The organism is Sinomicrobium halophytocola (genome assembly GCF_052983395.1).
The window spans coordinates 230685-461370 of sequence record NZ_JBRKIT010000011.1; the positions used below are offsets into that span (position 1 = coordinate 230685).

The window sequence follows — 230686 nt, forward strand, 5'->3', positions numbered from 1 at the left end:
CCATCTCATCCGAAAGTCCTTCCCAGGGGGTATTACTGGTATTGTGATCTACTTCGGAACGGATATAATTATAGATATTGGCGAGATATTGCTCCGTGGTTGTTCTCTTTTTGAACACATCATCGATAGCCAACCTGTCGTCCGGTACCTGATCCAGAAAATCACTACAGGAAACAAGCGACAACACGAAAAGTACATACAGGACAGCAACGTTAATTTTTTTATTTTTTATTTTGGTTTTCATAATACTCTCGGTTTGTTTTTTTGAATTTTACCAGGTCTAAAAGGACAAACTTACTCCCAGACTGTATGTCTGTATATTCGGATAGCGGGTACCGCTGCCATCACCGAGTTCCGGATCAAACATCTTAAACCTACTAAAAGTCAACAAATTGTACCCTATAAAATATATCCTCATATCCCGTACTCCAAAGCTGCTCAGGGAGCCTTCCGGGATGCTCCATCCGAAATCGAGTGTTTTCAATCTTAGAAATGCGCCATTCATCAACCAGTGGCTGCTCTGTTCGGAATAGTTCTGGTTAATATCACTCCCGTAAGACAACCGGGGATAAAATGCATCCTGACTCGGGTTTTCGGGAGTCCAACGGTCTTTAATATTTTTATACAACCCTCCGCGGGCCGAACCGTTACGAAACGGCATAAATTTGTTGGATAGGTAAAGATCCACTTGCCCAACTCCCTGAAAAAACGCCCCCAGTGAAAATCCTTTGTAGTACAGCGTAGTCCCAAAGCCGTATACCATACGAGGGATGGCACTTCGTCCAATGGCAGTACGGTCATTACCGTCGATAACCCCATCCTCGTTCAGATCACGAAACTTGATATCTCCTGCCTGGACAACACCTGTTGTACGGGCTACTGATGGGTTATCAATCTCTTCCTGGGTATAATAACCGTCGGCTATATACCCGAAACGCTGACCTATGGGATGCCCTCTTCTTTCCATATAAGGAAAAGGCTGGGTCGGCTGGTCGTTTTCTATGACCTTATTTTCGTTAAAAGTAAAAGTCCCCCTGGTCTGCATACTCAGTTCGCCGAAATTTTTATTAAACTCCCCGGTGATATCTATTCCCTTGTTACTGGTTTCTCCCAGATTACCGAGGAGATTGCTACGCAACCCGATAATGGCCGGAACCGCCCCTCTTTCCAGAAATATATTATCTCTTTTTCGGTGAAAAACATCGACCTGCATCGTCAACGCCTCATTCAGTGTAGAAAATTCTATTCCAAGGTTGATATCTTTTTCGGTTTCCCAAGTGACATTAGCCGCATATTCTCCTATGTCCAGACCGCTGATGTAGTTTCCCCGGTCCTGTCCGTAAGCGTATCCTCCCGTTTCTGCAACCGTAGGGATATAGGCAAAACGCCGGCCTTCTATCCTGCTGTTTCCTACTATACCGTAAGAAGCGCGTAACTTTAAAAGCTGAAAAATGTTGTTCTCTCCCCAAAACTTCTCGTTGGAAACTACCCACCCCAGTGCCACGGAAGGGAAAAAACCGAATCTCTGGTCAGGAGCAAAATTCTCAGCTCCGTTATATCCGAAACTTACTTCTGAAATGTATCTGTCACCATACGTATAGTTGAACCTCCCAACTAACCCCAGACTTCTGTAGGGTATGGAACCGATCAGGTCATTTGCCGTGGCACTGATCCTGTCGGTATGGTTATAGAGCGCCATAGCACCCAAATGGTGTTTCCCGAAGGTTTTGTCATATTGAATGGCAGCCTCCAGGTAGAACTGCCTGTCTCCTCCATTGTTTCTTTCAAAAGTGAGATAATCTCTTCCATTACCATTATCGGTTTGCTCGTAAACCAGTTCCCCATTTTCATCCCTTTCCCGGGCATATACGGTATAGGGAACCTTATTGCGGACCAACCTGTTGTTATTTGTGGCATCAAAAGCATACAGCACTCTGGCAGAAAGCCCGTCAACGAGAAAATCCAGGTCCTGCTTTACGTGGATATCAGAATTGATCTGGTTATTATATAGCGTGGAATACCCCCTGTTGGTCAGGAGGTAATAGGGATTATTGAGCCCTCCACCTGTAGACACCCAGGGTTCTACTCCATTAGGATAATGCAACGGATATAGGATAGGATAGGTATCAAAAACCTCTTCAAAAATGGTTTGGGTTCCCGTCCCCGGATAGTTACCATTGGATATCCACCCCTTAATCCCTACGTCTATAGTATTGGAAGGAATAGGCTTGATACTGAGGTGTGAAGTAAAATTGTACCTGGTAAAACTTATTTCGGAATTGTATTTCTCCAGATCACTGGTAGTAAACAACCCCTTTTCCCTGTAATATCCGGCAGAAACATAATAGGTGACCTTATCTGATCCGCCGCTGATATTGAGGTTAGCTTTCTGATTGTAACCGAAATCTTCAAAAATATGGTCTATCCAGTTTACGTCAGGATAAAGATAAGGGTCTTCCTGGGTACGGGTTTTACGGATCATTTCGGCAGAATAGACGGGAGCTTCTCCCCGCGTCACTGACGCTTCATTGGCCATCTGCATGTAGGTAACTCCGTCTGCCGGTTTCGGCACCCTGGTAAAATTTGTGATGCCCTGATAAAAGTCAACATTGATCTTTGTTTTACCTTTTACGCCTTTTTTGGTAGTTATGAGTACAACGCCATTGGCTCCCCTTACTCCGTAAACCGAGGTGGAAGATGCATCTTTCAGGATAGTAAAACTTTCAATGTCATTAGGATCCAGGTTATTAAAACTTCTTTCTACTCCGTCCACAAGGATTAAAGGTCTGCTATTACTCATGGTGTTTACACCCCGCACCCAGAGATCGGCTCCATCCAATCCGGGCTCAGCGCTTCGCTGTACGCCTACAAGCCCTGAAACCCTTCCGGCCAGTACCGTAGATATATTAGCCACCGGCTGTTTCAGCTCCTTAACATTCAAAGAACTCTGTGACCCCAGGGTTTCTATCTTGCGCTGGGTACCGTATCCTACCAGTACAACTTCCTCCAGTGCTGTAATATCCGGTTCCATCGTTATTTGCAGGCTCTGTTGATCAGTCAAGGTAATTTCCCGGGTGAGAAACCCCACATAACTAAATATCAACCGGCTGTTTTCTTCGGAAACGATAATACTGAAATTACCGTCAAAATCCGTCACTACGCCTTTGTTCGTGTCAGCTACGCGCACAGTCACTCCCGGCATGGGTGTTCCCTGTTCGTCATTTACGATTCCCTTTATTTCACGTTGCTGTACTTTTTCATCAGACCGATCGGAGGCTTTCTCTGCGGAAAACTCGAAAAGCAAAATCTTTTTATCTTCAATTTCATAGACAGTGTTCGTCCCGGAAAAAATATGATCCAGGACCTTCTCTACAGGCTGTTCACGCATCTCGACAGAAACCTTCCGTTGCATATCTACGATGCTGGAGTGAAAGATAAATTTAAACTCGGTACGGGTCTCGATCTCGTCAATAAGACTTTCTATGGTTACATCATTCATATCCAGGGATATCCTGGTATTCTGTGAATAGGTTCTGGCCTGGATGCTATATATTATTGCAAACGACAGGAGTAAAGATATCTTCATCTTTAAGTTCAGTTTTACCATATCACGGGAAAAACTTCCCGGATGTAATAGGTTTTTCATAACTTTAAATGTTTTAATTGGTGATTGGCATTCGTGCCATATCCCATACCATCGGAAAATGTTCCCGCATTTTCCGATTTTTTGTTTTTTGCAGTGGCGCTATGGGATATGTACTGTTTTTGGTGTGTTCCGGTTATTATATCATAGGCATATTAGTTAATGATTATTTTATTATTTACAATATTATATTCAATGTGATTTACCTTGTTGAAATAGTACAGTACTTCTTCTATAGTTTCCTTTTGGACATTAAAACTGGCATTAAAGGGCTCTTTAGTCAATTCATGGTTATTATTGATTATAGTTACATTGTAGTACCGCTCCAGCTTTTTGATAATATTTCCAAAGGGGGCATTCCTAAATACAATATCCCCGTTTATCCAGGAGGTATAGATCGAAGTATTTACCCTTTCCGTAGAAATATTCCCCGCATCTTTGTCAAGGGTTCCCTTGAATCCCGGGCTCAAGGGGATTTTTTCATCGCCTTTCTCTTCTCCTTCAGCCGAAGACAAAAGCACCGATCCGTTAACCAGTACCACTTCAGACGCCCTGTCTTCCGGGTAAGCGGTGACATTGAATTCCGTCCCTGTCACCTTTACAAATAGTCCTTCTGCCTTTACCTTGAAAGGATGTTCTTTATCTTTAGCCACATCAAAATATGCTTCCCCATTAAGAAAGACTTCCCGACTTTCATTTTCAACAAACCGTACAGGATACTTCAGGGAACTTCCCGCATTGAGATGAACATAAGTACCGTCCGAAAGCAATACCTCAAAGGTCTTTCCATGGGGGACCACCAGCTTGTTATACGACAACTTATTGGTGTTTTCCTTTCCCGTATAGGCTATCCTGTTGCCTTCCTGCTCCCCCAGGATTTTTCCGTCTGCCCCCGTAACCTTTGAAACTTCACTTTCCCGAATAGCCCTGGTTTCTCCATTTTCCAATTGAAGGATCACAGATTCCTCTTCAATGACCAATTGTTCTTCCCGGGCGAAGTATTCCGTCCTGAAGAAAAGACCTGCCGCCAGGAAAAAAACAGCTATTGCCGCATATTTTAATACACTACGTATCCGATGCCTATATAACAGGCTTTTATCCTGCCGTATTTTTCGGAGTAGTTTCTTTTTAGTATGATTGACATCATATCTGTTCATATTATGGTCCATGGCATAGTTGATTTTCAAATAGTTTAAAAAGACCTGTTCGTGGGCCGGATCTTTTATCCATTGACCTAATATTTCCAGTTCATCAACCGATGCTGTCGAACCGTTAATATATTTTATTATCAGTTCTTCTATATACGGGGGAATCATTTTGTCATTGTTTACCTCTATTACGAGACAAATTCAATTAACCCTAACTTTTTTTACTTTTTTTTTATATTTACACAAAAACTAACATCATTTTATATCATATTGAAAAGTAACCCTTCGAATTACGAAAAGCTGATAAAACAATTAAAAAAAGGAAATGAACAGGCCTTTTCCCAGCTTGTAGACAAATACCATCATTCCCTGTGCATATATGCCCGGAGTTTGTCGCATGACCCTTATAAAGCTGAAGACATCGTGCAAAATGTTTTTCTCAAAACCTGGGAACAACGTAAAAGACTAAAACCGGATTTTTCCATCAAGAACTTTCTGTACCGATCCGTCTACAATGAATTCATAGATCAATATCGCAAGTACCAATCGGTAACCGAACTGGAAAAAAAATACATCGAAGCCCTTGATACTTTAGTCGAAGAAGAAGAGGAAAACCCACTAGCGAAACTCATAGCCCTTGTTAGCCAGGAAATTCAAAATCTTCCTCCGAAGTGTAGAAAAGTCTTTGTACTGAGTAAACGAGACGGGCTTACCAATACGGAGATTGCCGAATATCTTGATATTTCGGTAAAGGCAGTTGAAGCACAAATGACCAAAGCATTCTGTCTTATTCGGAAAAAAGTCGGAAATAAATCGAATACAATGCTCTTTATCCTGTACGGTAATCCGAAGTTAATTTCTTCGATCGCTTCGAGTACCTATTATTGATCCTGCCCAACGAGGTTCCTTTGATGATGTTATGAATAAATTCAATTGCACTATAGCTGCTACTAAATTCCTGAGTATATCTTGATATAGACCTTCTACCGTAAGGTATCTTCGCCCCATTATATCTCCTTTTATTCCAAAATAAGTGTATTCTTCTATACATGATTTATTATATCAATATAGCTTACTTTCCAATAGGAGCCGGGTAAAAAAGCATGAACAAAAATGACTCATATTTATCTCCAAGCTTTTGTCTAAGAATCGAAAAAGCATGAGTTATATGGGCTTCTACAGTTTTGATGGAAATATTCAAATAGTCTGAGATTTCCATGTTAGTAAGTCCTTCCCTTTTGCTGAGGGTGAAAATTTCACGACATTTTTTCGGTAAGTTTTGAATTTCTACGGTGACCTGTTCAATCATTTTCTCCAGTGCTTCTTCATCCATTGATCCGGCAACTTCATTTAATAACCCGTAATGGGAATGTTCCAATGGAATTACTTTTTTGTTCCTGCGATATTCCATCAAGAATTCATTGTAAGCTGTCTTGTATAAAAATCCTTGTAAGGAAAATTCGGAATTCAGTTTTTTTCTAAAGTGCCAGGTTTTAATAAAAACATTCTGTACGATATCCTCAGAAGTGGAGTGGTCATTTCCCAATGCCTGACAATAAGAATATAATCTTTGATGGTATTTATCCACTAAGTACATAAATGCTCTTTCATCTCCATCCTTCAGACATTTAACAAAAGTTTTGTGATCTTCAAAATACATAAACCGCTTTTTTTAAATACAAAATATGCCAATATTAAAAAAAATTATCAAAAATATAAGGGTATTGTAAATTTCATGCATAATATTATTGAAGTGTAAGAAATCATGGGAAATAAAAAATTCGAGCATCTTTTAGTCAAGTATCTGCATAGAACGGCTACTGAGGAAGACCTGGATATGCTGGATAAATGGATTCAGAATCCAGAACATAAATTAGTGCTTAAAGGGCTGATAAAAGTATTATTTATTACTCAAATTGCTATGAATAAACCTGATTCCAATAAAATAAAGGATGCCCTAAGAAAAGAAATAAAAAAGGAGGGAGAAAGAACGAAAAGACTCCGAAGAGGCAAATATATCCGATATGCGGCAACGGTGATGATTCTTCTCTCTCTGGGATATTTTTTCATGCAGCCTTTGTCAACTGAGAAGTCTTTACATAAAATTTCCATGCCATCCGATAGTGAGATCACTCTTGAATTGAGCAATGGTAATGTTGAGGTTATTTCAGAATCAGCAGATTCAAGATTAGTAAGTGAAAAAGGAGCTTTTATCGGAAAACAAAAAGGAAATAGGATAACTTATAATAAAAAAACAGAGGACCCGGATGTATTTTCATATAATCAATTGACCGTACCCTATGGAAAGAGATTTGAGCTGGAACTCTCGGACGGGACAGTAGTCTATTTAAACTCAGGATCTTCCTTAAAATATCCTGTGAACTTTCCGAAACATAAGGAAAGGCTGGTTTATTTATCCGGAGAAGCATATTTAGATGTTGCCAAAGACACCGGGAGACCTTTTATTGTTAACGCCAACACTTTAAATATAAAGGTTTTAGGCACACAATTCAACATCTCTACCTATCCGGAAGATCAGACGACTGATGTTGTTCTGGTGGAAGGTTCTGTCTCTTTAGATATGGAGAATGCTGACTTTCCGGAGCATAAATCTGTTCTTCTAAAGCCAGGTTTTAAAGGCAGTTTTGACAGAAGGGAAAACAATATCACCACAACAGCGGTAATTACGGACACTTATACTTCCTGGATGAAAGGAAAGTTGATTTTTAGAAATATGACTTTCGAGAATATCTTAAAAAAACTGGAAAGACATTATAACGTTACAATTATCAATGAAAATCATAAGTACAGGGATAAAAAGTTTAATGCAAATCTTGGAAATGAACCTATTGAAGAAGTATTGAAGTATTTTAAAAACACCTATGATATTGAATATAAAATTAATGACCGACATATAACCGTTAAATAAACTTAAATTTTTCGCCTATGCATAAATAGAAAAACACCTGAAAACTTCCGATTTCAATGACGGGGTCTGGTCATTTGATCTACAAAAAAAATCGGGAAATGTTCGCGCATTTCCCGATTTAGACAAAATGGTCAGACTTAAAGTATAACCACATCAATATTACAAAATTATGAAAATTCCTCTGAACCGTACCAGGAAAAGACCTGCGTTGGTCAAATTTGATTTAAGAATGAAAATCAGTTTACTTTTATTGTTTACGGGTGTGTTTGCAATAAGCGCCCGAAATTCATATTCACAGAATACGAAAGTATCCGTTGATCTAAAGAATGTAACTGTAGAGAAATTCATCGATTACATTGAAAAGAAGACGGAATACAGGTTCCTGTATTTGATTGACGATATCAATCTACACAGGGAAGTTACCGTTAAAGTCAGGAATGAAAAGATTAATGTTATTCTGGATAGGATCTTTTCAGGCTCTGATACCACATATTCGATTGAAGACAAGCAAATATCCCTGGTCAGAAGATCTGACCAAACAAACAGGTCGCAGCATACCATTGCACAATACGCAATAAGCGGCAGGGTTATCGATAGTACAGGTACTGTTTTGGCGGGGGCCAACATTATCGAAAAAGGGACCACTAATGGAACACAAACCGATTTTGACGGAAATTATTCCATAAATGTATCCGGACCTGAATCTGTACTTGTTTTTAGTTACGTAGGGTTTCAATCCCAGGAAATTAAGGTGGGTGATAAAACCTCTATTAATATAACCCTCATAGAAAGTGCAGAAGGACTGGAAGAAGTGGTAGTTGTAGGCTACGGTTCCGTAAAACGGACAGATGTCACAGGAGCCGTTTCAACCGTTAACTCAAAAGACCTGACTGCCTTACCGACGTCCGACGTCCAACAGGCCCTAAAAGGAAGGGCTTCCGGGGTCAGGGTTGTTCAGAATTCCGGACAGCCGGGGGCTAATGTCCAGATCCAGATACGAGGTGGGAACTCCTATTTAGGGGATAATAATCCTTTATATGTAGTCGATGGTTTTCCCATAGTTGGAAGTATTTCCTTTCTCAATCCCTCCGATATACAGTCTATAGATATTCTGAAAGATGCTTCGGCTACCGCTATCTATGGCTCCAGAGGAGCAAACGGTGTAGTTATGATTACCACTAAAAAAGGGACGAAAGGACAACAGGGTAGAATTGATTACCAGAGTTATTATGGAGTCCAGGAAGTCATAAAAAAATACAAAATGATGAATTCTTCCCAGTTCACAGGATTTGCTAATCTACGGGCTGTTAATGAAGGTGTAGCAGAACCCTTCGATTTGGACAACCTCCCGGAGGCCGATACGGACTGGCAGGATGAAATTTTCAGGTCGGCTGCAATCCAAAGTCATACGCTTACATTCTCCGGGGGTAATGAAAAATCTTCCTATTCCGTTTCCGCCAATTACTTCGACCAGGATGGAGTAATTCTAAACTCCAGTCTTAAAAGAGGATCCCTGAGACTGGCGCTTAATCAGGATGTAAATGACTGGCTGAGATTAAGTACCGATGCGGTACTAACACGCTGGGAAAATAATGATGCCAACGTTAATAACGGTTCCGGTGGGGGAAATAATATTTTTGCTGCTGCACTTGCTGCACCGCCAACCATTGCACCTTATGATGCAGAAGGAAATCTGAACGAGGTGGGCATATATCCCTTCAGTCCCGTGGTTATCAATAACCCCCTGGCTTATGCGGAAATCCTGGATCGCCAGTATTCTACCAGGGTATTGGCCAATATTTCTGCCGAGTTCATACTTAGCGATCATTTGAAACTTAAGATACTGGGAGGTACGCAACAGGCATTTACCGAAAGTAATTATTATTCTCCCTCTATCATTACAAACCGTACACCGACAGGTTATGGACTCACCGACATGACCAGAAGTATTTCTTATTTGAACGAGAACATCCTTACGTATGACAGGCAGATCGGGAATAATGACAGGCTGAATGTTGTTGGAGGTTTTACCGTTCAGACTTTTCAAAGCAAATATAACGGGTCCAGCGCCACTGGTTTTGCGACCGACGAGCTACAAAACAATGCGCTGGGTTCGGGGAGCAATACCCTTCCTAATAGTTCTTCTATCACGGAATGGACCTTGTTATCATGGCTTGGAAGGGTAAACTACCATTTAAACGATAAATATCTGTTTACGGCAAGTATAAGAGCCGATGGATCGTCCAGATTTGGAAAAAACAACAAATGGGGAATCTTTTCTTCAGGTGCATTCGCCTGGAAAATCAAGAACGAAGAATTTCTAAAGGACTGGGACCCCCTGTCCAATTTGAAACTGAGGATCGGATACGGAGAAACCGGAAGTACAGCCATTGATCCCTACAGGTCCCTGAATTCCCTCGGGCAGACCAGGGCTACATTCGGGAATTCCGATGTGATAGGATTTGCAAACCTTTCCGCCCCTAATCCTGATTTAAAATGGGAAACCACAACTCAGCTTGGTATTGGCCTGGATGTAGGATTTATCAATGACCGTTTCAGGTTTACTATAGATTACTACAATAAAAAGACCACAGACCTTCTCGCGATAATTCCCCTACCGGAATCTGTCGGGTACAGTTCATTGATCACTAACCTGGGAGAGGTAAGAAATTCCGGGATGGAATTCAGCCTCGGAGCACTGGTTTTTGACGGTGATTTTAGCTGGGACATTTTCGGACAATTGTCCTTTAACAGGAATAAGGTAATCACCATTGGAGAAGATATATTAGGAGGTCCTTTGGATATTCCTTTTGCTGCTCCTATAAACATTGCCAGGGAAGGAGAACCCCTGGGAATGTTTTATGGTTTTGTAGAAGATGGCTATGACGATCAGGGCGTAATTAATTACAGGGACCTTAACGGAGACGGACAAATCTCCAACGAAGACCAGCAGATCATTGGAAATCCGTATCCGGATTTTATCTATGGTTTGAATAATACCTTTAATTACAAAAATTTTGAGCTGAATATTTTTGTAGAAGGGTCTCAGGGAAATGATCTTTTCTGGGCTACCGGTGCAGTGGTAGCAAACTCTCTGAGCGAAGGAGGAAATCAGCTCTCAGACTTGTCCGATAATTATTGGAGTCCACAAAACACGGATGCGCGCTATCCCGCACCAACCGCCAACCGTTCTCAATTCAGGGTCTCCGACAGGTTTATTAAAGACGGATCTTATCTGCGGTTAAAAAATATCAGGTTAGCATACAACCTGCCTGTCTGGGATACGGGGCTTCCCATCAAATCCCTGCAACTGTATATCAGCGGACAAAACCTTATTACACTAACGAATTATCCCGGGCTGGATCCGGAAGTAAATACCCGGGCAGCCCAGGGGGATCTAAGAATCGGGATCGATCAAACAGGTTATCCTTCTTCCAAAATCTTCACCCTTGGTTTGAACTTACAGCTGTAACTAACCGTCATAAACCTATAAAAATGAAAAGAATACAAATAATCATAGTCTTAATCTTGTCCCTGACATTGGTCAATTGCGGGGATGAATTAACCGAAGACCCCAAACACTTTCTGGTAAAGGAGAATTTTTACAGAAATGAATCCGATGCTTTTTCAGCTTTAACAGCTGTATACAGTACTCTCGGGCAAGATGGAGGGTTTCCGACGATCTGGTATATGGCCATGCTGGAAAACAGGGCCGATTACTCTAATGGCAGGGGAAGTCAATCCCCGATGAGTGTCTATGACCTCCCTCTCGATAATAGCAATCAAAGCAGGATGTTCGATGCCTATGCCGATATCTACAGAGGAATCAACCGCGCAAATGCCGTACTCGACAATGTCCCCGGAATTGATATGGATGAAGTGATAAAGAAACGATATATTGCCGAAGCCAGGTTTTTAAGAGCCTATTTCTACAGTAACCTGGTAAAGTATTGGGGAGGTGTTCCCATAAGAGATCACGAGTTTACTGATCTTAAAGATATTGCCACACCGAGAGCTACAGTTCAGGAAACATGGGACTTTATTATTAAGGACCTGGAAGAGGCCATACCAGACCTTGCCACTTCATTTCCGGATTCTGAAAGTGGCCGCGCTACACGTTGGGCGGCAAAAATGCTAATGGCCGACGCCTATCTTAATACAGAAAAATGGCAGGAAGCAAGCGACCTGGCCGACGAAGTCATTACAAGCGGGGCTTTTTCACTGGTTGAAGTGAATGAAGCAGAAGATTTTATGCAGATATATGGCCCGGGAGTTAATACACATTCAGAAGATATTTGGTCAATTCATCACAGCGGAACAAACGGACAACGCATACCTACTTATATAGGAGATCCCGGCATGGGCTATTCTGTAGGGGGCTTCAGGGGATGGGTTCCCGTAGAGAATTCCGTTTTTGGAAGGTGGGACGAAAATGACCTTCGGAAAGAATTTAACCTGTTCTCCTATAGAATTATTGATGGCGATACGGTTTGGGTAAACCAGGAAACTCCTGTTCTGTTCAGAAAGTTCAGGGATCCTGATGCACCGGATACTGATAACAGCAGAAACAATGTACCCGTTTTCAGACTGGCGGAAGCCTATCTTATTTATGCCGAAGCGACCAGTGAATTAAAAGGCCAGCCGGATAATATGGCATTGGAAAGACTCAATATTATTCGAAGAAGAGGATACGGATTGGACCTGAACAGTCCTTCCGGAATAGATTATCCTTCAGGGATGTCGGCTTCGGACTTCAAGGATAAGGTTTTAGATGAAAGAGCATTCGAGTTTGTTCTGGAAATGAAAAGATGGAACGACCTCTTAAGAACCGGTAAGGCACAACAGGCCATTGAAGCTACAGGGAAAGCATGGAATGACGTAAGCCTGCTTTTACCCCTTCCCGTAAATGAGATCAATAATAACCCTGCCCTGAGTCCGAGTGACCAGAATCCGGGGTATTAAGAGAAATACGAATAGCACTATCCCATACTTATTTTTTAATTTAAAATCTTCAAAATGAATCCGAAAAAGGCTATACAATTGCTCCTAATCATCTTTTTCAGTATATCATCTCATGGGCAAATCCAAAAGGCTGCTCCGGCAGTGGAAACAGATGTTGTAATCTATGGCGGGACTTCGGCAGCTGTGATTGCTGCGGTCCAGGTAAAAAAAATGGGGAGATCCGTAGTTGTAGTATCTCCCGATAAACATCTTGGCGGTCTTTCCTCTTCCGGACTGGGATATACCGATACGGGAAATAAAAGTGTAATAGGCGGCCTCGCCAGAGAGTTTTATCAGCGGATCTATAATTATTACCAGGAATCTTCCACCTGGAAATGGCAAAACAGGGAATCCTATGGCAACATTGGGCAAGGAACCCCTGCTATTGACGGGGAACACAGGACAATGTGGATATTCGAGCCGCATATAGCAGAACAGGTATTCGAGGATTTTATAAAAGAACACGAAATTACCGTTTACCGGGAAGAATATCTCAACAGGGAAACCGGGGTCGAAAAAACCGGGGACCGGATTAACGCCATAACAACGGAATCCGGTCTTAAATTTAAGGCAAAGGTATTTATAGATGCTACTTACGAGGGAGATCTCATGGCCTCTGCAGGAGTTTCTTATACGGTAGGAAGAGAATCTTGTGATACTTATAAGGAGCAATGGAACGGCATCCAGCCCGAAGTATTTCACCATTCCCATCATTTCGGGAATTTCGGGATAAGCCCCTATAAAGTACCCGGAGACCTGGAAAGCGGGCTGCTTAAAGGAATCTCTCCAGAGGCCCCGGGAGCGAAATGCGACAGAGACCACAGAATACAGGCATATTGTTTCAGGGTATGTATGACCCGGGTAAAAGAGAATCGAATGCCTTTTGAGAAACCGGAGGGCTATGACCCGGAACAATATGAGTTACTGATCAGACTATACGATAAAGGCTGGAACGAGACTTTTAACAAGTTCGATCCTGTTCCCAATTTAAAAACAGATACCAATAACCACGGTCCTTTTAGTACAGATTATATAGGAATGAATTACGAATATCCCGAAGCCGGTTATCAAAAACGCAAGGAGATCGTCAAAGCTCATGAAACGTACCAGAAGGGACTGTTTTATTTTATGGCTACAGATCCGCGTATCCCGGAGGAAGTCCGGAAAGAATTCGGACAGTGGGGCCTGGCCAAAGACGAATTTACAGACAATGACCATTGGCCCTATCAGATTTATGTCAGGGAAGCAAGAAGAATGATAGGGCAATATGTAATGACCGAGCACGAAATCCTCGGAAAAAAACCGGTACCCGACCCTATAGGTATGGGATCTTACACCCTGGACTCCCACAATGTACAAAGGTATATCACCAGAGAAGGTTATGTGCAGAACGAAGGGGATATCGGGGTGCATCCGGATAACCCGTACCGGATTTCACTTGGCGCTATTCTACCAGAAAAAAAAGAATGTAACAACCTTATTGTGCCGGTAGCAGTTTCAAGTTCCCATATAGCTTTCGGGTCTATTCGAATGGAGCCCGTGTTTATGATACTGGCGCAAAGTGCTGCCACTGTTGCCGTTATGGCCATTGAACATAATAGCGCCGTAGTTCAGGACCTGGAGTACGGGCCACTCAGAAAACAGCTTGAAGCTGACGGGCAGGTCCTTGAATCGACATCATCGCAAAATCATTAGCCCATGATTTCATTTATAGTATCCATATGCGTACTTATAGCCGGTTATTTTCTCTATGGAAGTTTTGTCGAAAAGATCTTTAAAGTAGACCCGGATCGTTCTACTCCTGCATACAGGCTAAGGGATAACGTTGATTTTATTCCCTTGCCGACCTGGAAAGCTTTTTTGATACAGTTTTTAAATATTGCCGGACTAGGGCCGATCTTCGGTGCCATTTCCGGGGCTATGTTCGGCCCTTCTGCATTTTTATGGATTGTCCTGGGTTGTATTTTCGGCGGAGCCGTACACGATTATTTTTCCGGAATGCTATCGTTAAGACACAACGGGTTAAGTATTAGCGAGGTTGTAGGAATTTATCTGGGACCTCACACCAAACAGGTAATCCGGCTGTTTACGGTAGTCCTTCTAATCTTTGTAGGTACTGTTTTTCTGGTTGGGCCTGCTAAAATTATAAATGAACTCACGGGAAATTTCGCAGATCAGTGGATATGGGTAGCCATCATCCTCGTTTATTATATTTTATCCACCCTGCTCCCCATAGACAAGTTGATAGGGAAACTCTATCCCATCTTCGGGCTGGCCATGCTTATTATGGCTTTCGGCCTATTGATCGCTTTATTGTCGGGCCGGTATGCCATTCCGGAAGTTACCTTCTCCAACCTTCACAATATGACGGGGAATCCCCAACAGACCCCTATGTTCCCTATACTGTTTGTAACTATTGCATGCGGCGCTGTTTCCGGATTTCACGCCACTCAATCGCCGATGATCTCAAGATGTATCACCAATGAATCCCGGGGAAAACGGATCTTTTTCGGAGCCATGATCACCGAAGGTATCGTCGCTCTTATCTGGGCGGCGGCGGCAATGGTCTTTTTAGGCAACGTGGAAGGGCTCAATACAGCTATGGAAACAAACCACAATAATGCTGCATGGGCTGCTAATGAGATTGTTACCAAAATGCTTGGAAATATAGGAGGGGTGCTGGCCCTTATCGGAATTGTAGCAGCACCGATTACCTCGGGGGATACCGCTTTCAGATCGGCACGCCTTGTCATAGCAGACACCTTTTCCCTCAAACAGGACAGCATACAAAAACGGTTATATATAAGCAGTCCGCTGTTTATCATTGCATTTTTACTGACTTTAGTAGATTTTGGCATAATCTGGAGATATTTTGCCTGGAGCAACCAATCCCTCGCCGTGGTGGTATTATGGACCGTAACCGTCTACCTGTATTACACCGGAAAATTCTATTGGATAAGCCTAGTCCCGGCAGTGTTTATGACCATGGTTTGTACCACTTATATCCTGATAGCCCCTGAAGGTTTTGAGCTCGATAACAACATTTCCTATATAGGAGGGGCCATAGCCACATTATGCGTTACAATTTTGTTCCGGATTTATGTACTCAAAGGGAAAACCGCATTTGAAATGGATTATGTGTGAATTTTGTAAAAAGAAAACCCAAATACTTATCCTGATGGGCATAAGTATTTTATCCCTTATCCGGGCATACGGACAAAATCATTCCGTGATCAACTCCGGAGTGTGCGGAAATACCACCGGGGATCTGCTGACCCACCTCGATGCCGATGTATGGGAAAAACATCCGGACCTGATCCTCTTAATGATAGGCACCAACGATATGCTCAATACGTCCAAGATGATCTCCTTCAAGGAATATGAAGACAATCTCAGAACCATATTGAACAAGATCAAAGAATGGAAAATAGGATGTATCCTGGTCAGCCCCCCTCCCGTGGACACTATTTATTTGTATCAAAGGCACGATCCGGAAATGTTCAAACAGGATCCCAACAGCAAACTGGACAGTATTACCTCTGTTATGAAAAAACTGAAAGATATTTATGGTTTTGGAATGATAGATCTGTATCACGTTTTTTCCGAAAAGAAAATACCTGTGCATAACCAGGACCGGTTCATAAAAAATGAGTTGAATAGTGGTGAAAAAGACGGGGTCCATCCTACGGCTGAAGGCTATTACTTTATGGCAGAAAGGATTTACGAATATCTCATGCAAAACAACCTGATAGAAAACGGTATTAAGATTCTGTGTTTCGGAGATTCCATAACCTATGGAAAGCATGTAAAAGGACAAGGCACTTCCCTGGGAGAGACTTACCCTGCCTTTTTACAAAAACTAATCGATAATTAAGAACGGAAAATTTATTATGACAATAAAAATCAATAGTCTGTGTATATGTTTACTGTTGCTGGTTTTGGGAACGGGGTGCCATAATACTAACAGGAAGAAAAACGAAAAGGATGTTACAAAGAAAAACGAAAAAGAATCGGTCGGCCTCATCATTCTCGCAGGGCAATCCAATATGGTGGGTGCCGGACAGAAAAAAGAGATCGATCATAAAGGGATAAGTGAACATATCACCTATTACAATTTTGGGAAAAGTTCCAAGCTCTCACCTGCTTCCGATAGTTCATTCGGACCGGAGTTAGGTATCTGCGATAAATTATCAGCATATTTTCCGGACAAGGAATTCATACTTATCAAATATGCCGTTGGTGGTTCTTCCCTGTATGATTGGGCTGTAGATTATGACTTCGAAAAAGTAACAACAATGGGAACCCCCGAATTTGGCAAGCTCTATGATTCATTAGTTCACCATACCCGTATAATTGTAAAAGGAGAAAAGATTAAACCGATAGCCTTGGTCTGGATGCAGGGCGAAACAGATGCGAGATTCACAACGGCCGGAAAAGACTACTATGCCGGTTTCCGAAAGCTTATCAGCAGTATCCGTAAGGATATGGATCAACAGGATTTACCCGTACTATACGGCAGGGTCAACCCGGTTATCGAACGGTATCCCGGAGCCGAATTGGTGCGGGAAGCCCAGGAAAAAATAGAAAAAGACGTAGAACATGCCTATATGATTTCTACAGAAGGCCTTGACAAAAATCAGGATGAGTTACATTATTCCTCCAAAGGGCAGATTGGGTTAGGACACAGGTTTGGAAAAGTGTTAACGGACCTTATACAAAAGAAAAATTGAGACTATTCAATCATATACAAACAAAAGATCAACCAACAAGAATGTACATCAATAAAAAAGGTAAAGACAAGAACACATACGATGCCATAGTCATAGGCTCCGGTATAAGCGGGGGCTGGGCAGCCAAGGAACTATGTGAGAAGGGATTGAAGACCCTGGTCCTGGAACGCGGGAGGATGGTAGAGCACATAAAGGATTATCCAACCGCCCACATGCATTTATGGGAATTTCCGCATAGAAACAGGCTGCCTCTGAAAGTGATCGAAGAAAATCCGATAGCAAGCCGATGTTATGCATATTCGGAAGATACCGAACATTTTTTTGTAAAAGACAGGGAACATCCTTATGAGCAGTCCAAACCTTTCGACTGGATACGGGGATACCAGGTGGGAGGAAAATCCCTGCTATGGGCACGTCACACCCAGCGTTGGAGTGATCTTGATTTTGAAGCTAATGCCAAAGAAGGGATAGGAGTGGATTGGCCCATACGATACAAAGATATAGCTCCCTGGTACAGTTATGTTGAAAAATTTGCAGGGATCAGTGGAAACAGGGATGGCTTGCCGCAAATCCCGGACGGGGAATTTCTGCCTCCTATGGAAATGAACTGCCTGGAAACTTACGTAAAGGAAACCCTTTCCTCGAATTACAAAGACAGACACCTGGTAATTTCGAGAACTGCTAATCTTACCACACGGCACAACGAGAGAGGACCCTGCCAATACCGGAATCTATGCAGGAGAGGATGCCCTTTCGGCGGCTATTTCAGCAGTAATTCCTCCACCCTGCCGGCAGCAGAGAAAACCGGGAACCTTACCATAAGACCCCATGCCGTGGTAGATTCCATAATTTATGACCGGGAAAAAGGCAAAGCAACCGGGGTAAGAGTCATAGACGCTGACACAAAAGTAGCTACCGAATACTTTGCCAAAATAATATTTGTAAATGCCTCCACCCTAAACTCCACCCTCATCCTGATGAATTCCAGGTCTGATCGTTTCCCTGACGGGTTAGGGAATGAAAGTGGAGAATTGGGACATAACTTGATGGACCATAATTATAATGCCCGGGTAGTTGGGGAGTACAGTGGACTTAAAGATAAATATTATGCAGGTAGGAGACCGACCGGTACTTATATGCCGAGATTCAGGAATTTTAAGGAAGATAAACAGCCTGATTTTAAAAGGGGGTATGCCTACTCTTGCGGAGGCTTTCGCCCTTCAGCTACCGACAAACACGGGTCATTAATAGGAAAAGAATTGAAAAAAGAAATGACCAGTGTCGGCCCCTGGATGTTTTCTATGCTTGGAATGGGCGAATGCCTTCCCTATCATGAAAATCGTGTTACCCTGCACCCGGACAAAAAGGATGCATGGGAAATCCCCCTGCTCGTAGTGGATGCCGAATATAAGGAGAATGAAAAAGCTATGGAGAAAGACATGGTCCTGTCCGCAATGGAAATGCTGGACAAGGCCAACTTTAAGAACATCCGGGACCTGAAGGAAAGAAGGAATTTCGGGCTCAATATTCACGAAATGGGAACTGCCCGGATGGGCAGGGATAGAAAGACTTCCGTACTGAACAAAAATAATCAGGTTTGGGGGGCAGAGAACGTATTTGTCACCGACGGGGCCTGTATGACTTCCAGCGGATGTCAAAACCCTTCTTTAACTTATATGGCCCTGACCGCCCGGGCAGCAGATTTCGCCGTAAGGGAATTAAACAAAAGAAATTTATAGCAATGTTACGAAGAACCTTTTTACACCGTGCAGGCCTATTAGGGGGAATAACACTAATTCCTTCATGGCTTTTATATTCCTGTTCATATGTACCAAAAAACAGGGTGAGCATTGAAGATGTTGAACTTTCTCTTCTCGATGACATAGGAGAAACAATCATCCCTACTACCGATGACATTCCCGGGGCGAAAGCTACCCGGATCGGGGAATATATGATCGTTATGGTAAAAGATTGTTTCAGGGATGAACAAAAGAAACTGTTCATCGACGGCCTCAACGATTTAGACCAAAAATGTGCAACTCAATATAACAGGTCTTTTCAACAATTGGCTCCCGATCAAAAACTCGAATTTTTGGGAAGATTGCAGGAAGAAGCTCTAAACTCAGAGGAAAAACACTATTTTGATATTTTCAGAAGCCTTACCATTAGCGGTTATTTCACTTCTGAAATCGGAATGGTACAGGCCAGGGCTTATGAGCCGATTCCGGGAAGGTATATTGCTTGCATGCCCCTTGAAGAAGGGCAAAAACCCTGGGCGATATAAAATATCGCCAGGATATGATGATAAGAGTCAAAAAACTGATCCCCTTTATCCCAACCAAAAACGATATCTTTTGACACAAAAAAGTTGCTTCGAGAAATTCACCCCAGGCAGATTGGAGAGTGTACCATCGGGAATGACATCAGGCAACAAAATTTACTTTTCCCTGAGTTTATGAGTAAATAGTATTGCAAGTTCACCGAGGTTAGCGGCTTTATAAAATTCATACGTCGGGTCAGTTAACGATAACTCTTCCAGCATTCTTGCAATGAGTTCAACCCGGCCAATGGAATCTATTCCAAGGGGGGACAACATTGAAGAACGTGTGATCGGACCGTGGTCTATATCCGCTGAGATATCAGCCACGTGAGCAACGATCAAATCAAAAATATGGTTTTCATTCTTATACATAATCTAATAGTTTTAAATGGGTTTAAAATTCATCTATCAGTTAATCCTTCAGCAATGACCTGCTTTTTCATTAATAACAATCACGGTTACTCACAAAAAGCTAATGACCGTGTCAATTCCGAAAGTCTTTTGGTAAATAAGCCATATGAAATAACTGAAGAAATAACCTGAAAAGTCATAATAAGATCAAAAGGTGAAACCATAAATGGCTTAGATCAGGGCCATTTATATTAAAAACTCAATGTTTGATGCATAGTTAATCAAACTAAGTTGGATGAGATTTGTAAAAGTTCATATTAGGAATTTTGAAAGTTGATCTGTTGTCAATATCACACTATAGCTGCTATTCAATCTAATTAAGCTCAAACCATAATTCATCTTCATATTGTACCCAATTAACAAGCAGGCGCTTATCAAGGATACTTTAAAAGTATAACTGCCGGATCACAGCGATATCTAAAATACTTTTCTTAGGTAAAACTATAGACCATGCATGTCCATTTGATATCCATGACATGGATTGATATTGTGGAAAATTGATAAAGCTACAAACAATAATCTCGTCCTTACGTTCAATATTTTCGATCTCATATAGATGAAAAGGTGTCATTAACCCGGTTTTTAACACTTTGGACAAGGCCTCTTTGATGGTCCACAAAACAGTAAGACTTTTATTACAATCTACATCAATTAAACTTAACCTATTTTGCTCATTAGAGGTTATAACCCCTTTAATTGTTTTACTTTGTTCTGCATTAATAGCCTCTACATCTATTCCCATAGGGTGTTCCTCGGGAAAAACGACAGCAAATCCCATTTCTGTAGTATGCGAGATACTAAGTTGTACATTTCCACCCTCAGCAAGATATAGAACGGGCTGTTGAAATATTCCTGAATCTATCCTCAAATCTGTTAAAACAGAATTCTCCATGAAAACGCCCAAAGCCATTTTAGCAGCATATCTGCCTAACAAGTAACTATGCTGTACTTTAGGAAATTTCAAGGTGTCAAAAAAGTTCAGTTCATTATTGTGAAGAAATGAATGTCTCGTTTCCTTCAGTACGGCAAGTGAATTATTAACCATGGCAATAGCAGCAGGAAACGCCCCGTCTGCTCTTTGTAAAGCAAATTTTTCAACAGCAACATTATTTTGCATGAACAAATTCATATCAGTTATTTCATCATCAATTAATATAATCTCATTTAAAAGAGAAAGGATCTGGTTGGTTCTTCCGCATTCTGAAATCTGCAAACGCATCCCTTCTGTTCAGCAGGAAATAAATATTGTTATGCAACAAAAAGCCCAGTTCCTTACCTGGTTTTTCTCCAAACGAATGCCCCGGCCAAATCAAAGTCTGAAGAGGCAAATACTGTTTTATAAATTGAACGGAATCATAGAGTGAATTAATGCCAGCATGGTCACAGATCCCTATACCTTCAATAAAAATGGTGTCTCCCGTAAAACAATGCCTATTGATGAGATAACACACACTACCTTTAGTATGTCCCGGAGTCAGCAATACCGTTATGGCAAAGGTCCCTATAACCATCTCCTGTAAATGCTGGATGGCTATAAGATTCGGGCATATAAAATCATATTCCCGGATCTCGATTTCCGACATATACACCGGGATTCCATAATATTCTGCAAAGGTCGAAGCCAAATCTGTATGGTCGTGATGAGAATGTGTTAAAAGAACTCCCTTCAACATAATATGATTTTCTTCTAAAAAGTTACTAATCAGCTCATAATCCCACGCCGGATCTATCAGAATACCGGAATGATTGTCATGAATCAAATAACATTGATTTTTTATATCTTGATTGGAAACACGAAAAACTTTTACTTTCATAACATTTAGTTTTTAACTCATCATTGTCTGTAACTTCTCTAACTGTCCCATTTCTTTCCTATAGGGACTCATAATATGAAAGGTTTCGGATTGGGTATCGGATTGTAAATTATATTTAACAAATGCTGCACTGGTTCCGGAAGGTCCCATGTCAATATATAAACAAGGGCCTTTTGTCTCAAAAAGATCAACCAATTTTGTGAAATTGGTGTATTGACTAACTGCCTGCCAAAAATAATCTTCTGTTAATTCATCGATCTCTTTTGCCTTAAAACCGGATATAAAACCAGTTATAGGATTATTAAAAGTATTCGCTGAACTGGTGTATTGATCGAAGTCAACTTTAGCAGTCTTCATTAATGGTGAATGGAAAGGGGTGTTTACCGGCAATCGAAAAGAATTAATCCCTCGTTGGGACAATTCATTTTCAAATAACTCTAAATGAGAGGTCTTACCCGATAAAGTAAAATGCCCGTTAAAATTATCCGATGCGAGAAATAGTTGATGTTGTACGTAGAGGCTCTTCAGTTTTCTTTCTTCGGCGAACACTACTAACATTCCGCCTTCAATATCAGTACGGCAAATTGATTTAGCTTGTTCTATAGCAGCTTCAATAGCCATGCCAGCGTCCCATACTCCACTTGCCACACCGGCAGCAAACTCTCCTAAACTATTACCGGATACAAAGTCTGGTTTGATCTCCATTTCCAACATTACTTCATACAGGGCAATCTCAACAGCAACAATGGCAGGATGGGTAATCAGAAGTTCATCGAAAGTTTCTTCTGTTTGGGTATAAAGCTCATCAATCAATGAATAGTTCAGCTGCTTTTGTACAATTTTATCCAGTTTTTCCAGGCTTCTTTTAAACTTTGGTTGCTGCTCATACAACTCCCGTCCCATCCCCCGATAGTGACTCCCTTGTCCGGAAAATAAGAATACAATGTGTTTTTTAATCATTTAATTATTGACCATTAATGCTGTATTTTCCAATAATTTCGCTGCTCCGACCATAATATTGATTCCTATTTCATCTACATGGCGTTTTTTCCAGCTTTCCATCGGGGTTCCTTTTACCCATTGATTAAATGCTCCCAATGCAGAGCCTGTGTGGACCTGAAAATTAGTTTTATTTTCTATATTTCCTTCAAAAGCCAGCTTATTGGTGTAACCAAAATACCAACGGAACACCAATGCCATTTTGTTCTTAGGATTTTGTTCTGCTTTAATGATTTCAGCTTCTGCTCCTATATTTTTACAATAATCTCTTACTTCGTCCCATATTTCATTGATACTTTTTCGGAAATAAGTTTTCTCTAATTGCATTATGATCTTTTCGGGGATCTCTTCTAACCCATTGTATTTGTTATATAAAGTATACAATTTGTTAGCTCTTGCAGCAAACAATACTCCTTTTCTGAGCACCTGTACTTTTGCTCCAATTTCAAACATATCTCCTGCCGGAGCATAGTCGGTGTCCTGTACATTAATATCCTGTAAAAGATCTTTCACCGCATCACTGGTACCTGCTTCTACCGTACATTGATTAACAGAGCCTGTAACAATGAAATCCGCTCCCATTATATAAGCGCACATTGCTGCCTGAGGCGTACCAATTCCGCCTGCCAACCCAACGCGTATGCCTTTATCATAATCGTATTCTGCCATGATATCCGTTCTTAAGCGTTGGATGGAAGGTAATAGAACCATAGCAATTCCACGATCTGTATGTCCCCCTGAATCCGCTTCAACACATATATCATAACTCATTGGTACTTTTTTGGAAAGAGCTGCCTGCTCTGCTGTGATAAGCTCTTCTTCCAAGAGATGCCTCACTAATTTCCCGGGAGCAGGACGCATAAAAACCTCTGCTACTTCGGGCCTGGAAACCTTGGCTATAATATTATGTTTACAAATAACTTTCCCATTTGGCCCCTTTTGCAAACCTTTTAATCTGTAATAGACCAAAGCAGGCATCATTTGCATATAAGCCGAAGCTTCTATATTTGTCACTCCATACAAGAGTAAAAGCTCCATAGCTTTCATTTCAGAAGCCGGGTCGTTCAAATTATGTAAGAAGTTCACTCCGTAAGCTTCTCCATTAGTTAATTCCTCCTGAATTTTAATAATGTTTTGCTCTATTTCTGCCAAAGGCATCCCCCCCGTGCCAAGAAAGCCCATAAAACCAGCTTTTGCCAGACGAACAACCAATTGATAAGAGGCTATTCCTCTATACATTGATCCGGCCATATAAGCATATTTAAGTCCGTAATCTTTACGGAATTCATGACTTCCCAAACGGGTGGAAAGACAGGTTTTTATTACAGGCTCACCATTAACCTTACTATTCGAAGCTCCATTGACATGTGGTTTCGGGTTTTCCTTAACCAATTCTTCTTCATGAGTTAATGGTATACAGTTTTCTGTAATTTCGTTAACCATTTTTGTCAGAATAACGCTTCCCGTCTCTTCATACTCCGTAACTCCTTTACCCATTAGCATTCGGATGGTATCTGTCCATTGTACAGGGCTTTCAATCTGTTTAGCTAAAAGATCGATGATTTGTCCATCCGGATAAACTTTTGCCGTAACATTAGCGATTACAGGGGCCTGTAAAGCAGAAAAACTAAAGTTTTGAAGATAATCTTTAAATTCTGAAGCAGCAGGCTTCATATATCTTGAATGGAAAGGAGCACTTACAAAAAGGGGAAATATCTTAATTTTCTTTTCTTCAAATTCTTGTACAATCTTGTCGATAGAATTCTGAGGTCCTGCAATTACAATTTGAGTGGGTGTGTTGATATTGGCAATATCAATATCGCTATAACCGCTTTCCTCCAACAGTTTTTGCACAACATCAACCTGCAGGCCTAATACTGCTGCCATCCCTCCCCCGGATGCCGCGGCCATCAGCGCACCTCTTTTTTGAACCAGTCTTAATCCTGTTTCAAAACTAAATGCTTCAGCAGCCAATAAGGCATTGTATTCTCCCAGGCTATGTCCGATAAAAAAGTCCGGTTTATTTCCCGATTGGTTTGCATAATGGGTAAATGCATTTACCGTATAAAGTGCCGGCTGTGTAAATTGTGTTTTTGCCAACTGACGCTCGGGATCTTTGATGCATAATTCTTCAAGGTTGTAACCCAATATTTCTGACGCAAGAATAGTTTCTTGTCTGAACCGATCGAATAGGCCTTTTCCCATCCCTTTGTATTGGGATCCCTGGCCTGGGAACATTACTACTTTCATATGTATTATGGAGTGTTTTAGTTTATGTGCTATAGTGTTTGTTTTATACTTTATTTAGTACTGATACGCAAATTTCAGTCATCAAATAAATTCAGTTAGCAGCTCTTTCAGGTGTGTTTTGCTAAATATAGAAACACCTAATATTTGCATGATAAGAGATCACTTTTCAGATCATGTTTGACACGCGGTTTTCATCATCGTAATGCTCTACTAATCTAAGTGGCTCGGGATAGAGTCTGCCCGGTTTATAGCCGGCCGGCAGGATAGTGCTGTATCTTCTTGTAGAGGATCGGACTATCTACGCATTACCAGTAATTTTCTTTTGTATTCATTTTTGTTAACCATTCCGTGCAATAAGGCGTATTTACAATGGTAAAGTGGTTGGCATCTGAATTGACAATCTGTACATCGCTGAAATATTGATCCCAGCCGGCTGCAGCACCTTGATCTCCCCAATCTTCTCCCGAAAGCTGTGAATTATCGGCCTGTATGAATATCATGGCCTGATTCAACTTTTCTTCCATATGATAAACAGCTGAGATGGAAGCACGAAATACTTTCCACATCTTTTCTATCGTTTTTGGAGGAAGCGAATGGACCGTGTCACAGATGAACTTCATGTAATTATCTTCGGGCAATTGCTTCACCAGATCTTCTACGGCTGTTTCATTAAGCCATGGCTGACTGAATTTGATCAATGATCTGAAGTAAGTACCTAATTTTTCAACTTCCTGTAGTGAATGGAAAGAAGAAAGCGGATCTACAAAACAATCCAGGAAAATAACCTTCTCAATAGCAATTGCTGATCCCCCGGCCTGTTTAATCATTTCATAAATCACTATACCACCGTAACTATGTGCCAGTAAAGTAATTCCACCTATCACACCTGTCTGTTTAATCTGTTCCAGGTTATAGGCTGCCATTGCTTCAATACTTGTATTAGGTGCTTCATTGCTGGCGAGCCCTTTCATCTGCAAGCCATAAACAGCTCCTTCTCCCGGTAAATCACCTGCCAAACTAAAGTAACCTTCTGTTGATCCAAGCGCCCCCGGAATAATAAAAGTTACCTCTTCCATACTGCCTTCTCTTAAGGTTAAAACTGAATCATCGCCAGACTCTTCATAACCATTAATCAGAATTTTTATTTCAGCAATTGTTGGATTCTTCATGATATGGATCAGCTGTATATCTCTGTCAAATACCATATTGATCTTATGGGTTAGCTGAATCATTGTTAATGAGTTCCCTCCAACCTCGAAAAAGTTATCATGAACACCTACTTTATTAATATTCAACAGTTTGATCCATATTTCAGCCAGCTTATGCTCTGTTTCATCTGATGGTGCTGTAAATTCTCTTTCAGCTATTTCGTTCGGATCAACGCTTGGCAAAGCTTTTCTATCCACTTTACCATTGGAAGATAATGGAATTTTATCTATTTCAATAAATATAGAAGGAACCATATATTCCGGTAAATGAGCTCTAAGATGCTTTTGCAATTCTTCTTTATCAAAAACATCGTTAGCTACAACATAGGCTACCAGTCTTTTATTTCGGTTATCATCTTCTATGGTCAGGACCAAGCCCTGTTTAACAAGCGGAGATAACTGTAAAATGGTTTCTACCTCACCTAATTCAACTCTGAATCCATTGATCTTAACCTGTCCGTCCTGCCTGCCAAGGAATACAATAAATCCGTCCGGATGCTGGCTACCTATGTCTCCGGTACGATACAGTGGTTTTTGCATTACCGGATGTTTAATAAAGCTGGCAGCCGTCTTTTCAGGATCCTGGTGATAGCCTTTAGCTACCCCAATTCCACCGATATAAATATCTCCAGGTACATTTACCGGACAAGGAGAAAGATTGGCGTCCAAGACATACATTTCCTGATTGCCCAGAGGATAGCCGTAGGGAATACTTTTCCAAGACGGATCAATCTTACCGATAGGGAAATAAATAGACCATATAGAGCCTTCTGTAGCCCCACCCAGACTGATTACATTGCTGTCCGGATTCACATTTTTTATTCTATTTGGTAAATCCAAAGGAATCCAATCTCCACTCATCCAATACATTCTTAAACTCTCAAGAAACATTTCCGCCGTATCTTCTTGTCTCTCTATCAATAAATTAACGATTTGAGGCACTGAGTTCCAAACGGTCACCTGTTCTTCTTTGACGTAGCGAAGCCAGATATCCGGGTTCAATCCTTCCGTTTCAAGAGGCAGGATTAGTGTTGCTCCACAGGCGAATGTTCCGAAAATATCATAAACGGAAAGGTCAAAATTGAGGTCGGATATGCCAAACACCTTATCTTCTGAAGTAATGTCAAATCTCGCATTCATATCATATAGGGTATTGACTGCTCCGCGATGATCGATCATCACTCCTTTTGGCTTTCCTGTAGAACCTGAAGTAAAAATGATATAAGCCAGTTCCGTATCCGGAACTTTTACTGTTTCATGAGTTGTCAATTCGGCAGCAAAAGTATCTTCTTCCAGAAGGATTATTTTCACCTCTTCGGAACAGCTTACCTTATCCATATAATCCGGCTGTACTAAAACAATAGTGGATTCAGTCTGTGCAATCAGTTCATTCATTCTATTTTCAGGCAAGCTACCTTTAACGGGAATATAATGTCCACCAGCCTTCAGAATCCCCAATACTCCCCAAACCTGTTCCAAACTTTTATGGGAAACGATAGCTACGGGAGCATTAGCCGGAAGACCGGATTTTACAAGTGCCCCTGCCAAACGATTAGCCATTTCATTCAATTCTGTATATGTAATTCGTCTTCCATCGTGTACCACGGCTATATCATCAGGGGTTTTAAAGACCTGCTCTTCAAAAAGGTCAGCCAGTGTTTTATACTTAGGATAAGCAACAGCCGTATTATTCCTTTCATTCAGGAAATAATTGATTTCCTTTTTAGATAACACTTCATAAGCTCTTATCTGTTTAGCCGTATCTTCCAGAACACCATTCATTAATTCCGTAAAATATCCCATATGCTGGTGTATGATTTCTGCACTAAATACATCCTGGTCATATTTCAGACTGACAATGATTTCCTTTCTAAGATCCTGTATTTCCAAAGAATAAACATGGGGCGTTTCCTGATATACTTCGTCATAAATTTCAACACCAGATCCTCCACCGGTTAATATTTCGTCAAAAATATTCTGGTAAATAAATGATACTTTGAACGGCGTTTCCCTATTCCCGGAACGATCTAAATTCAGATCTGACAATAGTTTAGGTAAAGGATAAGCTGCATGAGACATTCCGTTGATCATTCCTTCCTGGATAGTTTTCACCAATTCAGCAAAAGTCTGTTCTCCGGATACCGTGCTGCGTAATATCATCATGTTTACGTAATAGCCAATGCTGTTTTCATATTCCTTTTTAGGACGTCCGGCAGTAGGCATTAAAATCAACAGATCCTCTTCTGATGTAAGCTTGTGAAGCAACATTGCATAGATTCCGGAAAATAAAACAGAAAGATTTACTTTCAGTCTTCGGCTTAGGTCTTTTAGCCGATCTACCTGCAGCTGACCAAGCCTCATTCTTTCAATACCGATCATGGTTGTTTTGATACTGTTCTGCTTATAAAGGTCATAAGGTAAATTCAATATAGGTAAACTCCCGGAAAGATTGTCCTTCCAATAAGCCAGACTTTTTTCACCTTGCTTGCTAAGAATATAATTCCTTTCCCATTCTACATAGCTGAAATAAGCAAAGTCAGGTTCTTTAACCAATACCTTTTGGCCATTTGAAAGCTTCTGGTACTTCTCAAAAAGAGAAGCTATAAATACGGAGCTTGACATTCCATCAAAAATGATGTGATGAAATACCAGCAGAATATAATTTTTACTGGTTTTAAGATCTCTTCTGATGTATAACCTTACGGGGAGTTCCGTCTCCAGATTAAACGGAGTTCTTACCAGGTTCCAGGAAACCTCTTTGATGTTTTGATCTTCAGCAAGCTCTTTATCATCAATATGGATTTCAGCAATATTATTAATTTGATTATAAACCTCTCCGGTTATTTCATCGGTAAGAAAGCTTGATCTTAGAACCGGATATTCATCAAGTGTTAACAGGAAAGCCTTCTTTACTACTTCATAAGTAATAGTTCCCGGAATGATAAAAGATACGGGAACATTATGATTTACATTTTCGGGCTCCAATCGCTGTATAAACCACAGTCCTTTCTGGCCTTCTGAAAGCGGATACCTCGGTGATGTAATTTCCTGAATTACTTCTGATTCATCTAATTCCGTATTCAATAATGATTCCGGTTGATGAATAGCGACAATCTTTTCCTGATATTCTTCAAGTAAGAAGTCAGCTAAATCGTTTATGGTCGGATAGTTGTAGAAAACAGCCGGTGTCAGATCTGTATCATAAAAATCATTGAGTTCATTGGAATACTTGATTAATAAAATGGAGTCAAAGCCATAATCACTCAGTTTTTCGTCCCTTTCAATATCGCTTTCCGATAATTTCAATAGCTGGACAGTGATCTCCAATAATTTTGAAGCTACTTTATCCTGTAATTCAGCATTTTTCGGCATAGCGTGCACCAGGGCATGTTTTTGTTTTACTGCTAATCTGTTTAGTAGTTGGGATCGTATTTTGTCAACCTTTCCGTAGGTTACTATTCCCTGGATGTAATTGCTTCCTAATAACTGATCAAAAATGTTAATTCCAATAGCATTGGGCAAAGGTGATAATCCATACTGTTTGTCCAAATACTCCTGACTTGTCTGGTCCATTACCATTCCACCCTCTTTCCAGAATGACCAATTGATACTGATTGTTTTTCCCTGTCGTTTCCCTTTATTGCGTTCGGCTTCTCTGTATACTGCATAATGATCTAAATATACATTCGCTGCCGCATAATCGGCCTGACCTGCATTTCCTGTAATAGCTGCAAGACCGGAAAACAGAACCATAAAGTCAAGGTCTTCATTTTTAGTGGCTTCATCAATATTTTTAACCCCATTCACTTTAGCCGCAAATACGGTCTTTACTTCTTCAGAGAGCTTATTGATGATTAAACTATCCTGAGTTACTCCTGCACTATGGATAATTCCATCTATTCGGTGGTACTTTTTCTTAATCTGATCGAGTAAATTAATGACCTCTTCTTTGTTGTTCACATCACAACTAAAATAATCGCCGTGAGCAAGTCCTGCAATAAAAGCTTCTTTTTCTTCATCTATTTGACTCCTGCCTGTTAAAATCACTTTCGTTTGCGGAACTTTGTTAATATGGGTAGCAAATAATCTACCGATCCCACCTGCTCCGCCTATAATCAGATAAACTCCACCTTCTTTAATTTTTAATCCGTCATTATCCGAAATATTAATTTCACTAAGTTTTTTCACTTTTCTCAATCCTGATTCATAACGCACCTCTGCATCAGCTGTGCAAAGCTCGGCCTGTAAAATGGTGGTCAACTCAGGCACATCTTTTACAGAAAGTCGGTCTACACTAATTATTTTTCCTGTAATTCCCGGATTTTCGAGACTGGCTGTTTTAAGCAAACCGGAAATAAAGCCATAATCCAGATAGTCGCTTACACAACAAACAATCAGCAAATGAAAGGTATCTTTTTCTAATGTTCTTTTTTTGATTACGGACATTACATCGATCAGATAATCCTCAGCAATATTTCCGTCAATCGTTGTTGTTTCTATGCCTAATTCTGCCTTAAGATTTTCAGCCAGTTGTGCCGGGCTATCCACCAACAAAACAAGCGGTATTACTTCATTCTGCTGCTCCACCGGGTTTTCTGCCGCACATTCTTCCCAGTTCATTGTAAATAAACAGGCATCTGTTGCAGTATCCCGCGATTCAGTTTTCCCCGTACCATCGATCGGGAGGGTAACAAAATCATGAAAACTCATGAGAACTTTACCATTTTCATCAAGGATATCTACGTCATACGTAATGACAGTCCCATTTCCCTGGTTAGTTGTGCTCTTTCTGGCATAGCTCCAGATCGTCAAAGGCAATTCGTCATAGAACAAAACTTCTTTGGCGCTAAACGGAAGCTGAGTAATCGGTTTTCTATCGACAAAGCCCATTCCCATACAGGTTTGTAACGCACTATCCACCAGACCCGGAGAAACACTAAACCCTTCCAGTTTTGGCAATGTAATCTTAGACAATGCTTCTGAGGATGAATAATACATGCTCTCAATTCCCATGAAACTATCTCCATAGTTAAGCCCCATTTGTCTGAAAATATCATAGCAGGTAGTTCGGTCAACAGTTGCCGGCAATCTGTTTTGAATAGCCTTAAGATCGAATAAACTCTTCACTGGCAATGATTGCGTCGAAATGCGTCCCTGGCTATGCAACTGCTCTTGTCCGTTTAGTGAGTAAATATCATAACTAAGCTCATCATTGATACTTTGTAAACGAACATAAACTTCTTCTGCCTTTCTATTGATACGAACAGGGCTCAGCCAAGCTATATTTTTAAGAGTCGTAACCTGTTGTGATAGAAGTTCGGTTCCTGCTGTTCTAGCCATTTCAAGATAGGCTACCCCAGGTAATATGATCTCGTTCTGTATTTTATGATCGCTTAAAAACCGTTCATTTCCAGTAAAAAGACTCGTGAACTGAAGGGTTTTAACCGTTGAAGTATTACAGTGAATCAATGGATGCAAATAACCGGTGTGCCCATTGGCACCAACAGTTCTAACCTCCGGAATCCAATAACTTTGACGTGCAAAAGCATAGGCAGGAAGGCTTATTTTATTCGGACGTTTATGCGGGTATAGTAAATCCCAGCTTATGGTCACTCCTTTTGTCCATAAAAGCGCTAAAGACTTTATTTCGCCATGTGTAATTGCATAGTCGATATATGCCTTTCCGGCTCCGCCTTCGAGTAGAAAGTCAGCTTTATTCTTTTTGATATTTCCGGTCATCAAATGTTCGGTATTCCCTTTCAGGAATTCTTTCAACTGAAGCGTCAGATCAGCCTGGTCTGCGGCAAGTACGGCAAGGCGTTCTTCCATTGGTTCTCTTCCGATTTGCAAAGTATAGGCAATATCGTGGATATTGGTCTGCGGATTTTTTTCTAACCACGATACTAAATTGCCAACCTGACTTTTAAGTCTTTCTGCATTTTTAGCGGATATTATGATTACTGCTGATTCCGCAGAAATCGTTGTCGCATTGTTTTCAGGATATTCTTCAATCACCATGTGCACATTCGTCCCGCTAAAACCGAAACTGCTGATGGCTGCACGTTTTGGCGTATCGCCTTCTGTTTTCCAGTCACTTAATTCTGTTCCAACCTGAAAAGGACTGTCTGCAAGATCAATTAAAGGATTGCATTCTTCGAAATTCAAGGTAGGTACCAACTGTTTGTGTTTTAGAGAAAGTATGATCTTCAGAACACCTGCTATACCCGCAGCAACCAGTGTATGACCTATATTGGTTTTAACGCTCCCTATTCTACAATACTGTGTTTTTTCTGTGTACTTTCTGAAAGCATTGGTCAAAGCATCCAGCTCAATAGGATCTCCTAAACTGGTCCCTGTACCGTGTGCTTCTACGTAGCTAATTGTTTCAGGGTTAATATTAAATTTTTTATAAACTTCTTTTTCAAGTTCTTGCTGTGCCAGGACACTTGGAGCCGTAATACCGTTAGAAGCTCCATCCTGATTGGTTAAGCTGGCTTTAATTACCCCATAAATCCTGTCACCGTCACGTTCTGCATCGGCAAGACGTTTCATAATAACAACACCTACTCCTTCCCCGGGTACGAATCCATCTGCCTTTTTGTCGAAAGTATGGCATTGTCCGGTTTCAGACATCATCCCGGCTCTATTAGCCAGGGAATAAAAGTCTGGTGTTGTCATAATATTGATTCCTCCGGCAATAATCAGGTCGGTTTCTCCTTTTTGTAAACTACTGCACCCCATATCCATCGCCAAAAGAGAACTTGAACAAGCCGTATCCACAGAAATTGCAGGTCCTTTGAGATCTAAAAAGTAAGATATTCTTGCGGCAAGTATAGCACTGGAGTTCCCCCACATTACCGAAGCTTCTTCACATTTCTCTATATTATAATCACTTGGAGCCACTCCTGCGTATACACCACATTTGCTGCCTTTTAATGTTCTTGGATTAATGGCTGCATCTTCAATTGCTTTCCAGCAATGCTCCAGGAATAAACGCTGTTGCGGATCCATCATTTCAGCTTCACTTCCTGAGATTTTAAAGAAGACAGGGTCGAATTTATCAATATCCTGCAAGAAGCTTCCCTTCCACTTAGGACCATCATTGTTCACATATCCCTCCCATCTGTTTTGGGGTACGTCACCGATCAGGCTCTTCCCATTTTTCAACACTTCCCAAAATGCATCCAGATCATTGGCAGCCCCAAACTGTCCACTCACCCCAATGATTGCAATATCATTTTCATGACGATACACCGGTTCTAAAGTTTTCAGGTTTTCTGTGAAACGTGTTTTTCCAGACATCTCCACTTCAGGAAATGCAGCAGGAACCGGAGTTTCGGCAGGTACTTCAACCTGCAGTAATTCGCTAAAGTTCCGTATCAAATGATCGGCGAGTTGCTGAATGGTTCCATAGCTGAAAATATCTGTGGATTTTAAGTTTACATTCAGCTTTTCATTGATATTTTTGATGAGTTCCATACTGAGGATGGAATCAAAACCATAATCCATAAACTGAATTTCTATATCAAAATCGCCCGGTGGAAGTTTAATTAAATCTGCAGCTATTTGGGTCAGCTGATTAATGAGGCTATTGGTATTTATTGTTTTTTTCATGGCAGGCATTTTCTGTTTTGGAACAGCTACTATTTTATTGATTTCATGTTTTTTTACCGGTTGTTTTGATCCGGAAATGATTTTTCCGTCGCTTGTAGCACATACAATCTGTTGGGAAAGATTTGTTACTTCAGGATAGCTCACAGGTTTTAAATAACCCGTTTCTTTTAAGATATTCTGCCAACTCTCTGCTGATAGTCCCGGGCTGCCCTTTAATCTTATCCCACCATCTTCATACAGCCACCAACCGTCTAATAATCCAAAGGTCATTGTGGTGAATAACTCTGTTCGTGCTATTTCGTTCATAATCAACAAACCATCCTGCTTTAGTAAAGCCTTAATATTATTCAGGGTTACAGCCATGTTTTTAGTGGCATGCACCACATTAGCTCCAATTACAATATCATAGCTGCCTATTGCTACCTGATGATCGGAAGGAGCCAGTTCTATATTCAAAATAGCTGTTTCCAAGTAAGGTGCCATTGTTTTGTATTGTTGCTCAGCATAATGCAGAAAGCTGTATGATAAATCTGTGTACAAATAGAAAAGATGGTCTTTATAAGGCTCCAATGCTCTGAAAACCACCTGACTAGTTCCTCCGGTTCCGGCACCCACTTCCAATATTCTGATCTTTTCCCCGGATTTTAAATAAGGAATACTGGCTGCAACACTATTTTTGATAATGCCTGCTAACAGATCGTTAAAGTAATCTGACTGAGCATTTCCTTTGTAAATACCACTAACATAATCCATACTTCCGCCTGGAAACATCACGGAAGTTGCTTGTAATTTCCCAGTTAAAATTTCCTGGAAGGATTCCAAACAGATCTGAAGCAGTGTACCATGAGGACGGTATTGCTGTTCCTGCATCACCAGCTCACTCATCTGCTGTTCGAAATCGAAGTCATTGAGCTCTTCTTTCGTGCCTGCACTTACAAAAACCTGGGAATCTTTTATTGTCAAATATCCTTTTGTCTCCAATAGGTCAATCAAAACGGAAAATAATTGCCCGTATTTATCACTAATGGAAAGCCGGGATCTTAAACTGTCGATCGTTTGACCAGCAGTCTGCTTGTCTTCCAGTCCCAGTTGAAGCAATGCTTTCAATACACCTTTACAACAAAGCTTCTCAAATATCTGATCCAGCTGATCTGTTTTTGGATAAATAAGAGCATCCGCTTCTTCCAACTGTAGTACAGAGCAGGATTTAACTTGTGATATCTCCTTGTTGGTATGCATCACAGGCATGGCAGCAGCCGTTGCAGCAGAGAGTTTCAGCGCAACAACCTGTTGTTCATTACTGTTTAATACGGTTTCGAGTAAATGCATCCCTTCTTCCGTCTGTATGCTTTCAATACCTGCCTGCTTCATCTTTTCTTTATAACCATCCGCTGCTACGACACCAACTTCCCCCCAATATCCCCAATTGATAATCCTTACGGGAATGTCCCATAAATTGCTCACACTAAGGGCGTAACTATCTTTAAAAGAACATCCTGAGGCATAGTTTGCCTGGCCTGGAGCGTGAACCAATGACTGTGCTGAAGAATAGAAGCAGATAAAATCAAGAGGTTCTTTTCTGAAAGTCTGCACAAGGTTCTGACTGGCCAGAGCTTTAGGCATAAATGCTTTTTTAAAATCAGCCTCCGTCATATTTTTCAAAAGCATATCATGCAATACAATGGCTGAATGAAAAAGACCATGTACTTCCTGATAAGTTTTTTTAATGGCTTGATAGGTCTTCTCAACCTGTCCTAAATCAGTAGCATCGCATTGATAATATTCCGGCTTCTGCCCTAATCTTGCAATCTCTTCTTGAGCCTTCATAATTACATCATCAACGGGTCTTCTCCCTAACCAGATGATCTTCGCCTGATACTTCTGCACCAGGTATTCTGTTGTTGCTTTTCCCAATCCACCGGCACCACCTAACAGCACATATGTTCCTCCCTTTGTGAATGCTGAAGAATTTACTTCCGGCAATACGATGGGATACAAATACTGTCTGTAATAGTGAGCATTTCTTAAGGCAGTAACTGCACTTTCTTTATTATCCAGGCTGACAGCCAGTAAACTTGCCCAGTCAATTTCGGAAGGATTTTCCGATGCGGAGATATCCAAATCAATTCTGTTAACCGACCACTGAGGTTGTTCTTTAACCAAAGCCCCTGTCATTCCTATAATACCACTACCTGCTGCGGTTACCAAGCTATCCGGCAAGACCTTTTGGGTATTGGAAGTTAATACAGTAATTTTCAGATCTTTGATCTCAGCGTTTAACAATTGTTTTATACTTTTAAATACAGCCAGTTCTCTTGCATAATGATTATCAGTCAATGAAGTTTTCTGGGGCTCTCCAGGTAATCCCTGTAAAAGATAGACACCAGCTACTCCATCAGGAATTTCATTTAAGGCTTCAGTAATATCGACTTCTGCCCCCTGATTGCTAAGCCATTTTCCAAGTTCTTTTGCAAATAAAGGATCAGAACTTCCTGTTACAAGAACCTGTTTCCCTTTAATCAATATTGAAGTTTCCGGTTGGGTAATTATTCTGTCCCACATAGGTTTATATGCAATTGACCTTGCTTTGCCCGAAGGATTTTGCAAAGTAACCTGAGGTAATAATATCAAATCTCTGAAATGCAGTAAAACAACTCCTTCCTCATCCATAATATCCATTTGACAACAGAAAGCGCCGGCCTGTTTCTTCTCAAAAATCGCACGGCACCAGATTACTGAAGGTAATGTTCCAAAAATTGTTATTTCGGCTGCGTCCGAAGGTTGATAAAGACGTTGTTCCCCCTGGCTTAACAGCCAACCTGTACCGGTCTGTACAATATTGTCCAATAACCCCGGAGAAAGGATAAACTCATCACTAACCGGCAACACTATTTTTGCCAGTGCTTCGCTCTGACCATAATACAATTTTTCTACGCCCTGAAATTCTGATGCATAATTTTTACCTGCCTTAGCAAACAGCTTATAAAGGGTTTCTTTTTCAATTGAATGCCGATATTGTTTAATCAGATTTTCAATATCTTTTTTATCATGTGGCTGCTGAAATTCTGTATTCAGTAAACCTTGTCCGTTAAGCTGTGCCTTACTCTCTTTATGTTTCGTATAAATTTCATAACCAATTTCATTTCCTGCATTAAACAAGTTGATCTGAACTTTTGCAGGAACTCCATTTACTCTTATCGGATCAATCCATGACACATTTCGGAGTTGAGTAATGCACTGACGAAGGCTTCTTTCTCCGGCTTCTCTTGCCAGCTCCAGCAAAGCCAGGGCAGGTAATTCATTATAATCAACTCCCTCACATTTTGTTAAGAAATCTTCTTTTCCCGTATAAGTGCTGATAAATTTCTGCTCGTTCAGGTCAGACTCGTTACTGTGCAATAGCGGATGCAGATTGTTTTGTCCATTTTGGATGATTTCATTGTTTTTTATCGGAATCCAGTACCGATCTTTAATAAATGGATAAGCAGGTAAACTGATTCTTGAAGGTAATCCGTTTGGATAAAGGGATGTCCAGTTTGTTTCTACCCCACTCACCCAAGCCGTTGCTATGGAAAACAGATCATTTTCATGCTGAGCATAATAGCTTTGGTCTTTTTTACGGACATTTCCTCTGATTGCATTTGTTGTTTTATTCTCCAGATAGTCGGTCAACTGAACAATTAAATCATCCTTATCAGTGGCAATAAATGCCAGTCTCTCCTCCATTTCTTCTCTTCCAACCTGCAATGTATAGGCGATATCGTATAAATCAGTCTGTTTGTTTTTTTCTAAAAACCTTTTGAGATTATCTACCTGAATTGCAATTCTACTGGCATGTTTTGCTGATAATACAATAATCGCAGGCATTTCATATCCTAACTTTCTGATTGGTGATGCCTGGTATTCTTCAATGATAATATGGGCATTACTCCCCCCCGCACCAAATCCGCTGATACCTGCAACACGAGATTTTCCTTCAGACGACGGCCATGCTTCAAGCTGCTGCTGTACTTTAAAAGGACTGTTTTCGAAATCAATATCAGGATTTAGGACAGAAGAATGTAAAGATGGTACTAATAGCTGATGCTTCAACTGTAAGATCACTTTAGTTAATCCTGAAATTCCGGCTGCTGATTCACAATGCCCGATATTTGACTTGACGGAACCAATACTGCAAAACTGTTTCTCTGTAGTTTCAAATGCTCTGTTTAACCCTGCTATTTCTATTGGATCTCCAAGACTTGTTCCTGTTCCATGGGCCTCCAAATAGCTAAAATCATTGGCCTTTATTCCTCCTTTTTTCATCGCTGCCTGGATGACAGCCGCCTGAGCTTTTGGATTGGGAACTGTATATCCATTGGTTTTTCCCCCGTGATTTAATGCTGTTCCTTTAATCAAACCATAAATGTGATCACCATCTTCGATGGCTTCTCTCAAACGTTTTAATAATACTGCTCCGACTCCTTCCCCGGGTACATAACCATCACCACCTTGACCGAAACTTTCGCAACGGCCTGCACCGGATACAAAACGTCCCTGGCTCAACATCAGGTATTTATTAGGATGTGCACTGATATTTACTCCCCCTGCAATTGCCATATCGGTATGTCCAACGATTAAATCATTGCATGCCAAATGAATAGCCGTTAATGAAGAAGAACACATCGTATCAACAGCCATGCTTGGACCATTGAAATTAAAAAAGTAAGAAATTCTATTAGCAATACTGCTTGCTATTCCTGCAGGTGTTACGAAGTTTCCTTTCATTCTTTCCTCAGCACCAAATAATTGATACTCTTCATACATCACTCCAGCATAAACACCGATTTTCTTAGCAATTCCGGTCCCGGCATCTTCTGAGCGTATACTTTCACGGGTATAACCGGCATCTTCTATGGTTTCCCAAACTGTCTGCAGGAAAAGGCGTTCTTGTGGATCCATCAGTTCAGCTTCTCTTGGTGAGATATTGAAAAATAAAGGATCAAACTTATCAATGTCATTCATAAATCCACCCCATTTACTATAGCTCTTACCTGGACGTCCTTTTTCTTCATGATATATTTCTTCTGCATTCCATCGGTCTGATGGAATCTGAGTAATACAATCTTTTCCTGCTTTAAGATTTTCCCAGAATTCGTCAAGATTATTTGCGTCAGGATAACGGCCGCTAAGCCCAATAATAGCAATATCTTCGCTTAAATTTTTATGTCGGGCTTGTTGTTGTTGCTGTATATTTGAAAAACGCTGACGTCTGTTTTGATTAACAATCTGTCTTTCTGTTTTCACGATTTCTTTTGTAGTAGTTGCCGGAGCCTTGGTCACAGCTAATCCTGTCAATTCTAAAAGCAAAGGACGATGGGCTTCCATAAAGTAACCACAAAGTTCTTTCAGGCTAAGATATTCAAAGAATAAAGTACGTGGCAGTTTACCAAATACTTCCTGTAAGCAATTGGAAAGTCTGATAACCAATACGGAATCAATTCCGTAATGTTCAAATGGAACTTCTGCTTTTAATTTTTCTTCAGGCATTCTCAACTCTTTTGCCAATAAATCTCGCAGGTAGGTCACCGATGCGTCATAAAGAATTTCGTTGTTAACAGCTATTTCTGTGGGTGAAGAATTCATTGCTTCTACAGATTTATCTGATAAAACCATCTCTTCTTCAGCTTCCCCATACAATACCATTCCCTGGGCGATCCCGCTATTCATTAAGTTTTTAAAGGCTTCAAGACCCACATCAGTTGGCATCGGTGCTAAACCAAAGTGTTGCATCATAAAGGTTTCAGCTTCAGTACTTATGTGCATTCCTCCCTCTTTCCATAATGGCCAGTTAATGCTTAATGTCCTTCCATTACGCTTGCCTTTAATGCGTTCATTTTCTCTGTAATGGGCATAATTATCCATCCAGGCATTGGCTGAAGCATAATCAGATTGTCCGGCATTTCCATAAACCCCGGCTATTGAAGAACAACTAATCATGAATTCTAAAGAAAGGTCTTTAGTTGCCAGATCCAGATTTCTGGTTCCTTTTACTTTAGCTGCAAAAACCTCTTTTACTTCCTCTGCCGTTTTCTGAAGAATCGTACTATCTCGAATAACACCTGCACTGTGAATAATACCATCGAGCTTGGCATGTTTTTCAACAATCTTTTGAATAAGATCATCTACCGCTGATCTGTTGCTTATATCGCAAGGAGAATAAAATGCATTACCTAACTGATCTATGGTATTCTGCTGAGAAGTATTCAGCGATTGGCTTCTGCCGGTTAAAATTATTTTTGCTCCTTCTACTTTGCTAAGATATTGTGCAAAGATCAGCCCTAAACCACCGGCACCACCGGTAATCAGATATACTCCATTTGATTTGATCTGAACAGGGGTTGCAGTGAAAGAATCTATCAAAAGACTATCCATTGATCTCACTTCACGTTTTCCTGCCAGATAACGTATTTCATGATCTGCATTCTGTTGCTCGTTCATCAGAATGCCGCTTAGCTCTTCCAGGTTTTCGAATACTTTATCTTCTACACAAATCAGTTTTCCGGTAATCTTCGGATTTTCCTGTGTTAATGTTTTTAGTAAGCCTGTAATAAACCCGTACTGGTAATATTGATCTTTACTACAAGTAACTACAATATGGGTAGCGTTTTTTCGAGACACCACAGTTTTTGCCAGAGAGAGTATTTCCATAAAAAAATCTTCCTCATCAACAGAATTGCTGGCTCTGACCGTTAATGAAAGATGATTCTGAAGATCATTAGCCATAGCCTCTGATCCTCCTGCCAATATGATTAATGAAGTTGCTTCCGCAAGTGATTGTACAGGTTCTGGCTCAAATTTCCAACGATCAGCAAATAAACCGACCTCTTTCGGTGTTATTTCAATATCATTTGCTGCAAAACCGTTCACTGGTAATAATACCAGTTCTTTGAAACAAAGTACAACCTGTCCTTCATTGTTTAAAAGGTCAATATTATAGCTGTTTACTCTCTTCCCCGCCTTGTTCTTCTCAACATGGCACCACAGTTCAGTTGCCAAATTCTCATAAATATCTATTTCAGTTACACTGAATGGTAATAAGATCTCTTTATTGCTTTTTCCTAATTGCATCCCCATACAGGTTTGCAATGCACTGTCCAGGACTCCCGGTGTTAAGACAAAAGCATTATCCGTTGGTAAAGAAATTCTGGATAAAACCTCGTCCTCACTGTAGCGCATCTCTTGAATACCACGGAAACTACTACCATACTCCAGTCCTGCTTCGCTGAATAAAGTATAGCAGTCATTTCCGCTTATTTCATGGGGCAACGCTGCTTTGATTTTTTCAATATCCTTCTGTTCCGGAACAACCGGTTCATTCATTGACACAATACCTTTACAATGTATCTCCTCCGTGTTGTTACGGGTATAAATTTCAAATTCTATGTCGTCTTCTGAAGCAAACAGACTGGTAAAAACAGCTTGTGCTTTATCTTTTATCTGGATTGGACTTAACCAGCTAACCTCTTTTAATTGTGTGATTTTTCCCTGCATAGATTGCTCACCGGCTACTCTTGCCAGTTCCAGATAGGCTACTCCCGGTAATGTTTTAACTTCATGAACGAGATGATGCGCTAAAAATGGTTCTTTACCTGTATAAATGCTTGTAAACTGTTGTTCTTTAAGACTGGAGGTATTGTGATGCAATAAAGGGTGAAGTTTTAATCCGGTTTTTAATGACAACTCTCCTTCTCCCTTTGGAAACCAGTAGCGTTCATTAGCAAAGGGATAAGATGGTAAGCCAATCAGCGACGGCTTATGATTATTATAGATCAAATTCCAGTCGATATTGACTCCTTTGACCCATAACTGAGCTAAAGAATGACTCTCTTTTTCCTGAATAACGCTTTCCAGATAAGCTTTACCTGATTTTCCTTCCAGTGAAATACCCAGATGATCTGTGTGGATATTACCAAGGTATAAGTTCTCTGTATTTTGTTCCAGGTAACAAGACAGGTGTGAAAGCAGATCTTCTTTATCTTCAGCTATAAAAGCCAGCCTCTCCTCCATTGCTTCTCTTCCGGTTTGAAGTGTATAAGCAAGGTCATTGAGATTAATTTCCGGATGGTTTTCGATATGCGTTTTCAGGTTACCAGCTATCACTTTAAGCCTGTCTTCATCTTTGGCTGATACTATAATAACCAATGGCATTTGTTGTTTGTAAGCAACACTTTCACCAATATACTCCTCGATAATCAAGTGTGCATTGCTTCCTCCTGCGCCAAATCCACTGATCCCTGCAAGCCTTGGCTTATTGTTTGGAGCAGGCCATTCTTCAAGCTCCTGCTGAACTTTAAATGGCGTACTTTCAAAGTTTATATTGGGATTCAATACGGTTGAATGCAGAGATGGTACGAGCTGACGATGCTGCATTTGTAACAGGACTTTGGTCAATCCGGATATTCCGGCTGCCGATTCGCAATGCCCTATGTTGGATTTTACTGAACCAATACTGCAGAATTGTTTATTCTTGGAAGAAAAAGCTTTGTTCAGACCTGCTATTTCAATAGGGTCTCCAAGGCTTGTTCCTGTACCATGAGCTTCGATGTAGCTGAAATCTTCAGCCTTTACACCAGCCTTTTTCATGGCTGCTTTGATTACAGACGCCTGTGCTTTTGGATTGGGTACGGTATATCCGTTTGTTTTACCACCGTGATTCAGTCCGGTTCCTTTGATTAATCCATAGATACGGTCTCCATCTGCTAATGCCTGGCTATATGATTTCAACAAGACAGCCCCCACTCCTTCACCTGGAACATAGCCTTCCCCTCCTTCTCCAAAGCTCTCACATCTGCCCTTACTGGAAACAAACATACCCTGGCTCAGCATTAGGTATTTATTGGGATGTACACTTATATTCACTCCTCCGGCCAAGGCCATCGTACAATTACCGTTCTGAATGCTTTCACAAGCCAGGTGTATTGCTGTTAAAGAGGATGAACACATTGTATCTACTGCCATACTGGGCCCATTCAGATTGAAAAAGTAGGATACCCGGTTGGCGATACTGCTGATGCTTCCTCCGGGATTAACAAAATTACCTTTTGCATGCTCCTCAACCCCAAATAACGGATACTCTTCATACATCACTCCTACATAAACACCTACCTGCGGATGGATTGCATTTTTATCCCTTCCTCCTTCCAGTTTCTTTTTGGTATATCCCGCATCTTCAAATGTTTCCCAGGCCGTTTGAAGAAAAAGACGTGCCTGTGGATCCATCAGTTCCGCTTCACGAACAGATATATTAAAAAACAAGGGGTCAAAATGATCTATATTATCAATAAATCCACCCCATTTGCTATAACTTTTTCCTGCCTTTCCTTTTTCTTCATCATAAAAATCTGTAAGATCCCAACGATCTGAAGGGATTTCTGTAATGCTGTCTTTTCCGGATTTCAAATTCTCCCAGAAATCTGAAAGGGTTTTTGCTTCTGGATATCTTCCGCCAAGACCAATAATCGCAATGGGGTCATTAATAGCTGGTGTATTTCCTGTCGTCGGTTTTTTCACAACCTGAGAAGCAGGTTTTAAATCGTCTTTAATCGACTCCTTGCCAGTTTCATAAAAACTAGACGGTTCTTCGGGTAATGAAGTTTTCACTCCGGTAAGTTCGATCAGCTTTTCAGGATAAGCATCTGCAAAATATTCGGTTAATTCAGCCAATGTCTGACATTCAAAAAATAAGGTCCGTGGTATGTTGTTGAAAATAGCTTCGAGGCAATTCGTTAATTTGGTAATCATGATAGAATCAATTCCGTATTGCTCAAAAGGAGTATCTGCTTCCAGCCTATGATTCTTCATTCTCAGCTCTTTTGTCATTAAATCACCCAGATAAGCCATTGATGCTGCATAAAGTGCCTTATCATTCACTACAGCTTTCTTATGGTTAGCTTTAGGAGACAATGATCCGGTAACCCATGCGCTTAATTTATCTGTATGACCATACACCACAACACCTTGTGATGAAGTATTGCTTAATAGGCTTTCAAAAGCTGAAATCCCATCGGAAGAAGGCATTGGCCATAAACCAAAATGATTGACCATGTATTTTTCCTGCTCGGCATCGATCTGTATTCCGCCTTCTTTCCATAAAGGCCAGTTAATACTTAATGTTTTTCCCGTTCTTTTCCCTTGGCTACGTTCTTTCTCCCGATGGTTGGCAAAGTGATCCAGCCAGGCATTAGCCGCTGCATAATCTGCTTGTCCGGTATTACCAAATACCCCTGCTAATGATGAACAAAACATCATAAAATCAAGTTGATCGTCTTTCGTTGCCAGGTCTGTATTTCGGGCTCCAATAATTTTGGCAGAAAAAACGTCATGAACCTCTCCTGAAGTTTTATTTACTATTAAACTATCACGGGTGAGTCCGGCACTGTGGATTACTCCATTCAGACGGCCGTAAATATTTTTTATCTTTTTAATTAGATTTGTAACAGACTTCAAATCTGTAACATCGCAACGTTCGTAGGTAATGTGTGTTAATTCTTTTATTTTTTCCTGTTGTGCGATATCCAGTTCGCTTCGGCCAGCGAGAATCACTTGAGTACCTGGTATTTTATTCAGATAGTCAGCAAAGATCAATCCTAATCCACCTGCACCACCTGTAATCAGGTAAACTCCGTTTTCTTTGATCTCCGCTTTTAAACCCGGACTCTCATCAGAAATCTCTATTAAACCGCGAACTTCTCTTTGTCCCGATTGGTAACGTACTTCCGGTTCATGCTTTCTTTGTTCTTCCTGTAGAGTTGCTGTCAGTTGATCCAACTCATTGATCGAAAGACTTTCTATACCGATCGTTTTTCCTTGTAAAAGCTGATTTTCCTGCACTGCCGTTTTCAACATCGCTGAAATGAAACCATATTCAAGTTCATCAGCGACAGGATAAACAAAATGAATCTTTAGTTTAGCAGACTTTTTATTTTGTATTTCTTCTAAAACCTGGATAAAAACAGATTCCGGTGTACCTTCGCTGATTGTTTCCACCTCACATTCTAATCTTTCACTTAATTTTTCTGCAAGTACAGCTGATCCGCCGGCCAATAAGACTAATGGAGCATCCCCTGTTTCATGTTTTGATAATTCTCTATTGACCTCATCTATAGCATCAGCTTTCCAGCTGTAATCGTATAGATGCAGCTGGGGAGTTCCGTTGGAATTATTTTTGTTCAGTTCATTGTTGATTTTGGTATTCTTTTCCAAGGGTACTACTACAAATTCAGTAAAACGGATTACCGTTTCACCGGAATTGTTTAATAATTCGACATCATAGCTATTAGCGAGTTTACCGGACCTGTTTTTGCTGACATAACACCAGATTTCTTCCGGAAGTGCCTGATAAATATTCATTTCTCTAACACTAAACGGTAACATGAGTTGTTGGTTTTGATCTGCAAGGCTAATTCCCATACAGGTTTGCAATGCACTATCCAGCATTCCCGGTGACCATATGAAACCTGCTGCTGCCGGCAAAGCTATTCTTGATAAAGCAGCCTTTCCGTTATAATAAATTTCCTGAATTCCCTGAAAGGTTCTCCCGTAGTCAAGCCCTACTGAATTCATTACTTTATAATAATCTGCTCCCTCCTTATAGGTTCCCGAATCTTTAAAAAGATCGCGAAGATGGTTTATATCTCTTGCGGCAGGAATTTGCTGATCTGTTGTTTTCAAAATTCCTTTGGTATGCAATTGTTTGTTTGTTTCACCGGTAAAGATTTCATATGTCAATCCATCTTCCTGCTCCTGTAGATCCATATAAAGCCGGACGGATGAGTCACTGATCTTAATCGGTAACAGCCAGTTGATTTCCTTCATTTGAGTGATGTTTTTCCTGGCAACATATTCTCCTGCTGCACGTGCCATCTCAAGATAAGTAACACCTGGTAACACCTGTTCTCCAAGTACTTTATGATCTGTTAGAAAAAATTCTTTTCCGTTATATATACTGTGGAATTGATGTTGTTTCATGATAGTAGGTCAATTAAAATGTGGGTTCTTTTTTATAAGCATGTAAAAGAGGATGTAGTTTTTGTTCATCCCGGACTTGTATTAAAGGTTGTACCTGAATATTATAGTGTACAGGATCTTCCTCCTTTCTGGTAAACCAGTAGCTTTCCCTGGCAAAAGGATAAGAAGGCAACCCAATAATGGACGGTTTGCTGTCCGGGTAAAGCAGATCCCAATCTATAACTGCTCCTTTTATCCATAATTTAATCAAGGAAAGGCTTTCTTTTTCCCGGAGAGCACTTTCCAGATAAGCCTTTCCTGCTTTTCCTTCCAGCGAGAATCCTGAATCATCTTTACGGACATTTCCTGTGAGCAATTCTTCAAAATGATGATCTAAATAATTGTTCAGTTGTATGATGAGATCTTCTTTATTTCCCGCTAAAAATGCTAAACGCTCTTCCATTGCCTCTCTACCGGTTTGTAAAGTATAAGCAATATCATACAGGTTGGCTTTTGCTTGTTTTTCAATAAAATCTTTCAGATCTGCAACCTTCTCACGGAGTCTGCTTGTATTTTTAGCCGACAATAGAATGATTGCCGGTCCGGAAACATTGTAATCAACAGGTTGAGGACTAATGTATTCCTGTATGATGATATGGGCATTACTACCTCCTGCACCGAAACTACTGATTCCGGCGGTCCGGGCTTTATTTTCTTGTGTAGACCACTCTTCCAGAGACTGTTGTACTTTAAACGGGCTGTTTTCAAAATCTATATTCGGGTTTAACACCTCAGAATGCAGAGAAGGAACCAGCTGGCGATGCTGCATTTGGAGCAGTACTTTCGTTAATCCTGATATTCCTGCCGCAGATTCGCAATGTCCAATATTAGATTTTACTGAACCTACGCTGCAAAATTGTTTAGCATCAGATTCGAATGCATTTTTTAGTCCGGTCAATTCTATAGGGTCTCCTAAACTTGTTCCTGTGCCGTGGGCTTCGATATAACTAAAATCTTCCGGCTGTATCCCTGCTTTTTTCATTGCGGCTTTAATTACTGCAGCCTGAGCTTTTGGATTTGGAACCGTATAGCCATTGGTTTTGCCACCATGATTTACTGCAGAACCTTTAATAACACCATATATACGATCGCCATCGGCAACAGCACGGCTTAATGGTTTTAATAATACAGCTCCTACTCCTTCACCAGGCACATAGCCTTCCCCGCCTTCCCCAAAACTCTCGCACCGACCTTTACTGGAAGCAAATCCACCTTCACTTAAAATTAAAAATTTGTTCTGGTGCAGACTTAGATTGACTCCTCCTGCTACAGCCATTTCAATTTCTCCTGACTGTAAATCTTTACACGCCATATGTATCGCTGTTAAAGAAGAAGAACACATGGTATCCACCGCCATACTAGGTCCGTGGAAATTGAAAAAGTAAGAAACCCTGTTGGCAATACCACTTGGATTACCCAATAAAGCTGTAGGATTCCCTTTTGCTGTTTCTTCTGCTCCGAATAATTGATATTCTTCGTACATCACTCCCACATAAACACCTACCTGACCTGCCATACCGCTTACCTCATTTACTTTTCCCTGTAGCTTGGCTTTTGTATATCCCGCATCTTCCATGGTTTCCCATATCGTTTCCAAGAAAAGTCTTTCCTGAGGATCCATGATTTCCGCTTCCCGTGGAGAGATATTAAAGAACAGGGGGTCAAAAAGATCAATATCTTCCATAAATCCACCCCATTTACTATAGGTTTTACCTTCCTTACCTTTTACAGGATCATAAAAATCACTAATCTTCCATCTGTCTTCCGGAACCTCTTTAATGCTGTCTTTTCCCATTTTAAGATTCTCCCAAAACTCATCCAGATTCTTAGCATCAGGATATTTTCCACTCAATCCGATAATTGCTATATCTTCTGATGATACAGATGGTTTAGGAAGTTCTTTTGCAATGTTTTCTTTTTGCTGGTCTACTGCATTACCTGATGTTGTAGACTGCATATTTTTTAATTGATCTGTGGAAGTAGCTTTCGTATAACCATTACCCTTATAATGAGCAACGGTCGTTTCTGCTCCTGTTAGTCTCAAAAGCTCATTGCGGTGGGTTTTCAGGAAATAAGAAACGAGCTCACCCAGGGTCTGACATTCAAAAAATACGGTACGTGAAACTTTCCCCAGCTTCTCTTCCAGTAGATTGGTTAGCCCCACTACTATGGTAGAATCTATACCAAACTCCTCAAACGGAATATCCGGCTGTAATTTGGCTACGGGGATCTTTAAAGTCCCGGCCATAAGTCCACCTATATAGTCTATGGACGCTTCATACAAATAATCATCAGCCTGAGCAACCGAAGTTTCCTTTGCCATTTCTTTTTGAGGCAATGAGCTTCCTTTTTCCACACCTAATTTTTCAGGATCACCATATATGACAATTCCCTGTTTTAAATTACTGTTCAACAAAGTTTCAAAAGCGTGAAGGCCATCGCCAGTCTGCATTGGCCATAAACCGAAATGGTGTGTCATATATTTTTCCTGCTCCGCACTGATCTGCATTCCACCATCTTTCCATAATGGCCAGTTGATGCTTAGGGTCCTTCCTCTTCTTTTTCCACGAAGGCGTTCCAATTCACGGTGATAAGCAAAATGATCCAACCATACATTAGCTGAAGCATAATCTGATTGTCCTGCATTGCCAAATATTCCCGCTAATGACGAAAAATAAACGGTGAAATCAAGATTTTCATTTTTAGTGGCCTGATCGATGTTTTTGGCACCTTTAACTTTAGCAGAGAAAACATCCCTAACTTCGGCTGCTGTCTTATGGATTATCAGGCTATCTCTGGTTGCACCTGCACTGTGGATGACACCATCAAGGCGGCCATATTCATTTTTGATCTTTCCAATTAAAGCAGTTACGCTTTCAAGATTAGTAATATCACATCGTTCATAAACTGCACAAGACAACTCTTTTAGTCTCCTTTTTCGCGAAGCGTTGAGCTCGCTTCTGCCTACAAGTATTACTTTTGTTCCTGCCACCTGATTGAAATAATCGGCAAATAATAGCCCTAATCCGCCCGCTCCACCTGTAATCAGGTAGACTCCATTTTCTTTAACTGAGGTTTTTACGTCCGGGTTTTCAATCCCGTTTAAAGCTTTCAGCTTCTTTATTTCTCTTTTTCCAAGGTGATATCGAACTTCCGAATCTTTATTCTCCTCTTCAACCTGTAAAATACTTACTAATTCATCCAACCTGTTAATCGACAGGTTTTCTACTTCAATCAATTTCCCTGCCGATAGCAAGTTTTCCTGTACTGCTGTTTTCAACAATCCTGAAATAAATCTATAGTCCATTTCCTCCCCGGCCGGGTACACCAATTGGATCATTTTCCCGGCAGGTTTTCTCTGTCGTATTTCTTCAAGAATCTGAATAAAAATTTCCTCAGGAGCACTTTCATGGATAACCTTTACTTCACATTCCAGATTCTCTTCCAGTTTTTCCGCTAAAACCGCAGAACCACCAGCCAGAAAAATTAAAGGATCAACTGCTGTGTTTGTTCTTTTTGAATTTAATTCACTTAAATCTGCTTCTTCCCACTCATTGCAGTAGAGGTGTAATCCAATAGCCTTCTTTGTAGCTACAATATTTTGATGCTTATTTTGATGGGATATCGGAGATGTACTGCTGCCGTTTTCCAAGGGTAAAACCACCAACTCCGTGAAACTGATAAGGACTTCGCCCTGCTTATTCAGCATTTCAATCTCATAACTGCTGGATTTTTTACCTGAACTATTTTTTCTTACATAACACCAGATTTCCTCAGATAAAGGCTGATAGATATTGATCTCCCTTACACTGAACGGTAACATCAATTGCTGGTTCTGATCTGAAAGGTTGATCGCCATACAGGTTTGTAATGCGCCATCCATCATTCCCGGAGATAAGGTAAATCCAGTCTCGGGAGTAAGAGCAATTCTTGATAATGCAGACTCTCTATTATAGTAGACCTCCTCAACTCCCTGAAAGGTTGTTCCATAATCTAATCCAATGGACCTGAACCGTTCATAATATTCAGCTTTATACATTTTTCTGATAAAGCTGTTTCGTAGTTTGTTAATATCCTTAACCTCAGGAACTAAGTTCTGAACGGTTCCCATCATTCCCTGTCCGTGCAATTGCTTTTCACCCGGACCTGAGTAGATTTTATAGGTCCACTCATTATTTGAAGCTTCAATGTTAACATGAAGCTGTATTGGTCCCTCATTAACCTTTACAGGTTGTAGCCAGTTTACTTCCTTTAATTGGGTAATCATCTCTTCAGTACCCAATTCTCCGGCAACACGAGCCATTTCAAGATAGGCTACTCCGGGCAGGACCTGTTCTCCGAAAACTTTATGATCTCTCAAAAAAGCTTCGTTTCCATTCAACAGACTACTAAACAAACAATTATTAAGACTGGAATTATTATGGTGTAATAAAGGATGTACAATAGCTGAACCAGTCGCTATTTTCTGTTCAGGTTTTAACCAATACCGTTCTTTCGCAAAAGGATAATTAGGTAAAGTAATTTTATTGGGCTTATTTTCCCGATACAATGAGTCCCATGTTACCGGAAATCCTTTTACCCAATATTCTCCTACAATAGTCCAGGATTTATTTGCTAAAGCTTTCTGAATAACAGATGTTTCAGATGATCTTTTAACTTCTTTCTTATGTTGCCTGATATTTCCGGTAAAACAAGGCTCCCCTTTGCCTGTTGTAAAATCAGTAAGGCGTTCAACCAGCTCTTCGAGTGTTTTTGCAGGAATGGCCAATCTTTCTTCCATCGCTGATCTTCCGATCTGGAGGGTATAAGCGATATCATATAAACTGATATGAGGTTCATTTTTGATATGCTCCACAAGCTGTACAGCTTGTAAAATCAATTGTTCTTCGCTTTTAGCTGATAATACGATCAGTACTTCTCCGCTATGTTTCACCTCTTTTTCGCGAGGGATATATTCTTCAATGACCATATGGGCATTGGTTCCGCTAAACCCAAAGCTGCTGATGGCTGCTCTTCTTTTTGTATGAGCCGGCGTATTCCAATCTGTTAGCTTATCCTGTATTTTAAAAGGACTTCCTTCAAAATTGATTAACGGATTAGGGGTCTCATAATTAATGCTGGGGGGCAATTGTTTATGTTTCATTGCCAAGAGCACTTTCAGTACACTGGCTACTCCGGCGGCTTCCAAAGCATGACCAATATTTGTTTTTACACTTCCCAGGCTACAGAAATTCTTTTGTGTTGTATATGCTTTGAATGATGCATTTAATGCTTCAAATTCTATAGGATCTCCTAATCCTGTCCCTGTTCCATGGGCTTCCACATAGGTAATGGTCTCCGGATTGATGTTAAAACGATCATAAACTTCTTTTTCCAGTTGTTCCTGAGATAATACACTTGGAGCAGTAATGCCATTAGTTGTACCATCCTGGTTGGTTAGGCTTCCTTTGATAACTCCATAAATACGATCGTTATCCCGTTCAGCATCAGCCAGTCTTTTTAGTACAACGACACCGACACCTTCTCCCATTACAAAACCGTTAGCCCTGCTGTCAAACGTGAAGCATCGTCCATCTACGGATAACATACCCGCTCTTACGGACATATCATGAGCGTGAGCTGAATTGATAATATTTACACCGCCTGCTAACACAAGATCCGTGTCTCCTCTTTGAAGACTGTTAAATCCGAGATCCATAGCAACCAATGAACTGGAACAAGCTGTATTGACAGCTATAGCAGGTCCTTTTAAATTAAGGAAATAAGAAATTCTTGAAGCCAGTATTGCACTTGAATTTCCCCAAAGTGCCGACGGTAATTTTCCTTCTGTTCCTGCAATATAATCACTGTGCCCTGCTCCTGCAAACACTCCACATTTCAGAGATGAAAGGGAGTTGGGATCAATTCCTGCATCTTCGACAGCTTTCCAGCTATGCTCAAGAAACAACCGTTGCATAGGATCCATCATTTCTGCTTCAGAACCTGAAAGTTTAAAAAATAAAGGATCAAAACAGTCAGCATCCTCCATACAGCTTGCCCATCTTGTCTGTTCTACATCAAGGTTATTTTTGTCTTTTGCCCATTTCTCACGACTCACCTCTGTGACAAGGCACTGCCCTTCTGCAAGCACTTTCCAGTAAGCATTCAAATCATTGGCAGTTCCGAATTGCCCACTGATTCCTATAATTGCAATCTCTGCAGCGGGTTCTGTATGAACCGAAGTTTTATTTTCAGTTGTCGGACCTTCCTTTTCGGTAATCATTGTTTTATCTGAAACAGAATACTGATGTATCTTAATAAGAGGCTGTAATTCTTCAGAGAAATTCTTTAACAGATAACCGGTCATTAGGGTAATATTAGGATAACTGTATAAATCGGTTGCCTTAATGGTGATGCCCAATTCGGAATTGATCTTGTTAATCAGCTCAACACCAAGGATTGAATCAAAACCATAATCTTTAAACTGAGTGGTGATATCAAAATCTTCTTCTGGCAATACGATAGTCGCCGCTGCAATCTCAACTAATTTTGACATCAGCCAGCCGTTATCCTGAGCTGTTTCCGGTTGTAACTCCGGAACATCTGCCATTTTAACTTTTTCTTCTATTATTATTTGATTGGTATGGTTTTCTGAAAAGCTATCGAACAATCCCCGGTCTGCTTGCTGTTCGGAAACAACCTCTTTCTTTTTTCCGGCTGGAACCCAATAACGGTTACGGGCAAAAGGATATCCGGGTAAACTGATTTTAGCCGGTTTTTGATTGGGATAACAAACCGACCAATCTTTTAACTCTCCGCTTAACCAGTTTTCTGCTACTGAAATTAAAACAGTATTATTTTCTTCTGTTTTGTAAAGAGGGAAGCTGAATTCCATGTTTCCTATACTTCTGATAAGAAGGTTTATCAGGTCATTGATATGGGCTGTTATAAATACAGCTTTTTCACTCATGCTTTCACGCCCGTTTTGTAAAGTATAAGCTACATCATGTATATCAACCTGAGGATTCTGTTCCAGATAATTTTTGAGATTGATTAGCTGTTGTTGAAGTTGTTGCTTCGTTTTTGCCGATAATGGAACAATAGCAGAACCTTCATTTTTATGAGCTGCTTTTGACGGTTGATACTCTTCTATAATGATATGCGCATTGGCACCTCCGAATCCGAAACTGCTGATCCCGGCAATTCTCGGCTTATTTCCTTCGGTAGCCCATGCTGTTGTATCTTTCTGTAAACGGAAAGGTGTGTTCTCCATCTGCAAATATGCATTCGCATTCTGTAAATGCGGATTACCCGGTAAAACCTTATGTTTCATTGCCATCAACACTTTGGCTACTCCAGCCATTCCAGCGGCAGATTCAAGGTGTCCGACATTTGTTTTTACACTACCAACACTGCAATAAGCATTTTGCATCTGTTGAAGTCCTTTATCCTCATAAAGTGTATTAAATGCGAGTTTAAGTCCTTCAATTTCTATCGGATCTCCTAAGGCTGTTCCGGTGCCATGCGCTTCTATATAGCTGATATCGCGTGGATCTATATCCGCATTTCGGTATGCTTTAACCAACAAATCTCTTTGTGCATTAGGATTTGGGGATGTTAATGTATTTGCTCTACCTCCATGATTTTCGGCAGTACCCCGAATGATTCCATAAATATGATCGCCATCCGCTTCAGCCTTACTTAAAGATTTAAGGATCACAATTCCCACTCCTTCTCCGCGTACATATCCATTTGCACGCTGATCGAAACTCTTGCAACGACCATCTTCACTCAACATACCTGCACTGCTGAAAGAAAGCGTTAGCTCCGGAGATAGCATTGCATTGACCCCACCTGCAATAGCCATATCGCAATGCCCGTTTCTGATGTGCTCCACACCACGATGAATAGCTATCAATGAGCTTGAACAAGCAGTATCCACAGGCTCGCTTGGTCCGTGAATATCGAGCAAGTAAGAAATCCTATTCACCAATATAGAATGAGCTGCACCTGTAGAAAACTGCGCCTGGCTCGTCAGATCGGTTCCGTTATTCAACAGTGTGGAATAATCAACAGCCGACACTCCGATAAAAGTTCCGGTATTGGTTCCCCTTAATGCTGAAGTTGCTATTCCGGCATCTTCCAAAGCATGGTATACGGCTTCAAGGGTAATACGTTGCTGTGGATCCATTAAGGCCGCCTCTTTGGGTGAAATATTGAAAAACAACGGATCAAACTTATCGATATCGGTGATAAATCCACCCCATTTTGTTTTGGTTTTACGGCTTTCTTTTTGAGGATTTCCATAATATTCCTGCCAGCTCCATCGATCTGCAGGTATTTCTGTGATCAGGTCTTCATTATTTTTAATTCGTTCCCAGAAAGTATCTATATCAGGTGATCCCGGAAAACGTCCGCTGATCCCGATAACAGCAATTCCTTCTTCCGACGGCTTTTGACCTGTTTTTTCCGGTGAGCTGCTATACTTTAAAGAATGTTGTCTGTTTTTACGTCCTGTAAGATGCTCAAATGAAACGGATTGAGTTGAATACTGTGCTGCAGCAGCTACTTTTTGAACATCCACTTTTTCCATTACCTGGTCCGGATATTCTTTAATCAGGAAATCAGCGAACAACTCAATAGCAGGATAGTTGTAAAATACTGTTGGCATTAATTTCAAATCATAGAAATTATTCAAAGCACTGGTAAACTGAGTCATTAAAAGAGAGTCAAAACCATACTCTCCGAATTCGGTTTCCCGATCAACCGTAGAAACTTCCATTTTGAGCAATTTTCCTACGATTTCACTCACCTCTCTTACAATCCTTTCTTTAGCCGCTTTTGAACCTTCTGCTCTTTTTGATACATTTTCAGAAGATGTCGAAACATTTTTTTGATTTACTCGCACAGATAATTCATTACCCGTTATTCTGGATATGCCCTCTTCTCTACCAAAATAAACGGCATACTGCCCTGCTTTGGCTTTCAGAATCAGATCAAAAATCTCAAGGCCTGTCTCTGTTGCCATTGGCAGCATACCAAATTGCTTTTCAAGATATTTTTCTCCTTCCGGACTTACATGCATTCCTCCGGACTTCCACAACGGCCAGTTCAGACTTATCGTTTTGCCTGACCTCTGCCCTTTGGTAACTGCTTCATTTCTGTATTCGACATAGTGATCCAGGTAAGTATTAGCCGATGCATAATCTGCCTGGCCGGCATTACCTGTTACTGCTGAAACAGATGAAAATAACACCATAAAATCAAGAGGTTCATCTCTGGTTACTTCATCCAGTACCTGCACCCCTGTAATTTTAGGGTTAAGTACGTGTTGAATGTGTTCCTGGGTTTTGTTCTGAATAAAACTATCTCTTAAGGCACCTGCACTATGGATAATTCCATTAAGTCCCTGATAGGTTTCTTTAATGGTTGTAAGTAATTGCTCTGTATCCTGATGATCTGTAATATCACATGGATAATAAGCAGTTCCCGGTATTTCAGATAACAGTTTTTCGATCTCACGGTCTGCTGCTCTTCTACCTGTCAGGAGAATTTTCACATTTTCAGTTTTGCTTAAATGATTTGCGAAAATACGTCCCAGACCACCGGCACCACCTGTGATGAGGTATACCCCGTTTTCACGGATCACCATGGGATCGACCGCTAAAACATCTTTTATTAATGGCCTGAACTGTTTTGCTTTTAAAACACCGAGATCATAACGGATTTCAGCAGAATTCTTCCCTTGTTCCTTTTTTAGTAATCCCGCCAGTAAATCAAGATCTAAACTGTTCACACCAATTGTCTGTCCGGTAACTCCCGGGTTTTCCCGAGTTGCCGTTTTTAACAGACCGGTAATAAAGCCTGCTTGTGTATACCGATCATTTTGATAAACAACCGTTATGTGTATTGAGGCGTTTTGCTTCAAATAGATTCTAAGCGGTTCAAGTATCGTGGTAAAGTAACTGACAGGCTGGTCAATAGCGATTGACTGTACCGCTATTCCCAATCGTTCATGCAATGATTTAGCAAGTGAGTCAGTACCTCCGGCAAGCCAGATAAACTGTTTTTCCGTTTCCCGAATTTCGGTGGTGTTTTCTATAGCCACTTCTTCCCAAACCGGCTGGTAAATAAATACATCCGTATCTTTTTTAACGGATTTTGCCGGTTTAAACCCACCCATCGGAAGGGCTACAAAATTTCGGAAACTCACTAAAACAGTACCTTGTTCGTCGATCAAATCTATATCATAGGAGACCAGTTTATCTTCGGCTCTGGTTTGTTCACTTCTCCGTGCATAAGCCCATAACGATTGTCCTTCCAGTGTTTGATAGCAACTCATTTCTCCCATAAAATAAGGAAGTGCCAATGTGTAAGCTTCGCCACTTATTTGCTGGAAGCCATAGATGGTGTGCAGCATACTATCGAGAATTCCGGGAGTATACATAAAGCCATCCAGATTGTTCAGGTCAATTTTAGCTAAACAGCCATTGATGCCTGCATACATCTTTTGAACTCCCTGATAGGAAGCACCAAGATCTAACCCTGCGGCAAGAAACTCTTCGTACATCTCTTTTCCGTTCAGTACTTTAGCAGCTCTTGTTTGCAATGCATTTATATCCAGATTTTCCGGCCGACTCAGCTTATGAGTGAATATCTGGCCGTTACCATGTATAACTTCCTCGCTACTGTATATTTCATAACAAAGCTGATCTCCATCGACATAAATTCCGGTAGAGACATTAACCTGTTCTCCTGTTACAGAAATCGGATTTAGCCAGCTGATATTCTTTAACTGTGTTACCTGCTGTCCGGTACTTAACGTTCCGGCTATCCTTGCCAGTTCGAGATAAGCTACACCAGGTAATATTTTTTCATTTCTTACTTTATGGTCGTTGAGAAAAATTTCATGACCTGTAAAAACACTGGTATATTTTTGTTCCTTTAAATCTGATTCATTTATATGCAATAAGGGATGAATCTTAGTACTTGCCATTAGTTTTGATGAAGATGAAACAGCAGGTATCCAATACCTGTTTTTAGTAAAAGGATAAGCCGGTAAATTTATTTTTGAGGGACGCCCGTTGGTATACAACATGTTCCAGTCTACAGATACACCTGTTACCCATAAACCTGCCAGCGAAGCGATTTCTCTTTTTTCAATCGCGTAATTGATATAGGCCTGTCCGGCACCACCCTTTAATAAAAAACCTGTTTTACCTTGCTTTGTATTTCCTGTAAATACATGTTTTGTTTCTCCCGCAGTATAATCTGCCAGTCTGCTCACCAGCTCAACGTTGTCTGCTACTACAATTGCCAGTCTCTCTTCCATTTCATCCCTTCCCATTTGCAAGGTATAGGCTATATCAAAGAGATTGACTTCAGGATTTCTTTGAACAAAATCCAAAAGATTATCTGCTTGTTGCTTCAGGTTATCTTTGGTTTTTGCTGATAATACGATAATAGCCTGGGTATTTTCCTGATAAGGAGCCGTGGGAGCGGGTCTGTATTCTTCAATTACAATATGTGCATTAGCACCACCGAATCCGAAACTGCTGATCCCCGCAATTTTTGGACGATCTTCTGCTGTAATCCACGGACCGGTTTCTTTTCGCAGCTGGAAAATGCTTCCCTCCAGTTTCAGGTACTCATTCGGAGTTTTTAAATGTGGATTACCAGGGAGCATATGGTGTTTAAGACACAGCAATACTTTGATCGTACTGGCAATACCTGCTGCAGATTCCAGGTGCCCGATATTGGTTTTTACACTTCCAATGCTGCAATAAGGTTCTGCAGGCTGTTGAAGGCCTTTATCTTTATATAAATCTTTGAAAGCAAGTTTCAATCCTTCTGCTTCTATCGGATCTCCAAGTGGTGTTCCGGTTCCGTGAGCTTCAATATAGCTCACATCACGCGGATCGATTCCTGCGCTACGGTAAGCATGCAGTAGAAGATCTCTTTGTGCCACCGGGTTAGGTGAAGTTAATGTATTCGCCTTTCCGCCATGATTCTCAGCAGTACTTCTAATCACTCCATAAACAGGATCTCCATCCGCAATGGCCTGCTGCAATGATTTGAGGATAATAACCCCTACTCCTTCCCCTCTGACATAACCATCTGCACTTTGGTCAAAAGTTTTGCATCTTCCATCTTTGCTCAGCATTCCTGACTGGCTGAACGAAAGGGTTAATTCCGGTGAAATCAATGCATTAACTCCTCCTGCTATCGCCATATTACAAATACCGCTTCTGATATTCTCAACAGCTCTGTGGATGGCAATCAATGAACTTGAACAGGCGGTGTCTACAGGCTCACTTGGCCCGTTGATATCCAGTAAATAGGAAATTCTATTGACCAACATAGAGTGTACGGAACCTGTGGTATAGTGCATTTGTCCAGATAAGTCCGTTTCATTGCTAAGGCGTGTCGAATAATCTGAAGCAGATACTCCTATAAAAATCCCGGTGTTGGTTCCTTTGATTGTTTCGGCAGCAATTCCACCGTCTTCTAAAGCCTGATATACAGCTTCCATTAAAATCCGTTGTTGCGGATCCATCAATTCCGCCTCCAATGGAGATATACTGAAAAACGAAGAATCAAACTTATCTATATCTGTAATGAATCCGCCCCATTTGGCTTTGGTTCTATTCTTTTCCACTAAAGGATCACCATAATATTCCTTCCAATCCCATCTGTCTGCCGGAATCTCTGTGATCAGGTCTTTATTTTCACTGATATTCTGCCAGAAAGCATGCAGATCAGGTGAACCGGGAAAACGGCCGCTCATCCCGATAATGGCAACAGGTTCAGTTGTTGATTTTGATTTCTGTAGGGCCTGCTTTACAGGAGGAACCGCTATTTTGGAAAAAACACTTTCCTTTACTGTGAACCTCTCAACAGATTTGGCTGTTGGAAGAACTGGTGTTTCCTCGTGTAATGCGCCAAGTGCCGTCTTATATTCTTCTGTCAAAAAAGTAGCCAGCTTATTAATGGTAGCATAATTGTAAAATACGGTTGGTATCAGGTCTATATCATAATATCCGTTGAGGTGATTATTGAAGCGAGTTAATAAAATAGAATCAAATCCATAATCCCCAAACTTTTTATCATTTTCGATATCGGCAGGATCCATTCTGATTAATTCTGCAACGACACTAACGAGCTCATCAATCACTTTTTCTTTAAGTAAGTTCGTTTCAGCCGGTAATACGATCTGTTCTTTGACAGATTCTTCAATGACATTTTCCTGTTGAATCATTTCAAAACCATCGGGAGGCAAAGCCACAAAATCCCTAAAACAGATCAGTACTTCTCCTTTATCATTCAACAGGTCCAGATCGTAACCAATTACCTGGTCACCTTCTTTGTGGGTTTCACTTTTTCTTGCATACCCCCACAATGCAGCAGCATCTGTTATCGGTTGATAGAAATGTACTTCTCTCACAAAATACGGTAATGCTAATGAATAGGCTTCTCCTTCTGAAGTAACCAATCCATAGATTGTATGCAAGAGACTATCCATAATACCCGGTGCATACATACAGCCTTCAAGTTCTTCGAGACAGATGGCAGACAAAGCTATATCGGCTCCCGCATACAGTTGAGTGACTCCTCTGAAGCTTTTCCCCAGATTCAATCCTTTTTCTTTGAAGTGCTGATAAATTTCTGTTCCCTGAATCACTCTTGTACAGACTGCTTTTAGCTCTTCCAGATCAAAACTTTCTGTAGATTCTGCTTCATCGGAAATGAGCTGGCCGCTTCCATAAAGGAGCTGGTTATTTTTTTGATTATAAATTTTATAATTAACCGCTGTTTGTTCCGGTTCCAGTGCTATGGCAACTGCTGCTGTTCCATCTTCCAATTTTAACGGACTCAGCCAGCTGACGTTTTTCAGCCGTACTTTCTCCTGACGGGTGCTCCATATTCCTGCTATCCTTGCCATCTCTAAATAAGCCACTCCAGGCAGTATTTTCTCATCGCGTACCACGTGATCGGCAAGGAAAGATTCATTTCCGTTAAAAACAGCACTATATTGCTGTTGTTGCCAGTCAGATTCATTGACATGCAACAGAGGATGCAATTGGTTGCGGGTAATTTGTTCTTGTAATGATTTTTTAGGAGAATCAGGTATCCAGTAACGTTGTCTGGCAAATGGATATACAGGCAGGCTGATACGATTTGGCAAGGCACCTGTATACAATAGTTTCCAGTCTATATCAACTCCTTTCACCCATAATTGTGCAAGGCTTTTGATTTCATTATTTTTGAAGGCTGTTTCTACATAGGCTTTTCCGGCAATTCCATCAAGCAGAAAACCTACCTGCTCCTGATTTGTATTTCCCCGATAGAATCCGGGACTTTCGCCATTGGTATAATTCTCCAACTGAGTAAGTAACTCAACGGGGCTTCCTGCAATCCAGGCAAGACGTTCTTCCATCGCTTCACGGCCTGTTTGTAAAGTAAAAGCAAGCTCGTGTAAGTCAATTTCCGGGTGAGCCTGTAAGAATATTTTCAGTTGCAGTACCCTGGCCGTTAATCGGTCTGCATTTTTTGCAGATAGTAAAATAACCGCAGGTTGTCCTTCTACATTTCCTTTTCTGGGAGCAGGTATATATTCTTCTATAATTAAATGGGCATTGGCTCCTCCAAAACCAAAACTGCTGATTCCGGCAATTCTTGGTTTGTTATCGGAAACATTCCAGTCAGTCGTATTTTGCTGTAACCTGAATGGACTTCCATCCAGTTTTAAGTATCGATTAGTCTGAATAAGATGAGGATTCCCAGGTAATGTTTTATGCTTCATAGCCAGGATTACCTTCATCACCCCAGCAATTCCCGCCGCCGCCTCCAGGTGGCCGATATTTGTTTTTACACTTCCGATACCGCAATATGCGGTTTCCTTTGGGGTCAGATTTCTTTGTTTATATAAAGTATTGAAGGCAAGTTTCAATCCTTCTATTTCAATGGGATCTCCTAATGGGGTTCCTGTTCCGTGTGCTTCCATATAGGTAACATCTGCCGGATTAACTCCTGCAGAATTGTAAGCTTTAACCAACAATTCTTTTTGAGCATTCGGATTTGGAGAAGTCAGTGTATTGGCTTTTCCACCATGATTTTCCGCGCTTCCACGAATGACTCCATAAATATGGTCTCCGTCCGCTTCTGCCTGCTCTAATGATTTCAGGATAACGATGCCAACACCTTCCCCACGTACGTAGCCATTGGCACTTTCATCAAATGTTTTACAGCGCCCATCCTCGCTTAGCATTCCTGCTTCGCTGAAAGAAAGGGTCAGCTCCGGTGACAGAAGTGCGTTGACACCTCCCGCAATCGCGATACTGCTATCCCCGTTTCTGATTTGTGCTACTGCGCGGTGAATGGCAATCAATGAACTTGAACAGGCTGTATCAACGGGTTCACTTGCCCCACGTATATCCAGTAAGTATGATATTCTGTTGACCAGCATAGAATGTACCGATCCGGTTGCATAATGTCCCTGTCCTGTTAAATCGGACTGATTATTCAATAACATCGAGTAGTCGGAAGTGGAAACCCCAATAAAGATGCTTGTGTCACTTCCCCTAATCTTATCAGGTGCAATCGCCGCATCTTCCAGAGCCTGATATACGGCTTCCAAAGTAATTCGTTGTTGCGGATCCATCAATTCTGCTTCACGAGGAGATATGTTAAAGAATAACGGATCGAACTTATCGATGTCGGATATCAATCCACCCCATTTTGCTTTGGTCTTATTTTTATTTTTTAACGGATCACCATAATAGGCTTTCCAATCCCATCGGTCCGGTGTAATTTCAGTAATCAGATCTTTATTTTGAGCAATATTTTTCCAGAAAGCATCTAAATCATCAGAACCGGGGAAACGTCCGCTGATCCCAATAATGGCTACTGCTTCCGGGTTGTTATTAGTATTGGTCTTGATGATATTTCCAGCCATCTTTGATAAAGCGGAACGGCCTTTGTTACTGAATTCAACTCTCCTATGCGTCGTAACAACTGGCCGAGCTTCTTCTGGTTTCACTGCCACCAATGCACTGTGCTTTTGAACTACTGAAGCCTGATGTTCTTCAATTAAAAAATCTTTCAGATCATTGATAGTGGGATAATTATAAAAAACAGTAGGCAATAAATTCAGCTCGTAAAAAGTATTTAACTGACGGGCAAATCTGGTTAGGGAAATGGAATCAAAACCATAATCACCAAATTCTTTATCCCGTTTAATGACCGCAGGATTTAATTTCAGTAATGCAGCTACTGTTTCGATAATTTTTCCGGAAACCTGATCTTCTATTGCAGAATTACCCGTTTCAACAGGTAAAAGGGTATTGCCTGCAGGTTTTTCTGATATTTCTTTATTTTCGTAAACACTTTCATAAGTAACCAGAACCTCTCCTTTTGCATTTTTAAGTAAGGTATCGAAAGCCTTTATACCTTCTGCAGAAGGCAGCGAAAGGGAACCCAGCTGTTTTTCCAGATGCTTTACATCTTCTTCACTGACTTTCATTCCGCCTTCTTTCCATAAAGTCCAGCAGATGCTTAGGGTCTTACCATTTGTCTTTTTGCCTGGTCTTTCGGTATTCCGATAAGCTGCATAAGTATTCATATAAGCATTGGCTGCTGCATAGTCAGCCTGTCCTGCATTTCCTTTAATGCTTGTTATAGAAGAGAAGAATACCATAAAATCAAGTGGCTGATCTTTAGTCGCCTCATCCAGATTTTTAGTTCCTTCTATTTTAGCAGAAAAAACCTCATCTACCTGTAAAGGTGTTTTATTGATGATATAACTATCCCTGATGACACCTGCACTGTGAATTACCCCGTTTAAGGGACCATATTCCCGGTTAATAAGATGTATCAGTTTCCGGGTTTCTTCAAAGTTGCTTAGATCACAATTATGATAAACAGCTCCAGGTATTTTGGACAGTGCCGTTTTTATGGTTTCAGACCATAAGCTTCTGCCTGTAAGCACAAGGGTACTATTATTTTTACTGCAAATATGTTCCGCTATCTTTAGACCCAGTCCACCGGCACCACCGGTTAAAAGATACACGCCACCGTTTTTGAATGTTATACTGTCTGTTTTTTGTGACTCAAAAGTTACCGGCACCGATTTTTTTACTGTTCTTATCCCTGCGCTATAAACCACTTCAAAATCCTTACTACTTTGCTCCGCTTCAATAAGTATAACAAGCTCATCCAGGTTTTTAAGAGATAAATGATCCACGGCAAGTACTTTACCTGTAATTCCGGGATGTTCAAGATGTGCTGTTTTTAGCAATCCGGCTATAAAACCGTATTCCGGATAATCTCTATTCTGACAAACGATCGTAATTTGAGTACGACCTTTCTCTTTTATTTTCTCTTTTATTTTGGTTAGTACGGCATTGAAAAAAGAAGCCTGTTTTTCATGATTAACGGCTACAACTTCCTGTCCCAGCTCTTCCTGTAGCTTGTCGCACAAATCAATTGCGCCGCCAGCGATAAGAATGATCTGATTGGCTGTTTCGAGCTGTTCTGAACTTAAGGCTTCTTGTTTCCATTCCTGCTGATAAAAAGTAACTTTTCCTTCTTCGTATAAAGAAGTATTTGTTCCTGAATTATGGGATTCTTTACCATCCAAAGGGAGGAAGATAAAGTCTTTAAAGCATAGCAAGACTTCCCCGTTTTCGTTTAATAAATAAAAATCAGCTGTTACTATGCGGCCATTATCTTTATCTTTTTTTCTCACTGCATAGCCCCAAAGCTCTTGAGCTTCTTCAATTCCTTTATAGAAATTAATTTCTCCGGCATAAAAAGGTAACACCAAAGAATAAGGGGCCATTAAGCCATAGATGGCATGTAAAAGACTATCCATTATACAGGGTGGATACACACACCCTTCATTATTGACAAGATTTATTTTTGATAGTACCTGCTCTTTTCCAACATATAAAGTCTCTACCTGCTGAAAACTATTCTTCAGGTTTAATCCTACGGAATCAAAGGCTTTATATAATTCTGATCCGGCTATTTTATTCACACAGTCTTTTTTAAGCTGTTGAATATTCATTCTTGCAGGGGTATCTGTTAAAAGACTGGAAAGTTTTCCGCTATTGTGTGTTACCTGCGTATCTTCATAACCACTATATACTTCATATATCACTTCTTCTTTATCACGGTATAATCCGATATGAAGTGTTGTTGATTTATTACCCCAAAAAGGATTGATCCAGCTGACCTGTTTAAGTTGGGTGATTTGCTGATGGGTACTAAATTCCCCCGCTGCCCTTGCCAGTTCCAGATAAGCGACTCCCGGTAAGATTTTTTTATCTTGTACCTGATGATCTCCTAAAAAGGATTCTTTTCCACTAAAAGTACTGCTAAACTGCTGCTTATCTATGTCGGATGTATTGAGATGTACTAATGGATGTAGTATTCTTTCAACAATTTTTCCTGATGCAGGGCTAATTTTTTCGCTGTCAGCAGGAAGCCAATAACGTTCCCTTGCAAAAGGATACGTAGGCAGACTGATTTTACGAGGTTGTTTTCCATTGTAAAGTAAATTCCAATCGAATATAATCCCCTTTATCCATAAATCAGCAATCCCATCCCAATCCGCAGCATGAATCATATTTTGTAATTCGATGGATTTTGCCCCTGCCTTAACACCCTTGCTGCTTCCTGTTTTATATGCGGTACTTGTGGCCTTTTGAGAAGCTGTATCTTTTAAAAAGTTATTCAGTAAGGTAACTAATGACGGTATACTTTTTACAACAAAGGCAACCCGGCTTTCCATGGCTTCTCTTCCTGTTTGTAAAGTAAAGGCAACATCAGCCAATGAGAAGCTGTTATCTTGTTCAAGACTATATTTTAAATTGTATGCCTGTTCGTGAAGGCGCTCTTCATTTTTAGCAGATAAAACAATGATAGCCGGATCCTCATTTAATCCATTTCCAGCTATCTGTTCCGGCACCCTGAATTCTTCGATAATAAGATGAGCATTGCTTCCTCCGGCACCAAAAGAACTTAGCATGGCTCTTAACGGCAGTTCTTCAGTTTTTCCATTTTGATTACTTATTGCCGGTCTTTTCCATGGAGCTAAATTTTGAGGAACGTAGAAAGGAGTATCTTCAAAGCTGATATTCGGATTCAGGGTTTCAGAATGGATGGAAGGTACTAAAAGGTTATGCTTAAACTGCAACAGTATTTTTGTCAGTCCCGCAATACCGGCAGCTGCTTCCAGATGCCCTATATTCGATTTTACAGAGCCAATTGCACAAAACTGTTTATCCTCTGTATATTCATCAAAAGCTTTACAAAGACCTGTTATTTCAATAGGATCACCTAAAGAAGTTCCTGTACCATGAGCTTCTACATAAGATATGGTACGCGGATCTGTTCCTGTTTTTTGCAAGGCCGATTGAATCAACTCTCCTTGTAAATTAGGACTTGGTACGGTATATCCATTTGTCCGGCCATTATGATTAACAACGGTTCCTTTAATCACTCCGTAAACTTGATCGCCATCAGCAATTGCTTTTTCAAGAGGCTTAAGCAAAACAGCGCCTATTCCTTCGCCGGGAACATAACCATCACCAATTCCAAAACTTCGGCAGCGACCGTCAGTGGCTAAGAAATTATTTTGACTTAAAAACAAATATTTACTGAGTGAAAGAGACAAGTTTACACCTCCGGCAATACAACTGTCAGATTCTCCATTTCTAATACTTTCACAGGCATAATGCAAAGCTGTTAATGATGCTGAGCAAGCAGTATCTATAGCAATACTGGGTCCTGTCCAGTTAAAGAAATAAGATATCCTGTTTGGGATACTGTATAAAAGTCCACTGGGCGCAACCGGATTTCCTTTCGCTGTTTCTTCTATTCCAAGATTGACGTACGGCTGCCATAAAGCACCTACAAAAACACCAACTTTTTTGGATTGCTCCGATATCTTGTCGCGGGTAATCCCTGCATCTTCCAAAGTTGCCCAGACCACTTCCAAAAACAACCTTTCCTGAGGGTCAATTTTTTCGGCCTCTCTGGGAGAAATATTAAAAAATAACGGATCAAATTTATCGACATCATTGATAAATCCTCCCCAACGCGCATATAATAGTCCATTATCTTTATCTTCATCAAAATGTCCTTTATAATCGAAACGATCTTGTGGAATTTCTTCAATACAATCATCTCCCTTTTTCATCAACTCCCAGAAATCCGTAAGGGTATCAGATTTTGGATATTTACCACCAATGCCTACTATCGCAATTTCTTTGTTTGTACGCTTTTCCCCTGTGTTGATAACAGGAGTAATATCTTCTATTCTTTCCGGTTCTGCATCAACTTCTTCAGGTACAGCAATCAGTTCCTTTAATACTCCGGCATGTTTTTTCTGAAAATAACCCGCCAGCTCATTAATGTTTCTATATTCAAAAAACAGGGTTTTGGATAAGTTTCCGAAAGTTTTTGCCAATAACCTGTTGAGATCGATAATCATCCTGGAGTTGATTCCCAACTCTTCAAATGAAGTTTCAGCATCCATTTCCTCCACTTCCAAGCCAACACCTTCATGCAATAATGTCTTCAGTAAATTTTCAATGCTTTCCATAGCCGGACCAGCACTTTCTGCTACTTTTGTTTTTGGAGCAGTTTGTTGTGTTGAGGCAAGGGTGTTATTTGATGCATTGGTAGTTTCTTTGATTGAAAAACCATTGAGCTTGGCAATAATATTTCCATGGATATCCATAACCCTGGCATCAAATTTTCTGATACCGCTTCTGGTTTTGTTTGCCTCATGCGATACAGTATGTACGTAGCATTCGGCTGGGATTTGACCTGTAAAAATGATCTCATCAATAGCTACCGGAATGTATTTGGAGTTTTCCAAACCATCAGGCTTATTATTAATGATAGCCGTTTGGAATACTCCCGTCAGCATACTCGGATGTAAAATATAATCCGGTAATGTTTCCGCCACATGCAAAGGCAAAATCAGATGTCCTAATGCTTCTTCTTTATTGGTCCATAATTCCTTCATCGGCATAAAAGAAGGTCCTACATGTAATCCTTCAGCGATGATTTGTTCATAAACCGTTTTCCTGTTTATTTTTATGTTTAATTTTTCTTTGGTAGCATGAATATCGAAAGTTCCCAGATCTCCAGGTTCAATAATTGTTTCCATATTGACTTCACCCACTGCATGCACTGTCTTACGACCACTCTCATCCTCGCTGAAGATTTCGTAAGTACACAACGAATCTTTTGGTACCATCTGAATATAGGCATTGATCGATGGACCAGCAGAAGATAATGCCTCAGGCCAGTAATTATTGGATAAGCTGCATATCCTTTTGCCCAGTAATGTTGCAGCCTGTCGGCCCATTTCAATATAACAGGCTCCAGGAACATTATATTTTCCATCTACTACGTGATCCTGCATGAAAAACTCCTCATTGCTATAACGCTTTCTAAACAGCAGATTCTTTAGGTCGGACCTTTCGGCATTTATGAGTGAAGTCTGTGCTGAATAGTTTTTCTTTGTCTTGTTTTTTGAAAATTTTACGCCCTTTTCAAATGCGAAAGATGGAACTTCAACTGCAATATTGGCAGCAAGATCTTCAATGGTATTATATTCAATGAGTAAGACAGGATTGATTGCAGTTCCGATATACTCCGTTAATTTTGCCGACAACTTCACCAATCCTGAAGAATCAAGACCTAATTTATTAAAACTGTCTGTATCTGTTATTACTGCCGCTTTAGGCAAAATATTAGCGAGCATACCTCTAAGCACAGCCGAAAAATCATCTTCTTCAGAGTCTTTGTTTTGAATACCGGTATTAGCAAACACATGCTCAACATTGAGATGGGATTCTATCTTTGATGCAATTCCTTCAATTAATACAGCCTGACAAGGTGTTGAAGTATTGCTTATATTTATTAATTTCAAAAAACTTTTTAGTGCATCTTCATTAAGCATCGGTTTCATTCCAAATACATGCCACAGATGTTCTCTTTCTTCATCAGAAACGGTGATCCCTCCATTTTCCCAGAGAGGCCAGTTAATAGCCAAACTGATTCCTTCGTGCCCTTTTTCTATTTCTCTTCTGTTTCTGATTTCCATCATATGATCGAGGAAGTTATTGGCAGATGCATAATCGCATTGTCCCTGATTAGGCATCAACGATGCTATTGAAGAGAATACAATAAAGAAATCAAGCGCTTCATCCCGAAGACATTCATCTAAATTGATGGTTCCATATACTTTTGGAGTGATTACCCTTTCAAATGAATCCGCTTTTTTATTGATGATAAAAGAGTCTTCAATCAGCCCTGCTGCATGAATGACTCCATGAATTGTTTTAAATTTCTTTTTGATTTTGGAAATCGCTGCTGACAACACTTTTTTATCAGCAACATTGGCTTTAAAATACACAGCATGTCCTCCAAGTTGTTGTAATTGTCGAATCTTTTCTTTAATACTTTCGTTCTTTGCACTTCGTCCAATTAATATAATATTGGCCTTGTAGTGCTCAGCCAGATAAGCGGCGAATACCATCCCTAATCCCCCGGTCCCCCCCGTAATGATATAGCATCCATTTTCTTTTAACAAGAATCCTGATGACTCGGTATACTGTTGTTTTGCCGGTACAATAGTTCTCTCTTCTCTGTGCCCGTTACGGTAGATCACTTCCAACAGGGGTGCCATCACATAATGAACCAGCTCCTGTATCATGATATCCTGATAGGAAGTTGTGTCTTTTTCGCTGATACCGAGCGTTAAAATAGAAATCCGTGGATTCTCATAAGCCAATGTTCTGGCAAATCCACCCGCCATTTGTTGTATAGCGGCTGATTTTTTGTCGTTATGGTGATAAGCGAACAGTAATTTAATACGTCCGGAATAATCAGCGGTAATCAGTGCCTGTGAAAGGTATAATAAAGCATAAATATCCTGTATATTCTCAGCCACCTGTTCTCCACGGCTCATGCTCCATCTGTAAATCCAGTTATCAGTAACAATTCCGTCTTCTGCAAGGTCTTTAGTCAGATTTTTAAAGGATGTGGCATCCGTAACATCAAGCTGATAAGTGTTCTTGTTTTTTTTCTGATAAGAATCTCCCGGTACTACCAATACCGGAGTTGTATAAGGTAGTGTTTCCTTTATGTTTTCGTATAAAGACGCATCTGTATCAAAAATAATAACTGAAGCCGGCCTTTCCGCAAGGATTCCTAATGGTCTTTCTATCCAATTGGCCGTATAATGTAAACTCTCTATGGCAGGAGCTTCAGGTTTAACAGTGGTTACAGGCCCTGATTTATAAGCTCTTTTTACAAATTCACTGAATTCCAGGATTACATTTCCATTTTCGTCACACAAAAACATATCAAACGAAAACTTGTTTCCCGCCTGATAAGCATCTGATTTTTTGACGTAAACATAATAAGCATCTGCCAGGTTACCATAACAACGGACTGCTTTCAAATAAAATGGCAATAACTGATATTGATGTTTGACATTACCCCAGATACACAAACCCACTACAGTCTGAAAAACCCCGTCTAACAAGGACGGTTCCCAGACTTTTGAAGAGACCGGATGTTCTTTTACAGTAGGCTTTAATATACATATCGCTTCATCAGCTGCAAAAAAACCGGCTGTTATGGTTTGAAAAGTTTCTTTATATGCTAAACCTTCTTTCGCAAATTCATAATAGATCTCTTCTGCGGTTCTTTCAGTGGAACAGCGTTTTTTTATTTTTTGCAGATCAAAAGATCCTGTTGTATGTGTCTTATTTTCCAGTGAAATATTTCCATTTGAATGTACGCCTGCAGCAGTATTAATTTCAAAAGAAAACCCTGTATTTACCGGTGTAAGTTTTATCTGTAACGCTACATTGGCCTCATGTACTTTTACCGAGTGCATCCAGCATATATCATTTAGTTCGCTTACTTTACGTCCGCAAGCCTGTTCTGCTATCGATCTGGCGATTTCCAGATAAGCAACTCCCGGCATCATACATTCACCTTGCACCACATGGTCACGGATGAAATAATCTTTTGATTTTAAAAGTGTTTCATATTCCCACTGTTGTCGTTCTTTGTTTGAGAACTCCATTAAAGGTGATACCGCTTCCTGAGCTTTTACTGAATTTGAAGTCGAAACAGAAACTGCATCCATCCAGCATCTGCGTCTTTCAAAAGGATATCCTGGTAAAGAAATTCTTACGCCTTCTGCTAATTTAGTTTCAGTATTACCTTGATATTTTGGGATATGTCCGGTAGAAGCATACTCATCCAGCTGTGTAATAAAATCTGACAGATTGGAAACTACAAAAACAGCTTTCGAAGCCATTGTATCTCTTCCATTTTGCAATGTAAAGGCGACATCCTGTAAACGTAATTCAGTATTATTTTTTCTTATAAAATTTGCAATTCTCTGAGCATATAATTTTAACTGTTTCTCTGTTCTTGCAGACAATGGTATTGCATAATTTGTGACCTCTTTGCCAACCACTCTGACCTGTTCTCCTTCATAGGCCTGTAGGATAACATGCGCGTTTACTCCTCCCATCCCAAAAGAACTGACTCCGGCTGTGAGCGGGCCACTTTGAATACCTTTTTCAGAAGGTTTCCATTCCTTTAGTTGGGTAGGAATAATAAAAGGGCTTTCATTTAGATCTATATATGGATTCAATTTTTTATGATGCAATATTCCGGGAAGTTTACCGTGTTGTATACAAAGTAATACTTTGATAAGACCAGCAATTCCTGCAGCACTTTCAAGGTGTCCGATATTTGTTTTTAATGCCCCTAAATTGCAATGAACGTTTTCACCTGCTTCATATTTATTGAATACTTTTTTTAAAGCCTTTATCTCAATGGGGTCTCCCAAAGGAGTTGCAGTACCATGTGCTTCTATATAACTTACCTGTCCTGCTTCCAATGCTGCATCTTCCAATGCTGCATTAATAACTTCTGTTTGTGCCTTGACACTTGGCGAAGTCAACGAATTCGAACGGCCATTATGATTTACGGCTGTTCCTTTAATCACACCAATTATAGGGTCATTATCAGCTATTGCTACTGCCAATGGCTTTATAAAAATACAGCCTACACCTTCTCCACGGACGTATCCATCAGAGCTTTCATCAAATGTTTTACATTTCCCTTCTGATGATAACATTCCTGATTTCCCATGAGACAGATACATCGTAGGTGTAATCAATGCATTAACACCTCCAACCAAGGCAGATTCACAATTCCCTGAACGAATATCACGAATTGCGTTATGTAATGCCACCAGTGAACTTGAACAAGCCGTATCTACTACTTCACTTTTTCCCTTGATATCTAGAAAAAAAGAAACCCTATTAGCTAAAATGGAATGTACCGTACCTGTAGAAACAAACGAACTGATTTCCTGATGAGTTGACTGAAGCATTTCTGCATAATCATTTTTAGAAACGCCAACGTACACTCCAATTTTTTTACCGGATAAAGCCTCTGTACTATACCCGGCATCTTCCACAGCATGCCATGCAGCCTCCAGAAAAATCCTGTGTTGAGGGTCAATATATTTTGCCTCTTTGGGTGATATATTAAAAAATAAAGGATCAAATTTATCCATGTCTTCGATAAATCCTCCCCATTTGCTATTGGTCTTAGGGGTATCAGAAGCCGGATCACCATAATAATCGCGCCAATCCCAACGAGATCCCGGAATTTCCGTAACACTGAAGGTTCCATTCATAAGATTGTTCCAAAAATCACGATAATTGTCCGCTCCTGGAAACCTGCATGACATTCCAATTACAGCTATATCACTATTATTCAGTTGGCCGTCCAACTGAAGATTATTTTTTGAATTATCTTTCATCTTAATTTTTTTTCAAATAGAAATGAGCGGTTCAGCCCCACTATGATTATATAATCATTGGGTTCAGTCAAAATAGTCTCACGTTAAGTGTATTCAACAGTAGATGATCAATGTTTTTTATACTAACCATTATGGAAGTTAATCTGATCAACAAACTGAAAAGACAGGATGTACTGATCTTTGATGACTTTAGACTAAAGGGATTAGATCATATCAAACAGACAAGCCTTGATGGAGATCATCGAAGAGCAGGGGGCTTTGGCAAAGCACCAAATTCCCCTTCCAATTTCCTGATTGTTTGTAAGGCACGGAATGAATCTGTTCTCAACTCCTCAAATGGGATTGATGTGCCATTATCTCCAATTGATATTTGTGAAACTCAGCTAGAAGAGTTTTAAGATAATACTCTGTTGACTCCAATAATAATTCCTTATCTGTCATATTTTGCCATTACTTTGTATGCATAGGTTCTTTATGTAGATAATATTTTACTGGACTTTTCAGTAGTTCTCTTGCTTCAGTATACTTTGAGCTATTACATTATCCTAAATGTTTCTCATAATGTCTATCAATATGAGTTGTTTCCTTCTACCGGATACTAAAACACATTCTTTTTTATAACGATTTAATTCTGGAGGTATAGAGGAACCACGTGATGAGTCTAAATTGAATATCAAAGGTGGTGTCATAATGAATACAACAATCCTTCGGCTTCTTTCGGCCTGAGCTATGATTTTACTTTCTCTAAAATGGTTGTACAAACATTAATAAACACCGTATGATTTATTTCTTTAAGTTGAACTCCAAACCTGGTTTTTCCTTTTTCCATTACCAAAACGCCTTCGTATCCGGCCAACGGTCCGTGAATAATTTTCACGTGTTCCCCTTCAAGAAAGGTTGTTTCAACGGAAACCTCCTGGCCATCCAGTGAGAGCATTTTTTTAATTGAATTGATATTATTCGGTGAAATGACCGAGGGACTTGTACCACATCGAATACATGTAGCTATTTTGGGAATTCTCGAAATCTCGTAAATCTCGCTCTTGATGGTATATACAAAAATGTAGCTTGGAAAAAGAGGGGTTTCGATCAGTTTCTTCTGTCTGTTTTTCCATACTTTCATTGTTCTGGTAACCGGAAGGAATGCATCGTATTCCCTTGCTAAAAGATCATTGTATACTACTTTCTCGGCACGCGGCGAAGTATAAAAAATATACCAGTTTTTCTCATTTCTTTTTCTTTTTAGTACTGCTTCTGGGGTCATAATTTGATTAGACGTAGGTTTGTTCATTATTCTTCTGGATAAATTAGTTACAATTGAAGTATCCAATACTCATTAAAAGATCACGTACAAAGATTGGGAGCATCATTTAAATTATTGGATACAAGACTGAAAGATTTGGGGGGCATGGCATATAACTTACAACTTATGAATTGCGAAACGGTTCCCTTCCGTACTTATATCTGGGGGCAAAAACATACAGTAACAGGAAACCAGAGACTAACTTTGATTTATAATTTATCAGCGTAATATGTAACCGTACAACTTTCAACGAAAAAAGCATTAGTTTTTCTATAGCATACAACAAAACCAACAACTTGAAACGCACAACAAGCTATAAACTCCACAACCTATGACGCCGATACATCTTTAATATCTATATTTTTTATTGTGATTGGACATACTAAAGTTGGTCAATTAGCATTAATACTAATCAACTTAATTTAAATGAATTCTCATAAAAGCCCGGGTATTATAGAGGTTTGACTAGATCCGTACATACCAGACGTTGGTCAGTTAGCAAATTTGCCTTTGACCTAATGTCTTCTAAAAAAATACTATCTAACCTTAACAAAAAGTAAGAAAATAAAATCATAATATATCTTCTTCCTTCATGGTTAGTAAAAATAAAATTACTTTTTATAAAAAAACTTAATAATATGTTAATTTTATGTTAATTACATATTGACTATTTCTTTTTTTTATAATGTGTACGAGAAAAAATCACCTGAGATGACGAATACTTTCAAACGAAACAACACTTCTTTTCCTAGCAAAAACAAAGACGAATATCTACACTTAAATTCCGCCTGAAAGTAAAATAAACGATTCTGTTTCACAGGATTTTCCACCCCACGTTTGTCATAAAATGGATAGGTTTTACGAATCTGCGTTTGATTTCCCTTCATACTTATTGAAATCGGATTCATTCATTAAATCACTTTCAAAAACTTTGTTGGTGGCCTGGACCAAACTACACCTTATTGGATTTACGCATGTTAAGTTTATTGAAAAATACAGTTAAATAAAATGTGCTTTACAGATGTTAAAAAAAAGTTAAAGTCTACATTGTCTTGAATTCATAGAAAACTAAATTTTTAGTTCTTGCCAAGAACCTTTCTCAATACCCGTTTGTATTAATTATTAGTGTGAGAACTTAATTTTTATGGGGTATGTGCTACTTCCAGTACCTGCCCATCAGGGTCATAAAAGTCAACGGTATAGTAAGCTGCAGAATATTTCATAAGGAGCGGCCCACGGATTATTGTCGCTTTAATAGTCTCCAATGCCTCATATACCTTATTTACCTGCTCCTTTTCTGTTGCCTGAAAGCACAGGTGCCTTACTCCAAGAGACTTTATCTTATCAACGCCTTTCATTTCTACAAAGTAGATTACCATACTTCCGTCTGAAAAAGAAACGTTGCTAATCTGTTCCCAGCCAATAAGAGGCAGAAAGCTGCTATAGAATTTGATGGATTTAGGTATATCAGATACCCAAAATTCAATATGATTTATGCCTGGCTTTAATTTATTTTTCATATTTAATGTAACAAATGTTCCAAAATTTAATAGTTTTAGATACCTGAGAGAACGTCAGGATCTCCAGTACGCCAAACATTGTCGATTATGACGTGCTGAATGACCCACAACTCATTCTGTCTCACCATTTCTATTTCGTAACGATTTTTCATTAGATAGTGACGTGAGTGATCGTTAGATGGTACATGTTGTGCTTCTACCAGTGCGTCTAGTGTTGCCTTGTTTCCATTAATCATTACACGCGGATTGCTCACGGAATGTGTAGTGTCAAGGTTGGTTAGGGATCCGCTTAAGGCAGAGATAATAGTTTCGCGACCTTTCAGTACAGGGTATTCAAAACCTGCTTTTTTTCCAGCTGGTCGAAAATCGGATATGGCATCCGCTGCTAAAGCTGATTTAAGGAGATTATTGTCACGCTGATCAATACCTGCAGCAAATCGGTAAAGGGCGTCAATTACAGCAAGTTTATCTGCGGTTTCATTAATAGTTTTCATTTGATTTTCCATTAGAAATAAGTTTTAAAATTTACTATACAAATTTCCGAATTAACGAACTGTGGAAATGGTCATATTCAATCAGAAATAAGGCAAAATCAAACAACAAGATTCTTTCTGAAGACACTTGGGGTAAAATTTACATTTTTTTTAAAAAATTTGATAAAATGGGAAAGGTCTTCAAAACGAAGGGACCAGGCTATTTCCATAATACTCCATTCTGTATCCTGAAGAAGAATTTTTGCTTCCTTAGTTATCCTATCAGCAATGTGTTGTGTTGTGGTTTTATCTGTAACCTGCTTTAAAGAGCGGTTAAGGTGATTTACATGCACAGACAACTCATCAGCAAATTCTTGAGGATTCCTCAAAATCATTCTGTAGGATTGGTCTGAAATAGGGAATTGTCCTTCGAGTAATTCATTAAAATAGCTCGTAATACGGATGGCTCTATTAGATTCCCGAATTTTAAGGTGTGGAACCGGACGGAGTTTTAGCGCACCTAATACAAGTTGAAGAATCTTGGTTCTTAACACGTCATATTTATAGCTGAAACCCTGTGTCATTTCCTGTTCCATTTCCTGAAAAATCTGGGTAAAATACTCCATTTGGGATGCAGTAATTTCCATTAATGGAGCTATTTCCGGATTGAAGAGGGGATAATTCTTAATATTTACAAACTGGTCAAAAAACTCATCTGTAAAAACACATAAATAACCCGGAAATTGATTGCCGATCTGTTCAAACCGGTATACCATATTTGGACGGGAAAAGAGAATGGCGTACTCTTTAAACTCAAGCATTTTATCAGCATAATACACCTTGTTATGTCCGTGGTGTATACTTATTTTGTATATCCCCTTCCTATTATAAGGCTTACAGGCAAAACTTTGTGCAGCGGCAGGTACTTGTACCACATTAAATTCAAGGTTAGGTTGACTTTCTACAGCTTTAGAATAAATAACGTGGCTTTTATTATGCATAGGATTTTTTTTTATAAAAAGTGAGCATCTCTAATAAACTTAGGCTATTTTAAGTGCTCTGTTGTTTTGTTCATTATTTTTAAAAGGAAAGTAAGTGTAACATAAATTTCCAATATCATAAAGATCACACTGCTCAAATCCGAAAGGAACATCAGCTGCTACATTATTTTCTGTAAGTCCGTTCATATATTCCATTGTAATGAGTACATAGGTATCTTCTACAATACTGTTTTTTAATAATCTATGTGCATCTATCAAAATTTTCCCAAAAAGTTTGTAAAAATGCTGGATGGTGTAAGTACTCATATCCCCATAATGTAGAATTGCTTTAAGTCCTAACCCTACAATTGCAGGGTAACATTTCTGAAGATTTTTCACTTCTTTTTTAAACTGTTGAAGCATCCTATCAAATTGAGAAAGAACTTGCTTTGCCGAGGTAGGGGCTCCAAATCGGTAAAATAGAATGGCATCCCCCTCAATCTCTGAAATTCTTAGTTTTAAGTTGTTTTCATCGATGATTGCTTGAAATAGCCTACTTATAATCGTAATGCCATCTATCGTATCTACTTCATTGATGAATTTGGAATATCCACTGATATCTACAATAAAAACCGTTCCTTTCGCATGCATAATTTCCTTATTTTTCTAGGGTAAAATTGATGATATTTCTCTCCTTAAAAGTTTCCAATTTTACACTTTTTGTATCCGTTTAAACGAATACAGTCGACCTAGAATTGAAAGAGGGTTGTTTTAGAACGATCTCTTTTTCTTGATTATTTATATTCCTACTATATTTGAAAATCTTTTTAGTATCAAAATTTATCCAGTCCTAAAAAGTTGTTCTCAAATAAGATTTCAAGTAATTTACCAAGGTACAAAACCATTAGGGCCGAAAAACTTTCCTGTATTTGATATATCGCCTAATAAGGCATATTTGGCAATTAGTTTCGCTGCACTTTCTGGTGTTTCTGTTCCGGTATTCCCGTTTAAATCTATTTTAATATGTCCGGGCTCTATGGCAATAACCGGTATTCCAAAAGGCTTTAGTTCTTTGGCAAAAGCAACTATGAAAGCGTTCAATGCTGTTTTAGAACTGGAATATCCTGCAAAATTAACCTTTCCGTAAATCGTACTTTCATCACTTGAAAGCTCCAAAGATCCCACAATGCTACTGAGCATAATGATGCAGGCTTTAATACGTTTTTTTAGTAAAGGTAATAACGCTTGAGTAACCCGAACTGGCCCAAAGGTGTTGACTTCGTAATGATTTTTAATCGCGGAAAGCGTTTCCTCACTAGGGGCAACGGATAAATCTTGGGCAAAACCGGCATTGTTAATTAAAATATCGAGTTGCTCTATATGTTGTTCTAAGTAATTAGCTGCTTCGGCTACGCTTTTATCATTAGATATATCAATCTGCAATAAATGCACATCAAAATTTTGTTCCTTTAATAAGTGATATGCTCTTTCTCCACGTTCCATATTGCGAACACCCATCCAAACCTGATAACCTTTTTCAGCTAATAATTTTGTAGTGGCAAAACCAATACCTTTATTGGCACCGGTTATGAATACTCTTTTTTTGCCTTCCATTTTTTATAAATTTTCTAGTTTTATAACTTCTGGATTAGCGTGATGAGAAAGATCCCCGGCAAGGGTGATGATCAGTTCACGCAATGAAAAATGCCATTGTCCATTTTTACGTTGAAATGTATCGTGGTATCTTCCTACCGCTATCGGTTGTAAGGGGAAATCACGTTCCTGATCCTGTTGATATATGGTTAGGTACGAAACTGCTGAGGCTTGGTCTTTTCCCTCCTGAATATCCAAAACGGTATTGGTGGTAACGTGAGCTGTTCGTGGGGTGCCATCCGTATATACCTGAAGGTTTTTTGTCAGTTGTTTTGCAACACCTTCTTTTCCTTCCATACTACCGCCGGCAGCAATAATCTTTCCATCAGTAAATAAGCTACCTACGGCATCAAAATCCCCCTGATCTACATAGTGTGTATACCGGGCTATTAAATTTAAAATCTCTTGTTCGTTACTCATTATTATAGTTATTAATGTGATTATTATATTTACTTGACTAAGTCTATCAACCGAGTCTCAGGAATGTCTTTTATAATATCTTCTCCGTAAGCAGATCCGGGAGATTGATAACCTATTTTGTAATCATTTTTTAAAATGCGGTGCGCTACTGCCATCACGGAAAGCGGAGTCAAAGTGTAACCCGAAGGAGCATCGATCCAAGCTTTCACCACTTTTCCTTCATTATCGGTTATCTCCCCAGTAATACTATTACGGCCGGCAGCACGTTCATCTTCCGTTGGGCCATCGGGTAAATTTTCCGGATTTAAATCTGGCATATCTGTCGCAGGAAGTTTCAGCGAGAAGTATTCTTCTATATTGGGGATTCGGGTAGATTTATAAGTTAAAATAATTCCTCCTAAAGAAGTAGGTAAACATTCCAACTGTTCCTTACCAAATGAGAATACTTTTGGCTGCGGATCTTTATTTTCAATAATTTGACCATCCTTCCTTATCAACACTCCTAAATCTGCAATATTTTTACTGCTAAGAACCGATCCTTTGGAAAAGCCCCCATAATGCTGAAAACCGACTTTTAATTGTTGTGGTTTCTCCACCAACTTTGATAAATGAATAGCCAAAGCATCATAGCTTACAAAAAGTCCAGCTCCAGACATTAACTGAATACCTGCCTTTTTAGCTTTGCCATCTAGTGATTCTGCTAATCTGTACGTATCCAGTTCAGCACTAATATCCAAGTAATGTACTCCAGCATTCAGGCAAGCATTCATCGCTTGTTTAGCTGTGAACTTAAATGGTCCTGCGGCGTTGATCAAAACCTGCTTGTCTTTTAGGGCTTTTTCCCAGGCATTACCATCATCTACGGTAAATACGTGATAGGGAACATTCAACATCTTTGCAAGCTCTTGGGTATTTATGGGATCTCTGCCCGCAATTTCAAAGTCAAGGGATAATTCTATCGCCCTGGCGGCAATAATTTTTCCAGTATATCCGGCTGCTCCATAAATTAGCAGTTTGTTTTTTTGAGTATTCATATGTATTTGAAATTTTATTTCATTTAAAAACAAGAAGAGCTGACCTAGATCAGCTCTTCTATTTGCTGTATCATAATCTTATAAAGATGGATTTGCACCACCGTCAATAATGTAGTTTACACCGGTGATATAGGATGCTCTCGGAGAAACTAAGAAGCCTACCAGTTCTGCTATTTCTTCAGGAAGTGCCATTCTACCCATCGGGATGCCGCCGAGTGTATCCATCAAATTTTTGGTCACATCTTCTATACTTAAGCCTGAAGAATCAGATAGGGATTGTAAATAAGACTCCATTGTATCGGTTTTCACCATACCCGGAGAAACCGCTGCAACACGAATTCCTTTAGATGTAAATTCTTTTGATAGGCTTTTGCTGTAATTATTTAAAGCGGCCTTGGCAACGGCATACGCCCCAAGCGATTCATATAAGGGTAGAACCCCGCTTAGTGATGAAATGTGAATAATGACCCCACTTTTCTTTTCTACCATTTGAGGTAAAATAGCTCTGTCAATACGAACAGACGATTGCAAATTTAGTTGCAGATCATTTCCCCAGTGTTCATCGGTAAGTACTCCAAACCCTCCTGAAGGACTGGTGGAGCCACCCATATTATTGACCAGAATATCAAGTGTCCCAAATTTTTCACTGATTTCCTTGACCACTTTATCGGTTTCACCAGGAACAGTCAAATCTGCTGAGATGAAATGATGTTTCAGGTTTTCATCTCCGGAATGATTCCTGGCAGTTACGATAACATTTGCTCCCGCTTCCCATAATCTATTGGCAATTGCCTTACCTATACCTTTTGTTCCACCGGTTACTAAAGCTACTTTTCCGGTTAATTCTTTTACTGATTTTTCCATTTTAAATGAAATTAATTATTCTAGTTGCAATAAGTTTTCCTGCGTATTCCGTTGCTCCATTGGACAACAACATTTTTTTCTTTGATTTGCTATATTTTTGTAACATTTGTTTCAAATTTCGATCTAATTAAACTGCAGGAAAAGTTCCTCCATCGACAAGCATATTGGCTCCAGTGATATAACCTGCACCATCTGACACTAAAAAACCCACCATATTGGCAATTTCTTCAGGCTCGGCTAGTCGGTTTAAAGGAATACCTCCCAAACCATCCATAATTTGTTGTGTGGCTTCATCAACTGTTTTTCCAATAGACTGTGCAAAACCACTCAGAAATGTTTCCATCGCTGTTGTCCTGACCATTCCTGGCGATACCGTATTTACACGAATTCCATCTTTGGCAACTTCATTTGCAAGGGTTTTACTATAAGCATTTAAGGCTGATTTCATTACCCCATAGGAGAAATTAGACTCGTGTAAAGGTAATTTTCCGTTTAAGGATGAAATGTGGATCACGATACCGGACTTTTTACCTATCATTTTTGGCACAATAGCCTTATCCAGTCTTATGGAAGCCAACAGGTTGAGTTCAATATCCCTATTCCAATCTTCATCACTAAGCATCTGAAATCCTCCAGCCGGAGAGGAAGTTCCACCCACGTTATTGATGAGAATATCTGGTATACCGTGTTCTTGAATTAGGTTTTGAGTTAGATTCGCTATATCACTGCCATCAGTTAGATCTGCCGCTATAAAGTGATGTTCACTTTTTTCTTCGGGTGGTTTTCGTGCGGTTACGACAACCGTAGCTCCTGCGAAAGACAATTTATCCGCTATGGCCTTTCCTATTCCTTTGGTACCGCCGGTAACTAAAGCCAGCTTACCGCTTAGTTCTTTATTCTCTTTTTTCATTACAACTTATCTTTATTAAAACATTTGTTTCAGATTTAATTAAAAAAATTATTTACTGATCTGTTCTATTAAAAAGTTTGCCATTTTCTTGATACGCCCTTTATCTTGGTGAATAATAAAGGATTCATGCCAGCCCGAAAAGTGATTCATAATATAATCGGTCAGCATTTCCGCATCTTGACTTACCGTGATTTCCTTTTTTTCAATCGCTTTATTTACCAGATTGATCAATAGGTTATAGGTGAATTTATTGTCGGCTTTGATAACCTTCTGCACTTTTTCATCACGTGCAGCAATTTCAAAAGTTGTCTTGATGGCCAAACAGCTATTAGGTTCATTCGTAATGGCATACACAGAAGATTGAATGAATTTTTCTATCGCTTTGAGCGGGGATTTAATGCGTTCCAATTGCTTTGTGGCAGCTGTCATCCTGGATTCCGTATAATGCTTAATACAGCGAATAAACAGCTCGTGCTTGTCACCGATGCTATTATACAAACTGCTACTATTGATACCCATGGCTTCCGTTAAATCACGCATTTTAGTACCATTATATCCCTTTTTCCAAAACACATCCATTGCTCTGAAAATAGCTAATTCTTCATCAAACTCTACATTTCTGGCCATTATACTGATTTTATAACGAACGTCTTAATAAAAATCAAAGTATCGTAAGTCATCCCCTTTGCTTTAGACATTTGATCACTATTATTCTATTTCCACTTTTATCGTGTTTGATGCAGGTAAACCATTATATGTTTCCTCAAACTGAATGGTGTAAATGCCTTTTTCCTTGAGTTTATACCCATCAAGTAAATTGACTTTTCCAACGGCGGTTTTACCTGTTTCAAGGGTTATAGAGTCCTTTTCGGTTGGCGAAACCCGCTTTACCATGATTCCTTTATAATCTATAGCTCCGTTGTTGTCGGCTACCTTTAAACAACCTCCCGTAAATTTGTTTTCTAAGGGCGTACCCCAAGGTAAAAAGGTATAAGGTTTGTTACCCGTATTTTTAACCTCCAAAGAAAGTTCAATAGGTTCGCCTGTTTTGTAAACATCTTTGTTAGTTGAAATTGTTGTTTGAACCGAACTAATTTGCATAATGTCTTTTGCCCCTAAAGTTTTGTTCTTCTTGTTGGTATTACACGAATAAATTGTGAGTACAGCCAGTATTGTTATAATTCTTGTCATTTTTTATTTTTGTTTATGATGTGGCTTTTAGGATCCTGGTGACTAAATCAATATCCTTAAGATTCAAATCTCCTCTGATTTTATTTTGAAAACAATTTTTCCGCTTTATCCAAAAATTTACCCGTAGCCTCTTCTATATCCATACCTGCTCGGTCTGCCAAAATAGTGAGCCACCAGACACATTCCCCCAACTTATGTTCCAAGTCCTCTTTGGTATTGCTCTTAGGCCAGCGTTCTTGTTGTGACATAATATTTCTTCCCACTAAACCGGCATCCGTCAAAAATGCCAAGGCATCTTCTTCTACTGTCCATTCGGTTTGATGGTATTCCTTTTCCAATTTGTGATAAGCTGTCCTGACGGACAGTGAACGTTTTTTCAGCTCGACAAAATCTAAATTTTTCATCTTTTTCATTTTATTGACACCGCAAAGATACAATTTTAAAACAAATGTTTCAAAAAAATAAAGACATCGATTAAATTAAATCTGCCAACACAAAGGTTAAAATTATTTTGTTATCCGAATTGTTGACGCTAATTCCCGTTTTAATAGCTTTCAAAAAAAATGAAAAATATTTAAAATCATATAATTAACAGGATTTTGAATTCATCTGATATGTCAAAAGTCGGGGTGGCAGGGCTCCAGGTGAACTACTATTACCTCTTTTGAAGTTTTTGAGAGCTTAAAGCAAAAGGATTAATATGAACTCTACAAGAAAAAAGGCGGCCATCAATTCTGAAACAGAATCCGATCGTCCGGCCAGCCGTCGGCATCCGCTTTTAACCTTTGCAGCCCGAACCGCTTACCATCCTCGCCAGAAGGCGGATTTTCGAGCCAATAGGAATAACTTACCCAGTCCGGATGCGTTCCATCCAGCATTTCTCCTTTGATAATGCCAATATGTCCCCGTCCGATACGGGTGCTGTTATCCCAGATGAAGGTCTGTTTATTAGGCATAAAAACAGTTCCTCCCCCATCGTACATATTTGTACTGTTCTTGTCTACATATGGTCCGCGAATATCGGTTGACCATCCCATACGAACTTCGTAAGTTGCATTCTCCTCGTGACCTAGACCAGTGCCCCAGTTAACGAAAAGCCAGAATCCGGCTGTACCGTTTTTGGTTCCCGGATATATGGCAGCGGCTTCAATGGCACTATTTGCCTTGGGTTCCTTTCTCGCCAGACTCCACATATCGGTCAGGGTCGGATGCCTTTTTCCATCCGGGCCAAGCCGGATCAGTTTGATCCCGCCGAAATGCGATCCGAAACAAAGGAACCATGAGTTTTCGGGCGTTCGGACCGGGCAGGGATCCAGGGCATTGTACGGATCCCCTTCCTCGGTTGAGATCACAATTCCCTTATCCACCCATGCATAATCGGGATCGGCCGGATCCAATGTTGTGTTCGTGGCAAGCCCAATAGCCGATTTGGTACTCCCAAGACTGGATACACAATAATACATGCGGTATTCTTCCGAGATCACATGATAGACAATATCAGGGGCCCAGGCTATATTTATGGGGCTATAGTCTGCCCAGAAGGCGGGGCGGATAGGAAACACGTCCGGTCCGCTGTTCCACACGCCGCTTTGCGGCGACGCGGTCCATCTCATTCTGATACCTCCGCCGGTCGAGTACCAGAAATACTTGTCCCCCGACTTTATAATGCGCGACGCATCATTCAGGCCGGTAAGGCCAACCAGCCCTGTCCCTTCAGACATTTCGCCAGTTAGTTCTGCATTGGCAGACAACGTTGTTGGGGCAGGTCCGGCTTCGGAATTACAAGCCGAAAATACGGTACAGACACTCAGGAATACAAAAAGCGAAGTTTTCATAATTGGGTTTTTGGTTAATTTTTAAACGGGAGTATTCTGTTTACAACGGACATCATGAGCCAGCTGACAAGTGGTCTTGTCAAGGATTAACTCCCTATGATGTAAGTACGGGTAAATAATTTCTCCTTAACAGTAAAATAAGGGAATACAAATGCAGCATCAGAGGACTTTTGTCGAAATTCAAAGCAAAAATGTTGAGTTTAACCAATTTTATGGACTTAACACCTTAAAAACTATTTTTGTTCGGCAAACTGAGTAGGGGTTATATTAAATTCCTTTTTAAAAGCGCGACTAAAATAATTCGGGTCACCGTATCCTACCTTATAGGCTACTTCCGAAATATTCTTTCCCTCCCGGATAAGCCGGGTCGCTTTTTTCATTCGAATGCGTTTGATATAGTCTAATGCGCTCAGCCCGGTGATCTTCTTCATTTTTATATGAAGCAGGGAACGACTGATACCCGCTTCATTGGCCAGACGTTCAACACCAAATCCGGGATTGGAATGATGTTGTTCCACCAGAAATGATATTTTTCTCAGGAACTCGCGCTCATGATTATTTGTCGGAATATGTTCCGGGTCGGGAGCATTTATTCCGGAAAAACGTTTTTCAAGGTTTTTACTGGTCTCCAACAGGTTGGTTACCAGTAGATCGAGTTCTTTAAGATTAAAGGGCTTGGTCAGGTAGACATTTGCTCCAGAAGCAAGCGCATCAATCCTGAAGTTATCGTTATTCCTGGCCGTTAACAATAGAAACGGAATATGGCGGGTATCGGGATCGGATTTTACTTTTCTGCAAAATTGTATTCCGGAGAGCCTGGGCATCTTAACATCTGAAATAATGATATCGGGATGGGTATGTTCCATTTTTTCAAGGGCCTGTTCACCATCTCGGGCCTTTATGACCTGGAATCTACTAGAAAAATGCCTCTGAAGGAATTTCATAAGCTCAACATTATCTTCGGCGATCAGTATTTTAAGATTATTCTTTTTTTGCAACCCGGTAAATTCCTCCGTCTCAATACTGCCGATGATAAGATCGTTCATCACATTCAATGATTTATTACCGTTAATTTTTTGCAGTTCCTTTTCACTTTTAATTTTGAGTATTAGCGGAAAGTCTACATTTATCGTAGTTCCCCTACCCTGTTCTGATCTTATATCCAGTTTTCCTTCCAGGAAATCGGCAAGGCTTTTTACCAGGGCCAGACCGAGCCCCGAATTGGAATTCCCGCCCTGTCCTTCCTGCTTGTAAAAAGGTTCGGTAACCTTTGCTATCACCCCGGCAGACATTCCTTCACCGGTATCGGTAAATTCAAGAAAGATCCTGCTTCTCTTTTTCTCGTCGAGAAAGCTGCTTATCCGCATGCCCAAACGTATTGTTCCGCCTTCAGGTGTATTTTTCAAAGCATTTGATATGAGGTTTGTGGCGATCATTTCTACCTTGGAGGGATCAAAATAACAGGTGTATTCCGGAATGTCGGAACAAAAATCATGTTCGATCCCTTTAGCCTCAAACAGCGGGTTAAACGCTTCAAAAGTATCTTTGAGGAACAGCACTATATCTCCCTTTTTAAGTTCGAGCTTTGCATGTTCGGTCTCAATTTTACGGAATTCAAGTAATTGATGTATAAGCTGATTGAGTTTATCCGCATTTTTTTTAATCGACAGCAATTCTTCCGGAGGAGCACTCCTGTTCACTTTTTCCCTGAAAAATTTTTCGACAGAGGCCATGATCAGCGTTAAAGGGGTTTTGAATTCGTGCGAAATGAATGTAAAGAAATTGAGTTTGTGCCAGTTCAGTTCATTGTCCTTTTCTTTTTCGAACCTTTCCATTTGTAAAGCCAGTTTCTGGTTGTGGATGAACCTTACAAAACGCCAATAGGCATAAACCATCAGCAGGATGATCAATACGTAAATAAAATAGGCTATATCGGTTTTCCAGAATGGCGGGAGGACCGTCAGTGCTATTTTCCGTTCGTTGTTCAGGGAAAGTGGCAAGGTCCTTACCCTGAATGTATAGTCGCCGGGGGAAAGGTTGGTGTAGGTGGCCGTGGTTTTGGTACCTACCTCATTCCAGCTGTCGTCAAAACCGTCCAGTTTATAGGCGTACTTCACAGCTCCTTCGTTGAGATAATTAATGGCCCCATATGCTATGGAGATAACATCCTGCCTGTGATTCAGCTTTATCTTGTCCTGATAATTGATATGTTTTTTCAACATCCCTTTTTCGGTAACAGGGACTTCCCGGTTGAACAGTTGAAAACCGTTAAATTCCAGGTCCGGTGTCCCGGGAGACTCATTGAATTCGTCAGGGTCTATGACATTCAGCCCATAAACCGAGCCGAAATAAAGCATGCCTCTCTTGTCCTTGAAAGCAGATTTGAAATTGAACTGATTCGTACTGAGTCCGTCTTCAATTCCCAAATGACCCAGGCTGTTATTTTCAGGATTATAAATACTTAAACCCTTATTCGTCGATATCCATATTTTTCCGAAATCGTCTTCCAGTATTCCGTATGTGTTGCTGTTTGGCAGGTTTTTATTCTGTTCAAAGAACTCGAGGTTTTCTCTGTTTTTCCTGTGCAATATAATTCCCTGATTTAGGGTTCCGAACCAGATATTTCCTTTTGAATCTTCATAGGCGCTTACGATTTGCCCTCTTTTCCGGGAGCCTGTTCCCGAAACGATTTCGGGACGGGTAAGCTTTCCCGTTTTGGCATCGAGCATATATACACCCGAACGACGGGTACAGAACCAGAGGTTATTTTCAGAATCTTCCAGAATGTCATACACAAACTTATTGCCCAGAACTTCGGCTTTGTAAAGGCTGAATTTCTTCAAGTCATGGTCGTATATATTCAGACCGGATTGCGTTCCCACCCAAAGCCTTCCGCTGTGATCCTCACGGATAGCATATACGCAATTATTGGACAGTGAGTTTTTATCGTTTTTATCGAACTTGAAAACCAATATCTTCCCTGTCTTTTTTTCATACCTGTTCAGTCCGCCCAGAAAGGTCCCTATCCAGATATTACCACGGCTGTCTTCTTCCAGGGAATGGACATTATTGCTGCTCAAACCGTCTCCCGTATTCAAGAACCGAAAGCGTTCACTTGACTTGTCAAGGATACTGATCCCTCCGTCTTCGGTACCTATCCAGACCTCGTTGTTTTCCATTTCAACGATTTGGCTTACGGCTTTCCCCCCGATGGAATTTTTATAATCGCTCGGAAAATATTTAACGACTCCCCCGGATTTGGGATTTGTATAGTTTACGCCTCCGAAATAGGTCCCGATCCATACAATTTGTTCTTTACTGACAAATATGCTGTAAACCGATTTATCCGAGAGTGTATCGGGTTGTTCACTGAACGACTGTGTGTAGTAATTTACCAAAGTCCCGGCTTCTTTGTCATAGACAAATATGCCACTTTCGGTACCCAAACAGAGATTATTCCCGGTACCCTGGTCTATACTCCGGATGACTTCGGCCTCTATTTTATTCGAATTGCCGATGGCCATGTGCTGAAAAGAATCACTGGCCTTATCAAAATAAAACAAGCCGCGTGACGTCCCCACCCAAACAGCCCCCTGCTTGTCTTTAAAAAGGGTGTTAATGGTAAAGATATTGCCGTCTGATATATCCGGACTGTCGGGGATCCTGTATTTCTTTAGGATCTCCCCTAAGTTATTGATCAGCAAGATCCTTTTGTTGAGCGCCGCCCAGAACACATCTGTTTTGTATTCTGCAATAGCTTTAACGGGACGTCCTTTTAAATAATGACGTACGGTCTCTTCCCGATCAATCGTATAAAGGCCATTAGACGTTCCTACAAAAACAGTACTGTCCCCGGACTCAAAAATAGTATTTACAGCACCTGTGTGCCCTTTCAGTATATGCTTAAAGAAATGTGTTTCAGGTTCAAATTTATCCACTCCCGAATTTGTACCGATATACAGTCCGCTCCTTAGGTTTTCAACTACATTAATCTGATTGCTGTTAATGCTGTTGTCATTTTCCGGATCATGATAATAGGTTGTGATCTTACTCCCGTTATAGCTATTGAGTCCCTCCCTGGTCCCAAACCACATGATCCCCGTATCGTCCTGGGTAATATCGTAGACCGTACTATGGGTTAAACCATCTTTTGCGGTTATTTTTTCAAATTCTATCTCCTGTCCGCCGGACCTGCCCGGAAATATGAACACCGACAAAAGAAGAATATGTATTAAAAAAGTAAAAATCAGGCTAAAAAAACGGGGGAAAGTCTTCATAATATCTCTAAATGAACAGGGATTTCAAAAAAATAAACAAAAATGCTATGAGTATAAACAAAAATATAGAGCGACGATTTAATATTCATTTAACATTACAAAATGAAATCATCAAAATATCACACACCATTCTGAATTAAACATAAAATTATCGAGATAAAACTAAAACATTTTTAACGATTATCAATATGAAAGCATATACTTCTATAAAAATCTACTCCGTAAACAGGAGGAGTTATCACCGGATTATTTTGCTTTTGCCGGGGATTTTCAATGGCATGTCCTTGCCAAAAAGCACAACGTTTATCCAATTCCGAAATAATTAAAAAATCAATGAAAAAAATTGTATTTGTTCTGATTCTCCTCTCTTTCCTATGTATGGCACAGAAAGCGGAAGATGTACTTAAATTCTCTCTTCAAATTCCATGGACCAAGGATGTTAACCCAGAAAATGTCCGGAACAAATATCCACGTTCCCAGATGAAAAGGGACAACTGGAAAAACCTCAACGGCTTGTGGAAATATGCTGTCCTTCCTGTTTCGGAAGAATTTCCAGTCCGGTCCCATGGAGAAAGACTGGTTCCCTTTGCCGTTGAGTCGGAGTTGAGCCGGATCGTCGAAGCCGGAAAAAAAGGCTACAACCTGGCATTCGGGTTTCGCTGGGATTTTACCAAAAACAACATACGCATTCCCGCGGCAGGTTCCCGGGAGGAAAAAGAACTGTTCGATACCGCCTCAAAGATCCCGGAAGTGGTAGGACCCTATGTCGACATTTTTAAACTGGGAAACGAGCCCAATCTCGAAACCGTGGACCAGGATATGAAGAAAAAGCCCGATGGCAGTATTCCCCTGATGGATTTTACCAAAAGGTTATTATATGAAGTGGCACTCCCCTATTTTAAAAATGGTACCATAGCGGGAATACCGGATATCTATGTAAACTCTTTTCCTGCTTTATTCGAAAAGAGGTTCCAGGAAAACCAGGCCGTAAATGCCCTGTTGCATTTTACACATAACAACCATGATATTAAGGGGCTTGCACTACACCTTTACATTGCAGATACTACAGAGATCGATCAAGCCTTTAAATATGCAAGGTCAATTGTCAGGGAAAAACCGATCATCGTTCCGGAATTTTCACTCCACAGCTTATACCGTTCCAAACTTTCCGAGCCGTTGGACATCAACGAGGCCGGGAAGCAATTCTCCGTAAAATACGGCCGTGACCCGAAGAGGAAACTCTACCAATGGTATAAAGAGGCCAATACAAACCGGGTTAGCCCCGAAGAGTGGGAAGCTATGTTTGCTACACGTCCGTGGTATCCACAGCATTACCTGGATATCTGTTTCGACAGGTTTGAGAAATACGGAGTGGTTCTGGCCACCTATCCCCTGCTGCAACAAAGCAGTCCCAGGAATATGACTCCCGGTTCTCCCGCATGGTTTATCAACCCCATATTCTGCCAGAAGTCCCTCGAATCACGGGCAGACGGTTCGGTATCTCCCAATCCGTTGTGTTTTAAGGATTTTGTAAACATAGTCTCCACTAACAGAACGCCCGAGAATTAAATAATGTGTGTTTGATTTTTATTTTAAATCGAACTCACTTTAGTATTAACAAGTTGTATACAGTAAGAAACAAAATTATCCACGGAGAAAAATACGATACCTCTATAAATACCCGGGCCTTTTGAAACCAATTGTGCCGGGAACTATAATAGAATTTTAGTAATATTACAGATAAGGAGAAGTTGTATTCAAAAATTACGGGATTGGGTTACCGATAGCATAGAAAATATTCAATAGGTCAGGTATATGAAAATAAAAAAACATTATTCATTATTTTTTGCAATAATAGCTTTCCTCTCTTGTAAAACTGAGAAGAAGGAACAAAACAGGTTACAGGATGAGAAGCCTAATATTATTATAATTATGGCCGATGATCTTGGAAATGGTGATGTAGGATACCACGGGAGTGATATTAAAACCCCGAATATTGACAGCTTGTCAAGAGAAGGGATTGTTCTGAATAGATTTTATGTGGCGCCGGTTTGCTCTCCCACAAGGGCTGGGCTTATGACGGGACGATATCCTGATCGTTTTGGACTTAGAGAAACCGTGATCCCTCCCTGGAGGGATTTTGGGGTAGACACCACAGAGGTTTTTTTACCTGAAATATTGGCCAAGGCAGGCTATAAAAACCGGGCGGCCTTTGGGAAATGGCACCTGGGGCATTCCCGCCAATATTATCATCCTTTAAAACGCGGGTTCACCCATTTCTATGGTCACTATAACGGAGCTATAGACTATTTTACACATAAGCGGGAAGGGGAGTTGGATTGGCACAATGATTTTGAAACTTCTTACGATAAAGGTTATGCTACAGATTTAATTACTGAAGAAGCTGTTAAATCCATTCAGGACTATTCCGGTGAATCCCCGTTTTTTTTATATATAGCCTATAATGCCCCTCACGGCCCTTTGCAGGCAAAAAAGGAAGATTTGTTGAAGTATGGATTTGAAGCGGAAAAACCTCTTTTTAGCAAAAAGAAAGGATATGGGGAAATAGGACGTGGGAATACGCGTAGGCAGACCTATTCGGCCATGGTAACCAGTATGGACCAGGGCATCGGGAAAATTATGAAGACTCTCAAAAAACTGGGGATTGAAAATAATACCCTGGTTCTGTTTTTAAGCGATAATGGCCCGGCACCCAATGAAGGAGGCACTACTGCCGGCCTTAGGGGACATAAATTCCAGGAATGGGATGGGGGAGTGAGAGTACCTGCGGTAATGAAATGGCCCAATGGTTTTGAAGGAGGACGAACAGTTGACCAGGTAATGGGATACATTGATGTATTACCTACTTTAAAAGAAATAGCCGGGATAAGAACCAAACCTGAAAAAACTTTGGACGGGGTAAATATGCTCCCGGTTTTAACGGGTAAAAAACAGCGCATGGAACGGGACTTTTATCTTGGATATGGAGCAATTGTCAATACGAAATGGAAATTAGTGAAAAAGAATAGCAGGAACCCCAGTATGAGAGTAAACGAAAATATGCTGTTCAATATGCAGGAAGACCCCGGGGAGACCACGAATATAAAAGAAAAACATTCAGGGATTTTCGAAAGATTAAAGAAAACCGCGAATAATTATGACACCATTGAATCCAAACAGGAAGTCCCTCCCTACCAGGACGGTAAAAAAGGGTTTAAAGCCCCGAAAGAATGGAATATAGAGGATTATCCGGAATAGCAAATGTCGATTTTGGTTAACATCCTCGGGGCATAAATCAGAATTTTTTGTGTATTTATAGTGACTTAAGGGTTTGATTTCCAACTCCCTTATTAAACAATAATACCTGAAGGACAAGGTCATGCTTAGAAAAGGGACGATAATTGAGACTGTAAATGATGAACTTAAAAACCAGTGCTAAGTGGAACACACCAGGCACAGGAGTTTTGAAAATTTACTCCACCAGTTCTAACTGTACATTATCAATCCATATTTTGTTTTGGGTATCCTGAAACTCAAAAATAAGCCGATACCTGCCGGGAGCAGGCATCTTCGGTGTATTGAAATTAAATGTATTGATATCTTTATTCAATGTTATTAATTCAGAATAATATCCGGTTTTACCCGAAACAGACTCGAACCTGACCTTTATGGTGGTTTTTATACCGGCTTTAGCTTTATAGGAGATGTTAAACTTTTCACCTTTTTTTGCAAAAAATGGCCAGAACATGGTTCCCTTCCCGTTTATCCCTGCCGAATTCTTTCCTGAGATAACACCTGAAGAATCAATTTGAAATACATCATCATTTGAACGAGCCTCAAATTGCCAGCCCGCAAACTCATTTTCAAACTCTCCGTTAATTACCCTTGAATATGCCCTGGTCTTCTGGCCATAATCACGGGTATCGTAAACCACATTTACCTTATCGGCCCATTCCTGCCATTTTTTAAACATCTTTTTTAAACGTCCGGGCTCTTTTTCAGCAAGGTTATGAAGTTCAACCGGATCATCTTCGATATTGTATAGTTCCAAATTATCAGGATCAAATTCTGTGTTTTCTTCTGTTTTCGCCACTAATTTCCAGTGACCATCCCGCATTCCTATATTAGATTCGTGTTCCCAGAAGATAGGCCCCCTATTCGTTTTACTCCCGGAAAAATGGGGTAATAAACTTTCACCCTCCAACGGGACTATATCATTACCTTTGTACTTTTCAGGATATTTTGCCCCTGACACTGCTATGGCAGTAGCCATGATATCCATAATATGTCCCGGCTCCCTGATATATTTCCCGTTTAATTTCTTGTCTATCCCTCCGGGCCAATGAACAATAAACGGCGTGGCTATGCCTCCTTCATGGATCCAGTGTTTATATTCCTTATACGGGGTACTCCCGCCATTGGCCCAATGGATCCGATAACTTTCCCAGGTATCGGCTTTCCCGGTTACCTTCTTGCCCGGCCTCCCGCTGATATATTCTGCACAGGCTCCATTGTCTGATAAGAACATCAGTAAGGTATTATCGAGTTCCCCGAGTCCTTTTAGTTTATCGACTATCCTTCCTATGCCCTGGTCCATAGCATCTATCTGCGCTGCATAAATGGCCATCCGCTTTGCGAATTCTTCCTGTTTTTCTTCAGGCAGCTCTTCCCAGGCGGGAATTATCGGATCGCGCCCCGATAATTCGACAGAAGCATCAAAAATTCCTAATTCCTTTTGTTTTTCAAGCCTTTGTTCGCGAAGCCGGTCCCACCCCATATTGTAAATGTTCTCGTACTTTTCGATGTCCTTTTCGAGGGCATGAAGCGGCCAGTGCGGTGCAGTATAGGCCACATACATAAACACAGGATTTTTATTTTCAGAAGAAAAATGTTTATCCATAAACATTACAGTACTGTCACTTACGGCATGGGTGAAATAAAAATTTTCTCCCGCACCGGGTGCTCTATACCTTTTATTATCGCTATAAACATTCGGAGTGAAATAATTGGAGGCGCCATCCACAATTCCAAAAAAGCGGTCAAAGCCCCGTTGGCTCGGCCAATTGTCTTTAATTCCGGCCTTAATATTTCTTACACGACTTAAATGCCATTTTCCGGACATATAAGTGTGATAACCTGCCGTTTGTAAAACTTCTGCAATGGTCACACTTTTATTATTAAGCTCACCCTGGTATTCAGGGGCGCCCATATCTGCCGTGGTCATCCAGCCCATTCCCGCCTGATGCGGGTAGAGCCCGGTCATTAAAGATGCCCGGGTAGGACAGCAACGGGCATTGTTGTAAAATTGAGTATAGCGCACGCCACCCCCCGCCAGGGCATCCAGATTAGGGGTTTCTACCTCCCCTCCATAAGAGGCAATATCGGAAAAGCCCATATCGTCTGCCATAATCAATACTATATTGGGCTTTTTAGCCGGTGTTTTGATTTCTCCTTCTCTTTCTGATTTGCAGGAAAGGAAAGCCATCATTATAAGAACCACAAAACCATTATATTTTATTGTCATCCTACAAGTTATTTGAAATGTGAACAACGCATTATCATTTAAAAATATACGGAACAACAGGAAGCTAATTATTAAAAGACTGTTTACGCGTTTTATTTTAATTTGTTTTTTAGAGCATGTTTAAAATGATTTATAGTATATAATTATCCCTTATATTCTCTTCTTCGCTTCAGGGTATTTTTCGAGTATTTCTGTCAGTTCTGAAACTATATTTGGCTTTTCCGAAGCGATATTTTTAGTCTCCTTCGGGTCGTTATCATAGTCATACAACTCATAAAGCACTTCTTTACCATGATCCCGCATCGGCGTCCACCTGATCATCCTGTAACGGTCTGTACGTATAGCTTCTCCTAAATACCCGCCCATGGGAAAAGTGTGATAAGCGTGGTCCTTTATTTCTTTGGAACCGTCTTTTAATACCGGACTGAGATCAATCCCATCAATGGGTTGCGGGCCGGTGGGCCTATCCAGTCCGGCCAGACTGGCCAGGGTAGGATAAACATCCACAGACTCGGCAAACTGTTTTGTTGAACTGCCGGGCCCGGTTACTCCCGGCACTTTAAAGATCATGGGAATACGATTGGCCTGCTCAAAATTGGTATGTTTGGTCCAAATGGCATGATCGCCCAGGTGCCAGCCGTGATCACCCCAAAGCACTATGATGGTATTCTCATCAAGTTCTAATCTCTTCAGTTCATCTATCACTTTTCCCAATTGGGCATCCATATAACTTATACTGGCATAGTACCCGTGGATCAATTTTCGCTTTAAATCATCATCATACACATCCTTGCCCACAGGGACAGGGAAGTAATTTGCCATTTCATGGTCCCGTTTCCCGGTAAAGCCGGGGGAACCTTCAGGGGCTTTTTCATATTCCGGCATTGGTAAATGCTCAGGATCGTACAAGTCCCAGTATTTCTTCGGAACGCTAAACGGCAAATGGGGCCGGGCAAAGCCTACGGCCATAAAAAAGGGCTGGTCGGGCTTATTCTTCAACTTCCGTAAACGGTCAATGGCATGATTGGCCACCCGCCCGTCGGCATAGGCATCGTCTAAAACATCCGGAGCCTCCCAGGCAGCCCCGCGCGGCAATTCGTGATTGGCAGGGGTTTCTTCAAGGTACATCCGGGTATTTTCAAAAAAAGCTTCCTCCCGGGTGAGTCTACGATGGGTACTTTCCGGGTCTACATATTCGATCACTTTTTCCTTAAAGTGAGGAATGCTCCAGGAGGCCTCATCATTGGTGTTGCCATGCCCAATATGGTACACCTTGCCCATAGATTCGGTGTGATACCCTGAGTTCTTAAAATATTGCGGCAGGGTCACAGCATCGGGTATAACATCCCGGAACCCGGTCCCAAAGCTGTACAAACCTGTACTTGTAGACCTGGACCCCAGCATGATATTATACCGTGAAGGGGCGCATACCGCCTGGTTGCTATAGGCTTGTTCAAATACCATCCCTTCCCCGGCAAGTTTATCGATATTGGGGCTTTGGGCCGTGGTATCGCCATATACACCCAGATTAGGCTTGAGATCATCAACCAAAATAAAAAGAATATTTGGTTTTGACGGCCCGTCCTGGGAGAAAACAGCCTGTGCCAACAGACATGTTAATACAAGAGATATACTTAATTTGAATTTCATAATGCTATAATTTTACACTTCCAATCCTTTTACACTTTGCTCTTTCAGCGCTCTCATCCAACGCTTCCGGAATACCGGTTTTTCTCATTTTCCTCCTAAGAATACCTTCTAAGAGACTGTCTAAATGTTACTTTTCTTAACCTTTAAAGAGTTATCTTTTCCACCTGAGAAAAGATCAGTTCCGGATTTCCTTGCGTTTTTATTCCGATTCTTGCGAAGAGAAACTCCTGATCTATTCCGGATATATCCATTTCCAGACTGATAGTTTCATTTATATCTTCAATACTTCCCGAAGGTAGTCTTTCTTCATTTGCATTGAATTGGTTGTCAACTAACATTGTTTCACCAATATAAAGTGATACGAACTGTAAGTCCGTAGCCTCAACAACCTGTTCTATATCAAAAGTAACCTTTAGAGCGGAACCTTCAATTTCAAAATTTTCATTCCGGATCATAAAAAAAGGATTTACAGTTACATCCAACTCCCGATTTCCATTAACATGGATATCAATAGTATCCGATTGATTTACCCAGGGACCATTTCCATTTATCAGCACAAGTTGATAATCACCGTCAAAAAGACGTGCGGAAAAAGTACCGTCCTGTTTTACGTTTAGCCCTATAGGCTCAAAGTTTTCCCAACCAGGTTCGTATAACTGAAAAATATTTATACCCTGTCTTACACCTATCGGACCTCCTTCATAAAGGAGTCTCCCTGTTAATTCGGATTGTGGAGGGTCATAATTATCATACTCACAGGATGATAACCCCAATAAAATTGTGATAAATACTATAATTCTTTTCATCTGTTTATTTTTTATGGGCATTTCATAATCATTAAGTTTCTAATGAAACGGGTTTCTGACAAGTAAAGGGTTAGCATTCAAAGCTCCTTGTGGGATTGCGGAGTAATAGTTGCTCATCTGAAAGAAAAGTGGCTGATTAAAACGGGGAGCTACTCTTTTTTCAAATACATATTTCCCGTTACGTTCAGGGTTTTCAGGATCTACAACACGGTAAGGCCATAAGGCATTTGCCATGGCTATAGGCGATCCGGAATCTCCGTCGTAAAGTTCATGTGCTATTCTCCAACGCTTCAAATCCCACCAGCGATGCCCCTCCAATGCTAATTCTACCATCCGTTCCTGACGAATCTTTTCTATATCCAAGTCATCAACTCCCAGACTGTTAGAACCAAAGCCGGCTCTTTCTCTTAGCTGATTTATATAAGTAAGTGCCGGGCCTTCCCGGTTTAATTCGAAAGACGCCTCGGTTGCGTTAAGTAAAATTTCGCCAAGCCTAAACCGAATCCACCAAACATCACTACCTTCATTGGGCACGCCGGAACCTGCTCTGGAGTCCAGATATTTACGTGAATAGAAACCTGTATTCGTTGCGAAAGGCGTTGTTCCTATAGGGCCATCAGCTCCTACCAACAGCCCCCCGTCTGTGTATTTATCTCCCAGGGTGTTAGATGTTTCAATTTCAAATTTGTCACTATCATTATTCCAGACCATCACCCCAGCCTGTATACTGACCTTATTCCCCCTGAATTCGGCGCCGGGAAAAATTACCGTACCCCACAGACGGGCATCCTTATTTGTAAAAATATCCTCCGGGTTATCATAATACACAAAATCGCCATCCTCCGTACGGGTATTCAGAACCCCCGGACTGCCATCGAGATAATCATAGCTTTCTACCAAATGCAGCGTAGGTGTAATACCGGAGGAACCATTGGGGTTTTCCCGCATGGAACGCGGAATATTTTCAAAGGTAAAAGAGTGGTATTTACCTTCGAGGGTATAATCATTTGCCCAAATAACCTCGGGATTTCCCTGCTTATTCGTGAAAAGTTCGTAAAAATTCTCTTTTTTATCAGGATTGGCATTATACAGGGCAAACGGTCCACCCTGTATAATCTCTTCCGAAGCTGCCAAAGATTGCGTATAATAATCTTCGGCCCGTGAAGCAGCTATTCCCACTTCTCTCCCGGGCGTTTCAATAGGAGTGGCCAAAAGATTGTTGTACTTTGCTATCGAAGCCGCATACAACATAGCCCGTGATTTTAATGCCAATGCTGTCCACCTGTTAGCTCTCGTTTTGCTCTCCCCGGTCTGAGGAAGGTCATCTTTGATCTCCGCGATCTCCGTAGAAATAAAATCATAAACTTCTTCTTCAGTGCTTCGCGGAATCTGCATTTCTTCTACACCATCAGGTCCGGTATAGGTATAGCTTTGAAGCACTAAAGGAACTCCCCCCATACTCCGTACATGCTGAAAATACACGTAAGCCCTGATAAACCTTCCTTCAGCCAATAGCCGTGACCTCTCTTCATCAGTAAATTCCCGGGACGCTTCTACATTCTCCAGGAATATCTGGATATCCCGGATTAAACCATATCGCCATTGTTCTCTGAAATTATTAGGGAAATTCTGGCGTTCATTTCTCCATTGTTGTATAGGTTGGCCGGACCACATTGCAAGGTCGGTATCAGTAACATCAGCCCAGGAACCTTCCAGGCCCGCAAAAGGTTGAAGCCTGTTGTATAAATTTGCGAGTACAGAAGTTGCCAGTTCAGGATCACTCCATACCTGCTCATCCAGAAGTATATCCTGGGGTTCCTTATCCAGATAATCTTCACAGCCACTAATGGTAAAAACCAATATGACCATTCCAATATATTTTATACTATTTTTCATCAGTTGATATTTATTTGTTTTTCAAAGGTCATCCCGATGGTTGTCGGGAGGAATGCCCCGATTATCATATCGGTTGGTTTGATAAATCCGTTAATGGGCATTTCATATATTTTATTTTTAAAAAGCAGATCATTATAAGGTTATATTAGCTCCTACATTAACAACTTTCATGGGGGGATAATCGAGGCCATTTGGTCTGTTTGACTCCGGATCAAGCCCTATATCTTTTAAATTATCAAAAGAGTAAAGATTCAATCCGTTTACATAGAGCCTTATTTGAGGGATATTCAGTTTTTTAAGAAGGCTCTTTGGTAAGGTATAGCCTAATTGAATGTTTCTCAATCTCAAATAGGTTACATTTCTGAACCAAAAATCTGAGGGTGTATTGTTATGGGCATTCTGGCTCCTCCTCAAAGCGGGATAAGTACCAGATACCCAAGCGCTTTCAGGGTCAAAAATATCTTCCCTGTGCCATCTGTCATTAAATAAGTGCTCGGGGGAATTTCCATTACCCATAAAAGGTACTTTTGTTTCTGCACCACGCCCGCGACTCTGCATGGATCCTCCTGCAAGAGCCACGGAGAAGTCAAATCCTTTATAAGCAACCTTAGCATTTAAACCATAAGTCAAATAAGGCAGCTGTTCACCTCCATAACCTACCGGCCTTGTATCCAGGTTATTGATCACTCCATCATCATTTACATCTTCATAAATGAAGTCTCCGGGCAGAACAGTGGTATTATTCTTTCCGTCGATATCAACAGGGTGGTTGGCAATCTCCTCCTGTGACTGAAACTGGCCTATTACATGCTGGCCCCATTGCACCGCCGCCCAGCGATCTTCATTCGAATTCCGGTAATGATCCCATGAGTTTCCAAACCGCGGTTTATAAGTGTAAAGGTTTCGTCTTCTTGCCAAAGTAAAGTTCCCTCCCACGGAATATGTCATCCCCCCTATTGTATTTCTGTGAAGTAAAGATCCTTCAATCCCTTTAATAGCATCTGCCCCAAGGTTTTCCGGCGGCAGGTTCAAGGCTGTTTCTGTAGGGATCAATACATCGTATCTGCTTCCGGGAAGCCCTGTTCTTTTACGATAGAAGACATCCATATCGCCCGACAGCTTTCCACCCCACATGCGAAAGTCAAACCCCACATTTGCTATTGACGATTCGATCCAGGACAGTGTTCTTACCGGCATCCCCCTCGGAACTATGCCGGTTACGAGTTGGCCATCCAATACGGCATCTCCCGCACCATAATTATAACCTGTCATATAAGCAAATGCGCCTACCCCGACTTCATCATCTCCCATAACTCCGTATGAAGCCCTAAGTTTGAAATTATTCAATACACCGGTAATTTTACTATTCCGGAGAAAGGGTTCTTCAGTAATCGTCCAACCCAGGGAAACAGATGGGAAAAAGCCCCAGCGATTATCCGGAGGGAATCTCCAGGCGCCATCATACCGGGCTGCCAGTTCCAGCAAATACTTCTCTTTATAATTGTAGTTGATCCGGCCGAAAAACCCGGCCCTGGCCGATTCAAAAATATTATCATGAACATTTTGCAATTCATTGGGTTCTCTGATTAAATCAATATGATTGGTGGCCGGTGCCGCAATAATTTCGAAATCTTTATCAAGGCGGTCTTCCCCTTCCCCCCCAATCATAACAGCAAGATTATGCTTGCCAAAATTCCGGTCGTAGTTTAATATAAGTCTGAGCACATTATTTGTGATATGCCGGTTTCTACGGCTTCGGTATCGGTTTCCTTTACCTCCTGTTACTTCGTAAATATCATCTGCCTCGTTATAGGTATACGTATCGAAACTATACTCAAATTTATCCTGCAACTGATTATTAAAGAAATGGGAAAATAAACCGGTAAGTTTTAAACCCTTCACCGGCAGATCATATACCAGATTCAGGTTGGTCTGCAAGGACCGCCATTTACTCTCTTCATATCCCGCATGATCAAAGGTAGCATTGTTTGTGGTTATCGTAGTGGTCGTATTGGGATAGTCGGGGTTATCATTAGCGTAAGGTCTTTCAGTGGGCAGGTTCCTGAAAGTTCCCCAAAGCGGCTGCCAGTATTTATCTCCTCCGATGACACCGGGGAACTCTCTCGCTTCTATTTTTCCATTAATCCGGATACCCACCTTCAATCTATCAGTGATCTCTGCACTTACATTCGATTGGAGATTGGTCCGGTTAAAATTGTAGCCATCAAAAACCGCATCCTGGTCAATATGGCTCAAAGAAAAATAATAATTAATTTTCTCGAAACCTCCTGACGTACTTGCCTGAATAAATTTCTGCGGCACATTTTCCCGAATATAACGCGACCAGTCAAATCCACGATAGCCTTCCTGGGTTCCCTCCTGCCAAAGAGCTACTTCTTCGGGTGTCCAATTAGATGTCCCATTCTGATTAATGTCTGCTTCGGCACTTGCCCGCACATAATCTGCAGCACTGGCAGGTTGTGGAAAACGCGTTAAACTTTGCCAACCGTAATAAGAATGAATATTTATTTGATTTTTTTGATTGTTTTTTCCTGATTTCGTAGTCACCAGGACCACGCCATTAGAGGCCCTTACACCATAAATAGCGGCCGAGGCATCTTTTAAAACACTAATGCTCTCTATATCACCGGGATTCAGGTTATTAAATTGACCCTCCCCCTGGGGAACGCCGTCTATAACATACAAAGGGCTCCCCATATTTCTGATCTGAAGCGCAGTACCATTTCCGGGGCGCCCGTCCCCCTGCCTGGTAGCCACCCCGGACAGTTTTCCCACTAATGCTTCTGACATGGTGGAAACAGGGGCTCTTGTTATTTCTTCTCCTTCAACCTGGGACACGGAACCGGTTAAAGTTTTTTTCTTCTGTTCTCCATACCCTATGACAACCACTTCATCAAGAGCCTGATTGCTCATTGCCATGATAACATTCACTGTGGATCGGTTGTCTATCGGGATTTCCTGTGTCTCAAAGCCTATATAACTGAAGGTAAGGGTGGCATCTGCGGCAACATTATTTAAAGTGAAGTTCCCGTCAAAATCGGTCTGGGTGCCATTGGTGGTCCCTCTGACGATCACATTAACACCGGGAAGAGGCTGCCCGTCATCTCTGGTGACCACATTTCCGGAGATACTGACCTCCTGGGATACGGCATCCAGCCCGAATAACAGGGATGCGATTATCAACAGACGGGATGCATAATACCGCCGGTATTTGTTTGTTCTCATAATTGGTGGTTTTTAAGTTGGTTTTGGTTATTTCAATTCGTTTATACCATTGCCCGCATTCTTTTTATAAAATGAAACTCCAGAATGCCCTCGGTAGGGTGAAACTTCTACCCGATGTTCTTCTTTATTGTTTTCGGTACGCGTATCGTCAGTACATTATACCCGGTATTCATTATTCCGAAAACCAATTATTAAATCGACGGAATAATCGGTCGCTTATTAATTTTTTAATAAAATCATATTTTTGCAATGCGATTTTTATTAATATGACGGTGTAATGTTAAATAATTATTAAACTTGCCTCCTGTATATTTGTTCAATTCAATAGCAATTTTGTTCATCATTTATTCTTTATCACCCATTTGAAGCTTTAATGCTGGCCTTTGGCCCATTTAAGGGCAACCAACTTTATGAGGTTTGAATGGAAACCATTCAGTTCCTCGATTTTCCTTTTCAGAAGCTTCCGCCACCTGTACTTGTCGTTGAGATAAACAATACGATTGGCGATATGGTTTTCGCTCAGGTTCAGGCCCAGTTTGTCGATAAAACCTTGGTAAAGAGTAAAGTCGTTCGAAGTGAACTGACTGTTGGCCTTGCTGTTTTGTATGACCTCCTCGAAGCACAATTTACTATTGACAACCAATAAAATTGTATCGAAAATATCGTTGATCGAATCTTCGATGCTCCCGATCCGGACAAAAAAACTATTGGAAAAACAGAAATGTTATGTTAATAACTCTAAAACTTTGGAAAGCAATAAGGCTCAAAAAGTCATTGTTATCAACTTTAGGTATGACGGGGTGGATTCCAGTGCCATTGGTATAAATGGTATCAGGGTAAAGGATGCCTTACACAACACTAGCGCATAACACACTGAAAATGGATGAAAAAGAATTACTAAAAATCCAAAAAAAAAACGGGATTTCACAAGGAAATCCCGTCAAGTCGGGGTGGCAGGATTCGAACCTGCGACCTCCTGGTCCCAAACCAGGCGCGATGACCGGGCTACGCTACACCCCGAAACACTAAAAAGAAGCGGAGAGACAGGGATTCGAACCCTGGCGACAGTTTCCCGCCGACAGATTAGCAATCTGCTCCATTACCACTCTGGCACCTCTCCGTTACTTTATTAGAACGTGCAATCTTAAATTGCGGATGCAAATGTAGTGGTTCACCTTATAGAACGCAACTATTTTAGGTACTTTTTTATTTTAGTTTTATAAAAAATTGATACCGGTTTCAAAATCAAGTCCGTACTATTCCGGATATTCTACCCTCAGGTGATAAATATTGGTCAGTTTCTGTTTCAACACCTTTTTTACACTCTCAATTTCTTTAAAAGTAATATTAGCATTAAGAAACTGTCCCTCCTCTATTTGCTTGCTGATTATTTTTTCCACAAAATCATTAATGGCCCCGTAATTCGGGTTTTTAAGGCTTTTTGACGCAGCTTCTACTGCATCCGACATCATCACTATGGATGTTTCTTTGGAAAAAGGAACAGGCCCGGGATACCGGTAATCTTCTATATTGGTATCCGGATCATTTTCCAGTTGTTTTTTATAAAAGTAATATACCGTAGATGTACCGTGATGAGTACGGATAAAATCTATAATCCGGTCCGGCAGGTTATTTTTCCTTGCCATTTCTATACCGTCCAGTACGTGGTTAATAATGATCCTCACACTCTCTTCCGGACTGATCTCATCGTGAGGGTTCACCCCGGTGGTCTGGTTTTCGGTAAAGTAAATGGCATTGTTCATTTTCCCTATATCGTGATACATGGCCCCTACCCTTACCAGCATGGCATTTGCTCCCACTTCATTTGCTGCCGCTTCTGCCAGGTTGGCTACCTGCAGGGAATGATGAAAAGTACCCGGAGCTTTATCGGACAGTTCCTTTAAAAGCCTGGAATTCGTATCCGATAGTTCTAACAGGGATACGTCGGATACCAGGCCGAACAGCTTTTCGTAGATGTAGATCAAAGGCTGTGCAAAAAGTGTCGCGAGACCGTTCAGCACGAAAAGCCCGAAATTAAGCCATAATATATTATCCAGGTTCCCCTCATGTATTATTGTAAAGGCAAAATAGGTAATCATATACACCAAAGTGATCTGCCCGACTGAAACAAAAAGATTAGCTCTCCTGTAGAGTTCGGAAACCGTAAGTATAGTGACCATCCCTGCAATGATCTGCAGAAATACATATTCGAAACTGTTGGGTACTATAAAACCGAGGAGCAACACAGTAAGTACATGTACGAACAGCCCCAACCTCGGGTCAAAAAAAGCCTTCAGTATAATGGGTAGGATACACAGTGGCACCACATATACATAAGCCCCGTCGTATTTAACCGCAATTGTGGTGACAAACACCATAACAATAATGTTTACGAAAATAAACGTTACTTTGGTGTTATCCTGCAAAATATGGGGACGGTACTTCCGTAGAAAAAGGAACAGCATCACGAAGGTGAGCATCACCAGGATTATATATCCGAAAAGTATCCAGTAATAATTGGTCCCTTTCCATAAATGCGATTCATATTCCCGTTCCAGCGAACGCAGGACATCATACTTTTCTCCTTCCACCACTTCGCCGTTGAGGATGATCCGTTTTCCCCTTTCCACGGTCCCTTTGGTGGTATAAATATTATTGAGTTCTTCTTCCAGGGCCTTATCCGACAGTTCTTTGTTCTGACTTACGTTAGGCTGCACAATACTCCCGAACAAATGATAAAAGTCATCCCGGAACGCAGAAAGTTTTCGCTGCTCCAGGTAGTGAAAAAGCGCTTTTTCAAGTTCTCCTATACGAATGAGCTTATCTTTGGCCAGGGTACTTACCTCATTGCCTTTAATCAAGTTTATAAACCTGCTGTCCGGCAAGGGCTCATTATCCGTAATCACACCATCAATATAGATTTTGGTCAGGAATTCCTGCCCGGCCCTTTCGAGGTTTTTATTTTGAAAGACTTTAGGGTATTCCGTTTTATAATTGGTTATTACCGTCGAAATTATATTGGCATTATACGAGTAATACGGAACAAAATCGGCCCTTACCGCTTCTTTTTCTTTCTCGATTTCCTCTTCGGTTTTCAATATCGGAAAATCAAACGGGGCGTACAGGTTTTCGTATTGCCACGGTTTTCCCTTCTGGAATTCGTATTTGAACTTACCGGCCTTAGGAAACAGGTAAACAACCAATGCTGTAGCACAGATAAAAAGAAAAGATTTGTATATCAGCGATTGGTTGCGGTATATATTATGAAGGGCATCTCTCATCAACAGGGATATTTACTTCAAATTTACACAAAAAAGTGTCATTGCAAATTTTAGCGGCCACCTTTACCTAAATCTCCGGGAACAGGTATTTTATTCATTGTAAAATTCATATCTTTAAACTTCTTATACAACTTTACTAACTCTCATCATTATGAAAAAAAATTACGTGACCCTATTGTTGTGCTGTAGCTGCTTCACAGGCTTTGCACAGCAAAATCTGGAAAAGGACATTGCCGATGTAGAATCGAAAGTCATTGAATGGCGAAGACACTTCCACCAGAATCCCGAACTTTCCAACAGGGAATTAAACACCTCCAAAAAAATTGCAGAACACCTGAAAGGACTGGGCATAGAAGTAAAGACCGGAATTGCTAAGACCGGGGTTGTCGGTATTCTCAAAGGAAAAAAAACCGGGAAGGTCATCGCCTTGCGTGCCGATATTGATGCCCTGCCTGTTACCGAACGGGTGGACGTACCCTTTAAATCTACCGTACAAACAGAGTACCTGGATAAGGAAACAGGTGTCATGCACGCCTGCGGACATGATACTCATATCGCTATAATGATGGGTGTTGCCGAAGTCTTGTCCAAGAATAACGACTTCGCCGGAACCGTGAAATTCATTTTCCAGCCTGCAGAAGAAGGTCCGCCCCCGGGAGAAGAAGGAGGTGCCGATCTTATGATACGTGAAGGGGTTCTGAAAAATCCGGATGTAGAAGCCATCTTCGGACTTCATATAAGCTCTATGATCGATGTGGGACAAATCACGTATAAGCCCGGTGGCACCATGGCTGCCGCCCAGGAATTTGAAATCCATGTAAAAGGTGAACAATCCCACGGCTCCGCGCCATGGACAGGGATAGACCCCGTATTCGTATCCGCTAAGATCATAGATGGGTTGCAGTCCATTATCAGCCGTGAAATGGAGTTGACCAATGAAGCCGCTGTAATTACCGTAGGTAAGATAACCAGCGGAGTACGGCATAATATTATCCCTGAAACCGCAGAAATGCTGGGGACAATCCGCACGCTGGACTACGACATGCAAAAACTATTGAACAGTAGGATGGAAGAAATGGTAACAACCATTGCCAAAGCGTATAAAGCAGAAGCTACTATCAAGATCGCCAAGGGAATCCCGATAACCTATAATGATCCGGACCTCACAACAAAAACCCTGCCTGCTCTTCAAAAAGCGGCAGGTGAAGAAAATGTCATACTCACTAAAGCTGTAACAGGAGCTGAAGACTTTTCGTTTTTCCAGGAAAAGATCCCGGGATTTTACTTCTTTCTTGGAGGAAAACCCAAAGATAAAGCCCCTACACAGCATCACACCCCCGATTTTTACATAGACGAAAGTGGAATGATACTGGGAGTTAAGGCCTTTACGCAAATTGTTTTTGATTATTTAGGACAATAAATGAATATAATAATCCGGTTTGTGGTATTTGGCAAACCGGTAACCGAACTTTTTCTATTATGCACACATTGTTACTGTTTCTCGGGAATATTCCCTGGTGGGGATGGGTACTTATTTTCCTGGCCCTTGTAGCCATACGCGATATTTTTGTTCAGAGATCACACACTATCAGCCATAATTTTCCCATTGTAGGTCACTTGCGTTATTTTCTCGAAAGCATAGGCCCCGAACTCCGTCAGTATCTTGTAGCCAATAACCGTGAAGAACTTCCCTTTAACCGGACGGAACGGGGCTGGATATACGCTTCGGCAAAAAAGGAAAACAACTACGAAGGTTTCGGAACGGACCAGGATATCTATTCCCATCAGTATATTTTTATAAACAATGCCATGCTCCCTTTCAAGATACCGCAGGGACATCCGAACACTACTGACAAGCATTTTCTCCCTTGTGCCAAGGTTATGGGTGCTTACAGTAACAGGAGAAAACCTTTTCGCCCGGGTTCTGTTATCAATATATCGGCCATGAGTTTCGGTTCATTGTCCGCAAAGGCGGTAGAATCCATGAACCTGGGGGCAAAAAAAGCAGGTGCTTATCACAATACGGGTGAAGGAGGACTTTCCCCCTACCATTCCATGGGTGCTGATGTGGTGTTCCAGGTAGGCACAGGATATTTCGGGGTCCGCGATAAGGAAGGAAATTTTTCCATGAAAAAGTTAAAAAAGCTCACAGAGGAAAATTCGTTCGTCAAGGCTATAGAGATTAAACTCTCCCAGGGAGCCAAACCAGGTAAAGGTGGAGTGCTCCCTGCAAAGAAGATCACCCGTGAAATAGCTGATATACGTCATGTAGATTTAGGGAAAGATGTACTCTCTCCTGCAAATCATACGGCTTTTTCTTCAGTGAAAGGGCTGATTGACTTTGTTGAAGAAATTGCCGAAGAAACCGGTCTCCCGGTAGGGATCAAAGCAGCTATAGGAAAACTTGACCAGTGGCACGAACTCGCCTCACTTATGAAAGAAACCGGAAGAGGGCCGGACTTCATCACCATAGACGGTGGTGAAGGAGGCACAGGCGCAGCCCCGCCTAGTTTTGCCGATCATGTTTCCCTGCCCTGGGTTTACGGTTTTAGTGATGTTTACCGCATATTCAAAGAACTGGATATTGCAGATCGTCTTGTATTTGTGGCCAGCGGAAAACTCGGATTCCCGGCTAAAGCGGCAATGGCATTTGCCATGGGAGCAGATTGTATTAACGTTGCCCGCGAAGCTATGATGAGTATTGGCTGTATACAAGCCCAGTCGTGCCACACTAACCGTTGCCCCAGCGGGGTGGCTACGCAAAATAAATGGTTACAATCCGGTATAAATATCCCGCTCAAATCGGACAGGCTACAACAGTATTTCGATACCTTCAGGAAAGAATTCCTCGAAGTAACGCATGCCTGTGGTTATGAACATCCCTGTCAGTTTACCATGTATGATATTGACATAAGTGTTGGAGATCGTAATCTTACACAAACACTTGCTGCCACCTATAAATACAATAAGGTCAAAGTTCCCTTTGAAAGTACGGGGAAACTCAAAGAATGTCCTCACCTCGGAGGTAAAAACAGAGATAATGCCTGAAAATTTATTAAAAAAACTCTAATTTTTCCATAAGGTCAGGGATATCAAATATTGTATGTGTAATCCACAACTACTTTTCAACGAATTTCTCCGAACCCTCACCTTGTAAGATTTAAAAATAAAGAAAAATAATACGTAAATAGTAAACAAATGATTATAAAAATAAGATTGAACTGAGAATCACGCAACAGTACTTTTTTATACTTGTTAAAATCTTTTCGCACAATATTTTTACGGCAAGATAGTTTTATATTTATCAAAAAAGCCCCCCATGACCTTTATAAAGAAAAGTCTGCTTTTTGCTTTATTTCTGGTATACTATGTTTCCTTTGCGCAGGAAAAATATACTCTTAGCGGTACCATAACCGATAAAAGAAGTAACGAAAGTCTTATTGGTGTGAACATTATTGTAGCACAATCCGGTATAGGAGTGTCTACCAATGAATACGGATTTTATTCCCTCACCCTTCCCGAAGGCAAGCACACCGTACAAATAAGCTATTTGGGTTTCTATACGATCTCCCGTGAAATAGATCTGCACTCCGATTTACGGCTCAATTTTCAGTTAAGTGAAAGTTCTCAACAACTGGACGAAGTCGTAGTTACTGAAAACTCTGGCTTGGAGAATATCAGTTCCCCTCAAATGAGCATAAACGAGTTGTCTATGAATACCATTAAAAAAATGCCGGTTGTACTCGGGGAGACCGACATCCTGAAATCCATCCTGCTACTTCCCGGTGTTACCAATGCCGGTGAAGCCGCTTCCGGGTTTAATGTAAGAGGGGGGGCAGCCGATCAGAACCTTATTCTCCTCGATGAGGCGACCATTTTCAACTCTTCTCATCTCTATGGCTTTTTTTCCGTGTTTAATCCGGATGCCATCAAAGACATCAAATTGTACAAAGGCGGTATCCCTTCCCGCTATGGAGGAAGGGTTTCCTCTGTTCTGGATATCTTCCAGAAAGACGGAAACAGCAAGAGTTTTCATATGAACGGGGGTATCGGAGCGCTCTCCAGCAGATTACTCGCCGAAGGGCCCATAGTAAAGGACAAAGGCTCTTTCCTGGTTGCCGGTCGTAGTTCGTATGCTCATCTCTTTCTGAAGTTCACGGACAACGAGAATGTGGCATATTTTTACGATCTGAATACCAAAATCAGCTACCGTTTTAATGACAATAACAGTATTTTTATTTCCGGGTATTTCGGAAGAGATGTTGTAAGTATCCGCAACAGTTTTAAAAATACCTATGGCAATTCCATAATCAATTTCCGGTGGAATCATATCTTTTCAGATAAAATATTCTCCAATCTCTCCTTGATCTACAGCGATTACTACTATGGTCTCAGATTGGATTTCGTACAATTTAATTGGGACTCGGGGATACAGAATTACAATATTAAGTACGATTTTAAGCACTACCTTAATCAGAACCTGAAACTTTATTACGGCGTTAACGGCGCATACTATAAGTTCAATCCTGGAGAAGTTACTCCAACAGCCGAGAACTCCGGTGCCAATTACAGGAAACTGGATGATAAATATGCCCTGGAAACCGCCATTTACCTGGATATAGAACATTCCATTTCAGAAAGGCTCAACCTGCAATACGGTCTCCGGCTGAGTAGTTTTTATCGGCTGGGACAAACCGATATGAACCTTTACGAGAATGACAATCCGGTTGTTTTTAATTCGGATTACGGAATTTATGAAAAGGCGGAACCTATCGGCACGGAAACCAAATCGAGAAAGGAACTCATAAAAACCTTCACCTATCCCGAACCCAGAGCTTCACTCTCGTATAAACTAAACAACAACACCTCTGTAAAAGCCAGCTATAACCGGATGGCTCAATATCTGCACCTTATTTCAAACACCAGTTCTCCTACTCCCCTGGACGTGTGGGCTCCTAGCGGGAAATATATAGATCCCCAATTACTGGACCAGTATGCACTGGGTTACTTTCACGATTTCAAAGACGGTAACTATGCGCTCGAAACAGAAGGTTTCTACAAAGCCATTAAAAATCGTATCGACTATATTGACGGTGCCGATCTGATTGCTAACAACGCCATAGAACAGGTAATCCTCAACGGAGAAGCCCGTGCTTACGGACTGGAATTCCTTCTCAGAAAGAAAAAAGGAAGGTTACAAGGCTGGTTGTCTTATACCCTCTCCCATTCTGAGCAAAGAACCCCTGCCCGTACGCCACAGGAAACCGGAATAAATCAAGGAGAGTGGTATAACACTCCATACAACAAAACACACGACGTTTCGCTTACCGGCTCCTATACTTTTAATCCCAAACTCACCTTGGGACTTAACTTTATAGCACAGTCCGGCCAGCCCGTCACCTATCCGGACGGATATTATCAATACCAGGGTGTAAACTTTCCCAGCTACAGTGGAAGAAACGATGAAACACTTCCTTCGTATCATCGCCTGGACCTGTCCTTCACCTATATCCCCAAGCCGGAAAAAACAAAAGGCTGGCAAAGCGAGTGGGTATTTGGAATTTATAACCTGTACAACAGAAGAAATGCCGCCTCAATTACGTTCAGGCAGGACAAGGAAACAGCCAGGAATGAAGCCGTAAGGCTATCCATTTTCGGTATTGTCCCTTCTATTTCCTATAACTTTAAATTTTAATGAGATGAGAGCAGTTATACAACGAACATTCCTTTTCACACTGGCAGTAGTACTGGTGGGTTGTGAAGACACAGTTCAGGTAGATGTCCCGGAAGCCGCTCCACGACTGGTAATAGAAGCATCTATAAATTTGCCTAAAGAAGGCCTTCCGAAGGGACAAGAAATAATACTTACCACTTCTGCCCCCTATTACAATAATGAAGTGCCCGCAGCAACCGGGGCATCCGTAGAGATCACAGACAGTGAAGGAGCCATTTATACGTTTACCGAGGACGGGGATTCCGGAATATATAAAAATGCGGAACTTGTACCGGAAACCGATCAGTCATACACCCTCGATATTATCTATGACAACGAACATTACAGAGCCACAGAAACCATGAGATCTGTAGTAGAAATAGAAGATATCGTTCAAACCGAAGGCGGAGGATTCAGCGGGAAAGATTATGATATTAAAGCTTATTTTACCGACCCCGCCGATGAAGACAATTACTATTTCTTCGAATTTATACCAAATATCGATCTCATTCCCAATCTACAGGTATATGAAGACGAATTCATCCAGGGAAACCGGATTTTCGCATATTACACAGATGAGGACCTGGAACAGGGAAACGAAATTACGATAAGGATATACGGTGCCACGGAACGCTTTTACAATTTTATGAATATCCTGCTTGAACAAAGTTCCAGCCAGGGGAACCCTTTTCAAACTCAACCGGCAACAGTGAGAGGAAATTGTATAAATATTACAAACGAAAAAAATTTTCCTTTTGGTTATTTTCGTCTCTCTGAAACGGATGAGGCAGTATATACTATAAACTAGACATCATATTATAAACACGATTTCACATTAATAATCCTCATATTTTCATACATTTAAATTATATTATAAACTCTAAACCCCCTTAACCATGAACCTACTTGGAAAAAGTTTTTTTATAATTTTATTTCAGTTTACATTGTCCTCTGGTTTTTCCCAGACCAATTACTCCTTAAAAACGAAGGATGGACGTTTTCGGACATCTATGAAGGTACTAAAAAACAGTATTCTAAGTGTCCCGGGAGACTTTAATGAAATGGGACATAATATTTCGGATGACTGGGGAAAAACAGCTATATACGCCGGAGGAATTCTTGGTTTGATTATGGTTGATAAATATACCACACAATTTTACCAGGATAATATTGAGGATAATATTCAATATTCACTTCCTAATATCGGATCCAAATCCGGAGATACCGAATTAGCACTCTTTCATGGCAATGACGCCTATATCACCTATTCTTTGCTGGGAATATATGGCGGATCTATAATTGCTAATAGTGAAAAAGGGCAAATCGCAGTAGTTAATTCCTTTAAAGCATTAGCATATTCCTATGTAATTTCTCACTTAATACTAAAATCCGTTATAGGCAGACAACGTCCCGATCCTACGCTGAGTGACGGAGTTGCTCCTGAATATCCTTACTCTCGAAATCCTTTGGATTTTGGAAATTTCCACGGGATTACTTTTAATCGCGATCAATACGGGACAGCTTTCCCTTCCCTGCATGCAACAGCATATTTTGCCGTAGCCAAGGTCCTGGCCATGGAATTTAACAACTATTGGATACCTTATACCCTGGTAAGTGCGGTGTTTTTTGCCGATATTAAAAACCACAGGCACTGGGTAGCCGATATGGTTGCCGGGGGTGTCATAGGAACGCTCATAGGAAAAGCTATCGTAAACAGTTCGAGAAAATTAAGGGCGAAGCAAGAAAAGGAATCCGAAACTGGTCAGGCATTCCTGCAAGATAAACCTACGCTACAGCTTGTGCCGCAAATATCCGGCAGAATGGTAGGGTTACATTGTGTTGTAACTTTTTAGGATACCGTAAATTAAAAAGCGGGACATCCCTTCCGGACATCCCGCTTATCTTGTTTTATATCATACTGCCGGGAACACTGTTCCTGCAACATAACAATCAGCTTTACTTCAATTCAAATCCTACATGTATCGTAGCCTTGATGCTCATCTCCCCTATGGCTATGGATTCGCCACTACCCGAAGTATCAGCCTCAGCCTTCATCATGGCATATCCGGGCATTGGTATAGGCTCAGGTTGCCCGATCTCGGACAGGTAAATAGGTTCGCCTAGGTTTTTCCCCAGTGCGGAAGCATATTCTTCTGCTTTTTTCCGGGCATTTTCCACTGCTTTTTTCCGGGCCTGGCTTTTCAGCTCATCAATATTTGAAGCGTTGAATTCCACCCCATCTATACGGTTAACCCCGGCATCCAGCAACCCCTGGCTCAGGGCCTCGTATTTCGACAGGTCTTTCAGACGAATGGAAAGTGATTGATTGGCCACATACTTGTACTCCTTGGTCTGGTAGTCATAATTCTTGTTTAGGTTCAGATACTCGGTCTTTACGTCCTTGGCATCTATTTTCATATCCTTGCAGAATTTCAATACCTTATCGATAAGGGCATCATTAAGTTTTTTTACATCCAGGGCAGATTTACCTTCGTTTTCTACTCTGACTTTAAGGGTTACCTTATCCGGAACCACTTTTACTGTTCCCTCTCCTGAAACAGATATCGTACGGGACGGGTCTTTCAATACGGAAGGAGTTTGTGCTTGTAATACCATAGTAGTACCTAATACCAAAGTTAAAAAGATTTTTTTCATAATATATGTTGCTTTTTGTGTTTATATTCTTCCTCCTAAACAACTGCCGTGCCAAACCGGAAATTCACACTCATTTTTATACGAAAAATAAAGAAATATCCTCCCGGCAGCTTAAAACAGAACAACTTTCCGTTGGATTCCCGGGCAATACAAAGGTAGATTTTTCGACAGAATAATGTTATATTTTTCCCATTTTACCGAGAATATACAACAGGACAATAGGTAATGCTAGCAACCCTACCATCAAAGGATCCTGGGTGATTAGCCCCGGCTGGAAGGCAAGGGTCAATACATAACCGCCAATGGCCCCGCCAAAGTGCGCAGTATGCCCTATATTTCCCACCCGGTTCTTCATACCATATATAGAATACAGCAGGTATCCTATACCAAATATGTATGCCGGAATGGGAATGGGAATAAAAAAGAAGTAGATGCTCATCCCTGGGTTTAGCAGTATACCGGAATAAATAATTCCGGTCACGGCACCACTGGCCCCTACGGCGCTGTAATAATCCTCATTTTTATGGAACTGAAAAGACAGCAGGTTTCCGGCTAGTAAACTCGCCAGGTAAATTGCCAGAAATTTCAGATCGCCGAAATGAAATACCACGATCGGGGCAAAAAAGTAAAACGTTATCATGTTGAACAGCAAATGCGTAAAGTCCACATGTAAAAACCCTGAGGTCAGCATACGCAGCTTTTCTCCTTTTTTTATTGCCTTTATCTCAAATTTATAACGTTCAAAAAAAGAAGGATCGTTAAATCCTTTGATGGAAACCAATACATTAGCAGCAATCACTGCTATCATCACTATATTCAAATCCATAGAATGGTATGTTTGTAACCTTATGTGTTCAAATATAGCTATATTTGCCGGAAATACTAAGACATATAATGCAGCTTCTGGTCTTTATTCTGGTATACCCCATATTGTGGGCCATTTCTTTGCTACCTTTCCGGTTGCTTTACCTGATCTCTGATGTCGTTTATCTAATTTTATACAAGTTAGTAGGGTACCGAAAAAGAACTGTAAGGAATAATCTACACCTCGCTTTTCCGGACCGGTCGCCAAAGGAAAGATTGCACATAGAGAAAAAATTCTACAGGCACCTCGGAGACGTATTCCTGGAGATGATAAAATCGCTTTCGATCTCAAAAAATGAAATAAAAAAACGCTATACATTTACCAATATAGAGATTATACAAAAGTTGGAAAAGGAAAAAAGCATTGTATTGATGTTTCCTCATTATGCCAACTGGGAATGGAGTTCGACAATAAATTTGTATATTACTTCTTCGAAAGGATATGCCGTATATCAGCGAATTAAAAATAAATACTTTAACAATCTGGTTAAAAGCATTCGGGAAAAAAATGGCACTACCCTGATCGAAACCAGGGAAACCATTAAGGTCATACGAAAAAACCAAATGAATAGGGTGCCCGCTATTTACGGTTTTTTAAGTGACCAGTCCCCCCTATTGAGCAAAGCAGTATACTGGCAGGAATTTATGGGTATAAAGGTTCCTGTACACATAGGCCCAGAAATACTTGCCAAACGAACAGACCTGACCGTGGTATATATGCAAACCGAAAAAGTAAAAAGGGGATATTACAATGCAACCCTTAAGATACTTACAACATCCCCTGTTACCTATCCGGATTATCAAATAACCGACATGTATATACAGGAGGTGGAACAACAAATAAGAAAAGCCCCGGAATACTATTTCTGGACCCACAAACGATGGAAACACATGGGAAAAGCACCCGTACAGGCCTGACAAGACAAAACTTATGACCGTGATCGTTAAAGAATATTTTCGTCCCCTCCTTCTACAATCCAATATCTCCAATCTGATATCTAAAAAGTAATTTTCTCCCAGGACCCGGCATAAACCGGGGCTACCTTATTTAGGGAATTTTTTAGGCTTACGATATCTACTTTCGGGCCATCGGAAAAGATATTGAGTATTTCATCCTTCTTCGCATCGAAAAAAACCTGAAGCAAAAATGAATTGGGCCTGGTGGAATTAACACGCTCCAGGAATTTCATAGACCTGGCCATGGATTCTTTTCCGGAAGCCGCATCTTCGGCCATTCTGTCCAATCCCATCCGGTGATATTCATATAAAGCCGTACGATAACTCTTAAAAGGGTTAGACAACAGGTTATCTACAAGTCCCCACCGGCTCTTGTTCCCGTCCGATTGTTTCCATCCCGAATAATTACTGCTTTGGGCCAGGTTAACAATATTCCGGGCTTGCTGGTAATAATCCGTTCCACCTTCCGGGGCAAACGTATCTGCATCCATTCCTAGTATTACATAAACATAATACGTAATCACCGATACGAGATTGGACTCAAAAGTATTCCGATTGAAGAAAAGAGGCTGAAATTCCAGATAACGGAAATCAAACTGCCTGTCCTGAAAATTAAACACGGGAGACTCGTATGACGCATTGTAAACCGGGCGCGAAGATTGCACCTGTATAGAAGCGGAAAAACGATCCGACTCATAGTTGGAAACCGTAATGTACATGCTGCAGTTTATTCTTTCCTGCATGGCGTACATACGGTTTGTCCATTTGGTTTTGTTTATAAAATCGGTAATGGATTTTTGCAGGGTTTCGAATATCTGCCTGTTACTCTGCCCCACCTGTTCAGCGTCTACCACCACTTTACAATTGAGTTCCTGTGCATGGAGAGAAAAATTCCACACCATGAGAAAACAGACTAAAAGAACTGAGTTTTTCATTTTCGGTTAAAGTAAATGCTATGGTTTTTGGTTAATCGTGTTACGGAGGTCATTTGCTTAAATTCCGTTTCCAAACATTTTTTCCACTAGCTGTCTTCCGGTATCCTGCGCTGTATCTCCGTAAAAATGTCTAGGGCCACGTCCGATTTGGGTTTTAGCTCAAACGAAACCATGTTTTCTTTCCTGTCTATAAAGGTAATCTTATTTGTTGATTTACCAAAACCTGCTCCTTTGTCATTAAGCGAGTTCAGCACTATGGCGTCCAGGTTTTTCCTGCGAAGTTTTCCTTTGGCATTCTCCGTTTCGTCATTGGTTTCCAGGGCAAATCCAACAAGGTACTGGTGTTTTTTAATAGCTCCTATCGAGGCCAGAATATCTTTTGTAGGCTCCAGCTCTATAGTCAGTGAAGTATCTTTTTTCTTAATTTTCCGGTCCTGCACAGTTACCGGCCTGTAATCGGAAACGGCGGCGGCAAGTACCGCTATGTCCACATCTGCAAATACCTCGTGTACTGCCAGGTACATCTCTTCGGCATTTACCACCCGGACGGTCTTTATTCCAGCAATATCCGCAGTAAGGTGTGTAGGGCCGACAACCAATGTTACCTGTGCCCCAAGTGAAGCAGCAGTCCTGGCAAGTTCTATACCCATTCTCCCGGAAGAATGGTTTCCGATAAAACGAACCGGATCTATGGCCTCATAAGTGGGGCCCGCAGTTATAAGTACTTTTTTATCGTGAAGCGGCAGATTGCTCCGGATATGCTTTTCCATGAAAGCCACAATATCCTCCGGCTCCGCCATGCGGCCTTCTCCGGTAAGCCCGCTGGCAAGTTCGCCGTGAGCGGCGGGTATAACTGTGTTTCCGTAAGTTTTAAGGGTATTTAGCGTATTTCGTGTAGAAGAGTGTTTGTACATATCCAGGTCCATTGCCGGGGCTACATAGACCGGGCACTTGGCAGATAAATATGTCGCCAGAAGAAAATTATCCGAAATACCATTGGCCATCTTAGCCATACTATTGGCAGTAGCAGGAGCAATAATCATATAATCTGCCCAAAGCCCTGCTTCTACATGGTTATTCCATACAGCATTGCCATCCTCCTCATCTGTAAACGAGGACAACACGGGATTTCTGGAAAGCGTGGACAATGTAAGTGGAGTGACGAATTCCTTTGCATTTTCGGTCATGATCACCCGGATATCAGCTCCGGCCCTGATAAATAACCGCACCAGGAAAGCAGTCTTGTAAGCGGCAATGCCCCCGGTAATGCCTAAAAGGATATTCTTGCCGCTTAAAACAGACATTTAAGCTTCTTTTTCAGTATTCCTGTAATATATTTTGTCGTTTAACCACTCTTCTACCGCAATAGCATGAGGCTTAGGAAGTTTTTCATAGAACTTGGAAACTTCGATCTGCTCCTTATTTTCGAATATTTCTTCCAGGCTATCGGTATATGTGGCAAACTCTTCCAGTTTTTCTATCAGTTCCTTTTTGATCTCGGAATTGATCTGGCCAGCCCTTTTGGAAACGATAGATATCGCTTCATAGATATTTCCGGTGGGGGCATCTATCTTGTTTTTATCAAGGGTAACGGTAGATGCCGGGGCTTCTGTTTTTCTCAAATTGCTCATTTCTCTCTTCTTATTTGCTAAATTGTTGTAATTCCTGTTCTACTTCGGCCATCATCTTTTCGGCCTCATCAGCATACTTGGTATCCGGATAATATCTTTTTAAAGTATTATAGGACTCTTTGGTATGATTAAGACGCTCTTCCATCCTTGCGTAAATACTATTTACGGCAAGATTATAGGAAGAAAGCATCCTGTAATACATCGCATCTTCCCGAAAAACAGTTCCGGGATAGTTCGACAGAAAATTGTCAAATGATTTTATGGCCGCTTTATAATCGCTTATACGGTTATATTGTTTGGCAATTTCAAAGTCTTTTTTCTCCAGTTTGGTCCGCAATTCATGGATCAGTTCGTTAGCTTCGCCAAGATACTCAGAATCGGGATAATTATTGATAAACAGCTGTAATTTATCCACAGCCGTATTGGTTTCTTTCTGGTCAAGACTGTATTTCGGAGACAACATGTAATAACTCTTGGCTCCCAGGAAAGCCGCTTCTTCTGCCTTATCACTTTTCGGATAGGATTTGGAAAAACGGTCAAACTGGTAAGCGGCGAGATAATAATCCTTCGTCTGGTAATAGGCGTTTGCATGAAAGTATACAACCCTTTCCCCTTGCGGTTTTCCTGCATATTGGGGTACGACCTGCTCCAAAAGGCGGTTTGCCTTTTTATAGTCACCTTCATTGTACAGTTTCTCAGCAAGGTCATATTTTGCCTTGACATCCTCACTTTTCAGCGCCTTTTGAAATGGGCTACAAGAGCTTATCAGGGCAGTAACAGCAGCGATGTATAAAAATTTCTTCATGCTTTAACGCGTAATTTTAAGTGGTTTCCTTCCGTGTCTATCACAGTAATGGCATTCACCGCTAAAATTAACGGCAAAATTAGCCAATAATTGGATAATACAAAATTTATTATCGCCGAAGATACAATTTACACTCGTCCCTGGAAACAGGCAGGGGCGAATTTTAACCATATTTTTGGAATTCGCCCCGGTTTTTTACGTCACAATATATGTTACTCTACACTGAAATTCACGTTCTTTTCAACAAAACCGGCAATTCTCTGCTCCAGGTCCCGGTCTACTTTTACCAAAGGCAATCGCAATACATCATCTGCCAGACCAAGGGCACGAAATACCGATTTGATACCCGCCGGGTTTCCTTGTTCAAAAACCATGTCTATAGCATCCATAAGTTTATAATGCAACATGTAGGCCTCGGTGGCATTTCCATCCAGTCCATACCGCACCATATCCGTAAATTCCCTCGGGAATCCCTGGCCTATCACCGATATCACCCCCGCTCCACCGGCCAGTATCATGGGCAGGGTTACCATATCATCTCCCGAAATTACCAGGAAACCTTCGGGCTTATCTTTGATGAGGCGCATAGCCTGGACTATGTCTCCGGCTGCTTCTTTTATACCTATTATAGTATCTATATCCCTTGCCAGTCTCAGTACTGTTTGCGGCAATATGTTAGAAGCCGTCCTTCCCGGTACGTTATAAAGAATCACCGGAAGCGGAGAGGCTTTTGCCACGGCCTTGAAATGTTGGTATATACCTTCTTGTGTGGGTTTGTTGTAATAAGGTGACACGGATAGGATAGCATCAAATCCGGACAGATCCGTAACCTGTAGCTCGTTCACGACCTCGGCTGTGTTATTCCCTCCTACTCCCAGTACCAACGGAAGTTTTCCCGCATTTGCCTTTATTACGGTTTGTTTTACTGTTTCCTTCTCCTCCCTGGTCAATGTTGCGCTTTCCGCAGTGGTTCCCAAAACCACCAGATATTCTACTCCTCCTTCAATGCAGTGTACCACAATTTTTTCAAGCGCTGCACGATCTACACTGTTATCTCTTTTAAACGGGGTTACCAGAGCTACCCCGGTGCCTGTAAATTTTGACATCTTATATCTTGTTTAAAATAGTGAGATATTTAATTAATTCTTCTCTGAATTCCGGAAACCTGTCCGGACTGATGTTCATTATAAAATCATTTTCTTTTTCATATTCTCCTGCAAGTCCCACTTTAAAAGCGGCGTTTATTTGAAGCGTAGCCAGGCCCAACAGCAAATTCGGCCTACTGTAATAACTCAGCAGCATATCATACGGTTTTTCCAGTAACTCTTTATAATGCCCGTTACGGATCTCTCCCTTCCATCCCAGTTCTTCTTCGTGAAAGACCGGTATGCCATAAAAGGCATTGGCATCTTTGCGGGGAGTAAAACCAATGATCCTGAAATTTTCCTGCCTGACGCCTATATCTCTGGCCAGGACTTTAAAAGCTCCCGTATCTTCAAATTCGTCCAGGTTTACCACGCAGGCCAGAGAAGACACCTTAACACCCTCGTTACCTTGCCTCCCACCGGTAACGGGCAAGCCTTTTTTGAGAATTTTATACGCGGCTTTCTCTTTATATTTCTTAAAAAACATATACCTTCGCTTTGTTTTGCAAATGTAATACATTACCATGCATAAAAACACAAGATACCCGTATCATAACAATATAAGGATAACACATTTTGTTATTTTTATAACGACAATAGTATTTTTCTCATGTAAAAGAGGGGATGTTGTTACAGAGCCACAAATTTCCCGTATCGAAGGAAAAGAGATCAACATCAACGATAGTATCACCGAAGATAAAACTATAGACGAGTTTGTAAAACCGTTCCGTAAACACATAGATGAAGACCTTAGCGCACCACTTGCATACAACCCCTCCGATCTCAGTAAAACAGATGGCGAACTGAACACGGCAATAGGCAACCTGATGGCCGATATCGTCATGGAAAAATCCCAACCGGTATTTAAAAAAAGAACAGGAAAGAATATTGATGCTGTACTGCTCAATTTTGGCGGCATACGCGCAACCATGTCCAAAGGACAAGTTACGGCACGGACAGCTTACGAAGTAATGCCTTTTGAGAATGCCATCGTGGTACTGGAACTTACCGCAGATAAAATACAGAAACTGATAACCTATCTTGCAAAAGCAAAAACCGCACACCCGGTTAACGGCCTGCAATTGACTCTGGACAAAGACGGAAAAGTAAAAAAATTTCTCATAGCCGGAAAACCTCTTGATAAAAGCAGGCACTATTACATCGCCACTTCGGACTATCTGATGAACGGCGGGGACAACATGAACTTTTTCCTGGACCCTGTAAATACCACACCACTGGATTACCGCATCCGGAATGCCATGATCGATTATTTCACGGAAACAGACACTATCCGGACGCAACAGGACAACCGTTTCATTCGCAAATAAAAGGATTTGGGCCTGTTTCATAACAATTACCCGTTGCCAGGCGTTATATAGGACACCAATCGTAAAATAGTATAAACAATAAAACATGATCCCGGTAACAGAATTACTTTTTTACTGCCTGCCTGCAATCATCACAGGGCTGGTCGCTTATTACTTTTTCCAACAGTTTATCAAAAACGAAAATGCACGCCGCCGTTTCCTCCTGAAGCGCGAAAGCCAGAAAGACATTCTCCCTATCCGGCTGCAGGCTTATGAACGCATGGTACTTTTCCTGGAACGTATCAATCCTTCCAAACTATTACTGCGCGTTTCTCCTAACGAAATGGGTAAAGAAGAATATGAAACCCTTCTCATTCGCAATATCGAAGACGAATACGACCACAACCTATCCCAGCAAATATATATGAGTGACAAATGCTGGAATGTGATAAAAACTGCCAAGAACAGCACCATACAACTCATCCGGAAGGTGAATATGAGCGAAAAAAACGATTCGCCCGACAAACTCCGGGAAAGCATCCTTAATGAAATGTTTGACAAAACATCTCCTTCAGCCGCCGCCCTGGCCTATATCAAAAAGGAAGTAAGCGATTTCCTGGATTAAAACTAAAATTGCGTTTTATCCTGCAATTATCCCAAAGACAGAAAAATATTCCGGGAAAGGTTCGTAACTTTGCCCCGCAGGCCATCTTATCGCTTCCCGGTCCCGATAGTTATCGGGACCGGGGAGAGGAAAGTCCGGACACCATAGCGCAGCGTAGCGGGTAACACCCGTCCCCCGGTTCATCGGGAGAGGACAAGTGCAACAGAAAGAATGTACAGGTAATGCTGTAGTGAAATCAGGTAAACTCTACGCGGTGCAACGCCATGTATACCGGCATTTAAGGGTTGCGCGCCCGATCCCGTCCCGATAGGGAACTAGCGGGATGCCGGAGGGTAGGCGGTTAGAGATCCCGGGTAACCGGTATCCAAGATAAATGATAAGACTAGACAGAATCCGGCTTACAGGCCTGCTTTTTTTAGATATGAGATTTTAAATTCTGGATGTTAAAATCTTTCGGGGAATGTAACCACACTTCAAAAATCCTGTGCCACTCTGCTTCCTCACAACCCAACAAATCCCAATTAGACAAATAAATCCGAAGATAAGTAACGGTCGCCTCGATCGCATATGATAGTTACAATAACTCCCTCTTTCAGGGTTTCAGCCAGCTTCAGGGCTGCACATACTGCTCCCCCACTGCTCATACCGGCAAAAATCCCCTCTTCACGGGCCAGTCTCCGGGTCATTTCAGTCGCTTCGATTTCACTTACCTCAATAATTTCATCAACTTTGGACGGATTGAATATTCTTGGCAGGTATTCTTCCGGCCATTTACGTATACCGGGGATACTTGAATTGTCCGTAGGCTGTACCCCTGCGATATGGACATCCGGATTTTTCTCTTTCAGAAAGGTAGAAGTCCCCATAATAGTACCTGTAGTTCCCATTGCAGACACAAAATGGGTGATTCTCCCCTCCGTATCCCGCCATATTTCAGGACCTGTAGTCTTATAATGCGCTTTCCAGTTATCGTCATTTCCAAATTGGTTCAGGGACACATATCCTTCTTCCGCTACCTTTTTTTCTGCATAATCCCGGGAGCCTTCGATACCAGAATCCGAGGAAGTAAGTGTTACTTGAGCTCCGTAAGCACGCATGGTCTGCACTCGCTCACGGGTAGAGTTCTCCGGCATAACCAGTTCTATGTCCAGTTGAAACAGGCCGGCTATCATCGCCAGGGCTATCCCCGTATTACCACTGGTAGCTTCTATCAATCTTGTTTCCGGTTTTATCTCTCCCCGGTCCAGGGCGCTTTTTATCATATTGTACGCGGCCCTGTCTTTCACACTACCACCTGGGTTATTTCCCTCCAGCTTCAGCAAAAGACTGATATTTTTATTCTTCACCAGGGTGGTTGTAGCCACCAGCGGTGTGTTTCCTATATTATCGAGTAAGGTCTTATACATATCCAAACAGCTTTACTATGATTTCCCCATAGATTATATGGATTAATAATGGCAAAACCCGCTTCCGCGAATTTTCTCCTACAAAAGTATTAATATTTTTACCGAAGAAGTACAGACTGCTTCAAAAAGATAATTCCCTCCTACCGTCCGCACTTTTTTCTATCCGGACGGCAATGGCATCTTCTGGTAGCAATCCTTCGATCTTCTCCGGCCATTCGATAAAAACCCATGCATCGGCATACAGATATTCTTCAACACCCATATCCAATGCCTCGCTTTCATCATTAATACGATAAAAATCAAAATGATATATCAGGTTACGGTTCTCTCCTTCATACTCATTAACAAGTCCGAAGGTAGGACTTCCTGTTTCATCATTTACACCCAGATGATGTGCCAGCGATTTTATCAGGGTGGTCTTCCCCACTCCCATATCTCCGTAGAACAACAGGATTTTTCCGGACACTTCATCCAGAAGCTGCCGGGCCACCGCATCTATTTCTTCCAGGGTATAGCTGATCTTTTTCAATGCCTCGGTATTAAATTCTACTTGGGTTCCAAGACAATAAAAGGTATGATCATTTCTTCAAGCGATATCCCCCCATGCTGATAGGTGTTCCGGTAATAACTTACATAGTGGTTATAATTATTGGGATATGCGAAAAAGAGGTCTTCTTTTGCAAAAATAAAGGAACTACTCATATTTATAGCTGGTAAATGGACATCTTTGGGTCTTTTCACTGCAAAAACCTCTTTAGCTTCATAGGAAAGACTCCTCCCTGTCTTATAACGCAGATTCAGACTTGTTTCCTTATCCCCTATCACCTTAGATGGGTTTTTAACGTTTATGGTACCGTGATCCGTAGTGAGTAATAATTTAAAACCAAGTTGTTGAGACTGCTGAATAATTTCCAGTAACGGGGAGTTTTTGAACCAGCTTTTGGTAAGTGACCGATAGGCCTTATCATTGGACGCAAGCTCTTTGATAACTTCCATTTCGGTCTTGGAATGCGAAAGTATATCTACAAAGTTATATACCACTACGGTAAGGTCATTATCCTTCTGTGATCTGAAGTTTTGCACCAGCTGCCTTCCGGCTTTCAGGCTGGAAATCTTATGGTATTCCCATTTGAGGTTCAGACCGAGACGACGTATTTGTTCGTGCAGAAAATCTGCTTCGTGCAGGTTTTTTCCGCCTTCATCCGTATCGTTCTTCCAGTATTTAGGATACAGCTTCTCCATTTCTGTCGGCATTAATCCCGCAAAAATGGCATTTCTTGCATATTGTGTGGCAGTAGGAAGGATACTGAAATACGGTACTTCGCTTTTACTCTTATAATGTACATTGACCGCATCTTCAATAGCCATCCACTGATCGTATCTCAGATTATCGATAACCACCAGCAACGTAGGCGTGTTTTTCTCCAGTTCGGGCACCACCAGCTCGCGAAACAAGGTATGCGACATTACCGGGGCTTCGTCGTCCGAAAACCACTCCGGGTAATTCTTTTCTATAAATTTACCAAACTGGGTATTGGCTTCTGTCTTTTGCGATTCCAGTATTTCCACCATACCTACGTCCTCTATATTTTCGAGTTCCAGTTCCCAATACAAAAGTCTCTTATACAGGCCTGCCCATTCTTCATAAGAATTAACCATAGCCATATCCATAGCTATTTTACGGAACTCCTGCTGGTAATTAGCCGTAGTCTTTTCGGACACCAGTCGCGAGTGGTCGAGGTTTTTCTTCAGTGAAAGTAATATCTGGTTCGGATTAACGGGCTTAATCAGGTAATCCGCTATTTTAGATCCTATCGCCTCTTCCATAAGGTATTCTTCTTCACTCTTGGTGATCATCACCACAGGAAGGTTTGGTCTTTTCGCCTTGATCTCCGTCAGGGTTTCCAGACCGGTCAGTCCCGGCATGTTTTCATCCAGGAAAACAATATCGTAGCTATTCTTATCAACATCTTCTATTGCATCGGCTCCACTATGGCAGGTGGAGATAGTATAATTCTTTTTTTCAAGAAAGAGAATGTGCGGTTTCAGCAAATCGATTTCATCATCAACCCACAGTATTTTTATGTTGCTCATATCCGTATATTTGTATTTTGCATTTCGTACTCCTTTTTTAACAGACGGGGAAAATAACCAGATCGCGGTTTACAGGTTTCGCGCCAAAAATAAACATTAAAAACCTCTTACGGGTATTTGACAAGCAAAGATAATTACTAACTGATATACAAATAAGGCAAAACTAAAAGTTTGCAAAATTTTATATACATGAATCATACTAACAAGCTCAAAATATTTAACGATCCAATTTACGGATTTATTACCATACCCAATACTCTTGTTTTTGACCTTATAGAACACAGATACTTTCAAAGGCTCCGCCGGATATCGCAAATGGGATTGTCTTATCTCGTATATCCCGGGGCTCACCACACCCGATTTCACCATGCCCTGGGTTGCATGCATCTCATGCAAAAAGCAGTGCAAACCCTTCGCTTTAAGAAGGTTGACATCTCAGAAGAAGAGGAAGAAGCCCTGCTCGCGGCTATTTTACTGCACGATATAGGTCACGGCCCTTTTTCTCACGCTATGGAACACAGTATTGTAAACGGGGTAAGCCACGAACAAATATCCCTGCTTTTTATGGAAGAATTGAATCGTACTTTTAACGGAAGTTTAACGCTGGCCATAAAAATGTTCCGTGGCGAATACCACCGCAGGTTCATGCACCAGTTAATTTCAAGTCAGTTCGATATAGACCGTACGGATTACCTGAAACGAGACAGTTTTTATACCGGGGTGGCGGAAGGAAACATAAATTCCGAAAGGTTGATTACCATGCTCAATGTGGTGGACAATGAACTGGCTATCGAGGAAAAAGGGATCTATTCCGTAGAAAAATTCCTGGTGGCGCGACGACTGATGTACTGGCAGGCCTACCTCCATAAAACAGGACTTGCTGCCGAACAGCTTCTTATACGTGTTTTGCAAAGGGCAAAAGAACTGGTTTCCGAAGGAGTCGATATTAAAGCCAGTACAGCTCTCGAATATTTCCTCACCCACAAAGTGGAAATACAGCATTTCGACGCTTCGGTCCTCGATATTTTCTCCAGGCTCGATGATTACGATATTATCTCTGCCATGAAAGAATGGCAATTTCATGACGACTTCGTTTTATCACGGCTCTGTACTATGATCCTGAATCGGGACCTCCTCAAAATTAAATACCGGAAAAAGCCCTTCCCGGAAAAAAAACTGGAAAAGCACATAGATCTTTTTAAGGAAAAATATGAAGTTCCGGAAGAAACGGCACGTTATTTCGTATTTACCGGAGAAGTGGAGAACCTCGCCTATAGTATGGACAAAGAAAACATTCACATCCTCATGAAATCGGGAAAAGTCTCCGATGTGGTGAAGGCGTCCGACCTACTCAACCTGAAAGCATTATCCAAACCGGTAACCAAGTATTATGCGTGTTATCCTAAACACAGCTAAAAAAACAAGGGTAAAAAAATAAAAAAAACATAAATAGAAGTATCTCTATAATTTTCAACCTACGGTGGTTCACTGACTTATAACAGTTTTATGTAACACTCCACCCCTATGTTTCGTCTATTAACTTAACGGGACGATAACTTAATATTTACTTTTTTTATACTTTTGCAGGAATGAAATTCACAGCAAGTCAAATAGCAGGCATCCTGGAAGGGGACATTATTGGAGACCCGGATGTAGAGGTTTCCAAGCTGGCCAAGATAGAAGAAGGTACTGAAGGCGACCTTACTTTTCTGGCCAATCCCAAGTATCGGTCATATATTTATACTACTAAAGCTTCGATCACTATTGTAAATAGGGACTTCGAAGCCGAAGCTGAACTTTCCACCACCCTCATAAAAGTGGAGGACGCCTATAAGTCATTTTCCAGGTTACTGGAATATTACAACCAGGTAAAGATGAACAAAACCGGAATAGAGCAACCCTCTTATATTTCGGAGTCTGCCAGTTATGGAGAAAACATCTATCTGGGCGCTTTTTCCTATATAGGAGATAATGTAAAAATAGGAAGCAACTGCAAAATATATCCTAACGCCTATGTAGGGGACAATGTTTCTTTGGGAGATAATGTAGTTATATTTGCAGGCGCTAAAATTTATTCCGAAACAATAATAGGCAGCAATTGTGTTATTCACAGTGGTGTTGTTATAGGTGCGGACGGTTTTGGCTTTACTCCCGATGAAAACGGCAGGTACTCCAAAGTTCCCCAAACAGGAAACGTTATACTCGAAGATTACGTGGACATAGGAGCAGGAACTACTATAGACAGGGCTACGTTGGGTTCTACCATTATAAGAAAAGGGGTTAAACTCGATAATCAGATTCAGGTAGCTCACAATGTGGAAATAGGAGAAAACACCGTAATAGCCGCACAGACCGGTATCGCAGGATCTACCAAAATAGGAAAGAATTGTATGATTGGCGGACAGGTAGGGATTGTAGGTCATTTAACCATAGGCAATCGCGTTAAGGTTCAGGCCCAGTCCGGAATAACAAGAAATGTTCAGGATGATGAAGCATTACAAGGCTCTCCTGCATTTAACCATGGAGATTATAACAAATCTTATGTTCATTTTAAAAACCTGCCCAAATTAGTACAAATCATTCACCAATTCGATAAAAAAACGGAACGATAATGAGTAGTGATAAAGTTGCCAGACAACGTACCATTGCAAAAGAAGTTACGCTGCAGGGAGTAGGCCTTCACACAGGATATGAAGTGACTATGACCTTTAAGCCTGCTCCTGAAAATCACGGTTACGCTTTTAAACGTATTGACCTCGAAGGAAGCCCGGTTATTGAAGCCGACGCCAATTATGTGGTTAACACCCAGCGAGGAACCAACCTGGAGAAAAAAGGAGTCCGTATACATACCTCCGAACATGTCCTCGCTGCCCTGGTGGGACTGGAAATAGATAACGTACTGATAGAACTCAACGCCCCGGAACCTCCGATTATGGATGGTTCCTCCAAATATTTTGTAGAAGCTATCGAAAGCGCGGGCATGGTGGAACAGGATGCGGAAAGGGACGAATACATTGTAAAAGATGTTATTTCCTATACAGATGAAGAAACCGGAAGCGAAATAACCGTTATACCTGCCGATGAATACCAGGTAACTACCATGGTAGATTTCGGTACCAAGGTACTGGGAACACAAAACGCAACCCTGAAACAACTGTCCCAGTTCAAAAAAGAAATATCCAATGCCAGAACATTCAGCTTCCTGCACGAAATAGAAACCCTTTTGGAGAACGGCCTGATCAAAGGAGGTGACCTGAACAACGCCATCGTATATGTAGACAAGGAACTGTCTCCTGAAACCATGGAAAAGCTAAAAATAGCCTTTCAGAAAGATTCCATTTCGGTAAAGCAGAACGGTATACTGGACAACCTTACCCTTCACTACCCCAACGAAGCGGCACGGCATAAACTGCTTGATGTCATCGGGGATCTCGCCCTGGTAGGTACACGAATCCGCGGCAAGATCATCGCCAACAAGCCAGGTCATTTTATAAATACGCAGTTTGCAAAGAAACTTTCCAAGATCATCAAGATAGAAAAAAGGAACAAAGTACCGCAATACGATCTGAATCAGGCTCCACTAATGGATGTTACTGATATTATGAAAAAGCTGCCGCACAGGCCGCCGTTTCTGCTGGTAGACAAAATTCTCGAACTTTCGGACACCCATGTTGTGGGAGTAAAGAATGTAACGATGAACGAACCTTTCTTCGTCGGTCATTTTCCGGGAGCTCCGGTAATGCCCGGGGTATTACAGGTAGAAGCCATGGCCCAGGCGGGAGGTATTCTGGTTTTGAGCACTGTACCGGACCCGGAGAACTACCTCACTTTCTTTATGAAAATAGATAAAGTAAAGTTCAAACAACAGGTAGGTCCCGGGGATACACTCATATTCAGGCTGGAACTTGTAACTCCCATACGGAGAGGTATATGCCACATGCAGGGATATGCATACGCCAATGGAAAATTGGCCACGGAAGCCGAAATGATGGCGCAAATAGTAAAAGTAAAAAACGACAATGATTAGGAAAGCGGCACGACCATCTTTCCCGATACATTTCGCATTATAATTTTCGATCAACAGACACACATGAATCAGCCTTTAGCATATGTACATCCGGGTGCCAAGATAGCCAAGAACGTAGTCATTGAACCCTTTACTACTATCCACAATAATGTGATCATAGGAGAAGGGACCTGGATAGGTTCTAACGTGACTATTATGGAAGGGGCACGGATTGGAAAAAACTGTAATATCTTTCCCGGGGCGGTGATCTCGGCTACTCCACAGGACCTGAAATTCCAGGGAGAAGAAACTATCGTTGAAATTGGTGATAACACGACCATCCGGGAATGTGTTACCATAAACCGTGGTACGGTGGATCGGATGAAAACCGTTATCGGGAAAAATTGCCTGATAATGGCTTATTGTCACATTGCACACGACTGCATTGTAGGGGACAACTGTATCTTTTCCAACAACAGCACTCTTGCAGGGCACATCACTGTCGGTGACTATGTGGTTCTTGCCGGAATGACGGCCGTACACCAGTTCTGCTCTATAGGGAACCATGCTTTTGTTACCGGAGGGTCTCTGGTTCGGAAAGATGTTCCACCCTACATTAAAGGAGCCCGGGAACCCCTGTCATATGTAGGTATCAATTCTGTGGGACTCCGAAGAAGAGGATATTCTGCCGACAAGATCCGTGAGATACAGAATATATACAGGATATTATATCAAAAAAACTATAATAATACCCAGGCCATGGAGATCATCGAAGCAGAAATGGAAGCGACCCCGGAAAGAGATGAGATCCTTCAGTTCATACGCGACTCTCAACGGGGTATTATGAAAGGATATTTCAACGCCGGGTAGACTATCACCCGTCGTTTTTGATAAAAAAAGAAAGTTTAAGCAATAAAAACATAAAACATGGCAACAACGTCAGATATCCGGAAGGGATTGTGTATTCGATATAACCATGACATCTTTAAAGTAATAGAGTTCCTGCACGTAAAACCGGGAAAAGGACCGGCTTTTGTTCGGACCAAACTGAAAAGTGTTACGACCGGTAAAGTGATAGATAACACTTTTTCCTCAGGACATAAAATAGAAGAGGTGCGGGTGGAGACCCATTCCTTTCAGTACCTTTATCCCGAAGGGGAAACCTTTCATTTTATGAATACGGAAGATTTTAACCAGATCTCCCTTTCCAAAAATGTACTTGATGCGCCCGACCTGCTCAAAGAAGGGGAAGTAGTGACCATTCTCATCAATACCGAGGACAGCATGCCTCTATCTGTAGAAATGCCATCACACGTCGTTCTGGAGGTTACACATACGGAGCCCGGCTTAAAAGGAAATACCGCTACCAATGCCACCAAACCGGCCACTATGGAAACCGGGGCTACCGTGAACGTACCCCTCTTTATCAATGAAGGAGACAAAATAAAGATCGAAACTGACAAAGGCACCTATGTAGAGCGGGTAAAAGAATAGCCTATAAACGGAAGATACTCTATGAAATTTCCACAGGTACACACATTGCGACAAATAGCAGCCATCCTGGACTGCGACTACGTGGGCCGGGAAGATTTCCCTGTTCAGGGAATGAATGAAATACACGTTGTAGAACCCGGTGATATTGTCTTTGTCGACCACCCAAAATATTACGATAAAGCTCTCAATTCTGCCGCTACGGTAGTGCTCATCAACAAGCAAGTAGAATGCCCGGAAGGCAAAGCCCTCCTTATCTCTGATGACCCTTTCCGCGATTTCAATAAGCTCACTGATCACTTTCGTCCTTTTGAAAAAGCCGGTGCCTCTGTCTCCCCTACGGCCACAATAGGTAAAAATACTATAATACAACCCAATGTCTTTATTGGCAACCATGTTGTCATCGGCGATAACTGTGTTATTCATCCCAATGTTACTATATACGACAACACGGTTATAGGAAACAATGTTACCATACATGCCGGTACCGTCCTGGGAGCCGATGCTTTTTACTACAAGAAAAGACCGGAAGGATTTGACAAACTACTATCCGGTGGAAATGTGGTTATCGAAGACTTCGTCGATCTCGGCGCCTTGTGTACTATAGACAAAGGAGTGACGGGAAGCACCCGGATAAAAGAGGGAACCAAACTGGACAACCAGGTTCATCTGGGACATGATACCGTTATCGGAAAAAAATGTCTCATAGCGTCACAGACCGGAATTGCCGGCTGCGTTATTATTGAAGATGAAGTAACCATATGGGGACAGGTAGGTATAGCCAGTGATATTACCATAGGCACCAAAGCCGTTATCCTGGCACAGTCCGGAATAAGTAAATCCCTGGAAGGAAATACCACCTATTTCGGTTATCCCGCCGAAGAAGCCCGTAAAAAGTACAGAGAACTGGCCGCTATACGGAAAATACCGGAAATTATAAAGATATTGAACAACAGGTAACTATACTGGAAATATCTCTGCATAAGAAAATAGCCATAACGTCGTCCCCCTGTGGAAAACAGGAACTTCGCCTAACAAAAAAATAACAATTCTTACCGAACATTAAACGGCAAAGCGTAACACATAATCCATATAAAACCCTATTTTTGCATAGCCTATTAAAAATTCAAATATAATGAGTGTTTTAGTCAACAAGGATTCAAAAATAATTGTACAAGGTTTCACCGGCAGCGAAGGTACTTTCCACGCCGAACAAATGATAGAATACGGAACTAACGTAGTAGGTGGGGTAACCCCCGGAAAAGGAGGCCAGGAACACCTGGGCCGTCCTGTTTTCAATACGGTAAAAGACGCCGTGGAAAAAGCCGGAGCGGATACTTCCATCATCTTTGTTCCGCCTGCCTTTGCCGCAGATGCCATTATGGAGGCCGCCGATGCGGGTATTAAAGTTATCATTACCATCACAGAAGGTATTCCGGTAGCCGATATGATTACCGCTTCCAGCTACATTAAAGGTAAAGACTGCCGGCTGATAGGGCCTAACTGTCCGGGTGTCATTACTCCCGGAGAAGCCAAAGTAGGCATTATGCCAGGATTTGTTTTCAAGAAAGGAAATGTAGGTATCGTATCCAAATCAGGCACCCTTACTTACGAAGCTGCCGACCAGGTGGTTAGACAAGGATTGGGGATTACAACGGCAATTGGTATAGGAGGAGATCCGATTATCGGAACTACAACCAAAGAAGCCGTAGAACTGCTTATGAACGATCCGGAAACGGAATGTATCGTTATGATCGGGGAAATAGGCGGACAACTCGAAGCGGATGCCGCCTGGTGGATCAAAGAAAACGGTAACAAAAAACCTGTTGTCGGATTTATCGCCGGAGAAACTGCTCCCAAAGGAAGAACAATGGGCCATGCAGGCGCTATCGTAGGCGGTGCGGATGATACTGCGGAAGCCAAAAAACGTATTATGAAAGAATGTGGTATCCACGTAGTGAATTCTCCTGCGGAAATCGGTAAAAAAGTAGCCGAAGTTCTGGGATAAGCATTCCTTAAATAAAACTCCTGTTTTCAGGATATTCAAAATCCATTAGTCCGAATACTAATGGATTTTTCTTTTTTTATTAAATTTAACATCTTCTTTTTAAGGGATCTTAGTATACATTACTGTCTTTAAATAAGAAAAAGTTTGGGACTCCCCCCGATCCCGGGTGTATAACTATAATACACAGCGTTCACTTTAATCGTATCATATAACCAAACTATTCATACTTTATGAAAAAAGTAATCTTATTATTTATTGCGGTTGCTTTCGGTATCGCCGGCTGCAAAAAAACAACGGGAACCAAAGTAACGGTTTCCGAACACACAGACCCCAACGGATTCGTCTACGAAACGGTAAGCAACGATCCTACAAACCTTCGCCTTTATACTTTAGACAACGGCCTTAAGGTTTATCTCAGCAAAAATACGGATGAACCTAAAATTCAGACATTTATCGCCGTCAGAGCCGGTTCCGTTTATGACCCTTCGGACAATACCGGCCTTGCCCATTACCTGGAACACATGGTGTTTAAGGGGACCGACAAGATAGGTACACAAAACTGGGAAAAAGAACGTCCCCTGCTCGACGAAATATCCCGCTTGTATGAAGAACACAAAGCGGAAAAAGACCCGGAGAAGAAAAAAATTATTTACGGAAAAATTGACAGTGTTTCTCAGGAAGCATCAAAGATCTCCATCGCCAATGAATATGACAAAATGGTAAGTTCGCTTGGGGCAGAAGGCACAAATGCCTGGACTTCGAGTGAAGAGACCGTATATGTAAACAAAATCCCTTCGAACGAACTGGACAAATGGTTAATGCTGGAAAGCGAACGTTTCAGCCAACTGGTATTAAGGCTCTTCCATACCGAACTGGAAGCCGTGTATGAAGAATTCAACAGGTCTCAGGACAGTGATTCCAACAGGGCTTTTGAAAGTATGATGGATGCACTGTTTCCCACACATCCTTATGGGCAACAACCCACCATAGGTGTTTCCGAACATCTTAAAAACCCATCTATGGTGGCTATTCGCAACTATTTTGATAAATATTACGTACCAAACAATATGGCTGTAATACTTGTGGGAGATATTGATTTTGACGAAACGATTAAAAAAGTACAGGAGAACTTCGGGAAGTTCGGAGAAAAAGAAGTACAATATCCGAAAAGACCACAGGAAAATCCGATAAATTCACCAATTGAAAGAGAAGTATCCGGACCGGATTCGGAGAATGTTTCCCTTGCCTTCCGGGGCGCAGGGATAGGTTCCGAAGAACAAAACTATGTCACTTTAATAGATTATATCCTGGCCAACAGCACGGCCGGACTTATAGATCTGGACCTTAACCAACAGCAAAAAGTGCAAAGAGCAGGCTCATACACTTACTTTCAGAACGATTATGGTATACATGTCCTCGACGGCCACCCGAAATCCAACCAGTCTCTCGAAGAAGTCAGAGACCTGTTACTGGGTGAGATCGAAAAGATTAAAAAAGGGGAGTTTGACGACTGGATGCTCGAAGCGGTTGTAAATGACCTGAAATTATCAAAAATGCAACGATATGAGAACAGCAGCGCTGTAGCTTATGCCTATGTCAACGCCTTTGTTCATTTCCAGGATTGGGAAGACGAAGTGAAACAGCTCGACGAACTGAAAAAAATAACCAAACAGGGACTGATCGATTTTGCTAATGAATTTTATAAAGACAACTACGTTGTTGTTTACAAACGTCAGGGAGAAAACAAAAACCTGGTGAAGGTAGAAAATCCGGGGATCACACCGGTAGAACTCAACCGAGACAAACAATCAGGGTTCCTAAAAGATTTCAATAAAATAACCTCTTCTCCCATCCGGCCCGAGTATGTGGATTACGATTCGGCCATAAAGGAGACCCGACTGGATAATGGCGTGGAGGTATCCTATATAGAAAACAAGACCAACGACCTGGCCCAGATCAATTTCATTTTTGACATGGGAACGGATAATGATAAAAAACTTGGGGTTGCTGTTGGTTATCTCGAATATCTCGGAACAGATAAATACACTCCCGAAGCACTGAAAAAAGAGTTTTATAAGCTGGGGATCCGATACGGGGTAAGTTCGGGAAGCGACCGGTCTTATATCTATCTTTCCGGGCTTAAGGAAAATCTCCCGAAAGGACTGGAACTTCTGGAACATCTCTGGGACCATGCTGTTGCAGACCAGGAAACGTATAACAAGTACGTACAAAAGATAACCAAACAACGGGAAGAGGTTAAAAGTGACAAATCCTCCATCCTTTGGAGAGGACTGATGAGTTACGGCGAATACGGAGAAGAATCCCGACTTCGCGATATTTATACGTTGAAGGAATTACAGGAAACGGACCCGGAAGAACTGGTAGATCTCGTAAAACAGCTCAAACAATACAAGCACCGTATGTTTTATTACGGTAATGCAATCGAAGAAGCCGTAGCCGCACTGAATGAAAAACACAAAATTCCGGACGCATTAAAAGAATACCCGCAACCTAAAAAGTATATAGAAAAGGAGAATGGAGGTAACGTATACTTCGTAGATTATGACATGGTACAGGCCGAAATGCTGTTTTTGTCCAAAAGAGATACGTTTGACCCTGAAAAAATAGCCGCAGCAAACCTGTTCAACACTTATTTCGGCAGTGGGTTGTCTTCTATCCTCTTCCAGGAGATCCGGGAGTCTAAATCTTTAGCATATTCCGCTTTCTCTTCATATAGTAATGCCGGTAAAAAAGACGAGCCCGACTATGTATGGGCCTATATGGGTACACAGGCCAATAAGATGCCCGAAGCTGTAGATGCCATGATGGAACTTATGACCGATATGCCCGAAGCAGAAGAACAGTTTAACGCCGCCAAGGAATCCGTTCTAAAACAACTTGCCGCAAAACGCATCAACAAAACCAATATTTTCTGGAGTTACGAAGACCTCCGAAAAAAAGGCATAACCCACGATAACAGGCAAGAAATTTACAATACCATTAAGGATATGAGCCTGGAGGATCTGAAAAGCTTTTTCAATGAAAATATTAAGGGAGCTTCCTATGATATTATGGTTATCGGAAACAAGCAAGATATAGATATGCAGGCCCTCGGCAAACTGGGTAAAGTTACCGAGCTGGACGTGGATTACCTGTTCAATTTTGAAAAACCGGCACCCGTAAAATCATAATAATAAACTTCTTATGACAAATCCCCGCTAAATTGGCGGGGATTTTTGTTTTGTGCTATTTCTATTTGCTATATTTGGTCATTGCTTATCAGGTAAAAGACGGAAAGAATGGTAAATATATTACATATCATAAGCTCCGGCTTTTTGCATTTAGTCTCAAAAAAATAAACCAACTGATAATGTGCTCCGCGCATTCCGGTAGATCGGAAAAGGCGCCGACCTATTAAAAACGAATAAAAAATATCAGATGAAACTTTTAGAAGGAAAAACAGCTATTATTACAGGCGCAAGCAGGGGAATCGGAAAAGGCATTGCGCAGGTTTTTGCCCGGGAGGGCGCCAACGTTGCGTTTACGTACAGCTCTTCGGCTGAAGCCGCTGCCGAACTGGAAAAAGAACTCGTTTCTCTGGGAGTAAAAGCAAAAGGTTACAAAAGTAATGCAGCAAGCTTTGAAGAAGCTCAAAAACTGGCAGAAGATGTACTTGCCGAATTTGGCAGTATAGATATACTTATAAATAACGCGGGGATAACCAAAGACAATCTCCTGATGCGCATTTCCGAAGAAGATTTTGACAAGGTTATTGAGGTCAACCTCAAGTCCGTTTTTAATATGACCAAAGCCGTGCAGAGGACCATGCTGAAACAACGAAAAGGATCCATCATAAACATGAGTTCCGTTGTAGGTGTTAAAGGTAATGCCGGCCAAACCAACTATGCCGCTTCCAAGGCAGGTATTCTCGGTTTCACGAAGTCCGTAGCCCTCGAACTCGGCTCACGTAACATCCGTTGCAATGCCATAGCTCCCGGCTTTATAGAAACTGAAATGACCGCGGTACTCGAGGAAAAGACTGTTCAGGGATGGAGAGATGCCATTCCGTTAAAACGCGGTGGTACTCCCGAAGATGTAGCCAACGCCTGTGTTTTCCTGGCCTCTGACATGAGTGCTTATATCACCGGGCAGGTGCTCAATGTAGACGGAGGAATGCTTACCTGATTTCCGGGCGGAATATCTTTGTCCCAACACTTAATGAAACAAAGGATTAAATGTCGGTTATATACCTCATTATAGCGGGAGTAGTCGCACTACTCGCAGCAGTGTTCCAATACGGAAAAGCAAAAGGCAAGTCAAAAGAAAACTTGCTTTTTGCTTTTTTGCGTTTCCTGTCCGTATTTGCCATTCTGTTACTGCTTATCAATCCAAAATTCCGGAAAGTAACCGTTTATGAAGAAAAACCTGTCCTTGCTATTATCGCGGACAACTCCTCTTCCATCCCCTACCTTAACCGACAACAACACATACAGGAAATCATCTCGCAACTGAAACAAAACGGGAAACTCACAGAAAAATTCAGTTCCGATTACTATACTTTCGGAGAAAATCTGAAAAACTGGGATGTACTGTCCTTTGAAGAACGACACACCAATATAAGCGAAGCCCTGACTTCTCTGAAAGAAATTTACCGGGGAAAAAATGCCTCGATTATCCTCCTTACCGATGGTAATCAGACTTATGGCGAAGATTACACTTACACATCATTGAACTATCCTATGCCCGTATTTCCGGTGGCATTGGGAGACACAACTACCTATGATGACCTCAAGATACAAAGGCTCAACGTCAATAGATACGTATACTTAGGAAATAAATTCCCCGTAGAGATCATTCTTAACTACGAGGGAAAAACTGCGGTAAGTTCCACTTTTCACATTACGTCCGGAAACCGGACACTTTACAGTCAGAACGTCAATTTCTCTCCCGAAAAAAGATCGGAGATAATCCGGACACACCTCGACGCCGGCACCCGGGGATTACTCACTTTTCGGGCTGAAATATTACCTGTAAAAAACGAAAAAAACATTAAAAACAATTACAAAGAATTCGGTATAGAAGTCATTGACCAGAAAACAGAAGTCCTCATCCTTTCGGATATTGTGCATCCGGACCTCGGGGCGCTGAAGCGAAGTATCGAGTCCAATGAAGAACGTACCGTCACCATAAGTAAGCCCAACCTGGGAGGGAACCGTATTGACGATTACCAGCTTGTTATTCTCTATCAGCCAAACACTTCGTTTACCAATGCATTCCGGCAACTGGAAAAAACAGGAAAAAATACTTTTATTATCGGGGGAAAAAACACCGATTGGAATTTTCTGAACCGGATACAAAAAGATTTTTCGAGAAAACCGGGAAACCTCACTGAAGAAGTACAGGGTAGTTATAACGAAAGTTATTCCGTATTTGCTTCCGAAGATATCGGTTTTTCCCGCTATCCGCCCCTGCAGGCACCTTTCGGAGACATTGCCGTAAACATCTCCTATGAAACCATTTTATTTCAGAGGATCAATGGTGTAGTAACCAAAAACCCGTTACTTTTCACTACAGAAAAAGATAATAAAAAAATGGCCCTGCTCCTGGGAGAAGACATCTGGAGATGGAGAATGCAGGATTACCGGGACAATAGAAACTATGAAAAGTTCGATAAATTTATAAGTAAACTGGTATTCTATCTCGCGTCTGACAAAAAAAGGGACCGCCTCGAAACAGACTACGAAATCCTGTATGACGGTACTATTCCCGTGGTTATTACCGCACAGTATTTCGACAACAATTATATTTTTAACCCTGAAGCATCCTTGCGTATAGAAGTCAGGAGTAAGGATAGCGAAACCGAAAAAACCTACCCGATGTTGCTCCGCAACAATTATTACGCAGCGGACATGAGCGATCTGGAAGCAGGAGAATACACTTTTAAAATACGGGTCGAAGGTGAAAATATACAACGGTCCGGACAATTCCGAATACTGGAATTCGACGTGGAACAACAATACGGGAATGCGGATATCCGTAAACTGCAAACTCTTGCCGGAAATTCAACGGGAAAACTATTTTACGATACACAAACCGAAAACCTGCAAGCTAATCTCATGGAAGACGAAAGGTTTAAACCCGTGCAGAAAAGTAAAGAAAATATCGTACCTTTGGTAGATTGGAAAATCCTGCTGTTTCTTATTGTACTGTTACTTTCGGCAGAATGGTTTCTCAGAAAATACAAAGGGCTTATTTAAGGTAAAAAGCAAACAAGCCGAATAATTCCCCCACAAAGCAGACCAATTACGGACTAAATAATCACAAACTATATAGAAAATGGACAGATTACCAAAAATAGGCTTACCTATTATTATAGGTGTTGTAATTCTAATAATTCTCATTTTTAAATCCACCACAAGCATAGATTCCGGAAAGGCCGGAGTATTGTACAAGACATTCGGAGGTGGTGTTGTCACGGACGAACCTCCCTTGGGTGAAGGCTTTCATTGGGTTTTACCCTGGAATAAAGTCCATGTATACAATGTAAGACAACAGGAACTTTCTGAAAAAATGCAAGTGCTCTCCTCAAACGGATTGCAAATTGGACTGGATGCCACAGCATGGCATCAGCCTGTTAGAGAACAATTAGGCTCCCTGCACCAGGAAAGAGGAGAAGGCTATATCACTGATGTCATTCTCCCGGCAATCCGGTCGGCGGCCAGAAGTGTAGTGGGGAGATACACCCCGGAGCAGTTGTATTCTACCAAAAGAGATGCCATTCAGGAAGAGATATTTGAAGAGACCAAGAAAATACTGGACAAACAATACGTGCAGTTAAATGAAATCCTGGTCCGGGACATCACCCTGCCTCCTACCATCAAAACTGCGATTGAAACAAAATTAAAGCAGGAACAGGAAACCCTTGAATATGAATTCCGATTGGAAAAAGCTGAAAAAGAAGCCGAACGCCAACGCATAGATGCTGAGGGTAAAGCCGCTGCCAACAAGATACTAAGTGCCTCCCTGACGGATAAAGTACTCCAGGAAAAGGGTATACAGGCCACTATAGAACTTTCCAAATCTCCGAATTCGAAGGTAATTGTTATCGGCTCCGGGAAAGATGGAATGCCCATTATTCTTGGGAACCAGTGATATAAATCATTTCTCTTCGTACATAAATACTTTGATGTCTCGCCTTTGTGCGGGACATTTTTGTTTATACTTTTCATCTATGATCTATAATTCGCGGTGCCTCGTTGCTGGTTTATCCCTGTTTCATTCATAAACTTTATTAACAATTCCCGGTAAAAAAACCCTCTCTTCCCCTAAAATATAAACGCAATTTTTATCTTTGTGAAGTAAATATTTTTCTATGGAGCAATTTGTGGTTTCTGCGCGTAAATACCGTCCCCAGACATTCAAGGATGTCGTAGGACAACAAGCCATTACCAACACCCTGCTGAACGCCATAGATAACAATCACCTCGCACAGGCTTTGCTGTTTTGCGGCCCGAGAGGGGTTGGAAAAACCACCTGTGCCCGTATTCTGGCAAAAAAGATCAACCAGGACGGTGTGGAAAATCCGGAAGAGGATTTTGCCTTTAACATTTTTGAACTCGATGCGGCTTCCAATAACTCGGTAGACGATATCCGGAACCTTATCGACCAGGTCCGTATACCTCCGCAGACCGGAAAATATAAAGTGTATATTATAGATGAGGTGCATATGCTCTCTCAGGCGGCTTTCAATGCTTTTCTGAAAACCCTTGAAGAACCGCCGAAGCATGCCATTTTTATCCTGGCAACCACAGAAAAACACAAGATCATACCAACGATTCTTTCCCGTTGCCAGATTTTTGACTTTAAGCGCATTACCGTAAGGGATGCCGCCGAATATTTAAAGTATATTGCCGAAAACCAGGGCATAGAAGCAGAAGATGATGCCCTTCACATTATAGCACAGAAAGCTGACGGGGCCATGCGCGATGCCTTGTCGATATTTGACCGGGTAGTAAGTTTCTCCGGAAAATCCCTAACCCGCCAGGCAGTTACGGAGAACCTTAATGTACTGGATTATGACACCTATTTTAAGGCGACCGACCTCATACTGGAAAACAATATTCCGCAATTACTCGTAGATTTTAACGAAACCCTGGCAAGAGGTTTTGACGGCCACCATTTTATTGCCGGACTGGCCTCCCATTTCCGTGACCTGATGGTTTGTAAAAATGAAGCCACCATTCCACTACTGGAAGTCGGTAATGAAGCGAAACAGCGTTACCTGGAACAATCCCGGAAAGCATCCATGCCCTTCCTCATGAAAGGAATAGAACTGGCAAACACCTGCGATCTCAATTACAAAACGAGCAAAAACCAGAGACTGCTCGTAGAACTTAGCCTAATGCAGCTTGCCTCCATCACTTTCGATGGAGAAAAAAAAAATGACACACACTTCATAATTCCCCCATCTCATTTCCGGCAAAACGGAACTGTGGACAAAAAAGCGATCACATCTACCCCTGTGGAGAAAACAGTACCCGGACAAAATAATTCCGCTCCGGTTACCACAGTCACCGTTCCGAAAACAGAAACAGAAAATACCGTTACATCCCAGGCCCAGGAAACTTTTACCACAGTACAGGAACCTAGGCATGACAGCCCGGTACAGAGCAACACTATAGATATCCGTAAAAAACACGTTTCCGGATTATCCCTGTCCAGCATCAGAGCGAAAAAAGAACTGGAAAAGAACAAAAAGGAAACCCATGTAGACGAATCTAAACTGCCGCGGGAATCTTTTACCGAAGAAGAAATGCAGGAGACCTGGGACAACTATGTGAAAATGATGAATGATAAGGGAAAAAAGATCATAGCTTCCAACCTGGCAACGGACCGGCCCAAACTGAAAAATGACAATACCATATGGATCGAATTGCCTAACGACACCATGAAAAAGGAAGTGGAACGGGACCAGTTCCCGCTCATGGAATACCTAAAAACAGAACTTCGGAACCACTTCATAAGCCTGCAGGTTACCGTAAATGAAAAGATCGAACGAAAATATGCATTCACTCCCCAGGAAAAATATGTCAAACTCATGCAAACCAATCCTTTGATAGAAACTCTTCGCAAAGAATTTGACCTCGATATCTAAAACATCCGAAGCGAATTAAGAAATAATATATCGCACTCATATACGTACTATGGATTTTATAAAAACCACGGAACAGGACTCCAACTACCGCAATTTGGAAAAAATGTCGGTAAACGAGATCCTGGCCAATATAAACAAAGAAGACAAAACTGTTCCCCTGGCCGTTGAAAAAGCAATTCCCCAAATAGAGGCCCTGGTCGAACAAATAGCGAAGAGATTGAAAAACGGCGGACGCCTTTTTTATATCGGCGCGGGAACTAGTGGCAGACTGGGTATCCTCGATGCTTCGGAATGTCCGCCTACATTCGGAGTCTCCCATCAATTGGTAATGGGGCTTATTGCCGGTGGTGATACAGCCATACGCAAAGCTGTGGAAAATGCGGAGGACAGCAGGGAACAGGCCTGGGAAGACCTATCCGAATACGATATTTCTTCCCTGGACGTAGTTATCGGTATCGCTGCATCCGGCACTACCCCCTACGTCATAGGCGGGTTGGAGGCATGTAATAAAAACGGTATCCTTACCGGCTGTATAACCTGTAATGAAGGTAGCCCCCTCTCTCTCGTAGCACAATATCCTGTTGTAGCTATTGTGGGCCCGGAATTTGTTACCGGGAGTTCCCGTATGAAGGCCGGGACAGCACAAAAACTGATCCTGAATATGATCTCTACCACCGCTATGATACAATTAGGACGTGTTAAAGGAAATAAAATGGTGGATATGCAACTGAGCAATATAAAGCTCGTAGATCGCGGGGTAAGAATGCTCATGGAAGAACTGACTGTACCCAGGGAAGAAGCCGAAAGCCTTTTGAACAGGTATAAAAACGTAAGGAGCGCGATAAAAGCGTACCTATCTGAAAAATAACCGAAAAAACAAGACCTTGAGACGAACAGACCGAAAACTATTCCTGAAAAGCCTTAAATATTTCGCTTACACCCTCATGCTGATGTTCGGCGCTCCTATAATTATTTACCAGGCCTTCAAAAACCAGGAACATTCGTTTTACTGGCCGGTACTGATCCTGGGACTTCTTGCGGCCATAGGGGCTATTGTTATGGCTTTTATAAGCCTCCGGATCATGATGAGATCCTTTTTCGGCGACTAAAAAGAACTCCGCCTCTTTCTGGTATAAAACGGGAAAGGACGGAGTATATCATTTTGAAATATTGTGTTTACTTTTTCACCCGAACAGGGTAAGCAGGCCGTTCCATTTTTTTAGGAGGATTTGCCTTTAATTCCTTCATCACTTCATCAATAGCCCTTTCCAGTTGCGGATCTTTTCCCTGTATAACCTGCTCGGGCCATTGCTCCACTTCAATATCGGGAGCTACCCCTTCGTTTTCAACCCGGAAGCCTTCTTCGCTATAAAAAGCAACATTCGGTGCGGTTACCGATCCCCCGTCAATAAATTCGGGAAAGCCCAGTATCCCTACCAGTCCGCCCCAGGTACGTTTACCTATAAGTTTCCCTAATTTAAACTTACGGAACATCCACGGCAGAAAATCCCCTCCGGACCCGGCTGTTTCGTCAATCAGCATTACTTTGGGCCCTTGTATGGAAGCACTGGGCGATTTCAGATCCATGCCGTAACGGAAATTCCAATAGGCCTGTACCGGCCTCTTAAGGATATCTATATAATAATCCGCCAGGTAGCCCCCACCGTTAAATCGTTCGTCGATAATAATCGCTTTTTTATTAGCCTGGGGAAAGAAATACCGCTTAAAATATTCGTGTCCGGCATCTGCCGTATTCGGCACATACACATAGGCTACTTGTCCATCGGTCGCTTCGTGTACTTTTTTCATATTACTTTCTACCCAGTCCCGGTTCCTCAAAGCCCATTCCCAGGCTATGGGAGTGACTTTGACTTCCCTGGCACCGGATTGGCTATCGGAACTGTTCACCGTCAGCGTCACAATTTTATCGGCAGTATTTTCAAAAAAGCTGTAAAGGTTATCTTGGGCTGTTACTTCTTTGCCATTCACCGCAAGAAGATAATCTCCTTCACGGACATCCACTCCGGGTTCGGTCAACGGAGATCTCATTTCAGGGTTCCAGTTAAGTCCTCCGTATATTTTCTTGAAACTATAACGGTTACCTGCCACTTCATAATCGGCGCCCAGTAATCCGCCTTGTACGGATTCCGGCTTGTGCAAACGGTCTCCTGTACTTTGAAAACGGTGATGCCCGACGGCAAGTTCGCTGAACATCCATTCCATTACCCGGTACAGGTCACTACGACAGGAAAGGTCAGGCAGGAATATCCGGTATTTTTCCCGCATGGCCTCCCAGTCTGCCCCCTGCATTCCCGGATCGTAGAAATAATCGCGGTTCACCCTCCAGGCTTCTTCAAAAATATTGTTCCATTCGGCTACCGGGTCTATCTTAACCTGTATAGCATCTACATTCAGACTACCGTTTTCCGGTTTTTTCCCCATATCAGTTATTCCCCATTTTCCCTTACTCCGATACAACATTTTTTCACCTTTGGCGGCAATTACATAAGCATCCGCTTCCATAATTCCCTCATCTTTTCTTTCCTTCAGGTCATATTTATGCAGCATGGCGGGCCCACCATGAGGAGCCCGTGCCAGGTAGAAGAGTTCTCCCTCTTTGGCTATACCAAGATCAGCATACATCCCTGCCGGTACAGGAATGTCCACAATACGATGTTCTATCCCCTCCCAATCTATCTTCTGCGGAACGGCACTTTCTTTCTCTTCTTCTTTCTCATCTTTGTCATCCTTTTTATCCGTCTTATCCTCCCCGGTTTCCTCCACATCATTTTCGCGGGCAAAAGGTGACCTTACGTCTTTTTGCAGGGTAACAAGATATATGGAACTGTTCATCTCCATATCTATTGAAGACTGATCAAACCAGTTCAATACCGGACCCGCATCCGTTGAGGCCAGCATGTACAAATACTTGCCGGAAGGATCAAATACGGGACTGGAAACACTGGACAATCCGTCGGAAAGCGGATAAGATTTTCCGTCTTTTACCGAATATAGGTATGCTCTTTCAAAGTGGGTATCGGTAATTACCGTATAAGCGATCCAGTCGGAATCTGCAGACCAATCACCGAACAATTCCCGGAAAGCTCCCGGAACATATCGTTCGTCCGAAGCGATTTTTGTCACTCTACCGGATGCGGCATCCGCGAGATAAAAGTTTCTTCCGTTATCTGAAAAACACAGTTTTTTACTATCGGGAGACCAGTGAATATAGGCATAAAATCCGGTTCCCCCCGGTTTGATCACCTTCGCTTCTCCTTTTCCTTCTTTATTCTTGATATGCAATGCGTATTCCCCGCTTGCATCGGAAAAATATGCTATGGATTTTCCGTCCGGTGACCATTCCGGATTTTTTTCGTGTACTCCAGGGGTATTGGTTATATTCAACGGATCTCCTTTTTTGGCCGGTACGGTCACGATTTCTCCGCGAAAATCTACAACTGCCCGGGCCCCTGATGGTGAGACAGAGGCGCTTCGGACATAGTTCGCGCCGGATACAAATCGCTTACGCAGTTCCAACAGGTCTGTACCTATGCCTATTTTAAGACGCTTGCTATCACTACTGACCACATCATAAACATGAAGATATCCTGACTGTTCATAGATCACTTGCCCGTTGTGCGCATGCAGGCTCATTACCGGAAAATCTTTATAATCGGTCAGTTGTTTTACTTCTTTCGTATCCGTATCATAGGAAAAGAGGTTAAATTCGCCGTTCCTGTCACTGCGGAAGTAGATTTTCGATCCCATCCATCCCGGATTGGTATCGTTACACCCACCGGCCGGTTTCGGGATTTCCACTACAGAATGATCACCTGTATCATAAAGCCATATCCGTGAAATGGTACCTCCCCTATAGTGTTTCCATTGGGTGAATACATCCCTTAAAGGTGTATAGGCAATATGTCCGCCGTCCGGTGCGTACGTGGCCCAGAAGGCATTGGGAATATCCAGCTGCGTTACCTTTCCGCCATCCACACCAACGGTAAACAACTGGGTGTACCGGTTGGTAAAAGTATTCCGTTGAGAGGCAAAAAGAACGTTTTTCCCATCGGGAGAAAACCCTCTTACCATATCATTGTAGGGGTGCCAGGTAAGCCGTCGCGGTACGCCCCCGGTTACGGGAACTATATATACATCGGTATTGCCGTCATATTCGGCGTTAAAGGCTATCATGGAACCGTCAGGGGAAAAAACCGGGGCGGACTCCACACCCTCATCTATAGTCAATCTAAGCGGATTGGAGCCGTCTTTACCAGCAACCCAAAGATCTTCGGCATAGATGAACGCTATATGGGTGTCGCTCATTGCGGGCTGGGATAAAAGCCGGGTGTCTTCCGGATCGGGGGCACTCTTTAGGAGGAAAATGTTCAGAGCAATTAATAAAATGGACAGCATTGTTTTCATATGTATTTTCATGGTCGGTTATTAAAATTTGATGGTAAGAATCAGAAGCCGGTAAAGGCCTCAAAAACAGTACCCGAAGCCACTGGGAGGAGTCCCTGGGCTTCGGGTATAGCAGTCTATAGATTATTCGTTTTCTTTTAAAACGGTAAACTCAATGGAAGAGGAATTATATACCCTGTGGGTTTGCTTTTGAAAATCTTCCTTTTTAGCGTAGAAAATATTGTCTACATAGGTTTGCGGGTTCAGGTCGATCAGGGGAAACCATGTACTCTGTACCTGCACTTGTATTTTGTGTCCTTTTTTAAAGGTGTGGAACACATCCTGCAATTTTACGTTTACATCGGTCACTTCATCCGGTACGAACGGTTCCGGTTTTTCAAAGCTATTGCGGAAACGACCACGCATCACTTCACTGCGCACCATCATATGGTAATTACTCATTTTCAGGTAATCTTGTGTTTCTTCGTAATCTTCCGCATCCGGGGGAAATACGTCGATCACCTTGACGATCCAGTCGGCATCGGTCCCGGTGGTGGACACTTTCAGCCTGGCAAGAATATCCCCGGCCAGTGTCATATCTTCTTCCAAAACTCCGGTTTCAAAAACCAGCACATCCGGTCTTCGCGCTGCAAAACGCTGATCGTCCGTCATATATTTTCTGGGGGTAAAGACCACTTTAATATCTTCGGAATAAGGTACCGGTTTTTTGGGGTCGCTTATGAATTCCTGATACGAAAACTCCATAGTCATTACTTGTGACAGACTTTGATTCCTTCCCATACCATACACTTCTTTGCTGGTATTTTCCGGTGGCCAGGTATCGAATTTCTGCCATTCGTGTTTCCCGGTATCAAACATATACGCTTCGGGCAGACCGGAATTCTTGTCCCCACTTCCTTTCAGGAAATGATCAAAGAATTTTGTCTCTATCTCTTCCTGGTAAAATTTGGATATATCATCACCGAAATACACATTACCTATGGCCTGACGTTTGTTTAACCTTATCCAGTCGCCGTGGCTCCACGGTCCCATAACGATAGTATTATAATTGTCACTGCTCTTCATAGTCTTGTAAGTGGACAACGGTCCGTAAAGGTCTTCCGCATCGAACCATCCTCCCACTACCATTACGGCAGGTTTTATATCCTTCAGATGCTGGATAATACCTCTCGGCTTCCAGAAATCATCGTAATTCGGATGGTCTTTTAACTGCTGCCAGAACACATTATCTTCCTTATAGTATTTGTCCAGGTTAGACAACGGGCCCGCATCCAGGAAAAACTGGTACTGGTCCTGTGTACCCAGGTCCGGAAGTTCGTACCAGGCTTCGGTAGTGGGCTTGTCTTTCATATGCCCGAACAACGGGGTTACTCTCCAGTAACTCAACATGTAAGCCCCGTTATGATGAAAATCATCAAAGAAAAAATCTCCTATAGGAGCCTGCGGGGATACGGCTTTCAGTGCAGAATGCGCGTCGAGAAGGCTATACGTAGAATAAAATCCGGGATACGAACCTCCCCATACACCTACACGGCCGTTATTGTTGTCTACATTCTTTACCAGCCAGTCGATCGTGTCGTAGGTGTCGGAAGCTTCATCGGTCTGTTTCCCTTTTTTATTGGGAATATAAGCTCTCATGTTGTCATATACCCCTTCGCTATTCCAACGGCCTCTTACATCCTGGTACACGATAATGTACCCTTCTTTCATCATGGTTTCGTTAGGCCCTATTTTGGAACGATATTGTCCCTCTACGTAAGGTGCACAGCTATAGGGCGTACGTTGGAGAACAACCGGATATTTTTTGGATTTGTCCTTTGGACTGTAGATCGTAACGTGAAGTTTAATACCATCGCGCATGGTAATGGCCACTTCCTGCTTATCGTAATGTGCCTTTACATCATATTCCTGCGCTATACAGGAGATAAAGACAAATAATGTAAATAACAGAACGGAAAATTTCTTCATTGTTAGAATTTTATTTGTGTAATGCATTAGAAAAGAGTAAATATATAACAAAAAAAGCACGGTTATCCCCGTACTTTTCCTGTTTTGTAAAAAAGGCGTTCTTATTTAACACTTTCTGCTCCGGTCTTCAACCAGTCGTGATAGGTGTCCGTATCCGTATACTGTTGTGGTGGTCCGAGCAATTCCATATCGGGGGTCATGATAATGTAATAAGGCTGTGATGCCGTGTGGAAGTTAATGGACTGGAAGGTCGCCCACTTCTCCCCGATGGTCCGGATTTTCTTCACCCGTCCGGATTCCAGTTGATAATTAAACTGTTTTTCTTCCGGGAGTTCCTTACGGTCATCTACATAGAGGGAAATAAGCACGTAATCATTCTTCAGAATTTCATACACTTTAGGAACACTCCATACGTTTTCTTCCATCTTCCGGCAATTTACACAGGCCCAGCCGGTAAAGTCCAGCAAAATGGGTTTATTATTCGCTTTCGCGTATTCCAGGCCTTCATCAAAATCCTTAAAACAATTCAGTCCCAGGGGACAATCACTTTCCTGCTGTTTTACACTGTAGAATGTAGGGGGTGGGAAACCGCTGAGCAGTTTGAGATGACCTCCGAATATTCCTGAGATCAGGTAGATCACAAAAGCGGTTACCAGAACGCCTGTACTCACCCTTAAAAAGCTGAGTTTCTTCAACGGACCGTCGTGCGGGAACCTGATCTTCCCGAAAAGATAAAGGGCCATCAGGGCAAAAATTACCACCCATATACCTATAAATATCTCCCGTTTCAGTATACCCCAGTGTTGTACGAGATCTGCATTGGAGAGAAACTTAAAGGCCAGGGCAAGTTCCATGAATCCAAGTATCACTTTTACCGTGGTCATCCATCCTCCGGAACGCGGCAGGGAATTGAGCCAGTTCGGAAAAAGAGCGAAAAGAGCAAAAGGTAAGGCCAGTGCAAAACCAAAACCGGTAATCCCGGCAGTAAGTTGTGTGGCTCCTCCTTCTGCTGTGAGCGATCCTACCAATAACGATCCTAAAATAGGACCGGTACAGGAGAAAGAGACTATAGCCAAAGTCAATGCCATAAAAAAGATGCCGATAACCCCTCCCATACCCGAGGCCGAATCCATCTTATTACCCCACGAACTGGGAAGGGTAAGCTCATAATACCCGAAGAAGGAAAAGGCAAAGAACACAAAAATGACAAAGAAGGCTATATTAAGCCATACGTTTGTAGAAATGGTATTGAGTATTTCGGGATCGAGGGAATCCAGAAAGTGGAATGGCAGACTTAGCAATACATAGATCAACACTATGAATACGCCGTAAAGTATGGCATTGGAAATTCCTTTCTTCCGGGTTCCGGACTGCTTCGTAAAAAACGAAACGGTAAGCGGTATCATAGGGAATACACAGGGAGTCAGTAACGCCAGTAAGCCTCCCAGGAACCCCAGGATGAAAATCCCGGCCAGGCTGTTGCCACCTCCCTCTCCTTGCTCTTCTCCTTTCAGTAGTTCCGGGTTTTTCAGGTCCAGTTTCAGTTTTTTGGAAAGCAGGGCGCTTTTTTCGTCCACTTCCAGTTGTTTTACCGCCGCTTTTCCTCCATCCAGGGAAAAGGCGAGGTCCGCATCGGAGAAGATACAACTTTTGTCATCGCAGGCTTGGTATTCCACCAGCCCCTGTATGGCCTTAACTTCCGGATTGCGTAATTTTACCTTTTGTTTAAATACGGCCTTCCCGTCAAAATAGGAAAGTTCCATATCAAAAATATTGTCGTATTCCGTGTGAGCTTCACTTTCCAGGATACCTCCTTCCAGTTCAAAATCCTCTCCTGCTCCTTCAAAGTTAAAAGAAGTCGGAATGGGGCCGCCTTCGGGAATACTTGTTGTGTACAGGTGCCAGTTTTCTACAATGGAAGCTGTGATGACCAGTTCGTACTCCGTATCCGAAATCTTCTCTACGGAAGTATCCCAGTTTACTTTCTCGGCCTGTGCCAGTATCTTAGGAGAAAAGGTTATAAAAAACAATCCGATCAGGATGGGAAAAATATGTTTCATTATCAGATATTAGATTTTAGAAGTGAGATTTTAGATGTTAGGTTTTGATTTTATTTGTGCTATCGGATTCTGGTTTCGGGATCGGCTTTAAGATCTGCCGAAACATAAAGTATATTTACTGTTTCCGGGGTAACCTTGTACCGGTTGTCCAGACGGTGACCCACAACCCAGACTATGGCATCACCGGAACACAATAACCATGCCGCTTGCTTATCCAGCACCGATACCTTTTCGTCCTTAAAAAACTTGCTCAGTTTCTTGCGGTTAGTCATTCCAAAAGGGTAAAAATAATCGCCTTTTTCCCATTTTCTCAATTTCAGCGGATAGTTTAACTTATCTTTATCAATTACTACCGTATTTTTATCGTGGTTTCCGGTGATTTCCGTTTCTGAAAACCACAAATGTATCGGGTTCCGGACCTCTTCCGTTCCGGCATCGATGACAAAGCAAGAGTTTTCTTCTTTTTTTAATGGTTCTATAAACAGGTTTCCCCTGTCTTTCAGCATAATAAATTTACCGGAGGTAATTTGTTTCCCTGACATGGCATTCAACAATTTCCGGACCTCGTCCACCGGAAAGGAGAAGTCCTTAAACAGGTAATAGAAGTAGGATTCGTGCGGATGCAACTTATTCAGCTCTTCTACGGAAATTATCCACCGCTCTCCTTCTTTTCGCATTATATCTTTCCGGATTTCCTCCACGTGCTTCATCAATATGGCTTCACATTCGGCCAGATGTCTTTGGGTACGCGCAAACTGCTGTAGAAAATCAGACGATAATGTCTTTAGTTCCGGGACAATATTGTGGCGGATCTTATTCCGGAGGTACTTGGTATCGGCATTACTGCTATCCTCCCGCCACGGCCAGTTATTTTCCTGCAAACAGCCGAATACCTGTTGCCTGGAAAACGGAAGCAACGGCCGCACTATCTTCCCGTTCACAGGCGGAATACCGGACAGGCCTTCTATTCCTGTCCCGCGGGACAGGTTTATCAGAAAAGTTTCCAGGTTATCATCAGCATGATGTGCGGTAAGTAGGTACTCCCCTTTCCCTCCATTCAGCAAACGGTCAAACCAGTTATACCGGAGTTCCCGGGCAGCTATCTGTATAGATGTACCTTTTGTTCGGGCATAGTCCCCGGTCTGAAAATGATCTACGTAAATATCGGCCCTGAGTTCTTCCGCCAGTTCCCGTACAAACTTTTCATCTCCGTCACTGTCTTCTCCGCGAAGGTGAAAGTTACAATGCGCCAGCGCTATATTCAGTCCGGCTGCATGGCAAAGCCGGACCAGCACTACACTGTCTATACCGCCACTGATGGCAACCAGCAACCGGGCTCGCTTTAAAAACGGGAATTCCTTTTCTATATGTTCTTCAAACAATCGTAACATCCGGCTAAAATAACAGTTCTTCGGCAAAGCTAAAAATCCGGTGTTCTGCTCTGTTTTCACATCTGTGCTCATCACAAGTTATACACCGTAAAACATCAAAGGTCCCAAAACTTTTATATAATTTATCGCATTCCGTTTTATTCCTCCAGCACCTTTCGCATAGCTGCTGCCTTCAGCATACATTCTTCGTACTCCTTTTCCGGATCGGATTCCCCCGTAATGGCCCCGCCTACTGTAAAGGATATATAACGATTGGCTTTGTTGTAAAGAATACTTCGGATAACCACGTTAAAATCAAAATCTCCCGATGGGGTAAAATATCCCACTGCCCCGCTGTAAAGCCCCCGTCTGGTTGCTTCCAGTTGTTCGATAATCTTCATGGCCGATATCTTAGGTGCCCCGGTCATGCTTCCCATAGGAAAGGTGGAGCGCAATATTTCTACGGACGAAACACCGTCTTCTACTTCTGCCGCTACGGTAGACACCAGTTGATGTACCTGTTCAAATGTATATACCCGGCACAATTCTTCTACCCGGACACTTCCCTTTTTTGCCGTTACGGACAGATCATTACGCACCAGGTCTACGATCATAATATTCTCCGAGCGTTCTTTAGGGGTATTTTCCAGTTCTTCTTTCAATTTCCGGTCTTCTTCCGGAGTTTCCGCACGTCTTGCCGTACCCTTTATCGGCTGGGATATTACCCGGTTGCCGGTCCTTTTCAGGTACCGCTCCGGGGAGGCTGACAAAAGATATTTGTCTTCCAGTTTCAGACAGGCGGCAAATGGAGGGCGGGAAATGGCATTAAGCCTGAAAAAAGCAGGTACGGGATCAAGCGACTTCCCTTGCACATAAAATTCCTGGCAGAAATTGGCCTCGTAAATATCTCCCCTGCGGATATGTGCAAGTAACTGTGCTACTTTTTGCAGATACGCTTCTTTGGGTATTCTTGCTTTAATATCTTCTTTCCCTATCCGTTCCGGGTGTACGGTACTTTCGCTAGTTGTTTTCCGGATACTTTTAAAATCTTCCTCCGCTTCATCATCTACCATAGGCATATAACAAAACTTCGCGGTATTCCCTTTGACAAAAATGATCTTCTTGGGCTGAAAGAAATACAGGTCCGGAAAGTCCAGATGATCTGTGTTTGCTGACGTTAATCGTTCCACATCGTTCTTCAGGTCATATGACAGGTAACCAAATATCCAGTCGGCCGTGGTGGCCTGGTATTCCTTTAAATCGTCAAAAGCGTGGTGGTAATCGGTCTTTATGGCGGTGAGGGCATCTACGGCCAGTACGGCATCAAATGTAGGATACAAATGCTCATAATTATTGCTATCCAGCCATATTACCTCGGTATGTTGTTGCGCCCATAAAAGTAGTTTTTCCTTAAACCTGTCCCCTTCTTCCAGGGAAAATACAACTTCCGTTCTCTGCATTCCTCTGTTTTAGAAAATAAGAATGTTACAAATTTAACAAATCCTTCACGAAAGATGGCCTGTCAAAAGGATTTTATTTTGTACTATTGCAGTGTGAAAAACAAGTACTGGGGTTATCACTATTGAAATTTTTTGTTTACCTCATTATTTCTGATAGAAAATGCAAAATACTCACAACATATCTACTTCAGTTTTCCTGAGACTTCCGGTTTCAGAGATTCGTCCTGTTGTGCGTCGTACTCCCCGTCGCCCGTAAGGGTGTACTTTTATTTTGGAACTTAGGTGAGTCCGGTTCCCCATTCAAAGAAAATTCCACTTATTTTTTCAACCAAGTCAAAGCAAAATGGACATTGTTATTGCTGACAAGTCGCATATAAAATTCGCTTCCCTTATCTGTGATACGATCGAAGAATCGGCCAAGGTAAGAGGTACCGGTATTGCCAAAAGAACTCCGGAATACATTATTTCGAAGATAGAGAGCGGCAATGCGGTTATTGCCGTAGATGGTGATAAATTTGCAGGGTTCTGCTACATCGAAGCCTGGGGGCACGAAAAGTTCGTCGCCAATTCCGGGCTCATTGTGCATCCGGACTACCGGAACCTCGGTCTTGCCAAAAAGATCAAAAAAACCATTTTCGACCACTCCAGGGAAAAATATCCGGATGCCAAGATATTTGGTATTACTACCGGACTGGCCGTAATGAAGATCAATTACGAACTGGGATACAGACCCGTAACTTTTTCCGAGCTTACGGACGACCCTACCTTCTGGAAGGGCTGTCAGACCTGTAAGAATTATGATATCCTGCAACGGACGCAACAAAAGATGTGCCTGTGTACCGGGATGCTCTACGATCCTGCAGAAAAGGAAAACAACGAAGAAAAGCACCCCTATAACAGCAAGGTGCTCCAAAGGTTGAAAAACATCAAACAAGCCCTTTTTCTACAGAAGAAAAAGCCTTCCAAAAATTCCATTTTCCCCGTAGAAGAAGGTTTTATAAGTCTGAAAAAGGTTATGGATAAATTAAAAGGAAATAATAAATAATGTGTCAATAAGTGAATACATTGGCACATTGCCAAATTTGCTAATTGACAAATTAAAACAACAAATAATAATGAAAAAACTCGTTTTGGCATACAGCGGCGGACTGGACACTTCTTATTGTGCAAAATACCTATCCCAGGAAAAAGGGTATGAAGTACACGCCGTAAGCGTAAACACCGGAGGATTTACTGCCGAAGAGAAAAAAGAGATCGAAGAGAAAGCCCTGAAACTCGGGGTAGCTACATACAGTAATATAGAAGCGGTAGACTCTTTCTATAACAAAGTAGTCAAATACCTTATTTTCGGGAATGTTCTAAAAAACAACACCTACCCGCTTTCCGTCAGTGCCGAACGGATCGTACAGGCTATCGAGATTGTCAATTATGCCAAGAAAACAGGCGCTCAATACATCGCCCATGGCAGTACGGGGGCCGGGAACGACCAGGTAAGGTTTGATATGATATTTCAGATACTGGCCCCGGAAATAGAGATCATCACCCCTATCCGTGACGAACAGCTTTCCAGGCAGGAAGAGATCCATTACCTGAAGAAAAACGGGGTGGACATGTCCTGGGAAAAAGCCAAATACTCCATAAACAGGGGGCTTTGGGGTACCAGTGTAGGTGGTGAAGAAACCCTTACCTCCCATCAGTCACTCCCTGAAGAAGCCTACCCGAGCCAATTGAAAAGCGAAGGGTCTCAAAAGGTAAAACTCACTTTCAAAGAAGGGGAACTGGTTGCTATAGATGACAAAGAGGACAACCCTGTAAAAAACATAGAGCTGCTCAACAGTATGGCTTCCCAATATGCGATAGGGCGTGATATCCACGTCGGTGATACCATTATCGGTATTAAAGGAAGGGTCGGTTTTGAAGCCGCTGCCCCCCTGGTTATCATCAAAGCGCACCATACCCTGGAAAAGCACGTACTTACCAAATGGCAGCAGCACCATAAAGAATACCTGGCCAACTGGTATGGCATGCTCCTTCATGAAGGACAGTATCTCGATGAGGTCATGCGCAATATCGAAGTGTTCCTTGCCGATACACAGAAAAACGTTTCCGGAGATGTGTTTGTCACCCTGTACCCGTACCGCTTTGTTGTAGACGGTATTCAATCCGGACACGATCTGATGAATGCTTCATTCGGCAGCTACGGCGAAATGAACAAAGGCTGGACCGCAGATGATGCCAAAGGGTTTATTAAAATAAACTCCAACCAGAACAAGATCTATTACCACGTAAATAAAATAAATTAAAGTACGAAGCACGAAGGTAGAAGATAGAAGTAAAGATATAATGCCCTTCGTCTGAAATTTAAATATTTAAAAATGATACAAGCAGGAATAATCGGGGGTGCCGGGTACACCGCAGGGGAATTAATACGATTGCTACTGCACCATCCCGCTGCAGAAATAAATTTCGTTTACAGTACTTCCAACGCCGGCAATGCCATAAGTGACATTCATCAGGACCTCCTGGGAGAAACGGAGCAGGAATTTACCAGTGAAATAAACACCGAAGTAGATGTACTTTTTCTCTGTCTCGGTCATGGTAATTCCAAAGCCTTCCTCGAAGAACACCGTTTTTCCGGTAAAACGAAGATCATAGACCTGAGCAATGACTTCCGTCTGACTCCTGATGCGGATTTTAACGGCATGCATTTCGTATACGGATTACCCGAACTCAACAGGGAGGAGATCAAAAATGCGCAATACATAGCCAATCCGGGTTGCTTTGCTACCGCTATTCAACTGGCGTTGCTTCCCCTGGCAAAACACGGGCTGTTAAAACAGGATATTCATATCAATGCGGTAACCGGGGCTACCGGGGCGGGTACTTCCCTCTCCCCCACCTCACACTTTCCGTGGCGCGACAATAATTTTTCGTATTACAAACCTTTTACCCATCAGCACCTGGGAGAAATAGGACAAAGTATAACGCAGTTGCAGCATACATTTGACAAAGACGTGCTCTTTATGCCCAACCGGGGAAATTTTTCCCGGGGAATCTTTGCTACCGCGTATACGGAATTTGAAGAAAGTGTAGATAACGCCAAGGAAATATACCGGGATTTCTATAAAAATGCCATTTTTACCACGGTCAGCGATAAAGAGTTACATCTCAAACAGGTGGTCAATACCAACAAATGTCTTATCCACCTGCATAAGCACAAAAACAAATTGTTGATAACCTCTATTATCGATAACCTGACCAAAGGAGCATCCGGACAGGCCATACATAACATGAACCTGATATTCGGACTGGAAGAAACCCTCGGGCTCGGATTAAAAGCCTCGTATTTTTAATACAGGCCCCGTACAGACGTACGGCCGTACGTCTCCAACTTATTAATTTTAAAAACATCGTCGGCCCCATAACACTTTAAGGGCCATGGGCCAATAAAAAACCAACATATGAAAATAGCCATAATAGGATCCGGAAACCTGGGGCTCTCCATAGCTAAAGGACTCATCATCAGCAACTCGGTCACCACCCTTTACCTTACCAAAAGGAATCCGGGTGCCATTAAAAGCTGGGAAGAATACGGTAATGTAACCGTTACTTCGGACAATCGCGAAGCGGTAAAGCATTCGGATATACTGATCTTTGCAGTACAGCCGGGGCAGTTTGAAGGAATATTACAGGAAATAAAGGATTTACTGAACGAAAAACACGTACTGATTTCCACGATCACCGGGTTTAAGATCCGGAAAATCGAATCTGTTATCGGCAATGAACACTATATCATCCGTAGTATGCCCAATACGGCAATTTCCGTCGGCAAATCCATGACCTGTGTGTGCAGCAACGAAAAAGGAAAACAACGTGTGGAACTAGCCAGGGCTATTTTCAACAAACTGGGAACTTCCGTAGAGATCCCCGAAGAACAGATGCGTGCGGCTACCGTGATCTGTGCCAGCGGCATCGCTTTCTGGATGCGCCTTATACGGGCTACTACCCAGGGGGCCATTCAGTTGGGTTTCGATGCCAAGGAAGCACAGGAACTAGCCATGCATACTTGTATGGGAGCCGCTACTCTACTCATAGAATCCGGTAATCACCCGGAAGAAGAGATCGATAGGGTAACCACCCCCAGGGGATGTACCATAGAAGGTCTTAACGAAATGGAACACAGCGGGCTAAGTTCCTCTCTTATCAAAGGAATCGTGTCCTCTTTCAATAAAATAAACCAGATTGCCGATCTGTAATTGTATAGAATATGAGATTTTAGAATTTAGATGATAGAATTTCGAACTACATCTCACATCTGAAATCTCACATCTGAAATCTATAAAAAAATGAAACTATTTGACGTTTACCCATTATATGACATTACCCCGGTACAGGGAAAAGATGTCCATGTTATTGATGACAAAGGCATTACCTATCTCGACCTTTACGGCGGACATGCGGTGATCTCCATAGGACATTCTCATCCTAAATATGTATCCGCAATATCCGAACAAGTCGGCAAACTCGGGTTTTATTCCAATGCCGTGCAAAATCCGTTGCAGGTGAAACTGGCGGAAAAACTTGGCGCTCTTTCCGGATGTGACAATTACGAACTATTCCTCTGCAATTCCGGGGCTGAAGCCAATGAAAACGCGTTGAAACTCGCTTCTTTCCATACCGGAAAGGCCAGGATCATTGCCTTTAACAATGCCTTTCACGGACGAACATCCGCTGCCGTAGCGGCTACGGACAATAAAAATATTAATGCACCGATCAATGCCCAGCACCAGGTAACCTTCCTGGAACTGGGAGATATTACCGCCCTGGAAAAAGAATTACAAAAAGGAGATGTGTGCGCGGTTATCGTGGAGTTTATACAGGGTGTAGGCGGACTGGACGAAGCTACGGCAGATTTCTATGAGAATGCAGACAAACTCTGCAAACAACACGGCAGCGTGTTCATTGCGGATGAAATTCAATGCGGATATGGCCGGACCGGAGATTTCTTTGCTTTTCAGAAGTATAATGTTACGCCGGATGTCATTTCTCTGGCGAAAGGTATGGGCAATGGTTTTCCCGTAGCGGGAATTCTCGTTCACCCGTCCATCAAAGCCAAACACGGTATGCTGGGAACTACTTTTGGCGGAAACCACCTGGCATGCGCAGCTGCCATTGCCGTCCTGGATGTACTCAAGGAAGAAAAACTCATGGACAACACCAGGGAAGTTGCTGCCTATTTTGTAGAAAAAGCCGGGACCATACCACAGATAAAGCAGGTAAAAGGCCGGGGATTGATGCTGGGGCTGGAATTTGATTTTGAAGTGGGTGAACTCCGGAAAAAACTTATTTACGATCATCATATTTTTACAGGCGGAAGCAGCAACAAAAAACTGTTACGGATCTTACCTCCGCTGACTGTGAAGAAAGAGCATATTGATACGTTTTTTGATGCGTTGAATAAAATAGTAACAACTCCTTAAAAGTCCTCTCTCCAGAGGAAAAGAAAAAGCTCCCCTCTGGAGAGGGGAGCTGAGTTTCGTCTATCTGAAGGAAACACCTAATAACTAAATAACCCGATAACTTATTAACTCAAAAAACAAATGAAACACTACCTGACAACAGATGACATAGACAGTGTCCCGGAAATCATAGCAGAAGCCATTGCATTAAAAAAAGATCCTTACCAGTTCGAGGAGCTCGGAAAGCGTAAAACGCTGGGGATGCTATTCTTTAATTCCAGTCTGCGTACGCGCCTTAGTACACAAAAGGCAGCCATGCAACTGGGAATGCAGGTTATGGTTATGAACTTTTCGGGAGAAGCCTGGTCACTGGAGTTTGAAGACGGTAGTGTAATGAACGGTTCTACCTCCGAACATATCAAAGAAGCCGCCGCGGTAATTTCTCAATACTGTGATGTTATTGCGGTAAGGGCATTTCCTACGCTGACGGATAAGGAAAAAGACGAGGAAGAATATGTTTTAAAAAGTTTTCAGAAATACGCCTCCGTCCCTGTTGTAAATATGGAAAGTGCTACAGCCCACCCTTTACAGGCCCTGACGGATGCCATTACGATAACTGAACTGAAAACCAAAGAAAAGCCAAAGGTTGTTCTCTCCTGGGCCCCGCACCCCAAGGCATTGCCGCATGCTGTTGCCAATTCCTTTACGGGTATGATGCAGAAGATGGATGTGGAGTTTGTCATCACCCATCCTGTCGGGTATGAACTCAATCCGGCGGTGACGGGAAACATCCCGATAATCCACGACCAGGATGAAGCATTGAAAGATGCCGATTTTGTATATGTTAAGAACTGGAGTTCCTATAAAGATTACGGCCAGGTATTGCACACCGATCCGGGCTGGAGGATTACCCCGGAAAAGATGGCTTTGACTGATAACGGTAAGTTTATGCATTGCCTGCCGGTGCGAAGAAACGTTATCGTGGATGATGCTGTCCTGGACAGCCCGCAATCCATCGTTATACCACAGGCCAATAACCGGACATTTGCTGCGCAAATTGTCCTGAAACATATATTGGAATCATTATAGTAAAGACACACGACCGTGTGGCTCCATCAGAAATCCAGGCCAAAAAAGTAAAAAAATGAAAACCAAATTATCCGTAGTCAAAATAGGCGGAAACATCATAGAAAACGAATCGGCATTGCAGGATTTCCTTAAGGATTTCTCGACGATGGAAGGTCATAAGATACTGGTTCACGGCGGTGGCAGGACGGCCACCCGTATTGCGGAACAACTCGGTGTGCCTGCACAAATGGTAGGTGGCAGGCGCATCACCACCCGCGAAACCCTGGACGTGATTGTTATGGTCTATGGGGGGCTTACCAACAAGAATATCGTTTCACGCCTGCAAAGCTTTGACTGTAACGCCATAGGACTATCCGGAGCAGATGGCAATACCATTGTTTCCGATAAAAGACCGGTAAAAGACATCGACTATGGTTATGCCGGGGATATAAAACGGGTAAATGCCAACGCAGTTAAAGCCTTGCTGGAAAGTGATATGGCTCCTGTATTCTGTGCTATCACCCACGATAAAAAAGGGCAATTGCTCAACACCAATGCAGATACTATTGTTTCCGAAGTAGCGATAGCCATGAGTGAACATTTCGAAACATCCTTGTATTATTGTTTTGAGAAAAAAGGGGTATTGCGAAGCGTGGAAGACGATAACTCCGTTATAGAACATATCAATACGGAACTATACGAACAATTGCTCGCTGAAAACATCATAGCGGACGGCATGCTGCCCAAAATGCTCAATTGCTTTAATGCATTGCAGCGACATGTCCACAAAGTACATATCGGACTGCCGGGTATGATCGTCGGGAAAGAAAAACTGTTCACAACGCTAACGTTATAATACGGATTAATCGTAAAGATGCACAGCCGTGCATCTCAACCGGATAAACTACCTAAAAGATATAAAAATAGAAATGATAGACCAGCTCACACCATCGGCCATAGCGCTGTTAAAACAACTGATAAGCACCCCTTCTTTTTCTTCGGAAGAAGACAAAACCGCAGCCCATATAGAGAACTGGCTGCAATCGCACCATATACCTTTTAAACGAAGGGACAACAACGTATACGCCTTTAATAAGTATTTTGAAGAAGGTAAACCTACCCTGCTGCTCAATTCACACCACGATACCGTAAGGCCGAACACCGCCTATACCAAAGACCCCTTTGACGCCCATATCGAAGACGGAAAATTATACGGACTGGGAAGCAACGACGCCGGGGGATGTCTGGTATCCCTCCTCGCCACTTTCGCCTACTTCTACGATAAGCCCGATCTGAATTACAACCTTGTTATCGTGGCTTCGGCAGAAGAAGAAAGTTCGGGCGACAAGGGACTGAACAGCATGCTCCCCGTGTTACCTCACATAGACATAGCTATTGTGGGTGAACCTACGCTCATGCAACTGGCTATAGCAGAAAAAGGACTTGTGGTGTTTGATGCCGCAGTAAAAGGCACACCAAGTCATGCGGCACATCCCAATGACAATAATTCCATATACAATTCCATTAAGGCATTGGAATGGTTCCGGGACTATCGTTTTGAGAAGGTATCGGAAGTACTTGGAGAAGTGAAGATGACGGTAACCCAGCTCAATGCAGGTAAACAGCACAATGTAGTTCCAGCAGAGACCAACCTGGTTATCGACGTTCGGGTAAATGACAAATACACCAACCGGGAAATTGCAGACCTGCTACAGGCGCAATCACCCTGCGATGTTATCACTCCCCGTTCGTTAAGGCTTAATTCATCATCCATTCCCAGGGAGCATCCTTTAGTACAGGCCGGAATAGCTTTGGGAAGAGAAACTTATGGTTCGCCTACGCTTTCTGACCAGGCGGTATTGACTTGTTCGTCCCTGAAATTAGGCCCGGGAGATTCGACACGATCGCATTCGGCAGATGAGTTTATTTATGTGAGGGAGATTGAGGAGGGGGTCAAGTTGTATGTTGAGTTGTTGGAGGGAGTGTTGTTGTAGGGTTATTGAGTTATTAGGTTACTAAGTTATTTAGTCAACACTCAATATTTCATGGACTTGATAACACAATAATGAAAAACGTATATTTAAACTCGATTAATGTTAAATCATAAAAACATTAAATTATGGGTTATCAAACTTTTGAAGATTTGGAAGTATGGAAACTGGCGAGACAACTTAAAAAAGACATCCGAAAACTGACCTGTGAATTTCCTAAAGAAGAAAAATATAAGCTTACAGATCAGGTTATCCGCAGTAGTAGGTCCATAGGAGCTAATATTGCTGAAGGTTTCGGAAGATTTCATTATAAAGAGAATTCAAAGTTCTGTCGCAATGCAAGAGGAAGTCTTATGGAGACTTTAAACCATCTGATAGACGCTTATGATGAAGAATATATAAATGAACAAACCCTATCCAAGTACAGAATACAAGTTCTCCACTGTAATAAGGTATTAAACGGCTACATCGCTTACCTTAATAAACGTGGTACTGATAATTAATAATTATAGTTATTAAGTTATTGGAGTTGACTAATTAACCCAATAACTTAGTAACCTAATAACCCAACAAATAATGAAACTCTGGGACAAAGGCTTTAGCACCAACAAAAAAATAGATCACTTTACCGTAGGAAATGACAGGGAACTGGACCTTCTCCTGGCCAAATATGATGTTATCGCTTCTACAGCACATGCGAAAATGCTGGGGAAGATAGGTTTACTGACGGAAGAAGAAACCGGACAACTGGTTACGGAACTGGGAAACATCCAAAAGGACATTGAAGCGGGGAACTTCACTATAGAAGACAGCTTTGAGGACATGCACTCCAAAATAGAGTATCTCCTTATACAGAAACTCGGCGATACCGGGAAAAAAATACATACGGCCCGCTCCCGGAACGACCAGGTGCTCGTGGCTATGCACCTGTACTTGAAACATGAATTACAGGAGATCAGACAACAAACCGTGGAACTCTTTGACCTCCTTATGGAACTGGCCGAAAAGCATAAGGATGTTCTCCTTCCCGGTTATACCCATTTGCAGATCGCTATGCCTTCCTCGTTCGGACTGTGGTTTTCCGCTTATGCCGAGAGCCTTATAGACGACCTTTATTTTATTGATGCCGCTTATAAGGTGGCTGACCAGAATCCGTTGGGAAGTGCCGCCGGGTATGGTAGTTCTTTCCCTATAGACCGTACGTTTACTACTGAAGAACTCGGTTTTGCTACGATGAAATACAACGTGGTTGCCGCACAAATGGGACGGGGAAAAGTAGAAAAAAGCGCCGCCTTCGGTATGGGGAGCATTGCCGCTACGCTTTCTAAAATGGCTATGGATGTATGCTTGTACATGAGCCAGAATTTCGATTTTATTTCCTTCCCGGACGAACTTACTACGGGAAGCAGTATCATGCCTCATAAAAAGAATCCGGATGTGTTTGAACTTATTCGCGGTAAATGCAACAAGATACAGGCCGTACCTAACCAGCTTACACTTATTATCAACAACCTGCCCAGCGGTTATCACAGGGACCTGCAACTGGTAAAGGAAGTCATTGTACCTGCCATACAGGACCTGAAAGCCTGCCTGGAAATGGCTGCTTTTACGCTGAAAGATATTCGTGTGAACGACGGTATCCTCGAAGACCGGAAATACGATTACCTCTTTAGTGTGGATACGCTTAATGAACTCGTACAGTCCGGGATGCCCTTCCGCGATGCTTATAAAAAAATGGGGATGGACATTGCTAACGGAAATTTCCAGCCCAAACGAAACATACATCATACTCATGAAGGAAGCCTGGGCAATCTTTGCCTGGAAGATATCCGAAAGAAGATGAAAAGGAGCTGATACGATATACCTACATAGAAGATGTTGAAACTGCCATAGGCACTATCATCAACATCAGTGTAAGAATATGATCCGCAACCGCAAAAAGTATGTCTGCAACTGCGAGAATATTGTTCGCAACCACGAGAAGTGTTAATAGGGATGTCTGTTTTGTTAAAAGGATTACGAGTTTTGTTAAAGCAACCGCGAGAAGTATGTCCGCAATCGCAAGAATATTGTTCGCAACTACGAGAAGTGTTAATAGGGACGCCTGTTTTGTTAAAAGGATTATGAGTTTTGTTAAAGCGACCACGAGAAGTATGTCCGCAATCGCAAGAATATTGTTCGCAACTACGAGAAGTGTTAATAGGGACGCCTGTTTTGTTAAAAGGATTATGAGTTTTGTTAAAGCGACCACGAGAAGTATGTCCGCAATCGCAAGAATATTGTTCGCAACCATGAGAAGTATTAATCGGGGGCTTCGGTACACCCCGGTCTCCGACCGGAACACTCAGCCGCCTACGCTCGGGCTGTTATAGTTTGCTTTTGCTGTGCTGTAAAAACCAAAACGGAGGTGGCTGAGTGGCGGCCTTCAGGCCGCTGTATCGAAGCCACCGGACTAATAATCATCTACTACCTTTTCTCCGGATAATGTTTTCATAAAGGCTATAATAGCGTTTTGTTCGTCCGGGGTGAGGTCGAGGTTATCAAAGGGCAGGGTCTGGTGGGGAAGGTCAAACCCGAGCCCGCCCCCGCCGCCTTTATTGTAGAAATCCATTACTTCTTCCAGGGTCTCGTAAACCCCGTTATGCATATAGGGCGCTGTTTCGGCTACGTTTCGTATGGAAGGTGTTTTAAACATGCCCCGATGCAGTGCTTCTTCGTATTTCCAGTAAAATCCTTCGTCGTCGTCCAACATTTTATTGTCGGCGGTCTCAGGTACGCCTATGACTTCTTTTTCTGTTTCTTTATAGAAAGGTGGAACCGTTCCGCCGGTCAAAGGGATAAAATGGCAGGTTGCACACAGGGCTTTTCCCATAAACAGGTTGAACCCTTCCTTCTCCGCCGCCGAAAAGTTATGCTCTTCTCCCCTGATATTCTTGTCGAACCTGGAATTAAAATTGTTGAGGGTGCTTATGTAAGAGGAAATCGCCCGGATAATATCACGGTTATTTTTAGGGACATGACCAAAAGCCTGCCGGAACTTATCACCATAGGTACTGTCTTTTAAAATATCGGTGTTGAATTCGTGTACATGGGTGTTAAATTCGTTTTGATCGGTAAATACCGAGGATATCTGTTCCAGAAGGTCTTCGGAGCGACCATCCCAGAAAAACGATCTCTGAAAGGCTACGTTCAGTAAGGTAGGTGTGTTCCTTTTTAACGGCTTTCCCCGGTTATCTTTATTGGATACAAGTCCATCGGCATATGCTTTTCCGGGTATATGACATGTGGCACATGCCATGGTACCTCCGGAAGATAAAGCGGGTTCGAAAAACAACATTTTCCCTAACGCTATTTGTTCTTTCGTGGGGTTCTTGTTGACACTGGGTGTAAAATACCCGAGGTCAAAGCTGTTATCCTCAAAAAAAGTGGGGGCATCAAAATTAAACGGGTAATTGCCTGAAGGTTCCCAGGCACCGGATTCTTTACGAATTTTCACCCACACCCGGGTTACGGGGTTCATATAGTCCCGGATAAATCCAAAACGATCAAAGGTTTCGAAGTCCGGGTTTGCGGTGACAAAAGTTTCTGCCTGTTCGAGCCGTTGTATGAACTGCTTGTCCAGAGTATTGTTTTTTTCTATGATGATATTGCGTATACTCCTGGTATATGTTTCTCTTAAGGTGTTGAGGGAGGTTTTTATTTCCCCGATGCTCAGGTAACTCACCGGGGTGTCAAATCCCGCAGTAGAAAAACTTATTATACGTAACAATTGTTGATGGGTCGCTATAAAAAAGCGCTGGGCATTCAACGCTCTTTTTTCCATTTCCTTTTGCAGTACGACCAGCATTCCCCTGGTGATATCGGTTTCGTACAAAAACTCCTCGTCAGATACTCCGCCTTCGTAGATGCTCTCTTCCATTTTCTGCAATCCTACGGGAGAGAGTACTCTCTGGTTGTCATCTAAAAAGACAGGCAGGGCTGGACCGTTTACCCTGTGCCCGACTTCCGGGTTCAGGTAAGCTGCATAGGGTTCGGCTTTTTTAAAGGCTATCCGTAGCTTTTTAAAAAATGTCTTGGTGTTTTTGCCGTTCACACCTTCATCACGGAGTGAATCGGTATAGCGGATGGCATCGTTTATGGCTTCTGTATAGTATTGCTGTGTTTTGTCCCAATCCGGTAGTTGTTCTACTTTTTCGTGTTTGCAGGAAAAGCTTAACAATGTGAGGATACACAAGTAGAAAATGGTATTGCGCATTTGGCTTTATTTTGTAATCATACGGATACATTAGAGGGCATCTTCTATATTGAAGATACCCTCTAATTATAATTGATGGTTAAGAAAAGAGGCTTATCTTGGTAATCCTTTGAGTAAAACTATTTGTGATGCCTGGTTATCTTCACCCTTCTCTGTATTGGTATGGCCATCCAGGTTCATAAAGTTGTCATTTTCCCAGTAGTGTGGTTGTACGGCAAGAAGGAACGTTCCGTCTACCCCTACTTTATCGGAAACATCGATCAACGATCCGAATTCTCCACTTAGCCCGGTACTGTTATTTGGCGAAAGGTCCTGCCGAACAACCAGTTCGAGTACTTTGGAAATATTAGACCCGTTGAGATCGGACTGGTAGATATAAGCCGAATGTCCCCGGGAGAAGGAATTGGGATCTTCCTGGAAATAAATGAAATTTTCGGTAACACATATGTTATCCGGGCTTTGCAGTTCGGCCAGGTTGCCATCCATATTGTTGCTATCGGTATTACCGCTGATGATCTGAACAAGTTTGCCGGTAAGGGGTGAATCTTCGTCTAAAACCAGTTTGTAAACAGTCCCCCAATCGTTATACGTACCACTCCCCGGGCCTCTCCCGGTAACGTTGAAATATACATTGCGGGCATTGACATCGGAACCTTTCTGGTAATCCACATCTTCTACACGCATAAACTGGGTTGCGTTTACGGCCATACAGGCATTTTCCATTTCGCTATTTGTCTTGGAAGCCCCATCTTCTATTTCTACAAATTCCACATCGTAAGTCATCCCCCGGTCAAAGCTGGACTCATTATACGCCATTCCATCTTCTGCATTGGTAATCCCTTGTTCCCCGTCTGAAACCTGTTTTGTTTTCAGTACATATATCTTCCCGTTTTCCAGGTCATCATCACCGTTTTCGGAATAATATAATACTACCTGTCCTTCGGAATCGCTGGAATCATCGTCACCTCCTATGATAACCGTTTTCCCGGGATAGGTGTTTTTAGGAAGCGGCACGGCATTTTCCCAGGCAAACTGTCCGAGGGCATCCAGGGCGAAATCGGCTGTAGGTGTGGGAGATTCTACCCAGGGATCAATACCTTTTACATGATAGTGGTAATTTTCGGAAGCCGAAAGAAATAAATCTTTTGATCCTCCGTGAATGGCAGCTTCCCACATAGTACCGGAACATTGACGGGCATAATCGGCCACCCCGGAGTTTAGCAGGTAATCGCCGGATACTGGGTTCAGGTATTCATCGAGAAATATCCGGGAAACGGCATAACTGTCCTCACAATTCACCACATAGATATACCCGTCACCATCTTTTAAAAAACCTGCACCGTCAGCGGAACCTGCCAGTTGAAAGTCTTCCCCGATAACGTCGGGTGTGCTGATGAGGGAATAGGCCTCAACAAAGTTGAACTGGCCGGACATGGCAACCAATGGTTTGGTTTCCGATTTATTTTCGAACATAGTGGGTTGTTCGGTAAGGTCCTCTCCATCTTCCCCGTCTACGCCGTCTATACCATTATTACCGTCCGTGCCGTCCAGGCCATCCTCTCCGTCGTCACAGCCAAACAATATGAAGGCTGTAAGTGAAACCATTAAAAATGTGCGAATTAAGTGAAGTTTTCTCATAATGTAAGATTTCGGTTTTTAGTTTTTTAAGTTTTACCCAAAAATATCGGATTGCCGGAATGGGAAGGTTAATGCAGTATTACGATTCGCACGTACAACTTAATTTTATGTTAAATATCTCCGTATTACGAACTCCTTATTGATATGGTGCTGTTGTGAATTTACAATATCATAATATACCTATATTCAATTTTTATGTACTTTGCACGTAATAAAACTGTTTAATCTTTTGTATGCCGATCAAGGAAAAGCAGCCCTGTTCTTGCCCCGTTTTTTTGAACATTACCCTTAAATCCCGGCAAACAAAAAAAGTATTATGGACAAACTTGTGCCCGAATAGTGTGGTGAATGATTAACCCCATAGATCAGACGCCATAATTTCAAAACGAACAGATATCTACTTACTGCTTTATCATATCAAACCTCCTGGAAATTCAAAAAGAAAAAAATCGGAATAGGGTTTAAATCAGTTCAATGAAAGAGGATTATAGCGAAAAAGGTAGTATTGAGGAGTATGCCGGACAGGTCAGAAACTCGGATAGGACCGCATTTAACAATCTGTTTGCATTGTTATGGGAACCCATGTATGTATATGCTGCTTCCATTGTTCCGGACCATGCTGTTGCCGAAGACCTGGTACAGGAGGTCTGGATCGATTACTGGCAACGCAGGGAAGAGGTACACATACGTCATATAAAGTCTTATTTATACAAAGCCATCCGGTACAAATGTTATAATGCTTTAAGGGATACAAAATTCAATGAGATCCAAATAGAGACTGCACGTGCTATTCATATTCCTTCGGAAGTTGAACTGGAGGAAGATCTCACCGAGCTGTCCGGACGTATAAATGACATTATTTCCTGTCTGCCCGACCGATGCCAGGAAATCTTCGTGCTGAGCCGTATACACAATATCAGTAATAAAGAAATTGCCGAACAGCTCAAAATCTCTCAACGTTCCGTAGAGAACCAGTTGTCCGTAGCACTTCGCAAACTCCGCGAAGAGTTGTCCGTTGTCAAAATTTTCTTTTTTTAATCCTGCCAAACAGGTTTTCATTTTCCAGACACTCAAGAACACAGAGCCTTTCTTTTTTCGGCTGTCCACATACGGAATACTCCCGATACTTTCCTCTTTCTCTTTAACTGTAAGTTAACAGGACATCTCCTAATATTAAGCAATCGTTAACACTGCATTTCGCTATGTGCGTAGCTTTACTCTTTTGGTACTCTTAATTGTAATGCTTGTACAATGACCGAAAATGACATTAAAATACTCATGGAAAAGTACCTTAACGGTACGATAACCCGAAGGGAAGAAATGCTCCTGGAAGAGTTTGACAGTGCCCTTTTATCTAAAAATAAAAAAAAGGTCTTCAAAGATGCCCGCCATCGAAAATTTACCAGGCAAAAACTGTTGAGATCAATCAATAAACGGGATAAACAAACCCGGGGCCTCCGCCGCGCCAGGTGGGGGAAAATTGCGGCGGCAGCAGCGCTGATCTTAAGCATGGGACATTTTATGTACAAGGCATGGAATAACAAACCCCGGGAACAGCCGGTCACCCAACTGGTAAAAACCACGGAATGGGGACAAAAGCTGAGCCTGACCCTGACGGACGGTACGGAAGTACGGTTGAATTCGGGCAGTACCATTAAATTTCCGGAAAGGTTTACCGGTCAAAGCCGTGAAGTTGAACTTACGGGTGAGGCTTTCTTTAATGTGGCAAAGAACCCGGATAAACCTTTTATTATAAAGTCTAATGAAGTACACACTACAGTTTTGGGTACTTCCTTCAATATTAATACCTACCCTGATAACCCGGAAATAACCGTAACGGTCGCCACCGGAAAAGTAAAGGTCGCCTCTCAAGATCGCGAAGTGTTACTTGGTCCCAATGAACAGGGGGTTTTTGACAGGAAATCCAACCGGATTTCCAAAGGAAAAATCGACATTACAAATTTTATACAATGGAAAGACGGGATCATTCATTTCGAGGACACTTCTTTGTTGAAGGTTGTACAAGTGCTGGAATGCTGGTATGGTGTAACGTTCGGTTTTGAAAATGAAGCGATAAAAAACTGTCATCTGACGGCAACGTATGACAATGAAATCCTGTCGGTCGTACTGGAAAGCATCGTATATGCCAAAAAGGGGTTGCATTACCAATACCTGGATGATAACAAGATACTCATTAAAGGAAAATGTTCTGATTAATAACCGATCTCATCTAAAAAAAATAAAGCTTATGATGTAAAAGTTTACAATAAAAAAAGCAGTCTGCAACACTTTGGCGAGCGATCACAGACTGCTATAAGGTTCAATAATTACAGATACTAATAACTATTAAACATTATGTGAAATTATGAAATTGCTAACTTTTAAACAATTTATTCAATTGACATTCCATACATTTTGCTTTCTGATTGCCGGGGCATTACTAAACCCGGTACTTGCCGCCGATGCTGCAGGACAAAAACTGGAAAGCTATAAAGTAGACTTGTCCGTCAAGGATGCTACCGTGGTAGAGGTCCTTAAGGACATTGAGGCACAGACGGATTTTAAGTTTGTGTATGACCGAAAAATAGAACGGTTGAGCAAAACTTATGATATTTCATACAAGGATAAATCGCTGCGCTCCATTCTGGAATGGATTGCAAAAGATGCCAGCCTTGCTTTCAGAAGAATCAACCATACCATCTCTATTGATGTAAACCAGAGAAAGGTTACGGAAAGGGTTTTGGATGTGGCCTTCCGGACAATAACAGGTATTATTACCGATGAAAACGGTGTGCCTCTGGCCGGGGCTACCATCATTGAAAAAGGCACTACAAATGGTTCTACTACGGATTTCGACGGAAATTTTGCCATAGATGTTGAGGAGGATGCTGTCCTGGAAATATCTTATTTGGGATATAAGTCCCGGGAAGTTCCGGTCAACGGACGTTCTGAGATCAACATCCAGTTAACTCCGGATGCCGCTCAATTGGATGATGTTGTTGTTGTAGGGTATGGTACACAGAAAAAAACGGATGTTACCGGCTCTATTGGATCTGTAAAGCAGGAAGATTTCAATAAAGGTATCGTAACCAATCCCGGACAACTTTTACAGGGTAAGGTTGCGGGCGTCAATGTTTCTACAGTCAGTGGCGAACCGGGGGCTTCACAGGATGTTATTATCCGTGGTATCGGTAGTTTGCGTTCGGGGACAACACCGCTTTATGTGGTAGACGGTTTTGCGTTGGATAATACTTCTACCGGGGTACCTACCAATCCGTTGAACTTTATTAACCCTCACGATATTGAAAAAATAGACGTTCTTAAAGACGCTTCTGCTGCTGCTATCTATGGTGCCAGAGCAGCCAACGGAGTTATTGTGATTACCACCAAAAAAGGGAAACAGGGACGTACCGAGATGAACCTTACGGTATCTACTGCCCTGTCCACACTGGCCAATAAGATAGATGTTTTCAGCGCCAGCGAATTCCGGGAGCAGGTTGCCAGGGTAGGTGGCAACCTAAGAGACGGAGGTGCGGATACGGACTGGCAGGACGAATTTACCAGGACAGCTATATCCAAAAACATCAATTTCTCCATGGGAGGCGGTTCCGAAAAATTCTCTTACTACGGGTCTGCCGGCGTCAATGACCAGGAAGGTATTTTGAGGAACAGTGACCTGCGAACATATTCCGGACGTTTGAACCTGTCGCAAAAAGCGCTGGATGATCGTTTTAAAGTAGAGCTAAACCTGTCCGGAACCAGGACCGAAAACAAAAGACCGTTAACCACGACCATAATATCAGACATGCTTCGGTCTAACCCTACTTACCCGGCCTATACGAATGGCGAACCAACACCTGTAATAAACGGGGATCAGTTCAATTCCCTCGTACGGGAACAGTTGTACGGGGATTTTGCCAATAACAACCGTATCCTGGCCAATATTTCCCCTTCTGTAGAGATTTTCAAAGGATTGACCTATAAGTTAAACCTCGGGGTGGATTACTCCAATACGGACAGGGAGCAGCAAAACAAACCCTACACGGCTCGGGAAGACGAAATCGGTTCCCTGGACCTTGCTTATACCAGCAATACCAATACCCTGGTGGAAAATTACCTGACCTATAAGCAGAACATAGGCCAGCACGACATGACATTTTTGGTAGGCCATACATACCAGGAAACCCTCTATAAATTCAGGGGATGGGAATATGAAAATTTTCCGGACAACGGTATTGATCCTAGATACCAGATCGAAGCTGCGGGTAATCTGCTGTCTCGAGCGTCTGATGCCATAAAAAACGAACTGCAATCCTTTTTCGGGCGGATAAATTACGGCTTTGCAAACAGGTATTTGCTTACGGTAACCATGCGTGCAGACGGGTCTTCCAAGTTTGGGGAAAACAACAAGTACGGTTATTTTCCTTCTGTTGCTGCCGGGTGGAATATCAGCCAGGAAAATTTCATGATCAATACTCCTTTCAGTAACCTGAAACTCAGGGCTAGCTGGGGACGTACGGGAAACCAGGAAATCCCTTCCAAGATCACGCAATCCAGCTACACAGACAGTAGGGCCGATAATGATACCTACCCGCTCAGCGACAATATAAACGACCTGGGGGACTATCCTTATGGTACTGTTTATACCCGTCTTGCCAATCCTGATATTCAATGGGAGGTTTCTACGCAAACCAATGTTGGTATTGACTTCGGCCTGTTCAATAACCAATTAACGGGTACATTGGATTACTTCAACAAAGTATCCGAGAACGTATTGCTTGAAGTGGTTCCTTCGGACCCTATACAACCTACCACTACGTTCTGGACCAATATCCCGGATATGGAGATCAAAAATAACGGGTTTGAGATTGCGCTGGATTACCGGAGTAAGGGAAGCGACGGAGATTTCTCTTATAACATTGGCGGTAATGCTGCCTTTACCAAAAACAAAGTGGTCAATTCTCCGTACCAGGTGCTGACCACAGGGGCAGCCCAGGGGGCCGGACAAACAGGAGCAACGATTAACGGGTACCTGAACGGGGAGCCCATAGGTACTTTTTATATGAAAGAATTCATGGGTATTGACGCAGATGGGTTCAGCCAGTTCCGGGATGTAAACGGGGACGGGGAAATACTGGATAACGACCGTGTTGTCGTGGGCAAGGCTTTACCTGATGTTACCTATGCTTTTTATCTCAACTTCTTTTACAAGAAATTTGACCTGAACCTCAATTTTAACGGTGCGGCAGGAAGCCAGATATATAACCACACCGCCATGTCCAATTTTACAAAGGGAAACCTCGCTTTGTCCTTTAACACTACGGACAAAGCCATTGAATATGAAGAAGAAGTGGTTAATAATACTAACGAAGTCTCTACACGATACCTGGAAAACGGGGACTACCTGCGTCTTAACAATGCAACTTTGGGTTATAACCTGGACCCTAAGCTTCTGGGAATGACAGATTATATAAAGAACATAAGGCTCAGTTTTACCGGCCAAAACCTGTTTGTACTGACCGATTACAGCGGATTCGATCCTGAAGTGAATACCGGTGATTCATCGGGAGGAATTCAGACTTTCGGAATCGACAGGTATACGTATCCGAAAGCACGAACATTCCTGTTTGGCTTAAATGTATCCTTTTAATCACCTCTAAAAAGAATGAAAATGAAAAATAAATTTATTATAGTATTACTGGCAATCAGTTCTTTAATGAGCCTTAGCTGTACCGATCTGGATGAACAGGTACTGGATGAATCCCTGACGGGTAGCGGACAATCCGAAGCTGTAAGCGGTGCCATTGCCCCTGCTTACGGACTACTTCCGCAAACTTTTCGGCACACCCGGTATTTTGGTTTACAGCTCATCCCTTCGGATGAGGCTATTTTGCCGGCACGTGGCGGTGACCAATGGTATGACGGTGGCCGGTTCCTGGAACTTCATACACACAGCATTACCCCGAGTAACGGTCTCGTCGGCGATGCCTGGAACTATATGACTACCAATATATCCCGGACCGTAATCGCTATTGAGGTTCTGACCCCGCTGGCGGAGACAGATGCTGAAGCACAGGCGGCCCTGTATGAGATGAAAGCGTTGAGGGCATATTTAAATATGCTTATGCTGGATAGCTGGGGGGTGGCATTTAAGAAAGAATCTTCGGAAGACATGTCCGAAATACTTCGGGAGCAGGAGGCCATAGACTATATTGAAAATGAATTTTTGTCTGTAGTAGACGTAATAAACAAAGATGAGGGCCCCGGTAGAATGACCCAGGCGGCAGTTTGGGGTTTTCTGGCCAAATTACACCTGAATGCAGCCGTTTATCGCGATCCATACGGCAACCCCAGTTTTTCTACGGAAGACATGGACAAGGTCATCGAATACACCGATAACATTATCAATTCCGGTAATTTTACCCTCTCCCCGGAGTATTTTGACCTGTTCAACGATGATAATCATGATAACCAGGAGCTGATCTTTGCATTGGATCAACGCGGTATATTGAACAACGATCATAGCCGCTGGGCCTACTGGTCTTTATCTGGTTCCTTATTTCCAAGGCCGGAATACCCAAATGCGGATGGTACGGACGGCCCTTCCATTACCCCGGATTTCTACCAGACCTGGGTAGATGCTTATGGTAACATGGACCCGGCTGATGCCGATGCCAGGTTCTACCAGAAAAACGTAAATGTTCCTTCGGAATATGAAGACCTTGGCGGATTTACCCCTCAGAATGACGAGGATCGCTATATCTGTGTCGCCGCCGAAGATTTTGAGATCGACAGGGGAATCATGCGAGGTACGCCGTGGGGACCCAGAAAAGACCCTGACGGCAATTTTTATACCTGTAATGGCGGGTACAGAATCTATGCCGTAGGTGAAAGAAGGGAAGCCAACATGGAATATTATGTAGACCACACCCTGAATGTAGATTTTACTGCCAATAACGGGTATGCTAGCGGTTATCGGGTATCTAAATACCAGTTTAGCCGCACTTCTCCCAACGGGAACAATTACAGCAGTGTAGACCTTGTGCTATTGCGTTATGCCGAAATCTATTTAATGCGTGCCGAAGCGAAATTAAGAAAAGGAGATGATGCCGGGGCTTTGTCCGATGTCAATTTCGTAAGGACATCCAGAACTGCCCGTGCTCCTGTTCCTGCGGCGCTCACTTCCATCGACCCGGATATTCTTTATCGCGAACGCGGTTTTGAATTGTACTGGGAAATGTCCAGGCGTACGGATATGATCCGTTTCGGGCATTATGAGGATACCTGGACAGAGAAAACCGATACGGATGTAAGACACAGGTTGTTCCCTATTCCTCAATCGGCTATAGACGGCTCGTCCAATACCCCGGGATACCTGGACCAAAACCCCGGATACTAACCGGCCGGACCATATTATAAACTGACTACCCCATTTTAAATAAGTACGGCAAGAGCATATTTTTCTTGCCGTACGCTTTTTAAATTTTAGCTAAAAATCAGAAATTATGAGATTTTCGTTCAAAGCGATACTAATAACAGTCCTCTTTACCATTTCCATAGGATGTACTCCTGAAAAAGGCAGGGAAAATGCCCGGGACACTTCGGCTATTGTTTCGGAAGAACCTTTGAGTATAATTTTTATGATCGGGGATGGTATGGGACTATCACAGATATCCTCGGCATCCTATTTTAAGGATACCATATCCAATTTTGAAAGGTTTCCTATTATTGGGTTGAGTAAAACTTCCTCTACCAGTCACCGGATTACCGATTCTGCCGCGGGGGCCACGGCTTTTTCCACCGGGGAAAAAACATATAAAAAAGCTATTGGTGTGTCCAAAGATACCGTTGCCCTGCCCACAATTCTCGAAGACCTGAAGACCGAAGGCTATAAAACGGGACTCATAAGTCTTACTTCCATAACTCATGCCACCCCGGCAGCTTTTTACGCCCACGTGGAGAACCGGGATATGCATGAAGCCATTGCATTGGAGATGCTGAAGGAAAATGTAGATTTCTTTGCAGGGGCCGGGTTGAAGTATTTTACAAAAAGGGAAGACAGCAGAAATTTATATACCGAACTTCAGGCAAAAGATTATCACATGGATTCTATAAATATGTCTACGGTAGACCCGTCCAGAAGGAACGGCTTTTTGCTCGCACCCGAAGGCATGCCTTCCAAAATACAGGGCAGGGATGATTTTTTGCCTGAAGCCACAGCCAAAGCCCTCAAATACTTCGAGGCTACCAATAAACCTTTTTTTCTTATGGTTGAAGGTTCTTATATAGACTGGGGAGGACATGCCAAAAACCCCGAAATGATGATACAGGAAGTACTCGATTTTGATAAAACCCTGGGTGTAGCCCTCGATTATGTCGAAAAGCACCCGAATACCCTTCTGGTAGTAACCGCAGATCACGAAACCGGAGGGGCTGCCATTGGTAAATTTTACGATACTGATCCTAAAACCGGAAAACCGGTGGAAAACCCGCAAAAAGTAGCCGTGTATTTTATAACCGATCAGCATACCGGTATCCATGTACCTGTATTTGCCCGGGGAAAGGGAAAAGAATTATTTTCCGGTATCTACGAAAACAATGAAATTTACCATAAAATGCGGCAAGCTCTTGATATGGAATAACCGGAGACTATATGGTAACATCACTTGAAAAACCTGCTTAACGACAGGTTTTTCTTTTTTTAAGCCTTAAGCCCTGCTTTTTTCCGGTACGATCGCGGACTCTGCCCGTTCTGTTTACGAAAAAATTTATTGAAATGGCTTTCGTCCGTAAATCCGAACTCGCCCGCAATCTCATTGATCCGCTTGTCGCTGTGCTGCAGACGATGTTCTATGAGCTTTGTCCTGTACTGCGCAATATAATCCCGCATCGTCTGCCCGGTATGCTTCTTGAAGTACCTGCCCAAATAGGCATTGGAGAGATTGAAGTGCTCACTTAAAAAGTCAGTTCTAAGCTTTTCCGGGTAAAAGATATTGGACTGTATAAACTGTAATATGTTATGGGCTTTATCTTCGGTATGCGCAGACATCTCCAGGCCCTGAAACTTAGCAATATTCCTCACCACAATAAGGATAAGTGTATTTACATATTGCTGTATGAGTTCCCGGTGCGAAATATCGAGGTTGGTATGCTCCCGGGTAATGGCTTCTACAAGTGGTCTGACAATCTGTTTGTCTTCCAGGTTCTTCAGGATACATCCGGGGCGGTGATTGGCATTCTGAAGTATATATTCCAGCTTTTGTATATAGCCTTCGGGTATCCCGCTATCTTTAATATAAATATTATTGAACCGTAAAAAGAAAAAAATGGTGGTGGTTTCTATTCTAAAAGAATGACAATCTTCCGGGGTTATGAGGAACATATGTCCTTCGTTATAATCGAAATGATTGTTATTTATGCATTGCTGTCCGCTACCTGAAACGATATATACCAATTCGAAAAAACTGTGCTTGTGTCCCTGTTCAGGACATTCGTCCATTGTTTTGTAGACTATAGAATACGCTTCATATAAGTTTTCTCTGGTCATCTCCACCAATTTATTACCAATTTTAGACAAAAATATACAATTTTATAGCTATATTAATGTATAATTTTACCTGGATAAAACTATAAAAATTATATATATGAAAGCTATAGTATTAAAAGCCCCGGGAGGTACGGACCAACTGCTTTACACGGATGTACCAAAACCGGAGGTGCAACGGGGAGAAGTTCTTATAAAGGTCAAAGCCATAAGTATCAATCCTGTGGATATAAAATCACGTTCGGGAAAAGGGGTTTACGGCCGGATCAAGGACCAGGACCCGCTTATACTGGGATGGGATGTTTCCGGAGTTGTTGAAGAAAGTAAGAGTGCCTTGTTCCAAGCCGGGGATGAGGTCTTCGGTATGGTCAATTTTCCGGGGCATGGTAAGGCTTATGCAGAATATGTGGCAGCACCTGCGAATCAACTGGCGCTAAAACCGGCAAATATATCGCACGAAAAAGCCGCAGCGGCTACGCTGGTGGCTTTAACAGCCTGGCAGGCCCTGATAACCAATGCTAACATACAAAAAGGACAAAACGTCCTGATCCATGCTGCTTCGGGCGGTGTGGGCCATGTGGCTGTTCAGATAGCCAAACATGCCGGGGCTGTTGTAACAGGGACTTCATCTGCTAAAAACAGGGATTTTGTACTGGAACTCGGGGCAGACGAACACATTGACTACCGGGATTACGACTGGAAAAACCATCCCGGTGAATTCGATTTTGTACTGGATACCATCGGAGGGGATAATATTGATAAATCCCTGGAAGTTACTAAAGAAGGCGGAACACTCATCAGTATTCCTTCCGGGCTCAACGAAGCTGTGACGGACAAAGCAAAATCTAAAGGCGTGAAAGGATATTTTATTCTGGTGGAATCTGACGGAAACGACATGAAAAGTATTGCCACCCTGTTGGAACAAGGAGTGTTGAAACCACAGATACAGGAAGTTTTTTCGTTTGACAGTATGGTTGAAGCCCATGCACAGATAGAAAGCGGAAGGACTGTGGGCAAAGTGGTACTTACAGTATAGAAAACAGCTTTTCATTTTTACCCGTTGTGCATTTTGGCTGCCGATAGTCCGGATGAGCAACGGGTATTACATCGTAAATATCCCCCCTCAAAAATCTTAGATATGTCATAAATTAATAATACCTAAGCTTCCTCCGAACTTTCTTTCTTCCTTCCATCTGTAAAAAATCGTTTACCCTTGTCCTGTTTAAATTTTTCCAGGTTGTAATTTTCGGAGGCATTCCGGGCAATGGTAAGGGTTTCCCATTTTTTATCAGTGGTCATTTTGGCTATGTAAACAATTTGTCCTATATGATATGGTACATGGGCAAGTTGCCTATTTATAGCTTCTGTAACCGTATGGCCTTCATTACGTATATAAACTGTTTTTTTAAGATCATTCACAGTTAAAGCACGGATGGTTTCCAGCAGGCATTGCCAGCCTTTCTCCCAGGTCTGTATCAGTTCATCTCTCCCTGAAAAAGTATCTGTAAACTCCCCGTCCCGGTCCCGCCATGCTTTTTCTCCATCCGTGGTCAGAAAATCCGTCCATCGCGATACCATGTTCCCTGATAAGTGTTTTACGATTATGGCAACACTGTTGGAAGCATCATTAGGCTGATAAAAAAGAGCCTGGTCCGGTACCTGTCGCATTGCTTTATCCCCAAGGGATTTATAGTACTCAAACAGTTTTAATGAACTCTCCAAAAAATCATTTCCGGGCATATCTTATTCTTTTGAACAAATGGTGTGTTTTTCATTTTTGTCTTAATTCCTCATAAAGATAGGAACTGTTTGCCACAATTACTACCAATCAATCTTGATAAAGCTTAATATTAGGACTGTATTAAATTGCATGAATTGTTAATCGATTTTACCGGATTCCTGCAAATAATCGTAAAAATGGTACTATCCGTCCCAAATACAGCAAATACGCATGCTTTCTATGCCGCACATGTATTTAAAATTATTTATTTTCGCCGCTCATTGTTTAAATCAAAATTCAAATGAAAGAGTTATTAGAAAAAATTCAGTCCGAAATTGAGACCTTTAACACGGAAGCTCAAACACAAGTTGAAAAAGGAAACAAGGCTGCCGGAACAAGGGCCCGTAAAGCCGCTCTGGAGATCAGCAAGCTTATGAAAGATTTCCGTAAAGTATCTTTGGAAGAATCTAAAAAGTAAATCTTTTTGAAGAAGGACTCCGAAAAATCCAAAAATGAGTTCATGGGGATCCTTACTTTCAACAGATCAAAAAATAATTCCGGGCCTTGGTAGAAGGTTCGGAATTTTTTGTTTTGATTTCTATTCGTTTTTTCTGTTTCCCCCTTACCTGCCTTTCTATTTCTCCACATACGACAAAACATATATCTGCAACCACTTATTCATAAGACACTCCGCCTTTCCTGCTATACTAAAAATCCAAAATCATTGTCTTATAAAAGTCAAAGTGCCCTACCGGGTGTTAAAAAGTGTTAAACAACCCTTAACTAGGTGAACTTAAAAGCAAATTATCCTTACCTTATCTGGGCAATTAAAAAACACACTGACTTATTAACTACTAAACTAACTTCATTATGCCAGCTTTTAAAATTACTGTAAATGGTAAGCCCCATACGGTAAATATCGAAGGTGATACGCCGCTGTTATGGGTCTTACGGGACGAACTGCAACTGGTAGGTACCAAGTTTGGTTGCGGTATAGGGCAATGCGGTGCCTGTACTGTTCATCTCGACGGGGATGCTACACGAAGCTGCCTGCTCACGGTAGCCCAGGTTGAAGACCGCAAAATCACTACCATCGAAGGACTTTCGGAAGACAATTCCCACCCGGTACAACAGGCCTGGAAGGAAATGGATGTACCCCAATGCGGATATTGCCAGGCCGGACAAATTATGACAGCCTCCGCTTTTTTAAGCAATAATCCCAATCCGTCAGGCAAGGATATCCGCGGGGCGATGCAGGGAAACATTTGCCGTTGCGCTACGTATGTCCGTATCGAAAAGGCCGTGGCCCTTGCCGCAGAAAAAATGAGTTAACCCCAAACTATCGTAATTATGACAGAAACAATGATTAAAACCACGTTCAGCAGACGTTCCTTTATGCGTACGACTGCACTGGCCGGCGGAGGTATACTCATAGGGGTTAATTTCCTGAACTCCTGCAAGCCGGAAACCAAAATGCCACAGGATATTTCCGAACTGGACTTTAACGACTTCAACGCGTATATAAAAATAGCGGATAACGGAAAGGTCACCATCTTTTCCCCCAACCCGGAAATCGGCCAGGGTGTAAAAACCGCTATGCCGATGATCGTTGCGGAAGAACTGGATGTTCCCTGGAAAGACGTATATGTGGAACAGGCTCCGCTGGATACGAAGAACTTTACACGCCAGGTTGCCGGAGGAAGTCAATCCATACGCCACGGATGGGATATTTTGCGACAAACCGGGGCCAATGCGAGGCAAATGCTTATCCATGCCGCAGCCAAGCAATGGAATATATCTCCCGAAGAATGTAATGCCTCGGACGGCGTCATCACCAATGCCAACGGTGACAAGTTGGGTTACGGCGATGTGGTAAAAGCAGCAGCCTCTATTGAAATAGAAGAAAATGCACCACTCAAAAAACCTTCGGAATATAAAATCATAGGACGCGATGCCGTGAATGTGGACATCGATAAGATAACCAGCGGGAAACCCTTATTCGGACTGGATTATCGGCAGGAAGGCATGCAATATGCCTGTGTTATGCGCCCTCCCGCATTTGGCCGTAAACTGGTATCCTTTGACGATTCGGAAGCCAGAAAAGTAAGTGGTGTTACCGACGTATTCCGGATCGATGATAAAATTGCCGTTGTGGCTACCAATACCTGGGCCGCCAAAAAAGGTAAAGAAAAACTGCAGGCCCAGTGGGACAGTGAGAAGCTGGAAAGTACCGAAGATCACGATCGCATTTTACTGGGGCTCCTGGACGGAAACGATTTTGAAACCTTACGATCTGACGGGAATATAAAAAAAGCCTTTGCTGAGGCAGACCAGGTTATTGAACGAACCTACGAGTCGCCCTTCCTCCCGCATTCCTGTATGGAACCTATGAACTTTTTTGCCAGTGTTACGGATGATAAAGTGGAATTGACAGGCCCCATACAAACGCCGGAAGGAAGCCAGAAAGCGGTTGCAGAAGAACTGGGTATTGACATAGAAAAAGTAAGCGTAAATATGACCCGTATGGGCGGGGGCTTTGGCAGAAGGCTGATCGGTGATTTTGTTATGGAAGCCGCTAAGGTCTCCAATACCATCCGCAAACCGGTACAACTGTTTTACACCCGTGAGGATGATATGACCTGCGGACAATACCGTCCGGCGATTAAGTATAGGATCGCTGCATCGGTAAAAGGCGGAAAGATCACCGGGTACCACCTTAAGGAAGCTGCGATCAACAGCAATATGTATGGCCTGATCCCGAATTTCTTCCCGGCCGGGGCCATTGAGAATTACCAGGTAGATGTTGCTAATTACAAAAGCCATATCACTACGGCACCATGGCGGGCGCCCTATACCAATTTTCTCGCCTTTGCCGAGCAGAGTTTCATGGATGAACTGTTTGAGATCATCGGTGCCGACCCTATCCAGATCCGGCTGGACCTGCTGGAAAAAGTAAAAGGCACAACTGACGAAAGGATACAATACTCCCCGGAACGTATGCAGGAGGTTATTCGTACCGCGGTTGCGAAATCCGGATGGGGGAAACCTACCTCTTCCGGCATTTATCAAGGTTTTTCTGCTTATTACTGCCACAACAGCCATGTCGCCGAAGTTGTGGACATTGCCATGGATGAACGCTCGGGAATGCCTTTGGTGAAAAAGGTGACCTGTGTTGTGGATTGCGGTATCGTAGTCAATCCCACCGGTGCCAGAAACCAGGTTGAAGGTGGCATTATAGATGGTATAGGACATGCTATGTACGGCGATCTTTCTTTTGATAACGGAACACCACAGGTAAATAATTTCCAGGGATACCGGCTTATCCGTATGCAGGAAGCCCCTGAAGTGGAAGTACATTTTATAGTAAATGAACTTTCTCCCACTGGACTTGGAGAGCCCGCTCTCCCACCCGCAGGCGGAGCCCTGGCCAACGCCATTAAAAAGGCAACCGGGAAAAGGCTGCTGGCACAACCGTTTAGCAAATACCTGAGCACATCCGACAAAGTCATCGGGTAAGTTATGAATCTGATGTGTCTGATTCAGCTATAAAATTACAAAAGGGACGGCTATCCAGGTCGTCCCCTTTCTGTTTAAACCCGGAAAAACTCAATTCCTGTCTTCTCTTCAACTATTAGAGACGGTATTATATTATTACTAAAAACACTTTTTAATGAAACGACTCTTAAAGCCGGCAGCCACGTGGTACCTTTTGTTTTTTGCCCTCTCCATTCAGTATGTGGCTGGACAGGACAAACTTCTGAACGTAGCGGTAGCCGGAATGACCCACGACCACATTCATGTTCTCTTAAACCAATACAAACAGCACCGGGTGAATATCGCGGGCATAGCCGAACCGGATAAGGCGCTTATAAAACGCCTGCAAAAGAATTACGACCTGCCGGATGCGCTCTTTTACGATACCGTGGAAGAAATGCTACAAAAAATACATCCGGATGCGGTGCTTGCCTACAATCCTATCTCCGAACATATAAATGTAGCGGAAATATGTTTACCACAGAAAATTCCACTTATGGTAGAAAAGCCCCTTGCCGTAAACAACAAACAGGCCAGGCGTATTGCCCTTCTTTCCAGGGAAAATAACACTCCCGTATTTACCAATTACGAAACAACCTGGTACGGCAGCAATCAAATGCTGAAACAACAGGCACAACGCGAAGGTTTCGGCCCTGTAAAAAGAATGATCGCCAAAGACGGGCACCAGGGACCAAAAGAGATCGGATGCAGCCAGGACTTCCTGGACTGGCTTACCGACCCGGAAAAGAACGGCGCCGGGGCGCTGATGGATTTCGGATGTTATGGCGCCAACCTGATGACCTGGCTGATGAACGGGGAAAAACCTGTTGCCGTAACCGCAATAACCCGACAAATAAAACCGCATATCTATCCTGATGTCGATGACGATGCTACTGTACTGATAGAATACGAAAACGGGGCTACCGGTATTATACAGGCTTCCTGGAACTGGTCTTACGGTATCAAGGACCTGCAGGTCTACGGCAAAAGCTCATCCCTGCATGCGGTGGACGGGAATACCCTAATTACGGGGGAAGGTGTTCAAAAAACAAAAAGCCTCCCGTTACCCGAAGATTATTTCAAAGACCAGATAGCTTACCTGGAAGCGGCTTTGTCCGGTAAGATCACTACCAAAAACGATCTTTCTTCCCTGGAAAACAATCTTATCGTGGTGGAAATACTGGAAGCGGCAAAACAATCCGCTCTCAGCGGGAAACGTATTACTTTATAAAAATTTCATTTGCCTTTTAATCCTTCGGGGTGGAAATATCGTTTATATTAAAGACACGCATAGTCTTATTTTTTGAATTTAAAAGTCTATCCGGTCTGTCGTTTGTTAATTACTTTTGTCTGCGTGTTCCCAAACCACGGGATCATTTTGAAGAAGCAGGCCGACTTCTGAGTCTTTGGCAACAACAGCTATTAATTTGTTATGACAGCACCTAAAAAAACCGTAAAAGTACCTATAGAACTGGAAAAGGCACCGTATTACCAGAGTACATTGCAACTCGACGGTGTTACTATCGTCGAATCGTGTACGAAAGCACATGATAAAAAAAGTACGATGTTCCTGGAAGATCACTTCTTACTTTTTGTCCTGGAAGGTACGCATCACATACGTTTCGGAAATACGGATTATACAGTGAGAAAAAACGAAATGATCTTATTAAAGAAAGCCATAGCTATAGAATCCCACAAACAGGGAAACCCGGCAAAAGATTTTGCTTATGAAAGCATGATGTTCTTTCTTAAAGACGAATTTATTGTGGATTTTATACGTATGGCCTCGGTAAAATCGTTGAAAACCGTAGAAATGGCGCAAGTGTCGGTACGCCCTTTCGGTGAAAGGCTCTTAAGGTTCCTCGAATCCGTAAAACCTTTTTTCCGGACCCCGGACCAAATAGACAAAGGGCTTATCCGTATAAAAATGCTGGAACTCCTTTATGGTATAACCAATGCGGATAAAAACCTGTTATTACAGCTTATACAGCTCAAGCAACAGGTACGGACGGATATTACCGGGATCATGGAAGAAAACTACCTGAACCCTGTTTCCCTTTCTGATCTCGCTTATCTTTCGGGAAGGAGTTTGTCGAGTTTTCGCAGGGATTTTTACGCGATATACAAGACCAATCCGGCTGCGTGGATACGGGAAAAAAGAATGGCCAAAGCGAAAGAATTACTGAAGTCCACTACCCTGTCCGTTTCGGAGATATGCTACCAGACGGGATACGAAAATGTCTCCCATTTTTCCAGGTTGTACAAATCGGTTTACGGTTACCGGCCGTCGCAGGAACGATAAATAAATTTTTAATACCTTATTGCATTAAATTTTAATAGAAATACTTTAAAAAAACGTAAAAACTTATTCTATGAGAACACAATTTTCCGCTTCCCCATGGTGGTATATTCCATTGGTTACTTCTTTCGCGCTAAGTACGCTTTCCTGTTCTACCAAAGAGAACAAAAAGCACGGGGCTATCCTGCCGGATGAAGATAATGCGGAATTAAAACTTCCCGAAGGTTTCGGGGCATTGAAAGTAGCAGACAGTATCGGAGCGGCAAGACACCTGGTTGTCAATAAAAACGGAGATGTCCTGGTAAAACTTAACCAACCCAAAGACGAAAAGGGAATTGTTATCCTCTCTGATAAAGACAAAGACGGCAGGGCCGACAGCCAAACCGGGTTCGGGGATTACGGCGGAACGGGAATTACCCTTAAAGGGAATTACCTTTATGCTTCTTCCAATACATCGGTTTTCCGGTATGCTCTTAATGCTAATGAACTCCCGGAAAATACAAGTACCCCGGATACTATTGTTCAAGGCCTTATTGACCGCCGTCAGCACAATTCCAAATCTATTATCCTGGACGACAATGAGAATATTTACGTAAATATAGGGGCGTATTCCAATGCCTGCCAGGAAAGGGACCGTACCAAGGATTCTCCCGGCATGTACCCGTGTACCATACTGGATTCTGCCGGGGGCATATGGAAATTCAAAGCCAGTGCCATGAAGCAGTCCTACGGAGAAGGAACACGTTATGCCACAGGACTGCGAAATGTGGTAGGACTGGACTGGAACAAACAGGACAATTCCCTTTATGTCATGCAACACGGAAGGGACAACCTGCACGACCTGTTCCCGGAACTGTATGATGCGGAAGCTTCTGCGGAACTCCCGGCCGAAACTTTATATAAAATAGAAGAAGGCGACGATGCCGGATGGCCTTATGTGTATTATGACCAGAAACAGGGAAAAAAGATTCTTAGCCCGGAATACGGAGGAGATGGCAAAAAAGAAGCTGAAGAAGGGAAAGGAAAAGAGGCTATAGATCCTCTTGTTTCATTCCCCGCGCATATGGCGCCGAACGACCTGTTGTTCTATACAGGCTCCATGTTCCCCGAAAAATATAAAAACGGGGCTTTTGTGGCATTCCACGGTTCCTGGAACAGGGCCCCGGAAGAACAGGAAGGTTTTATGGTGGCTTTTGTTCCGTTCCAATCGGGTAAACCTTCCGGCGAATGGGAAGTTTTTGCCAAAGGTTTTGCGGGAACAGGGCCGATAATGTCTCCCGGAGATGCAAAACACCGCCCGTGCGGACTTGCCCAGGGACCTGACGGTTCGCTTTATGTTTCGGACGATGCCAACGGAACCATTTACAGGATCATATACACCGAAAAATAGTATTCTTATTTCATATATGAAACATATTATTTATATAGTAAGTTGCATTGCCATGTTTTGCTGTGTGGCAACAGCATGCAAAAACAGTTCGGAAAAAGAGAGTGCAAAAACGCCCGTTACGACCGAAAAGTCCGAATCAAAAAAACAGGGAGGGACATCTTACCCGGAAGGCGAAAAAATATACAGGCAATATTGCGCCACCTGCCACCAGGCCAACGGCAGCGGGGTACCTAACCTGAACCCTCCGCTACAAAAAACGGATTATGTTACGGGTGATAAAGACAGGCTTATAGATATTCTCCTTAACGGTTCGGATGCCGGGCTGGAAGTGAACGGGCAAACTTACGCCAATGTAATGCCCCCGCACAGTTTTTTAAACGATCAACAAGCGGCACAAGTACTTTCTTATATCCGGAACAGCTTTGGCAATACTGCAGGGCCGGTTGCGGACGAAGAAGTTAAGGCAGTACGGGACAGCAAATAGTACAAAGGTTTTTATATGCCCGAAGAAAAGCCGGGCTGATATTTTATATATATACACAAATCGCTTATTAACACATAAAAAAGAGTTATGAAGTACAGAAAATTAGGAAATACCGATCTCGATGTCTCTGTTGTTACTTTTGGCGCCTGGGCCGCCGGGGGATGGATGTGGGGAGGTACCGAACGCAAGGATGCGGTACGTGCCATACAGGCATCCCATGAGCTGGGAGTAACTTCCATAGACACCGCTCCTATATACGGTCAGGGTACCAGTGAAGAAATTGTGGGAGAAGCTATCAAGGATATTCCCAGGGATAAAGTACAGATCCTTACCAAATACGGTATGCGCTGGGACCTGGTGAAAGGGGATTTCGGCTTTAGCAGCAGGGACAATGCGGGCCGGGATATTGATATCTATAAATATGCCGGTAAAGAAAGTATTATTAAAGAATGTGAAGACAGCCTGAAAAGACTGGGCACGGATTATATAGACCTATACCAGATACACTGGCCGGACTCCACTACGCCCATCCAGGAAACCATGGAGGCGGTTGCAAAACTCATAGAGCAGGGAAAAGTACGCTATGCGGGGGTATGCAATTACAATGTGGAACAAATGGCTGAAGCGGAAAAATACGTGTCCCTGGCTTCCAACCAAGTTCCGTACAGTATGGTACAGAGGGACATAGAAGCGGACGTGGTTCCGTATTGCTTGGAACATCAAAAAGGTATACTGGCCTACAGCCCCATGCAACGCGGTTTGTTGACCGGGAAAATAAAACCGGGACACCAGTTTGCCGCAGGCGACCACCGGGCTTCCAATCCTTATTTCAAGAATGAGAACCTGAAACGAACCAACGCCTTCCTGGAAAGCATAAAACCGATAGCAGATGCCAAAGGCCTAACACTCGGGCAACTTACCATTCTCTGGACCCTGGAACAGCCGGCCATTACTATTGCCCTGGTAGGGGCCAGGAATGAAGTCCAGGCCATGCAAAATGCTAAGGCGATGGAAAAAACACTTTCCGAAAGTGAAATCAAGGAAATTACAGAGAAACTGGACCAGTTGAAACTAGACCTTTAGAATCTTTCTTCCGGAAATAAAAATATCCCCGACAAGTATTCATAGAATGTCTTGTCGGGGATATTTTTATTTAGTCATGTCCCTAACTATTCTACGGCAAAACAACCAGAGCTTCAATCATTCATGTAAAATCACAAAGAAAAGCATTTGTGTAATTATAAGAAAAGTAGTATATTTTATCTCTAAATCAAAATGTTATGGATGATGATAATAAATTAGACCAGATGCGAAAAATCCTTTCCAAACTGGAAGACATAAAGAATACCCAGGAAAGTAGTATTGACAAAATAAACCATGTCATTACCGATCTGTTCCAATTTCCCGACAGCAAACTCGAGAAAGTAATGGAAGATGCACACCAAAGGGCCTCCGACAACGTAGATATGGTTCGTGAGGCTATTGACGAATACCAGATGCGGATCAATAAGCTGTCATTAGAATAATTTCCCGGTCATTCCCTTACACAACCGAATAAAATTAGGTAAACTCCTCATCCGTCCCGCATCCCCTCCGGATATCCCTGCTGTTTTCAATACATTTCGGGGGGAGAGTTCTGTACTCCAACAGGGGTTGTCCGGCTCTTATCCTATGGTAAACTTATAACCAGCGTACCGATAGCTCCGGCCCCAAGCTTTACAGGAATTGAACGGTTTTCCAGTTTCACCGCAATTTTTTGTTCTTCTTTACCGGTATTCTGTAGTATACAAACATATTTTCCCTCCGGGGTTTTAAACGCCACATTGGCAATATCTCCATGAATATCTGAACCTACTCTTACCGAACCGGGCGGCACAAACTTGGAGGCCTGCGCTATAATGTAATAGGCGGGTTCACGGGTTACCTTATCGCCTGTAATGGTCACTGCTCCCAGGCAACGGTCACAACCACCCCTGTCGGTATGCGGGTCCTGGTTTTCATCGGCGGCAAGGTTCCACTCCAATACGGTTTTGCACCAGTTCCTCGTGGCCCCGATAATAAGGTTTTCGGTATGCCATGCCATTTCTTTGGCGAAATCTCCGGGTGCTCCTACCCACTGCTCGGTAAAGTAAAGGTTTTTGTCCGGGTGTGCTTCGTGAACCTGTGAAAGTGCACTTATCTCACCTCCATACAGGTGAAAAGCAGATCCGTCCACATATTTTGCAGCCTCCGGATCATCGAGGATGGATATGGGGTAATCCGGCCTGTCCGCATTGTGGTCGTAAATAATGATTTTCGTATCTATTCCGGCACTCTCAAAGACAGGTCCCAGGTGATCCTTTATAAATTCTCCCTGTTGTTCGGGAAGCATCAATAAACTGGGATTATTTCCCGGATGCAGCGGTTCATTCTGAACAGTTATGGCATCGATAGGGATGCCTTGTTCCCGCATGCCTTCTATATATTTTACAAAATATCGGGCATAACTGTCGTAATATCCCGGTAAAAGGCTTCCTCCACGGGTATCGTTATTATCTTTCATCCATTTCGGAGGAGACCACGGCGATCCCATGATTTTTATTTCCGGAGAGATTTGCAGTATTTCCTTCAATACGGGAATAAGGTGTAATGTATCATATGCCATAGAAAAGTTATCCAGTTCCTCGTCCGTTTCCCCTTCGGCAATATCGTTATAAGACCAGAGGCGCTCGTCCAGGTCAGAAGCTCCTATGCTGATGCGGAGGTAACTTACTCCTATGCCATCTTTACCTGTACCGAATAATTCCCGCAAAAGCTCTTTTCTTGCAGCTGCCGACATATTGTGTATGTGCAGGGCACTTCCCCCGGTAAGTGTGTACCCGAACCCGTCCATAGTTTGATAGGTTTTGGCGGGATTAACAGCAATAACAACATCGGGAGAACTATCTTGAGAGGTATCTACCCTGGTTTGCTCCAGTAGCGACCTTTTATCTGTCGTGGTCAGCCATAATTCCGCTTCGTAATCCGCTTTTTTTTCGGGAGTACAGGCCAAAAATAGCATAAAAACCATTAAACGGTAAGCGTGATGAAGGTTGCGCATTTTGTATGTATATTTTATCAATTTAAAAAATTACAGGCAGGAAACCGGGATAAATGATTTTCCGGGTTTCCAGCCTGATGTATGTTTAGGTCAATTCAAGTATATCTAATAACCGGAGTTTTGCACTATAAGTGTATTTTCCAGTTCCTGTAACGGAATAGGCAACACTTCGTTCTTTCCGGCTGTAAAACCTCTTCCGGCCAGTACGGAGGATGCTCTTCCCGTACGTACCAGGTCAAACCAGCGGTGCCCTTCTCCGGCAAGTTCCAGTCGTCTTTCCTGCATGATGGCTTCCATGGAAACAGGTACCGATGCAAGCCCTACTCTGCCCCTTACGGCATCGAGCAAAGCCTGTGCCCTCGCACCGGTACCTCCAAGTGCTTCCGCTTCCATGAGATAGGTATCCGCCAGACGGATCGCATATACGTTCTGTCTGTAGTTCAATTCCGTATTTCCGCCCCCGGTAGAAGCGTCGGAATTAAGTGGCATGAATTTTTTCAGAAAATATCCCGTATCCTGGTAACTGGAAACGTAATCGACCTCCCCGGCCTGTTTCAGCGCTCCTATTTCTGCGATCGTAGCGTCAAATCTCGGGTCTCCGGAAAGTGCATCGTATAAGCTCTGCGTAATAATATTGAACCCCCAGCCTGAAATATAATCGGGTGCGGAAGAACCGGCGGACCGGCTAAAACTTCTCGGGCTTACCATTATATTTATGGAGTTTCCTTCGTCCGATCCGGAACCCCAGTTTCCCCATCCCGCATTACTTTTGTCCGTATGAGAGGATTCGAGTATGGATTCCGTATTGAACTTGTTTTCTATGTTCCACAGATCTGCGTAATTGTCCAGGAGTTTATACCCGTAATCGCTGGTCCCTCCCGGGGTGCCATTCACTTTTGCCAGTGCTTCCGTTGCTTCCGTGTTCTTGTCCTGATACAGGTAGACCTTACCTAATATAGCCAAAGCCGTTCCTTGCGAGAACCGACCGGCTTCGTTATCCAAATCTGTTATTTTGAGAGGAAGACCGGAAATGGCTTCGGTAAGATCAGCCTCAATCTGTGCATAGACGTCCTCTGGCGAAGACTGGGGAATATTAAAGGTTTCGCTGGCGTCTACACGTTCCGTAATAAGCGGGATATTGCCGAACAGGCGGACAAGATCAAAGTAGTAGTAGGCGCGAAGCGCTTTAGCTTCGGCGATAAATCTCTTCTTTACGTCTTCATCCATGGGTACTTCGGGAAGTTTCTCCAGAAGCACATTGGCCCGAAATATTCCCTGATAAAAATTACTCCAGAAACTAACGGGAATGGTAGAGGCATCTATGGAATAATTAGAAAAGGACTGTATGCCGATACCATCGGTAGAACTTCCACCTCCGGCATAATGATCATCCGATCCCGCATTTATCATCGTTACCATATTTTCAAATCCCCGGGCCTGTTTGCCCACGATGTCATATACAGCTACCAGCCCGGAAAAGGCCTGTTCTTCATTGGCGTAATATGTTTCTTCCAGGGCCGTTCCCTTGGGGTCCACTTCCAGAAAATCCTTGCTACAGGACATTGTAAACAGCAGCAGGATGAGAATGGCCATTGTGTATTTTATCGTATATTTCATGATCCTGTTTTTTAAAATTGTACATTAACTCCAACCATACCGGTTATGGCCTGCGGGTAAAACCCCCGGTCTATACCGAATATTCCTCCCCCGATTTCGGGGTCGAAGCCGCTGTATCCCGTAAAGGTGAGCAGATTTTCTCCTGTGACATACAGTCTTAATCTTTGCAGGCCAATGCGTTTTATTACGTCCGTAGGTAACGAATATCCCAGTTGTACTGTTTTAAATCGCAGGTAATCGCCTTTCTCCAGGTGAAAATCGGAAGGATTGCTGAAATTCTTATTGGAATCATCCGTAGTTAACCTCGGGAAACTATTGGATGTTCCCGGTCCTGTCCACCGGCCCAAGGCATCATCCTGGTAATTGGCATTGGCTATATCCAGTCGCCGTAATCCCTGGAATATCTTATTTCCGGCAGCGCCCTGGGCAAATATGAGGAGGTCAAAGTTTTTATAATTCAGGTTAACCGTAAACCCGAAGTTGTATTTGGGAATGGAACTTCCCAGAAAATCCCGGTCCTCATCGGTAATAGTACCGTCACCATTCAGGTCTTTCCATCGGAAATCTCCCGGGGCCGCATTAGGTTGAATAAGTCCGCCATCACTGTTCGTATAGGCTTCGATCTCTTCACGGCTCTGGAATATACCATCGGTACGGAACCCGAAAAACGATCCGTAAGGCTGACCTACCTGCGTTCTTGTAATGGGATAGGTACCGGACTGAATGGTAGCGCCACCTGACAAGTATTCGATATCATTCCCGAGATAGGTTACTTCATTCTCAAGATAAGAGAAGTTGGCGTTTACGGAAATACCAAAATCATTGATAGTCTTATTATATCCGAGTTCCACATCAAAACCGCGGTTTACCATATCGGCTACGTTGCCTACGGGACTACCGTTGGCACCTATGTATCCCGGTATACGGACATCCTGGAGGATACCAATGGTCTTTTTTCGGTAAAGATCAAATACCAGGCTGAAATCGTGAAACAGGTAAGCGTCAAAACCTATATTGGTCTGGTTGGTCTCCTCCCATTTCAGATCGGGGTTCGGTGGTGCGTCAGGACTATTCCCTACGGTTACGGAACCCGAACTACCTACGGTATAGTTGCGGCCATCACCTATGGTTGCCAGGTAACGGAAGTCACCAATGGCGTCATTCCCGGTAACCCCGTAACCACCTCTCAGTTTAAACTGGTTGAGTACATTGCTTTCTTTCCAGAAATCCTCTTTGGTAAGTACCCAACCCAGGGAAAAGGAGGGAAATACCCCGTATTTATTATTGGAACCGAAACGGGAAGAACCGTCCCTCCGGACAATTCCGGTAAAGATGTACTTTTCCATATAATCGTAATTGACCCGGGAGAATAACGATGTTACCCGATGTTCGGGGTTTTCGTAGGCGGAGGCATCTATATCTTCTATAGGTACGGTAAAGTTAAAAGACGCGTCTTTATAGCTGTTTACAGGGATGTCGTAGTACGTTACGCTTTCGCCACTACTAATATTATCTACATATACCCCCTGTCCTAAAAGAATGCTGAAGTTATGATCTCCCAGACTGCGTGTATAGGAAAGTATATTCTCTATATTCCAGCCAAATCCTTTCCTGGTATTCCTACTTATATTATTGCGTTTTTCGGTTGTAGAAGAATTTAAAAAGAATACCGGTGTAAAACTCTCGTCTCCCCAATAGGAAAGTTTCCCTCCGAAAGTGCTCCTGACCTTTAAACCCGGGATAAGTTCTATTTCAACATAAGCATTACCTACAAAATTATCGGACCAGCCATAATTCCCCAAACGGGTCTGTTGATAGGCAAGCGGGTTGGCCATTTCCTGCCCTACCAATCCTGAAATACCGTAAGGATGGCCACCGGCATTTCTTATGACTCCTTCATTGGTATAAGGCGAATTGTTTATAACAGCCGGATCCGTTTCCACCACCGGGGTAATAGGATCGAGATTTATTGCGGAGCTCAATGGTCCTCCGAACTCACTATTGGTATTACCTATGCCTAATGTTTTTTCCCTGGAATATCCTGCTGTCTGTCCGAAAGTAATGGATTTGGTTATTTTGTGGGTAGAGTTCAGACGAATATTTTTCCGGGTATACCGGGATATATCGGGCATAACAATACCTTCCTGGTCCAGAAAACCGAAAGAAGCAAAGAAGGTAGAAAATTCATTTCCCCCACTAAGGCTGACTTCTTGTCCTGTACGCTGTGCGCTGTTGTTGAAAATCACCGATTGCCAGTCCGTCCCCTTACCCAGGGAGGCCGGATCGTTGAACTGAGGGCTCCCGCCACCGTTTACGGCCGCTTCATTGAGCAATGTGGCATACTCGGAAGCATTTAACAGGTTTAACTTCTTTGCCGGGCCGGAAATACCGGTATAGCCATTATAATTTACCGTGAGTTTACCGGAACGTCCCTGTTTGGTCGTTACGAGAATAACCCCGGCCGCGGCCCTCGCACCATAAATAGCCTGGGACGCGGCATCTTTTAAAACTTCGATAGAGGCAATATCGGACTGGTTAAGATATCCTATACCTCCTGCGTCTACCACTACGCCATCCACTACCCACAGCGGATTGTTGTTGCCGAAGGTCGTTATACCCCTGATGCGAATGGTCGAAGCCGAACCGGGTTGCCCGGAATTAGCCGCTATGGTCAAACCGGAAGTCCTTCCCTGTAAAGCCTGTTCCACTCTTGTAATAGGCAGATTCTCCAAGTCCGATTCCTTTATACTGGAAATAGCGCCGGTAACGACACTTTTCTTCTGTGTACCGTACCCCACTACCACTACTTCGTCTAAGGATTCGGTATCCGGAGATAAGGCTACATTAATTTCGGTCTGTTCGCCTATAGCCACTTCCTTCTGTATATATCCTATATAGGAGATTAGCAGCACATCTTCCGGAGAAGCCTCCAGGCTGAATTTACCGTCAAAATCGGTCACTGTTCCCTGGGTTGTGTTCCGGATCATTACATTGGCGCCCGGCAACGGAACTCCTTCCTCATCGATCACCGTTCCGGTGATATGATTTTGTGCGGATGCGAATGTCGTGATACATGAAAGACACAACCATAAATAGATCTTCATTTTCATAGATGTTACAAAATTGGTTTGGTTAAGAAATTGTGAAATTGTTGTTTCCGGCGTTTTATGCCGGTACTTCGCTGTCATTCACACGTCAGAACAGGTTAAAAACCTTTAATACCGACATGTTTTTTTAGTTTATTATTATTTTTACCGGAAGTAAATTTATAATTTGATAAAACTAAGGGGTGTTTTATACATACACTTGAATTACATCAAATCAAAATGGTGTTACGTACACAGTACGTCATTACTCGCAAATATTTGATTTACAAATATTTATATTTATTAAAGTTTTTGTGTTTTTATACGTTTTTTCAATAAAAAAATGTTAATTAGCATTTTTATCGACAGACAAAATATGAAGATCTTATTTTTATTATTTTTAGTCTTTACCACACAAGTATACAGTCAAGTTCCCGGTACGGACATCTGGGATAATCAACCACGGACCATACACTATTCCAGATCAGATTTCCAGGCCGACCCGCAATTCTGGACGGCATGCCGTGACAGTAGTGGTATCACATATTTCGGTAATAATGACGGGGTGTTAATTTATGACGGTGAGCACTGGGAGAAAGTTACCTTACCAAACAATTCCTCCGTACGAAGCCTGTTGTACACAAACAACGGAAAAATATACGCCGGGGCGTATAATGAACTTGGAGTTGTCAGCAAGGATTCTACCGGGATATACCGTTATAATTCTCTTATAGACCAACTGGATCTCAAGGGCCGTAATTTTGAGAATATCTGGCAATCGCATGAACTAAACAGTACCGTTATTTTCCGTTCTTTCAAAGAACTTATTTCCATCACGAATAACCGGGTAACCCACGTTCCTGCATTTCATTCATTTACATATTCCAATGTCATCGGGGAAACTTGTTATGTCCAGGACAACCGGTCCGGTATTATGGCTTATTCTCCGGAGAAAGCCAGCCTTGACCTGGTATTCCGTCCGGAATCCTACCAGGGTGAAAGTATTGTAGCCATCCTGCCCACGGGAAATAAAAATATTCTCCTGCTCGTCTCCAAAAACGGGCAGGTATATAAAGGAAACATCAAAACCGGGGTTGTAATTGTCACGGGCAGCGCTTTTTCTCCCGGACACACAGACCAGGTAATCTGTGCCATAAAGCAAGGGCGGGAATACCTGTTGGGTACGCTCAGTTCCGGGATACGTATGCTGAATGAAAACGGCATACCTATAGAAACTTCCCCCGTATACCAGGAAACCCAGAATTCCAGCATACTTGGCTTCCTTCAAACCGATAGGGGCATTTGGGTGACCCTAAACAACGGTCTTGATTTTATGAGTTTTAAAACACCTGTGACCCGGATATTTGACGAGTCTTCCATATATGATATATGCATTTATAATTCCAAAGTATATCTCGCCACAAATAAAGGGGTCTATTTTTGCGATATTACAGAGCCAAAAAAGCGTTTCCATTTCCGGAAAATCCCGGAACTTCAGGGACAGGCATGGTCCCTGAACGTCATTAAAGGACAACTTTTTGCCGGACACGATAAAGGACTCTTTCTTATTCGGGGCGAGGAAGCGCGGAAAATCGGGGAAGAAAGCGGTATATGGAAGATCATCCCTGTTCCATATAAAGCCGATACTTTTCTGGCGTGTAGCTACAATGGGATTTTCCCTGTAACCGGAAAAGAAGGCTCTTACATCATGCATCAAAAAATAAAGGGATTTGACGAGTCTTCACGTGACATCCTTCCTACAGGAGAAGACCATACTTTCTGGGTCTGTCATGGTTACAAAGGCGTATTCCGGATCAGGATCAATGACGATTACACCCGTGTCCATGCCATAGATCATTATACGGACCAGAACGGATTTGAATCTCCTTTCAATATCAATCTTTTCTATTGGGATTCCAAAATTGTCTTTACCACAAACACAGGGATATATACTTTTAATCGGGAGAGTGGTACATTCGAACCTTACGCTCCTCTCAACAATATACTTGATCCATCGCTAAACACACGTAAAATCCTGCAAGATAAAGACACAGCATGGGTGGTACAGGATGATGAAGTAGCTTATTTTAATTATAAGGATAAAAAACCCATACTGAATAACGAATTGTTCTTGAATATAAAGGGCAATCTCAACCGGGGTATGGAGAGTATTCTGCCTTTGGACGGGTATAAAGTCCTCATAGGATCTACTACCGGGCTCTATCTCTATCGCCTCGGGCAGGGTTCCAAAGAAACGGTGCCTACCCTGATCACAAAAGTATCTCAATACAAAGCACAAAAGCAAAAAGTATTGCCGCTAACGGGCTACAGGAATGGTATGGAGCTCCCTGCGGAAACGAACATACTGCGGTTTGAATACGCCGCTCCGGAACTCGGTACCTCCGGGGACATTCAGTATAGTTATATTCTGGAAAACATGGATAGCGAATGGTCGGTATGGAGCCCGGTGGCTTTTAAGGAATATACCCATTTACAACCGGGAGAGTACACTTTTAAGGTCAGGAGCAGGGATAGTGCGGGTAATACGGGGAATATTACTTCCTATCGTTTTACGATAACGCCCAAATGGTACCAAACCAAGGTGGCACGTATACTTTATATACTAATTGCTATTGGTCTTTTATGGCTGGCCTATATACTCATCCAGCAAAAGATAAGACACGAAAGACAAAAGGCCCGTAATGCCGCCCAGAAATCGAAAAAACTGCTGGAACTGGAAATAGAAAGCCTGAAACTTACCCAGGACAAGGAAAAAATACAACAGGCCAAAAGTATCCTGGAAGAAAACATCCTGGAAAAGAGCAAAGAACTCGCCAACTACACCATGCAACTGGTGAACAAAAAAGATATATTCAGCGAAATACAGGAAGACCTTAAGGAATTAAAGGGGCTCGTTAAGACGCAGGTTTCCCGGCAAAAACTACTGGAAATCTTTCAAAAAATACACCAGCATAAAATAGGGGAAGAATACATGGAGGTATTTGATGTGAACTTTGAAAAAGTGCATCACAATTTCTTCGAAAGACTCAAAGAACTTCACCCGAAACTGACCAAAAGAGAATTGAGGCTTTGCGCATTCATTAAAATGGACCTTACCAACAAGGAAATATCCCCGCTGCTCAATATTTCCGTCCGGGGAGTGGAAACGGCAAGGTACAGGGTGCGAAAAAAACTGGGTATTCAACATGAATATAACTTCCAGGAATTCCTCAATAGCTTATAAACCGGTGAGGGAAGTTTTCTCTACTTTCCTTTTATTTCTGCCGTTCGTTCAGACACTTCACGGATAAGCAAAGGCAGGGCGGGCTTTACCATGTTATGGCCATAGCCTTCCAGTTCATATAGTTCCGTGTTCTCATGTCCCGCGAGCTTCATCATCCGCAGCAGGTAGGCATTTTCTTCATATCGCCCCAGCATTTCCATCTCCCGGTCACCGGTGATCAGCAGCATGGGAGGGGCATCGGGACGTACATGCCATAACGGGGCAAAGCGGTCTACTACAGGTTGCACATCTTTAATACCGTTTTCTTTACGGATATTAAAATGTGTAATGGCCTGCCCGCTGAAAGGTATGATCTCCGCAATACTGTCAGCATCTATACCGTGAACATTGAGATACTGTTTATCCAGCGCAGTCATCATAGCCAGGTATCCCCCTGCGGAATGCCCGGAAACAAAAATGAGGTCAGGGTCACCTCCATAGGCTTCGATATGTTTAAAAACCCAGGCAATTGCGGCAGCAGCGTCTTCGATACATTGTACGGATCTTACTTTGGGAGAAAGCCTGTATCCTGCACCGATAACGGCAAAACCATTATTTTTCAAATCTTCCGGGATCTCTTTGCTTCCCCCGGTAAGTCCGCCACCGTGAAACCATATCACTGTAGGGAAGTTTTTCTCGTTTTCGGGATAATACACATCCAGTTTACACATCTCCCGGACATAGGCATCTTCAGATCCGGAGGAATCCGGGTAATAAAGTACGCCAGGTTCTATGTTGTATGTTGTCTGGCTGATCGCAGAAAATCCTCCTAAAACAAAAAGGAGGATAAAACAACTATTCCGGAACAGTCCGGCCGGCCGGATATTTTTCATGATTTTTATTTTGATCTGGTGTTTTACTGTTCCCGGAACATTCCGGGAACAGTAGCTAGTCTTTGTCATGCGCTAAAGTAGCTAATATAATTCTTCTTCTGTAAACCGAAGTATAAAAAGGAAGCATCTTTCCTACCTGTATGTCTTACTTTTTAAAGGATATTAGATTAGCTTATCACTGCACCATTATCTTTTTGGAAAAATTTCCGTCGGCCGTATTCAGTTTTAGTATATAAACCCCTTTCCGGACGGTACCGGGTAACTGCAACTTCATATATGAAGTGTCCCCGTGGAGTTTCCGGGTCATCACCTGCTGGCCTTCTATGGTAAAAAGGCTTGCCGTGATGTCTTCATTCTCTTTCCCCATACCAATAAACAGATTTCCATCCGCCACCGGGTTGGGATAAACCTTTAACAGAAATTCCCGGGTATTTTCGGGATTGGCCTCTATGCGTATTCCCATACCTTCCGTACCGGATGAAACGAGGCCAAACTCAAATTTTTCCCAGTTTCCGACAGAAGGGCGGTCGCATAACATAGGATTTTCTCCGTTCTCCGAACTTACATACATGCCGTTAACCCCACGCAAAGCTATAGTGCCGTCCGATTGAGGCAGCCATTCAAAGGCTTCCCAACCTCCTATGGATGTACGATTGCATAACATGGTCGATTCCCCGTTCTCCGAGCTTATATATTGATTATTGCTCCCTCTAAGGGCCACTTTACCATCGGTAGTCTCTACGACAGTAAACACTTCCCAATCCCCGGCCGAATCGCGGTTGCACGTCATGCCGGATTGTCCATTTTCAGAACTCACATATTTACCGTTATTGCCCCTTAGCCATATGGTTTGCCCAACAGGAGGTTCTTCCGGAGAATTTCCGGGACCGCAAATACTTGTTCCCGGGGTGGGCAGGTCCTGTGTCACTGTGGCAATGGTATTGGTATTGGGAATACAATTTTCGAACTTTACACTTTCCAGCACACCTGCCATAACCGATGCTCCGTCAGTCGGATAATTACCTCCTATCCGCATAAGGGCCGCATTTTCGGCAACGTCAAATCGCTTATATGTCCAATGACACCAGCCTATTCCTTCCGCATCCAGTTTTTCTATGTTTTGCCGCAACCACTGGTTGTTATTCTCTCCTGTTTCCCCTACCCATACCGGGACGTTGTGGGTATCCCTGAAATTAACCAGGTTTGCCATACGGTTAATCTGGTTAGGATTGGGGTCGGCAACCCAGTCGTCCGCTTCATCTATCCAGTACCTGTGCGCATTGTATACCAGTCCCCAGTTGGGAGAGAATGTAGAGGGCTCCATATAATCATAATTATTCCCCCAACCATTCCCTTCTACCATAATTATATGATTATCGCCATTATTCCGTACCGTAGTGATAAGACGCTGCAATAACGCGTGTATGACCTGTCCTCCACCGGGAACCTGGTTAGGTTCGTTGATGAGATCATAGAAAGCAATGGCCGGTTCGTTGATATAGCGTTGGGATATCCGGTCCCAAAGACGATCTGTTACATCTTGAAATACAGGATACAACCAAAGATTATTATCGTGGAATATATCTGCAATATTCTTATCTGCTCCCTGTCCTCCAGGAGCGGCATGCAAATCGAGTATAACGTACATTCCATTATCTTTACACCAACTCAGGAGATTGTCAATCATACGAAAGCCTTCCAGTTCCGGATCATTAAAAAGCTGGTTATTATCGTACCATAACCGGAGGGAATCCTTGTAAATGTCATGGCCGTAATTAATATCGTTTATGACATTATTGCGGATAGTCCTTTGCGCGGAACTGAGAAACAATTCGTAATGCATGGGAAGGCGTACACTGTTAAAACCCAGGGAAGCGATATAATCTATATCGGCTTTCGTAATAAAATTATTGCGCCATTGCTGGTAAAAGTTTTCTACCTGTTCGGGAGTCTGTCCTTCGTCATAATATATTTTTTTCATCTGCCATTGTGGCCCGGGAGGGCATCCCTGGCAATTTTGCGGGTGCAGCATATAGCCCTCCTGCAATGCCCAGTTGCCCAGGCCAACGGAGCGCAGTACAACATTCTGCCCGGTAGTTGCATTGACAATCTGCTTGCCGTTTACTTCCAGCCAGCAGGATTGCGCATGTATCAAAGGTATGCTCCAAAAGAGGCACAATACGGAGAATAGCAGTTTCAGTACCTGCCTGTACATTCTAAAAGGTAAAATCGGGGACATAATACATTGTTTTATCGGGTTAATAACTCTATAAGATATCGCATTAAAAAGATTATTTTAATATTAATAAATCATTTTTAAAGCTTTTATTTTATCAAAAATACAATCAAAGCTTAATTACTAACACAGCTCCGTACACGTCTTGTTTACTTCTCCCGGTATTTTCCACTACGTCTTTTATACGTCATGGCTCAGATCTTCTCTTCTTCACTGTCATCTTTTTCCAAGAGAACTCCTAGACTTCCTGCCATAAAACATGTTTTGTCAGTTCCCGAAGGAAGTAATCCCAAAAAGGGAAAAAGCTGAGATGACCAGCCAGAGTATACATCCCATAATAAACAGTTTAACGCCAACGGTGCCTATCACTTTCCTGGTAAGCCCGCATCCGATCAGAAATAGGGTAAGTGTGAGTCCTGATTTGGAAATATTCACGATATAAGGACTTATATGCCGTACAAAAGAGACATAGGTATTCAACAACATAGCCAATACAAACAGTCCTATAAAATAAGGAATACGGACCTTTCCCTTACCCGCCCCGAACATTACGGACGAAAGCAATGCCACCGGTACTATCCACAAAGCTCTGGCCAGTTTTACGGTGGTGGCCACCTCCAGTGCTTCAGAACCGTATTTTGCAGCTGCGCCTACCACAGAACTGGTATCGTGGATAGCTACAGCGCTCCATAAACCAAAAGAACCCTGTGACAACCCGAGCAAATGCCCTATGGCCGGAAACACGAACAATGCCACGGAATTCAGAATAAATACAACTCCGAGCGCGACGGATATTTGTTTTTCTTTTGCCTGTATTACCGGTGCTACTGCGGCTATGGCACTTCCCCCGCATATGGCGGTACCTATGGCCACGAGATATGCCGTTTTCTTTTCTATTTTAAGCAACCGGCACAATACAAAACCGAGAACCAGCGTTCCGAAAATGGATATTATAGTGAGCAATATACCTTCCTTACCCGCTTTTAAAGCACTGTCCGCCTGCATACCAAACCCAAGGCCCACAACAGATACCTGCAATAAAAGATGGGAAGCTCTGCTGTTTAAATGCATATACGGATGCCCCATAAACCAGGCTGTCATAACCCCAAAAAGCAAAGCAACGGGAGGAGAGATCAGGGAAGACAGGCAAAGTATAACCAGCGTTATAAAAACAATTTTACGGATGCTAATGTGCTTGTCAAAAAACCGTTTCGTATAACTACCGGGATGGACCATTTCACTTTTTGACTTCCTAAACATAATAAATGATTTAACTCTGCAAAATTGCTAATCTTACAGAAGTTCTGGAAATCACTAATGGGCATGTATTATAACTTGTAGTTATGACGGAGGGCAAAATCCATAAAAAGATTCGAAAGGGTATCGGTTTGTCCCTGTAGCTGAACAAAGTAAAAATATCGTTCTATTTCCAATCCTTTTACATCTATAATACTACAAGTATTGTTGCGCAATTCATGGAGAATAATATAGACGGAAAGAAACGCCAGGCAATCGGAATGCAGCAGGTATTCCTTGATACTTTCGCTACTGCTCAACTGCATTACCAGGTTGAGATCGGAGATTTTCACGTGGGCTTCCCCAAGGGCATGTGCTATAACATCGAGGGTTCCTGATCCCGGTTCGCGCATAAGTAGCGGTAACGTTTTCAATTCCTTCAGGTCAATCATTCCTTTTCCGGCAACAGGGTGATCTACGGAACCTACCAGTACGATTTCATCCTTGATGAATGATGTATATTTTAATATGGGGAGTTTGGAAAAACCTTCGGTTACTCCCAGATCTGCTTCCTTATTCCTCAAAAATTTTTCTACCTGTTCCGTATTCCCTGTGAGAAGTTCAATGTCCACATCCGGATATTTTGTCCGGAAAGCCGGCAATACCCGGGGCAGAATATAATTAGCTATGGTAGTGCTGGCCCCTATTCGCAACTTACCGGCATGTTTTCCGGACAAAGCATGCAGGTCAGTCTCCAGTTTACGGTATATCTCGAAGATCTGCTCCGTGCTCCGCAACAGTAGTTCACCGGCATAGGTCAGTTGTATCTTTGTACCGTTACGATCAAACAATCGTATACCGTACTCCACTTCCAGTGCTTTTATATGCTTTGTCACCGCCGGTTGCGAAATATACAGTTCGCGGGCGGCTTTGGTAAAATTGAGTCGCCTGGCGACCGTATGAAAAACTCTTAAGCGAAAATCAAGCATAATGTAAATGTATAAATTAAAATCCGTTCCCTCGGTTTTCCGCCCCGTCCTGCGAATATACTGCCCTGAATGGAAAAACGTTTTTTTGTGATTGCCATTATTTCTGCCCTTTACTTAATTTTATCCTAAACATCACCGTTTTATGGGGGGAAAGTTTAACTTTGCACATAAACCTTTTAAAATTACAGATTAATGAAAAAGATCGGCGTATTATTTTTTATGGCGCTTATTGCTGCTTCCTGTGGTAAACAGAATAAAGACAGCTACACAATTACCGTTAAAATAGACGGTGTGGAAGACGGCGAGCAGGTGTTCATGAAAAAAGCAGATGAAAACAATCAGCCGGTGGATGTAGATTCCACAAAAGTACAGAGCGGGGAATTTACTTTTTCCGGAAAAGCAGATACTCCGGAGATTCACTTTATTCTTATAGACCAGGTAGGTAACATTCCTGTTATTGTAGAAAACGGAGATATTGAAATAGAAGCATACAAAGACAGTATCAACTTTTCAAAAATGGGAGGATCGCCGTCCAATGACGATTTTTATGAGTTTATTTCCGGTACACGTGGTATAGGCGAAAGAATTAACGCTCTCCGCCAGCAAATGATGAAAGCCTCACAGGAAAGAGATACCGTAACCATTACAACCCTTCAAGATACATACAGTGAGATACAGGAAGAAGCGAAAGAATACGAAGTAAAGTTCGTAGAAGAGCATTCCGATTCTTATATTTCCGCACTGGTACTGGAAAAAATGCTGATGTCCCGTTCTCAGACCCCGGAAGAGATCAAGGAATTACTCTCTTCCCTGTCTGAAGACGTACAGAAAACCGCAGTAGCACAAAGGGTTGCTACCCAGGTGGAAAACCTCACCAAAGTGTCCATAGGTTCCCCGGCACCGGATTTTTCAGCGCCAACCCCCGAAGGAGAAGTCCTTGCGCTTAAAGACGCTAAAGGAAAGATAACCATTATCGACTTCTGGGCAGCCTGGTGTAAGCCTTGCAGGGCTGAAAACCCTCACGTAGTCAAACTTTACGAAAAATACAAGGACGAGGGTCTGAGTATCATCGGGGTTTCTCTGGACAGAAAGAAAGAAGACTGGGAAAAGGCCATTGCCGAAGATCAGCTTCCCTGGCACCATGTTTCCAACCTTAAATTCTGGCAAGACCCTATTGCTCAGCTTTATAATGTAAAAGCCATACCTGCTACCTTTATACTGGATGAGGAAGGTAAGATAATAGCTAAAGATCTTCGTGGAGAAGCTCTGGACACCAAACTGGCCGAGCTTTTTGAAATGTAGACCTCAGTATAGAAAAGACCTGAAAAATAAAAGGCTGTCTCTTTTTTACAGGAGATAGCCTTTATTTTTTTATAATCTTCCGGTTAATACAAAATGACAGCCAGTTCTTTTGCTCCCTGTGCACCCTTTACCAAGGTCTGCTCTATATCTGCCGTTTTCGAAGCCCCTGCCATAAAAAGACCGAAACCAAAAGGAGGATTCTCCCCAATCCTTTCATAGGCCTGGTGCATCGTAGGCAGCAGGCTATCGGCTTTAAGCAGAACCACTATCCTTTCTGGAATAAAAGCGAGTAAACGGGAATTCAGTTCTGTATCCGTAAGCCATAAAGCGGCATTCTCTGCAACTCCAAACGACGCTTCAGTAATAAATACTCCGGGCATCTTATCTTTTTCAAAAGGGAACTGTTCATCGAATATCAAGGGATATTTTTCCTGAAATCCGGGAACAGAAGACTGTATATTGTCCCCTTTGCTCCAATTTTCTATAGTATCGGTCACCGTGTCAGCGGTTGCAAGAAATACCTCCGTGCCCGAAGCTTCTGCCACACTTACAAACTCTTCAACAAGTGTCCCTGTTTTATATTGAAGATCTATTTCCGGTCTGGGAAGGGGTTCTCCGACAACGCTTCTCAAACTGCTCAATATTCTTTCCTTACTGTTCATAGCCTAAAATTAACCGGTTTTACGAATCTTCCTGATTTTTCTTGTACCACTGCCGGAAACTCTCTTTGGGAACTTCCGGGAATACTCTTCCCTTTTTACCATTCGGCAGATTCGTATTCCACGGGTTGAGGCCTGATTGTAAAACTCCTTTGGGCACCCATCGGAAAACACTTCCGGCCAGATCATATTTTTTCCGGCTCATCAGTATATTACTTCCTATTTGCATCCCTATTTTTTTAGATATATCCGGATCAGTTTCGTCCGTCAGTTTCTGTCTCCACCGGTATAGCAGTCCAGCCAGATCAATTTTAACCGGGCACACATTATTACACGACCCGCAGAGTGTCGAAGCAAAAGGGAGGTCCTTGTTCTTTTCCTTTCCGTAGAAGGGAGCTAACACACTACCTATAGGGCCGGGAACAGTATGATGATAAGAATGTCCTCCTGAACGCCTGTACACCGGACATGTGTTCATGCAGGCCCCACAGCGAATGCACCGCATGGCCTGCCGGAAATCCGGGTCGGCAAAAATATCCGTACGTTTATTATTCACAATAATAATATGTTCCGTAGTTTCCGGGCGTGGTTTCCGATAGTGCGAGGTAAATACGGTAACCGGTTGCCCGGTTGCGGAACGGGCAAGCAAACGTATAAAAACGGCCAGTTCATCATATCCGGGAACTAGTTTTTCCATTCCCATACAATGTATTACCGTTTTTTTGCTGTGTACTCCCATATCGGCATTGCCTTCGTTCGTGCAGACTACTACCGTACCGGCTTCGGCAACCCCGAAATTAACCCCCGTAATGGCCGCATCGGCTCTCATAAAATCCTTACGCAATGCTTCCCGGGCTACAGATGCCAGGTAATCAGGGTCTGCGTTTCCCTTCTCCGTACTCATTTTTTCATGGAAAGTATCGCTCACCTCTTCTTTTTTCAGGTGGATGGCGGGGACCACGATATGGCTGGGATGTTCTTTACGGAGTTGTACGATTCTCTCCCCGAGGTCCGTATCTACCACTTCAAAGCCTTCTTTTTCCAGGTATGGGTTCAGTCCGCATTCTTCCGTGAGCATCGACTTGCTTTTTACTACCGACCTGGCGTTGTTTTCCTTAAGTATCTTCGCTGTTATTTCTCTGAGTTCCTTATCATCCCATGCCCAGTGCACCTGCATACCATTTTTCACTGCATTTTCTTCAAAAGTCTGCAGGTATTCCGGTAAGCGGGAAAGAGTATGGTCTTTAATAGCAGCTGCCATAGAACGCAATTCCTCCCAATCTTCAATGGTATCCCGTTGAATATCCCGTTTGGCCCTTAAGAACCACAGGGCATTGTTATGCCAATCCGTCTTATCGGACCCGGTAATAAAATCTTTGCTCAGGTTTGCATGTGTTCCTTTCATTATTCGTCATTTAATCGGTTGGTCTTGCAATTCCCGTTTTCCGGAAATCATTTAGTCCGGTTTGTTTTTATTCTTCCGAATTGAGGAGTTCGGCTATGTGCATAACCCGCATGGGACTGTCTCCTGCACGGAAAACCCCTTCCAGATGCATGAGGCAGGACATATCGGTCGCTGCGACATACTCTACTCCCGCTTCTGACATTCCATTCATTTTATCGCTTCCCATCTTTACGGATACGGCAGATTCGAATACAGCAAAACTCCCCCCGAACCCGCAGCATTCGTCGGCCCTGGGCGGAACTACGAGATCCAGACCTTCCACGGCGGAAAGTACTTTTTCTATCTTGGAATAATAGGACATCTTCAATTCCGAAGGCGTCCCCAAGTCTAATCCTCTTAATCCGTGGCATGACAGATGCAAACCAACTTTATACGGAAATGAGGCTTTCAGTTTATCAACACCTACAATATCGTGAAGGAATTCGGTAAGTTCTTTCACCTTTGCCAGTTCTTCCGGACTTACAAGGGATTTTAATAGATGATGGGACAGGTGATAGGAGCAACTGGCCGAAGGTGTCACCAGATAATCCACTTCGGGAAGTGCCTTCAGGAAAGGCTTTTCGAAACCGCTGGTCATTTTTTCATACCCGCTATTGGCCATAGGTTGCCCGCAACAGAGAGGGTCCTGTAAAAAAATAACATTGCAGCCGGCCTTTTCCAGGATTTCCAGGGTATCTTTCCCTACTTTCGGGTATAACTGGTCTATATAACATGGTACAAATAGTCCTACAGTCATTATAATGCTGTTTTAAAATCGAATATCTTGTCCATCAGGCGCCATTTTTCACCCGGCTTGCTCCCCGGGATTTCCTGCTGGTAATTCCACATGAGTTTTTCCCATTGCTGAACCCTTTCGTTGGAAGCATCCAGTAGTTCTTTCTGCTTAAAACTGAAATCATCATCCGTCTCCATGATCATAAACAGTCGGTTTTTTATGCGATATATTTCCATATCTATTACCCCGCTTTCGCATATCTTCTTCAGCACCTCAGGCCAAACTTTCTCGTGATGGGCTTCATATTCGGCTATAAGCCCTTCATCTTCTTTCAAATCTAAAGCTAAACAATACCGTTTCATTTTTTACAGTTCGGGATTCCTCATGATTTATATTTCCGTTTTCTATTATACAATATCCGGATGTTGCTTCTATATTTAATAAATTTATCCGTGACGATATCGGTTTATATCGTCTGCTTCTTTTTACAAATTGTTTCCCCCGAACACTTTTGCAACTTATCAGAGTGTATCTGACAAATATCTTTAATACACTTTATTATGTACCCATTTACCATAGGCACTTATGTACACAAAGCACAGTAAAGGGAGTATAAATGAAAAATTCACCTCAGACACCCCTGCTATAGTAATGTCTGCCACACCGGCACCTCCTATATCTATAATAAGTGCCTGTAACTGGGGCATTAAAGCTCCTCCTACTATAGCCATTACCAGACCTGCGGCTCCTATTTTAGATTCTTCTTCACTAAGTCCTTCCAATGCGATCCCGTAGATCGTAGGGAACATGAGAGACATGGCGAAAGATATACCTACTATGGAGTAAAGACCGAAAATACCGTCTATCCAGATCGTACCTACTGAAAAAGCAATACCCATAAATGCAAACAGCATCAGTAGTTTTCCTGAACTCATAAAACGCAGCATGTAGGTGCCTATAACTCTTCCTACCAGGAAAAGGATAAAGGCTATAAATTGATAATAGGCCGCATCATCGCTACTTACACCTATGGCTTCGGCATACTGGTATATATAGGTCCAGCACATGATCTGCGCGCCTACATAGAGTACCTGGGCCAATACCCCAAGTGTATATTTTTTATTTTTGAAAAGTCCGGAGAATGTGTCTGCAAGTCCCGGAATACCTCCCTCGTCCCTCACCTGTGGCATTTTGCTCACTATGATCAGTACGAATACGGCTATAATCACCAATCCGAGTCCCACATAGGGGTCACGTATCACCATAAGGTCGGAAGTACGTATCATTACTTTGGTAGCTTCGTCCAGGGCTCCGAAATCCTCTACATCTACCGACTGCAGTTTTCGCAATACAAACTGCTGTGCCACCAATAGTCCCATCACCAGACCAAGCGGATTGAAAGCCTGGGCCAGGTTCAATCTTTGCGTTGCAGTCCTGATGTCACCCATCGCAAGGATATAAGGATTTGCAGTTGTTTCCAGGAATGCGAGTCCGAAAGTAAGGATATAAAGACCAAGACAGAAAAACCAGAATTTCTCCGTAATTGCTGCCGGGTAGAACAGTAAGGCCCCTCCGGCATACAGGGCCAGCCCTATAAGCACCCCGGTCTTATACGAATATTTTCTCACAAATAACGCTGCGGGCAGCGCCATGCAAAAATAACCGCCGTAAAATGCCATCTGTACCCATGCCGCCTGGGAGTTACTGAGTTCCAGGACTTTTTTAAATGCCTGTACCATAGGGTCCGTGACTGCATTGGCAAAACCCCAAAGGGCAAATAAGGAAGTAACTAAAATAAAAGGAATAAGGTTTTTCCTTGAAACCACAGGGGGTAATGTGTCTTTCTTCACTATAGTATGGGTTTTAAATTAAACTGATTGATCTTGGGTATAGCTGTGGGTTGATTATTTCTCAGGTTAAAGCGCGGTCCAGGTGTACATATCCTCCATCTACGAATACGAGTTGTCCGGTAGTGTGGCTGGATTTCTCCGATAACAAAAATGCTACCGCATTGGCTATTTCCTCTGCGGTGGTCATCCGGTTTTCCAACGGGATTTTTTCTGTAATGGCACTTAATTTCTCCTCCGGATCCGGAAATGTTTTTATCCATTTTTCATACAACGGTGTATAACATTCGGACACGATCACAGCATTGACACGTATGCCATAAGGAAGTAATTCCACCGCCCATTCCCTGGTAAGTGCGTTGCGCCCTCCATTGGCTGCCGCATACCCGGAAGTACCTCCTTGTCCCGTAAGCGAGGTTTTCGAACCTATGTTTACAATAGCACCTTTTGTTTTTTTCAATTCCGGTAACGCATAATGGGCCATGAGATAATAATGGGTGAGATTTTTATTGATAGACGCTACAAAACTATCATACGAGCCGTTTTCCAGGCTAACACCATCATTAACCCCGGCATTATTCACAAGGCCATCTATTCTCCCGAACTTCGCCAGTACATTTTCAACGGCATTTTTGCACGCATCCGGGTCAGTCAATTCTCCTATGAGGGAATAAGCTTCTCCTCCTCTTCCCCTAATGGAACTTACTGCTTTAGCATTGTCCTCTTCATTTCTCCCCACAATAACCGGGAGAGCTCCTTCTTCTGCCAATACTTCACATATTCCGTAACCGATGCCTTTGGCACCCCCGGTTACTATTATCACTTTTTGCTCTAAATGTAAGTTCATACCTTCATTTTCCTGTTTCCGGCACAATTTAAGGGCTAAAATTAGCTTAAAAAAAATTTCTGTGCCCTATTATTAACGATTTAACATTTGTGTTTTATATTGTTTTATTCCGTTACACGAAACGGTTTCCAAAAATTACCGGCTATAATTTACTCCTTCCTTAAATCTGCTCCAAATCTTACTTTTTCACCTTTCGACAACCGGACTTCTTTTTCTATACTGTCGTACCATAGTTTACACGTCAGGGCTTGTTCGGAGTACAGGGCAAGAGTGGTAAGTTTACTATCCTTCCATTCCATATCCACTGTAATGTTCCCCCGCGCCACGAGTCCTTCCACCTTTCCGTCAGGCCAGTTTGCTGGAAGGGCAGGTAACAGACGGATAAACCCTTCGTGAGATTGTATCAGCAACTCGGCGACACCGGCGGTATACCCGAAATTTCCGTCTATCTGAAACGGCGGATGCATATCGAACATATTATCTGCAATGGATATCTCTAAAAATTTTCGGATGTTATCTTCTGCCGAAACCTTATCAAACAGGCGGGCATTAAAACTGATCATCCATGCCCTGCTCCAGCCCGTTCCCGCGCCACCGTGTTCCAGGCGATATCCGATCGTCTTTTTTGCCGCCTCAAACGCTTCTTTATCGGCAGAAGTGATCTTGCTTCCCGGGTGCAATGCATAGAGGTGTGACATATGCCTATGCCCCTTTTCCGCTTCTTCATACGGATGGTTCCATTCCAGTATCCTCCCGTCCTCGCCTACAATAACCCCGGGAAAAAGGTCTTTTCTTTTTTGCTTTACCTCTTCAATAAATTCGTCTTCAATCCCGAGATCTTTCGCTGCACTGAGTGTATTTTCCAGGACTTCCCCGATGATCTGATGTCCCATCGCCGATCCGGCTGACACTGCTGCAGATTTTCCGTCATCTGCTAAGTAAGAGTTTTCCGGGGAGGTTTCCGGTACGGATATCCACTTGCCGTTTTCATCCTGTACTAACCAATCCAGGTAAAATCCTGCAAAAGCTTTTAAGGCCGGATAAGCCCGGTCGCGTAGGAAAGCGGTATCTCTTGTAAACCGGTAATGTTCCCAATAGTGTTGTACCAGCCATCCTCCTCCGTGTATCCAGGACCCCCAGTAAGGTTTTTCCGCGCGCATCCATGCGGGCGCCCATAAATCTGTGGCATGGTGTACTACCGCACCCCTGTCTATACCGTACTGTTCTTTAGCAGTAATTTTACCACGCTCAATCAACCTGTCACCAAAATCAAATAACGGTTGGTGCAATTCACTTAAATTAGTGACCTCGGCAGGCCAGTAATTCATCTGGAGGTTTATATTCAGATGATAATCCGCATTCCAGGGAGCTTCGATATGCTCATTCCATATGCCTTGTAAGTTAGCCGGATTTGTCCCCGGACGGGAAGAAGAAATAAGCAGGTATCTTCCGTACTGGAACAGTTTTGCCATAAGGTCCAGATCGTCATTCCCTTCTTTGATCCTGGCCAGTCTTTTATCCGTGGGCAAAGAATCCAATTCATTTCCCCCCACCCCCAGGTCCAGGGTTACGCGGTCATAGAAATTCCGATAATCGGTTTTATGTGATTCCAGCAATTCTTCAAAAGTCTTGTCCTGAACAGCATCAAGTGTCCTGGTATTTTGTCCTTCGTAATCGTCATGATAAAAAGATGTGGCCCCGGCAAGGAGAAGGGTGACCTTTTTAACGTTTTCCAGCCGCAATGTTCCTTTCTCTCCCGTAACAGTTCCCGATTCGTGTTTTACCCGGAGCCTCGTTTCAAAATTAACCCCGTAGTCCATAGGATGCGGTTCGGACCCCACTGCACCCCCGTATTGTGTTACAGTCCCTTTCATACTAAGTTCTTCGGATGACAAAGGAGAGACGGATACGGTAGGATGTCCGTGATCTTCGGGACGATCCAGTTTCAGGCTAAGGTCCATTCCTTTTTCTGCCGTGGTCGTAAGTTCGATAACCAGAACATCGTCTGCAGCGGAAGTAAATACTTTTTCCGTATACATATTTCCGTCTGCCGTGTATTCCACCGAAACCAGGGCATTGTCCAGACTTAGGGAACGTCTGTAATTCTCTATGTTTTTATCTCCTTCGAAATCTATATACAAATCGCCCATAGTCTGATGCGATTTGGTGATCGTTTTATAGGAAAAACGTTCTACGATCTCTTTATCCGCTTCATGGGTCTTCCCTTCTTTTAAAAGTTTCCGAAGGTATTCCAGGTCTTCTACCGTACCTTTTGAATCTCCGAGATCAGGGCCACCCGGCCACATAGAATCTTCGTTTAACTGAATCCTTTCGTGTGACGGATCACCGAAGACCATAGCGCCGAAACGTCCGTTTCCCACAGGAAGCGCTTCCATCCATTCTTTTGCAGGCTGACGGTACCAGAATTCATCTGTTTTTTGTGATTTTGCCTCTACAATATCTTTCGTATCTGCTTTCCGGTTACAGGAAAAAAGAGCCACACCTAAAACGGCGTATGCCAATACTTGTATGTATTTTATTTTTTTCATGTGTAAAAAAGGGGATTACTCCGTTACCGCTTTTATTTTGAATGTCCACGCTTGTGTATCCCCGGTTGCTTGTAGCGCTTCCGCCGGAACTGAGATTGTTAATCCTGATTCTGCACTGTAGTTCCATTCCAAAGGTTGTTCATAACCGAGCAGAACCACTTCCGAGCCTTCTTCCGGTCTCAGTTTTTCCACATGAAAAGTTTTTCCGGGTTTTTCAAAAGTAACGGCGTAATAAAAAGGTGTATCCTTTTTCCTGGTGAAACGTATGTTCTCTCCTTCTTTATATCCGGATTCCGGGCTTTCCGTACCGTACACGGCTTCTCCGTTAACTTTCATCCATGTTCCCACGTCTGCAAGTCTTTCCAGACTGGCTTCCGGGATGTTCCCCTTGGCATCCGGCCCTATATTCAGCAGGTAATTTCCTCCTTTGGCTGCCGCATCAACCAGATTGCGGATCAGTTCTTTCGAAGACTTCCAGTTCTGATCATCAGTTTTATATCCCCAGGTATCGTTCATGGTCATACACGATTCCCAGTCCAGATCAGAAGTACCGTCGAGGATTTCCTGTTCGGGGGTGCCGAAATCTCCCGCGTAATCACTATCGTCCTTGTTCATCCCCTGCATTCCTTTTCTCCCTTTATCCACACGATTATTGATAATAATATTGGGGTTCAGCTCGCGTACATACTGGTAAAGTTCCTGCCCTTGTTCGTGTGTGAATTCTTTTTCCCATTCCCCGTCAAACCAAAGGATCGCCGGATCGTAATTATCAACCAGTTCTTTCAACTGCGGTTTCAGGTAGCTCTCCAGGTAATCGGCAAAACGTTCTTCATTATTTTCAGAAGGCTCTCCTCCGGCATATGTGTCGGCCTGGGCATCAGGATGATGCCAGTCCATAATAGAATGGTATAAACCGAATTTCACTCCCTGTGCCTTGCAGGCATCGGAAAGTGCTTTGAGAATATCTTTGCCATAGGGAGAAAAATCAATTATATCGTAGTCTGTAACCCCGGAATCCCACAGGCAAAATCCGTCATGATGCTTGGAGGTGATCACCATGTATTTCATACCCGCGTTTTTCATGCGGGTCACCCATTCTTCCGCATTAAAAGCTGTGGGATTAAATTCCTTTACATAGCCTTCATATACATCTATGGGGATTTTGGCATTATACATAATCCATTCCCCGATACCATTGACTTCCTTTCCTTCATATCTGCCTGCCGGTACGGCGTATGCCCCCCAATGTATAAACATCCCGAACCTGGCATCACGCCACCAGGCCATGCGTTCGTCAAAAGCTTCTTTCGATTCTTCCAGATAATTTACCGTCTCCTTTGGTTCGGCTTTCTTCTCTTCTGTTTTCGGTTTTTGCTTGCAGCTTATAGTCAGTAAAGCGGCTAATACTGCAAATTGTAAGGTTTTCATAAGTATTGGGTTTGGTTGTTAATAGTATTTTATCCTTCGGGAATACCATAAAATCCTATGGCATTTTGCCCCATGATTTTTGGTAGTTCATTTTCGCTATAGAAATCCTGTATAACTTTCAGCACCTTGTCGTATTCCGCAGCAAGCAGGCATACCGGCCAATCCGACCCGTACATAAGTCTATCTGTTCCAAAGGCTTCCGTAACGATTTCCAGAAAAGGTGTAAAATCACCCTGTTGCCATTTCCAGTTTGCCGTTTCGGTGACCATACCGGACAGTTTACAGTACACGTTATCATTTTGGGCAAGAAGGCGAATGTTTTCGATCCATTCTTTATCCGGTCCGGCGGAAATTTCCGGTTTAGCTATATGGTCCAGTACGAAATGCTGTTTGGGATATTTGCGTACCAGGTCTATGGCTGCCGGTAACTGACGGGCATATACGAGAATATCGTAAGTAAGGCCCAGTGGTTCCAGTTCGGCTATTCCCCTGCGGAAATCGGGACGGAACATAAAGTTGTCCGGCTCTCCCTGTACAACGTGCCGTACTCCCCGGAAACGGGGATCTTCCGAAAACCCGGTAAGCGCTCCTTTTACATTTACATCCTGCAGGTCTACCCAGCCCACCACGGCTTTTATAAACGGATTTTGTCGTGCGCATTCCAGCAGGAATACTGTTTCCTTTTCTGATTGGCTTGCCTGTACGGCTACACAGCCATCCATTCCGTTATTTTCTAGAACAGGTTGCAGATCCGACGGCATAAAATCCCGCCGTATCGTCTCCATGGTCTCATCTATCCACGCATCCTTTTCCGGATCGTACTGCCAGAAATGTTGATGGGCATCTATATTCATACTACTTGTTTTTCTGCTTAAGAGCCTGTTTAATCCCTTGTATAGAAAACCGAAAAAAATTCCCGATTTTCTTTTAATTCTTACAATATTTATTTTGCTTTATAGGCCACAGCTTCCTGCCTTGAAGATCCGAGACCTTCTATCCCCAGTTCCACCACATCTCCGGGTTTGAGGTAACGCGGCGGTTGAAATCCGAGTCCGACACCAGCCGGGGTGCCCGTGGAAATAACGTCGCCCGGGAGCAGGGTCATAAACTCGCTCAGGTAACTTATTACCGTCGGGATATCAAAAATAAAGTCGGATGTATTGGAATTTTGCAGCATTTCCCCGTTGACCTTCAGCCACAGGTTCAGGTTATGCGGGTCCAGTTTTTCATCTGCAGTCACCAGGTATGGCCCCAGGGGAGCAAAAGTATCGCAGCTTTTTCCTTTAACCCATTGTCCGCCGCGTTCCAACTGGTAGGCACGTTCGCTGTAATCGTTGTGTAGCGCATAACCCGCTACATAGTCCATAGCCTCTTCTTTGGTTACATAAGAGGCTTTTTTACCGATAACCACTGCCAGTTCCACTTCCCAGTCGGTCTTTTCAGAACCGCGTGGAATTACTACGGGATCATTAGGACCTACAATAGAGGAAGTTGCTTTAAAAAATACCACGGGCTCCTTAGGTACATCCATACCACTCTCCGCTGCATGTTTTGCATAATTAAGACCTATACATACAAGTTTGGAAGGCCGCTTTACCACAGGGCCAAAACGGAATCCGGCTGATACTTCGGGACATTTATCCTGGTTTTCTTTTAGCCAGGCTTCAAGGCGCCCGATACCATTCCCTTCAAAAAAATCTTCGTTATAATCTTCTCCGAAAGCGGTTACATCCAGTTGCTTGCCATCTTGCAATTCTATTCCTGGTTTTTCTTTGCCTTCAGGGCCAAATCTGAATAGTTTCATTCGTTGTGTATTTATGAATTTATGTAATTAACTTATTTCCCGGTGTAGCAAGATTTCTTTCTAACTGTTCAGTTTAATGAACCCTCCGTCCAGGGGATAATCTGTTCCTGTAGTAAAAGAGGCATCGTCCGAGCAAAGAAAATAGGCCAGTTTTGCTACTTCATCCGGTTTGGCCATTCGCCCTATGGGTTGGGTCTTCGACAGTTTGTCGTACATTTCCTTTTCTTTTCCGGGATAATTTTTAGCCAGGAATCCATCTACAAATGGTGTGTGCACCCTTGCCGGAGAAATACTGTTACAGCGGATACCGTCCGCCACGTAATCTTTGGCCACCGAATAGGTCATAGCCAGTACAGCCCCTTTGGTCATGGAATAAGCAAAACGATCGGCAATTCCCACATGAGATGCTATGGATGCCATATTGAGAATGACTCCACCGCCGCTTTTTTTCATATAAGGTATTGCGGCATGAATACAATTATAAACCCCTTTTACATTGACGGCAAAGAGCTTGTCCATATCTTCTTCGGCAGTGGTTTCTACCGTACCTATATGTGATATTCCTGCATTATTGATGAGAACATCGATAGTAGCGGAAGCGGCTATATCGTTGATAATTTGTACCACCCGGGACTGATCGCTGACATCACAGGGGATGATACGCAATTTGTCTTCCCTATACCCGGAAAAAGCTTCCCTGGTATTTTCCACGTTTCTCTCAAGCATAAAAACCGTGTGTCCTTTATCCAGAAATATACAGCTGATCGCAGCCCCGATACCGGACCCTCCCCCGGTGATGATTACATTTTTTGACATTTTGTACTTGTTTTATTTTTATACATCGGCAAACTACAGGGCAGTCTACCGTTTTTTTTATAATTTATCGAAAATATTCCCGGTTTATACGGGGTGCCACGCTACAAAGATATTCCTCTTTTCCAGGGAATAAAATCGTCCTGCTGCAACTTTTGAGCGCAGGTTTGTTTTTCCCCGCTTGCCACTGCTATGATAAGCTCCATCAATTCATCTGCCAGTGCTTCCTGTGATATTCCGCTGGAGAAGAGCCTTCCTGCATCGAAATCTATAATGTCTTTCATTTTTTGAGGGAGCATGGAATTGGAGGAAATTTTCACTACGGGACATATCGGGTTCCCGGTAGGGGTTCCGAGTCCGGTGGAAAAGAGGATAATATTCGCACCGGAGCCTGCAAGTCCTGTGGTGGACTCCACATCGTTACCTGGTGTACAGAGAAGACTAAGCCCTTCCCTGGTAGCATATTCCCCATAATCCAGCACATCGGCTACCGGGCTTCTTCCACCCTTTGTAGCTGCCCCGGCAGATTTTATGGCATCAGTGATCAATCCGTCCCGGATATTCCCCGGAGAAGGATTCATGTCAAAGCCGGATCCTAATTCATGAGCCCTCGCTTCGTAATTTTCCATCAGGCGGACAAATTTCTCCGCGGTCTCCCTTCGTACACAGCGATCTATAAGATCTTGCTCCACCCCGCACAGTTCCGGAAATTCGGAAAGAATACTTTTCCCTTTTAATGCATTTATCCTATCTGCCACCACTCCGATCAGCGGATTGGCGGAAATCCCGGAGAAGCCGTCAGAGCCACCGCATTCAAGTCCCAAAGTAAGTTTATTCAACGATGCCGGTTGCCTGTAATTATTATTTGCTTCTTTCAGTCCGTCGAAAGTTGCCTGGATAATTTCCTGCAACATGGCATGCTCAGACGGATATTTTTGCTGTTCGAAGAATAAGAGCGGTTTCTCCAGTTCTTCGCCCTTACGTTCCAGGGCTTCTTCGAGCATAGACATCTGGGCATGCTGGCATCCGAGGCTTAATACCGTTGCCCCGGCCACATTAGGATGCCGGATATAACCCGCCAGCAGGTTGACCAATAACTGTGCATCCTGTCGTGTGCCCCCACACCCTCCTTCATGGATGAGGAATTTAATACCGTCTACATTAGGGAATATCTTGGGGGTTTCTATGATATTTTCCGCTTCCCTGGCTGTATCTCTGAATTTCCCTGCGAGTTCCCTCACCTGGAGTTTATAGGGATTCTCTTTACGGAACCCCAATTCGGTTTCCAGGGCTTCCTGCAATATCTTCAGATTCCGGTTCTGGCAAAAAACCAATGGCACAAACAACCAGTAATTGCCCGTACCTACCTGGCCATCTTTCCTGTGAAAGCCCTGGAAAGTACGGTGGGTATATTTATCTACTGGCGGCTGTTTGTATTTATACTCCTGTGCCCCTATCTGATAGGGCGCCGCCACATGCCTGGTATTTCCGGTTGTAAGCATACTTCCGGCAGAAAGTGAAGCAACCACCTTTCCCACAGGTACACCGTACATATACACAGTATCTCCTTCTTTCATCGGCACCAGTGTGAATTTGTGCTTCACAGGGATATCTTCTGTCAATTCCAGCTCTTTGCCTTCTATGACTACCTTGTCAGTTTTGTTCAGATCCGTAAGGGCCACGACCACGTTATCCTCAGGATGTATTTTTAAAAATCGTTCCAATGATATGTAATAAAAAATAGTATTTATAAAATTTTGTTCTGCAGTTCAAAGGGTTTATTCCTTGCCTCACCCCAAAGAGTAGAATAAGGAAATTCCGGTCTCATTTCTGCCCTGGAGTAACTGTAATTAAATCACAAGTTTGTCTGTCACTGGCAAAACTTTAATTCTATTTGGTAATAAGCGCTTTTCATTTCCTTTTTCATCACTCCTGAAGAACCATATTCCGGAAATTTCAAAAGTAAATGGTTTTTCCAACGAAAAGTTCCTATATATTTGCTCTTAATTGTACAATATTTGCATTAATGCAGTGTTACTAAAAAATCATGGATGGATTTACATTTCCTGCATAAAAACCTGGAAACAAATTTTAAAGTTTCACTCCACCGGGAAAAGGAGTTTTTGAAACTTTGGCATTACCATCCGGAATATGAGTTGGTATACATTTCCAAAGGAAGGGGCACGGTTTATGTCGGAGACCATATAGGGCCTTATCAACCCGGAAATGTATTTCTGATAGGGCCGCATCTGCCTCATATGTTCGAAACTTCCCCGACCGGCCTTTCTTCCGGAGATGAAGAGGTCTCCGAGGCCTATGTAGTACACTTCGGGGATGAATTCATCCGGGGATTTTGTGAAAACTCCGTTGAATTCGGTTATATATCCTCCCTCATAAAACACTCGGTAACAGGTACATTATTCCCTTCACCGGAGAAAAAAACCTATAAAACATTCAGGAAGACCACAAACGGCAACATTCAGGAGAACACCCTTTATTTTTTGCGAATATTGTACCATCTGGAACAAAAAGAGAAGATACAACTGGCCACTCCTGCCTGGATTGACCAGTTTAATTCGGGGGACAAAAAACTCAATAAAATACTCCAATACATCATGCTTCACTTCCAGGAAGAACTGTCCCTGACGGATATTTCTTCTTACGCCGGAATGAACAAAACCGCCTTTTGCCGGTATTTTAAGATGAAAACAGGTAAATCCTTCGTAGAATTTCTCAATGACATCCGGGTAAGTTTCGCCTGCAAAACACTATTGGAGGAAGATACTTCGCGATCAATTTCTGATGTATGCTACGCTTCAGGTTTTAACAGTCTTTCCTATTTCCACCGGATCTTTAAGCGCAGTAAGGGAGTCGCCCCTTCGGAATATCGCGGAGGACAGGTTTAAATGTAAGCCTGTAAAGTAACTGAGGGAAGGGAATAAAACCTTAAATCGAGATCAAGTATCCCTTCGTAACATCCATTTCCCGAACATCAGAAGTACATTCTTTTACGAAACCTTTCAATATCATCTTTGGCAAAAAATCATTCCATTGCCCCTAACAACTTTGGTAAAAATTGACCACCAGTAAAAAAATAAGGGGAGGCAAAAATCATAAAATCATATTTTGGCAGTTATACTCTAATATTAAACCGCTTAGAATTTAAAAATCTATCAACCGGACATTAAAATTGATATAAACCAATTATCCGCGGAGAAATTTAGTAAGAATCAAAAGTGGATCAATTTTACGGATTACTATGATCAGAACAGGAAATATTGCGTTATTTTAGTATGAACAGGATACAAAAGATTATTATTAAGAAAATGGCCGATGGCTATCACCAGCAGGAAATTGCCCAATATTTAAAGAAAAGGGAGATTACGCCCAACAGTCTCAGTACTATAGAAAAGGAGCTCAAAAAACTTAAAAAAAAGTTTAAAGCCCACTCCCTGGTACATCTTTTCGTCATACTTATAAAACAAGGGCATTTAAAAGTATGACAATGCTTCACTTTATTCGGGCAGCATTCAGATACAACCCATACCGGATTTTCCAGTAGGGCACCTTTCCTTCAAAATAATCGAAATACGGACGAAGAGCGTCGGGTGTTTCCAGCTTTTCCCGGGCTTTTTCTATGGCCTGTATTTCCTCTTGTGAAATGAATTGTGAAAGGTCTATATTTTCCCCTTCTTCATTCTTTTTCAATAAATGCCCCATGACGGTATCTGTTTTAAGCTCCCGTTCCTCTGCGATTTCCTTTATAGTAAGACCTTCTTTGTAAAGTGTAAAAGTCCGATCGTGTGTAGAAAGTTGTTTCTGAAGGGACTTCCGGTATTGCCCAATGACCTTGAGAAAACGATCTGCATACTTTTCTTTTTTGGCCTGTCCTACCCCGGCTACATCTTCGAATTCTTCCTTATCAGAGGGTAGTCTGGCTTCCATATCCTTCAGGCTGGCATCACTGAAAACGATATAGGCGGGTACGTTTTCTTCCACTGCTATTGCAGAACGGAGTTCCCGGAGTTTCAGGAAAAGCGTATCCGTAACTTTACGTTTATCCGTTTTTTGAGTAGATTCCTTTTTCTGTTGTATGAGCGCTGCCAGTCTCACTTTCTTTCCTTCAAAAAGTATTTCCTTTGCCAGGGATGTCAATACCAATCTGCCGTTTTCCTGAAACCGGACCTCAAGTATTCCCTGGTTAACCATCTGGATGATATATTGCTGCAGATCTTTCCAGGAAACATCTTTTATCGCTCCGTATGTCTTTACCTTGTCATATCCCTTTTCCAAAACCGCCGCATTCTGTGCTCCTCGGAGAACATCTGTCAGGATTCCTAGGGCTTCTTTTTCATTTAACCTGGCTACGGCCGAACATACTTTCTGTGCCAGTACCGTTCCGTCAAAATACTTCGGAGGTGATAAACAGACATCGCAATTCCCACAATCTTCCGACAGTTGCTCCCCGAAATAATTGAGTAAAGCGACCCTGCGACAATGCAATGTTTCCGACAATTGCTGCATGCGTTCCAGTTTTGCCAGTTGAAAATCCCTTGTGGGGGAATCTTCCATAAACCTTCGTTGTTGTATTACATCTGCAAAACTGTAGAACAGAAGCGCATGTGCCGGTAGTCCATCACGACCGCTACGGCCTATTTCCTGGTAATACCCCTCTATATTTTTCGGCATATTATAATGGATAACCCAGCGTACATTACTTTTATCTATTCCCATACCAAAAGCAATGGTAGCCACGACTATACCTATACGATCGTTTGTAAAATCTTCCTGTACGGATGTACGTTTGCCTGAAGACATTCCCGCGTGATATGCCCTGGCCTCAAAGCCATTTTGCCGTAATTTGGCAGCCAGTTTTTCCGTCGCCTTACGGCTCAGACAATAGATAATCCCGTTCTCATCCGGCCGTTCCTTCAGAAAATTGATTATCTGTTTCAGGCGGTTATTTCCGGGACGTACTTCCAGGCAAATATTTTTCCGGTCGAAAGATGCTACGTACTGTGATGCCCGAGATATATCCAGTTGCCGGATAATATCTTCCCTGGTGGATGCATCCGCTGTAGCTGTAAATGCCGCTACGGGTACTCCGGGAAAACGGGTTTTCAAATCACCGAGCCTGGTATACGCAGGACGAAAATCATGTCCCCAGGCCGATATGCAATGAGCTTCGTCCACGGCTATCATGCTGATAGAGTTTCCGGAAAGCACGGGCATGATCTGTTGCAGACTTTCCGGGGCCACATAAAGTAATTTCAATTTTCCGTTCCGGAGCACTTCCCATAACCCGGATTGTTCTTCGGAGGTTTGGTTACTATTATAGCATGCGGCTTCCACACCATTGACGCGAAGTGCATCTACCTGGTCCTTCATCAATGCTATGAGTGGTGATATCACAATGGCCGTCCCCTCCATCATCAGGGCCGGCAACTGGAAACACAGGGATTTCCCTCCCCCGGTAGGCATAATGGCCAGGACATCTTTGCCGTTACATATATCGTTTACTATCTGTTCCTGGTTAGGACGAAAACTGTCATAACCAAAATGTGTTTTTAAATACTGATGTGTACGCTGTGTATCTGTCATAAGACCCAACTAAAATACATTTTTCAAATCGTTACCAAATGTCCGTAATATTTCACGAACACCAAACCTGTAGGTAGAAAAATGCCCGTAGTTGCAGGATTGTTCGATCGCATCTCCACGGGCATTTTTGCCTGCCTATTTCCCTAGCAAAAGCAGTTCGCTACAAACTATTTCCGTTATATACCGCCTGTTTCCTTTTTCATCTTCCCAGGTACGGGTGGCAAGTTTACCCTCAATGGCGATTTCCTTTCCCTTGGAGACAAAGCTCTCTACCACGTTTACAAGGCCACCCCGCACTACGATATTATGCCAGTAGGTACGCTCTACTTTTTCACCACTTTTGTCTTTATAGCTATCATTAGTAGCCAGGGAGAACCTGGCTAACTTGCCACCGTTCTCGAAATTAACAAATTCTGGGTCCTGCCCTAACCTCCCGATTAACTGTACTTTGTTTCTGATTGCATTCATAGTTATATGATTTTATGGTTAAACAATTTGTATCGTCAGATTTTGAACATCCAACGAGACAAACTTAAAATCATGCTTATCGCTTAATCGGTTATTAAGTGATTACTTTCGTTTGTAATCGTTTGTACTTAATTGTAAATATTTAAAAATATTTTTATAACTATATATCAACATGTTACAAACATAACAGATTAATTATTTTTTACTTTATTTTTATCTGTTTTTCTACTTTATATTATTTTATACCCCTCCCTATAGTTAAATGGAAAATGGTTTCGACAAGAAATCCATGTTTTTTATTATATTTATTTCTGCTCTTAAACCTTATTTTCAAAACATTAACACTCATGATAAATTATGTTGCCAAGCTTTTGTCACTGCTATGCTTTTGTTTTTGCCTCACTTCCTGTCTTCGGGACAAAAAGGAAACAGGGAATTTGAAGAGGCAGGATCATTGTATAAAAGGAGAAGATAAAGTAGAGCTACATCTTCGGGAAGTATCGGTAATAAATCATAATTCTGTCAACAGTTACCCTCTGCTTATGGTACACGGGGGAGGTCCCGGCGCCATAGCTTCGTTTGACCTTAATGTGCCGGGCGGATCGCTGGCAGCTGATCTTGCACGCAAGGGCATTAAAGTATACTTGTTAAATATAAGGGGCTGGGAGAAATCCACACTTCCGGATTATGATCTTTCCGACTCTGCACTGGTCACAGGCAATTATAAAGAAGCCGCAAAAGACATCAATACGGCCATTGATTTTATCCGAAAACAGGAAAACACCGAGAAGGTCTCGTATTTCGGGTGGGCCACCGGAGGGCATTGGGGCGGTTATTACGCGACCAGGCATCCCGAAAAGCTGGCTCACTTTATTTCTCTGAATTCCCTGTATGGTGTGAATGCACCCTGGGAATTAAAACAGTATTTTCAATCAGATGAAAATCCTTTAAGATTTGACAAACAAGGATTTTTCCGGAAGTCGACAAAGGATGTACTGACCAGGCAATGGACCTCGACCATTCCACTAACCGATGGGGACGAGTGGCGGGATCCGCGCATCGCGGATGCTTATGCTGAAACTGCTGTAGAACTTTCATCGCTAAAGGACACCATGATCGTACCCGGCGGATACCGGGAAGAAAGTTTTTATATGTCTAACGGTAAAAAATACTGGGATGCCGGAGATATTACTACTCCTTCCCTAATTATACGAAGCGAACTGGATTTCTGGTCGAGGCCCGAAGATCTGGCTGCCATAGACAACGACCTTAATATCAATAAAAAACGAGTTGTAACTATTCCCGGAACCCATTACCTCTTTCTTGACCGTCCCGAAAGAGGCCGAACCAGACTGATCGAAGAAATTGCGAACTTTATCCGGGAAGATTGACAAAAAACACCCGTAGCCTTCAAAAACTATGGGTGCTTCTATATACTTTTCCGGATGAATTTTTTACATCTTTTCGTACATTTCCCTTAATTTTTTCCGGGTAATGATCTTCTGCCAATCTTTACCCAAGGCATTTTCCCATAGCGGGACCATTCCCAGGGACACCTTGATCATGGTATCAAATTCCGAATCTGTGAGATTAGCACATAAACCTCCGGGGATCTCTACCCCGTGTCTGTCCACCATCTTCTTAAACTGTTTCACGCCCTCCGGATAAAATTCCTCCAGGTGATTAAAAACAATACAATTTCCCATACCATGCCGGGTACCTAGCAGATAAGACAGGCCATAGCTCATGGCATGGGCCACGCCTACCTGTGAATAGGCTATACTCATCCCGCCGTGCCAGGAAGCCATCATCAGTTTATCACGGGATTCTTCTTCGGGCAACGAGCCATTGAAAAAAACCTCATTACACAATTCCAGGGATTTTTCACCATAACTCTGGCTGAAAGCATTCAGATAGGTACCCGTTAGGGATTCTATACAATGAATATAACAGTCCATCCCGGTATAGAACCACTGGTTTAAAGGTATTCCCACACATAGGTCCGGGTCCAGCACCACCTGGTCAAAGGGCGTATAATCCGAATTAATACCCAGTTTTTTCTCCGGGCCGGTCAGCACCGTAGTTCTCGACACTTCGGCACCCGTGCCGCTAATGGTAGGAACCCCAACATGGTACAGTGCCGGAACCCTTACCAAATCCCATCCCTGGTAATCTGCAGTACTACCGGGGTTGACAAGCATGATGGATAATGCTTTGGCCAGGTCCATTAAAGTTCCTCCACCAATGCCTATAATGCCGGAAGGCAACCGCTCAAATTTTTCTGTTATCTGATCCCTTAGGTCATCCACCTGAGATGTCTTCGGTTCTGTCCCGGCATTGACAAAGATAATTTTGTCATTATAATTTAGCGGTATCCTTTTCTCCAGGTCGGTATTTTCAAAAATATCATCTACTAAAAAGATAAACGGTGAACTGGTATCAGTACGTTTTGAAGCAATTATTTCTTCCAACTGGTCAAAGCTGCCACGGCCAAAGACAACCCTGGGCACCATAGGAAAATTTCTAAAATTCATACATTTTGCTTTTTGTGTTCTATTTATTCAATTCTTCCCCATCATCCTTTCAATATATCTTCCCTAAAGACATTTTGGAGATGAGGTCCTTAAACCTAAAACTTCTTGTAAGGGATATAAATAATTCCCAAGAAACACAGATAACAAATAAAAAGCGAAACCTTTCGTGCTTACATCGGTGGCAGGCGCCGGTAATATCTGTGTTAAAGGTCATTCCGAAAAAAGGTTTATTAAAGTCTTTAAAAAACCCGGAAGTGTTCTTTCCGGTCCTTGTTATCTAGGTCCGATTTTCTGACCACTACAAAAAATTTAGTATTTCCTTAATGTTATTAATAGTTTTGTATCCGCCGTTATTTTCACCTTCCTTTACCATTTCGTGTACCCATGTGGTGTAAAAAGGTACATGAACCGCATATGCCCCTATATTCATTATGGGCAATACATCCGATTTCAAAGAATTCCCGACCATGAGAAATTCTTCGGGTTTTATTTCGAGGTGCTCCAGCAGATTCCGGTAGTTATCTTCTTTTTTGTCACTGAGTACTTCTATATGATGGAAATATTCAGAAAGGCCGGACCGTTCCATTTTCCGTTCCTGATCCAGAAGATCTCCCTTGGTAAGCACTATAAGCCGGTATTTGCTGCTGAGTGCATGAAGCACTTCGTCCACACCATCGAGTAACTCCACGGGTTTTGAGATCATCTCTTTACCAAGATGCAGAATTTCCGATATGGTTGCGGTAGCTATTTTTCCATTGGAAAGATCTATGGCACTCTCTATCATAGACAATACAAATCCTTTAATACCATAACCGTACAGTTCGAGATTTTGCATTTCCATTTTAAACAGTTCCTGGTCTATTTTATTCTCTGTTTCGTAATGCGACAACAGCCGGGCAAATTTCTGTTCGGCTTCCCGGAAATAGGTTTCATTTACCCAAAGAGTATCGTCTGCATCAAAACCAATTACTTTAATGTCCTCATATTTTATTTCCATACTTTTTTTGCTCGTTCCAGATCTTCGGGAGTATCTATTTCTATTCCTTCAATCCCGGTTTCCACCATTTTTATTTTTTTTCCGTATTCCAGGTAACGTATAGCTTCTATTTTTTCGGAAGCTTCGAGTGGCAGCATGGGCAGGTGATAAAAGTCCATTATAGCGCTTTTCCTGAACGCATATATACCTTTGTGTTTAAAATACCTCGCACCTACTTCTTTTGCCCGGGGGTATGGTATGGGGGAACGCGAGAAGTAAAGTGCAAAATTACGATTATCAACTATGACTTTTACGATATTGGGATTACTTATCTCATCCCAGTCTTTGATCTCTGTCATAAGAGAAGCCAGGTCTATTTCTTTCTCCGGATCTTCCCGGAAGACTTCCACGACCTTACTGAGGCTCTCCCTCTCGGTAAAGGGTTCGTCTCCCTGTACGTTGACCACAATATCCACCCCAAGGTTTTCAACCGCTTCTGCTATCCTGTCGCTTCCGCACTCGTGTTCCCGAACACTCATTATGGCTTTACCTCCGTTAGCTGTAATTTCCTTATAAATAATATCACTGTCCGTGACTACAAAAACGTCATCGAAAAGTGCGGTTTTCACCGTTGCTTCATAAGTTCGCAGAATCACGGGTTTGCCATTGAGGTCCTGCATCAGCTTCCCCGGAAAACGGGTAGCTGCATAACGGGCCGGTATCATTGCTATGATCTTCATACACTAATTGTCGAATAAAACGGAGTTTCTATGCCTTTGCGGGGAAATCCGAAGTTTTTTATACCCTTATTAATTACCTACTCGTTTTGCCCTGTATGGATTTTTTGACATCTCTTTCTTTCAGCAACCGTTCAAATAAACAACGGTTTAGAACATAACAAAAATTGTTTTCACCAGGTTTCTTGGAAAATCAGCTTACTCCCAGCCTTAAGGGAGCCTCATTTTTCTCGATTTGCTCCCTTTAGGGCTGGGTAACAAATTGAGAAATTATCGAAATTAAATTTTTGTCATGTACTAAAAAAGAACAGATACATCCTCTATCGGGGCTTTTAAATCAAAAGGCCAAAAATAATTATTTCCGGTTAGCCGGAAAAATAATTATCATGCGTTTTTCAAAACAAGAAATTTCCGAATGCTTAAAAAAACAGGAGCTCCCCCGGATATCCCTTCATCTCTTAGGGCGTATTCTCTGGTAAAAGCGAAACACTACAAGCAGAATAACGATAACCAGAATAATAGCTACTATGGGAAGAAATATGGAGAGGACCGACATAATTACCGAGATTATAGTTTCTATAGTAGAAACTACAGGGTTACCAATTCCGGCGGTAGTGACGGAGGATGTAAGCCGCGTGGCTGATGACGCTCCTTTAATGGCGGTAGCCGTTCCTCCCCCGGCAATCAGTGCTATGGTCCAGGTCATGGCCGGATTCAGGCCGGCCGTTGTAGAAACCACTGCCAGTGTTCCGGCAATCCCGGCCAAAGGGAGCGCTACGCTATCCAGCAAATTATCTACCCAGGGGATGTAATATGCAAAAATTTCGGCAATGACGGCTACACTCAGTATGATAAGAGCAGGAAGTTCCCCGAGCCAATGCCAGCTTTCATTGAGCTCCCACATACCGAAATAGGATGCCAGACTCAATACAAGTAAAGGCAAAAAAACACGAAAACCAACACTGGCCGCGAGTCCTATCCCCAGAAATATACTAATAATTGTTTCGGTTGTGATCATATTGTTTTTGCCTTTACCTTATCTCAAAAATAAGAAATCATCCTTCTACAAAAAAATCATCTTTAAAACCGATGAGATATAGCTTGTTCTTTGCACGGGTCACGCCCGTATATAACCATCGAAGATAATCGCGATTAATACCGTCCGGAAGATACGGCTGTTCTATAAAAACGGTATCCCATTGTCCCCCCTGGCTTTTGTGACAGGTAATGGCATAGGAAAATTTAACCTGCAGGGCGTTGAAATATTTATTGTTCTTGACCTTCAGGAATTTTTTATATTTGGATGTTTCCTCTTCATAATCAAGCATGACTTCCTGGTAGAGCCTGTTGGCATCTTCATAAGACAACGATGGGGTTTCCGCATGAATAGTGTCGAGTAACAACACGGTTTCCAGTGGAGGCATATCCGGATAATCGACCATACGGACCTTTACTTCGGCAAATTTAAAACCGTAAAGTTCTTTTATGCCGAATATTTCCAGTACTTCTATAATATCCCCGTTAGCAATAAATCCGGCTTCGCTTGTGGCTTTCACCCAGAAATAATTGTTTTTGACCACCATGAGATAATCTCCTGTGGCAAGTTCGTTGTCAAGAAAAAGTATCCTGTTTCTAATCTGCTGGTTATACAGGTTGGCCCTTTTATTGGACCTTACGATGATAGCTGTTTCTTCTTTCCCCTTATTGCCGTATGCCTCGTCTATGGCATTTTGTATTTCGTAACCGTCGGTAAGTCTCACAATATCCTTAAAATCGTTCAGTTCAAACCTGAATTCGAAAACACTGTCTCCGGCAAGGCATTCCCGTATATTGGTAGCATTGTATAATATTCCGGAATGCAGTTGTTGCCGGACCACTTCATCCAATTCTACCTTGTTCACTTCCTTATTATAATGTAAGGAGAGCGTATTTTCGTCCAGAGCAGGGCTTACATCCAGGTTAACGGGAGGTAACTGTGCGGTGTCTCCTATAAGCATCAGTTTACAGTTATGCCCAGAATAAACATAATACATGAGATCATCCAGAAGAGAACCGTTCTCAAACAGTTTGGAATCTCCCGGCAAATCGGGTATCATAGAAGCTTCGTCTACAATAAACAAGGTATCTCTGTGCTTATTCGGCTGCAGGACAAATTTGACCCCACCTCCCTTTTCTTTCTTGGGAAAATATATTTTTTTATGAATAGTAAAAGCACTGGCACCGGCATAAGAAGTGATAACTTTCGCGGCCCGGCCCGTAGGTGCCAGGAGAACGTTTTTTTTGAAATTACCGCGCATATTCTCTACCAATGCTCCTATTATGGTCGTCTTTCCAGTTCCGGCATATCCCTTTAAAAGGAATATTTTATCGTCCGAAACCGAAAAAATATACTCCGATAATTGTTGGAGAGCCATTTCCTGCTTCAGCGTAGGCGTATGTGGGAATGTTTTTATTAAAGTTCTGTAAAATAAAGGTGCATCCATAAAAGCCGCTTCTTTTGCCAAAAGTACAAATTGATTTACGATTAACCAGACCACTGCACAGACAGGTTCTCTTAATATTTCATACTCGTTGTACACATGAGGTACAAACCGGGAAGGGAACTGATTTTTTATTCTCATACCTTAAAAAAGAACAGGAATCTTTTCATATTTTCCCATAAGGAAAAGATAAATATTGCAAGACTTCAATATGCGCAGCAACTTATTTTTAAGAAAGTTCAGAAAAAAGGAATAATTTTTGCATCTTTCCGATATAATATCCAACTTTGGAAAGTCAATCTCATTTTTAATGGGAAAAACTTTTCTGAATAAAAAAAAATTGTAGTTTTGCCTAAAACCTCTTTAAACTAAAATCAAATAGATTAAAATGAAAACAGCGATACAAATTGCTTTATGGCTCCTGAGTATTTTTTTCGCCTACAAAATTTACAGGTCAGTTAGTGATCCTATTGAATTTGACAAAGTGAAAAAAGAACGCTATGCCAAGGTTATTAATAAACTAAAGGAAATAAGGGACGCCCAGGAAGCATACAGGACCGTTACAGGCAAATTCGCCAAAGATTTTAACAGTCTCATTAAATTTGTAGACACTGCTGAGTTCGCTATTACACAACAAAGGGACACCAGTTGGGTAGAGTACGATCCGGTATATAGGATAGATATGCCCAAAGAGGCAAAAATTATTGACACCTTGGGTTTTGTTACGGTAAAAGATTCGCTGTTTAAGAATTCCGATAGTTATAAGACCCTGATGAACATACCTTATGCTGCCAACAACGAGCAGTTTACCATGAAAGCAGGTACTATCAGCAGAAGTGGGTTCCAGGCTTCGGTTTTCGAAGCGAAAGTAGACAAGGATGTCATACTCCACGACCAACCTAAAGATCTTGTAGCCAGAGAAAAACAAGTTATATCCGTAGATGATGTAAACGGACCGGAAATAATTGTAGGTTCTATGGACGAAGTGAAAACAACAGGTAACTGGCCAATGATATATGACTCAAAAAAGAAAGATTAGTACATATACTACAACCAATTATAACGAATTGTCCATTCAGGTAAGCTTGAGTGGACTTTCTTTTTGTATACTGGATGGTTTGAGCAAAACCATTTTTTCACTGGAACATCATTATTTTCCTGAGACAGTAACCCCTCAAATAATGCTTCAGGAAACGGAAAAGCTATTCGGGGAACTTGAAGTACTCAATCAGCCTTTTAAAAAAGTATATGTAATCCATAATAACAACCTGTCGACGTTTGTACCGAAACCACTTTTCAGCAATAAAGACCTCTCCGAATACCTGAAACTCAATGTCAAGATATTTGAGACGGATTTTATGACTTATGACGACATCGGTTCTTTAGGACTTATGAATGTTTATATTCCGTTTGTCAACATAAACAACTATATTTTTGACTGTTTCGGAGAATTCGAATACCGTCATTTTTCCAGTATCCTCGTAGAAACCTTACTACAGGATAATTCCGGAGAAAAGGGTACAAAGATGTATGTTCATGTGGAAAAAGAGCATTTTGAGATCGTGGTGCTTCGGGACGGAAAATTACTGTTATACAATACATTTACATACGGCAACAAAGAAGATTTTATTTATTATATCCTGTTCACTGCCGAACAACTGGACCTCAATCCGGATGAATTTCCACTCTACCTTCTCGGTGAAATTCATGAAGGCGATGCTTTGTACACTATGACATACACCTATATAAGAAACGTACATTTCGGGGATAATCATTGTCGCTATCAACTGGCGGGAGGGATAGAA

Annotated in this window: 147 protein-coding genes, 2 tRNA genes and 1 other RNA gene (2 of these 150 only partly in view); 68 read left to right on the forward strand and 82 right to left on the reverse strand. The window is 42.3% G+C overall.

All coding sequences use genetic code 11. The features are described from left to right. The 3 genes from ACVBDY_RS03170 to ACVBDY_RS03180 all read right to left on the reverse strand — a co-directional run. Positions 1-244, reverse strand: partial view of a RagB/SusD family nutrient uptake outer membrane protein gene (locus tag ACVBDY_RS03170; RefSeq protein ID WP_447174018.1) — the 5' portion only. The gene continues 1562 nt to the left of window position 1, outside the view; 244 of the gene's 1806 nt are visible here — the first part of the coding sequence; it begins with the start codon at positions 242-244; its stop codon lies off the left edge, out of view. 36 nt (positions 245-280) lie between these two features. Further along, positions 281-3646: a TonB-dependent receptor gene (locus ACVBDY_RS03175; protein ID WP_447174019.1), complete on the reverse strand. Its 3366-nt coding sequence runs from the start codon at positions 3644-3646 to the stop codon at positions 281-283. A gap of 152 nt (positions 3647-3798) precedes the next feature. After that, on the reverse strand, positions 3799-4959 hold the full coding sequence (locus ACVBDY_RS03180; RefSeq protein WP_447174020.1) for a FecR family protein: 1161 nt from the start codon (positions 4957-4959) through the stop codon (positions 3799-3801). Positions 4960-5061: 102 nt separating this feature from the next. On the opposite strand from ACVBDY_RS03180, the gene ACVBDY_RS03185 reads away from it, so the two are divergent. After that, positions 5062-5679, forward strand: a complete 618-nt coding sequence (locus ACVBDY_RS03185) for an RNA polymerase sigma factor (RefSeq protein WP_447174021.1) — start codon at positions 5062-5064, stop codon at positions 5677-5679. A 184-nt stretch (positions 5680-5863) separates the two neighbouring features. On the opposite strand, the gene ACVBDY_RS03190 is transcribed toward ACVBDY_RS03185, so the two are convergent. Then, positions 5864-6451 carry an RNA polymerase sigma factor gene (locus tag ACVBDY_RS03190; protein WP_447174022.1) on the reverse strand — a complete coding sequence of 196 codons (588 nt, stop codon included), beginning with the start codon at positions 6449-6451 and terminating at the stop codon, positions 5864-5866. A 105-nt stretch (positions 6452-6556) separates the two neighbouring features. On the opposite strand from ACVBDY_RS03190, the gene ACVBDY_RS03195 reads away from it, so the two are divergent. The 9 genes from ACVBDY_RS03195 to ACVBDY_RS03235 all read left to right on the forward strand — a co-directional run bounded on the left by ACVBDY_RS03195 (position 6557) and on the right by ACVBDY_RS03235 (position 19735). Next, positions 6557-7720, forward strand: coding sequence for a FecR family protein (locus ACVBDY_RS03195; protein ID WP_447174023.1), 1164 nt, complete (start codon positions 6557-6559; stop codon positions 7718-7720). A gap of 229 nt (positions 7721-7949) precedes the next feature. Beyond that, a complete protein-coding gene (locus ACVBDY_RS03200; protein WP_447174024.1) occupies positions 7950-11192 on the forward strand; it encodes a TonB-dependent receptor in 3243 nt (1080 codons plus the stop codon). Between the two features lie 23 nt (positions 11193-11215). Then, positions 11216-12682, forward strand: coding sequence for a RagB/SusD family nutrient uptake outer membrane protein (locus ACVBDY_RS03205; RefSeq protein ID WP_447174025.1), 1467 nt, complete (start codon positions 11216-11218; stop codon positions 12680-12682). A 54-nt stretch (positions 12683-12736) separates the two neighbouring features. Continuing rightward, complete coding sequence (locus ACVBDY_RS03210) at positions 12737-14416, forward strand: FAD-dependent oxidoreductase (protein WP_447174026.1); 1680 nt, start codon at positions 12737-12739, stop codon at positions 14414-14416. 3 nt (positions 14417-14419) lie between these two features. Then, positions 14420-15865, forward strand: coding sequence for a carbon starvation CstA family protein (locus ACVBDY_RS03215; RefSeq protein ID WP_447174027.1), 1446 nt, complete (start codon positions 14420-14422; stop codon positions 15863-15865). Between the two features lie 34 nt (positions 15866-15899). Further along, positions 15900-16595: an SGNH/GDSL hydrolase family protein gene (locus ACVBDY_RS03220; RefSeq protein WP_447174028.1), complete on the forward strand. Its 696-nt coding sequence runs from the start codon at positions 15900-15902 to the stop codon at positions 16593-16595. Positions 16596-16611: 16 nt separating this feature from the next. Next, a complete protein-coding gene (locus ACVBDY_RS03225) occupies positions 16612-17451 on the forward strand; it encodes a sialate O-acetylesterase (protein ID WP_447174029.1) in 840 nt (279 codons plus the stop codon). A gap of 41 nt (positions 17452-17492) precedes the next feature. Then, complete coding sequence (locus ACVBDY_RS03230) at positions 17493-19190, forward strand: GMC oxidoreductase (protein WP_447174030.1); 1698 nt, start codon at positions 17493-17495, stop codon at positions 19188-19190. Positions 19191-19294: 104 nt separating this feature from the next. Continuing rightward, a complete protein-coding gene (locus tag ACVBDY_RS03235) occupies positions 19295-19735 on the forward strand; it encodes a gluconate 2-dehydrogenase subunit 3 family protein (RefSeq protein WP_447174031.1) in 441 nt (146 codons plus the stop codon). Between the two features lie 153 nt (positions 19736-19888). Here ACVBDY_RS03235 and ACVBDY_RS03240 read toward each other — a convergent pair whose 3' ends face one another. The 7 genes from ACVBDY_RS03240 to ACVBDY_RS03270 all read right to left on the reverse strand — a co-directional run bounded on the left by ACVBDY_RS03240 (position 19889) and on the right by ACVBDY_RS03270 (position 71973). After that, positions 19889-20143 (reverse strand): phosphopantetheine-binding protein, encoded by a 255-nt coding sequence (locus ACVBDY_RS03240; RefSeq protein ID WP_447174032.1) that lies wholly within the window; start codon positions 20141-20143, stop codon positions 19889-19891. A 424-nt stretch (positions 20144-20567) separates the two neighbouring features. Beyond that, entirely contained in the window at positions 20568-21401 is an 834-nt protein-coding gene (locus ACVBDY_RS03245; protein ID WP_447174033.1) for a 4'-phosphopantetheinyl transferase family protein, read from the reverse strand. Continuing rightward, on the reverse strand, positions 21343-21996 hold the full coding sequence (locus tag ACVBDY_RS03250) for an MBL fold metallo-hydrolase (protein ID WP_447174034.1): 654 nt from the start codon (positions 21994-21996) through the stop codon (positions 21343-21345). Before ACVBDY_RS03250 ends, ACVBDY_RS03245 begins: the two co-directional genes overlap by 59 nt. Positions 21997-22008: 12 nt before the next feature. Then, positions 22009-22956 carry an acyltransferase domain-containing protein gene (locus ACVBDY_RS03255; RefSeq protein ID WP_447174035.1) on the reverse strand — a complete coding sequence of 316 codons (948 nt, stop codon included), beginning with the start codon at positions 22954-22956 and terminating at the stop codon, positions 22009-22011. Then, on the reverse strand, positions 22957-25245 hold the full coding sequence (gene fabD, locus ACVBDY_RS03260; protein WP_447174036.1) for an ACP S-malonyltransferase: 2289 nt from the start codon (positions 25243-25245) through the stop codon (positions 22957-22959). It lies immediately after the preceding gene. 305 nt (positions 25246-25550) lie between these two features. After that, positions 25551-46076, reverse strand: a complete 20526-nt coding sequence (locus tag ACVBDY_RS03265; RefSeq protein ID WP_447174037.1) for a non-ribosomal peptide synthetase — start codon at positions 46074-46076, stop codon at positions 25551-25553. 13 nt (positions 46077-46089) lie between these two features. Beyond that, positions 46090-71973 carry an SDR family NAD(P)-dependent oxidoreductase gene (locus ACVBDY_RS03270; protein ID WP_447174038.1) on the reverse strand — a complete coding sequence of 8628 codons (25884 nt, stop codon included), beginning with the start codon at positions 71971-71973 and terminating at the stop codon, positions 46090-46092. A gap of 131 nt (positions 71974-72104) precedes the next feature. Here ACVBDY_RS03270 and ACVBDY_RS03275 point away from each other — a divergent pair, with 131 nt between their 5' ends. Then, positions 72105-72371 (forward strand): hypothetical protein, encoded by a 267-nt coding sequence (locus tag ACVBDY_RS03275; protein WP_447174039.1) that lies wholly within the window; start codon positions 72105-72107, stop codon positions 72369-72371. A gap of 329 nt (positions 72372-72700) precedes the next feature. Here the strand turns inward: ACVBDY_RS03275 and ACVBDY_RS03280 are convergent, their stop codons facing one another. The 15 genes from ACVBDY_RS03280 to ACVBDY_RS03350 form a co-directional block, all read right to left on the reverse strand. Then, positions 72701-73237: a UpxY family transcription antiterminator gene (locus tag ACVBDY_RS03280; protein WP_447174040.1), complete on the reverse strand. Its 537-nt coding sequence runs from the start codon at positions 73235-73237 to the stop codon at positions 72701-72703. A 1181-nt stretch (positions 73238-74418) separates the two neighbouring features. Further along, positions 74419-74796, reverse strand: a complete 378-nt coding sequence (locus tag ACVBDY_RS03285) for a VOC family protein (protein ID WP_447174041.1) — start codon at positions 74794-74796, stop codon at positions 74419-74421. A gap of 35 nt (positions 74797-74831) precedes the next feature. Next, positions 74832-75302, reverse strand: a complete 471-nt coding sequence (locus ACVBDY_RS03290; protein WP_447174042.1) for a nuclear transport factor 2 family protein — start codon at positions 75300-75302, stop codon at positions 74832-74834. 86 nt (positions 75303-75388) lie between these two features. After that, positions 75389-76270, reverse strand: coding sequence for a helix-turn-helix domain-containing protein (locus ACVBDY_RS03295; RefSeq protein ID WP_447174043.1), 882 nt, complete (start codon positions 76268-76270; stop codon positions 75389-75391). 39 nt (positions 76271-76309) lie between these two features. After that, positions 76310-76900 (reverse strand): DUF2652 domain-containing protein, encoded by a 591-nt coding sequence (locus ACVBDY_RS03300; protein WP_447174044.1) that lies wholly within the window; start codon positions 76898-76900, stop codon positions 76310-76312. Between the two features lie 234 nt (positions 76901-77134). Continuing rightward, the gene (locus ACVBDY_RS03305; protein ID WP_447174045.1) at positions 77135-77863 is read right to left on the reverse strand and encodes an SDR family NAD(P)-dependent oxidoreductase; all 729 of its coding nucleotides are present in this window, start codon (positions 77861-77863) and stop codon (positions 77135-77137) included. Positions 77864-77866: 3 nt separating this feature from the next. Next, positions 77867-78322, reverse strand: coding sequence for a nuclear transport factor 2 family protein (locus ACVBDY_RS03310; RefSeq protein WP_447174046.1), 456 nt, complete (start codon positions 78320-78322; stop codon positions 77867-77869). 29 nt (positions 78323-78351) lie between these two features. After that, positions 78352-79356 carry a saccharopine dehydrogenase family protein gene (locus ACVBDY_RS03315; protein ID WP_447174047.1) on the reverse strand — a complete coding sequence of 335 codons (1005 nt, stop codon included), beginning with the start codon at positions 79354-79356 and terminating at the stop codon, positions 78352-78354. A 78-nt stretch (positions 79357-79434) separates the two neighbouring features. After that, entirely contained in the window at positions 79435-80220 is a 786-nt protein-coding gene (locus ACVBDY_RS03320) for an SDR family oxidoreductase (protein ID WP_447174048.1), read from the reverse strand. Positions 80221-80347: 127 nt separating this feature from the next. After that, positions 80348-81130, reverse strand: coding sequence for an SDR family oxidoreductase (locus ACVBDY_RS03325; RefSeq protein WP_447174049.1), 783 nt, complete (start codon positions 81128-81130; stop codon positions 80348-80350). Between the two features lie 48 nt (positions 81131-81178). Continuing rightward, positions 81179-81757: a TetR/AcrR family transcriptional regulator gene (locus tag ACVBDY_RS03330; protein ID WP_447174050.1), complete on the reverse strand. Its 579-nt coding sequence runs from the start codon at positions 81755-81757 to the stop codon at positions 81179-81181. A gap of 81 nt (positions 81758-81838) precedes the next feature. Then, complete coding sequence (locus ACVBDY_RS03335) at positions 81839-82321, reverse strand: hypothetical protein (protein ID WP_447174051.1); 483 nt, start codon at positions 82319-82321, stop codon at positions 81839-81841. Positions 82322-82401: 80 nt separating this feature from the next. After that, entirely contained in the window at positions 82402-82725 is a 324-nt protein-coding gene (locus ACVBDY_RS03340) for a nucleoside triphosphate pyrophosphohydrolase family protein (protein ID WP_447174052.1), read from the reverse strand. Positions 82726-83049: 324 nt separating this feature from the next. After that, on the reverse strand, positions 83050-84156 hold the full coding sequence (locus ACVBDY_RS03345; RefSeq protein ID WP_447174053.1) for an arabinan endo-1,5-alpha-L-arabinosidase: 1107 nt from the start codon (positions 84154-84156) through the stop codon (positions 83050-83052). Positions 84157-84389: 233 nt separating this feature from the next. Then, entirely contained in the window at positions 84390-88367 is a 3978-nt protein-coding gene (locus ACVBDY_RS03350) for a hybrid sensor histidine kinase/response regulator (RefSeq protein ID WP_447174371.1), read from the reverse strand. Between the two features lie 399 nt (positions 88368-88766). Between ACVBDY_RS03350 and ACVBDY_RS03355 the strand changes: the two genes are divergently transcribed. Beyond that, on the forward strand, positions 88767-90002 hold the full coding sequence (locus ACVBDY_RS03355; RefSeq protein ID WP_447174054.1) for a hypothetical protein: 1236 nt from the start codon (positions 88767-88769) through the stop codon (positions 90000-90002). 246 nt (positions 90003-90248) lie between these two features. Beyond that, a complete protein-coding gene (locus ACVBDY_RS03360; protein ID WP_447174055.1) occupies positions 90249-91691 on the forward strand; it encodes a sulfatase-like hydrolase/transferase in 1443 nt (480 codons plus the stop codon). A 214-nt stretch (positions 91692-91905) separates the two neighbouring features. Here ACVBDY_RS03360 and ACVBDY_RS03365 read toward each other — a convergent pair whose 3' ends face one another. The 9 genes from ACVBDY_RS03365 to ACVBDY_RS03405 all read right to left on the reverse strand — a co-directional run bounded on the left by ACVBDY_RS03365 (position 91906) and on the right by ACVBDY_RS03405 (position 104836). Continuing rightward, positions 91906-93957: an arylsulfatase gene (locus ACVBDY_RS03365; RefSeq protein ID WP_447174056.1), complete on the reverse strand. Its 2052-nt coding sequence runs from the start codon at positions 93955-93957 to the stop codon at positions 91906-91908. A 150-nt stretch (positions 93958-94107) separates the two neighbouring features. Continuing rightward, the gene (locus ACVBDY_RS03370) at positions 94108-95607 is read right to left on the reverse strand and encodes a sulfatase (protein ID WP_447174057.1); all 1500 of its coding nucleotides are present in this window, start codon (positions 95605-95607) and stop codon (positions 94108-94110) included. Positions 95608-95750: 143 nt separating this feature from the next. Beyond that, positions 95751-96413, reverse strand: a complete 663-nt coding sequence (locus ACVBDY_RS03375; protein WP_447174058.1) for a DUF3823 domain-containing protein — start codon at positions 96411-96413, stop codon at positions 95751-95753. 39 nt (positions 96414-96452) lie between these two features. Continuing rightward, positions 96453-98309 carry a RagB/SusD family nutrient uptake outer membrane protein gene (locus ACVBDY_RS03380; protein ID WP_447174059.1) on the reverse strand — a complete coding sequence of 619 codons (1857 nt, stop codon included), beginning with the start codon at positions 98307-98309 and terminating at the stop codon, positions 96453-96455. 132 nt (positions 98310-98441) lie between these two features. Next, positions 98442-101555, reverse strand: a complete 3114-nt coding sequence (locus ACVBDY_RS03385; RefSeq protein WP_447174060.1) for a SusC/RagA family TonB-linked outer membrane protein — start codon at positions 101553-101555, stop codon at positions 98442-98444. 370 nt (positions 101556-101925) lie between these two features. After that, complete coding sequence (locus tag ACVBDY_RS03390) at positions 101926-102198, reverse strand: hypothetical protein (RefSeq protein ID WP_447174061.1); 273 nt, start codon at positions 102196-102198, stop codon at positions 101926-101928. A 302-nt stretch (positions 102199-102500) separates the two neighbouring features. Continuing rightward, a tRNA-Pro gene (locus ACVBDY_RS03395) sits at positions 102501-102575 on the reverse strand. 16 nt (positions 102576-102591) lie between these two features. Further along, positions 102592-102675, reverse strand: a tRNA-Ser gene (locus ACVBDY_RS03400). Between the two features lie 136 nt (positions 102676-102811). Continuing rightward, positions 102812-104836, reverse strand: coding sequence for an HD family phosphohydrolase (locus tag ACVBDY_RS03405; RefSeq protein WP_447174062.1), 2025 nt, complete (start codon positions 104834-104836; stop codon positions 102812-102814). Positions 104837-104987: 151 nt separating this feature from the next. Here ACVBDY_RS03405 and ACVBDY_RS03410 point away from each other — a divergent pair, with 151 nt between their 5' ends. The 5 genes from ACVBDY_RS03410 to ACVBDY_RS03430 all read left to right on the forward strand — a co-directional run bounded on the left by ACVBDY_RS03410 (position 104988) and on the right by ACVBDY_RS03430 (position 112402). Next, positions 104988-106256, forward strand: coding sequence for an amidohydrolase (locus tag ACVBDY_RS03410; protein WP_447174063.1), 1269 nt, complete (start codon positions 104988-104990; stop codon positions 106254-106256). 59 nt (positions 106257-106315) lie between these two features. Then, complete coding sequence (locus tag ACVBDY_RS03415; protein WP_447174064.1) at positions 106316-107884, forward strand: FMN-binding glutamate synthase family protein; 1569 nt, start codon at positions 106316-106318, stop codon at positions 107882-107884. Between the two features lie 271 nt (positions 107885-108155). Then, positions 108156-110531: a TonB-dependent receptor gene (locus ACVBDY_RS03420; RefSeq protein ID WP_447174065.1), complete on the forward strand. Its 2376-nt coding sequence runs from the start codon at positions 108156-108158 to the stop codon at positions 110529-110531. A gap of 4 nt (positions 110532-110535) precedes the next feature. Further along, positions 110536-111357 carry a DUF4249 domain-containing protein gene (locus tag ACVBDY_RS03425; protein ID WP_447174066.1) on the forward strand — a complete coding sequence of 274 codons (822 nt, stop codon included), beginning with the start codon at positions 110536-110538 and terminating at the stop codon, positions 111355-111357. A gap of 202 nt (positions 111358-111559) precedes the next feature. Beyond that, positions 111560-112402 (forward strand): phosphatase PAP2 family protein, encoded by an 843-nt coding sequence (locus ACVBDY_RS03430; protein WP_447174067.1) that lies wholly within the window; start codon positions 111560-111562, stop codon positions 112400-112402. Positions 112403-112505: 103 nt separating this feature from the next. On the opposite strand, the gene ACVBDY_RS03435 is transcribed toward ACVBDY_RS03430, so the two are convergent. Both ACVBDY_RS03435 and ACVBDY_RS03440 read right to left on the reverse strand, forming a co-directional pair. Beyond that, positions 112506-113204, reverse strand: a complete 699-nt coding sequence (locus ACVBDY_RS03435; RefSeq protein ID WP_447174068.1) for an SIMPL domain-containing protein — start codon at positions 113202-113204, stop codon at positions 112506-112508. A gap of 178 nt (positions 113205-113382) precedes the next feature. After that, complete coding sequence (locus ACVBDY_RS03440) at positions 113383-114030, reverse strand: rhomboid family intramembrane serine protease (protein ID WP_447174069.1); 648 nt, start codon at positions 114028-114030, stop codon at positions 113383-113385. Positions 114031-114074: 44 nt separating this feature from the next. Between ACVBDY_RS03440 and ACVBDY_RS03445 the strand changes: the two genes are divergently transcribed. Beyond that, on the forward strand, positions 114075-114986 hold the full coding sequence (locus ACVBDY_RS03445) for a lysophospholipid acyltransferase family protein (RefSeq protein WP_447174070.1): 912 nt from the start codon (positions 114075-114077) through the stop codon (positions 114984-114986). An 80-nt stretch (positions 114987-115066) separates the two neighbouring features. Here the strand turns inward: ACVBDY_RS03445 and porD are convergent, their stop codons facing one another. The 6 genes from porD to ACVBDY_RS03475 form a co-directional block, all read right to left on the reverse strand. Next, positions 115067-115960, reverse strand: a complete 894-nt coding sequence (gene porD / locus ACVBDY_RS03450) for a type IX secretion system protein PorD (protein WP_447174071.1) — start codon at positions 115958-115960, stop codon at positions 115067-115069. Between the two features lie 86 nt (positions 115961-116046). Next, complete coding sequence (gene coaBC, locus ACVBDY_RS03455; protein WP_447174072.1) at positions 116047-117264, reverse strand: bifunctional phosphopantothenoylcysteine decarboxylase/phosphopantothenate--cysteine ligase CoaBC; 1218 nt, start codon at positions 117262-117264, stop codon at positions 116047-116049. Further along, positions 117265-117591 carry a DNA-directed RNA polymerase subunit omega gene (locus tag ACVBDY_RS03460; RefSeq protein WP_447174073.1) on the reverse strand — a complete coding sequence of 109 codons (327 nt, stop codon included), beginning with the start codon at positions 117589-117591 and terminating at the stop codon, positions 117265-117267. 10 nt (positions 117592-117601) lie between these two features. Next, positions 117602-118396: an outer membrane protein assembly factor BamD gene (locus ACVBDY_RS03465; RefSeq protein WP_447174074.1), complete on the reverse strand. Its 795-nt coding sequence runs from the start codon at positions 118394-118396 to the stop codon at positions 117602-117604. 212 nt (positions 118397-118608) lie between these two features. After that, positions 118609-119502, reverse strand: coding sequence for a 4-hydroxy-tetrahydrodipicolinate synthase (gene dapA, locus ACVBDY_RS03470; protein ID WP_447174075.1), 894 nt, complete (start codon positions 119500-119502; stop codon positions 118609-118611). Position 119503: 1 nt separating this feature from the next. After that, positions 119504-120028 (reverse strand): DUF6913 domain-containing protein, encoded by a 525-nt coding sequence (locus ACVBDY_RS03475; RefSeq protein WP_447174076.1) that lies wholly within the window; start codon positions 120026-120028, stop codon positions 119504-119506. 37 nt (positions 120029-120065) lie between these two features. Between ACVBDY_RS03475 and ACVBDY_RS03480 the strand changes: the two genes are divergently transcribed. The 3 genes from ACVBDY_RS03480 (at position 120066) to rnpB (ending at position 121890) form a co-directional block, all read left to right on the forward strand. Continuing rightward, positions 120066-120869 carry a 5'-nucleotidase C-terminal domain-containing protein gene (locus ACVBDY_RS03480; RefSeq protein WP_447174077.1) on the forward strand — a complete coding sequence of 268 codons (804 nt, stop codon included), beginning with the start codon at positions 120066-120068 and terminating at the stop codon, positions 120867-120869. 85 nt (positions 120870-120954) lie between these two features. Further along, positions 120955-121473, forward strand: a complete 519-nt coding sequence (locus ACVBDY_RS03485; RefSeq protein WP_447174078.1) for a DUF7935 family protein — start codon at positions 120955-120957, stop codon at positions 121471-121473. Positions 121474-121546: 73 nt separating this feature from the next. Continuing rightward, positions 121547-121890, forward strand: an RNA gene (gene rnpB / locus ACVBDY_RS03490) — RNase P RNA component class A. 104 nt (positions 121891-121994) lie between these two features. Here rnpB and cysM read toward each other — a convergent pair. From cysM to porX, 3 genes are all read right to left on the reverse strand, one after another. Beyond that, positions 121995-122879: a cysteine synthase CysM gene (gene cysM, locus ACVBDY_RS03495; RefSeq protein WP_447174079.1), complete on the reverse strand. Its 885-nt coding sequence runs from the start codon at positions 122877-122879 to the stop codon at positions 121995-121997. Between the two features lie 121 nt (positions 122880-123000). Then, positions 123001-123408, reverse strand: coding sequence for a tRNA (adenosine(37)-N6)-threonylcarbamoyltransferase complex ATPase subunit type 1 TsaE (gene tsaE, locus ACVBDY_RS03500; protein WP_447174080.1), 408 nt, complete (start codon positions 123406-123408; stop codon positions 123001-123003). A gap of 17 nt (positions 123409-123425) precedes the next feature. Continuing rightward, on the reverse strand, positions 123426-124973 hold the full coding sequence (gene porX, locus ACVBDY_RS03505) for a T9SS response regulator signal transducer PorX (RefSeq protein WP_447174081.1): 1548 nt from the start codon (positions 124971-124973) through the stop codon (positions 123426-123428). 189 nt (positions 124974-125162) lie between these two features. Here porX and ACVBDY_RS03510 point away from each other — a divergent pair, with 189 nt between their 5' ends. The 14 genes from ACVBDY_RS03510 (at position 125163) to ACVBDY_RS03575 (ending at position 142741) form a co-directional block, all read left to right on the forward strand. Further along, entirely contained in the window at positions 125163-126389 is a 1227-nt protein-coding gene (locus ACVBDY_RS03510) for an HD domain-containing protein (protein ID WP_447174082.1), read from the forward strand. A gap of 173 nt (positions 126390-126562) precedes the next feature. Then, positions 126563-127585 (forward strand): UDP-3-O-(3-hydroxymyristoyl)glucosamine N-acyltransferase, encoded by a 1023-nt coding sequence (lpxD, locus tag ACVBDY_RS03515; protein WP_447174083.1) that lies wholly within the window; start codon positions 126563-126565, stop codon positions 127583-127585. Then, positions 127585-129000, forward strand: coding sequence for a bifunctional UDP-3-O-[3-hydroxymyristoyl] N-acetylglucosamine deacetylase/3-hydroxyacyl-ACP dehydratase (locus ACVBDY_RS03520; protein ID WP_447174084.1), 1416 nt, complete (start codon positions 127585-127587; stop codon positions 128998-129000). The genes lpxD and ACVBDY_RS03520 overlap by 1 nt, the downstream gene beginning before the upstream one ends. 63 nt (positions 129001-129063) lie before the next feature. Beyond that, positions 129064-129849, forward strand: a complete 786-nt coding sequence (gene lpxA, locus ACVBDY_RS03525; protein ID WP_447174085.1) for an acyl-ACP--UDP-N-acetylglucosamine O-acyltransferase — start codon at positions 129064-129066, stop codon at positions 129847-129849. Between the two features lie 57 nt (positions 129850-129906). Next, positions 129907-130473 (forward strand): elongation factor P, encoded by a 567-nt coding sequence (efp, locus tag ACVBDY_RS03530; protein WP_447174086.1) that lies wholly within the window; start codon positions 129907-129909, stop codon positions 130471-130473. A 21-nt stretch (positions 130474-130494) separates the two neighbouring features. Continuing rightward, the gene (locus ACVBDY_RS03535; RefSeq protein WP_447174087.1) at positions 130495-131430 is read left to right on the forward strand and encodes a UDP-3-O-(3-hydroxymyristoyl)glucosamine N-acyltransferase; all 936 of its coding nucleotides are present in this window, start codon (positions 130495-130497) and stop codon (positions 131428-131430) included. Positions 131431-131605: 175 nt separating this feature from the next. Continuing rightward, the gene (sucD, locus tag ACVBDY_RS03540; protein ID WP_447174088.1) at positions 131606-132478 is read left to right on the forward strand and encodes a succinate--CoA ligase subunit alpha; all 873 of its coding nucleotides are present in this window, start codon (positions 131606-131608) and stop codon (positions 132476-132478) included. 230 nt (positions 132479-132708) lie between these two features. Continuing rightward, on the forward strand, positions 132709-135669 hold the full coding sequence (locus ACVBDY_RS03545; RefSeq protein ID WP_447174089.1) for a M16 family metallopeptidase: 2961 nt from the start codon (positions 132709-132711) through the stop codon (positions 135667-135669). A gap of 247 nt (positions 135670-135916) precedes the next feature. Next, positions 135917-136663 (forward strand): 3-oxoacyl-[acyl-carrier-protein] reductase, encoded by a 747-nt coding sequence (gene fabG, locus ACVBDY_RS03550; protein ID WP_447174090.1) that lies wholly within the window; start codon positions 135917-135919, stop codon positions 136661-136663. Positions 136664-136713: 50 nt separating this feature from the next. Beyond that, positions 136714-138735, forward strand: a complete 2022-nt coding sequence (locus ACVBDY_RS03555) for a vWA domain-containing protein (protein WP_447174091.1) — start codon at positions 136714-136716, stop codon at positions 138733-138735. Positions 138736-138814: 79 nt separating this feature from the next. Beyond that, positions 138815-139630, forward strand: coding sequence for a prohibitin family protein (locus tag ACVBDY_RS03560; RefSeq protein WP_447174092.1), 816 nt, complete (start codon positions 138815-138817; stop codon positions 139628-139630). Between the two features lie 220 nt (positions 139631-139850). Continuing rightward, entirely contained in the window at positions 139851-141632 is a 1782-nt protein-coding gene (locus ACVBDY_RS03565; RefSeq protein WP_447174093.1) for a DNA polymerase III subunit gamma/tau, read from the forward strand. Positions 141633-141681: 49 nt separating this feature from the next. After that, complete coding sequence (gene murQ / locus ACVBDY_RS03570) at positions 141682-142500, forward strand: N-acetylmuramic acid 6-phosphate etherase (protein ID WP_447174094.1); 819 nt, start codon at positions 141682-141684, stop codon at positions 142498-142500. A 16-nt stretch (positions 142501-142516) separates the two neighbouring features. Then, positions 142517-142741, forward strand: a complete 225-nt coding sequence (locus ACVBDY_RS03575; RefSeq protein WP_447174095.1) for a DUF6095 family protein — start codon at positions 142517-142519, stop codon at positions 142739-142741. Between the two features lie 67 nt (positions 142742-142808). Here ACVBDY_RS03575 and ACVBDY_RS03580 read toward each other — a convergent pair whose 3' ends face one another. The 5 genes from ACVBDY_RS03580 to pabB form a co-directional block, all read right to left on the reverse strand. After that, positions 142809-146057 carry a S41 family peptidase gene (locus ACVBDY_RS03580; RefSeq protein WP_447174096.1) on the reverse strand — a complete coding sequence of 1083 codons (3249 nt, stop codon included), beginning with the start codon at positions 146055-146057 and terminating at the stop codon, positions 142809-142811. 123 nt (positions 146058-146180) lie between these two features. Then, a complete protein-coding gene (locus tag ACVBDY_RS03585) occupies positions 146181-148025 on the reverse strand; it encodes a CocE/NonD family hydrolase (RefSeq protein WP_447174097.1) in 1845 nt (614 codons plus the stop codon). A gap of 101 nt (positions 148026-148126) precedes the next feature. Then, entirely contained in the window at positions 148127-150085 is a 1959-nt protein-coding gene (locus ACVBDY_RS03590) for a protein-disulfide reductase DsbD family protein (RefSeq protein ID WP_447174098.1), read from the reverse strand. A gap of 59 nt (positions 150086-150144) precedes the next feature. Then, positions 150145-151476: a tRNA lysidine(34) synthetase TilS gene (gene tilS / locus ACVBDY_RS03595; RefSeq protein WP_447174099.1), complete on the reverse strand. Its 1332-nt coding sequence runs from the start codon at positions 151474-151476 to the stop codon at positions 150145-150147. Between the two features lie 137 nt (positions 151477-151613). After that, on the reverse strand, positions 151614-152915 hold the full coding sequence (pabB, locus tag ACVBDY_RS03600) for an aminodeoxychorismate synthase component I (protein ID WP_447174100.1): 1302 nt from the start codon (positions 152913-152915) through the stop codon (positions 151614-151616). Between the two features lie 343 nt (positions 152916-153258). On the opposite strand from pabB, the gene ACVBDY_RS03605 reads away from it, so the two are divergent. From ACVBDY_RS03605 to argH, 10 genes are all read left to right on the forward strand, one after another. Further along, a complete protein-coding gene (locus ACVBDY_RS03605; protein WP_447174101.1) occupies positions 153259-153960 on the forward strand; it encodes a GNAT family N-acetyltransferase in 702 nt (233 codons plus the stop codon). Between the two features lie 70 nt (positions 153961-154030). Beyond that, positions 154031-155218, forward strand: a complete 1188-nt coding sequence (gene argG, locus ACVBDY_RS03610) for an argininosuccinate synthase (protein ID WP_447174102.1) — start codon at positions 154031-154033, stop codon at positions 155216-155218. A 72-nt stretch (positions 155219-155290) separates the two neighbouring features. Continuing rightward, on the forward strand, positions 155291-156268 hold the full coding sequence (argC, locus tag ACVBDY_RS03615; RefSeq protein WP_447174103.1) for an N-acetyl-gamma-glutamyl-phosphate reductase: 978 nt from the start codon (positions 155291-155293) through the stop codon (positions 156266-156268). A 108-nt stretch (positions 156269-156376) separates the two neighbouring features. Further along, positions 156377-157171: a pyrroline-5-carboxylate reductase gene (proC, locus tag ACVBDY_RS03620; RefSeq protein ID WP_447174104.1), complete on the forward strand. Its 795-nt coding sequence runs from the start codon at positions 156377-156379 to the stop codon at positions 157169-157171. A gap of 90 nt (positions 157172-157261) precedes the next feature. Further along, a complete protein-coding gene (locus tag ACVBDY_RS03625) occupies positions 157262-158395 on the forward strand; it encodes an aspartate aminotransferase family protein (RefSeq protein ID WP_447174105.1) in 1134 nt (377 codons plus the stop codon). Positions 158396-158515: 120 nt separating this feature from the next. After that, complete coding sequence (locus ACVBDY_RS03630; RefSeq protein WP_447174106.1) at positions 158516-159463, forward strand: N-acetylornithine carbamoyltransferase; 948 nt, start codon at positions 158516-158518, stop codon at positions 159461-159463. Between the two features lie 55 nt (positions 159464-159518). Continuing rightward, a complete protein-coding gene (gene argB / locus ACVBDY_RS03635) occupies positions 159519-160298 on the forward strand; it encodes an acetylglutamate kinase (protein ID WP_447174107.1) in 780 nt (259 codons plus the stop codon). Between the two features lie 73 nt (positions 160299-160371). Then, on the forward strand, positions 160372-161436 hold the full coding sequence (locus ACVBDY_RS03640; protein WP_447174108.1) for a M20 family metallo-hydrolase: 1065 nt from the start codon (positions 160372-160374) through the stop codon (positions 161434-161436). Positions 161437-161561: 125 nt separating this feature from the next. Next, complete coding sequence (locus ACVBDY_RS03645; RefSeq protein ID WP_447174109.1) at positions 161562-161936, forward strand: four helix bundle protein; 375 nt, start codon at positions 161562-161564, stop codon at positions 161934-161936. Between the two features lie 73 nt (positions 161937-162009). Then, positions 162010-163287, forward strand: coding sequence for an argininosuccinate lyase (gene argH, locus ACVBDY_RS03650; protein WP_447174110.1), 1278 nt, complete (start codon positions 162010-162012; stop codon positions 163285-163287). A gap of 10 nt (positions 163288-163297) precedes the next feature. Here the strand turns inward: argH and ACVBDY_RS03655 are convergent, their stop codons facing one another. The 3 genes from ACVBDY_RS03655 to ACVBDY_RS03665 all read right to left on the reverse strand — a co-directional run bounded on the left by ACVBDY_RS03655 (position 163298) and on the right by ACVBDY_RS03665 (position 167326). After that, a complete protein-coding gene (locus ACVBDY_RS03655) occupies positions 163298-163726 on the reverse strand; it encodes a hypothetical protein (RefSeq protein WP_447174111.1) in 429 nt (142 codons plus the stop codon). A 159-nt stretch (positions 163727-163885) separates the two neighbouring features. Next, the gene (locus tag ACVBDY_RS03660; protein WP_447174112.1) at positions 163886-165688 is read right to left on the reverse strand and encodes a cytochrome-c peroxidase; all 1803 of its coding nucleotides are present in this window, start codon (positions 165686-165688) and stop codon (positions 163886-163888) included. A gap of 93 nt (positions 165689-165781) precedes the next feature. Then, on the reverse strand, positions 165782-167326 hold the full coding sequence (locus ACVBDY_RS03665; protein ID WP_447174113.1) for a PhoX family protein: 1545 nt from the start codon (positions 167324-167326) through the stop codon (positions 165782-165784). Positions 167327-167800: 474 nt separating this feature from the next. Here ACVBDY_RS03665 and ACVBDY_RS03670 point away from each other — a divergent pair, with 474 nt between their 5' ends. The 5 genes from ACVBDY_RS03670 to ACVBDY_RS03690 all read left to right on the forward strand — a co-directional run bounded on the left by ACVBDY_RS03670 (position 167801) and on the right by ACVBDY_RS03690 (position 175968). Further along, the gene (locus ACVBDY_RS03670) at positions 167801-168364 is read left to right on the forward strand and encodes an RNA polymerase sigma-70 factor (protein ID WP_447174114.1); all 564 of its coding nucleotides are present in this window, start codon (positions 167801-167803) and stop codon (positions 168362-168364) included. Between the two features lie 213 nt (positions 168365-168577). Continuing rightward, complete coding sequence (locus tag ACVBDY_RS03675) at positions 168578-169543, forward strand: FecR family protein (RefSeq protein ID WP_447174115.1); 966 nt, start codon at positions 168578-168580, stop codon at positions 169541-169543. Positions 169544-169691: 148 nt separating this feature from the next. Continuing rightward, the gene (locus tag ACVBDY_RS03680) at positions 169692-172976 is read left to right on the forward strand and encodes a SusC/RagA family TonB-linked outer membrane protein (protein ID WP_447174116.1); all 3285 of its coding nucleotides are present in this window, start codon (positions 169692-169694) and stop codon (positions 172974-172976) included. A 21-nt stretch (positions 172977-172997) separates the two neighbouring features. Beyond that, on the forward strand, positions 172998-174725 hold the full coding sequence (locus ACVBDY_RS03685; protein WP_447174117.1) for a RagB/SusD family nutrient uptake outer membrane protein: 1728 nt from the start codon (positions 172998-173000) through the stop codon (positions 174723-174725). Between the two features lie 106 nt (positions 174726-174831). Next, the gene (locus ACVBDY_RS03690; protein WP_447174118.1) at positions 174832-175968 is read left to right on the forward strand and encodes an alkaline phosphatase; all 1137 of its coding nucleotides are present in this window, start codon (positions 174832-174834) and stop codon (positions 175966-175968) included. Between the two features lie 59 nt (positions 175969-176027). On the opposite strand, the gene ACVBDY_RS03695 is transcribed toward ACVBDY_RS03690, so the two are convergent. Continuing rightward, a complete protein-coding gene (locus tag ACVBDY_RS03695; protein WP_447174119.1) occupies positions 176028-176873 on the reverse strand; it encodes a helix-turn-helix domain-containing protein in 846 nt (281 codons plus the stop codon). A gap of 97 nt (positions 176874-176970) precedes the next feature. Between ACVBDY_RS03695 and ACVBDY_RS03700 the strand changes: the two genes are divergently transcribed. Further along, positions 176971-177906 (forward strand): NADP-dependent oxidoreductase, encoded by a 936-nt coding sequence (locus tag ACVBDY_RS03700; protein WP_447174120.1) that lies wholly within the window; start codon positions 176971-176973, stop codon positions 177904-177906. Positions 177907-178028: 122 nt separating this feature from the next. On the opposite strand, the gene ACVBDY_RS03705 is transcribed toward ACVBDY_RS03700, so the two are convergent. Then, the gene (locus tag ACVBDY_RS03705) at positions 178029-178610 is read right to left on the reverse strand and encodes a DUF1572 family protein (RefSeq protein WP_447174121.1); all 582 of its coding nucleotides are present in this window, start codon (positions 178608-178610) and stop codon (positions 178029-178031) included. A gap of 281 nt (positions 178611-178891) precedes the next feature. Here ACVBDY_RS03705 and ACVBDY_RS03710 point away from each other — a divergent pair, with 281 nt between their 5' ends. From ACVBDY_RS03710 to ACVBDY_RS03750, 9 genes are all read left to right on the forward strand, one after another. Next, a complete protein-coding gene (locus ACVBDY_RS03710) occupies positions 178892-179068 on the forward strand; it encodes a BF3379 family histone-like protein (protein ID WP_447174122.1) in 177 nt (58 codons plus the stop codon). A 392-nt stretch (positions 179069-179460) separates the two neighbouring features. Continuing rightward, entirely contained in the window at positions 179461-179922 is a 462-nt protein-coding gene (locus ACVBDY_RS03715) for a (2Fe-2S)-binding protein (RefSeq protein ID WP_447174123.1), read from the forward strand. A gap of 18 nt (positions 179923-179940) precedes the next feature. Continuing rightward, a complete protein-coding gene (locus tag ACVBDY_RS03720; protein WP_447174124.1) occupies positions 179941-182106 on the forward strand; it encodes a xanthine dehydrogenase family protein molybdopterin-binding subunit in 2166 nt (721 codons plus the stop codon). Positions 182107-182260: 154 nt separating this feature from the next. Beyond that, positions 182261-183355, forward strand: a complete 1095-nt coding sequence (locus ACVBDY_RS03725) for a Gfo/Idh/MocA family protein (protein ID WP_447174125.1) — start codon at positions 182261-182263, stop codon at positions 183353-183355. A gap of 201 nt (positions 183356-183556) precedes the next feature. Continuing rightward, positions 183557-184426 (forward strand): helix-turn-helix domain-containing protein, encoded by an 870-nt coding sequence (locus tag ACVBDY_RS03730; RefSeq protein WP_447174126.1) that lies wholly within the window; start codon positions 183557-183559, stop codon positions 184424-184426. A 70-nt stretch (positions 184427-184496) separates the two neighbouring features. Next, positions 184497-185813, forward strand: coding sequence for a PQQ-dependent sugar dehydrogenase (locus ACVBDY_RS03735; protein ID WP_447174127.1), 1317 nt, complete (start codon positions 184497-184499; stop codon positions 185811-185813). 16 nt (positions 185814-185829) lie between these two features. Next, positions 185830-186297 carry a c-type cytochrome gene (locus ACVBDY_RS03740; protein ID WP_447174128.1) on the forward strand — a complete coding sequence of 156 codons (468 nt, stop codon included), beginning with the start codon at positions 185830-185832 and terminating at the stop codon, positions 186295-186297. A gap of 87 nt (positions 186298-186384) precedes the next feature. Beyond that, positions 186385-187380, forward strand: a complete 996-nt coding sequence (locus ACVBDY_RS03745) for an aldo/keto reductase (protein WP_447174129.1) — start codon at positions 186385-186387, stop codon at positions 187378-187380. A 197-nt stretch (positions 187381-187577) separates the two neighbouring features. Further along, a complete protein-coding gene (locus tag ACVBDY_RS03750) occupies positions 187578-187823 on the forward strand; it encodes a hypothetical protein (RefSeq protein ID WP_447174130.1) in 246 nt (81 codons plus the stop codon). Positions 187824-187966: 143 nt separating this feature from the next. On the opposite strand, the gene ACVBDY_RS03755 is transcribed toward ACVBDY_RS03750, so the two are convergent. From ACVBDY_RS03755 to ACVBDY_RS03765, 3 genes are all read right to left on the reverse strand, one after another. Continuing rightward, on the reverse strand, positions 187967-189376 hold the full coding sequence (locus tag ACVBDY_RS03755) for a glycoside hydrolase family 30 protein (RefSeq protein WP_447174131.1): 1410 nt from the start codon (positions 189374-189376) through the stop codon (positions 187967-187969). Positions 189377-189481: 105 nt separating this feature from the next. Continuing rightward, positions 189482-190993 carry a RagB/SusD family nutrient uptake outer membrane protein gene (locus ACVBDY_RS03760; RefSeq protein ID WP_447174132.1) on the reverse strand — a complete coding sequence of 504 codons (1512 nt, stop codon included), beginning with the start codon at positions 190991-190993 and terminating at the stop codon, positions 189482-189484. 11 nt (positions 190994-191004) lie between these two features. Beyond that, positions 191005-194097, reverse strand: a complete 3093-nt coding sequence (locus tag ACVBDY_RS03765; protein ID WP_447174133.1) for a SusC/RagA family TonB-linked outer membrane protein — start codon at positions 194095-194097, stop codon at positions 191005-191007. A gap of 358 nt (positions 194098-194455) precedes the next feature. Here ACVBDY_RS03765 and ACVBDY_RS03770 point away from each other — a divergent pair, with 358 nt between their 5' ends. Further along, complete coding sequence (locus ACVBDY_RS03770; RefSeq protein ID WP_447174134.1) at positions 194456-197323, forward strand: triple tyrosine motif-containing protein; 2868 nt, start codon at positions 194456-194458, stop codon at positions 197321-197323. Positions 197324-197343: 20 nt separating this feature from the next. Here ACVBDY_RS03770 and ACVBDY_RS03775 read toward each other — a convergent pair whose 3' ends face one another. The 4 genes from ACVBDY_RS03775 to ACVBDY_RS03790 all read right to left on the reverse strand — a co-directional run bounded on the left by ACVBDY_RS03775 (position 197344) and on the right by ACVBDY_RS03790 (position 202656). Further along, complete coding sequence (locus ACVBDY_RS03775) at positions 197344-198195, reverse strand: alpha/beta hydrolase (RefSeq protein ID WP_447174135.1); 852 nt, start codon at positions 198193-198195, stop codon at positions 197344-197346. 175 nt (positions 198196-198370) lie between these two features. Continuing rightward, a complete protein-coding gene (locus tag ACVBDY_RS03780; RefSeq protein ID WP_447174136.1) occupies positions 198371-200434 on the reverse strand; it encodes a cellulase family glycosylhydrolase in 2064 nt (687 codons plus the stop codon). Between the two features lie 264 nt (positions 200435-200698). Then, positions 200699-201667 carry a YeiH family protein gene (locus ACVBDY_RS03785; RefSeq protein WP_447174372.1) on the reverse strand — a complete coding sequence of 323 codons (969 nt, stop codon included), beginning with the start codon at positions 201665-201667 and terminating at the stop codon, positions 200699-200701. Positions 201668-201759: 92 nt separating this feature from the next. After that, positions 201760-202656 carry a LysR substrate-binding domain-containing protein gene (locus ACVBDY_RS03790; RefSeq protein ID WP_447174137.1) on the reverse strand — a complete coding sequence of 299 codons (897 nt, stop codon included), beginning with the start codon at positions 202654-202656 and terminating at the stop codon, positions 201760-201762. Between the two features lie 192 nt (positions 202657-202848). On the opposite strand from ACVBDY_RS03790, the gene ACVBDY_RS03795 reads away from it, so the two are divergent. Further along, the gene (locus ACVBDY_RS03795; protein ID WP_447174138.1) at positions 202849-203958 is read left to right on the forward strand and encodes a redoxin domain-containing protein; all 1110 of its coding nucleotides are present in this window, start codon (positions 202849-202851) and stop codon (positions 203956-203958) included. 83 nt (positions 203959-204041) lie between these two features. On the opposite strand, the gene ACVBDY_RS03800 is transcribed toward ACVBDY_RS03795, so the two are convergent. The 12 genes from ACVBDY_RS03800 to ACVBDY_RS03855 form a co-directional block, all read right to left on the reverse strand. After that, positions 204042-204620 carry a LutC/YkgG family protein gene (locus tag ACVBDY_RS03800; RefSeq protein ID WP_447174139.1) on the reverse strand — a complete coding sequence of 193 codons (579 nt, stop codon included), beginning with the start codon at positions 204618-204620 and terminating at the stop codon, positions 204042-204044. A gap of 19 nt (positions 204621-204639) precedes the next feature. Further along, positions 204640-206022: a lactate utilization protein B gene (locus ACVBDY_RS03805; protein ID WP_447174140.1), complete on the reverse strand. Its 1383-nt coding sequence runs from the start codon at positions 206020-206022 to the stop codon at positions 204640-204642. Positions 206023-206089: 67 nt separating this feature from the next. After that, a complete protein-coding gene (locus ACVBDY_RS03810; RefSeq protein WP_447174141.1) occupies positions 206090-206818 on the reverse strand; it encodes a (Fe-S)-binding protein in 729 nt (242 codons plus the stop codon). Next, on the reverse strand, positions 206818-207159 hold the full coding sequence (locus ACVBDY_RS03815; RefSeq protein WP_447174142.1) for an L-rhamnose mutarotase: 342 nt from the start codon (positions 207157-207159) through the stop codon (positions 206818-206820). Before ACVBDY_RS03815 ends, ACVBDY_RS03810 begins: the two co-directional genes overlap by 1 nt. Positions 207160-207342: 183 nt before the next feature. Then, a complete protein-coding gene (gene fucP / locus ACVBDY_RS03820; protein ID WP_447174143.1) occupies positions 207343-208647 on the reverse strand; it encodes an L-fucose:H+ symporter permease in 1305 nt (434 codons plus the stop codon). Positions 208648-208708: 61 nt separating this feature from the next. Further along, the gene (locus ACVBDY_RS03825; protein WP_447174144.1) at positions 208709-209491 is read right to left on the reverse strand and encodes an SDR family oxidoreductase; all 783 of its coding nucleotides are present in this window, start codon (positions 209489-209491) and stop codon (positions 208709-208711) included. A 149-nt stretch (positions 209492-209640) separates the two neighbouring features. Next, positions 209641-212040, reverse strand: a complete 2400-nt coding sequence (locus tag ACVBDY_RS03830; RefSeq protein ID WP_447174145.1) for a glycoside hydrolase family 95 protein — start codon at positions 212038-212040, stop codon at positions 209641-209643. Between the two features lie 15 nt (positions 212041-212055). Further along, the gene (locus ACVBDY_RS03835; RefSeq protein ID WP_447174146.1) at positions 212056-213468 is read right to left on the reverse strand and encodes an alpha-L-fucosidase; all 1413 of its coding nucleotides are present in this window, start codon (positions 213466-213468) and stop codon (positions 212056-212058) included. Positions 213469-213497: 29 nt separating this feature from the next. Then, positions 213498-214322, reverse strand: a complete 825-nt coding sequence (locus ACVBDY_RS03840; protein WP_447174147.1) for an amidohydrolase family protein — start codon at positions 214320-214322, stop codon at positions 213498-213500. Between the two features lie 89 nt (positions 214323-214411). Next, positions 214412-215272, reverse strand: a complete 861-nt coding sequence (locus ACVBDY_RS03845) for a fumarylacetoacetate hydrolase family protein (protein ID WP_447174148.1) — start codon at positions 215270-215272, stop codon at positions 214412-214414. Between the two features lie 60 nt (positions 215273-215332). Further along, positions 215333-216088, reverse strand: coding sequence for an SDR family NAD(P)-dependent oxidoreductase (locus ACVBDY_RS03850; RefSeq protein WP_447174149.1), 756 nt, complete (start codon positions 216086-216088; stop codon positions 215333-215335). Between the two features lie 101 nt (positions 216089-216189). After that, the gene (locus ACVBDY_RS03855; protein ID WP_447174150.1) at positions 216190-217809 is read right to left on the reverse strand and encodes a UxaA family hydrolase; all 1620 of its coding nucleotides are present in this window, start codon (positions 217807-217809) and stop codon (positions 216190-216192) included. A gap of 327 nt (positions 217810-218136) precedes the next feature. Between ACVBDY_RS03855 and ACVBDY_RS03860 the strand changes: the two genes are divergently transcribed. Further along, a complete protein-coding gene (locus ACVBDY_RS03860; protein WP_447174151.1) occupies positions 218137-218991 on the forward strand; it encodes an AraC family transcriptional regulator in 855 nt (284 codons plus the stop codon). A gap of 387 nt (positions 218992-219378) precedes the next feature. After that, the gene (locus ACVBDY_RS03865) at positions 219379-219588 is read left to right on the forward strand and encodes a hypothetical protein (RefSeq protein WP_447174152.1); all 210 of its coding nucleotides are present in this window, start codon (positions 219379-219381) and stop codon (positions 219586-219588) included. 7 nt (positions 219589-219595) lie between these two features. On the opposite strand, the gene recQ is transcribed toward ACVBDY_RS03865, so the two are convergent. Both recQ and ACVBDY_RS03875 read right to left on the reverse strand, forming a co-directional pair. Continuing rightward, entirely contained in the window at positions 219596-221686 is a 2091-nt protein-coding gene (gene recQ / locus ACVBDY_RS03870; protein ID WP_447174153.1) for a DNA helicase RecQ, read from the reverse strand. 135 nt (positions 221687-221821) lie between these two features. Continuing rightward, positions 221822-222154, reverse strand: a complete 333-nt coding sequence (locus ACVBDY_RS03875; protein WP_447174154.1) for a single-stranded DNA-binding protein — start codon at positions 222152-222154, stop codon at positions 221822-221824. 347 nt (positions 222155-222501) lie between these two features. Here ACVBDY_RS03875 and ACVBDY_RS03880 point away from each other — a divergent pair, with 347 nt between their 5' ends. Next, positions 222502-223545 carry an alpha/beta fold hydrolase gene (locus ACVBDY_RS03880; protein ID WP_447174155.1) on the forward strand — a complete coding sequence of 348 codons (1044 nt, stop codon included), beginning with the start codon at positions 222502-222504 and terminating at the stop codon, positions 223543-223545. Between the two features lie 63 nt (positions 223546-223608). Here ACVBDY_RS03880 and ACVBDY_RS03885 read toward each other — a convergent pair whose 3' ends face one another. The 5 genes from ACVBDY_RS03885 to ACVBDY_RS03905 form a co-directional block, all read right to left on the reverse strand. Next, the gene (locus ACVBDY_RS03885) at positions 223609-224688 is read right to left on the reverse strand and encodes an iron-containing alcohol dehydrogenase family protein (RefSeq protein WP_447174156.1); all 1080 of its coding nucleotides are present in this window, start codon (positions 224686-224688) and stop codon (positions 223609-223611) included. 298 nt (positions 224689-224986) lie between these two features. Then, positions 224987-225685, reverse strand: coding sequence for an HAD family hydrolase (locus tag ACVBDY_RS03890; RefSeq protein ID WP_447174157.1), 699 nt, complete (start codon positions 225683-225685; stop codon positions 224987-224989). Continuing rightward, positions 225676-226404, reverse strand: coding sequence for a 3-deoxy-manno-octulosonate cytidylyltransferase (kdsB, locus tag ACVBDY_RS03895; protein WP_447174158.1), 729 nt, complete (start codon positions 226402-226404; stop codon positions 225676-225678). Before kdsB ends, ACVBDY_RS03890 begins: the two co-directional genes overlap by 10 nt. Before the next feature lie 448 nt (positions 226405-226852). After that, positions 226853-227416, reverse strand: coding sequence for a DUF4126 domain-containing protein (locus tag ACVBDY_RS03900; protein WP_447174373.1), 564 nt, complete (start codon positions 227414-227416; stop codon positions 226853-226855). A 40-nt stretch (positions 227417-227456) separates the two neighbouring features. Beyond that, positions 227457-228884 carry an ATP-dependent DNA helicase gene (locus ACVBDY_RS03905; protein ID WP_447174374.1) on the reverse strand — a complete coding sequence of 476 codons (1428 nt, stop codon included), beginning with the start codon at positions 228882-228884 and terminating at the stop codon, positions 227457-227459. 385 nt (positions 228885-229269) lie between these two features. Here ACVBDY_RS03905 and ACVBDY_RS03910 point away from each other — a divergent pair, with 385 nt between their 5' ends. Next, positions 229270-229920: a hypothetical protein gene (locus ACVBDY_RS03910; RefSeq protein WP_447174159.1), complete on the forward strand. Its 651-nt coding sequence runs from the start codon at positions 229270-229272 to the stop codon at positions 229918-229920. Next, on the forward strand, positions 229898-230686 hold the 5' portion of the coding sequence (locus tag ACVBDY_RS03915) for a DUF3822 family protein (RefSeq protein WP_447174160.1). 45 nt of this gene lie beyond the right edge of the window; only the first 789 of its 834 coding nucleotides appear in the window; its start codon is at positions 229898-229900; its stop codon lies beyond the right edge, outside the window. Before ACVBDY_RS03910 ends, ACVBDY_RS03915 begins: the two co-directional genes overlap by 23 nt.

Coding starts and splice junctions, on each gene's coding strand:
- ACVBDY_RS03175 (WP_447174019.1), bottom strand. CDS start 3,646: ATGAAAAACCTATTACATCCGGGAAGTTTTTCCCGTGATATGGTAAAA.
- ACVBDY_RS03180 (WP_447174020.1), bottom strand. CDS start 4,959: ATGATTCCCCCGTATATAGAAGAACTGATAATAAAATATATTAACGGT.
- ACVBDY_RS03190 (WP_447174022.1), bottom strand. CDS start 6,451: ATGTATTTTGAAGATCACAAAACTTTTGTTAAATGTCTGAAGGATGGA.
- ACVBDY_RS03195 (WP_447174023.1), top strand. CDS start 6,557: ATGGGAAATAAAAAATTCGAGCATCTTTTAGTCAAGTATCTGCATAGA.
- ACVBDY_RS03200 (WP_447174024.1), top strand. CDS start 7,950: ATGAAAATCAGTTTACTTTTATTGTTTACGGGTGTGTTTGCAATAAGC.
- ACVBDY_RS03205 (WP_447174025.1), top strand. CDS start 11,216: ATGAAAAGAATACAAATAATCATAGTCTTAATCTTGTCCCTGACATTG.
- ACVBDY_RS03210 (WP_447174026.1), top strand. CDS start 12,737: ATGAATCCGAAAAAGGCTATACAATTGCTCCTAATCATCTTTTTCAGT.
- ACVBDY_RS03215 (WP_447174027.1), top strand. CDS start 14,420: ATGATTTCATTTATAGTATCCATATGCGTACTTATAGCCGGTTATTTT.
- ACVBDY_RS03220 (WP_447174028.1), top strand. CDS start 15,900: ATGGGCATAAGTATTTTATCCCTTATCCGGGCATACGGACAAAATCAT.
- ACVBDY_RS03225 (WP_447174029.1), top strand. CDS start 16,612: ATGACAATAAAAATCAATAGTCTGTGTATATGTTTACTGTTGCTGGTT.
- ACVBDY_RS03230 (WP_447174030.1), top strand. CDS start 17,493: ATGTACATCAATAAAAAAGGTAAAGACAAGAACACATACGATGCCATA.
- ACVBDY_RS03240 (WP_447174032.1), bottom strand. CDS start 20,143: ATGTATAAGAATGAAAACCATATTTTTGATTTGATCGTTGCTCACGTG.
- ACVBDY_RS03245 (WP_447174033.1), bottom strand. CDS start 21,401: ATGCGTTTGCAGATTTCAGAATGCGGAAGAACCAACCAGATCCTTTCT.
- ACVBDY_RS03250 (WP_447174034.1), bottom strand. CDS start 21,996: ATGAAAGTAAAAGTTTTTCGTGTTTCCAATCAAGATATAAAAAATCAA.
- ACVBDY_RS03255 (WP_447174035.1), bottom strand. CDS start 22,956: ATGATTAAAAAACACATTGTATTCTTATTTTCCGGACAAGGGAGTCAC.
- fabD (WP_447174036.1), bottom strand. CDS start 25,245: ATGAAAGTAGTAATGTTCCCAGGCCAGGGATCCCAATACAAAGGGATG.
- ACVBDY_RS03265 (WP_447174037.1), bottom strand. CDS start 46,076: ATGAAACAACATCAATTCCACAGTATATATAACGGAAAAGAATTTTTT.
- ACVBDY_RS03270 (WP_447174038.1), bottom strand. CDS start 71,973: ATGAAAGATAATTCAAAAAATAATCTTCAGTTGGACGGCCAACTGAAT.
- ACVBDY_RS03275 (WP_447174039.1), top strand. CDS start 72,105: ATGGAAGTTAATCTGATCAACAAACTGAAAAGACAGGATGTACTGATC.
- ACVBDY_RS03280 (WP_447174040.1), bottom strand. CDS start 73,237: ATGACCCCAGAAGCAGTACTAAAAAGAAAAAGAAATGAGAAAAACTGG.
- ACVBDY_RS03285 (WP_447174041.1), bottom strand. CDS start 74,796: ATGAAAAATAAATTAAAGCCAGGCATAAATCATATTGAATTTTGGGTA.
- ACVBDY_RS03290 (WP_447174042.1), bottom strand. CDS start 75,302: ATGGAAAATCAAATGAAAACTATTAATGAAACCGCAGATAAACTTGCT.
- ACVBDY_RS03295 (WP_447174043.1), bottom strand. CDS start 76,270: ATGCATAATAAAAGCCACGTTATTTATTCTAAAGCTGTAGAAAGTCAA.
- ACVBDY_RS03300 (WP_447174044.1), bottom strand. CDS start 76,900: ATGCATGCGAAAGGAACGGTTTTTATTGTAGATATCAGTGGATATTCC.
- ACVBDY_RS03305 (WP_447174045.1), bottom strand. CDS start 77,863: ATGGAAGGCAAAAAAAGAGTATTCATAACCGGTGCCAATAAAGGTATT.
- ACVBDY_RS03310 (WP_447174046.1), bottom strand. CDS start 78,322: ATGAGTAACGAACAAGAGATTTTAAATTTAATAGCCCGGTATACACAC.
- ACVBDY_RS03315 (WP_447174047.1), bottom strand. CDS start 79,356: ATGAATACTCAAAAAAACAAACTGCTAATTTATGGAGCAGCCGGATAT.
- ACVBDY_RS03320 (WP_447174048.1), bottom strand. CDS start 80,220: ATGGAAAAATCAGTAAAAGAATTAACCGGAAAAGTAGCTTTAGTAACC.
- ACVBDY_RS03325 (WP_447174049.1), bottom strand. CDS start 81,130: ATGAAAAAAGAGAATAAAGAACTAAGCGGTAAGCTGGCTTTAGTTACC.
- ACVBDY_RS03330 (WP_447174050.1), bottom strand. CDS start 81,757: ATGGCCAGAAATGTAGAGTTTGATGAAGAATTAGCTATTTTCAGAGCA.
- ACVBDY_RS03335 (WP_447174051.1), bottom strand. CDS start 82,321: ATGACAAGAATTATAACAATACTGGCTGTACTCACAATTTATTCGTGT.
- ACVBDY_RS03340 (WP_447174052.1), bottom strand. CDS start 82,725: ATGAAAAATTTAGATTTTGTCGAGCTGAAAAAACGTTCACTGTCCGTC.
- ACVBDY_RS03345 (WP_447174053.1), bottom strand. CDS start 84,156: ATGAAAACTTCGCTTTTTGTATTCCTGAGTGTCTGTACCGTATTTTCG.
- ACVBDY_RS03355 (WP_447174054.1), top strand. CDS start 88,767: ATGAAAAAAATTGTATTTGTTCTGATTCTCCTCTCTTTCCTATGTATG.
- ACVBDY_RS03360 (WP_447174055.1), top strand. CDS start 90,249: ATGAAAATAAAAAAACATTATTCATTATTTTTTGCAATAATAGCTTTC.
- ACVBDY_RS03365 (WP_447174056.1), bottom strand. CDS start 93,957: ATGACAATAAAATATAATGGTTTTGTGGTTCTTATAATGATGGCTTTC.
- ACVBDY_RS03370 (WP_447174057.1), bottom strand. CDS start 95,607: ATGAAATTCAAATTAAGTATATCTCTTGTATTAACATGTCTGTTGGCA.
- ACVBDY_RS03375 (WP_447174058.1), bottom strand. CDS start 96,413: ATGAAAAGAATTATAGTATTTATCACAATTTTATTGGGGTTATCATCC.
- ACVBDY_RS03380 (WP_447174059.1), bottom strand. CDS start 98,309: ATGAAAAATAGTATAAAATATATTGGAATGGTCATATTGGTTTTTACC.
- ACVBDY_RS03385 (WP_447174060.1), bottom strand. CDS start 101,555: ATGAGAACAAACAAATACCGGCGGTATTATGCATCCCGTCTGTTGATA.
- ACVBDY_RS03405 (WP_447174062.1), bottom strand. CDS start 104,836: ATGAGAGATGCCCTTCATAATATATACCGCAACCAATCGCTGATATAC.
- ACVBDY_RS03410 (WP_447174063.1), top strand. CDS start 104,988: ATGAAAAAAAATTACGTGACCCTATTGTTGTGCTGTAGCTGCTTCACA.
- ACVBDY_RS03415 (WP_447174064.1), top strand. CDS start 106,316: ATGCACACATTGTTACTGTTTCTCGGGAATATTCCCTGGTGGGGATGG.
- ACVBDY_RS03420 (WP_447174065.1), top strand. CDS start 108,156: ATGACCTTTATAAAGAAAAGTCTGCTTTTTGCTTTATTTCTGGTATAC.
- ACVBDY_RS03425 (WP_447174066.1), top strand. CDS start 110,536: ATGAGAGCAGTTATACAACGAACATTCCTTTTCACACTGGCAGTAGTA.
- ACVBDY_RS03430 (WP_447174067.1), top strand. CDS start 111,560: ATGAAGGTACTAAAAAACAGTATTCTAAGTGTCCCGGGAGACTTTAAT.
- ACVBDY_RS03435 (WP_447174068.1), bottom strand. CDS start 113,204: ATGAAAAAAATCTTTTTAACTTTGGTATTAGGTACTACTATGGTATTA.
- ACVBDY_RS03440 (WP_447174069.1), bottom strand. CDS start 114,030: ATGGATTTGAATATAGTGATGATAGCAGTGATTGCTGCTAATGTATTG.
- porD (WP_447174071.1), bottom strand. CDS start 115,960: ATGAAAAACTCAGTTCTTTTAGTCTGTTTTCTCATGGTGTGGAATTTT.
- coaBC (WP_447174072.1), bottom strand. CDS start 117,264: ATGTCTGTTTTAAGCGGCAAGAATATCCTTTTAGGCATTACCGGGGGC.
- ACVBDY_RS03460 (WP_447174073.1), bottom strand. CDS start 117,591: ATGAGCAATTTGAGAAAAACAGAAGCCCCGGCATCTACCGTTACCCTT.
- ACVBDY_RS03465 (WP_447174074.1), bottom strand. CDS start 118,396: ATGAAGAAATTTTTATACATCGCTGCTGTTACTGCCCTGATAAGCTCT.
- dapA (WP_447174075.1), bottom strand. CDS start 119,502: ATGTCAAAATTTACAGGCACCGGGGTAGCTCTGGTAACCCCGTTTAAA.
- ACVBDY_RS03475 (WP_447174076.1), bottom strand. CDS start 120,028: ATGTTTTTTAAGAAATATAAAGAGAAAGCCGCGTATAAAATTCTCAAA.
- ACVBDY_RS03480 (WP_447174077.1), top strand. CDS start 120,066: ATGCATAAAAACACAAGATACCCGTATCATAACAATATAAGGATAACA.
- ACVBDY_RS03485 (WP_447174078.1), top strand. CDS start 120,955: ATGATCCCGGTAACAGAATTACTTTTTTACTGCCTGCCTGCAATCATC.
- cysM (WP_447174079.1), bottom strand. CDS start 122,879: ATGTATAAGACCTTACTCGATAATATAGGAAACACACCGCTGGTGGCT.
- porX (WP_447174081.1), bottom strand. CDS start 124,973: ATGAGCAACATAAAAATACTGTGGGTTGATGATGAAATCGATTTGCTG.
- ACVBDY_RS03510 (WP_447174082.1), top strand. CDS start 125,163: ATGAATCATACTAACAAGCTCAAAATATTTAACGATCCAATTTACGGA.
- lpxD (WP_447174083.1), top strand. CDS start 126,563: ATGAAATTCACAGCAAGTCAAATAGCAGGCATCCTGGAAGGGGACATT.
- ACVBDY_RS03520 (WP_447174084.1), top strand. CDS start 127,585: ATGAGTAGTGATAAAGTTGCCAGACAACGTACCATTGCAAAAGAAGTT.
- lpxA (WP_447174085.1), top strand. CDS start 129,064: ATGAATCAGCCTTTAGCATATGTACATCCGGGTGCCAAGATAGCCAAG.
- efp (WP_447174086.1), top strand. CDS start 129,907: ATGGCAACAACGTCAGATATCCGGAAGGGATTGTGTATTCGATATAAC.
- ACVBDY_RS03535 (WP_447174087.1), top strand. CDS start 130,495: ATGAAATTTCCACAGGTACACACATTGCGACAAATAGCAGCCATCCTG.
- sucD (WP_447174088.1), top strand. CDS start 131,606: ATGAGTGTTTTAGTCAACAAGGATTCAAAAATAATTGTACAAGGTTTC.
- ACVBDY_RS03545 (WP_447174089.1), top strand. CDS start 132,709: ATGAAAAAAGTAATCTTATTATTTATTGCGGTTGCTTTCGGTATCGCC.
- fabG (WP_447174090.1), top strand. CDS start 135,917: ATGAAACTTTTAGAAGGAAAAACAGCTATTATTACAGGCGCAAGCAGG.
- ACVBDY_RS03555 (WP_447174091.1), top strand. CDS start 136,714: ATGTCGGTTATATACCTCATTATAGCGGGAGTAGTCGCACTACTCGCA.
- ACVBDY_RS03560 (WP_447174092.1), top strand. CDS start 138,815: ATGGACAGATTACCAAAAATAGGCTTACCTATTATTATAGGTGTTGTA.
- ACVBDY_RS03565 (WP_447174093.1), top strand. CDS start 139,851: ATGGAGCAATTTGTGGTTTCTGCGCGTAAATACCGTCCCCAGACATTC.
- murQ (WP_447174094.1), top strand. CDS start 141,682: ATGGATTTTATAAAAACCACGGAACAGGACTCCAACTACCGCAATTTG.
- ACVBDY_RS03580 (WP_447174096.1), bottom strand. CDS start 146,057: ATGAAAACAATGCTGTCCATTTTATTAATTGCTCTGAACATTTTCCTC.
- ACVBDY_RS03585 (WP_447174097.1), bottom strand. CDS start 148,025: ATGAAGAAATTTTCCGTTCTGTTATTTACATTATTTGTCTTTATCTCC.
- ACVBDY_RS03590 (WP_447174098.1), bottom strand. CDS start 150,085: ATGAAACATATTTTTCCCATCCTGATCGGATTGTTTTTTATAACCTTT.
- tilS (WP_447174099.1), bottom strand. CDS start 151,476: ATGTTACGATTGTTTGAAGAACATATAGAAAAGGAATTCCCGTTTTTA.
- pabB (WP_447174100.1), bottom strand. CDS start 152,915: ATGCAGAGAACGGAAGTTGTATTTTCCCTGGAAGAAGGGGACAGGTTT.
- ACVBDY_RS03605 (WP_447174101.1), top strand. CDS start 153,259: ATGGACATTGTTATTGCTGACAAGTCGCATATAAAATTCGCTTCCCTT.
- argG (WP_447174102.1), top strand. CDS start 154,031: ATGAAAAAACTCGTTTTGGCATACAGCGGCGGACTGGACACTTCTTAT.
- argC (WP_447174103.1), top strand. CDS start 155,291: ATGATACAAGCAGGAATAATCGGGGGTGCCGGGTACACCGCAGGGGAA.
- proC (WP_447174104.1), top strand. CDS start 156,377: ATGAAAATAGCCATAATAGGATCCGGAAACCTGGGGCTCTCCATAGCT.
- ACVBDY_RS03625 (WP_447174105.1), top strand. CDS start 157,262: ATGAAACTATTTGACGTTTACCCATTATATGACATTACCCCGGTACAG.
- ACVBDY_RS03630 (WP_447174106.1), top strand. CDS start 158,516: ATGAAACACTACCTGACAACAGATGACATAGACAGTGTCCCGGAAATC.
- argB (WP_447174107.1), top strand. CDS start 159,519: ATGAAAACCAAATTATCCGTAGTCAAAATAGGCGGAAACATCATAGAA.
- ACVBDY_RS03640 (WP_447174108.1), top strand. CDS start 160,372: ATGATAGACCAGCTCACACCATCGGCCATAGCGCTGTTAAAACAACTG.
- ACVBDY_RS03645 (WP_447174109.1), top strand. CDS start 161,562: ATGGGTTATCAAACTTTTGAAGATTTGGAAGTATGGAAACTGGCGAGA.
- argH (WP_447174110.1), top strand. CDS start 162,010: ATGAAACTCTGGGACAAAGGCTTTAGCACCAACAAAAAAATAGATCAC.
- ACVBDY_RS03655 (WP_447174111.1), bottom strand. CDS start 163,726: ATGGTTGCGAACAATATTCTTGCGATTGCGGACATACTTCTCGTGGTC.
- ACVBDY_RS03660 (WP_447174112.1), bottom strand. CDS start 165,688: ATGCGCAATACCATTTTCTACTTGTGTATCCTCACATTGTTAAGCTTT.
- ACVBDY_RS03665 (WP_447174113.1), bottom strand. CDS start 167,326: ATGAGAAAACTTCACTTAATTCGCACATTTTTAATGGTTTCACTTACA.
- ACVBDY_RS03670 (WP_447174114.1), top strand. CDS start 167,801: ATGAAAGAGGATTATAGCGAAAAAGGTAGTATTGAGGAGTATGCCGGA.
- ACVBDY_RS03675 (WP_447174115.1), top strand. CDS start 168,578: ATGACCGAAAATGACATTAAAATACTCATGGAAAAGTACCTTAACGGT.
- ACVBDY_RS03680 (WP_447174116.1), top strand. CDS start 169,692: ATGAAATTGCTAACTTTTAAACAATTTATTCAATTGACATTCCATACA.
- ACVBDY_RS03685 (WP_447174117.1), top strand. CDS start 172,998: ATGAAAAATAAATTTATTATAGTATTACTGGCAATCAGTTCTTTAATG.
- ACVBDY_RS03690 (WP_447174118.1), top strand. CDS start 174,832: ATGAGATTTTCGTTCAAAGCGATACTAATAACAGTCCTCTTTACCATT.
- ACVBDY_RS03695 (WP_447174119.1), bottom strand. CDS start 176,873: ATGACCAGAGAAAACTTATATGAAGCGTATTCTATAGTCTACAAAACA.
- ACVBDY_RS03700 (WP_447174120.1), top strand. CDS start 176,971: ATGAAAGCTATAGTATTAAAAGCCCCGGGAGGTACGGACCAACTGCTT.
- ACVBDY_RS03705 (WP_447174121.1), bottom strand. CDS start 178,610: ATGCCCGGAAATGATTTTTTGGAGAGTTCATTAAAACTGTTTGAGTAC.
- ACVBDY_RS03710 (WP_447174122.1), top strand. CDS start 178,892: ATGAAAGAGTTATTAGAAAAAATTCAGTCCGAAATTGAGACCTTTAAC.
- ACVBDY_RS03715 (WP_447174123.1), top strand. CDS start 179,461: ATGCCAGCTTTTAAAATTACTGTAAATGGTAAGCCCCATACGGTAAAT.
- ACVBDY_RS03720 (WP_447174124.1), top strand. CDS start 179,941: ATGACAGAAACAATGATTAAAACCACGTTCAGCAGACGTTCCTTTATG.
- ACVBDY_RS03725 (WP_447174125.1), top strand. CDS start 182,261: ATGAAACGACTCTTAAAGCCGGCAGCCACGTGGTACCTTTTGTTTTTT.
- ACVBDY_RS03730 (WP_447174126.1), top strand. CDS start 183,557: ATGACAGCACCTAAAAAAACCGTAAAAGTACCTATAGAACTGGAAAAG.
- ACVBDY_RS03735 (WP_447174127.1), top strand. CDS start 184,497: ATGAGAACACAATTTTCCGCTTCCCCATGGTGGTATATTCCATTGGTT.
- ACVBDY_RS03740 (WP_447174128.1), top strand. CDS start 185,830: ATGAAACATATTATTTATATAGTAAGTTGCATTGCCATGTTTTGCTGT.
- ACVBDY_RS03745 (WP_447174129.1), top strand. CDS start 186,385: ATGAAGTACAGAAAATTAGGAAATACCGATCTCGATGTCTCTGTTGTT.
- ACVBDY_RS03750 (WP_447174130.1), top strand. CDS start 187,578: ATGGATGATGATAATAAATTAGACCAGATGCGAAAAATCCTTTCCAAA.
- ACVBDY_RS03755 (WP_447174131.1), bottom strand. CDS start 189,376: ATGCGCAACCTTCATCACGCTTACCGTTTAATGGTTTTTATGCTATTT.
- ACVBDY_RS03760 (WP_447174132.1), bottom strand. CDS start 190,993: ATGAAATATACGATAAAATACACAATGGCCATTCTCATCCTGCTGCTG.
- ACVBDY_RS03765 (WP_447174133.1), bottom strand. CDS start 194,097: ATGAAGATCTATTTATGGTTGTGTCTTTCATGTATCACGACATTCGCA.
- ACVBDY_RS03770 (WP_447174134.1), top strand. CDS start 194,456: ATGAAGATCTTATTTTTATTATTTTTAGTCTTTACCACACAAGTATAC.
- ACVBDY_RS03775 (WP_447174135.1), bottom strand. CDS start 198,195: ATGAAAAATATCCGGCCGGCCGGACTGTTCCGGAATAGTTGTTTTATC.
- ACVBDY_RS03780 (WP_447174136.1), bottom strand. CDS start 200,434: ATGTCCCCGATTTTACCTTTTAGAATGTACAGGCAGGTACTGAAACTG.
- ACVBDY_RS03785 (WP_447174372.1), bottom strand. CDS start 201,667: ATGGTCCATCCCGGTAGTTATACGAAACGGTTTTTTGACAAGCACATT.
- ACVBDY_RS03790 (WP_447174137.1), bottom strand. CDS start 202,656: ATGCTTGATTTTCGCTTAAGAGTTTTTCATACGGTCGCCAGGCGACTC.
- ACVBDY_RS03795 (WP_447174138.1), top strand. CDS start 202,849: ATGAAAAAGATCGGCGTATTATTTTTTATGGCGCTTATTGCTGCTTCC.
- ACVBDY_RS03800 (WP_447174139.1), bottom strand. CDS start 204,620: ATGAACAGTAAGGAAAGAATATTGAGCAGTTTGAGAAGCGTTGTCGGA.
- ACVBDY_RS03805 (WP_447174140.1), bottom strand. CDS start 206,022: ATGAAAGGAACACATGCAAACCTGAGCAAAGATTTTATTACCGGGTCC.
- ACVBDY_RS03810 (WP_447174141.1), bottom strand. CDS start 206,818: ATGACTGTAGGACTATTTGTACCATGTTATATAGACCAGTTATACCCG.
- ACVBDY_RS03815 (WP_447174142.1), bottom strand. CDS start 207,159: ATGAAACGGTATTGTTTAGCTTTAGATTTGAAAGAAGATGAAGGGCTT.
- ACVBDY_RS03825 (WP_447174144.1), bottom strand. CDS start 209,491: ATGAACTTACATTTAGAGCAAAAAGTGATAATAGTAACCGGGGGTGCC.
- ACVBDY_RS03830 (WP_447174145.1), bottom strand. CDS start 212,040: ATGAAAAAAATAAAATACATACAAGTATTGGCATACGCCGTTTTAGGT.
- ACVBDY_RS03835 (WP_447174146.1), bottom strand. CDS start 213,468: ATGAAAACCTTACAATTTGCAGTATTAGCCGCTTTACTGACTATAAGC.
- ACVBDY_RS03840 (WP_447174147.1), bottom strand. CDS start 214,322: ATGAATATAGATGCCCATCAACATTTCTGGCAGTACGATCCGGAAAAG.
- ACVBDY_RS03845 (WP_447174148.1), bottom strand. CDS start 215,272: ATGAAACTATTCAGATTTGGCCCTGAAGGCAAAGAAAAACCAGGAATA.
- ACVBDY_RS03850 (WP_447174149.1), bottom strand. CDS start 216,088: ATGTCAAAAAATGTAATCATCACCGGGGGAGGGTCCGGTATCGGGGCT.
- ACVBDY_RS03860 (WP_447174151.1), top strand. CDS start 218,137: ATGGATTTACATTTCCTGCATAAAAACCTGGAAACAAATTTTAAAGTT.
- ACVBDY_RS03865 (WP_447174152.1), top strand. CDS start 219,379: ATGAACAGGATACAAAAGATTATTATTAAGAAAATGGCCGATGGCTAT.
- recQ (WP_447174153.1), bottom strand. CDS start 221,686: ATGACAGATACACAGCGTACACATCAGTATTTAAAAACACATTTTGGT.
- ACVBDY_RS03875 (WP_447174154.1), bottom strand. CDS start 222,154: ATGAATGCAATCAGAAACAAAGTACAGTTAATCGGGAGGTTAGGGCAG.
- ACVBDY_RS03880 (WP_447174155.1), top strand. CDS start 222,502: ATGATAAATTATGTTGCCAAGCTTTTGTCACTGCTATGCTTTTGTTTT.
- ACVBDY_RS03885 (WP_447174156.1), bottom strand. CDS start 224,688: ATGAATTTTAGAAATTTTCCTATGGTGCCCAGGGTTGTCTTTGGCCGT.
- ACVBDY_RS03890 (WP_447174157.1), bottom strand. CDS start 225,685: ATGGAAATAAAATATGAGGACATTAAAGTAATTGGTTTTGATGCAGAC.
- kdsB (WP_447174158.1), bottom strand. CDS start 226,404: ATGAAGATCATAGCAATGATACCGGCCCGTTATGCAGCTACCCGTTTT.
- ACVBDY_RS03905 (WP_447174374.1), bottom strand. CDS start 228,884: ATGGATGCACCTTTATTTTACAGAACTTTAATAAAAACATTCCCACAT.
- ACVBDY_RS03910 (WP_447174159.1), top strand. CDS start 229,270: ATGAAAACAGCGATACAAATTGCTTTATGGCTCCTGAGTATTTTTTTC.